214 protein-coding genes, 3 pseudogenes and 2 riboswitches (2 of these 219 cut by a window edge) are annotated in these 230,686 nt (G+C 46.4%); of the genes and pseudogenes, 75 read left to right on the forward strand and 142 right to left on the reverse strand.

Going from position 1 to position 230,686, the window contains the following annotated elements:
* A protein-coding gene (locus AC0MA3_RS01825; protein WP_474654965.1) for a GNAT family N-acetyltransferase crosses the window boundary here: on the reverse strand, positions 1 to 400 show its 5' portion. 167 nt of this gene lie to the left of the window's left edge; 400 of the gene's 567 nt are visible here — the first part of the coding sequence; it begins with the start codon at positions 398 to 400; the stop codon falls past the left edge of the window.
* Positions 401 to 634: 234 nt separating this feature from the next.
* Here AC0MA3_RS01825 and AC0MA3_RS01830 point away from each other — a divergent pair, with 234 nt between their 5' ends.
* From AC0MA3_RS01830 to AC0MA3_RS01860, 7 genes are all read left to right on the forward strand, one after another.
* Positions 635 to 1,777 (forward strand): copper amine oxidase N-terminal domain-containing protein, encoded by a 1,143-nt coding sequence (locus AC0MA3_RS01830; protein ID WP_474654966.1) that lies wholly within the window; start codon positions 635 to 637, stop codon positions 1,775 to 1,777.
* Positions 1,778 to 1,832: 55 nt separating this feature from the next.
* A complete protein-coding gene (locus tag AC0MA3_RS01835) occupies positions 1,833 to 2,816 on the forward strand; it encodes an aldo/keto reductase (protein ID WP_474654967.1) in 984 nt (327 codons plus the stop codon).
* A 9-nt stretch (positions 2,817 to 2,825) separates the two neighbouring features.
* A complete protein-coding gene (locus AC0MA3_RS01840; protein WP_474654968.1) occupies positions 2,826 to 4,799 on the forward strand; it encodes a GTP-binding protein in 1,974 nt (657 codons plus the stop codon).
* Between the two features lie 34 nt (positions 4,800 to 4,833).
* A complete protein-coding gene (locus AC0MA3_RS01845; RefSeq protein ID WP_474654969.1) occupies positions 4,834 to 5,235 on the forward strand; it encodes an NUDIX hydrolase in 402 nt (133 codons plus the stop codon).
* 174 nt (positions 5,236 to 5,409) lie between these two features.
* Positions 5,410 to 5,835, forward strand: coding sequence for a DMT family transporter (locus tag AC0MA3_RS01850; protein WP_474654970.1), 426 nt, complete (start codon positions 5,410 to 5,412; stop codon positions 5,833 to 5,835).
* Between the two features lie 15 nt (positions 5,836 to 5,850).
* Complete coding sequence (locus AC0MA3_RS01855; RefSeq protein ID WP_474654971.1) at positions 5,851 to 6,549, forward strand: Crp/Fnr family transcriptional regulator; 699 nt, start codon at positions 5,851 to 5,853, stop codon at positions 6,547 to 6,549.
* Positions 6,550 to 6,603: 54 nt separating this feature from the next.
* Positions 6,604 to 7,098, forward strand: a complete 495-nt coding sequence (locus AC0MA3_RS01860; protein ID WP_474654972.1) for a DMT family transporter — start codon at positions 6,604 to 6,606, stop codon at positions 7,096 to 7,098.
* 80 nt (positions 7,099 to 7,178) lie between these two features.
* Here the strand turns inward: AC0MA3_RS01860 and AC0MA3_RS01865 are convergent, their stop codons facing one another.
* Positions 7,179 to 8,237, reverse strand: a complete 1,059-nt coding sequence (locus AC0MA3_RS01865; protein WP_474655163.1) for an anthranilate phosphoribosyltransferase — start codon at positions 8,235 to 8,237, stop codon at positions 7,179 to 7,181.
* Between the two features lie 5 nt (positions 8,238 to 8,242).
* Positions 8,243 to 8,839, reverse strand: a complete 597-nt coding sequence (locus AC0MA3_RS01870; protein WP_379152587.1) for an ANTAR domain-containing response regulator — start codon at positions 8,837 to 8,839, stop codon at positions 8,243 to 8,245.
* A gap of 333 nt (positions 8,840 to 9,172) precedes the next feature.
* On the opposite strand from AC0MA3_RS01870, the gene nirB reads away from it, so the two are divergent.
* From nirB to AC0MA3_RS01915, 9 genes are all read left to right on the forward strand, one after another.
* Positions 9,173 to 11,620: a nitrite reductase large subunit NirB gene (nirB, locus tag AC0MA3_RS01875; protein ID WP_474654973.1), complete on the forward strand. Its 2,448-nt coding sequence runs from the start codon at positions 9,173 to 9,175 to the stop codon at positions 11,618 to 11,620.
* A gap of 2 nt (positions 11,621 to 11,622) precedes the next feature.
* The gene (gene nirD / locus AC0MA3_RS01880; RefSeq protein WP_474655164.1) at positions 11,623 to 11,946 is read left to right on the forward strand and encodes a nitrite reductase small subunit NirD; all 324 of its coding nucleotides are present in this window, start codon (positions 11,623 to 11,625) and stop codon (positions 11,944 to 11,946) included.
* Positions 11,943 to 12,710: a uroporphyrinogen-III C-methyltransferase gene (gene cobA, locus AC0MA3_RS01885; protein WP_474654974.1), complete on the forward strand. Its 768-nt coding sequence runs from the start codon at positions 11,943 to 11,945 to the stop codon at positions 12,708 to 12,710. The genes nirD and cobA overlap by 4 nt, the downstream gene beginning before the upstream one ends.
* A 133-nt stretch (positions 12,711 to 12,843) precedes the next feature.
* Entirely contained in the window at positions 12,844 to 13,161 is a 318-nt protein-coding gene (locus tag AC0MA3_RS01890) for an iron-sulfur cluster biosynthesis family protein (protein ID WP_474654975.1), read from the forward strand.
* Positions 13,162 to 13,326: 165 nt separating this feature from the next.
* Positions 13,327 to 14,016, forward strand: a complete 690-nt coding sequence (locus tag AC0MA3_RS01895; RefSeq protein ID WP_379152575.1) for a response regulator transcription factor — start codon at positions 13,327 to 13,329, stop codon at positions 14,014 to 14,016.
* Positions 14,009 to 15,103 (forward strand): sensor histidine kinase, encoded by a 1,095-nt coding sequence (locus tag AC0MA3_RS01900; RefSeq protein WP_474654976.1) that lies wholly within the window; start codon positions 14,009 to 14,011, stop codon positions 15,101 to 15,103. The genes AC0MA3_RS01895 and AC0MA3_RS01900 overlap by 8 nt, the downstream gene beginning before the upstream one ends.
* Positions 15,104 to 15,209: 106 nt before the next feature.
* The gene (locus tag AC0MA3_RS01905) at positions 15,210 to 16,088 is read left to right on the forward strand and encodes a M15 family metallopeptidase (RefSeq protein ID WP_474654977.1); all 879 of its coding nucleotides are present in this window, start codon (positions 15,210 to 15,212) and stop codon (positions 16,086 to 16,088) included.
* Positions 16,085 to 16,573, forward strand: coding sequence for a VanZ family protein (locus AC0MA3_RS01910; protein ID WP_474654978.1), 489 nt, complete (start codon positions 16,085 to 16,087; stop codon positions 16,571 to 16,573). The genes AC0MA3_RS01905 and AC0MA3_RS01910 overlap by 4 nt, the downstream gene beginning before the upstream one ends.
* Positions 16,574 to 16,673: 100 nt before the next feature.
* Positions 16,674 to 18,038 (forward strand): sedoheptulokinase, encoded by a 1,365-nt coding sequence (locus AC0MA3_RS01915; protein ID WP_474654979.1) that lies wholly within the window; start codon positions 16,674 to 16,676, stop codon positions 18,036 to 18,038.
* 26 nt (positions 18,039 to 18,064) lie between these two features.
* On the opposite strand, the gene AC0MA3_RS01920 is transcribed toward AC0MA3_RS01915, so the two are convergent.
* Both AC0MA3_RS01920 and lacZ read right to left on the reverse strand, forming a co-directional pair.
* On the reverse strand, positions 18,065 to 18,703 hold the full coding sequence (locus AC0MA3_RS01920) for an acetylglutamate kinase (RefSeq protein ID WP_474654980.1): 639 nt from the start codon (positions 18,701 to 18,703) through the stop codon (positions 18,065 to 18,067).
* 204 nt (positions 18,704 to 18,907) lie between these two features.
* Entirely contained in the window at positions 18,908 to 22,027 is a 3,120-nt protein-coding gene (gene lacZ, locus AC0MA3_RS01925) for a beta-galactosidase, LacZ type (RefSeq protein ID WP_474654981.1), read from the reverse strand.
* A gap of 107 nt (positions 22,028 to 22,134) precedes the next feature.
* On the opposite strand from lacZ, the gene AC0MA3_RS01930 reads away from it, so the two are divergent.
* Positions 22,135 to 22,959: a helix-turn-helix transcriptional regulator gene (locus AC0MA3_RS01930; protein WP_379152557.1), complete on the forward strand. Its 825-nt coding sequence runs from the start codon at positions 22,135 to 22,137 to the stop codon at positions 22,957 to 22,959.
* Positions 22,960 to 22,979: 20 nt separating this feature from the next.
* Here AC0MA3_RS01930 and AC0MA3_RS01935 read toward each other — a convergent pair whose 3' ends face one another.
* A complete protein-coding gene (locus AC0MA3_RS01935; protein WP_474654982.1) occupies positions 22,980 to 23,564 on the reverse strand; it encodes a P-loop nucleotide/nucleoside kinase family protein in 585 nt (194 codons plus the stop codon).
* Between the two features lie 152 nt (positions 23,565 to 23,716).
* Here AC0MA3_RS01935 and AC0MA3_RS01940 point away from each other — a divergent pair, with 152 nt between their 5' ends.
* The gene (locus AC0MA3_RS01940; RefSeq protein ID WP_474654983.1) at positions 23,717 to 24,196 is read left to right on the forward strand and encodes a GNAT family N-acetyltransferase; all 480 of its coding nucleotides are present in this window, start codon (positions 23,717 to 23,719) and stop codon (positions 24,194 to 24,196) included.
* 115 nt (positions 24,197 to 24,311) lie between these two features.
* Here the strand turns inward: AC0MA3_RS01940 and AC0MA3_RS01945 are convergent, their stop codons facing one another.
* The 3 genes from AC0MA3_RS01945 to AC0MA3_RS01955 are packed head-to-tail and all read right to left on the reverse strand — an operon-like array spanning position 24,312 to position 26,125.
* Positions 24,312 to 24,902: a ferric reductase-like transmembrane domain-containing protein gene (locus AC0MA3_RS01945; RefSeq protein WP_474654984.1), complete on the reverse strand. Its 591-nt coding sequence runs from the start codon at positions 24,900 to 24,902 to the stop codon at positions 24,312 to 24,314.
* On the reverse strand, positions 24,883 to 25,839 hold the full coding sequence (locus AC0MA3_RS01950) for an FAD:protein FMN transferase (protein WP_474654985.1): 957 nt from the start codon (positions 25,837 to 25,839) through the stop codon (positions 24,883 to 24,885). The genes AC0MA3_RS01945 and AC0MA3_RS01950 overlap by 20 nt, the downstream gene beginning before the upstream one ends.
* Positions 25,840 to 25,852: 13 nt before the next feature.
* The gene (locus tag AC0MA3_RS01955) at positions 25,853 to 26,125 is read right to left on the reverse strand and encodes a hypothetical protein (RefSeq protein ID WP_474654986.1); all 273 of its coding nucleotides are present in this window, start codon (positions 26,123 to 26,125) and stop codon (positions 25,853 to 25,855) included.
* 152 nt (positions 26,126 to 26,277) lie between these two features.
* Here AC0MA3_RS01955 and AC0MA3_RS01960 point away from each other — a divergent pair, with 152 nt between their 5' ends.
* The 6 genes from AC0MA3_RS01960 to AC0MA3_RS01985 all read left to right on the forward strand — a co-directional run bounded on the left by AC0MA3_RS01960 (position 26,278) and on the right by AC0MA3_RS01985 (position 32,934).
* Positions 26,278 to 26,952, forward strand: coding sequence for a response regulator transcription factor (locus AC0MA3_RS01960; protein WP_379152539.1), 675 nt, complete (start codon positions 26,278 to 26,280; stop codon positions 26,950 to 26,952).
* Positions 26,942 to 28,291, forward strand: a complete 1,350-nt coding sequence (locus AC0MA3_RS01965) for an ATP-binding protein (RefSeq protein ID WP_474654987.1) — start codon at positions 26,942 to 26,944, stop codon at positions 28,289 to 28,291. The genes AC0MA3_RS01960 and AC0MA3_RS01965 overlap by 11 nt, the downstream gene beginning before the upstream one ends.
* A 292-nt stretch (positions 28,292 to 28,583) precedes the next feature.
* Positions 28,584 to 28,766 carry a hypothetical protein gene (locus AC0MA3_RS01970; protein WP_474654988.1) on the forward strand — a complete coding sequence of 61 codons (183 nt, stop codon included), beginning with the start codon at positions 28,584 to 28,586 and terminating at the stop codon, positions 28,764 to 28,766.
* Positions 28,767 to 28,944: 178 nt separating this feature from the next.
* On the forward strand, positions 28,945 to 30,612 hold the full coding sequence (locus AC0MA3_RS01975) for a spore germination protein (protein WP_474654989.1): 1,668 nt from the start codon (positions 28,945 to 28,947) through the stop codon (positions 30,610 to 30,612).
* 26 nt (positions 30,613 to 30,638) lie between these two features.
* Entirely contained in the window at positions 30,639 to 31,742 is a 1,104-nt protein-coding gene (locus AC0MA3_RS01980) for a GerAB/ArcD/ProY family transporter (protein ID WP_474654990.1), read from the forward strand.
* Positions 31,735 to 32,934, forward strand: coding sequence for a Ger(x)C family spore germination protein (locus tag AC0MA3_RS01985; protein WP_474654991.1), 1,200 nt, complete (start codon positions 31,735 to 31,737; stop codon positions 32,932 to 32,934). The genes AC0MA3_RS01980 and AC0MA3_RS01985 overlap by 8 nt, the downstream gene beginning before the upstream one ends.
* A 138-nt stretch (positions 32,935 to 33,072) precedes the next feature.
* On the opposite strand, the gene AC0MA3_RS01990 is transcribed toward AC0MA3_RS01985, so the two are convergent.
* Positions 33,073 to 34,731 carry a cellulase family glycosylhydrolase gene (locus AC0MA3_RS01990; protein WP_474654992.1) on the reverse strand — a complete coding sequence of 553 codons (1,659 nt, stop codon included), beginning with the start codon at positions 34,729 to 34,731 and terminating at the stop codon, positions 33,073 to 33,075.
* A 183-nt stretch (positions 34,732 to 34,914) separates the two neighbouring features.
* On the reverse strand, positions 34,915 to 36,582 hold the full coding sequence (locus AC0MA3_RS01995; protein WP_474654993.1) for a ribonuclease J: 1,668 nt from the start codon (positions 36,580 to 36,582) through the stop codon (positions 34,915 to 34,917).
* 215 nt (positions 36,583 to 36,797) lie between these two features.
* Here AC0MA3_RS01995 and AC0MA3_RS02000 point away from each other — a divergent pair, with 215 nt between their 5' ends.
* From AC0MA3_RS02000 to AC0MA3_RS02045, 10 genes are all read left to right on the forward strand, one after another.
* Positions 36,798 to 39,434, forward strand: a complete 2,637-nt coding sequence (locus tag AC0MA3_RS02000) for an ATP-binding protein (protein WP_474654994.1) — start codon at positions 36,798 to 36,800, stop codon at positions 39,432 to 39,434.
* Positions 39,427 to 40,143, forward strand: a complete 717-nt coding sequence (locus AC0MA3_RS02005) for a response regulator (protein ID WP_474654995.1) — start codon at positions 39,427 to 39,429, stop codon at positions 40,141 to 40,143. The genes AC0MA3_RS02000 and AC0MA3_RS02005 overlap by 8 nt, the downstream gene beginning before the upstream one ends.
* A gap of 202 nt (positions 40,144 to 40,345) precedes the next feature.
* Positions 40,346 to 40,489 (forward strand): hypothetical protein, encoded by a 144-nt coding sequence (locus AC0MA3_RS02010; RefSeq protein WP_474654996.1) that lies wholly within the window; start codon positions 40,346 to 40,348, stop codon positions 40,487 to 40,489.
* 85 nt (positions 40,490 to 40,574) lie between these two features.
* A complete protein-coding gene (locus AC0MA3_RS02015; RefSeq protein ID WP_474654997.1) occupies positions 40,575 to 40,697 on the forward strand; it encodes a hypothetical protein in 123 nt (40 codons plus the stop codon).
* Entirely contained in the window at positions 40,694 to 40,771 is a 78-nt protein-coding gene (gene kdpF, locus AC0MA3_RS02020) for a K(+)-transporting ATPase subunit F (RefSeq protein WP_074083653.1), read from the forward strand. Before AC0MA3_RS02015 ends, kdpF begins: the two co-directional genes overlap by 4 nt.
* A gap of 52 nt (positions 40,772 to 40,823) precedes the next feature.
* Positions 40,824 to 42,500, forward strand: a complete 1,677-nt coding sequence (kdpA, locus tag AC0MA3_RS02025) for a potassium-transporting ATPase subunit KdpA (RefSeq protein WP_474654998.1) — start codon at positions 40,824 to 40,826, stop codon at positions 42,498 to 42,500.
* Between the two features lie 15 nt (positions 42,501 to 42,515).
* Positions 42,516 to 44,549: a potassium-transporting ATPase subunit KdpB gene (kdpB, locus tag AC0MA3_RS02030; protein WP_474654999.1), complete on the forward strand. Its 2,034-nt coding sequence runs from the start codon at positions 42,516 to 42,518 to the stop codon at positions 44,547 to 44,549.
* Between the two features lie 39 nt (positions 44,550 to 44,588).
* On the forward strand, positions 44,589 to 45,173 hold the full coding sequence (kdpC, locus tag AC0MA3_RS02035) for a potassium-transporting ATPase subunit KdpC (protein ID WP_474655000.1): 585 nt from the start codon (positions 44,589 to 44,591) through the stop codon (positions 45,171 to 45,173).
* Between the two features lie 68 nt (positions 45,174 to 45,241).
* Positions 45,242 to 47,578 carry a histidine kinase gene (locus AC0MA3_RS02040; protein WP_474655001.1) on the forward strand — a complete coding sequence of 779 codons (2,337 nt, stop codon included), beginning with the start codon at positions 45,242 to 45,244 and terminating at the stop codon, positions 47,576 to 47,578.
* A gap of 129 nt (positions 47,579 to 47,707) precedes the next feature.
* Positions 47,708 to 48,091, forward strand: a complete 384-nt coding sequence (locus AC0MA3_RS02045) for a VOC family protein (RefSeq protein ID WP_474655002.1) — start codon at positions 47,708 to 47,710, stop codon at positions 48,089 to 48,091.
* A gap of 106 nt (positions 48,092 to 48,197) precedes the next feature.
* Here AC0MA3_RS02045 and AC0MA3_RS02050 read toward each other — a convergent pair.
* Positions 48,198 to 48,329 (reverse strand): annotated as a pseudogene (locus AC0MA3_RS02050) (DinB family protein); the annotation flags it as partial.
* A 363-nt stretch (positions 48,330 to 48,692) separates the two neighbouring features.
* Here AC0MA3_RS02050 and AC0MA3_RS02055 point away from each other — a divergent pair.
* The 3 genes from AC0MA3_RS02055 to AC0MA3_RS02065 all read left to right on the forward strand — a co-directional run bounded on the left by AC0MA3_RS02055 (position 48,693) and on the right by AC0MA3_RS02065 (position 52,268).
* Positions 48,693 to 50,171, forward strand: coding sequence for an Lsa family ABC-F type ribosomal protection protein (locus AC0MA3_RS02055; protein WP_474655003.1), 1,479 nt, complete (start codon positions 48,693 to 48,695; stop codon positions 50,169 to 50,171).
* A gap of 31 nt (positions 50,172 to 50,202) precedes the next feature.
* Positions 50,203 to 51,330 carry an NAD(P)/FAD-dependent oxidoreductase gene (locus tag AC0MA3_RS02060; RefSeq protein WP_474655004.1) on the forward strand — a complete coding sequence of 376 codons (1,128 nt, stop codon included), beginning with the start codon at positions 50,203 to 50,205 and terminating at the stop codon, positions 51,328 to 51,330.
* Positions 51,331 to 51,620: 290 nt separating this feature from the next.
* The gene (locus AC0MA3_RS02065) at positions 51,621 to 52,268 is read left to right on the forward strand and encodes a FusB/FusC family EF-G-binding protein (protein WP_474655005.1); all 648 of its coding nucleotides are present in this window, start codon (positions 51,621 to 51,623) and stop codon (positions 52,266 to 52,268) included.
* A gap of 132 nt (positions 52,269 to 52,400) precedes the next feature.
* Here the strand turns inward: AC0MA3_RS02065 and AC0MA3_RS02070 are convergent, their stop codons facing one another.
* Positions 52,401 to 53,012, reverse strand: a complete 612-nt coding sequence (locus AC0MA3_RS02070) for a bifunctional transcriptional activator/DNA repair enzyme AdaA (protein WP_474655006.1) — start codon at positions 53,010 to 53,012, stop codon at positions 52,401 to 52,403.
* A 178-nt stretch (positions 53,013 to 53,190) separates the two neighbouring features.
* Between AC0MA3_RS02070 and AC0MA3_RS02075 the strand changes: the two are divergent.
* Positions 53,191 to 53,950, forward strand: a pseudogene (locus tag AC0MA3_RS02075) (SDR family oxidoreductase).
* Positions 53,951 to 54,444: 494 nt separating this feature from the next.
* Complete coding sequence (locus AC0MA3_RS02080) at positions 54,445 to 56,058, forward strand: peptide ABC transporter substrate-binding protein (RefSeq protein ID WP_474655007.1); 1,614 nt, start codon at positions 54,445 to 54,447, stop codon at positions 56,056 to 56,058.
* Positions 56,059 to 56,375: 317 nt separating this feature from the next.
* Here AC0MA3_RS02080 and AC0MA3_RS02085 read toward each other — a convergent pair whose 3' ends face one another.
* The 10 genes from AC0MA3_RS02085 to AC0MA3_RS02130 all read right to left on the reverse strand — a co-directional run bounded on the left by AC0MA3_RS02085 (position 56,376) and on the right by AC0MA3_RS02130 (position 68,488).
* On the reverse strand, positions 56,376 to 56,714 hold the full coding sequence (locus AC0MA3_RS02085) for a site-specific integrase (protein WP_474655008.1): 339 nt from the start codon (positions 56,712 to 56,714) through the stop codon (positions 56,376 to 56,378).
* Between the two features lie 324 nt (positions 56,715 to 57,038).
* The gene (locus tag AC0MA3_RS02090; protein WP_474655009.1) at positions 57,039 to 57,476 is read right to left on the reverse strand and encodes a YhjD family protein; all 438 of its coding nucleotides are present in this window, start codon (positions 57,474 to 57,476) and stop codon (positions 57,039 to 57,041) included.
* Positions 57,477 to 57,649: 173 nt separating this feature from the next.
* Positions 57,650 to 58,582, reverse strand: coding sequence for an HNH endonuclease family protein (locus AC0MA3_RS02095; RefSeq protein WP_474655010.1), 933 nt, complete (start codon positions 58,580 to 58,582; stop codon positions 57,650 to 57,652).
* A gap of 10 nt (positions 58,583 to 58,592) precedes the next feature.
* Positions 58,593 to 60,680: an AAA family ATPase gene (locus AC0MA3_RS02100; RefSeq protein ID WP_474655011.1), complete on the reverse strand. Its 2,088-nt coding sequence runs from the start codon at positions 60,678 to 60,680 to the stop codon at positions 58,593 to 58,595.
* Between the two features lie 896 nt (positions 60,681 to 61,576).
* On the reverse strand, positions 61,577 to 62,977 hold the full coding sequence (locus AC0MA3_RS02105) for an ApeA N-terminal domain 1-containing protein (protein WP_474655012.1): 1,401 nt from the start codon (positions 62,975 to 62,977) through the stop codon (positions 61,577 to 61,579).
* 417 nt (positions 62,978 to 63,394) lie between these two features.
* Positions 63,395 to 64,339, reverse strand: coding sequence for a hypothetical protein (locus AC0MA3_RS02110; RefSeq protein WP_474655013.1), 945 nt, complete (start codon positions 64,337 to 64,339; stop codon positions 63,395 to 63,397).
* Between the two features lie 1,142 nt (positions 64,340 to 65,481).
* The gene (locus AC0MA3_RS02115) at positions 65,482 to 66,228 is read right to left on the reverse strand and encodes an SDR family NAD(P)-dependent oxidoreductase (RefSeq protein WP_379152449.1); all 747 of its coding nucleotides are present in this window, start codon (positions 66,226 to 66,228) and stop codon (positions 65,482 to 65,484) included.
* 281 nt (positions 66,229 to 66,509) lie between these two features.
* Positions 66,510 to 66,857: a winged helix-turn-helix transcriptional regulator gene (locus AC0MA3_RS02120; RefSeq protein WP_379152446.1), complete on the reverse strand. Its 348-nt coding sequence runs from the start codon at positions 66,855 to 66,857 to the stop codon at positions 66,510 to 66,512.
* 688 nt (positions 66,858 to 67,545) lie between these two features.
* Complete coding sequence (locus AC0MA3_RS02125; protein WP_474655014.1) at positions 67,546 to 67,806, reverse strand: hypothetical protein; 261 nt, start codon at positions 67,804 to 67,806, stop codon at positions 67,546 to 67,548.
* A gap of 61 nt (positions 67,807 to 67,867) precedes the next feature.
* A complete protein-coding gene (locus AC0MA3_RS02130; RefSeq protein ID WP_474655015.1) occupies positions 67,868 to 68,488 on the reverse strand; it encodes an NAD(P)-dependent oxidoreductase in 621 nt (206 codons plus the stop codon).
* A gap of 954 nt (positions 68,489 to 69,442) precedes the next feature.
* Between AC0MA3_RS02130 and AC0MA3_RS02135 the strand changes: the two genes are divergently transcribed.
* On the forward strand, positions 69,443 to 69,859 hold the full coding sequence (locus AC0MA3_RS02135) for a VOC family protein (protein ID WP_474655016.1): 417 nt from the start codon (positions 69,443 to 69,445) through the stop codon (positions 69,857 to 69,859).
* A gap of 98 nt (positions 69,860 to 69,957) precedes the next feature.
* Here AC0MA3_RS02135 and AC0MA3_RS02140 read toward each other — a convergent pair whose 3' ends face one another.
* The 3 genes from AC0MA3_RS02140 to AC0MA3_RS02150 all read right to left on the reverse strand — a co-directional run bounded on the left by AC0MA3_RS02140 (position 69,958) and on the right by AC0MA3_RS02150 (position 71,840).
* The gene (locus AC0MA3_RS02140; RefSeq protein WP_474655165.1) at positions 69,958 to 70,992 is read right to left on the reverse strand and encodes a sigma-70 family RNA polymerase sigma factor; all 1,035 of its coding nucleotides are present in this window, start codon (positions 70,990 to 70,992) and stop codon (positions 69,958 to 69,960) included.
* Positions 70,993 to 71,261: 269 nt separating this feature from the next.
* Complete coding sequence (locus AC0MA3_RS02145) at positions 71,262 to 71,423, reverse strand: four-helix bundle copper-binding protein (RefSeq protein WP_474655017.1); 162 nt, start codon at positions 71,421 to 71,423, stop codon at positions 71,262 to 71,264.
* A gap of 33 nt (positions 71,424 to 71,456) precedes the next feature.
* A complete protein-coding gene (locus AC0MA3_RS02150) occupies positions 71,457 to 71,840 on the reverse strand; it encodes a DUF302 domain-containing protein (protein WP_474655018.1) in 384 nt (127 codons plus the stop codon).
* A gap of 243 nt (positions 71,841 to 72,083) precedes the next feature.
* Between AC0MA3_RS02150 and AC0MA3_RS02155 the strand changes: the two genes are divergently transcribed.
* On the forward strand, positions 72,084 to 72,554 hold the full coding sequence (locus AC0MA3_RS02155; RefSeq protein WP_474655166.1) for a ferritin family protein: 471 nt from the start codon (positions 72,084 to 72,086) through the stop codon (positions 72,552 to 72,554).
* Between the two features lie 303 nt (positions 72,555 to 72,857).
* On the opposite strand, the gene AC0MA3_RS02160 is transcribed toward AC0MA3_RS02155, so the two are convergent.
* The 5 genes from AC0MA3_RS02160 to AC0MA3_RS02180 form a co-directional block, all read right to left on the reverse strand.
* Entirely contained in the window at positions 72,858 to 74,882 is a 2,025-nt protein-coding gene (locus tag AC0MA3_RS02160) for a right-handed parallel beta-helix repeat-containing protein (RefSeq protein WP_474655019.1), read from the reverse strand.
* A 77-nt stretch (positions 74,883 to 74,959) separates the two neighbouring features.
* Entirely contained in the window at positions 74,960 to 76,822 is a 1,863-nt protein-coding gene (locus tag AC0MA3_RS02165; RefSeq protein WP_474655020.1) for a beta-L-arabinofuranosidase domain-containing protein, read from the reverse strand.
* Positions 76,823 to 77,029: 207 nt separating this feature from the next.
* Positions 77,030 to 77,218 (reverse strand): hypothetical protein, encoded by a 189-nt coding sequence (locus AC0MA3_RS02170; RefSeq protein ID WP_474655021.1) that lies wholly within the window; start codon positions 77,216 to 77,218, stop codon positions 77,030 to 77,032.
* Between the two features lie 142 nt (positions 77,219 to 77,360).
* Entirely contained in the window at positions 77,361 to 77,828 is a 468-nt protein-coding gene (locus AC0MA3_RS02175; protein WP_474655022.1) for a phage tail protein, read from the reverse strand.
* Positions 77,829 to 77,856: 28 nt separating this feature from the next.
* Positions 77,857 to 78,336: a GyrI-like domain-containing protein gene (locus tag AC0MA3_RS02180; RefSeq protein ID WP_474655023.1), complete on the reverse strand. Its 480-nt coding sequence runs from the start codon at positions 78,334 to 78,336 to the stop codon at positions 77,857 to 77,859.
* Positions 78,337 to 78,446: 110 nt separating this feature from the next.
* Between AC0MA3_RS02180 and AC0MA3_RS02185 the strand changes: the two genes are divergently transcribed.
* Positions 78,447 to 79,412: a helix-turn-helix transcriptional regulator gene (locus tag AC0MA3_RS02185; RefSeq protein WP_474655024.1), complete on the forward strand. Its 966-nt coding sequence runs from the start codon at positions 78,447 to 78,449 to the stop codon at positions 79,410 to 79,412.
* An 11-nt stretch (positions 79,413 to 79,423) separates the two neighbouring features.
* Here AC0MA3_RS02185 and AC0MA3_RS02190 read toward each other — a convergent pair whose 3' ends face one another.
* Positions 79,424 to 80,845, reverse strand: a complete 1,422-nt coding sequence (locus AC0MA3_RS02190; RefSeq protein ID WP_474655025.1) for an MFS transporter — start codon at positions 80,843 to 80,845, stop codon at positions 79,424 to 79,426.
* Complete coding sequence (locus tag AC0MA3_RS02195; RefSeq protein ID WP_474655026.1) at positions 80,832 to 81,311, reverse strand: MarR family winged helix-turn-helix transcriptional regulator; 480 nt, start codon at positions 81,309 to 81,311, stop codon at positions 80,832 to 80,834. Before AC0MA3_RS02195 ends, AC0MA3_RS02190 begins: the two co-directional genes overlap by 14 nt.
* Before the next feature lie 169 nt (positions 81,312 to 81,480).
* Between AC0MA3_RS02195 and AC0MA3_RS02200 the strand changes: the two genes are divergently transcribed.
* The 3 genes from AC0MA3_RS02200 to AC0MA3_RS02210 are packed head-to-tail and all read left to right on the forward strand — an operon-like array spanning position 81,481 to position 84,470.
* Complete coding sequence (locus AC0MA3_RS02200; RefSeq protein ID WP_474655027.1) at positions 81,481 to 82,266, forward strand: glucose-1-dehydrogenase; 786 nt, start codon at positions 81,481 to 81,483, stop codon at positions 82,264 to 82,266.
* A gap of 34 nt (positions 82,267 to 82,300) precedes the next feature.
* On the forward strand, positions 82,301 to 84,004 hold the full coding sequence (locus tag AC0MA3_RS02205; protein ID WP_474655028.1) for a glycoside hydrolase family 13 protein: 1,704 nt from the start codon (positions 82,301 to 82,303) through the stop codon (positions 84,002 to 84,004).
* Between the two features lie 13 nt (positions 84,005 to 84,017).
* Complete coding sequence (locus AC0MA3_RS02210; RefSeq protein WP_474655029.1) at positions 84,018 to 84,470, forward strand: DUF305 domain-containing protein; 453 nt, start codon at positions 84,018 to 84,020, stop codon at positions 84,468 to 84,470.
* Between the two features lie 51 nt (positions 84,471 to 84,521).
* Here AC0MA3_RS02210 and AC0MA3_RS02215 read toward each other — a convergent pair whose 3' ends face one another.
* From AC0MA3_RS02215 to AC0MA3_RS02265, 11 genes are all read right to left on the reverse strand, one after another.
* Positions 84,522 to 86,090: a ClC family H(+)/Cl(-) exchange transporter gene (locus AC0MA3_RS02215; RefSeq protein ID WP_474655030.1), complete on the reverse strand. Its 1,569-nt coding sequence runs from the start codon at positions 86,088 to 86,090 to the stop codon at positions 84,522 to 84,524.
* Positions 86,091 to 86,405: 315 nt separating this feature from the next.
* Positions 86,406 to 86,981 (reverse strand): DUF421 domain-containing protein, encoded by a 576-nt coding sequence (locus AC0MA3_RS02220; protein WP_474655031.1) that lies wholly within the window; start codon positions 86,979 to 86,981, stop codon positions 86,406 to 86,408.
* Between the two features lie 90 nt (positions 86,982 to 87,071).
* Complete coding sequence (locus AC0MA3_RS02225; protein WP_379152396.1) at positions 87,072 to 87,458, reverse strand: rhodanese-like domain-containing protein; 387 nt, start codon at positions 87,456 to 87,458, stop codon at positions 87,072 to 87,074.
* Positions 87,436 to 87,858: a rhodanese-like domain-containing protein gene (locus AC0MA3_RS02230; protein WP_379152393.1), complete on the reverse strand. Its 423-nt coding sequence runs from the start codon at positions 87,856 to 87,858 to the stop codon at positions 87,436 to 87,438. The genes AC0MA3_RS02225 and AC0MA3_RS02230 overlap by 23 nt, the downstream gene beginning before the upstream one ends.
* A 77-nt stretch (positions 87,859 to 87,935) precedes the next feature.
* Positions 87,936 to 88,181, reverse strand: coding sequence for a rhodanese-like domain-containing protein (locus AC0MA3_RS02235; protein ID WP_474655032.1), 246 nt, complete (start codon positions 88,179 to 88,181; stop codon positions 87,936 to 87,938).
* Between the two features lie 117 nt (positions 88,182 to 88,298).
* On the reverse strand, positions 88,299 to 88,568 hold the full coding sequence (locus AC0MA3_RS02240; protein WP_379152386.1) for a metal-sensitive transcriptional regulator: 270 nt from the start codon (positions 88,566 to 88,568) through the stop codon (positions 88,299 to 88,301).
* 98 nt (positions 88,569 to 88,666) lie between these two features.
* Positions 88,667 to 89,452: a sulfite exporter TauE/SafE family protein gene (locus AC0MA3_RS02245; protein WP_474655033.1), complete on the reverse strand. Its 786-nt coding sequence runs from the start codon at positions 89,450 to 89,452 to the stop codon at positions 88,667 to 88,669.
* A gap of 315 nt (positions 89,453 to 89,767) precedes the next feature.
* Positions 89,768 to 89,995, reverse strand: coding sequence for a sulfurtransferase TusA family protein (locus AC0MA3_RS02250; protein WP_379152381.1), 228 nt, complete (start codon positions 89,993 to 89,995; stop codon positions 89,768 to 89,770).
* Between the two features lie 17 nt (positions 89,996 to 90,012).
* The gene (locus tag AC0MA3_RS02255) at positions 90,013 to 91,161 is read right to left on the reverse strand and encodes an MBL fold metallo-hydrolase (protein WP_474655034.1); all 1,149 of its coding nucleotides are present in this window, start codon (positions 91,159 to 91,161) and stop codon (positions 90,013 to 90,015) included.
* A 19-nt stretch (positions 91,162 to 91,180) separates the two neighbouring features.
* Positions 91,181 to 91,576: a DsrE/DsrF/DrsH-like family protein gene (locus AC0MA3_RS02260; protein ID WP_042236621.1), complete on the reverse strand. Its 396-nt coding sequence runs from the start codon at positions 91,574 to 91,576 to the stop codon at positions 91,181 to 91,183.
* A 43-nt stretch (positions 91,577 to 91,619) separates the two neighbouring features.
* On the reverse strand, positions 91,620 to 92,186 hold the full coding sequence (locus tag AC0MA3_RS02265) for a sulfurtransferase TusA family protein (RefSeq protein WP_474655167.1): 567 nt from the start codon (positions 92,184 to 92,186) through the stop codon (positions 91,620 to 91,622).
* A gap of 337 nt (positions 92,187 to 92,523) precedes the next feature.
* Here AC0MA3_RS02265 and AC0MA3_RS02270 point away from each other — a divergent pair, with 337 nt between their 5' ends.
* Positions 92,524 to 92,805, forward strand: a complete 282-nt coding sequence (locus AC0MA3_RS02270) for an ArsR/SmtB family transcription factor (RefSeq protein ID WP_379152375.1) — start codon at positions 92,524 to 92,526, stop codon at positions 92,803 to 92,805.
* Between the two features lie 2 nt (positions 92,806 to 92,807).
* Positions 92,808 to 94,730 (forward strand): annotated as a pseudogene (locus AC0MA3_RS02275) (FAD-dependent oxidoreductase); the annotation flags it as partial.
* Between the two features lie 119 nt (positions 94,731 to 94,849).
* Here the strand turns inward: AC0MA3_RS02275 and AC0MA3_RS02280 are convergent.
* Positions 94,850 to 95,899 carry an NAD(P)-dependent alcohol dehydrogenase gene (locus AC0MA3_RS02280; protein ID WP_474655035.1) on the reverse strand — a complete coding sequence of 350 codons (1,050 nt, stop codon included), beginning with the start codon at positions 95,897 to 95,899 and terminating at the stop codon, positions 94,850 to 94,852.
* A gap of 298 nt (positions 95,900 to 96,197) precedes the next feature.
* Here AC0MA3_RS02280 and AC0MA3_RS02285 point away from each other — a divergent pair, with 298 nt between their 5' ends.
* Entirely contained in the window at positions 96,198 to 96,749 is a 552-nt protein-coding gene (locus AC0MA3_RS02285; RefSeq protein ID WP_474655036.1) for a TetR/AcrR family transcriptional regulator, read from the forward strand.
* A 77-nt stretch (positions 96,750 to 96,826) separates the two neighbouring features.
* Entirely contained in the window at positions 96,827 to 98,002 is a 1,176-nt protein-coding gene (locus AC0MA3_RS02290) for a serine hydrolase domain-containing protein (RefSeq protein ID WP_474655037.1), read from the forward strand.
* Between the two features lie 114 nt (positions 98,003 to 98,116).
* Here the strand turns inward: AC0MA3_RS02290 and gshAB are convergent, their stop codons facing one another.
* From gshAB to AC0MA3_RS02305, 3 genes are all read right to left on the reverse strand, one after another.
* Positions 98,117 to 100,456, reverse strand: coding sequence for a bifunctional glutamate--cysteine ligase GshA/glutathione synthetase GshB (gshAB, locus tag AC0MA3_RS02295; RefSeq protein ID WP_474655038.1), 2,340 nt, complete (start codon positions 100,454 to 100,456; stop codon positions 98,117 to 98,119).
* 72 nt (positions 100,457 to 100,528) lie between these two features.
* Complete coding sequence (locus AC0MA3_RS02300) at positions 100,529 to 100,834, reverse strand: ArsR/SmtB family transcription factor (RefSeq protein WP_474655039.1); 306 nt, start codon at positions 100,832 to 100,834, stop codon at positions 100,529 to 100,531.
* Between the two features lie 139 nt (positions 100,835 to 100,973).
* A complete protein-coding gene (locus AC0MA3_RS02305) occupies positions 100,974 to 102,677 on the reverse strand; it encodes an ABC transporter substrate-binding protein (protein WP_474655040.1) in 1,704 nt (567 codons plus the stop codon).
* A 142-nt stretch (positions 102,678 to 102,819) separates the two neighbouring features.
* Here AC0MA3_RS02305 and AC0MA3_RS02310 point away from each other — a divergent pair, with 142 nt between their 5' ends.
* Positions 102,820 to 103,713, forward strand: coding sequence for a helix-turn-helix domain-containing protein (locus tag AC0MA3_RS02310; protein ID WP_379152357.1), 894 nt, complete (start codon positions 102,820 to 102,822; stop codon positions 103,711 to 103,713).
* 39 nt (positions 103,714 to 103,752) lie between these two features.
* On the opposite strand, the gene AC0MA3_RS02315 is transcribed toward AC0MA3_RS02310, so the two are convergent.
* The 5 genes from AC0MA3_RS02315 to AC0MA3_RS02335 all read right to left on the reverse strand — a co-directional run bounded on the left by AC0MA3_RS02315 (position 103,753) and on the right by AC0MA3_RS02335 (position 108,237).
* Positions 103,753 to 105,264, reverse strand: a complete 1,512-nt coding sequence (locus tag AC0MA3_RS02315) for a glycoside hydrolase family 43 protein (protein ID WP_474655041.1) — start codon at positions 105,262 to 105,264, stop codon at positions 103,753 to 103,755.
* Between the two features lie 251 nt (positions 105,265 to 105,515).
* Positions 105,516 to 105,644: a DUF6254 family protein gene (locus tag AC0MA3_RS02320; RefSeq protein ID WP_379152351.1), complete on the reverse strand. Its 129-nt coding sequence runs from the start codon at positions 105,642 to 105,644 to the stop codon at positions 105,516 to 105,518.
* A 101-nt stretch (positions 105,645 to 105,745) separates the two neighbouring features.
* Positions 105,746 to 106,726: an aldo/keto reductase gene (locus AC0MA3_RS02325; protein WP_474655042.1), complete on the reverse strand. Its 981-nt coding sequence runs from the start codon at positions 106,724 to 106,726 to the stop codon at positions 105,746 to 105,748.
* A 32-nt stretch (positions 106,727 to 106,758) separates the two neighbouring features.
* The gene (locus AC0MA3_RS02330) at positions 106,759 to 107,154 is read right to left on the reverse strand and encodes a cupin domain-containing protein (RefSeq protein ID WP_379152345.1); all 396 of its coding nucleotides are present in this window, start codon (positions 107,152 to 107,154) and stop codon (positions 106,759 to 106,761) included.
* 174 nt (positions 107,155 to 107,328) lie between these two features.
* Entirely contained in the window at positions 107,329 to 108,237 is a 909-nt protein-coding gene (locus AC0MA3_RS02335) for an ArsR/SmtB family transcription factor (protein ID WP_379152341.1), read from the reverse strand.
* 173 nt (positions 108,238 to 108,410) lie between these two features.
* Here AC0MA3_RS02335 and AC0MA3_RS02340 point away from each other — a divergent pair, with 173 nt between their 5' ends.
* Positions 108,411 to 109,931 carry a glycoside hydrolase family 43 protein gene (locus AC0MA3_RS02340; RefSeq protein ID WP_379152338.1) on the forward strand — a complete coding sequence of 507 codons (1,521 nt, stop codon included), beginning with the start codon at positions 108,411 to 108,413 and terminating at the stop codon, positions 109,929 to 109,931.
* Between the two features lie 113 nt (positions 109,932 to 110,044).
* On the opposite strand, the gene AC0MA3_RS02345 is transcribed toward AC0MA3_RS02340, so the two are convergent.
* The 7 genes from AC0MA3_RS02345 to AC0MA3_RS02375 all read right to left on the reverse strand — a co-directional run bounded on the left by AC0MA3_RS02345 (position 110,045) and on the right by AC0MA3_RS02375 (position 119,337).
* Positions 110,045 to 110,353 carry a hypothetical protein gene (locus tag AC0MA3_RS02345; protein WP_379152336.1) on the reverse strand — a complete coding sequence of 103 codons (309 nt, stop codon included), beginning with the start codon at positions 110,351 to 110,353 and terminating at the stop codon, positions 110,045 to 110,047.
* A gap of 149 nt (positions 110,354 to 110,502) precedes the next feature.
* Positions 110,503 to 111,246 (reverse strand): amino acid ABC transporter ATP-binding protein, encoded by a 744-nt coding sequence (locus tag AC0MA3_RS02350; protein ID WP_379152333.1) that lies wholly within the window; start codon positions 111,244 to 111,246, stop codon positions 110,503 to 110,505.
* Between the two features lie 15 nt (positions 111,247 to 111,261).
* Positions 111,262 to 111,921, reverse strand: a complete 660-nt coding sequence (locus AC0MA3_RS02355) for an amino acid ABC transporter permease (RefSeq protein ID WP_379152330.1) — start codon at positions 111,919 to 111,921, stop codon at positions 111,262 to 111,264.
* A 29-nt stretch (positions 111,922 to 111,950) separates the two neighbouring features.
* Positions 111,951 to 112,721 carry an amino acid ABC transporter substrate-binding protein gene (locus tag AC0MA3_RS02360; RefSeq protein WP_379152327.1) on the reverse strand — a complete coding sequence of 257 codons (771 nt, stop codon included), beginning with the start codon at positions 112,719 to 112,721 and terminating at the stop codon, positions 111,951 to 111,953.
* A 215-nt stretch (positions 112,722 to 112,936) separates the two neighbouring features.
* Positions 112,937 to 117,784 (reverse strand): S-layer homology domain-containing protein, encoded by a 4,848-nt coding sequence (locus tag AC0MA3_RS02365; protein WP_379152324.1) that lies wholly within the window; start codon positions 117,782 to 117,784, stop codon positions 112,937 to 112,939.
* 182 nt (positions 117,785 to 117,966) lie between these two features.
* Positions 117,967 to 118,428, reverse strand: coding sequence for an RrF2 family transcriptional regulator (locus tag AC0MA3_RS02370; protein WP_379152321.1), 462 nt, complete (start codon positions 118,426 to 118,428; stop codon positions 117,967 to 117,969).
* Positions 118,429 to 118,443: 15 nt separating this feature from the next.
* Positions 118,444 to 119,337 carry a LysR family transcriptional regulator gene (locus AC0MA3_RS02375; protein ID WP_379152319.1) on the reverse strand — a complete coding sequence of 298 codons (894 nt, stop codon included), beginning with the start codon at positions 119,335 to 119,337 and terminating at the stop codon, positions 118,444 to 118,446.
* 114 nt (positions 119,338 to 119,451) lie between these two features.
* Between AC0MA3_RS02375 and AC0MA3_RS02380 the strand changes: the two genes are divergently transcribed.
* Complete coding sequence (locus tag AC0MA3_RS02380; RefSeq protein WP_474655043.1) at positions 119,452 to 120,834, forward strand: MFS transporter; 1,383 nt, start codon at positions 119,452 to 119,454, stop codon at positions 120,832 to 120,834.
* A 4-nt stretch (positions 120,835 to 120,838) separates the two neighbouring features.
* Here the strand turns inward: AC0MA3_RS02380 and AC0MA3_RS02385 are convergent, their stop codons facing one another.
* The 3 genes from AC0MA3_RS02385 to AC0MA3_RS02395 all read right to left on the reverse strand — a co-directional run bounded on the left by AC0MA3_RS02385 (position 120,839) and on the right by AC0MA3_RS02395 (position 123,233).
* Entirely contained in the window at positions 120,839 to 121,195 is a 357-nt protein-coding gene (locus AC0MA3_RS02385; protein ID WP_379152312.1) for an MmcQ/YjbR family DNA-binding protein, read from the reverse strand.
* A gap of 102 nt (positions 121,196 to 121,297) precedes the next feature.
* On the reverse strand, positions 121,298 to 122,296 hold the full coding sequence (locus AC0MA3_RS02390; RefSeq protein ID WP_379152309.1) for a histidinol phosphate phosphatase domain-containing protein: 999 nt from the start codon (positions 122,294 to 122,296) through the stop codon (positions 121,298 to 121,300).
* Between the two features lie 37 nt (positions 122,297 to 122,333).
* Positions 122,334 to 123,233, reverse strand: a complete 900-nt coding sequence (locus AC0MA3_RS02395) for a metallophosphoesterase family protein (protein WP_379152306.1) — start codon at positions 123,231 to 123,233, stop codon at positions 122,334 to 122,336.
* A 250-nt stretch (positions 123,234 to 123,483) separates the two neighbouring features.
* On the opposite strand from AC0MA3_RS02395, the gene AC0MA3_RS02400 reads away from it, so the two are divergent.
* The gene (locus AC0MA3_RS02400; RefSeq protein WP_379152303.1) at positions 123,484 to 124,197 is read left to right on the forward strand and encodes a YwiC-like family protein; all 714 of its coding nucleotides are present in this window, start codon (positions 123,484 to 123,486) and stop codon (positions 124,195 to 124,197) included.
* A gap of 81 nt (positions 124,198 to 124,278) precedes the next feature.
* Here AC0MA3_RS02400 and AC0MA3_RS02405 read toward each other — a convergent pair whose 3' ends face one another.
* On the reverse strand, positions 124,279 to 124,638 hold the full coding sequence (locus tag AC0MA3_RS02405) for a winged helix-turn-helix transcriptional regulator (protein WP_379152300.1): 360 nt from the start codon (positions 124,636 to 124,638) through the stop codon (positions 124,279 to 124,281).
* Positions 124,639 to 124,680: 42 nt separating this feature from the next.
* Here AC0MA3_RS02405 and AC0MA3_RS02410 point away from each other — a divergent pair, with 42 nt between their 5' ends.
* Positions 124,681 to 125,523: an NADPH-dependent F420 reductase gene (locus tag AC0MA3_RS02410; RefSeq protein WP_474655044.1), complete on the forward strand. Its 843-nt coding sequence runs from the start codon at positions 124,681 to 124,683 to the stop codon at positions 125,521 to 125,523.
* A gap of 275 nt (positions 125,524 to 125,798) precedes the next feature.
* Here the strand turns inward: AC0MA3_RS02410 and ilvB are convergent, their stop codons facing one another.
* From ilvB to AC0MA3_RS02465, 11 genes are all read right to left on the reverse strand, one after another.
* Positions 125,799 to 127,475 (reverse strand): biosynthetic-type acetolactate synthase large subunit, encoded by a 1,677-nt coding sequence (ilvB, locus tag AC0MA3_RS02415; protein WP_379152294.1) that lies wholly within the window; start codon positions 127,473 to 127,475, stop codon positions 125,799 to 125,801.
* Between the two features lie 57 nt (positions 127,476 to 127,532).
* Positions 127,533 to 128,549 (reverse strand): GTP 3',8-cyclase MoaA, encoded by a 1,017-nt coding sequence (gene moaA / locus AC0MA3_RS02420; protein ID WP_379152290.1) that lies wholly within the window; start codon positions 128,547 to 128,549, stop codon positions 127,533 to 127,535.
* Positions 128,550 to 128,581: 32 nt separating this feature from the next.
* Positions 128,582 to 130,072 carry a nitrate/nitrite transporter gene (locus tag AC0MA3_RS02425; protein ID WP_379152286.1) on the reverse strand — a complete coding sequence of 497 codons (1,491 nt, stop codon included), beginning with the start codon at positions 130,070 to 130,072 and terminating at the stop codon, positions 128,582 to 128,584.
* Positions 130,073 to 130,254: 182 nt separating this feature from the next.
* Positions 130,255 to 130,785 (reverse strand): hemerythrin domain-containing protein, encoded by a 531-nt coding sequence (locus AC0MA3_RS02430; protein ID WP_379152282.1) that lies wholly within the window; start codon positions 130,783 to 130,785, stop codon positions 130,255 to 130,257.
* A gap of 19 nt (positions 130,786 to 130,804) precedes the next feature.
* Positions 130,805 to 131,452 carry a response regulator gene (locus tag AC0MA3_RS02435; RefSeq protein ID WP_379154129.1) on the reverse strand — a complete coding sequence of 216 codons (648 nt, stop codon included), beginning with the start codon at positions 131,450 to 131,452 and terminating at the stop codon, positions 130,805 to 130,807.
* A 7-nt stretch (positions 131,453 to 131,459) separates the two neighbouring features.
* Positions 131,460 to 132,530 (reverse strand): sensor histidine kinase, encoded by a 1,071-nt coding sequence (locus tag AC0MA3_RS02440; RefSeq protein WP_474655045.1) that lies wholly within the window; start codon positions 132,528 to 132,530, stop codon positions 131,460 to 131,462.
* On the reverse strand, positions 132,527 to 132,985 hold the full coding sequence (locus AC0MA3_RS02445) for a GAF domain-containing protein (protein ID WP_379152275.1): 459 nt from the start codon (positions 132,983 to 132,985) through the stop codon (positions 132,527 to 132,529). The genes AC0MA3_RS02440 and AC0MA3_RS02445 overlap by 4 nt, the downstream gene beginning before the upstream one ends.
* Before the next feature lie 49 nt (positions 132,986 to 133,034).
* Positions 133,035 to 133,721 (reverse strand): respiratory nitrate reductase subunit gamma, encoded by a 687-nt coding sequence (gene narI / locus AC0MA3_RS02450; protein WP_379152272.1) that lies wholly within the window; start codon positions 133,719 to 133,721, stop codon positions 133,035 to 133,037.
* Positions 133,718 to 134,284, reverse strand: coding sequence for a nitrate reductase molybdenum cofactor assembly chaperone (gene narJ / locus AC0MA3_RS02455; RefSeq protein WP_474655046.1), 567 nt, complete (start codon positions 134,282 to 134,284; stop codon positions 133,718 to 133,720). The genes narI and narJ overlap by 4 nt, the downstream gene beginning before the upstream one ends.
* Positions 134,277 to 135,860 (reverse strand): nitrate reductase subunit beta, encoded by a 1,584-nt coding sequence (narH, locus tag AC0MA3_RS02460; protein WP_379152264.1) that lies wholly within the window; start codon positions 135,858 to 135,860, stop codon positions 134,277 to 134,279. The genes narJ and narH overlap by 8 nt, the downstream gene beginning before the upstream one ends.
* Positions 135,850 to 139,524 (reverse strand): nitrate reductase subunit alpha, encoded by a 3,675-nt coding sequence (locus tag AC0MA3_RS02465; RefSeq protein WP_474655047.1) that lies wholly within the window; start codon positions 139,522 to 139,524, stop codon positions 135,850 to 135,852. Before AC0MA3_RS02465 ends, narH begins: the two co-directional genes overlap by 11 nt.
* Before the next feature lie 320 nt (positions 139,525 to 139,844).
* Here AC0MA3_RS02465 and AC0MA3_RS02470 point away from each other — a divergent pair, with 320 nt between their 5' ends.
* Both AC0MA3_RS02470 and hmpA read left to right on the forward strand, forming a co-directional pair.
* On the forward strand, positions 139,845 to 140,270 hold the full coding sequence (locus AC0MA3_RS02470) for a hemerythrin domain-containing protein (protein WP_474655048.1): 426 nt from the start codon (positions 139,845 to 139,847) through the stop codon (positions 140,268 to 140,270).
* 145 nt (positions 140,271 to 140,415) lie between these two features.
* Positions 140,416 to 141,597, forward strand: a complete 1,182-nt coding sequence (hmpA, locus tag AC0MA3_RS02475; protein WP_474655168.1) for an NO-inducible flavohemoprotein — start codon at positions 140,416 to 140,418, stop codon at positions 141,595 to 141,597.
* A gap of 66 nt (positions 141,598 to 141,663) precedes the next feature.
* Here hmpA and AC0MA3_RS02480 read toward each other — a convergent pair whose 3' ends face one another.
* The 11 genes from AC0MA3_RS02480 to AC0MA3_RS02530 all read right to left on the reverse strand — a co-directional run bounded on the left by AC0MA3_RS02480 (position 141,664) and on the right by AC0MA3_RS02530 (position 155,102).
* Entirely contained in the window at positions 141,664 to 142,371 is a 708-nt protein-coding gene (locus AC0MA3_RS02480; RefSeq protein WP_474655049.1) for a Crp/Fnr family transcriptional regulator, read from the reverse strand.
* Between the two features lie 26 nt (positions 142,372 to 142,397).
* Positions 142,398 to 142,559, reverse strand: coding sequence for a rubredoxin (rd, locus tag AC0MA3_RS02485; RefSeq protein WP_379152251.1), 162 nt, complete (start codon positions 142,557 to 142,559; stop codon positions 142,398 to 142,400).
* Positions 142,560 to 142,792: 233 nt separating this feature from the next.
* Complete coding sequence (locus tag AC0MA3_RS02490) at positions 142,793 to 144,019, reverse strand: NAD(P)/FAD-dependent oxidoreductase (protein WP_474655050.1); 1,227 nt, start codon at positions 144,017 to 144,019, stop codon at positions 142,793 to 142,795.
* Positions 144,020 to 144,030: 11 nt separating this feature from the next.
* The gene (locus tag AC0MA3_RS02495; RefSeq protein ID WP_474655051.1) at positions 144,031 to 145,266 is read right to left on the reverse strand and encodes an FprA family A-type flavoprotein; all 1,236 of its coding nucleotides are present in this window, start codon (positions 145,264 to 145,266) and stop codon (positions 144,031 to 144,033) included.
* Between the two features lie 168 nt (positions 145,267 to 145,434).
* Positions 145,435 to 146,382, reverse strand: a complete 948-nt coding sequence (locus AC0MA3_RS02500; protein WP_474655052.1) for a helix-turn-helix transcriptional regulator — start codon at positions 146,380 to 146,382, stop codon at positions 145,435 to 145,437.
* Between the two features lie 25 nt (positions 146,383 to 146,407).
* On the reverse strand, positions 146,408 to 148,792 hold the full coding sequence (locus AC0MA3_RS02505; RefSeq protein ID WP_474655053.1) for a polyprenyl synthetase family protein: 2,385 nt from the start codon (positions 148,790 to 148,792) through the stop codon (positions 146,408 to 146,410).
* A 284-nt stretch (positions 148,793 to 149,076) separates the two neighbouring features.
* Positions 149,077 to 149,994, reverse strand: a complete 918-nt coding sequence (locus AC0MA3_RS02510; protein WP_474655054.1) for a hypothetical protein — start codon at positions 149,992 to 149,994, stop codon at positions 149,077 to 149,079.
* 257 nt (positions 149,995 to 150,251) lie between these two features.
* Positions 150,252 to 153,056, reverse strand: a complete 2,805-nt coding sequence (locus tag AC0MA3_RS02515) for a glycoside hydrolase family 2 TIM barrel-domain containing protein (protein WP_474655055.1) — start codon at positions 153,054 to 153,056, stop codon at positions 150,252 to 150,254.
* A gap of 198 nt (positions 153,057 to 153,254) precedes the next feature.
* Positions 153,255 to 154,115, reverse strand: coding sequence for a Cof-type HAD-IIB family hydrolase (locus AC0MA3_RS02520; protein WP_474655056.1), 861 nt, complete (start codon positions 154,113 to 154,115; stop codon positions 153,255 to 153,257).
* Positions 154,116 to 154,189: 74 nt separating this feature from the next.
* Positions 154,190 to 154,621: a MarR family winged helix-turn-helix transcriptional regulator gene (locus AC0MA3_RS02525; protein ID WP_474655057.1), complete on the reverse strand. Its 432-nt coding sequence runs from the start codon at positions 154,619 to 154,621 to the stop codon at positions 154,190 to 154,192.
* 136 nt (positions 154,622 to 154,757) lie between these two features.
* Positions 154,758 to 155,102 (reverse strand): hypothetical protein, encoded by a 345-nt coding sequence (locus tag AC0MA3_RS02530; RefSeq protein WP_474655058.1) that lies wholly within the window; start codon positions 155,100 to 155,102, stop codon positions 154,758 to 154,760.
* 167 nt (positions 155,103 to 155,269) lie between these two features.
* Between AC0MA3_RS02530 and AC0MA3_RS02535 the strand changes: the two genes are divergently transcribed.
* Complete coding sequence (locus AC0MA3_RS02535) at positions 155,270 to 155,611, forward strand: ribosomal protein L7/L12 (protein WP_474655059.1); 342 nt, start codon at positions 155,270 to 155,272, stop codon at positions 155,609 to 155,611.
* 56 nt (positions 155,612 to 155,667) lie between these two features.
* Here the strand turns inward: AC0MA3_RS02535 and AC0MA3_RS02540 are convergent, their stop codons facing one another.
* Positions 155,668 to 155,871: a hypothetical protein gene (locus tag AC0MA3_RS02540; RefSeq protein WP_474655060.1), complete on the reverse strand. Its 204-nt coding sequence runs from the start codon at positions 155,869 to 155,871 to the stop codon at positions 155,668 to 155,670.
* 179 nt (positions 155,872 to 156,050) lie between these two features.
* On the opposite strand from AC0MA3_RS02540, the gene AC0MA3_RS02545 reads away from it, so the two are divergent.
* On the forward strand, positions 156,051 to 156,911 hold the full coding sequence (locus AC0MA3_RS02545; protein ID WP_474655061.1) for an AraC family transcriptional regulator: 861 nt from the start codon (positions 156,051 to 156,053) through the stop codon (positions 156,909 to 156,911).
* A gap of 14 nt (positions 156,912 to 156,925) precedes the next feature.
* On the opposite strand, the gene AC0MA3_RS02550 is transcribed toward AC0MA3_RS02545, so the two are convergent.
* Positions 156,926 to 157,540, reverse strand: a complete 615-nt coding sequence (locus AC0MA3_RS02550) for a DedA family protein (RefSeq protein WP_474655062.1) — start codon at positions 157,538 to 157,540, stop codon at positions 156,926 to 156,928.
* A 367-nt stretch (positions 157,541 to 157,907) separates the two neighbouring features.
* Here AC0MA3_RS02550 and AC0MA3_RS02555 point away from each other — a divergent pair, with 367 nt between their 5' ends.
* A complete protein-coding gene (locus AC0MA3_RS02555; protein WP_474655063.1) occupies positions 157,908 to 158,078 on the forward strand; it encodes a hypothetical protein in 171 nt (56 codons plus the stop codon).
* Positions 158,079 to 158,439: 361 nt separating this feature from the next.
* On the forward strand, positions 158,440 to 158,793 hold the full coding sequence (locus AC0MA3_RS02560) for a DUF4190 domain-containing protein (protein ID WP_379152205.1): 354 nt from the start codon (positions 158,440 to 158,442) through the stop codon (positions 158,791 to 158,793).
* A gap of 103 nt (positions 158,794 to 158,896) precedes the next feature.
* Here AC0MA3_RS02560 and AC0MA3_RS02565 read toward each other — a convergent pair whose 3' ends face one another.
* The 10 genes from AC0MA3_RS02565 to AC0MA3_RS02610 all read right to left on the reverse strand — a co-directional run bounded on the left by AC0MA3_RS02565 (position 158,897) and on the right by AC0MA3_RS02610 (position 172,701).
* Complete coding sequence (locus AC0MA3_RS02565) at positions 158,897 to 160,105, reverse strand: response regulator (protein WP_474655064.1); 1,209 nt, start codon at positions 160,103 to 160,105, stop codon at positions 158,897 to 158,899.
* Complete coding sequence (locus AC0MA3_RS02570; RefSeq protein ID WP_474655065.1) at positions 160,102 to 161,868, reverse strand: cache domain-containing sensor histidine kinase; 1,767 nt, start codon at positions 161,866 to 161,868, stop codon at positions 160,102 to 160,104. Before AC0MA3_RS02570 ends, AC0MA3_RS02565 begins: the two co-directional genes overlap by 4 nt.
* A 75-nt stretch (positions 161,869 to 161,943) precedes the next feature.
* Positions 161,944 to 162,768, reverse strand: a complete 825-nt coding sequence (locus AC0MA3_RS02575) for a carbohydrate ABC transporter permease (RefSeq protein WP_379152197.1) — start codon at positions 162,766 to 162,768, stop codon at positions 161,944 to 161,946.
* Positions 162,769 to 162,785: 17 nt separating this feature from the next.
* Complete coding sequence (locus AC0MA3_RS02580) at positions 162,786 to 163,676, reverse strand: carbohydrate ABC transporter permease (RefSeq protein WP_379152195.1); 891 nt, start codon at positions 163,674 to 163,676, stop codon at positions 162,786 to 162,788.
* A 124-nt stretch (positions 163,677 to 163,800) separates the two neighbouring features.
* A complete protein-coding gene (locus AC0MA3_RS02585; RefSeq protein ID WP_379152192.1) occupies positions 163,801 to 165,180 on the reverse strand; it encodes an extracellular solute-binding protein in 1,380 nt (459 codons plus the stop codon).
* A 218-nt stretch (positions 165,181 to 165,398) separates the two neighbouring features.
* Positions 165,399 to 167,597 (reverse strand): DEAD/DEAH box helicase, encoded by a 2,199-nt coding sequence (locus tag AC0MA3_RS02590; RefSeq protein WP_474655066.1) that lies wholly within the window; start codon positions 167,595 to 167,597, stop codon positions 165,399 to 165,401.
* Positions 167,594 to 168,913, reverse strand: a complete 1,320-nt coding sequence (locus tag AC0MA3_RS02595; RefSeq protein ID WP_474655067.1) for an ATP-binding protein — start codon at positions 168,911 to 168,913, stop codon at positions 167,594 to 167,596. Before AC0MA3_RS02595 ends, AC0MA3_RS02590 begins: the two co-directional genes overlap by 4 nt.
* On the reverse strand, positions 168,913 to 170,475 hold the full coding sequence (locus tag AC0MA3_RS02600; RefSeq protein WP_474655068.1) for a TerB N-terminal domain-containing protein: 1,563 nt from the start codon (positions 170,473 to 170,475) through the stop codon (positions 168,913 to 168,915). The genes AC0MA3_RS02595 and AC0MA3_RS02600 overlap by 1 nt, the downstream gene beginning before the upstream one ends.
* A gap of 160 nt (positions 170,476 to 170,635) precedes the next feature.
* Positions 170,636 to 171,853, reverse strand: coding sequence for an MFS transporter (locus tag AC0MA3_RS02605; protein ID WP_474655069.1), 1,218 nt, complete (start codon positions 171,851 to 171,853; stop codon positions 170,636 to 170,638).
* A gap of 80 nt (positions 171,854 to 171,933) precedes the next feature.
* Positions 171,934 to 172,701 (reverse strand): DUF1836 domain-containing protein, encoded by a 768-nt coding sequence (locus AC0MA3_RS02610; protein WP_474655070.1) that lies wholly within the window; start codon positions 172,699 to 172,701, stop codon positions 171,934 to 171,936.
* A 115-nt stretch (positions 172,702 to 172,816) separates the two neighbouring features.
* Here AC0MA3_RS02610 and AC0MA3_RS02615 point away from each other — a divergent pair, with 115 nt between their 5' ends.
* The gene (locus tag AC0MA3_RS02615) at positions 172,817 to 174,139 is read left to right on the forward strand and encodes a hemolysin family protein (protein ID WP_474655169.1); all 1,323 of its coding nucleotides are present in this window, start codon (positions 172,817 to 172,819) and stop codon (positions 174,137 to 174,139) included.
* 158 nt (positions 174,140 to 174,297) lie between these two features.
* Here AC0MA3_RS02615 and AC0MA3_RS02620 read toward each other — a convergent pair whose 3' ends face one another.
* A complete protein-coding gene (locus AC0MA3_RS02620; RefSeq protein ID WP_379152172.1) occupies positions 174,298 to 174,651 on the reverse strand; it encodes a VOC family protein in 354 nt (117 codons plus the stop codon).
* Between the two features lie 157 nt (positions 174,652 to 174,808).
* Here AC0MA3_RS02620 and AC0MA3_RS02625 point away from each other — a divergent pair, with 157 nt between their 5' ends.
* On the forward strand, positions 174,809 to 176,149 hold the full coding sequence (locus tag AC0MA3_RS02625) for a TrkH family potassium uptake protein (protein ID WP_474655071.1): 1,341 nt from the start codon (positions 174,809 to 174,811) through the stop codon (positions 176,147 to 176,149).
* Positions 176,150 to 176,236: 87 nt separating this feature from the next.
* Here the strand turns inward: AC0MA3_RS02625 and AC0MA3_RS02630 are convergent, their stop codons facing one another.
* A complete protein-coding gene (locus AC0MA3_RS02630) occupies positions 176,237 to 176,524 on the reverse strand; it encodes a hypothetical protein (RefSeq protein WP_379152166.1) in 288 nt (95 codons plus the stop codon).
* A 259-nt stretch (positions 176,525 to 176,783) separates the two neighbouring features.
* Here AC0MA3_RS02630 and AC0MA3_RS02635 point away from each other — a divergent pair, with 259 nt between their 5' ends.
* The 3 genes from AC0MA3_RS02635 (at position 176,784) to AC0MA3_RS02645 (ending at position 179,675) form a co-directional block, all read left to right on the forward strand.
* Positions 176,784 to 178,016 (forward strand): aminopeptidase, encoded by a 1,233-nt coding sequence (locus tag AC0MA3_RS02635; RefSeq protein ID WP_474655072.1) that lies wholly within the window; start codon positions 176,784 to 176,786, stop codon positions 178,014 to 178,016.
* A 31-nt stretch (positions 178,017 to 178,047) separates the two neighbouring features.
* A complete protein-coding gene (locus AC0MA3_RS02640) occupies positions 178,048 to 179,277 on the forward strand; it encodes an aminopeptidase (RefSeq protein ID WP_474655073.1) in 1,230 nt (409 codons plus the stop codon).
* A 224-nt stretch (positions 179,278 to 179,501) separates the two neighbouring features.
* Positions 179,502 to 179,675, forward strand: a complete 174-nt coding sequence (locus AC0MA3_RS02645) for a hypothetical protein (protein WP_379152157.1) — start codon at positions 179,502 to 179,504, stop codon at positions 179,673 to 179,675.
* 81 nt (positions 179,676 to 179,756) lie between these two features.
* Here the strand turns inward: AC0MA3_RS02645 and AC0MA3_RS02650 are convergent, their stop codons facing one another.
* From AC0MA3_RS02650 to AC0MA3_RS02685, 8 genes are all read right to left on the reverse strand, one after another.
* Positions 179,757 to 180,446 (reverse strand): AlkZ-related protein, encoded by a 690-nt coding sequence (locus AC0MA3_RS02650; protein WP_474655074.1) that lies wholly within the window; start codon positions 180,444 to 180,446, stop codon positions 179,757 to 179,759.
* Between the two features lie 46 nt (positions 180,447 to 180,492).
* On the reverse strand, positions 180,493 to 181,068 hold the full coding sequence (locus AC0MA3_RS02655) for a TetR/AcrR family transcriptional regulator (RefSeq protein WP_474655075.1): 576 nt from the start codon (positions 181,066 to 181,068) through the stop codon (positions 180,493 to 180,495).
* Between the two features lies 1 nt (position 181,069).
* Positions 181,070 to 181,789, reverse strand: a complete 720-nt coding sequence (locus tag AC0MA3_RS02660; RefSeq protein WP_474655076.1) for an MBL fold metallo-hydrolase — start codon at positions 181,787 to 181,789, stop codon at positions 181,070 to 181,072.
* A 103-nt stretch (positions 181,790 to 181,892) separates the two neighbouring features.
* Positions 181,893 to 182,687, reverse strand: a complete 795-nt coding sequence (locus tag AC0MA3_RS02665; RefSeq protein ID WP_474655077.1) for a hypothetical protein — start codon at positions 182,685 to 182,687, stop codon at positions 181,893 to 181,895.
* 217 nt (positions 182,688 to 182,904) lie between these two features.
* Positions 182,905 to 183,681, reverse strand: coding sequence for a phosphate ABC transporter ATP-binding protein PstB (gene pstB / locus AC0MA3_RS02670; RefSeq protein ID WP_379152142.1), 777 nt, complete (start codon positions 183,679 to 183,681; stop codon positions 182,905 to 182,907).
* Between the two features lie 37 nt (positions 183,682 to 183,718).
* Positions 183,719 to 184,615, reverse strand: a complete 897-nt coding sequence (gene pstA / locus AC0MA3_RS02675) for a phosphate ABC transporter permease PstA (RefSeq protein ID WP_379152139.1) — start codon at positions 184,613 to 184,615, stop codon at positions 183,719 to 183,721.
* Positions 184,612 to 185,487: a phosphate ABC transporter permease subunit PstC gene (gene pstC / locus AC0MA3_RS02680; protein ID WP_379154123.1), complete on the reverse strand. Its 876-nt coding sequence runs from the start codon at positions 185,485 to 185,487 to the stop codon at positions 184,612 to 184,614. Before pstC ends, pstA begins: the two co-directional genes overlap by 4 nt.
* 126 nt (positions 185,488 to 185,613) lie before the next feature.
* Positions 185,614 to 186,573, reverse strand: a complete 960-nt coding sequence (locus tag AC0MA3_RS02685; RefSeq protein ID WP_379152135.1) for a phosphate ABC transporter substrate-binding protein — start codon at positions 186,571 to 186,573, stop codon at positions 185,614 to 185,616.
* 303 nt (positions 186,574 to 186,876) lie between these two features.
* On the opposite strand from AC0MA3_RS02685, the gene AC0MA3_RS02690 reads away from it, so the two are divergent.
* Complete coding sequence (locus tag AC0MA3_RS02690; RefSeq protein WP_474655078.1) at positions 186,877 to 187,773, forward strand: LysR family transcriptional regulator; 897 nt, start codon at positions 186,877 to 186,879, stop codon at positions 187,771 to 187,773.
* Positions 187,774 to 187,848: 75 nt separating this feature from the next.
* Here the strand turns inward: AC0MA3_RS02690 and AC0MA3_RS02695 are convergent, their stop codons facing one another.
* The 9 genes from AC0MA3_RS02695 to AC0MA3_RS02735 all read right to left on the reverse strand — a co-directional run bounded on the left by AC0MA3_RS02695 (position 187,849) and on the right by AC0MA3_RS02735 (position 195,273).
* Positions 187,849 to 188,691: a class I SAM-dependent methyltransferase gene (locus tag AC0MA3_RS02695; RefSeq protein ID WP_474655079.1), complete on the reverse strand. Its 843-nt coding sequence runs from the start codon at positions 188,689 to 188,691 to the stop codon at positions 187,849 to 187,851.
* 48 nt (positions 188,692 to 188,739) lie between these two features.
* The gene (locus AC0MA3_RS02700) at positions 188,740 to 189,654 is read right to left on the reverse strand and encodes a DMT family transporter (protein ID WP_474655080.1); all 915 of its coding nucleotides are present in this window, start codon (positions 189,652 to 189,654) and stop codon (positions 188,740 to 188,742) included.
* A 174-nt stretch (positions 189,655 to 189,828) separates the two neighbouring features.
* The gene (locus AC0MA3_RS02705) at positions 189,829 to 190,965 is read right to left on the reverse strand and encodes a zinc-dependent alcohol dehydrogenase (RefSeq protein ID WP_474655081.1); all 1,137 of its coding nucleotides are present in this window, start codon (positions 190,963 to 190,965) and stop codon (positions 189,829 to 189,831) included.
* Between the two features lie 118 nt (positions 190,966 to 191,083).
* Positions 191,084 to 191,611 (reverse strand): cysteine hydrolase family protein, encoded by a 528-nt coding sequence (locus AC0MA3_RS02710; protein WP_474655082.1) that lies wholly within the window; start codon positions 191,609 to 191,611, stop codon positions 191,084 to 191,086.
* Between the two features lie 185 nt (positions 191,612 to 191,796).
* Positions 191,797 to 192,519 carry a 7-carboxy-7-deazaguanine synthase QueE gene (gene queE / locus AC0MA3_RS02715; protein WP_379152116.1) on the reverse strand — a complete coding sequence of 241 codons (723 nt, stop codon included), beginning with the start codon at positions 192,517 to 192,519 and terminating at the stop codon, positions 191,797 to 191,799.
* The gene (locus AC0MA3_RS02720; protein ID WP_474655083.1) at positions 192,512 to 192,994 is read right to left on the reverse strand and encodes a 6-pyruvoyl trahydropterin synthase family protein; all 483 of its coding nucleotides are present in this window, start codon (positions 192,992 to 192,994) and stop codon (positions 192,512 to 192,514) included. Before AC0MA3_RS02720 ends, queE begins: the two co-directional genes overlap by 8 nt.
* Positions 192,994 to 193,656, reverse strand: coding sequence for a 7-cyano-7-deazaguanine synthase QueC (gene queC / locus AC0MA3_RS02725; protein ID WP_474655084.1), 663 nt, complete (start codon positions 193,654 to 193,656; stop codon positions 192,994 to 192,996). The genes AC0MA3_RS02720 and queC overlap by 1 nt, the downstream gene beginning before the upstream one ends.
* Before the next feature lie 30 nt (positions 193,657 to 193,686).
* Positions 193,687 to 194,187, reverse strand: coding sequence for a preQ(1) synthase (queF, locus tag AC0MA3_RS02730; protein ID WP_379152107.1), 501 nt, complete (start codon positions 194,185 to 194,187; stop codon positions 193,687 to 193,689).
* A 225-nt stretch (positions 194,188 to 194,412) separates the two neighbouring features.
* A riboswitch (PreQ1 riboswitch) is annotated at positions 194,413 to 194,456 on the reverse strand.
* Between the two features lie 79 nt (positions 194,457 to 194,535).
* Positions 194,536 to 195,273 carry a ZIP family metal transporter gene (locus AC0MA3_RS02735; RefSeq protein WP_379152103.1) on the reverse strand — a complete coding sequence of 246 codons (738 nt, stop codon included), beginning with the start codon at positions 195,271 to 195,273 and terminating at the stop codon, positions 194,536 to 194,538.
* Positions 195,274 to 195,523: 250 nt separating this feature from the next.
* On the opposite strand from AC0MA3_RS02735, the gene ymzB reads away from it, so the two are divergent.
* Positions 195,524 to 195,859 (forward strand): protein YmzB, encoded by a 336-nt coding sequence (ymzB, locus tag AC0MA3_RS02740; protein ID WP_379152100.1) that lies wholly within the window; start codon positions 195,524 to 195,526, stop codon positions 195,857 to 195,859.
* Positions 195,860 to 195,924: 65 nt separating this feature from the next.
* Here ymzB and murB read toward each other — a convergent pair whose 3' ends face one another.
* The 15 genes from murB to AC0MA3_RS02815 form a co-directional block, all read right to left on the reverse strand.
* Positions 195,925 to 196,836 (reverse strand): UDP-N-acetylmuramate dehydrogenase, encoded by a 912-nt coding sequence (gene murB, locus AC0MA3_RS02745; protein ID WP_474655085.1) that lies wholly within the window; start codon positions 196,834 to 196,836, stop codon positions 195,925 to 195,927.
* Between the two features lie 169 nt (positions 196,837 to 197,005).
* Positions 197,006 to 197,812: an ABC transporter ATP-binding protein gene (locus tag AC0MA3_RS02750; protein ID WP_474655086.1), complete on the reverse strand. Its 807-nt coding sequence runs from the start codon at positions 197,810 to 197,812 to the stop codon at positions 197,006 to 197,008.
* A 151-nt stretch (positions 197,813 to 197,963) separates the two neighbouring features.
* The gene (locus tag AC0MA3_RS02755; RefSeq protein WP_474655087.1) at positions 197,964 to 198,578 is read right to left on the reverse strand and encodes a histidine phosphatase family protein; all 615 of its coding nucleotides are present in this window, start codon (positions 198,576 to 198,578) and stop codon (positions 197,964 to 197,966) included.
* Between the two features lie 139 nt (positions 198,579 to 198,717).
* The gene (locus AC0MA3_RS02760; RefSeq protein ID WP_379152082.1) at positions 198,718 to 200,535 is read right to left on the reverse strand and encodes an APC family permease; all 1,818 of its coding nucleotides are present in this window, start codon (positions 200,533 to 200,535) and stop codon (positions 198,718 to 198,720) included.
* A 126-nt stretch (positions 200,536 to 200,661) separates the two neighbouring features.
* Positions 200,662 to 200,820, reverse strand: a riboswitch (cyclic di-AMP (ydaO/yuaA leader).
* Between the two features lie 227 nt (positions 200,821 to 201,047).
* Positions 201,048 to 201,479 (reverse strand): disulfide oxidoreductase, encoded by a 432-nt coding sequence (locus AC0MA3_RS02765; protein ID WP_379154119.1) that lies wholly within the window; start codon positions 201,477 to 201,479, stop codon positions 201,048 to 201,050.
* The gene (locus AC0MA3_RS02770) at positions 201,479 to 202,234 is read right to left on the reverse strand and encodes a DsbA family protein (RefSeq protein ID WP_474655088.1); all 756 of its coding nucleotides are present in this window, start codon (positions 202,232 to 202,234) and stop codon (positions 201,479 to 201,481) included. The genes AC0MA3_RS02765 and AC0MA3_RS02770 overlap by 1 nt, the downstream gene beginning before the upstream one ends.
* 76 nt (positions 202,235 to 202,310) lie before the next feature.
* Positions 202,311 to 204,188: an ATP-binding protein gene (locus tag AC0MA3_RS02775; RefSeq protein WP_474655089.1), complete on the reverse strand. Its 1,878-nt coding sequence runs from the start codon at positions 204,186 to 204,188 to the stop codon at positions 202,311 to 202,313.
* Positions 204,189 to 204,363: 175 nt separating this feature from the next.
* Positions 204,364 to 205,680: a hemolysin family protein gene (locus AC0MA3_RS02780; RefSeq protein WP_379152073.1), complete on the reverse strand. Its 1,317-nt coding sequence runs from the start codon at positions 205,678 to 205,680 to the stop codon at positions 204,364 to 204,366.
* A gap of 442 nt (positions 205,681 to 206,122) precedes the next feature.
* The gene (gene gerQ / locus AC0MA3_RS02785; protein ID WP_379154117.1) at positions 206,123 to 206,527 is read right to left on the reverse strand and encodes a spore coat protein GerQ; all 405 of its coding nucleotides are present in this window, start codon (positions 206,525 to 206,527) and stop codon (positions 206,123 to 206,125) included.
* A gap of 348 nt (positions 206,528 to 206,875) precedes the next feature.
* Positions 206,876 to 207,298, reverse strand: coding sequence for a cell wall hydrolase (locus AC0MA3_RS02790; RefSeq protein ID WP_474655090.1), 423 nt, complete (start codon positions 207,296 to 207,298; stop codon positions 206,876 to 206,878).
* 115 nt (positions 207,299 to 207,413) lie between these two features.
* A complete protein-coding gene (locus tag AC0MA3_RS02795; protein WP_379152067.1) occupies positions 207,414 to 208,169 on the reverse strand; it encodes an SDR family NAD(P)-dependent oxidoreductase in 756 nt (251 codons plus the stop codon).
* A gap of 114 nt (positions 208,170 to 208,283) precedes the next feature.
* Positions 208,284 to 208,676, reverse strand: a complete 393-nt coding sequence (locus tag AC0MA3_RS02800; protein ID WP_379154115.1) for a DUF2500 domain-containing protein — start codon at positions 208,674 to 208,676, stop codon at positions 208,284 to 208,286.
* A 214-nt stretch (positions 208,677 to 208,890) separates the two neighbouring features.
* Positions 208,891 to 209,067, reverse strand: coding sequence for a hypothetical protein (locus tag AC0MA3_RS02805; RefSeq protein ID WP_379152064.1), 177 nt, complete (start codon positions 209,065 to 209,067; stop codon positions 208,891 to 208,893).
* Positions 209,068 to 209,301: 234 nt separating this feature from the next.
* A complete protein-coding gene (locus tag AC0MA3_RS02810; protein ID WP_379152061.1) occupies positions 209,302 to 210,591 on the reverse strand; it encodes a VPS10 domain-containing protein in 1,290 nt (429 codons plus the stop codon).
* A 24-nt stretch (positions 210,592 to 210,615) separates the two neighbouring features.
* Positions 210,616 to 212,001 (reverse strand): amino acid permease, encoded by a 1,386-nt coding sequence (locus tag AC0MA3_RS02815; protein WP_379152058.1) that lies wholly within the window; start codon positions 211,999 to 212,001, stop codon positions 210,616 to 210,618.
* Between the two features lie 258 nt (positions 212,002 to 212,259).
* Between AC0MA3_RS02815 and AC0MA3_RS02820 the strand changes: the two genes are divergently transcribed.
* Positions 212,260 to 213,186: an L-lactate dehydrogenase gene (locus tag AC0MA3_RS02820; protein WP_379152055.1), complete on the forward strand. Its 927-nt coding sequence runs from the start codon at positions 212,260 to 212,262 to the stop codon at positions 213,184 to 213,186.
* Positions 213,187 to 213,385: 199 nt separating this feature from the next.
* Here the strand turns inward: AC0MA3_RS02820 and AC0MA3_RS02825 are convergent, their stop codons facing one another.
* Entirely contained in the window at positions 213,386 to 214,300 is a 915-nt protein-coding gene (locus AC0MA3_RS02825; RefSeq protein ID WP_379152051.1) for a tyrosine-type recombinase/integrase, read from the reverse strand.
* Between the two features lie 35 nt (positions 214,301 to 214,335).
* Positions 214,336 to 215,295 (reverse strand): LysR family transcriptional regulator, encoded by a 960-nt coding sequence (locus tag AC0MA3_RS02830; protein ID WP_379152048.1) that lies wholly within the window; start codon positions 215,293 to 215,295, stop codon positions 214,336 to 214,338.
* A gap of 135 nt (positions 215,296 to 215,430) precedes the next feature.
* Between AC0MA3_RS02830 and AC0MA3_RS02835 the strand changes: the two genes are divergently transcribed.
* Both AC0MA3_RS02835 and AC0MA3_RS02840 read left to right on the forward strand, forming a co-directional pair.
* Positions 215,431 to 216,741: an amino acid permease gene (locus AC0MA3_RS02835; RefSeq protein ID WP_474655170.1), complete on the forward strand. Its 1,311-nt coding sequence runs from the start codon at positions 215,431 to 215,433 to the stop codon at positions 216,739 to 216,741.
* A 198-nt stretch (positions 216,742 to 216,939) separates the two neighbouring features.
* Positions 216,940 to 217,890: an alpha/beta hydrolase gene (locus AC0MA3_RS02840; protein WP_474655091.1), complete on the forward strand. Its 951-nt coding sequence runs from the start codon at positions 216,940 to 216,942 to the stop codon at positions 217,888 to 217,890.
* A gap of 107 nt (positions 217,891 to 217,997) precedes the next feature.
* Here AC0MA3_RS02840 and AC0MA3_RS02845 read toward each other — a convergent pair whose 3' ends face one another.
* Complete coding sequence (locus tag AC0MA3_RS02845) at positions 217,998 to 218,351, reverse strand: hypothetical protein (RefSeq protein ID WP_474655092.1); 354 nt, start codon at positions 218,349 to 218,351, stop codon at positions 217,998 to 218,000.
* 776 nt (positions 218,352 to 219,127) lie between these two features.
* On the reverse strand, positions 219,128 to 220,348 hold the full coding sequence (locus AC0MA3_RS02850) for an aminotransferase class I/II-fold pyridoxal phosphate-dependent enzyme (RefSeq protein ID WP_474655093.1): 1,221 nt from the start codon (positions 220,346 to 220,348) through the stop codon (positions 219,128 to 219,130).
* A gap of 455 nt (positions 220,349 to 220,803) precedes the next feature.
* Between AC0MA3_RS02850 and AC0MA3_RS02855 the strand changes: the two genes are divergently transcribed.
* Positions 220,804 to 220,971: a hypothetical protein gene (locus AC0MA3_RS02855; protein ID WP_474655094.1), complete on the forward strand. Its 168-nt coding sequence runs from the start codon at positions 220,804 to 220,806 to the stop codon at positions 220,969 to 220,971.
* An 88-nt stretch (positions 220,972 to 221,059) separates the two neighbouring features.
* Here the strand turns inward: AC0MA3_RS02855 and AC0MA3_RS02860 are convergent, their stop codons facing one another.
* On the reverse strand, positions 221,060 to 222,055 hold the full coding sequence (locus AC0MA3_RS02860; protein WP_474655095.1) for a cation diffusion facilitator family transporter: 996 nt from the start codon (positions 222,053 to 222,055) through the stop codon (positions 221,060 to 221,062).
* Positions 222,056 to 222,252: 197 nt separating this feature from the next.
* The gene (locus tag AC0MA3_RS02865) at positions 222,253 to 224,106 is read right to left on the reverse strand and encodes an ABC transporter substrate-binding protein (protein WP_474655096.1); all 1,854 of its coding nucleotides are present in this window, start codon (positions 224,104 to 224,106) and stop codon (positions 222,253 to 222,255) included.
* A gap of 149 nt (positions 224,107 to 224,255) precedes the next feature.
* Between AC0MA3_RS02865 and AC0MA3_RS02870 the strand changes: the two genes are divergently transcribed.
* Positions 224,256 to 225,494 carry an MDR family MFS transporter gene (locus AC0MA3_RS02870; protein WP_474655097.1) on the forward strand — a complete coding sequence of 413 codons (1,239 nt, stop codon included), beginning with the start codon at positions 224,256 to 224,258 and terminating at the stop codon, positions 225,492 to 225,494.
* A 203-nt stretch (positions 225,495 to 225,697) separates the two neighbouring features.
* Here AC0MA3_RS02870 and AC0MA3_RS02875 read toward each other — a convergent pair whose 3' ends face one another.
* Complete coding sequence (locus AC0MA3_RS02875) at positions 225,698 to 226,096, reverse strand: RidA family protein (protein WP_474655098.1); 399 nt, start codon at positions 226,094 to 226,096, stop codon at positions 225,698 to 225,700.
* 556 nt (positions 226,097 to 226,652) lie between these two features.
* Between AC0MA3_RS02875 and AC0MA3_RS02880 the strand changes: the two genes are divergently transcribed.
* Positions 226,653 to 227,051 (forward strand): hypothetical protein, encoded by a 399-nt coding sequence (locus AC0MA3_RS02880; protein ID WP_474655099.1) that lies wholly within the window; start codon positions 226,653 to 226,655, stop codon positions 227,049 to 227,051.
* Between the two features lie 38 nt (positions 227,052 to 227,089).
* On the opposite strand, the gene AC0MA3_RS02885 is transcribed toward AC0MA3_RS02880, so the two are convergent.
* A complete protein-coding gene (locus AC0MA3_RS02885) occupies positions 227,090 to 227,599 on the reverse strand; it encodes a GNAT family N-acetyltransferase (protein WP_379152010.1) in 510 nt (169 codons plus the stop codon).
* 182 nt (positions 227,600 to 227,781) lie between these two features.
* Here AC0MA3_RS02885 and xerS point away from each other — a divergent pair, with 182 nt between their 5' ends.
* Together xerS and AC0MA3_RS02895 are read left to right on the forward strand one after the other, a co-directional pair.
* Positions 227,782 to 228,864: a tyrosine recombinase XerS gene (gene xerS / locus AC0MA3_RS02890; protein ID WP_379152007.1), complete on the forward strand. Its 1,083-nt coding sequence runs from the start codon at positions 227,782 to 227,784 to the stop codon at positions 228,862 to 228,864.
* Positions 228,865 to 228,902: 38 nt separating this feature from the next.
* On the forward strand, positions 228,903 to 229,775 hold the full coding sequence (locus AC0MA3_RS02895; protein ID WP_474655171.1) for a pentapeptide repeat-containing protein: 873 nt from the start codon (positions 228,903 to 228,905) through the stop codon (positions 229,773 to 229,775).
* Between the two features lie 164 nt (positions 229,776 to 229,939).
* Here the strand turns inward: AC0MA3_RS02895 and mobB are convergent, their stop codons facing one another.
* Entirely contained in the window at positions 229,940 to 230,515 is a 576-nt protein-coding gene (gene mobB, locus AC0MA3_RS02900; protein ID WP_474655100.1) for a molybdopterin-guanine dinucleotide biosynthesis protein B, read from the reverse strand.
* Between the two features lie 39 nt (positions 230,516 to 230,554).
* Positions 230,555 to 230,686, reverse strand: partial view of a molybdopterin molybdotransferase MoeA gene (locus AC0MA3_RS02905; RefSeq protein ID WP_474655101.1) — the 3' end only. It continues 1,149 nt past the right edge of the window; the window shows 132 of its 1,281 coding nt (coding positions 1,150–1,281); the start codon falls outside the window, past its right edge — the gene reads right to left on this strand; the stop codon is at positions 230,555 to 230,557.

Here is a 230,686-nt window from a genome sequence, read left to right on the forward strand (position 1 = left end):
CGCAGTGCTCCCAGAAATGGACCCGCGCTGCATCTTCTTCCGTATCGCCAGCTTCTACTTCGATTAGAACTGCCTGAATGTGATGCTCTTGGACTGCCCAATCGCGGATGATCTCCAGAAACCGTCTTCCTAGACCTTGGCTGCGTAATCGGGTATCTATGGCAAAATAGTCGATAATCAGCATCCGTTCGGCGACTGGACCGATAAGACCTGTAACCGCCATCCCGGCGATTTCCCCGTCCAGGTAAACGGCATGCAGCCAGGCGATTTTCTTGTCTAGCATGGCATGCAGGATCTTCACCGGCTTGGCCCCGTGCGGAAAAGCCTCACAGTAGATCGGCTCGATCGCTGCCCACAGTGAATCATCCCACTCCCTATAAGTCATGAATTCAAGTGTCATTTCAGTCGCCTCCAAGATTATCATAGCAGAGCGGATCTCATGTAGTAAAATCAGGACCCATATAGAGTGAACCTAAGAATCTAGCTTGCTCTCTTGGGGGAAGTCCTTAGCTTGCAAGGACTTCCCCAGTCCGCTTGCATCATTCTTAAGTTCAGCTTATATAGCGTATGATTTTGAAACTTTTTCCAGTGAGGTGCGTCCAATTTGATATGTTCTTAAAAGGAGACTTCGTAAATGGGAAAAAGGAAGCAGTTAATGGGATATATTGCGGCAGTCTTGTTGTTTGCATTGAGCACCGGTACAGTGCATGCAGCCAGGGAAAGCGGAATTTTATTAAATGACAAAAGTACCACAATGGGCAGCAGTCAAATGATTGTGAAGGGAGCAACATGGGTCCCGCTGAAGGAACTGGCCGATTCCATGGGTTATGTGGTATCGTGGAAGCAGAAGACCACAACCGCCGTACTGGTGCGTCCTGGGCGTGAAGTGATCTTCAAAGCCAATTCAAATACAGTGAATATCAACACCATACCAATAATGTTTTCGAAGGCACCGAATATTCTAAATGGCACAGTGTATGTTCCCTTGGTATCAGCTGTAAGTGCTATGGGCGGCAAAACCTGGACCGATAAGAGTACTGGCAACATCATGCTTGTAGATGAACCGAGATTCACTTCTGCATCCATTAAGGGCAGGGCTTACTGGATATCCCAAAAGAGTGGGGAAATCTTCTTTAGATCTTCCACAGACAGCAAGCCAGAGCTAATCGGTACTTTTCAACTGGGTGAATCCCCCTATACCCACTGGCTTCAGATCAAAAGTGCGGGGAAGGGCAGCGATCTGCTGATTCTGATCGACAAGCACTACGCAATGTTCAATGATTTCAGTAATGGCTATCAGGCATTTGTCCAGAACGGTAAAATAGTGAAGCAAATGGACTATCATTATGTCATTCCCGCTTACCCGCACCCCTCTAGGGTTGTAGCGGAAAAGTTGTATATGACTGACGGCAAGAACGTTCAGTATATTAATGCCGATGGCAGTCTCGGTAAGCTGTTTGAACTGGAGAAGGGAAGCGGAATAACGGGAGACTTCACAGTCGAATATGCTGCTGAGGATGTGCTGCTTGTACGTAATTTGAAACATGCCGAGCTGTTTGCAATCCATACACATTCCGGTGAATTTACGAATCTCAGTGCGGAATTAATCAGTGCCGAAGACCGCAAAGATTGGGATACAGCAGATGGAACTGACCCATATGTGATAACCAAAATGCTGACACTAAAAAAACGCGAAGGTAATGTAATGACCTTCACATACACAGCTATCAGGGACGGTAAAGTGAAGAATGTGGTCTATACGATAAACAAACAGTAAGAACAAACCGATCATAATAGAACAGAAATATATCTCAGAACGGGAGGCTAATTCTATGAACTACCGCAAACTTGGCAATACAGGATTATCAATAAGCGAGGTCAGCTTCGGCACATGGGCGATCGGCGGCGATTGGGGCGTGAGCCGGGATGAAGACGGGTTGAAAGGGCTTAAGCTGGCGATGGAACAGGGCGTTAACTTCTTTGATACTGCAGATGTATATGGCTCCGGCCATGCCGAGGAGCTGCTCGCGAAGGCAACCAAAGGCAAAGAGGATGAGATCCATATCGCGACTAAATTTTGCCGTGCGGGTGACATCCATGATCAGGAGACATATTCGGAGCGTAAGGTAAGCGATTACTGCGAGCAGAGTCTTCGCCGTCTGAACCGGGAGGCTATAGATCTATATCAGATCCATTGTCCGCCCATTGAGATCCTGCGTGACGGAAGCGTGTTCAAAGTGCTGGACAAGCTGAAGAGAGACGGGAAAATCCGTCATTATGGAGTCAGTGTTGAGACCATTGAAGAAGGACTGCTTAGTCTAGAGTATCCAGGTGTAGAAGCACTCCAGATCATCTTCAATCTGTTCCGTCAACAGCCGGCACTTGCACTGCTGCCCCGGGCGGAGGCTGCAGGAGCGGGAATCCTTGTGCGGCTGCCGCTGGCCAGTGGATTGTTGACCGGCAAATTTAAGGAGAACAGCACTTTCGCTGCCAATGACCACCGGAATTTCAATGCCAACGGAGAGCAGTTCAATGTGGGGGAAACCTTCGCCGGACTTCCGTTTGCAAAAGGTGTGGAGCTCGCGCGGGAACTTGACTGGATTGTGGAAGGACGCGGCAGTATGGCCAGAGCGGCCATGCGCTGGATTCTCGATCATCCAGCGGTCAGCTGCGTGATTCCAGGCTTCAAGAATGAAGCCCAGGTCTCTGACAATCTGGCTGCCTCAGAAGTTCCATCCTTCAGCACAGTTGAAATGGAACGGCTAAGCGCTTTTTACAATACTGAAGTTGCACCGCATATCCGTGGAGGTGTATAGCCTTACAATATGAAGAATTTAACCATCGGACTGCTCGCACATGTTGATGCTGGCAAAACGACATTTGCCGAGCAGCTGCTCTATCATACCCAGGCCATTCGCAGCCGGGGTAGAGTAGATCATAAAGATACGTTTCTGGATACCCATGAGATTGAAAAGGCACGCGGAATAACTGTATTTGCCGATCAGGCTGAATTTGTGCGCGGAGATACTCGGTACTTTCTGCTGGATACGCCCGGACATGTCGATTTCTCACCAGAGATGGAACGGGCGCTGCAGGTGCTGGACTATGCCGTGGTGATTGTCAGCGCTGTTGAAGGTGTGGAAGGCCATACAGAAACAGTATGGCAGCTGCTGCGCAGTCACGGGGTTCCAACCTTCTTTTTTATCAACAAAACGGACCGTAGGGGTGCAGATCCACAGCGTGTGTACGAAGAAATACTCACCCAGCTTAGTGATGGCGCAATTCTTCTCCCGGAATGGGGAGGTACAGCATTGCCCGAGGAGCTGAAGATTAGTCTTGCTGAACGTGATGAGCATATTATGGATGCTTATTTTGAGGGGGCCATGAGTGAATCGGATTGGCAGACTACGATACGAACCATGGTTCTAAAGGGTAAGATATTCCCCTGCATGCAGGGATCAGCATTGCTGGATCTCGGAATCGATTCTTTTCTGGATAAGCTGGAGTACCTGACCTATTCCGATTATGATGCTAGCCTTCCTTTTGCCGGAAGAGTATACAAGATCCGCCATGATGACAAAGGGACCCGCATTACCTATATCAAAGCGCTGCAGGGTGTGCTCAAAGTAAGAGATGAGCTGGCCTGCGGGCCTGAGGATGAGGCTGATCCTGAACGGATTACCGGAATCCGTAAAGTAAATGGTGTGAAACATACTTCCGTGGATTGGGCTGCAGCAGGAGAGTTGTTTGCTGTGATCGGTCTGTCGAAGGCGAAGCCGGGCGATGGTGTGGGAGCTTTGCAGGACAGAAGAGACAGCGAACTGGTTCCCACGCTGAAGTCCAAGGTCTTGTTCGAGCCTCCCGTTCATTTGAAGGAGGTTCTGAATGCCTTTCAACTGCTGGGGGCAGAGGACCCGTCACTGAATGTGAGCTGGGATGTGACATTGCAGGAGCTCCATATCCAGGTGATGGGCCAGATTCAGCTTGAGATTCTGGAGCAGATGATGCGGGAACGGTTCATGATCCCGGTAGCTTTTGGCTCGCCAGAGATTCTATACAAGGAGACGATTGCTGCGGCAGTGTATGGCTGCGGACATTTTGAGCCATTGAAGCACTATGCAGAGGTTCTGCTGAAGCTGGAGCCGGGCGAACGGGGCAGCGGGCTACATTTCATTAATGCATGCCATCCCGATGAGCTGGCGGTGGGTTATCAGCATCAGGTCGGACAAGTTCTGCTGGAGAGCGGACACCATGGCCTGCTTACAGGTTCTCCGCTCACCGATCTGCGGATGACGCTTCTTAGCGGAAGAGCGCATAACAAGCATACTCATGGCGGAGATTTTCGGGAAGCGGCGCTGCGGGCCTTGCGTCAGGGGCTTGAACAAGCAGAGAATATCCTGCTGGAACCTGTCTACGACTTCAAAATCAGGATAGACTCAGATTATCTAGGTAAAGTAATGACGGATATACAGCAGGCCAGCGGTACATTTGATCCACCGGAGATAACCGAAAGCAAAGCAGTGGTTACCGGCAAGGTTCCCGTAGCTACTTTTATGAATTACGCAGTGCGACTTGCTTCTATGACCCAAGGAAAAGGGGCTTTATCGCTAAAAGTCTCCGAGTACCAGCCTTGCCACCAGACAGAAACGGTGATCACCCTCAAAAACTATAATAAGGATGCTGATCCGGCCTATCCTTCTTCATCAATTTTTTGTTCCAAAGGGCAGTCTTATTCAGTACCTTGGGATGAAGCACAAGAGTATATGCATATCAAAAATGATTTTTTGCCCGTAAGCTGAACGGCGGGGAAATGCTCAGGAGGCTGTTGTCGTTATGCGTGAAATAATCGATAAGGTTGCCTGGATTCTGATCCAGGAAGGGCGTGTGCTGGGGGCACGTTCCCATGGTAAAGATACCTATTATTTTCCCGGTGGAAAAAGAGAACCCGGTGAAACGGATACTGAGACGCTGATCCGGGAAGTGAGGGAGGAGTTGTCGGTGGACATTCTTCCGGATACTGCTATACGGTTTGGCACTTTTGAAGCACCGGCACATGGCAAAACAGAGGGTATACAGGTGAAGATGACCTGTTTTACCGCTGATTATACTGGAGAATTGTCACCGGCCTCGGAGATTGCCGAGCTTAACTGGCTTGTCTATGAAGACCGGGAGCGGGTCTCGGCTGTCAGCCGGATCATTTTTGATCAGCTACATGAGATGAAGCTACTGGACTAATACTATTGCAATGTGTATGCCCGTTTTAAGCCTTTTTAGGCCTGAGACGGGCTTTGTTTTGTCTATAGAATGCGATACGGTTAAACAGAAATATCTGTTCAGGACATATGTCCTACCGTAAATGGGGATTATGACTTTTAATGAAGACAGAGATAAACATAGAGGAGAGAAGTTATGAAAGGGATTATTTTTGCATTTATCGCTGGGGCTTGTATAACCTTACAAGGAGTAGCTAACGCGAGGATTAGTCAGGATATCGGCACATGGCAGGCCGCAACGATAACGCAGTTCATCGGATTCCTGATGGCGCTAATGATCCTGCTGTTCGTACGCGATGCGAAGAAACAAGGATTCAAGCAGGTCAAACCTTTATATTTGCTGGGTGGTGCGCTGGCCGCTTTTATTATTTTCAGTGAAGTTACTGCAATTCAAGGTATTGGCGTTACGCTGACGATCTCTGCCCTGCTTATTGCCCAGCTCTGCCTGACCTTTGTGATTGATATTAAAGGGTGGTTTGGCGTCATGAAGCAAAAGATGCGGCTTCCGCAATTTATCGGGATTGGCATGATGATTGCCGGTGTGGTCATATTGAAATTCTAAGGACGGGTGCAGACCATGAAAGAAATTCTGGATTCGGCGCAGGTTCAGGGATACATTGCAGCACATGATCTGGAGTCTATACTTAATGAACCGCTGAAAGAACACATGCACCTGTACAGCTTCGAACAAGGGGAGCATATCTGCTCCAAAGGAGATCCTTCCGAATATTTATATATTCTGGTCAAGGGAAAGCTCAAAATCTATACCACAACGCCTGAAGGGAAAACACTGATCATCTCTTTCAAAACCCCTCTGGAGCTGATCGGTGATGTGGAATATATTCAAAACACGGAACGGCTCAACACGGTGGAGGCTGTATCTCCTGTGTATATGCTTGGTATAGAGTACCGCTGGTTGAATAGATACGGTAAGGATCATCCGCCGCTGCTGCAGTTCTTACTGGAGATTATCACCCAAAAGTTCTACCGCAAATCTAATTTCCTGAGCCTCAATCTGATGCATCCGGTGGAGGTGCGGCTGGCCAGCTACTTGCTGTCGATCTCATTCGATGAATCTGACCCCAACTTTACTGGGCAGCTGAACACGATCAACCTTACAGATACCGCTAATTTTATTGGCACGAGCTACAGGCATATGAACCGCGTCATTCAGAAGCTTAGCCTGGAGGGTCTGATTGAACGGAGTAACGGACACATTCTGGTAAAAGATAGGACAGGACTTATCAAACTTGCGAGCCGCAACATTTATGAATAGAGCTGAGTCATCTGGAGCAAATATCGTACACACGTGAAATGGAGTGAGTAAGAAATGTTAATAGGAATTTTACTGGCGTTAATTGCCGGTTCGCTGGTGAGTCTGCAGAATATTTTTAACACTAAAGTTAATGAGCATACGGGTTCCTGGACGACTACAACCTTGGTGCTGGGAATGGGATTTATCGCTTCACTTCTGATGGGAGTGATTATGGAAGGCGCCGACATGTTCACACTGCAGCATATGCAGCCCTGGTACTGGTTCAGCGGCATGATTGGTGTTGGCGTCGTCATCTGTCTGGTGCAGGCTACCCGGCTGCTCGGACCCACTTATGCAATTTCGATCGTGCTTACTTCACAGCTTGGTTTTGCGCTTCTGTGGGATTCACTGGGTTGGCTGGGTCTGGAAAAGGTCCCCTTTACCATCAACAAACTGATTGGGGTGCTGGTCATCGTTGGGGGGATTCTGGTGTTCAAATTAGGCGGGACGCGAGCACCTGAGAGTGAACCTTCGCCCGGCAATCCGCAGCAGGCCTTGAATCTGAAGTGAGAATCCATAACCCTTACAATGTCCATAATTGAACAAAAAGCGCGTATCCGCAATGCCACGGATGCGCGCTTTTTATAATCTTAGATGGACAGTCCGTATCCGGAAGGGGCTTTGCTGCCCAGGAGCGAGTGTTTCCATTGCTGATAGGCTTCCCAGGCATCCCCGTTATCCAGCAGATGCTTGCAGGTATACACACCTTCTTCAATCGAATTAACCTTCTCGGCCAGATGGAGCCGTGCTGCACCATTTAACAGCACTTGATTATAAAAGGCCAGGTGGCCTTCGCCTTGAAGCACAGCTTCCGCCATCAACAGCTGTTGACGCGGGGTCCAGTCCATTTCCGGCACAGGAGTCTCCAGGCCAAGCGATTCCGGATCAATAATATCCAATTGGGCGGTATCGCCGGAAATGGAATATACCCGGTTGGGGCGGTCAATGTATAGATCCTCTGACCCTTCGACACCTTGCACGACCAGGCCTTTGCGATAACCAAGCTTGATAATCATTCTGGATATACGGTCAAACACTGTGTTGTGATAAATACCATACACAATGTAAGGCGAACAGGAATAGTCAATCAGCTTTTCTACCGTATTGAAGATGGTACGCATACCAATATCCTCACGGAGATTGCGAATGTCCGCTAGAGGCGGACACCACTTTTCAGAATCGACGAACAGCACACCGCTCTTGCCGGCGGACTCAATCATTTCAGCTTTGCTGAGTGCACCAATCTCAATCCCGGTTTCCTGAATAATATCCTGCAGGGTGATTCCCCATTTAGGCGGTAAGGAAGCTGATCCGTGAAGTGTGACAGGAAGGCCGGCTGCCGCTAGGACAAAAGAGGTCGGAAAGGTGGCGGTGAACGATTTTTTCCGGCCGTCATAGGGACCTGCACAATCCAATCCCTGTAGAACCGGTTCGCGGTGGGCATGTTTGCGGCAGACCGATACAAAGGCCTCCAGCTCTTCGAAGCTTTCCAGTTTGATGCGCTCGGCAATCAGAAAGGCGCCGATCTGGACCGGAGAAGCCGTCAGATTCAGTATCGACTCAGCTGCGGCTTCCGCTTCTTCATAGGTTAAGTCACGGGCTCCCCGTTTACCCCGGGCAACTTCTTTTAGTATATTAATCATATGGATTCTCCTTAAGTTTGATCCTGCAGCAGCTGATACACTTTGACGATAGAAGTGGCTACATCAACCATCCGCTTGCGTTCGTTCATAGCCTGCTTGCGAAGAAGATCATAGGCTTCGGATTCACTGATGTTTTTGGCTTTGGAGAGGATGCCTTTAGCCATATCGATCCATTTGCGCTCTTCAATCCGCGATAGAAGCTGCTCCCGCTCCTTCAGCCATTGCTGGCGCTCAAAGCATTGTCTGGCGCTGAAATGAAGAATCCAATGAATTTCCTGCGGCTGCATGGAAGGGGATAAGATTCCGTCCACCATAATGTCGTCTTCACAGGCAGCGACCGATAAGGTTGAGGTGGATGAAGTGCACCACCATAGAATGGGAGCCGTTTTGCACTTCATCAGCGAGGTTCTCCAGGTCTGGATCTCCGTAATCGGAAGATCAAGGATCGAGGCATCCGCATCTCTGATCATCCGCATGGCCTCTTCTGGCGAAGCTGCCGCTGAGATTACATAGCCGCATGAACGAAGCAGGGTATCCGGGCCTGTTGATGAACGCTCTTCTCTGACGTTCTCTGTCTTGTTATTCTGAATAATCAACAGGGAATGCATAGTTTGACGCTCCTTTTATATCGTAGTCACCGGTTGTGATCAACCAGCAGCAGCGTGCACGAAAGATAGATGATGTAATATTATATAACACAGAAGAGGTTGTTTTGTCGATAAATTTAAAAATCAAAAATTTATGTGTTAACAATATTGACGTAATTGGAGTTCCTGTAGTATAGTCGTTTTAACAAATTCATCAAGTCTACGAATACAATGGTGTATTCGCTTGAAGCGGCAATGGCGCCTGCTTTCACTTTTTCGCAAACGGAAGATTTATGTTTCCGTGCGGAGTGAAGCGGGCTTTTTCTGTTGCTCACATGGAGAGGAGAGAGACAGATGTCAGATATTCGCAAAAAACTCATATTGGTGGGTAACGGAATGGCGGGGGTACGGGCCATCGAACATTTATTGAAGTTATCCCCGGAGGCTTACGAGATTACCATCTTCGGCTCCGAACCGCATCCGAATTACAACCGGATTATGCTGTCCTCTGTTCTGGCAGGCGGGAGCAGCATGGAAGAAATCGTAATCAATGATCTGGAGTGGTATCACAGCCACGGGATCCGTCTATACATGGGTCATACCATTACAAATATCGATACTGTGCAGCGCAAAGTATACTCGGATCAAGGGGTGGTGCTGCCTTATGATGAACTGATTCTGGCTACAGGCTCCAATCCGTTCATGCTGCCGCTGCCGGGAGCTGATAAGGAAGGCGTAATTGCTTTCCGCGACATTAAGGATTGCCAGATTATGCAGGAAACCTCACAAGTGTACCGTAAAGCAGTGGTTATCGGCGGAGGGCTGCTGGGATTGGAAGCGGCCAGAGGCTTGCTGCATCTGGGAATGGAAGTATCCGTTGTGCACATTCATCCCTATATTATGGAGCGCCAGTTAGATGAACCGGCATCCATCATGCTCCGTAAGGAGCTGGAAGAGCAGGGGATGAAGTTCCTGCTGAGCAAACAATCCGAAGCGATTCTCGGCAAAAAGAGAGTCAAAAGCCTGCTGTTCGCAGACGGTGAAGTTGCTGAGGCGGATCTGATCGTTATGGCAGTAGGCATCAAACCGAATGTTGAACTGGCGCAGAAAAGCGGCATAGCGATTAACCGGGGCATCATCGTCAATGATTTTATGGAGACCAATATTCCTGGAATCTACGCCGTAGGTGAATGTGCAGAGCATAGAGGGATTGCTTATGGACTTGTAGCTCCGCTGTATGAACAAGGTGCGGTTCTTGCCAAAAGACTGGCACGGGTCGCAACGGAAGGTTATTCCGGCTCTGTAACCTCAACCAAACTGAAAGTATCGGGTGTCGATGTATTCTCGGCTGGACAGTTCATTGAGCGGCCCGGTACCCGGGCGCTTCGATATCAGGACGAGATAGACGGGGTCTATAAGAAGCTGGTTATTGAGGATGACAAGCTGGTCGGGGCGGTATTATTCGGTGACACCGGTGACGGTGCACAGCTCTTCTCCATGATTAAGAACGGAGAGAATATTAAAGGGAAAGAAAAAGAACTGCTGCTCGGCATATCCTCTGACGCGCTGGCTTCTCCCAAAGGCAACCGGCTTGAGGGGATGGCCGATGATGAAATTATTTGCGGCTGTAACGGAGTTTCCAAAGGAGCCATCGCGGAAGCGATTCAAACTGGCGGCTGCACGAGTGTCGGCCAGATCAAGGCCTGCACCAAAGCCTCTGCATCCTGCGGCGGCTGCAAACCTCTGGTAGAAGGACTTCTGCAATTATATGCTGGAGATCATGTCGTGACAGTTAAAGAAGGGATATGCGGCTGCACCACCTTGGGACGTGACGAGATTGTCGCGGAGATCAAGCGCATGGAGCTGAAGACCGTCAAGGAAGTCATGAATGTCCTGGAATGGAACAATGAAGAGGGCTGCCCCAAATGCCGTCCTTCATTGAACTATTATCTGGGAATGCTGTGGCCGGAAGAATATGTGGATGAGAAGGAATCACGCATTACCAACGAACGTTACCACGCCAATATCCAGAAAGATGGAACCTACTCCGTGGTTCCCCGGATCTACGGCGGGGTTACTTCACCCGCTGAACTCATGAAGATCGCTGAAGTTGCTGCCAAATTTGATGTTCCTCTGGTGAAGTTTACCGGTGGTCAAAGACTGGATCTGCTCGGAGTCAAAAAAGAAGATCTGCCCAAGATGTGGGAAGAGCTGGATATGCCTTCAGGTCACGCCTACGGCAAGACCCTGCGTACGGTTAAAACTTGCGTGGGCTCCACCTTCTGCCGGTTCGGAACCCAGGATGCTATGGGGATGGGGATCAAGCTTGAGAAAGCATTCGAACGGCTCAACACCCCAGGTAAGGTTAAGCTTGCTGTATCCGGTTGTCCCCGCAATTGTGCGGAAGCTACGATTAAGGATTTTGGCGTAGTAGCGATTGATGGCGGATGGGAACTTCATGTTGGAGGCAATGGCGGCGTACATGTGCGGGCAACCGACCTGCTCTGTGTGGTCAAAACGGATGATGAGGTTATGGAGTGGGCCAGCGCTTTCCTGCAATATTACCGCGAGAATGCCGGATGGAATGAGCGGACCGCACAGTGGGTTGAACGGGTGGGTCTGGACAGCATCAAGGCTGCACTGGAGTTACGGGAGGACCGCCTGGCCCTTCAGGAGAGAATCCAGCATGCGCTCAGTCTTACAACCGATCCTTGGAAGCAAATCGTGAATGAACCAGAGCTGCGTAAAAATTTCGAGCAACTGTCTGAGACGAAGACGGTATTGAAGGGGGAAGCCATATGACAATGACCAAAATGCTGGTGGGCAAGGTGACGGATATTGATGTGAAGGGCTCCCGGATCGTCAGAATGGGTGACAAAGAAATTGCACTATTCCGCCTCTCAGATGGCGAAGTGCTTGCTCTAGAGAATAAATGTCCGCATAAAGGCGGAGTCTTGTCGGAAGGAATGGTCTGTGGTTCTAAGGTGCACTGTCCGATGCATGATTGGCGCATTGATCTGCACAGCGGGGATGTACAGGCGCCGGATCATGGTCACGTAGTCACTTATGAGGTCGAAGTGGACAGGAGAAGCGGTTCCATCTATTTAACTCTGGAGGGAAGCCTATGATCCAGGGAAGCGTGTCTATTGTCGGAGCGGGTCCCGGTGACCCGGAACTTCTTACTGTCAAAGCCATGCGCAGAATTCAAACCGCTGATGTAATTCTCTATGACCGGCTGGTGAACGATGAAATTCTTAGTTACGGCAAACCAGAGGCACTGCGGATCTATGTCGGGAAAGCGCCCGGACATCATTCCATGCCGCAGGAAGCTATCGAGAATCTAATCATTAAATACGCTTCTGCAGGTAATCATGTTGTCCGGTTAAAGGGAGGAGACCCCTATGTCTTCGGAAGAGGCGGGGAGGAAGCAATGGCTGTTGCTGCAGCCGGCATCGATTATGAAGTCATTCCCGGCATCACCTCGGCTATCGGCTCCGCCGCCTCTGCCGGCATTCCGCTGACACACCGCGGGCTGGCTGCGTCTTTTGCAATTGTGACTGGAAGCCGGTGCCACGATCAGACTTCAGCTGCACACTGGGAGGGTCTTGTCCATAGTGTAGATACGCTCGTTATTTATATGGGTGTCAGTACGCTAAGTGACATCCGGCAGCAGTTACTTAAGTACGGGAAGAGTCCAGCGACTCCGGCTGCCCTGATCGAGAATGGAACGACTGTCCATGAACGGGTCATCACAGGAACACTGGGAAATATAGATAAGCTCGCTACCGCACTGAAGATCAGCAATCCGGCACTTATTATTATTGGTGAATCCGTGGCGGTAAGAGATCAGCTACTGCGGCTGGAGAAGGGTGTACGCTCTCGGATCGGTTAATGCTGCTTATGTCAATTTGCCGGAGTGTCATAATTGAAGTGACCCCAATCACTGGACTTAGAGCCTCAAACGGACTATACTTTGCACAGATTACAGTGTTGAACTTTACTGATGCAAGGGAGAGAACGGTGAGATGCAGATTCTACTAGACCAAGTGACAACCGGACGCCTTGAAGAAAATTTGGGTGGTAAGCCGGGATATCTTAAGCTGTTCTACGATACCGAGGATTGCGGCTGCAATGGAGTTCTTGTGATCCAGATTGTAGACAGACCTAACGATACGGACATCGTTATACAGAACGAGCCCTTCGTCTTCGTGTGTGACCGCCAGCAGGAATCATTGTTTGATTCCACTATGACGCTGCAAGCAGAAGAGAACTACCCTTCCTATAAGCTGACGAGTCCATCCGGACTGTTAAGCTCGAACCTAAGAATTAAGGATCTCCGGTAAGGATGAAGGTCCCCTGACATAACGAATCGCTCTTTATAATGGCGGGATAGCCCACCATTTTATAAAGAGCGATTTGTTTGTGTGTGGAAGTGGATGGACCGAAAGAGTGACCCCAAAAGCAGTTTCCAGTATAATAGTGGAATCTGAAACAGGAGGCTGTAACCAATGAAGCCGATTACAATCTTAATAGCGGATGATGAGGCGGAGATCGCTGATCTGATAGCCATGAACCTGGAGAAGGAGGGCTATCTTACGGTCAAAGCTCTGAACGGGCTTGCAGCTATCCAGACCGTACAAACCCAGCCTGTCGATCTGGCCATACTGGATATCATGATGCCCGGGCTTGATGGCCATGAGGTTACTCGGCAGATTCGTGAGCAGCACCGCATGCCGATCATTTTTTTGAGTGCTAAGGCTTCGGATTTGGATAAGATTACGGGGCTGGTTCTTGGTGCCGACGACTACATGACCAAACCCTTCAACCCCATGGAACTGGTGGCGCGGGTCAATGCCCAGCTTCGCCGGGCCATGCAGCTGAATCAGCCGGATACCGACATTACGTCCATCCTGCAGGTGGGAGGGCTGATCATTGATCCGGATAAACGCACAGTTTCAATCTATGGGCAAACGGCGGAGCTGACCCCTAAGGAATTCGATATTTTGTACCTGCTTGCCAGCCATCCGAACAAGGTATTCAGTGCAGAGAATCTTTTCGAGCAGGTATGGGGCGAGTCTTACTACGACAGCGGGAATACGGTGATGGTCCATATCCGCACCCTCCGGAAGAAGCTGGGTGAGGACCCTAAGAAATTCATCAAAACCGTGTGGGGAGTAGGGTATACGTTCAATGGCTAGACCCCAACGCAGTTTCCGTACAAGTATGCTGATGCTGTTCGGACTCAGTATGCTGATCTCCGGTTTTTTCACCTATCTGGTCTATAAAGGGCTCCAGATGTACTATCATGAACAGGTCCTGGCAGAAGATGATATCGTACGTGTACGGGTCTTCATGAACCGGGTCGGGGATGTTAACTTTTTTTTAATTCTGTTTGTGCCGCTCGCGATCCTGTTTTTCTTCCTGCTGACCAAACGTTATGCTACCTATTTTGAACAAATATCCTCAGGCATTCACAGTCTCGCCAACGGAGAATTCAGTGCCCGCGTGGACATTGCCTCCCATGACGAGTTCCAGGCAATTGCTGATGATATTAACCGGGCTAGTGAGCAGCTGCAAGGGGCTGTCGCAAGGGGGGATTTTGCCGAGAGCAGTAAGGATCAGCTGGTGCTGAATCTGGCGCATGATATCCGTACGCCGCTGACTTCGGTGCTGGGCTACCTGGACTATATCTTGAATACTACCGATTTGTCTGCGGAGCAGGCAAGGCATTACACCCGGATTGCTTATACCAAATCACAGCGTCTGGAGAAGCTGATTGAAGAGCTGTTCGAGATTACCCGAATGAACTACGGAATGCTTACGGTGGAGAAGAAACCCATCGATCTCAGCGAGCTGCTGTTCCAGCTGAGTGAAGAGCTGTATCCGCTGTTCGAGAAGAACAAGCTGGTTGCAAGGCTCCATATCGTACCGCAACTGATGATACCGGCGGAAGGAGAACTGCTGGCCCGTGTCTTTGAGAATCTTCTGACCAATGCCGCACGTTACGGCAGGGACGGTCAATATGTGGATATCCATTGCAAAGTGGAAGACAGCCATGCGGTTGTTGAGGTCATGAATTACGGACATTTCATTCCACCAGAAGAGCTGCCATTCCTGTTTGATATGTTCTATACCGGGGACCAGGTACGCACATCGGATACGAAGAGTACGGGACTTGGGCTTTTTATCGCCAAAAATATCGTTGAGCGCCATGGCGGCACCATCTCCGCAGAGAGTAGTGTAACCTCTACGATTTTCAAAGTGACTTTACCGCTTAAGCCCTGATATGAATCCTAGCTGTAACTTAAGAAAAATTTAATTTTTAGGCCACTTTGTATTTAAGCTTTTTCCTATATTCTGGTGAAACATACGGTAAAGGGAGATGCTTGCATTGAAAAAGTGGCTTTTTTTGTTCATTGTTTTGCTGGTCATCGTATTCAGGTTTTGTCTAAAGGAAGGGCTGCTGGCAAAAGAACCCTCCATTCAGGAGCACCCGGCTGCTCTATCTGCATCTGCAGAAGACTACATCACTATAAAGATAGACAAAGAACAAATTCACCAGGGGAATCTCATCTTGGTCAACAAAGATTATTCTGTACATAAGAAAGGGGTATCTAAGGATATCGTTGCACTTTCACAGCATGATGAGTTAACCCCAGGCTTTGAACTGCTGGATCCATCCATTGAAATGTCACGCAGTGTAACCGAAAGGTTCTCGAAATTGACCGAAGCGGCTGCCAAGGACGGGGTGGAGCATTTCCGCATCAGCAGCGGATACCGGGATCAAGCCGAACAACGCAAGCTCTATCGTGAAAAAGGAGCGGATTACGCGCTTCCCGCAGGTCACAGTGAGCATAACACAGGCTTATCGCTGGACATCGGCTCCTCCCAAGGTGAGATTGCCCATTCTCCCGAGGGAGAGTGGCTGCAGGCTAATGCGTGGCATTATGGATTTATTCTGAGGTATCCTGCCGATAAGACGAATATCACCGGTATTCAATACGAGGCCTGGCATTTCCGTTATGTCGGGTTGCCGCACAGTCTGCTGATGAAGGAGAAGCACCAGGTCCTGGAGGAATATCTTGCTGACTTGAAGAAACGAAAGCGTCTGCAGGTTATGGTCGACAATCGAAAGTATCTGATTCTATATGTACCGGGTTCAGAGCTTGACAGTGTTCAATTACCGGCAGGGCATCCTTATGAAATATCCGGCAACAACATGGATGGGGTAATAGTCACTGTGCAACTGAGTAAGTGGGTGACATCATGAAGAAATGGAACAGGAAGCTTATTATCTTAGGATATGCTGTATATTTGTACCTGCTGGTCAAAATAATTTTGTTCAAATATGGGCCTGTAGACATCCGAGAACTCTGGTACCAGCTGCATAATGTGTTGGAGGTTCCTGGGATGATTCAGAACCGCCTGGCGTTTGCTAACTTTACACCATTCGTCTCCATTAACCGTAATCTGGAACGGCTCTCGAATCCCAATGATTTCATAAATCTGTTCGGGAATATTGCACTTTTTATTCCGCAAGGAATAATCGTAAGGTTAATTGGAAGAGGAGGCTTGTTCACTGCTTTCATATACTCTTTCGCATGGAGCGCGGCAATGGAAGGCACCCAGATTCTTTTAGCCATGGGGAGCTTTGATGTGGATGATCTTATTCTGAACGTGCTCGGAGGACTGATTGGATATGCCATCAGCAGGATAATCATCCCTCGGCCTGTTGTCCTCTCAAAGAAATCGTAAGTCTGTGCGAACGCAAAGAACGGCTTGATTTAGATCTGGCGACCATAACGGAACAAGCTATAATTCATGTATGGGCTGAGTTTTGAGAGGAGGAAAGCACTTGAGAATCATCGGAATCGATATAGGAACGACTTCCATAACGGGTATGGTCTATGATCTGGAACAACGCCGTACCCTGCACTCCATTAGTGAAAAGAATGCTGCACACTTGAATGTCAGCCAGCAAGAATGGGAGCGTCTTCAAGATCCTTCAATCATTGTTAATATAGTTCATGGCATACTTAGCAAACTACACGAATGGCAGCCAGGGATACAAGGTATCGGACTGACCGGACAAATGCACGGTATCTTGTATACAGATGCTTCGGGGAAACATCTGACCCCACTATATACGTGGCAGGATGGCAGAGGAGGTCAGCCTTACGATAAGGATTATACCTTTGCACAAAAACTGGGTGAAAATACCGGATACGCGGTTTTTCCCGGCTATGGGCTGGTAACTCATTTCTATAACCTGCAGCACAGTCTTGTCCCGCCGGAAGCTGTCAGCTTTTGCACCATTGCCGATTATGCCGCTATGAGACTTGCCGGGAGAACATGGCCACTTATTGATCCCACCCAAGCTGCCGGGCTGGGATGCTATAGCATCACGGAGGGGGATTTCGACAAGGAGGCCATCGCACGGTCAGGTATAGGTACTGAACTGTTGCCGAAGGTAGCTCCATCCGGAACACTTCTTGGCTTAACCCTCGAAGGGGTTCCGGTATTCACATCTTTGGGGGACAATCAGGCAAGCTTCCTTGGCAGTGTACCGTTTCCGGAAGAATCGCTGCTGCTGAACATCGGGACCGGAAGCCAGTTCTCCGTAATGCTGAATCACTCTGGCATCCCGGTTGAGGGGCTGGAAGCACGGCCTTATCCGGGTGGTGGTGTGCTGATGGTCGGAGCCGCACTGAGCGGCGGCAAATCCTATGCGCTACTGGAGAAGTTCATTCGTCAACTGATAGAAGCCTATACTGGAGAATCCCATGAGGAGATGTACACCTTTATGGATACATTACTTGGAGACGGGCAAGCGTCTACTCTTGGTCTGTCTGTGAACACGCAATTTCTGGGAACAAGGCAGTATCCTGAAGCTCGTGGAAGTATAGGGGGGATTACGCTGGACAATTTCACTCCAGGTCTGCTGACCCACGCTTTTCTCCAGGGTATGGTTGACGAGCTGTATGCATTTTATGATCGCATTGTGAAATTGAGTCCGGAGAATCATTGGACTGGACTTATTGGCTCCGGCAACGCCCTGCGCGCAAATCCGGCTCTGTGCACGAAAGTGGAAGAGCGATTCGGACTGCCCCTTACGCTAAGTTCAGCTTCGGAGGAAGCTGCTGTTGGAGCAGTCTTATGCGCGGCAGTTGGCGCCGGGATGATTGGGAGCTTCAAGGAAGCTGGACAATACTTAGGATGAAGCTACTATTCACCGTGTGAAGCATGTTATCTGAAGCTTTGCGGGAACTGGCTGATGATCGCATTCGTGATCATATCGGCCATGGCCAGCGCTCCCTTTTGAATAGAGTCATACAGCTGTACGCTTTGTTTATAATCCTTTTGGAGCAGACTGACAGCTTCCGCCTTGGTTAATGCAAGATGCTGATAGAACATTTGCCTGAATTCTTCTTTGGGAAAATACGGGTTGATGCGGCTGAGAAATTCGACAATCTGATCGCCATTAGCAACCCATTTCTTCTCGGCAGCTGCAGCAGCCGTCTGATCTCCAGCTTTTGCGGCTTTTACCAGGTCGGCAGCAATGACTAGATGTTCTTTGATTAGCTGCGCGTAAACATCACCTGCAGCCGCACCATAAGAGGGCTTAAGGGCATCGCCCATGTCTGAAGGATTCCTCAGGAGACGTGCCAAAGTCTCATCTGTGTCAGGTAAGCCATATACAAGGCTGCGGATTGCAATCACAGTCCACGTTACATGCTGCTCCCAGAGCGACCTCATGAGACTCATCAGATCCACTTGCGGTCTGCTCAGGCATTCAGAAGACACCGCCATGTGCATTGACATGGGTTGGTGACTGGCATTCGGATTGCCCTCAGCGGGATAGTAGGGTCGCCAATCATATTGCATGGAATTTCCTCCTTAGAATGAGTAGCATCACTGTCTGACGCCAGCTTCGTAATTACTGGTACCAGTAGAATTGGTTTAGATCATGTATACCGTATCTTATGGAATATCCGCCCAAGTGTTCTCAGGATATCATAAAGGCGCGTTTCCCCTCTTCAAGAAGGGAAATGCGCCTTTTCTAATTTCTAACCTTTTAAAAAGGAACGATTAAAGAACAGATAACGTAAAGCGGAAGCTGTAAGGACGGTTGGATGGCAGGGTGAACTCATCATGAGTTGGAGCTCCCCAGCTGTCATCTCCGCCGACACCCATTTGTTTGTAATTAACTCTCAGCACACTTTTGGTGGAAGGCGCCAATTTGTAGCCATGATCACTCGCTTCTAGCTCTTCCGGTGTCCAAGGGAGCACATTGATCTCCATCGGCAAGCTGCTCTCCAAGTGAAGCCCGTTGCCGGTTGAACTTTCCGTTAGGGAAGCAAAGCGAACTCCGGTTTTGTTGCCGCACTCCTGCGGTTTGAGGTAATTCACGAACTGTTCGCTTACCTTGCCGGAATAACGTCCCAGCTTGGCGCTTGTCTGGCGGTCCCAATAGTTCTCATGAGGACCTTTACCGTACCAGGAGATTGTATCCAGTTCCTTGTCCAGTTCAAACAGCAATCCGAATTCAGGGATTTCAGGCAGCTTATCGCTACCTGGATTCAGCTCCTGTGAAATCTCGATCTTTTCGTCTGGCGTAATCTTGTATTGCAGCAGCAGAGTGGAGGCAGGCTCAGTACCAAGCAGGTAGTTCACTGTCACAATGCAAAGGTTGTCTCCGGCAGAGTAGGAGAACCCGGTAAGTGTTCTGTTGTAGGACACCTCTCTCCACACTGCACAACGCTTATCGAGTCCATTCCCCAGATCATTGTCGGTTACCGCTCTCCAGAAATTAGGTCTTACCGGAGCAAGCAAGCGTTCCTTCCCGGACGAAGTATAGGAGAACAGGTCACCATTTGCCTTATGGAATGCCAGCGCAAAGCTTTCTCCCTGGACGGTAAGAACATCCGCTTGTTCTGTGATACTTAATGCACTTCCAGTGGCAGCATTCACTGATGGGCTTACTGCGACACGCGGAGACAATACAAATTGTTCCCAGGCAATCTCATGGTTAACTTCAGACCATGCAGTCGCTGCAGGCTGCGTGAAGGACAGCGTCAATACTGCTTCTTGTCCATTTACCAAAGTGCTCTGATCGTAAGGAAGGACACATTCGGCCGTTTCTCCTGGTTCAGCAGAGACCTGTGCAACACCTTCCTGCACAACAACGCCATCTAAAGATACTGTCCATTTCAACTCAAACTCTGCGATGTTTGTAAACAGGTAGTTGTTGCGGATTTCAAAACGGCCTTGAGCCAGATCCGCAGCGGTTATTTTCACATTCTGATAGCATTTCTTAACTTCAAGAAGTTTAGGTGTAACGGATCGGTCAGCGAACAGCAACCCGTTACCGGAGAAATTACCGTCATGCGGCGTTTCGCCGAAATCTCCACCGTACGCCAGGTAGGATATACCGTCGGCAGTTGTGGTGCGGATCGCCTGATCGACCCAGTCCCAGATGAAGCCGCCCTGGATAATATCGTACTGATCGAACAGCTCTGTGTATAAATGCAGACCTCCGCATGAATTACCCATAGCATGGCTGTATTCGCACAGGATATAAGGTTTTTTCGGATCATTCTTAGCATACTCGACAACATCACGGGGCTTAATGTACATAGTGGATTCAATATCGCTTGCCGCATCAGATGGCCGGTAATGGAAGATGCCTTCATAATGAACGACCCGGCTCGGATCAGCTTCACGCAGATAGTCATGCATAGCGATAAAGTTATCGCCTCCGAACGACTCATTGCCGAGCGACCAGATGATAACAGATGGATGGTTCTTGTCTCTTTGCATCATGGAATTACAGCGGTCCAGCACATTGGCGCGCCATTCCGGTCTGCTGGCAGGAACGTTGTACTCATTCAGCTCTTTTTGGCCATATTGCCAGGAACCGTGTGTCTCCAGGTTGGTCTCATCGATTACGTAGAGTCCGTATTCATCACACAGCTCATACCAGATGGACTGGTTCGGGTAATGAGAGGTCCGCACGGCATTAATATTATGAGACTTCATCAGCTCGATATCACGGATCATATCTTCTTTGCCGAGCGCACGTCCGGTCTCACAGGAGAACTCATGACGGTTCGTGCCTTTGAAGACAATGCGTTTGCCGTTAATCTTCATCAGTCCGTCTTTAATTTCAAAAGTACGGAAACCAACCTTAGTGCTGACCGCTTCCTGCAATTCACCCTGTTCATTCTTCAATGAGAGGACAAGAGTATACAGATTCGGCTTTTCGGCGCTCCATTTATCCGGTCCGATAACTTCGGCTCCAAGCTTAAGCTGCTGTAATGCACCCTCTCCAAAGGAAGCGCCAGTAGTTACCGGGGAGGTCCATACGTTCTTGCCATCACCGTTATACAGCTGCATTTCAACCGTAAAGGCACCTGCTGCCGTATTAAAATAGTTCTCCAGCTTCACATCAACGTTGAGTTCAGCATTGGCGTAATTCTCATCCAAGTCGGTGTGCACGAAGAAGTCGGCAATATGCACAGGAGGAGCTGTATACAGGTAGACATCACGAAAAATCCCGCTAAGCCGCCAAAAATCCTGATCCTCCAGCCAGCTGGCATCACACCAGCGGTACACTTCAACCGCCAGCGTATTGTCTCCTTCTTGCAGATAAGCTGTAATATCATATTCGGAAGGGGTAAAGGTATCTTCACCATAACCTACAAGTTCACCATTGACCCACACATAAAATGCAGACTCCACGCCCTGAAAACTGATATACACTGGCTGGCCAGCCCAATCTTCAGGCACTGTAAAGGTACGGATATAGGAACCTACAGGATTGTATTTGGTTGGGGCAAAAGGAGGCTTCAAGTCTGGTTCGGATACCGCCCATGGATAACGGACATTCGTATATTGAGGGTAGTCATAACCCTGAAATTGCCAATGGGAAGGGACGGGGATTTCGGCCCAGCTGCTGCTGTCATAATCTGCGGCATAAAAGTCCTTGATCCGCTGCTCTGGCGTCTCTGCAAATGCAAACTTCCACTTTCCGTTCAGCAGATGATAATTAGGTGAAGCGGTCCGGTCACCCTTAAGCGCTTCAGGGATACTTGGATATGAGATCATGGAGGCATGCGCATCCAGGCGGTTCAGCTGAAAAATCTCCGGGTTGTTATTCCATTCCGGGTATCCATTTGCAGGGGGTACATAGGTAAATTTGTTGCGCACATTAACATCTCCTTATATTATTATATTCATATTATAAAATGCCAATACTTCAAGATATATAGAAGAATATTCGCTTGTATAACACAATATGAAACAGGAGAACTGACATGGAGAGCACATTGATCTTTTGCGAAACAGATGAAATAGAGGCACTGCCGCTGTATGCCACAACTATCGGGTTCTGGGAGCATCAACCGGAACTCGAGCGACCCACGGGGTTCCCGGACTATCAGATGCATCAGGTTCTTGAAGGCAAAGGTGAATTGTTTCTAAAGGATCGGCGTTACATTGTAGAACCGGGGGATGTTTTCTTTCTGTTTCCGCATGTTGCCCATGCCTATGCACCAATCAGTGCTGAATGGAAACTGTCCTGGGTTTCTTTTAATGGAAGAGAAGCGGGAAGACTTCTGACGTATGCCGGAATCCGGGAATCGGGACCTGGACGGCTGAATGATCTCTCCTTACTGAATCCCCTGCAAAAAATGCTTGAGCTGTCACATGCCAACAGTCTTGATGTTAATATGGAGCGTTCCAAGCTGATGTATGCATTAATGCTTGATCTCAAGGCGCAGCTGTCGGCACCGGCAGGCGGTCAGGATGAACTGGAACGCATCAAGCCGGTACTGCAGCATATCGAACTGAATCTGCACCGGACCCTGCCGCTTAAGGAATTAGCAGAGGTAGTGTCGATCTCACCTCAATATCTATGCCGTTTGTTTCAGCGGACACTGCATGAACGGCCTGTGACTTACATTAACAAACAGAGGATCAACCGCAGCAAACAGCTCATGTTCAGCGGCAGGGAGAAAAAGATTTATGAGATTGCCGAGGAGGCGGGGTTTGAGAATACCAGCTATTTCTGTGCCGTCTTCAAACGGGTCACAGGCATGCGGCCAGAGGAGTTCAAGCAGCTTCATGGGCTGGAGGGGTAGGTACTGCAATTCCTTTTTAACTAACCGTAAATGAACCTGTCTACAATTACAGCAGCCGATTGAACCTCCGGACTCGAATTATCAATCCGCAGGATGTTCTCTGCCTGAAGAGGCCAGGCAACCGTTCGGTTCTCAAGTGAAGTGCTAAAAGTCTCCCAGTTCCGGAACTTCCAATCATCCAGGGGAGAGTGCCTGCCTTCAATCCGTTCCCGGTATAATTCGTAGTTACCCAGACTTACCAGAACCACTCTTACTTCAATTTCTTCCAGGTTTCGGCCGATCCGGGCCAGCTCACTTTCGATCCATCCAGGGTCTTGGACTTCCTTGGTAAATGGACCTACTACAAATACGTCACATTCCAGTCCCATATTATCCAGCGCGGCATCCATGGTGATCCGGTAGCCCAGATCGCGGCATAATCTTTTATACGCTGCTGAATCCCTGTCATCGGGGTCCAGACCGTGCATGCTCATGATCACATCTGCAGCAGGCCTGAGGAGAATATCCATATCGAGGACAGCAGCTTTACGGCGAGATGCGACTGCTTTGGCCAAGGTTGTTTTGCCGGCACCCGCCGGTCCCAGGAAGAATACAAGTTTGTTCATCATTGTCTCTCCTAACTATAGTCATCATTTATCTATCCTATCATGTTTACACCTGGAAATCTTAAGATCCGACTACCTGAATCAATGATGGTTTTATGTTATGTTAGAATTAAACCTATATTTAACTTAAGACATGGAGGCTAACCAAAGCAATGATCATCCGAAATATTGAATTTAAAGATAATGCTTCAATTGAACAGATCATCAGAGAATGCCTGATCGAGTTCGGCGGGAACCGTGAAGGACTGGCGTGGGCTGATGAGAGTATGCATGACTTGTATCATTACTATAATAATGAGCCTGACCGGGCTTACTGGATCGTGGAAGAAGACGGGGAAGTGCTGGGCGGTTGCGGAATAGCTTCCTTCGATGGGTCAGATCAGGTCTGTGAGCTTCAGAAGATGTACTTGTCTTCAAGCATTCGCGGAAGTGGTATCGCTGCAGAATTATTGAGGACAGCACTGGATTTTGCTTCTCTTCATTACAAGCAGTGTTATCTGGAGACTCTGCAAAGCATGCAAGCCGCTAACAGGTTTTATATCAAACAAGGGTTCTTGCTACTAGACGCCCCGCTTGCCGGCTCCGAACACTATGCCTGTGATGCCTGGTACATTAAGGATTTAGTCCATTAACCATTGGGGACAACAGCAAAAGATGCAGCTGCCTTCATGCCAATAGCGCCAGCCATGGTCATGAGGACAATCTGCATCCTTGTTGTTTCCGCAAAGTGTTCCTGCTTCGTTTCATTTACGATACTCTTCTTGCTACTGAGACCAAGCGTTTCGCCTGAATTTGCCGGCCAACATAGATTCGTCGGACTACCAATCCAACTATCGTCAATCCTGTCAGCATATACATAACCTGAATTCCGGGTTCTCTGGTATCGGACCCAAGCATGATTCCGTGAAGAAGAGCCATAACGAACATCGGTAAAGCCAAAAAGTGAATAGCCCGCCATAGTTTTTTTCCAATGGTACGAATCATATCTGAGCTGATTAGGATCAATAGGAGCATATAGAAGGAAAGGGTTCCAAGTCCGGTCCACAGCGGTTCATGATGAGATGCGAAAGGAATGGCAAGTTCAAAGAGCGAATATCCTACATTTTGATCATAAGTAAGCACTAGTCCATGTACAAGACCGAATAGCAGGCCGAACCAGCCTGTCCACTGATGGATCAGATTCAGCTGCACGCGCCGCTGGCCTTTCACCCACGGCTCGCCTTGTAGCAGACCTGCAGTAACGGCTAAGAACAGAAGCAGATAGGAAGTGAAACCGGCAGCTCTTACTGTAGTCCACACCGATAGGTGCTCCGCAAGACTATTTAGCCACTGTTGCATGGATACCGCCTCCTTGTTGTTTGGCTAGAATACATTCGATTACTCCTATCGGTATTACCGTCCCGTCTGCCTTGACGGCAATAGCCGCACAATTGGGATGATTCTTCTGCAGCCAAGGGATACCTTGTTCCGTGCCCAGAATAAGCAAGCATTTGGCGTACACCTCTGCTTGTACAAGCGTTGGGCAGACTGCTGTGACCTGGACCAGATCCGAAGCGCTGGACTGCAATGTACGCGGATCCATAATATGATGCCGTCTGCTCCCGTCTGCATGGATCCAGCTTCGCTTTATGCTGCTGCTTGTGGCAATACCCGCCCCTGTTCTTATGCAAATAGCTGCAAGGTCATCCCCTGGAATGAAGGGTGAGGCTACGTCAATGATCCGTATAGCATCTCCCCACAGGATCACATCACCGCCGGCGTCGATCACTCCGCTCTCAATACTTTGTTGCTGCAGCTTTAGGGAGAACTTCTCCGCACTCCAGCCTTTGGCAATTCCCCCCAGATCAACGGAATAGCCGGGAGAGAGAAGAACTGTATCCGGATTGGGGTTAAGCTGCATTATAGAACTGGGTATGGAACTAATCCCAGGTTCAGCTTCAGACAATGTACTTTCTTCCTCAGTCAACTTACTACTGCTTATCTGCTCAAAGCTTACCCGGTAGCCCGCCGAAGCCAGAATGTTGCCCATAAAGGGGTTGAACAAACCTCCAGTCTCTGTATAATATTTATCCGCTTCGTTCAGAACTTCGAACAGGAGCGGCGAGACTGTTACCGGCTTTCCCGGTGATTGGTTCAGCCGCATTAGGCCGCTATCCAGGTTGAACCGGCTGAGCTCCATTTCAACGAAATGAAACCAGCGTTCCGCTTGTTCATCCATATCTGCAGTCAGCCCGTGTGTATGAAAGCTAGTATTCATTGCTTTGAAATGACTCATGCTGCCTCCCCCTTTATGATGCCTGAGTTCGTATTCTTCCTTCGCCCCGGCTATCCTCTGAACCTGTGCTGCCCGAAAATCCGGATCCGAAATCCCCGCGCCGCTGTCTTGGTCCATCCGCTATAGAATCCCTGTTTGGTTCCTGAGCTTGTTCATAGCCTGAAGATATGGCAAGAGAGGAATCACTTTGTGCGGCTTCTGAATGATTGATATACCCAATAAAGCCGGTAAACAGGACAGCGCCTGACACTCCAGTTAACCATTTAATCAAGTTTTGCTTTTTCATTGTGATTTACCTCATTTCCTTGTTGTAATGTATTCACAGATTAATTCAAGTTGGTGAAAATATGGTGAAAGTAACAGACGGTAAATTTCATTTTAATTTCATCATCTAATGCTATGATTTAATCAGCACATCGATAAGAGGAGAAAAGACAGATGAGAATATTGCTGGCTGAAGACGATCTGCGTCTGGGTGAATTGATTGCCCATATGCTTAAGAAAAAAGCTGAATGCGATGTGGAATGGGTAACCACCGGAGAAGATGCATACATTTACGCTTCAGGAATGGTCTATGATCTGTTGATTCTGGACTGGATGATGCCTGGCGGGGATGGTGTGAGTATCTGCCGCCGGTTAAGAAGTGAAGGTTATATGGGTGCTATGCTGATGCTAACGGCCAAAGACAGTCTGCTCGATAAAATAACAGGTCTTGATGCCGGGGCTGACGATTATTTAATCAAGCCTTTCGAAATTGAAGAGCTGCTTGCACGCATACGGGCGCTGCAGCGGCGAAATTTCGCGCCTATTCTGGAGCAAGAGATACGAATCGGGGATATCCGCCTTAACCGGAATGCCCAGAGTGTACGGCTCGGCAACACTGAGATTCAGCTAACGCCGCGTGAATTCCAACTACTGGATCTGCTCGCGCAGAATATAGGTATTGTACTGACCCGTGATGTTATTTTTGACCGGATCTGGGGGCTTGACGCTGATGTCGGACCCAAAACCATCGATGCGACAGTGAAGCTATTACGCAAGAAACTTTCCGGTATTACAGGAGACAACTGGATCCAGAGCATAAGGGGGGTCGGGTATAAAATTGATAAATAGACAACGAGCATCCAAAGATCTTCTCAAACAGACGCAGCGAAAGCTCACCATTCAGTACAGTGCCGTGCTGATTACCTTTCTGATTTTATTTATTGTGACCCTTTATGGACTGTTGCACTATCTGTTAATCAATCAGCAAAAACAGCAGCTGGAATCTTGGCTGAATGACCGGGTGAATTCGATGCATGAATATGGTGTGCACGGTTTGAACAGGAACGGGAACAGTCCGGAGGATTGGTTAAGGAAGAACCCTAATGAATCCGGTGAAATCACCGGTATTCTGGCAGACCTTGAGGGGAAACTCATCACTGCGAATCTTCCGTATTCTCGGAGCTTCAGCGAACTGAGCGGGGATTTGGAAGGCTTGATTCCTGATTCAAAAGAGACCATCTATCGCACTATCCGTTATTCGGAAGCAGATACAGCCAATCACCAAGGATCAGGAGAACTTCTCGTTGCTGGCAAAACAATATTCCATGAGGGAAAAGCAGCAGGTTTTCTCTACGCCGTCAAAGACACCTCCGCACAGCTTCGGCTGTTTCAGTGGCTAATTGTAATTCTGTTTGCAGTTGCAATACTATTCTTCGGTTTGGCGATATTTCTCAGTTATTCGATGTCCAAAAAAGCAATGATTCCGGTAAGGCGGTCTTTTGCCAGACAACAGGAATTCGTCGGGGATGCGTCCCATGAGTTGAGAACACCGCTTAGCATAATGCTGTCCTCGATCGATGCACTGGAGATGGAGGGAGTAGCCGATGATCAGCCATTCGCCCGTAAAGTACTAGAGAACATGAGGGATGAAGCCAAAAGAATGATCCGGTTATCCGACGGACTGCTCACCTTGGCACGCTCTGACTCCGATGCAGCTGTGTTACAGAAATCATCCTATAATGTTACCGAATGTGCCGGCCAGATTGTGCGATCTTTAGAAGCTCTTGCCAGCGAAAAGAGAATCATGCTCCACTTCAGTGCCGGAGAAGAGATGATGATCAATGCCGATAAAGAGAGACTATCTCAGTTATTCGTCATTCTGCTGGATAATGCGATTAAGTATACACCGGAAGGTGGTAAGGTGGAGCTTAAGTTATTCCGTACTGAAGGACGAGCCCATATGCTTGGTATTGAAGTAAAAGATAATGGAATCGGAATTGATGCCGGTGACCTGTCCCGCCTATTCGAACGATTCTACCGGGTGGATAAGTCAAGAACCCGTGAGCTTGGCGGCTATGGAATCGGCTTGTCAATTGCCAAGTGGATTGTGGAAGCACATGCTGGCTCCATCCATGTGGACAGTATTCCCGGTGAAGGCAGCACCTTCACGGTGCTACTTCCCTTATAGGAAGACACAGATATTCCTTTGCGAAAGCTAAGGCTGGTCAGTTTATCCTGGAGTATGTTCCTTTTCATAGTGCGATTAGAACTTGCGGGTTATCATACAGGTATAGAATAAAAGGTAGGTGAGACTCATGTTGGAACATTGTTCACCCTCTGAAATGAGGATATTAAAGCAGAAGCACACCGAACTATTTCCGCAAGCCAGGATGCTTGTGAACTCCTGGGACCCTGTTGGATTCATTAGAAGCAGAGCACCTTCAGATGAATATGATTGCATCACCTTGCAGCTCTTAGAGTTGCTTGAACAGGGTAAGCAGACAGATCAGATCTATGAATTCATCATCCAAGAGCTCTATGATCATTTTGGGATGGGGTTGAACTCGGTCAAGGAAGAACACATAGGGGCTTACATCAAGAAACATAAGGACTTCAGTTCAAATCTGAAGGCGTGGTACACTGAAGTGACCCTTCCCACCTAAAATCAGGTTTCTACCACAGATAACAATCCTTTTTCCCGTTAAAGTATAACCCTCATTTCTCCAAGGAGAATGAGGGTTATTTGTTTATGACTAAATTTTACTGTTATTTGGCACACTTAAAAGACTACTCGCTTAAATAGGATTGTGCCTAAAAATTATAATTAAGGGAATGAGCTGAATGTGGTCGAGTATTATTTCCTTCATTCCTGGCTGGGCTGTTTTTGTGCAAGCTGCAATTACACTGATTTGTCCACTGGGAATCTATTTTGTATACAGAAAACTGTACGCATTCGTAGGCAGCGGAAGAGGTCCTCAACTCAACCAGGGGTTTTCAACCTCACTGACCAAAGGCAATAAGCCTCCGGGCAGCATACTCAGTGGAGATTACAGCACCGATCTGGCTTCGATTAAGGATCGTATAGGTATGAACAGTGATGTTCATTTTCGGGAGTTCCTGCTAGGCGGGTATGACCTAAAGGCAGCACTTGTCTTTGTTGAAGGCATGCAGGATGAAGCAATGATCAACAAGCAGGTACTGGAGCCGTTGATGTCTGGCACTATGGAGAATCACGGGATACCGCATGTCCCTCAGAGACCGGTTACTCTATCTGCTCTTAAAGAACGTCTGCTTCCACTATCGGAAATTAATGAAGTGAATGAATTGGAGAAGCTGCAGGAATTCATTCTCTTTGGTTACACTGCTCTGATCATAGACGGGATTGACGCTGGGATTCTAGTCGGGATACCTCATGGTTCGATCCGGGCAATTACTGAACCGACGTCAGAAGGACTCCTCCGGGGGCCCAGAATCGCCTTTTCCGAGGTGCTGAGTGAGAATACCTCCATTCTCCGGCGTCAAGGCTTGAATAAAAATCTGGAGATGAAGCTTTATGAGGTTGGAAGCCAAGTCAAACGAAAGTTAGTCATCGCTTACATCAAGGATATTGTCAATCCTGATTTGCTGGAAGAGGTAACAAATAGGGTCTCAAAGATCAATATGGACTTCCTGGCCGAATCCGGATATGTGGAACAATTAATCGAGGATAATTATTTAAGTCCGTTTCAGCAGACGCAGAATACGGAACGTCCCGATCGGGTCATAACTTCTTTACTGGAGGGAAGAATAGGGATTTTGCTTGATGGTACCCCGTTTGCTCTTATTGTTCCTGTGACCTTCAGTATGCTTCTGCAATCCCCAGAGGATTATTATGAGCGCTGGCTCCCGGGAACACTGCTCCGTATGCTCAGATTCTTCTCAGCATTTATGGCCCTGCTGGCTCCGGCACTCTACATTTCCTTTATCTCATTCCATCCTGGACTAATCCCAACGGAGCTAGTCATCAGTATTATTGAGACCCGGCAAGGCGTTCCATTCCCGTCTCTTATCGAGGTGCTCATTCTCGAAATATCTATTGAGATCCTTCGTGAAGCAGGGATACGGCTACCTAAACCGATCGGACCGGCAATGGGTATCGTGGGGGGTCTAGTAATTGGCGATGCCGCGGTACAGGCGGGAATTGTAAGCCCATTTCTGGTTATCGTAGTAGCGGTCACAGCCATATCGTCTTTCTCTATCCCCATGTACAGCGCAGGGATTACATTACGTATTTTGCGGTTCGTTGGCATGCTGTTTGCAGCTATGTTGGGGATGTACGGTACGATCCTGTTTATCATGCTGATCCTCATTCATCTGACCAAGCTTACGAGCTTTGGAGTGCCTTACGTTACTCCTTTTTCACCTATCCGGTTAAGCGATTGGAAGGATCTCTACATCCGTGCACCAATGTCTTTAATGAAACGAAGACCTGAAATGATGAAGCCGCAAAAGAAAAAACGCCGCCCTTAACCTGAACCCAGAATGGAGGAATACAGGTGTTTAAACGTTCTGATCAGAAAATCACCGCTACACAGGCTGCTATATTCTTGACGAACACGGTTCTGGGTGCGGGAATATTGACCTTGCCGAGGTCTGTTGTAGAGACCGTCAAAACACCGGATGCATGGATTTCAGTTCTGCTGGGCGGAGGAATTGTCATGCTGGTCATCTTGTTGATGGTTAAGCTCAGCCAGCAATTTCCCGGCAAGACCATATACCAATATTCCAGACAAATTGCAGGGAGGATTCCGGGCAGTTGTCTGTCTATCCTTCTAATTATTTACTTTGTCATTATTGCAGGCTTTGAGATTCGCGTATTTGCCGAGATCACCTTGTTTTTCTTACTTGAAGGCACTCCCATTTGGGCAATTGTGATCCCGTTTATCTGGGTGGGCGGATATCTGGTGTTTGGTGGAATTAATGCGATTGCCAGAGTATACCAGATTCTTTTTCCAGTCAGCCTTTTTGTACTTCTGTTATGTTATTTCTTAAGTGTAAAACTTTTTGACATCAATCATCTGCGTCCGCTGCTGGGCGACGGTGTACTCCCGGTAATCAAAGGCTTGAAATCCACGATTTTGGTGTTTACAGGCGGCGAGGTTGTAATGACGTTGGTTGCATATATGCAGCACCCGAAGCAAGCCGTCAAAGCTATGATAAGCGGAATCTCGGTTCCCCTGGCACTATACCTGTTGACTGTTGTTATGTCTATAGGCGGGTTGTCGATAGATTCCGTAGTCACAAGTACCTGGCCAACCATTGACTTAATCCGCAGCTTTGAAGTTTCAGGGTTCTTCTTTGAACGCATGGAATTTCCGCTGCTTGTGATCTGGATGATGCAAATGTTCTGCAATTTCTGCAGCTTTTTCTTCAATGCTTCGCTTGGAATCTCCCAGATATTCAATGTTAAGCTTGCTCCGATTATTTTCGGATTGATGCCGCTCATTTTTCTTATAACCATGATTCCTGTCCGGATTAACGATGTTTTTGCGCTTGGTGATGCTATCGGTATTATGGGAATCGTAATGTTTATATTGATTCCTTGTTTACTGTCAGTCGTTTGGATAATCAGAAGGAAAGGGCTGAAGCAGAATGTATAAGTCCAGATACCTGCTCACGTTCCTGGCATGCGTTCTTCTGCTAACACAAGCCGGGTGCTGGAGCAGCAAAGAAATTGAAGATTTGAGTCTGTATACTGCCATCGCGTTGGATACCGGTAAACTAAGTTCATCAGAACAGAGTCTGGAGGAAAAGGGTGGAGGCTACTATAAACAGAATACCATCACAGTCACGGTTGAAATCGCCCCGAAAAAGTCAAATGGCTCTTCGGGTAAATCTAACAAATCAAGTTCCGACAAACCTAAATATGTTAATATGTCGGAGACTGGAGACTCTGTATTGGAGATCTTGCGACAGTTCGCCACTCGTCTGGACCGCCCGCTGATAGGGCATCATCTGAAAGTCTTTATTATTTCCAAGGAGCTGTTACAGCAGCAGAAGATAGAGGATTTAATGGATTTTATGCTTCGGGATAATGATATTCGGCCTAGCACCCTAATTTATTTAAGTGAAGGACGGGCTGCAGACACTCTCGTATCGAAATTCGCAGATGACATACCCGCTTTTCACCTCAAACAAATGGTTGGTAACCGTTTTAGAACCAGTAAAATCATGAAAGGTGTCATTATATCCGAACTAGATGCTCTAATGTATGCCAAGCAAAGTTTTGTATTACAGAATATTGCAGAAGCGGACCGGGAATTGGAGTTCTCGGGCGGTGGGATTATTAAGGGGGATACCGGCAAGTGGATCGGGAGTCTGAACCAGCAGGATGTGGAGAGCATCGCATGGATTAAGGGGGAAGTCGAGGGAGGGACGATCAAGGCATATAATCAAGACCATAAACCTATAACCTATGAGATCAAATCAGCAGACTCTAAAGTGTCGGTAAAGATGAACAAGGAACAACAGCCAGCATTTCACGTGAGTATAGAATCCGAAGGAAGATTAATTGAAAAATGGGGGAAGGGAACGGTGTCCACTAATAAGGATTATCTTGAAAATGTTCAGCGGATTTTTGAAGAGAGGCTGAATTCTATGATTCAGTCACTAATGCAAAAAATGCAGTCGGAATACAAAGTAGAGGTTGCCGGATTCGGGAATCGGCTCAGTATCGAGAAACCTCAGGTGTGGAAAAAGCTGAAAGACCATTGGGATGAAGCATTTTGCCGGATTCCAGTTACCTTTGATGTGAAGATGAAAATTACTGATTATGGGTCTTTCATGGAATAGAATTTAATACAGCTGAACACCACCTAACCGGGTGGAGTGCACTTAAACAAGGTGTCCGTTCATTGATGTATACGGACACCTTGCCGCATTTTCATTCGGTTATGATTTCAGAATATAAAAGCCTGCACTTTAAGTTCTTTAAGGTTCAATCCCATAAATCAGCTTTCCCTTATGATAGACTGTAATATGATTATTTGCTGTATAGCTGGTCAGGGATGGTGCGAATGAGTAATCCCCCGTCTGATTGTAATTCGTCCAATCATTTTTATGAATGCGGAATTGGATGTCACCAGTTGTGCCGGATGCTGCAAGGAAGCCTGCGCTTGCTGTAAAACTGATCTCCGCATAGGTGTCTGCACCGGTCAATGGCTGCGCGAGAGGAACGATCGTCGTAAGCAGTTTTTTTTTTCCAATTGCCGCATAATCAAATTCCAGGGTTTGTGGGGTACTTCCATCACTTGTATACCAGTAACGTACCGATAGTTCGTTTAGGGGAATAGAGGTGCCTGACTCATTCCTCAGCTGCAGGCTCGCCCTGATTGAGTTAACAGCAGTCCCTGTTTCACCCACACGATAAAGTGATGTGGCTTGCAGGTCACCCGGAAGCGGTTCCTCTCCCGGACCGCCAGGCACAGTAGGAAAGGTAACCGGCTTCATGATAGGGTTCAGCATGGTTTGCTTGGGCTCATTCCATGAGGTCCAGTCATCCTGTAATAGTCCCCCGGTATCTCCGCTGTTAGGATTAAGACTCCAGTAGGTCCAGTAGAGATTATTCTTCCCGATGTAGCTTACGAGCGCATTTTGCCATTTTCCTTCTACGGTAAGGGTATCTACACTGCGCCCGCCGAATTCACCTGTAAGAATTGGAGCTATTTGTTCCTTGCTGATATATCCCCAGGTATCATCCCATAGCTTAGGCAGGTTATCCGGGAAGCTGGCAGCGCTGAACCAAGGCTGTGAAGCTACACCCGGCCCGTAATCATGAGGAGAATAGACTACCCGGTTCGGCAAGGTAAGCACAACTGGATGATTCCGCACACCTGTCAGGTTGCCTCCCCACCAGTAGCTTGTAGAGTTACCCTGAACGTTGGTTTCGATGCCTTCGACTATGATCAGCCAGTTCGGATTCGCGGTAAGAATTGCATTTCCTGCGCGCTCACTGGCAAGCTGCCAGTCCGTAGCAAGGTTCCCGGTGCCCCAGCTTGCCGTGCCGTGCGGCTCATTATGCAGATCTGCCCCAACGACCGTGGGGTTATTCGCGTAACGCTCAGCCAGCATGATCCAGTCACTGATCCAGCGGGTTTCGGGATAGGCTGCAGTGTACCACAGCGCCGATTGTCCTCCTGAATCCGGGCGGTGGCGGTCCAGGAAGATCCGAATGCCGCGGGTTCCCGCTTTTTCAATCAGCTTATCCATGACTTGAATCGGCTTTAGACCCACTAGGTCTGGATTTTTGGCATAATCGATACTGTTGACAGCAGAACCAGCATCAAACATTTGGTTACAGTAGGGGAGGCGGATCAAGTTATAGCCTTTTGCCTTCATTTGGTCGAGTACATCGTCCATGGAACGTGACCACAAGCCATGTGGAGAATAATTTGAGGTTTCGAAGCCAAACCAATTGAGTCCGTTGAATACTGCAGGGTTGCCTGCGGAATCCACAATCCGGTTACCGGAAGTGTGATAATAGCCCTCTGCACTTTGAGCCTTCATCTTTTGGCCTGGATACGCATAGGCACCTGCCAGTAATACCAAAGCAACGAACAGCAAACCAAATTTCCTGAAACCAAACGACATTCATTTTCCTCCTCTTAGTGATTTCAAAGAAGTAACACTGTATAGCATACGATCGAATTGTAAACGTATTCGTATGGGCCAAGCTGCAAATATGTAGAAACAGCGACATCATTAATACATTCTTACTAATAAAAAAACCGCAGAAGGGACAAATAGTCCATCGTCTGCGGATATTTTTAGTTTCTAGACTTCAATGATAATAGGCAAAATCATGGGTCTGCGTTTTGTTCGATCATATAGGAATTTACTCAATGCACCTCTTATGGTCTCCTTGATGATGTTCCACTGTCCAAGGTCAGCATCATTCATCTTCTTCAAAGTAGCTGTTATGAGCTGATTGATTTCTTCCATCAACGTATCAGAGTTGCGTACATATACAAAACCTCTGGAGATGGTATCCGGTTCATTCAGAATCCGTCCGTCATTTTGACTTAACGTAATGACTGTAATCAGAATTCCGTCAGCAGACAGCTGTCTGCGGTCACGCAGCACAACATTGCCAATATCGCCGATTCCCAGTCCATCCACGAAAATTTGTCCAGCTGTGATACGTCCTGTTTGGCGGACATCACCACCGTTAGATTCAACAATATCCCCGTTTTTCAAAATAAAGATATTCTCACTCTTTACCCCGACGGCCTCAGCCAGTAAGCTGTGATGATGAAGCATCCGGTATTCCCCGTGAATCGGTATGAAATATTCAGGTTTCATCAAGGTCAGCATCAGTTTCAGTTCCTCCTGGCTGCCATGCCCCGAAACATGAAGCTCACTGCGTGATCCGTAGATTACCCGTGCACCCAGCATATACAGGTTATCGACGATCCTGGATACGTTACGCTCATTGCCCGGAATCGGGTTCGCTGCGAGAAGTACCGTATCCCCTCTGCTTATCTCAAGCTGCCTGTGGCTGGAATTCGCAAGCCGGGATAATGCTGCCATAGGTTCACCCTGACTGCCGGTACATAATACAGCAATCTTATCGCGTTCCATTTTGCCTGCGTCGGCCGTTTCGATCAGCATGCCTTCAGGGATGTTCAAATACCCCAGCTCTTGGGCCACCCCTACCACATTAACCATACTTCTGCCCAGCAGGGCAAGCTTGCGTCCGGTATGCTCGGCTGCGTCTACAATTTGTTGCAAACGGTGCACGTTGGAAGCAAAGGTAGAGATGAAAATTCTATTCTCCGCGTTATGAAAGGCTTCCTCCAAATGAGCTCCAACCAGCCTTTCTGAAGGAGTGAATCCAGGCCGTTCTGCATTCGTACTCTCCGATAAAAGAAATTTAACCCCCTTTTCTCCAATAGCCGCCATTTTATGTATATCGGGATACTGCTTGTTAACAGGGGTCATATCGAACTTGAAGTCGCCGGTATGAACCACCGTTCCTTCTGGTGTATCGAAGACAATACCAAGGCAATCCGGAATACTGTGGTTTGTCCGGAAGAAGGTTGTGGTGATGGAACCAAAATTCAGCGTGGACTCCGTATCAATGCAATGCAGCTCAGTCTGGCGCAGGAGCCCATGCTCCTTCAGTTTTGTCTCAATTAAGCCGAGTGTCAGACGGGAAGCATACACCGGGATATTCAGTTGTTTGAGGAAATAAGGGATTCCCCCGATATGATCTTCATGTCCATGAGTAACCACTAATGCTCTGACTTTATCCAGATTACTAAGTAAATAGGTAATATCGGGAATGATAAGGTCGATGCCTAGTAGAGTCTCATCCGGGAATTTCGACCCGCAATCAATAACGATAATGTCTTCAGCGTATTGCAGAAGATACATGTTTTTGCCGATTTCATATACACCACCCAGCGCTGCAATCCACAGCCGGTCGCCTGTCATTTTCATATTGAACCCTCCATAATTAGATACCGTGTAGTATGGGTAATTCTGTGGAGATTTATCCGGGGAGTTGTGAATTCGCAGGGTTCGCAAGAGAATCTTAATGCTATCTTAATACCTGCTCCAAAACCGTAATGTTATGCTGATTTGCCTCATGCTATACTTACGTAAAAACGTTTTTCAGTTATTGAAGCTGCGGATAGACAGAAAGAGGGCATGAAATGGCAGTACGGGGAAAGTTAAAAATATATTTTAGCTATGCGGCAGGAGCCGGCAAAACCTGTGCCATGCTGAAAGCTGCCCGTGAAGAGCAAAAAGACGGCATAGATGTGGTTGCCGGAATTATTGAGAACCGGGACAGGCCGGAAACTAAGGCGCTGGTGGATGGTCTGGAACGGATTCCAACTATCCAAATATCCCGGGAAGGAACTGTCTTTCAGGAATTTGATCTGGACCGGGCGATCCAAAGACACCCGGAGCTCATCCTGCTGGATGAGCTGGCACATTCCAATCCTGCGGGAAGCCGGCACAAAAAAAGGTATCAGGATATGGAAGAATTACTGCGTGCGGGAATTGATGTCTACACTACTGTTAACGTGCAGCATATAGAAAGCCTGTATGATATAGTGGCTTCCATCACCGGCCACACCGTATCAGAGCGCATTCCGGACTCAATATTTGACAGTGCCGATCAAGTGGAGCTGGTGGATATAGAGCCTGATGATCTGATCGACCGTCTGAATAGAGGGAAAATCTCTAATGAACCACCTCAAGATGAAGATTCTAGCGGATTTAGCCCGGATAAGCTGAATGCGCTCCGCGAGATTGCCCTGCGCTATACATCGAACCAGTTGAACCGGATTGCGCTCCAGATCAGTGCGCAGGAGTCTAATCATGAGCATTACTCCAATGAGCATGTTCTCGTCTGCCTGTCATCGGCAGCGTCTAATAAAAAGGTAATCCGTATTGCCGCCAGAATGGCCGAGGCGTTCCACGGAAAATTCACAGCACTGTTCGTGGAAACACCGGACACGAAGGGACTCACGCAAAAGAATAAGAACGAGCTGAGAGCGAATCTGCGGTTGGCGGAACAGCTCGGCGCTCAGATTGCGACAACTTACGGTGAGGATATTTCAGTACAGATCGCAGAATATGCCAAAACAAGCCGGGTCTCCAAAATCATTCTGGGCCGTTCACACCATAAAAAGAGCTGGTTCGGCAACACAAATGTCATGGACAAACTGGATGCCGTCTTACCAAATATTGATATTTATATCATTCCAGACACCCAGACTTCCCTTTACAAAAGGTTTCCGCAATATACGATTTCGCCACAGCTGTCACTGGCCGACACCTTTAAAACCTTTGGGATACTCCTGATCTGCACCTTGATTGGTCTGTGGTTCAAAGCGCTTGGTTTCCGGGAAGCGAATATCATCACAATGTATATACTGGGTGTTCTGCTGAGTGCAATGATTACCGAAGGAAGGCTGTACAGCGCGGCAACTTCGGTATTCAGTGTGATTGTGTTCAACTATTTCTTCACCGAGCCTTACTTTTCCCTGCGGGCGTACGATTCGGGATATCCGATTACCTTTCTGGTGATGCTGTCTGCTTCTTTTATAACCAGTACTCTGACTATGCGGGTTAAGGAGCAGGCCCGGCAATCCGCTCAAAAAGCCTTTCGTACCGAGGTACTTCTGGAGACCAGCCGCAAGCTGCAACAAGCCAAAGATCCGGCTGCCATTATCAATGAAACCGCGCAGCAAATGGTCAAGCTTTTGGACAGGACGGTTATTTTCTATTCCGTATTGCCCGGTTCCCTGGCGGAACCACTTATCTTCCCAAAAGAAGATTCAGTTGCAGATCCGCAAATGTATACAAGCAGCAGTGAGCGATCAGTAGCTGACTGGGTCTACAAAAACAATAAGCGTGCGGGAGCCACCACGGATACTTTTTCAGCTGCAGGCTGTCTGTATCATGCGGTTCGCGGGGGAGACTGCGTGTTTGCCGTAGCTGCCATCGTGATGGATAATGAAGATCCCCTAGAGGTATTTGACAAGAGCCTGGTGATTGCCATGCTGGGAGAATGTGCACTGGCGCTGGAGAAAGAGCAATTGAATGAAAAACAAAAGGAAATCTCCATCCAGATTCAACAGGAACAGCTCCGGGCTAACCTGCTTCGGGCCATTTCTCATGATCTGAGAACACCGCTCACCAGTATTTCCGGCAATGCCGGTATTCTCATAGGGAATTCCAGCCTGCTGAGCGAGGAGCAGAAGACAGGACTGTATTCAGATATTTATGACGATTCCATGTGGTTGATTAATCTCGTGGAGAACCTGCTGTCGATTAGCCGGATCGATAATGGAAGTCTGAATCTGAATGTTCAGGCAGAACTTATGGAGGAAGTCATTGCTGAAGCGCTGCTTCACTTAAATCGGAAAAGCAGTGAACACATCATCCGTACCGTTCTGAGTGATGAGCTGATTATGGCCAGAATGGATTCCAGGTTAATTATACAAGTGCTGATTAACCTGGTAGACAACGCAATCAAGTATACGGGAACCGGCTCTCATATCACCATTTCGGTCAAAAGAGATAAACAAATGGTCATGGTTGAGGTGGCCGATGATGGTCCCGGCATATCCGATGAAGCCAAAACCAGAGTGTTCGACATGTTCTATACGGCTGATAATATCCGCGGGGACGGGCGCCGGGGACTGGGCCTCGGGCTGTCATTATGCAAATCTATTATCCATGCCCATGGCGGCACATTTGCCGTGCATGATAATTTCCCGCAAGGTACCATATTCCGCTTTACCCTGCAGGCAGAGGAGGTGAACGTTCATGAATAAACCATTGATTCTCGTTGTTGAAGACGACAAACCTATCCGGAAGCTGATTACCACCACTCTAGAGACACAAGGGTACAAATACCATACGGCTGAAACCGGGGCAGCCTCTATACTTGAAGCGGTATCGGGACAGCCCGATCTTATGATTCTGGATCTGGGTCTACCGGATATGGATGGGGTGGAGATTATCAAAAAAGTACGTTCCTGGTCCAATCTTCCCATTATTGTGGTGAGCGCCCGCAGCGAGGACAGGGACAAAATCGATGCTCTGGACGCAGGTGCGGATGATTATTTGACCAAACCGTTCAGCGTGGAGGAGCTTCTGGCCCGGCTCAGGGTCAGTCTGCGGCGAATCCGGAATGACAGCGATAAGCTGTTGAAGGATGCTTCTATTTTTACGAATGAGGACTTGAAAATTGACTATGCGGCAGGATGTGTATGGCTGGGTGACGAAGAAATCCATCTGACTCCGATTGAATACAAGCTGCTGTGCCTGCTCGCCAAGAATGTTGGCAAAGTGCTGACTCATAATTACATTCTTCATGAAATCTGGGGCAGCTACACTTACGACATTCCCGCCCTGCGTGTCTTTATGGCCACCTTAAGGAAAAAGATCGAAAGAACTCCCTCCCAGCCCAAATTCATTCAAACGCATATTGGCGTCGGATACCGGATGCTTCAGGTTGGCGATGACAACAAAACCATTTAACCGAATATGTGTAGAAGAGGAAGACCAAGGCTTATACTTACAGCCTTGGTCTTTCGCTTTTTTGGGGTCCGGAGAATGATCCTGATTCTCCTCCTAACCTTAACGTGATCTTTATCCGCTCCGGCAAACCCTAATCCTGAATAAATGAAGCTAGTGATACGCTGTAAGGGTAGGGAACAGCCAAAGAGAGAAGGAGTTATGTATGAATGAATGGTTAGAAAATGCGGGTCTTATCTCCATCATAGCCATGTTTCTATTTATTGTAAAAAAATTCTATGATCATCACTATTGGCAAAGCCTGCTTAGTGAGGAGAATGAGAATGATAAGGAGCCTCCTAAATCTTAATACAATCTTAATTCGCTGATAGAATCTCTAATCCTTAACTAATGGCAGAAATGTTAGGCTGGTTTTAGAAAAAAGAGAGAGAGGAGTGGCAAAGAAAATGATGGATGTGTATATGGTGGCAGCTCTGGCGGTGCTATTCGTACTCCTTTACGCCTTTGCTCAGTGGTGTGGACATATGACGGATGATGTGAGGGGGACGGAACAATGACGGTGGTTATTGCTGCAACCTTGCTCCTGTTTCTGTATTTGGTATATGCCCTGATTCATCCTGAGAAATTCTAAAGGTTCATTAATTATGTTAAAAGAGAGAGTGTCAACTTAAGGAGGGGCCTTCGTGGGTATCGTGCAAATTGCCGCAGTCATTATCATACTGCTGCTACTGGTAAAGCCAGTAGGAACTTATTTATATCATGTATTTTCAAATGAACCGAGCCGGACGGACCGCATATTTGGCGGATTGGAACGCGGGATATTCAAATGGAGCGGACTGAAGAACCGTGAGGGAATGACTTGGAAGGGTTACGCCATCAGCTTCCTGGGGACGAACATTGTACTGGTAGCCTTCAGTTACTTGTTCCTTCGTCTGCAAGGCGCACTGCCGATGAATCCGAATGGTACCGGAGGGATGGAGCAATCACTCACGTTCAATACTGTCATCAGCTTCATGACGAATACCAATCTGCAGCATTATAGCGGGGAGACCGGTCTTTCGTATTTCTCGCAAATGGCTGTGATTACAATGATGATGTTCACTTCAGCTGCGAGCGGTTTTTCCGTGGCAGTCGCTTTCGTAAGAGGTATTACCGGAAGAGACACGGTCGGGAATTTCTTCGAAGATTTCGTAAAATCCATCACCCGCATCTTTCTCCCGCTTGCCCTGCTGGTAACATTGGTACTAGTGGCGCTGCAGGTTCCGCAGACACTACAACCATCTCTTCACGTAACAACGCTTGAAGGTGGTTCACAACAGATCGCCATCGGTCCGGTTGCCTCACTTGAATCGATCAAGCATCTGGGTACGAACGGCGGCGGATTCTTTGGAGCCAACTCGGCCCATCCGTTTGAGAACCCGTCCCCCTTGACGAATGTTATTGAAATTCTCTCAATGTGGACACTGCCCGCATCCTTGCCCTATATGTACGGATTATTTGCCAAAAACAAACGTCAGGGCTGGATGATCTTCAGCGCAATGATGACCTTGTTCGTACTATTGCTGGGCCTCAACTACTATGCGGAAACCGCGGGGAATCCTGCGATCAATGCCATGGGTATCGACGCTTCCCAGGGTAGTATGGAAGGTAAAGAAGTCCGGTTTGGTATCGCACAGTCTTCTTTGTTCACAACCGTAACAACGGCGGCAACTACCGGTACCGTTAATAATATGCATGATACCCTCACTCCGCTTGGCAGCATCACTCCGTTGTCCCTCATGATGCTGAATAATGTGTTCGGAGGCAAGGGTGTAGGTCTAGTCAACATGCTGATGTATGCAATCCTGGGTGTCTTCCTCTGCGGGCTGATGGTTGGCCGGACGCCGGAGTTTCTTGGCCGGAAAATAGAAGCGAAGGAAATGAAGCTGATTGCAATCGCAATACTCATTCATCCGCTGATTATTCTGGCACCTACCGCTATCACCTTCTTAACTGAGCTGGGTAAAGGAAGTATTTCGAATCCCGGGTTTCACGGAATGACGCAGGTGCTCTATGAGTTCACCTCTTCTGCCGCCAATAACGGTTCAGGTTTCGAAGGGCTCGCCGATAACACCACCTTCTGGAATGTGCTGACAGGAATGGTCATGCTGCTTGGAAGATATGTATCCATTATCGCCATGCTGGCGGTAGCCGGCTCCATGATCCGCAAGAAGCCTGTTCCGGAGACAATCGGCACGTTCCGCACTGACAACGGCTTGTTCACCGGAATTCTGATCGGTACGGTGCTGATTATCGGCGCACTAACCTTTCTGCCCGTTATAGTTCTCGGTCCGGTAGCAGAATATTTGAGCTTACGCTAAGAGAGGGAGTAGAAGATGAGTACCCTACCTAAAAAGAAACTGCTGACCGGCCCTATCCTGCAAAGTGCGGTCAAGGACAGCTTTATGAAGCTGAATCCGGTGACCTTGATGAAGAATCCGGTCATGTTCGTTGTAGAAATCGGCACGATTATCGTTCTGATGATGGTTCTGGCCCCCGGCTATTTCCATACCGAAGACTCCATAGGTTTCAATATTACAGTGTTTTTGATATTACTAGTAACTGTATTGTTCGCTAATTTCGCTGAAGCACTGGCTGAAGGTCGGGGCAAGGCTCAGGCGGATACCTTGAAGAAAACGAAACAGGATATTTCCGCGAACAAGCAAGTGGGCGGAGCTGTCAAGATCGTCCCTTCTTCTGATCTGCGCAAAGGAGATATTGTGGTCATCAGCCAAGGCGAGCTTATTCCAGGTGACGGCGAAGTTATTGAAGGCCTTGCTTCCGTGGATGAATCTGCGATTACCGGAGAATCCGCTCCAGTCATCAAGGAGGCAGGCGGCGACTTCAACTCCGTCACAGGAGGTACAAGAGTGGTAAGTGATCAGATCAAGGTGAGGATTACCAGTGATCCTGGTGAATCGTTTCTGGACCGTATGATTTCACTTGTCGAAGGTGCTAAGCGCCAGAAAACGCCGAATGAAATTGCACTGAACACTCTGTTAATCAGCTTAACCATTATTTTTCTGATCGTCGTAGTCACATTGCGGCCGATTGCCGCCTATCTGAATGTCGATTTGGAAATCCCCGTTCTGATTGCGCTGCTGGTCTGTCTGATTCCTACTACCATCGGTGGTCTACTGTCTGCAATCGGAATCGCGGGCATGGACCGGGTTACCCAGTTCAACGTGCTGGCGATGTCAGGTAAAGCGGTTGAAGCGGCCGGAGACATCAATACGATGATTCTCGATAAGACCGGCACGATCACCTTCGGGAACCGTATGGCCAGCGAATTTGTCCCCGTAGGCAGTGAGAATGAAGCTGAACTGGCGGGGTGGGCGGCAGTCAGCTCGCTGAAGGATGAGACACCTGAGGGCCGTTCCGTGATTGAGCTGATCAAAAAACAAGGTCATCCTTATCAGGCCGGGCTAGAAGCAGAGGCGGAAATCATCGAGTTCCGTGCCGAAATGCGAATGAGCGGTCTGGATCTGAAGGACGGACGTAAGGTTCGAAAAGGGGCTGTCGATTCTATGAAGCGCTGGGTATCTTCCCAAGGCGGACAGATCCCCGATAATCTGGACAAAAGATCTAATGATATAGCCGGTAAAGGCGGAACACCGCTAGCCGTAGCTGTTGACGACCGGATATTCGGACTCATTTATCTGAAAGACACCGTGAAGCCCGGTATGAAGGAACGATTTGATGAACTGCGTAAAATGGGAATCAAAACCATTATGTGTACTGGAGACAATCCGCTTACCGCTGCGACGATTGCCGCCGAAGCCGGAGTAGACGGCTTTATCGCCGAAAGCACCCCGGAGAACAAGATTGACGTTATTCGCCGTGAGCAGCAGGAAGGCAAATTGGTTGCCATGACGGGTGACGGAACGAACGATGCACCTGCTCTGGCCCAAGCGGATGTGGGGCTAGCCATGAACAGCGGAACCTCAGCTGCCAAGGAAGCGGCGAATATGGTTGATTTGGACTCAGACCCATCCAAGATTATTGAGGTCGTAGCCATCGGTAAGCAGCTGCTGATGACCCGCGGTGCCCTGACTACCTTCAGTATTGCGAATGACATCGCCAAATATTTTGCAATCATTCCTGCGATGTTCACGCTCGCGATTCCGGAAATGGAGGTGCTGAACGTAATGGGGCTAGGATCGCCAAGCTCCGCTATTATCTCGGCACTGATCTTTAATGCGATTATTATTCCGCTCCTGATCCCCCTTGCCATGAGAGGGGTATCCTATAAGCCAATGAGCTCTGTCAAGCTGCTGCGCCGCAATATCTTCATCTATGGATTCGGGGGCGTACTGGTTCCTTTTCTGGGCATTAAGCTCATTGATATGCTCGTTAGTATTTGGATATAAGCCTAATAGAGTTGTTTAGATAGAGAGGATGGATCATGAATGAAGAACGCCAGTTCTTATATACTAAGCATAGTAAGACTCAGCGCTATTTTTATTATTCTTTGCGGAGTTGTATATCCGCTGGCTTCCACAGCTATAGCCCAGATGCTGATGCCTTCACAGGCGAACGGCAGTCTGCTGAAGAACAGTGCAGGCCAGGTGATCGGCTCCGAGCTGATTGGTCAGAGCTTTACCAATCCGGCGCTGTTCCACGGGCGTGTGTCCAGCATTGATTACAAAGCGGAGTCTTCGGGCTCGAATAATTATGGCCCGTCTAATCCCGATATGTTAAAGCGCACCAGTGACTTTATCACCCAGTGGAAGCTGGACAATCCGCAGGTTCCAGTGAATCAACTGCCTATCGATCTGGTTACGAACTCCGGCTCAGGTCTGGACCCGGATATTTCCCCTGCCTCGGCTATCGTGCAGGTTCCCAGAATCAGCAGCCTGACGGGTCTTTCTGCGGAGAAACTTGAACAATTAGTCAAAGATAACACGGAAGGCCGTGATTTGGGATTGTTCGGCGAAGAACGGGTGAATGTGCTGAAGCTGAATATGGCTTTATCTGAATTGTCTGCTCAGTAATCAGGCGGTTACCCTGTTCGTGTTCCACACGGACAGGGTAATTTATATTCCTATAAGGAGGTCACCGGATGTCCCCGTACAAACGTAAAACTCCGGAAGAAATTCTGTATTCCATTTACCGCCTGCGCCGGGGCCGTCTCAAGATCATCATCGGCTCCGTCAGTGGTTCAGGCAAGACCTATCACATGCTGGAGGAAGGCAAGCTTTTGCAGCAGCAAGGAATCGATGTGGTGATCAGTGCTGTCTCGACGATGCAACGGGCGGAGACTGTACAGCAACTGGTGAATCTCGAGCGCGTGCCCAGCCTTCACTGGATGAAAGACGGCAAGGAGCAGAAGGATCTTCCTGTCGATGTTCTGCTTCAGCGCAACCCTGAGGTGCTTCTGGTGGACAGCTTGGCCCACCGTAATCGGGAAGGAGCCCGTTTCGAGACACGGCTGGACGATATCCGTCATTTGATGGATCACGGCATTAGTGTAATTACAACCATTAACGTATATGAGCTGGCTGGAATGGCAGAAATTATTCAGCAGAAAACGGGTATTTGCGCGGAGGAAACGGTTCCGCTCAATACTCTGGAGCTGGCGGATGAGGTGCGCCTGATCGACGTGTCCCCCGAAACCATATTAAAACGTATTGAAGAAGGGGTTCTTGGCGGAGAGACGCCTCCAGCGCTGACCCGGCGCGGAAATCTTGGCGTCCTCCGTGAGCTCTCACTCCGTTTGGTCGCCGAGGGGGTCAATGATTCACTGGAAAGACACCGGGAGGAGCAAGGACTAATTGGTCCTTCTGGTGCCACTGAACGGATTCTCGTCTCGACGCAATATCATTGGAACGGTTCGCTGTATGTCAGACGAGGGCAGCAAATCGCCAAGCGACTGAACGGCGAGCTTATGGTGGTAACCTTTGTGCTTCCAAAACATCAGTTAACTAAGGAACAGCAGAGCTTCAAACGTGCGATCACGAAGCTGGCCCAGCGGGTCGATGCCCGCTTCGAAGAGCTGTCTCTTCCAAGTCTGCGGCTGCTCCCAGCAATATTGGTACGTTATGCTATCCGAAATAACGTCACCCGGATTGTCATGGGGCACTCCAAAAAAAGCCGCTGGCAGGAAAAGTGGCAGGGCTCCATCGCCAATCGGGTCCTCCGTAAATCACGGAACATCGATATATTCCTGATGGCTGACAGGGCAGAGCAGGAAGGAGAACGGATATTGCCCATCAAGCCTGGCTCCAACGGCAAGGAGGAACCTTTTCACCGGTTAACCAGTCAGGAGATGGAACAGAAGATTGAGCGGATTCATCGTGGGACGTTCAAGGTCTATATTGGTGCGGCGCCTGGGGTTGGGAAAACCTATAAAATGCTGCAAGAGGGAAATCTCTTGCTGACCAAAGGCATTGATGTAGTCATAGGTCTACTGGAGACACATGGAAGGAAGGAGACCCAACGGCAAATCGGGGGATTGCCCCTTATTCCGCGGGCCCGCATTCAGTATCAGTCCTCACAACTGGAGGAGATGGACACAGACAGCATTATTGCCCGTCACCCGGAGGTTGTGCTGGTGGATGAATTGGCACACACCAATGTCCCCGGAAGTCTGACCAAAAAACGCTATGAGGATGTTATGCGGCTGCTCGATAACGGAATTTCCGTAATCACAACCGTGAATGTTCAGCATCTGGAAAGCCTGAACGACGCAGTGGCACAACTGACAGGAGTTCGTGTCCGGGAAACGGTCCCTGATGCGGTTTTAAAAATGGCTGGTGAAGTTGAACTCATTGACGTTACACCACAAATGCTGCAGGAGCGAATGCGGGAAGGGAAAATTTATGCAACCGAGAAGGTGAACCAAGCCCTCGAGTCTTTTTTTAAGATTGGGAATCTGATTGCGCTGCGCGAGCTGGCTCTTCGTGAGATTGCGGATGATGTCGATGAACGGCTGGAGGCGTGGGACCGGGAGCCGTCCCTGCGAGGCCCGTGGAGCCGCCGTGAGGTCATCTTTGTGTGTGTCGATCTCGGCCCACGTGCAGAGCGTCTAATCCGCCGGGGCTTCCGTATTGCACACAGACTCAAGGCAGAATGGTATGTGCACTATGTTCACTGCGGAGGACACCATACCCCCGAAGAACAAAAGCGGCTGGAGTCCCTGCGGCATTTGACGGAACGGCTGGGCGGGAACATGGAAGTGGCTTTGGCGGGCAGCAGTGCTGTTGTGCATCAGCAGCTGCTCAGCAGAATGAATGAGGTACAGACCACTCAGCTGATTATCGGACACTCCCGCAGGCCGCTGTGGCGCAGCTTATTCAAGGAAAGCTTTGTACATTATTTGCTCCGACATGCAAGGCATATGGATATGCTGATAGTGGCAGATTTTGACCCGGAGGCGGCAGAAGCGTTAAAGTATTGACAGATAGCTTTTTTATCAAACCGACAAATAGATAATCTGAATAACCGCAATTCATAAGAAATCATGTAATGAGCTGCATGTTACGATAAGACGCATATAAATCTCAAATCTCAGACAGGAGGGATTCGCTTGAAACTTTCACATTTTCGTCTGCTGGTGCCAGATGTGCGTGAATGTTTTATATTTTACCGGGACATTATGGGTCTGAAAGTCCTCCACGGTAGTGAGGAGACTCCTTATGCAGAGTTTTATACAGGAGATATCAATCTGGCTCTGGAGCCACTGACGGGGAATGAACCCCTTCAAGTCTTGATTGAACGCAAGGAATTCATCAACCCTGACCGGGCGGCTCTCATTTTCAAGGTAGATAATGTGGATGCTGTTTACGATCAATTGCGCAGCAAGCATGTTGAATTTGTAAAAGAACCTCACGACACGCCGGAATGGGGCCACCGCGTTGCCTACCTTCGTGACCCTGCCGGTACCTTAATTGAGCTTAATCAAGGATTGTAACCATTAATGAGCAGCATGCTTTTTTCAAGAGCATTCCACTTACCGCTTTACGGATGGCCCGCCTGGAGCGGGTCTTTTTGTTGTTCTTTTTCTATGTGAAAAGAATTCAAGTATCGAATAACCCTCTGCCAATCAAGTTAGCTTTAACCGGCTTCTTTCCGACTTCCCTTGACCATATAGACAATTGACCGCTATGGTGAATCTCATGGACGATCAAATGCCGCATCACTTCGCCGTATTTATGGGCTTCCCGTTCCCCTTCATGCGTGATATCAATCCTAATTGGCGAGTTGAAAATCAGAAATGATTATGGTAAGATGCCTGTAAATTAATGAACGGAGCTGAAGAGGAGAATGTAGGATTTTCTTGCGGATCTATAAAATAATAAAACAGTTATATATCTGAATCTAAGGTTCAGCTTATGTAGTGCGATGGTTTTCGCATGTTTTATTTCTTTATACGCAAGAAAGTTACATTTTCTTTCACTCAAACGATGGATCCTTAATCTGCCCTGCTGCGGGTATGATGTTCTGTATCTATTTGAGCTGCAAGAAATTAACTTTCTTGTAGCTTTTATTTTTTTATACAGGAGGATCACTAGATGTCACTAATTAATATTACCAACCTTACGTTTGCCTATGAAGGCAGCTACGATAACATATTTGAGAACGTGAGTTTTCAGATCGACACTGATTGGAAGCTGGGATTTACGGGGAGGAACGGCAGAGGGAAGACCACCTTTCTACAGTTGCTGCTCGGTAAATATGAATACAGCGGAACTATTTCTGCGAATGTTACTTTTGAATACTTCCCTTACCCTGTGCCGAACAAGGAAGAGCATACGCTGGATGTCGTGAGCGAAATGTTTCCGGATTATATCCATTGGCAGTTTATGCGGGAGCTTTCTTTGCTTAAGGTAGATGAAGACGTTCTATACCGTCCTTTTGCCTCATTGTCCAATGGTGAGCAGACGAAAGTGCTGCTGGCCGCTTTGTTTATTAAGGAAAACAGCTTTCTACTCATCGATGAACCTACCAATCATCTGGATATGGAGGCCAGGAAACTGGTCAGTAATTATCTGAATACCAAAAGCGGCTATATTCTGGTATCTCACGACAGGTCTTTTCTGGATAACTGTGTAGATCATATCCTGTCTATCAACAAAACCAACATTGAAATTCAAAAAGGAAATTTCTCGAGCTGGTGGGAGAATAAAAGGCGCCTGGATAACTTTGAACTGGCACAGAATGAGAAGCTCAGAAAAGATATTACGCGTCTAGCCGATTCTTCCAAACGGACAGGGAACTGGTCACATGAAGTGGAAAAGTCCAAAAACGGGACCCGAAACTCCGGCTCCAAGGTGGATAAGGGCTACATTGGCCACAAGGCTGCCAAAATGATGAAACGTTCCAAATCAATTGAACAAAGACAGCAAACAGCGATTGAACAAAAGTCCAAGCTGCTGAAAAATATCGAGAGCGCCGATAACCTGGAGATTTCACAGCTTCCCTATCATAAAAATATACTTGCGGAGCTGGAACAAATCACTATATTTTATGGCGAGAAGCAGGTCTGTGCGGATGTGAATTTTATAGTTGAGCAAGGGGATCGCATCGCGCTTTCGGGTAAAAATGGCTCCGGTAAATCCAGTATCCTCAAACTGATATGCGGCGAGGATATACAGTACACTGGCAGCTTCACCAAGGATAATCAGTTGAGAATTTCCTACGTATCCCAAGACACCTCGCATTTACAAGGCAACCTTACGGATTTCGCCCGGGACAACGGAATAGACGAGAGTCTTTTCAAATCCATCCTAAGAAAGCTTGATTTCTCCAGAGTACAATTTGAGAAGGACATTTCCATGTTCAGCGGCGGTCAAAAGAAGAAGGTGCTAATCGCCAAAAGTCTGAGTGAGCAGGTTCACCTGCATATTTGGGATGAGCCACTGAATTTCATCGATGTGATTTCACGGATGCAGATCGAAGAGCTGTTGCTGGAGTATGCACCCACCATTCTGTTCGTAGAGCATGACCGGGAGTTCTGCGGTAATATCGCTACGAAGATTATTGAGCTATGAGTTTGTTTAAGGAAGGGAAGAAAAGGGACTTATGAAGAAAGTTATCATCATCGGCTCAGGAATCCTTGGGGCGTCAACGGCCTATCATTTAGCTAAAATGGGAGCGGATGTCCTTGTTATCGACCGCAAGGATAAGGGACAAGCAACCGATGCAGCTGCCGGCATCATCTGTCCTTGGCTGTCCCAGCGGCGCAATCAGGCTTGGTATCGTCTCGCCAAAGCAGGAGCCCGTTATTACCCGGAGTTGATTGCACAGCTTCGGGACGAAGGAGAGACTAATACCGGCTATGCTCAGGTAGGTGCTCTTAGTATTCATCATGACATGATGAAAATCAAACAAATGGAGGAAAGGGCTAATCTGCGAAAGGTGGATGCACCTGAGATCGGAGATATTACACAGCTTAATGCAGCACGAACACGCGAGCTGTTTCCGGTACTGGAAGAGGGTTATTCTTCCGTTCATATCAGCGGCGCTGCCCGGGTGGACGGACGTGCTTTGCGCGATGCGCTCAATCGGTCTGCACAGCGTAACGGGGCTGTTTTTATCCAGGGAAACGCCATGCTTCAATACAGCGCACATCGTGTAACAGGCGTAGTTGTGGGTACACAACCCTACAATGCTGATGTTATCATCGTGTGCGCCGGGGCGTGGGCCCATCCACTTTTACAGCCGTTGGGCATCAATTTTAAAGTCCGTTATCAAAAAGCTCAAATCGTTCATTTAGAGATTCCAGATCATCAAGATACAGATCACTGGCCTGTAGTTATTCCACCAAATGATCAGTATTTGCTGTCTATGGGTCAACAAAGGATTGTTATCGGTTCAACTCACGAAAATGAAATCGCAGGCTACGATACAAGGATAACTGCAGGTGGAATTCAGGAAATACTAAATAAAGGGTTAGACCTGGCGCCTGGTTTAGCGAATAGTACTTTTCTGGAGACAAGGGTAGGTTTCCGCCCTTTCACACCAGGATTTCTCCCTGTCATCGGGACAGTCCCCGGCTGGGTAGGTCTACTTGCAGCTAATGGACTTGGCGCATCCGGATTGACGATGGGTCCTTATTTAGGAAGGCAGCTGGCTAGAATGGCTCTGGGTACAGAAATGGAAATAGATATCAGCGAATATGATATCCGGAATGCAATGGATGAAGGCTGATGCTGTGTACGGATCATCTTAAATGGTGTCCTTCGGATGAATTGCACCATTCAGAATTCCCTGCTATACTTTTTCCGAAAGAACTTTTGTTCATCTGATAGGGGGTTATACTGATGGCAAAACCTAATTGCTCATTAGCTAGGAAGTCCTCATGCAAAGCCTAATTTAGGGGCGATACTTTGTGTGAGGGCGAGAGAATGGATCCGATCGCCCATACTTGACTTTATCGTTTCTAATAACGGGCTTTGCACCTTATGGGTTTTCCATTATAAATAAGGGGCTGCAGAGCTATGAATACACCATTTATTAGAAACCATCAATATAACGTCATTAAGAAACAATCCGAATTTCTTCAAAAAACACTCCGATCCGTCGCGGATCAGAGCGTCCTAAAAACAGTAAGATATCGCACCGCTGTGAATATCATTGAAGCGTTTCTTTCTCTGTCAACAGAGCAGGAACACATGCTGGAGCAAGTATCCGGTTTGGAGACAGCACATGAATTCCAGAGTTATCTTATTGCATTGGAACCCTATCTGGAACCCTTTCCGCCGATTACACTGAAGCAGATCCAGAAGCTTTTTCCGAAGAATAAGAAGCTGAAGATACCTGATCTGCAATCCATTGATTTTAGATATGTCACATATCTGAGCTGGGTTGACATTGCTACGAACAAACTATTTATGGTCTATCCATTTGAAGGACAATTCATCGGCATTGAAGGAAGAATCATGCCAACACACAAGAAAGGGTATTGCATGTTCTGCAACAGGCATCAGGAGCTTGCGTTCATAACCGTCAAGACCAAGCCTGCAGGTGCTTTGCCCGATCAGTATTCTTCCATTGGCCAATACGTATGTCTAGACGGCCAGGCTTGCAATCAGAGTATTACCGATACAGGCTCACTGGAGAAGTTCATTGTCTCTGTTCGTAAATAATCCAACGTACGGCTGCCTTTAAAGGCAGCCGTTTTTGATTTGGAATTTTTATTTTATAAAGATTAGGTTACAACAAAATAATATTAGATAGACCGGAGTAGGTGATGGTTAATCGAAGCTAGGCTTCTGGTGTTAAAGGGTATGTTCATAAGATTGATCCTTAGGGCTCAGCTTACCCGCATAGTATGCTCTGAATTCAGCCGGCGTTCGCGTCGTCAATCTCTTAAAGAGAGTTGTAAAATATGAAACACTTGAAAATCCGACATATTTTGAAATAGCTGCGAACGACTTGTTCGTTTCCAGCATGTACTTTTGAGCTGTTTCTATTCTTTTTCTCTGAATATATTCCACAGGCGTCATATGCTTTATCCGCTTGAAAGTCCTCTGCAAATGATAGGGACTCCCATGGCACTGTTCAGCCAAAAGTTCCAGCGTGATTGTATCGGCAAAGTGCCTGTCGATATACCAGGTGATCTGGTCGACCCATTCTTCGTCAGGAAGTCGTTGTCCGCATGGTTTGCATCGTTTGCAAGGTCGGAAATTTTCCGCTAGTGCCTGCGACGCATCAAAGAAAATTCGGACATTCTCTTTTTTAGGAGGTCTTGATTTGAAGGAAGGTCTGCAGAAAATGCCAGTCGTGCGAACCCCGTAAAAAAATGGATGCTCGTAACTTGCATTATTGTCTATAATGGCTTGCCAACGTTCTTCCGTTAGTAGTGAACCCTCCTGAACTAAATCGTCCAACCAGCATCACCTCCAGCCTAAGTATACCCTTAATATCAGTCTTCTGTAAGCAAATGGAAATGGAATAGCAAGATCGTGCAAGCCGAGTTTTGGCGAATGAGCGAGCAACATTGAGAAAGTCCGGGTATGGTACAACTGAAATGCAAAACAAAATAAATCGTCTCAGGAGTTGGGTAACATGGGTGATCTGTACAACAAAGTGGCTATTGTAACTGGAGGAAGTAGGGGAATCGGCCGGGCAATTGCACAGCGACTTGGACAAGAAGGTGCAACGGTCGTAGTGCATTACGCAACCAACCAGAGGGCTGCTATGGAAGTTGTGGAGGGAATTAATCGCAACGGAGGCTCAGCATTTGACGCTGGCTCTGACCTTGGAACACTTGATGGAGTCCGAAGCCTTTACGCTACTGTTGAACAGGAGCTCATTACACGGTTCGGCATGTTCAGTATTGATATTCTAGTCAACAATGCGGGGATGGGACTCACCTCTGCCATTGAAGATACGAAGGAGGAAGACTTTGATTCGCTGCTAAGGCTGAATGTAAAAGTTCTTCATGATCCAGCAGGCACTGCCTCATTTACGAAGTGGAGGGCGTATCATTCAGATTTCTTCAGCCGTAACCCGCATTTCTTTGCCAGCTATCCCGGCCTATAGCATGTCGAAATCCGCTATTAACGTCCTGACACTTTCGCTTGCCAATCAACTTGGCCCGCGGGGTATCACAATTAACGCAATTGCCCCTAGATTTGTAGCAACCGATATGAATGCTGATATGCTGCAGAATGAGGAAAGCCGTGAATTCGGTGCCAATTTCTCAATCTTCGGACGATGGGGTGAACCGAAGGATATCGCAGATATCGCTGCGTTCCTCGCTTCTCCAGATAGCCGTTGGATCACTGGACAGGTCATCGACGCAAGTGGAGGATCTCATTTGTAAAAAAGAGGTAAAAACGAGAAGATTAAAGCATTATTAACAGGTCATCCATTGAAATGTCTTGGAACATCTCAGGCTGCGGAGGAAATCTCTCGCGGTCTTTCCTGAGACTTCAAGTAACAGAGTTAGACTTTATATGAACAAAAAATGAAGTCATACCATTCAAAGTTTATATCCAAGAAATATGGCTATCCAAATGATAATAACGAACATGCTCGATTAAACAGAAGTCGGATCGGTCGGTACATGTCGGTGGACATGAATATAGTCCCATATGAGCCTGCGCTCCTCGCGTGTTTTCTGTTTTAAGCCGGGTTAGCGAGGTGGATGAGAACGGCGGCGTCATCGCGACTTTATGCATGCCGGAGCTCGGTGGGGTCAACACCCAGCGCATTGAAGCGTCCGGATGAATGTCTTGGTATTTTCCACAAGGAAAATATTACTGCTTATGTTAAAATAGGTGGATGCGGAAAATACATAGTTAAGGGGACATATGGATGAAAAAAGTTTGGATAGCCTTGCTTGGTGTTCTGCTGGCGGTGGTGGGGGTGGTGCCCAAGGGAGGCACAGCGGCGGCGGCAGAGAAGCAGGTGCTTCGAATTGGAATGGAAGAATTGCCGGTCATGCTGGACCCGCTGAATATTACCAACGGAGATAGGGATGCGGCAACCGTCATCAAAGGGTTATATGAGGGCCTGGTTCGGCTGGACAAGAACGGAAAGCCGGTTCCCGCCTTAGCCCAGTCCTGGACGGTCGGAGCGGATGGTAAGACCTACACGTTCAAGCTGCGAGCTAATGCCAAGTGGAGTAACGGCAAGAAATTGACGGCCTCTGATTTCGTCTATGCCTGGAAAAGGGCTCTTGCTCCTGGGCAAGAGCCGGGAAATTTGTTCAAAATGTATTACATTGCCGGGGTGGAGAGCTATCATGCTGGTAAGCAGAATGAATTTAACAAGGTAGGGGTAAAGGCAGTCAACGATACCACCCTACAGGTTACGCTGAAGGGCAAATATGCCTATTTCCCGTCGCTCTTGGCCGAGCCGATCTACTACCCGGTTTCGCAGACTGCGGTCAAGGCGGCTGTAGGCTCAACGTCTACACAGCAGGTCGCAAGCATTTCCAATGGACCATTTCAATTGCAATCCCGGAGTATCCGGGCAATCAAGCTGATCAAAAACCCTTACTACTACGATGCTGCGTCAATCCGTCTGAACGAGGTCGATCTGCTGGCCCCTGGCCCGGATTCGGAGAATGCTACGGCTGCTTTCGTCAATGGAGAGGTGGATTGGACCGGCGGCGGCAATGTGAAGATTGATTTCAAATACATGTGTAGGGTGCAGGAGAGCTGCTATACTCATGCTCCTTATGCGTCCACCTACTATTATCAGTTCAATCTGAAGCAGAAACCCTTCAGCAACCTCAATATCCGAAAGGCGCTGGCTTTGGCTGTGGATCGAAACGATATGCCGATGTTAATGCCCGCATACGGCTTCGTGCCCTGGACTATCTTCGGCTCCAAGACACAGTACCGTTCGGAGATAAGCGACACCGCCTACAATCATGCGAATTTGAGTAAGGCCAAGGCGCTGCTGCAAACAGGACTCCAACAGGAGGGGCTGACCGAGCTTCCGGTGTTCTCCATTATTGTCAATGAGGGGGATACTCATGCGGTAATGGCTAAAAGGCTTGTGAATCAATGGAAGGAAAAGCTAGGCGTGACCGCCACCGTCGAGACGCAGAGTTGGCAGAGCGTCATGGTCAAACGTCAAAGCGGCGATTTCCAGGTTGCTCGTGGAGGCTGGTCCGCTGATTACAATGATCCGGCCACGTTCCTGAATTACTTTCGGTCGGACAGCGCCGACAACGATTCAGGCTGGTTGAACAAGACGTACGACCAGTACGTCAAACAGGCGGAGCAGACCTTCGACAACGCGAAGCGGGTTCAGCTGTACGCCAAAGCGGAGCAGCTGCTTATGAGCCAAGCGGTCATTTTGCCGCTCTATAATTATGTGGCCGATATTATGCGCAACAGCTTGATCAACGACGTATATATCGATTATGACGGCTCGATCGCCTTCAACCGAGGATATTGGACACACTATCCGTATTAATTCAATGTGAACTACAAAACAAAAAACCAGCGATTCCAATTGATCGCTGGTTTTTTGTATAGAAGGTACAAAACTTAATAAATTAGTACGTTCATTACTAGCTTCATCAATACTTATTCACAAAACCCGTATTTTGTACATATGTATGTATGTTGTGATTTAGTCTCTTGCGTGTGTTGAGTCAGCTGGCTGGATGTCGGATGACAAGAATGTGTACCGATGAATGACAAGAATATGTACCGTTCCCCACGAACCCCATTTCCTAATATCATATAACTAAAAAAGACTGATCTTCAATATTTGAAGATCAGTCTTTTTTAACTTTGCATTTCTTTTTGAATTTTCCTTGCATAAATCATTGGCATTTCTGATGTGACATTTGATATCATCTGATGAATTTGAGCCATATTTAAACCGGCTTTCATCAGTTTCAATCCAAAACGATGCTTGAACCCATTGGCTGTAAAATGAAATACATTTCCAAACTCATCTTTGATGTTACACCTTTCTGCAAATCGATCTAGACTTCTTAAAAATGATAGTTGTAGAATTTGTTTTCCAACTCCCTTATTCCCTTTATAACGAATAAATAATAAGTTATTAGGGTTTTCTTTTCCCTGAAGTAATTCTTGTACCTTATTCCTATAAGTTTTCATTGTATGGCTGGACCTTTACGAAGCGGGCGTAATTCTCCAGATAGGAGGGATCTCTCTGCTCTTGCGCTAACGGTAGGCGCTCGCAAGCCCCCGTTCGGGACTTTCACCCTCGAGACGCCATGCTGGGCGTACTACAACTAAAAACCGACGTTTTTCGCCGACCTTCCGCTGAACCATCACCAAGAAATCAGATTATCGGGAAACTCACTGCTATCACAGTTCCCACTCCAGAACGCAACAGATAGCACTGTCTTCCGATGAACTATATTCGATTTATGAATATTCAAATTCTGTCCAGTATCCTAATTCACCGCTGTGGACCCTTTATTTTATTATCTTGACGTCTCCCTTTAACACAGCTCCGACCTCAGAGGTGTATTTTGTCAGTCGTAGACTTATCTCAGACCGCATCACATCGCGAGTTAAGCCAAATCGCTCCGTGTATCCTCGATAAATAATTTTGTGGTACACAATAAAGTCATCTTGTTCATCATTTAAGATTTTTAAGTTCTGTTGCTTCATTTCACGCTGCAGCCGGTACGTGTCCTGCATAATACGGTCCTGGATGTACCGCCCTGCCATCAGGTACATTCGTTTAAGCACGTTGTTCGAATGCTCAACCTCCTGCATTCTTTTACTAACCATCGTGTCTATATGAGGTAGCAAAATGAGGTTACGTACCATTGTCCGCTCATCAATGGAAAGCTTTTTGTTCCCGGTCCCCTTCTGCTGTTCTTCATATTGTTCCGCATGCTCCGTCATTAGCATTTTTGTTTTCCAGCGTTCATTGCCCTCAAGTTTACTGTTAACAAAGACTGATCTTCAACATGTTGAAGATCAGTCTTTGTTAACTTTGCATTTCTTTTTGAATTTTTCAAAATCTCTTCGACATAAACGCTTATCATTCAGGCATATACAACCTTATTCTATGTATTTTAAAGTCCTAAACGTAAACACAATCTACTTATCATCTGCTTGGCCATTTCCGAGTACTGCTTCTCTGGTTCCATAAAAGAAAACAATACATCACGCTCTCTTTTTAAAATAGATTCAAAACGTATGTCTTCTGGATATTTAATAACATTTTCAATTGATTCCAATACTCTTTCTCCTTGAGCCTTTATCAAAAGGGCATGCTTGTTTCTTTGATGCGTTAATTCGAGACGGTCTAATGCATAGTAATTTATTGATTCAATTGCTTTTTTGTATGAGGTTTCATCTCTAGTCTCCTTTGGAGAGACGATTCCGTCATCACTAAATACTAGATATTCCTCCGGGTTGTCTTTAGAGGGATTAAGTAGTAATGGTACTTCTTTTTCAAGCGACTCCTCATGTCTCTTAGCGCGTGCAGAGTCATCTTCTAGTGGAAAATGCACTCCTTTACCACGAATCACCTTCTCATATGGAGAATTCGAGGTAAAATGGTACATTACGCGATTACAGCATATACACGATGGAAAGAGATTATCCCATTCCCAGGCGAGCCAATAATACCCTGTTAGTTTGCGTTTGTCTTTTCGATCCTGCTTAACCGCCGCTTTGGGTCGATAATGCTCAATCTCCATTGGATGAGCATGTTCATAAATTGACTCGCAATATGAACATTTTCTATGAAACAATTTGTTTAAGGTCTCCTTCACATCTGGTCCATTGTATTTTTTAAAATCAAAAAGTTTACTGATTGACACAAGGTCTTTGGTCGTAGCTTGATTTGCATCTGTCTGATTAACAATTATTCTAGTAACAGGTGAGTCTGCTCTTTTAAAATAATCAGAATGTATTTTGATTGCTTTTTGCAATTCTCCTTCTTCACTACATTCAGACTGTAATGAGGGAGGAATGACTGGACTCCGGTTAACTTTAATCATCCCAATCCTCCTAATTTACATCGTTCCATATTTGTCTAAGTTTATTTGTTAAACCATTCTTTTCTGCTTTCAGACGCAAGGCTTCTGGTGGTAGGTGTTTGGTACTGGTTAGATATTCGTCGATGGCTTCGTACATAAGCTGTTCTCGTCGGCTACTCCCCATATAACGCAAATCATTTAGTTGCCTTTTAATACCTTCAATCTTTTCTGTAACTTCATAGCTGCGATCTTTTATAGCTAAGAGATTATAGTATTCAGCAAACATAATCTCAATTTCTGGATCAACAGTACTATTCAAGCCGAAAAATTCAGAAGTGAGGATTTGATCAGCTCGTAGTCCTTCTGGAGAAGGTAAATCATCAAAATGAACATGGACATATTCATTCATTCTCTCTAGAACCATAATTTCCCCCTTTGTTAACCCCCGTAAGCATAGAGGGTCATGAGCGGTTGTTATAAACTGAATGTTTTTAAATTGTTCTTTCAACTGACTTACTATAGACATCTTCCACCGCGGATGTAGATGTATGTCTAGTTCATCAATAAGCACGATTCCTTCAATTGAAGATTCATCCTTTGCTTGAAAATTCCTCAAGATGTCACAAACCAATGTAATTACATTTTTATACCCTGAACTCAAAGATTCCAAAGATACTTGATTATTAAGCCGATTAAGATTCTGAAAAACCAGCCGTCCATTAATAGGATGTAAAATAAAGTTGCGTGCTAGTTCATTGTTGAATGGCATTATAGAACGTATGCATCTCACAGCAGCTAAAAACATTTCATGATCGACTTCAAACTTTTCATTAAGCCATATATTTATATCTATCAGACGTGAATTAGAGCTAAAAAGGTTTTTAATATTAATTCTTGGTATACTACTTTTTTTGTCCGACTCCAGTCTAATTGGTCCATAACCGAAAACATTTCCATCATAAGGATGATCTGCGGTTCCGGCCCAAGAACCATTATAATTAAATATCAATGTTCGCTCCATCAAAGGCTCACCGGTAAACTCTAGCCTAATATAACCAGTTTGGCATCCTGATTTAACAATTTCATCTGGTTTTATACTGTTTCGAGTTTGCCTTTTCGCCTTCCCAGCTAAATTTAGTGCAATTAACTTTAGAAGTGTACTTTTTCCTACTCCATTTTCACCAAGAACCATCAACCAGTTTACTCCTGCCGAATCGTTAAGATTAATTTCGAAATCATCCATGTCCAAAAGATTACTTACAATAATTTTTCTAATTGTTCGAGTCTTAGCAACATGCTTTACTACAGTGATGCTGCTTATCAAATCAGATGGGTAACTTCCAACTCGTTTACTTTTGAATATTTCGTTATAAGCAGCACGGACGCAACCTGAATAATCGGAAGAGGATTTAACTTTTTCCTCAAATAACTGCATGTCCTTATCATAACTCCAACCTGGAACATTTTGTCTCTCCACTTTCCACATATCATAATAGTCGTTAATCTTGCCGATAGTCCTCTTCCTTTCCATGACAAGAGACGGTCGGTTAAGCTCTAGAATACGAATGCTTTCTGAGCCTCTTTCTGTTATTGCTACAGCTTCTCCTTGTATATTAAAACTGATATGTTCCTCAGGGTTATCGTAACAAGGATCAATTAATATGTACTGTTCACTTTCTCTAATTTCTTTTACAGATTTCAAAAATCTTGCACGTTCACCCCAGACAGGAAAATTGTTTTTCTTTGCAGCATTACACACATTACAAATAATTAGGTAATTATCCCAATCATACATTAGCCAACCATAATGCAAGTGGCTATCTTCTACTTTTAGTGGTCGGAAATTGTCAATCATTATAGATGATGAAGTATAAATCGGTGTTTCACAAAAGGCACATTTGTGATTAAACAACAATCTCAATGTATTCTTAAAATCTGAATCATTTAGTACCTTTGTTCTAAAACGTTTATATTCTGGTAATGAATCTAGTCTAAACTGTTCTAACAAAATAGGAGAGCTAGTGAGATAAATCTCTTGAACTGTTTTCTTGATGGTTTCTACATCTTTTGAGCGAAACAATGAAGGTTCTTTTACAGCTCCTCTATCTACGAATATCATGGGTAGGCTCCTTAATCTGAATTTATAGTCGGAATAACAGCTGTCGTCACGAGGTTTTGAACTTTGACCGTAACCTAAATGCAACTTTATTGATATCAATCATTTGCGACATACCTAAAAACATAAATAATGCTTGAATGGTTTACAAACAAACTTCTGGTAACGTAATTTGAAGATTAATGATTACATTTGGCATTAGTGGTAATTGGGAGCGTATTTTCCGTGTTCTTTGGTGACGATGCCGCTTTCATGTACTTCAGCTATTTCAACTGTATACCATTTGTTACTAGTCACATATGTAAATTTATACAGTATTACTAAAACGAAACCAGCTTATTTGCTGATGAGGGATCTTCGCAAACAGGACAGTCTTTGTGCAATACAGTATGCAATCGTACCCTAGGTAAAGCCAGACCAAGTTTTCCTGAAATGCAGATTCGATGCTGACCCTGACCCGTAGCAAAGTGGCCACATCTATATTTACTTAAACTGATCGGGTATTGTCTGTTTCCAACACTATTTGTAGAGTTATTCTTTGGAAACATATTTTCAGGTTCTCCTTGTATGAGGTGAGCGATATAAGGGCAATGTTTGGGATGTGCTTTTTTTCTTTTGAATGTCCGGACAAGTTTTCCAACCCTTCCAGTTCAAGCGAGCATATCCCCTCTGCCTCCTTGTGACAGTTACCTCTGATAAAAAAAGGCTGACCTTTTTACCTAAACCTCGCAGCTGCCGGCATCAACATCATTGTACGATTTTTCACTTTCCTCTGGAGAAGTTTAATTAGTTCGCTCAAAGTTTATTACAGAAAGAATAGTTGGAAGTCAGTGGTAGTCGAACACTACGTATGTTCAATCATTAAATATAATTAATGTATTGATAAAATCTTAATATTATTAAAAAAGTCGGGTATGCTTTAAGCCTGAAATAAATGAGTCCTTAATATTATCAGAAACCCCGAGCTCATTTAACAAGCATAATTCAAGAATTGTTGTGCTCTTATTTATTAATCTTGTAAGCTCTAAACGATTTAATTTATCCTTTTTATCTTCATTATTATCTATATGAGTCATATTATTCCGGGCGTCCACCAACTCATCAATAAAATTACGATTTACTTTGAACAATATTTTTAATCTTTCTTTATTTTCATCTATCAAGTGTTTCAATCTTTTTCTTAGAGTTGTATCATTTAAATAAATAAATTTATTTTTAAAATTTCCAGAAGTTTCTTCGTCTAAATTAGATTCAATGACTTTGAATAACTTTTTTTGCAAATCATTGTACTTATCTATACTCATAATTGATTCACCGGCTCCGAACGCTATTCTATGATAAGACTCCAAAGCTTGCATATTGCTCAGGAATTTGTTTTGTGGATATAAAGATGAGTTGTACATTGTACCAAAGAACAATTCAAAGATAGCAGAATACTTCTCGTTTATAAAAAACCAATTGCTAATTATCTCATCAGTACAGCTTTTTATCTTGCTGTAAGGTAGGCGCATTTCCAATTCATGGGTAGTTTCATACTCTTCAGGTATGTGGGGGATTTTAAACAATATTTTTGTTCCGAACATATTTTGTATTAACTCAAGTTCACTATCTTCATCACTTATTAAATTTTCATTAAACCCGATAATTTCATTTGGAAAAGCGGGACTACCTATTGAGAAAGTAAAAAAGTTTTGAATTATTGGAAGATATATGTAATAAAAATCATTAAATGTTATCTTGGTTTGATCTGATTTCTGAATGTAAAGGAAACTGCCTTCTTTCCACGTAATACTTTTATATAAATGACTGTTATTAAAAGATGCACTAAATGAAATTGATAGATATATTTCTAAGTTGTTTACATTTGCCAATAGGATATCATTAGATTCGATGTGAGTTAGAGTTTGAGTGCTCAAACTATCCTGATGTGATGTAGTTGTAATTCCGGAGATATTTGCCCAGTTATTAAGGTTTGTCAAGCTAAATTTATACTTTAAAAATCCAATCTCATCAAAAGAGTTAAAATGTGATCCATTTAGTACCAAAGTTACTTTGAAACTGACATAAGCGTGAGTGAATATACTAAACGATTCACCAGTATTTACACAATTGTGTAAAGTTACGGGTCCGTTTGGAGTGATGCCAAGTATTATAGAATAGTTTCCAAACCCATTGATCCCATCGAACACACCAAACAAATCTAACCCAGATAGTCCATTAACACTGACTTGGATAGTTCCCGAAATCTTTTGATCTTCTTTTTCTGGTAGCCAAAACTGGCCATTAATCATATTACTCATATTACTCCTCCATTGCTCTCCAAGTTTTTTTATTAGGGGAAATTATTGATAGTTTTACGAATGAGCACTAGCGGAGCACTGAATATCTCTGTTAAGCCAACCTAGGATAACTCAGGGCGTACTCTTGGATTGTTGGGCTTTCACCGCTCTTCCTAGTTTCCCAGCAGCGGCAGTGCGTCAGTATGAACTTCCCTTGAATCAGTGCTTTGGCCACCTTATAGCTCCCATTACTATTTCAGATTTTCCAGCCTTTGTGCCAAGAAGCTTATAATACACCTGTGACGTTTTTACCCAGATCCTTCCCTACTTACGGAAATTCAACGATCAATCGGAGTAAATAGCCTAATGCAATCCATCTGATGTTGGACTAGTTTTGTGGGAGTTTTCTTTCGTACAGGTTTCTCAATGACATATCTGTTATACCAACGGCAAACTAAAATTAAATAGATTTTTAAAGTCCTGTTTCGAATCAAATGTATATTTAATAATATGTTCTTTATTAACTTCAACAGTTTGACTCTTGAGTCTAAAACCCAAACCAGTTGTATCTAATTCAACAATTACATAATCGAGATTTAATTCGTAACATTCTTTATACTCATGTTCCGCTGACGGAAAGTTATACTTAAAATCTTTATTATAAGGGGGCTTAAAGTAGTTGATCAAAGCAGCTTCAGCTACAGCTATATTTTGTTTATCCGATATTTGTAAAAATCGAGTGTTATGCTTTTTCGATTCAATAAAATCATGTATGTAATCCCTTAAGTAATCGGCGCTATCAGTGGGATCGAAGAATGTAATTGAATTGGGAGTAAATCTCCAGGCTGTCAGCCAAATATCGCTATCCCAACTTCTTTCGCTATATATTTTCTGTACAGTTTCATGGTGTTTCAATCTGTCGAAGACATTGCGGGTAGGTGTGTCGTTGTTACCAAAAGCACGACCAATATATAATACTTCGAGATCTAAAATAGGCGAATCCAGTTCAGTTTGAGAAAGGAATGTTTGTAATACAAACGCAGCGTGAACCTTAGTGACTTGTTTGTTAACAGTTTCAATAATGATATATTGATCATTTATCTCGAACACCACTTTAAGTATTGTTTCTTCAAAAGGGATTTGGAATCTTACCTTTTTAAAGGTATCGTTATGAGCAATACGGATCATTCCTTTAAAAAACCCATCTTCGATATCGTAAGAGGATGAGTCAAATAATATAAGTGGTCGTCTTCCCACCATATAAATATGAAAATTATCTTCGTCATTCTTGTACATATCTTTGAGTGTTAGAAGTTGATCCTGTTTGAACATGTACGTAAAGTTTTGAACAAGCGATATCCCTTTATTATTTATTTTAAACACATCCCCTTCTTAAAGTTTCCTCCATTTTTTATAGAACAAGCAAACAAATTTATTCTAAGACTTGCAACTTGGTCACCTTGGGAGAGTGTTTTTTCAGATCATCAACTGTGACTTCCTTGTTAAAATCATCCTCACTCAGCTTTTTAAATGAATTCACACTAAGAACTAATTCTAGGGCTTTAAGCAAATTGGATTTATCAGAGTTGTATAACCGATAATTACATTCATACCCGTGTTAAAGTTTAATGTTGTATTACTTTTAAAGTTTCGAATGATATATTTGAGATTTACATACTCATTCTCTTAATAACTAGATGGTCACAATGTATTCAACTATATTCTATAAACATAAAAAGATAATTTTATATGACTTTTTCATTATTCATTTTCGTAGATTTTTTTCATTATATAGATTTAGTATAACTATTAAACTGAATTTATTTTGTCGAATTATGTTGCATTAACTAAAAATCGATTGAATTTGCTAAATTGGAATTAGGTTAAAAGCTTCATACGGAATAGAATTTCAATTTTAACTTCAAACCTTCCGATGTTCTCTCAATAAGGCTTTCATTTATTTGCTGAGAAATTGTTCGGAAGTAACGATTGGCTTAAGCCACTGCTCAGGGAAATTGATTTTTTCCGGACGGAGCGATCGGAATCAATTTTTAGATTTTTCCCTAATTTTTCACATAACGTTTTTTTGCGACATTCGTAAAAATTTCATACACAGAGTATTTGCGAAATCAGTATCCGTCTTTAGCCCAACTCGGAAATACTAACTCCCGTAAAGAAATATTATGTTTTCTTTGACTTCGTTCCGAGAAGGAATGGAGTTATGAATTGTGTTGAATTATTTTGGATTGTTTTGGATCATTCATGTATATATGAATGATCGGCTAACGGAACACATTCTTGGCCTATTTCGGCAATCGGTACAGATTCTTGTCATTGGTTTTTGACAAGAATCTGTACCGTTAAAAAGAAAAACCCGCCATATATGCGGGTGCCATGCGGAACATATTCTTGTCATCCGACACTGGACAAGAACTTGATCCCATTGCCGATAAATCCCCTATTTTGGTCACAAAAAAACAACTTCAAATAAAAAGGCCGCTGATTAAGCGGCCTTTAACGAATGCTTAGATTTGTGCCAATCCACCATCTACAAATAGTTCGATACCGTTGACATAGCTGCTTTCCTCCGAGGCAAGGAACATCACTGCACTGGCGATCTCCTCAGCTTTACCAAGGCGGCTCATTGGAACGGTATCCTTAGCGGATTCAAGGACTTGATCCAACGCCTCTCCAAACAAATCGTCGTAAGCCGGCGTATGGATCATTCCTGGGCTCAGTACATTAATTCGTATTCCGGTCCCCTTTAAGTCCGTAATCCAGTTTCTCGCCATCTGGCGGAGCGCCGCTTTGGTTCCTCCGTACACGCTAAACCCTGCATCGCCGATCGTAGATGCCGTTGAACCCGTAAGAATGATGGAACCAGTCTGGTCCGGAAACAGCGGCAGAGCCTTCTGGATGGTGAACAGAGTACCCTTTACGTTTACATCGAATGTAATCTGGTATTGCTCTTCTGTAATATGGCCCAAGGGCAGGAAGCTGCCAAGTCCGGCATTAGCGAAAAGAATGTCCAGATGCCCTTTCTCCTGTCTCACCGTTTCAAATAGTTTGTCCAGATCGTTTAGATTTGATATGTCACCTTGAACGCCAGTGACCCGTTCCCCAATCAATTTCACCGCTGTGTCCAGCTCGTTTTGTCTGCGTCCAGTTATGAAAACATGCGCGCCTTCCTCCACGAAACGCTGTGCCGTTGCAAGTCCGATACCGCTTGTCCCTCCCGTGACGACCACGACCTTACCATTGAATTTCCCCATAATTTCTGTCCTCTCCCTCTTGAGGCCGTATGGCCTATATTAGTACCGCTATAGTAACCAAACCATAACAACGCAGCGATTTTACTTGTGTAAGATGTAATTCCACCTTACAAGTGACATTATGTATCAAACATATCAAAAAAAGAAGTACGTACTTTTTTGTTATATAGTAACTAAAAAGAAACAATTGTAAGATTGTTGGGCTAAATCTCTTCTATAGCCATTTATATAAACGAAAACCCCAAGCATGATATCCCTGGGGTTTTCGTTTTATACTATTTTTAATCCGTGTGCAAAATTTCGAACTCATCCTGTGCGAATGTTTCCTCTGCATATTTTCCACCCCAGTTGCAAAGAGCTTTCAAAATAGATTCAAGAGATTGACCAAGTTCAGTAGTTGAATATTCGACTTTCGGGGGGACTTGATTATATACTTTTCTATGTATCAGTCCACTCGTTTCCAGGTCTCGAAGCGTTTGAATAAGCATTTTTTGAGTAATACCTGGTATCTGTCTCTTTAACTCGCTCGTGCGCTTTGGACCTTTAATCAAATAATACAAAACAAGCCCCTTCCACTTTCCTCCGATAATATCCAACGTAACCTCAAGGTCACAATAATATGTTTTCATATTGGTATTAACAGCCCCCGGTTCTATTTATTACTTTATAGATACTATATAATTAAAAAGCATGTACACTATTAATTACCACTCCAATTCATGATAGCATTTGTTGATGCTTAAGAACAATTCTAAAACAGTTATATATTCAGATCATACAGTAGCCTGAAGGATAACCTCGACAGCTTCCTTACGACGCGCCCTCATAGCCTTTGCTCCAAAACACGCAAGGTGCTGGGTCATTCAGGCAGGTTCTCAGCAACAATTTGGGCAATCGTTTTATCAGACGCATTGCATTTTGACAAAAGCTAAAATGGAGGTAAAGGCATTAGTGCCCTTACCTCCTTACTATTTTGCCCCTTCTATTTACATTTACTGCTTCTTGGATAGGTCTCTTAATAACCTCTATTTTACCATAGCTGGTTTACCTGATTAAATTGCCTCTTCCAGTGAGTGGTTAAATGGCAAGGATAGAACGGCCGACTGTAAATGCCTTTCCCTGGGAGGAGACGAAACATCTCCAAATCAAGCGCAGGCTCACTGGGAAACCAGAAGAATAAAGAAGTTACGCTGCCTGACGTATAGGAACCGGTCCACATCCCTGGTTTAGCCTCAATCATATTCTGCTTCAGAAGTTCCTACGGAGTCAAAGAATTGTTTTCGATTAGAGATACCAGAAAAACGCGGTTAAAACCGGCTAAAGGCAATTGCAAAGAGTCTGCAAGCGATAAGACTGCAGGAAGTTGGACCGGTTGGCGACAGTTGCACCATTGAGGACAGGTAACTTTATGTCAATATTCTCAATATGATAACGTGTGGCAAATGAATGCCTCAAAGAATGAACCGTCAAAGCCGGCTTTCCAAAGACTTTTGCATATTTCTCAACAAGTTTTTCTATAGAACGTTGTGTTAAACGTCTATTTTTACCTTTGCGTCCTACAGGTGCTGCAATAAACAAAAATCTTTCATTTTTTCTTGGGTATATCTTCTTTCCCTTATCTGCAGGTAATTCTCAATAATTAGTAAGAAATTCCTACCCGAGACTTGATATAAGAGTCATCTTTAACTTGATTGTACGTGAATTCTGCTGTATCCCTTACGGATATTTCAGTGCCACCTTCAGGTAGAAAATCACGCTCTACACGGTATACACCTACGTGTACTCCATCTGGTAAATATGTGGGACACACTATCGTCCATTCCAGTATTGAATCTTGAAGCATCAAATATACTCGATGATGTTCTCCTGCAGCATGGGTGGATTTACGCCTGGATTCACTGGATTGATATCTTAGAACACTCGGAGATTGTCTACTTTGCAGAATACCAGCTGTTCCTAAAGTAATGATTCGTTTTATTCCTTCTTCACGCATTGCATCAATGATCAACGGCATACTTGCGGATAGCGTATTGGTCCCATCTGTGTTCAGTGCACTAATAACGACATCAGCTCCCTGGATAGCACGCATAATATTCTCTCGATTCAATACATTACCTTGAATGATTGTTAAATTTTTATTATGAGTCTGGCATTTTTCCGGATTACGAACCAGTACAGTTACATGGTGTTGATCCTTAAGCGCATTGGCCACGATATGACTGCCAACACGTCCGGTTGCACCTAATACTAAAATTTGCATAAATAACCAATCCACCTCCAAGTACTGCAATGTTCCATCTATGTCTTTAGAATACTTACAAACTACTCAGGTGATAACAATATCACTATTTTAAAGTATCAACAGCATTAAAACAAAATCAATAACAGCCGGCTGATTCTAAAAACAAAGAGTCGCTTAGTCGCGGCTATTGTGAACATCAATTGAATGTATAACATCAACATCTGCAAGAGGACGTTGAAACACAAGTCTGAATTTAACTTACAATCCACAAATGCACTTATTATTTATCGAACAAACTTCCTCCATTGCTCTGAATCACATCTTTATACCAATAATAATTGTACTGCTAAAACAGCTATATCTGCTTCGTCCAGAAGTTCAACCTGTCTTGTCGTAAGGTCGAACTAACACTTACCGATTGTATGAATTTTGAAGTACGGAGTGTAAACAACAATACGCCTCCCCCCCATCCACTCCTTTGAAACACAACATACATACGGAATATATGGTCGATCAAGCATATGAATGTTAAACAATTATGGCCTCCTAAATATTTCAATAGGAAAGATGCACACGACTACGTCTACCTCCATTGTAAATTTGTTTTCCCAAGACCTTTTTTAGCTGCTTCATTCCCCTCTTCTAAATTACCATCCAATACCCCAAATTTGAAGTCTTGTCCCCCAAAGTCTACAATACTAGTCCTTTGTTCGGGAGAAGAACATATTTTTATTGAAAGCCGCGCTGGATGCGTTTTTTTGATTTTTTGCTTTATTGACACGTCGTTATATAATTCATATTCATAGAATTCCTTTTTACTTCATCCCTGCACAATATGAATAAGCAACCTTACGGGAATGGCGGTTATCCGATTCCCAATCCATGAAACCGATGAATTCCCGGATCGGCTGTCGTCTATATAACGAAGGCATAGATGAACACAAAATAATTTCACAAAGAGGTGTTTTGAAAATGGCATTAACATCCGTATTTACGAGCTTCAACCTGCCTGTAAAAAACGTAGAACAATCGAAAGCGTTCTTCACCGGACTCGGATTCGAGGTCAACCCGCAATTCCCCGAGAACGAGATTTCGGTAGCCATCGTGATCGGTGACAACCTGCAGGTAATGCTGATCAATCAAGAATTCTTTAATACGCTCACGGGTAAGGAATCCGTCGATACGAGCAAGTATGCGCAGATGACGATCGCATTGGCCTTCGAGAGCCGGAAAAAGGTCGATGAAATTGTGAATACTGCGTTCTCCTTGGGTGGGAAATTGCACGCTGAACCAGAAGATCATGAATCCATGTATCATTGGGGCTTCGTGGACTTGGACGGCCATCTGTGGGCTATTAACTACATGAATATGGATGCAGCACAAAGTTAAGGCTAATGTAGCGTACTAGGGTTCAAAAAGAAAGACGCCGAGCATCTTCCCCGGCGTCTTCTTCGCGATGAGCTAATTAAGTAAGCCAATGACGAAATTCATTGGTCAATTCGCTCCGGCAGCCCAAATCGCGTAAATAATGGCGTGTGAATGAAGTTTTGAACATGCAGGATTTGATTTTCTTTGGTTTCGATGACGTGGATGCCCCAGGGCACCAGGCCAGAGCCCTCTTTATACGGTATATACTGGGCCAACGCCGGATAACCGCCATTCACCGTAATGGGCACAAATCGCGAACCTTCACAATGCCAGCGAGTAAGCGAATAGAAGGCGGACAAATCTTCCTTGCCGCGGATCCACATCTTGAAGGGCGGCATTGACATGCAGCCTTCCTCATGGAACAACGCGATGAGCGCAGCAATATCGAATTGCTCGAAGGCCTCCACATACCGGGACAACAGTTGCAGCTCCGGTTGAACATCCATGCTACTGAGCTCATCCGAGCGAAGTTGCGCCCGGTCCATCGTCTCTCGGGCTCTTTGTAAGGCGCTGTTCACCGCTGCCGGCGACATCGCCAACGTTTCCGCGATCTGCTTGGAGGACCATTCAAATACGTCCTTCAAAATGAGAATTGTGCGCTGCCGCGGAGGCAAGGTCTGCAGGAGAGCGATGAAACACAGTTGAAGGGTTTCTCTTCGGACGAGCCGATCCTCCGGATTGCCCCCAAAGTCGGGAGACGGCCAGATCCAGGCAGAGTCCGGTAGCGTGTCGCGCGGCTCGGCGATGGCGACGGCCGGGTCGAACAGGTCAACGGGAAGCGCGCGGCGTTTGGATTGTCTCAGCTTGTCCAAGCACAGGTTGGAGGCAATCCGATAGACCCAAGTTTTGAACGAGGAATCCTGTCTGAACGTGCTCCAGCTCTGCCAGACCCGAATACTCGTCTCCTGAACGGCATCGTCCGCATCGTCCATGGAGCCTAGCATTCTGTAACAGAACGAGGTTAAGCCCGGCTTCAAGCTTGCAAATAATTGTTCGTCAAATGCGGTCTCATTCATCGCGGCCTCCCTTAACGATCTCCCTGAAGGGGTACTTTCATTATATGCAATGAAGTGGACAGCCTCAAATAATCCTATTGTTGGAGATTAGAAGCTTATTAAGTAATCGCTCTAAAAATCAAATGAATATTATACTAACTCCTAGTATTCCCCCCTTTCTTTTGATTTGGACGCACCCTGTTCCTGCCCCGGTAGTCAACTTAGCTAAGTATGATTTTATCCAGGAAAATCAAACCTCGTTCTTACTGCAATAAAAGCGCTGCTTCAATAATACAAACAAGCTGACAACCGTTTCAGAGCGGTATGTCAGCTTGTTTATTGATTCCTTTTAGGTTTAGAATTCAGATTTACGAAGCCATTTTATGGCATTCATCTGCACATTTGCGGCAATACTCAGCACATGCCTGGCAGAGTGCGTCTTGGAACTTTGCACATTCTGTAGCACAATCGTCGCATATCTTTGCAAAGACTTGGAAAAAATCTTTTACATACATACTTCCTCTAGCCATCTATTACATTACTTAGGACTCTAATCCCTTAAGTTATCGACTCTTGTCGATACAAGCAACAAGCCGGTTCTCAATATCTGAAGCAATAGCCATCAATTTATCGGTTGGAATCATACTAATGAGCGACGTAGGTTTTGGCATCCCGATCTTAGTTTTCCCATTCTCTTCATAGACGGCAATCTTGCATGGGAGAAAATAACCGACCAGTATGTTTTCGGATAATACTCGTTTCGCTTCATTCGGATTACATACTTCAAGAATATGGTATGCCCTATCCAATTCAACTCCTTTTTCATGAAGCTTGCTCTTCATATCAAGTTCCCAAAGGACGCCAAATTTATCATCTTTCAAATGTTCAGTAAGATCCGCTATCGCCTCTTCAGGGGTCTTTGAGGTTTCAACCGTATAATGGAACATGACTATTCAACCTCCATATTTTCGTGATAAATGTTTCTTTTCCTCATATCCTTACCCTAGAAACCTTCGGCTAAACAAAATAAAGGATATCAACATGTCAGTTTTCCATTACAGGTACAGATACCCACTCACTACTTCCGCTACAGCGCATCAGGAGAATTTAATGGATCTAGGCTCAAATGACGATGGCACAGCATAAGGTAAGGTATATGTAAATTTATGGAGGAGATGTTAGTGTATCAAATGGGTTATGCAGACGGATTGAGGGCTATGGGCGGACAAATGGGGCAAATGGGTATGCAAGGAGGAATGGGATTTACCGATACGTTTCTTATCCCTGATATCTCTAAAGCAATTGTTGGTGAGGTTCATGCCTATCGATTTTATCAAAGGTTAGCTGAATTAGCACCGAATGAACAGTATCGGCAGACAATTTTACGTATCCAGCGGGATGAATTCAAACATTATCATTGGTTTACCATGATTTTAAACCACCTTGGCGGACAACAACCGCAAATACCTGCCGGTAAGATGCCTGTGACATTCCAAGAAGGCGTCAGAACCGCAATTCACGATGAATTAGAAACGGCAGCGTTCTATCAAGAAATTGCCTATAGAGCAACTAATCACCCGATTAATATGCATTTTATGCACGCCATGCATGACGAACAGCGTCATGCCTCATTATTTCAATTGATGCTAAGTAGCCTATAAGCTAAGACTCGTCCTTGCCATCTAGTGCTTCATAGACGGCAGGGTTTTTCAAGTAAAACGCTATTCTGTTTGGCTTACTCAAAATAGAAACAAGCCGACAACCGGTACATAACGGAAAGTCAGCTCGTTTCTTATGATATTCAACTAATGGATTCATTCGGTTGTTTGTACTGCAACTTTGCTTCTTTGCTCGAAATAACTCGATCAATCTCGTCATATCCAAAGGTACCGTCTTCACATTAGAAGTATGATGAGTGATATTTTCGTTATACTCAGCCTGAATGACCTCTCCTGCACTGCTGTTTACAGAACAATCTCCACCGGACTGTTGTCAAATATTTCAAAGGGTCCGGGTGTTACATTTTTTTCTGGGCGCAGCTTATGAAAGAAGTCGTGGTCGAAACGGTAAGAAGATCCATCCGGCTCCTCATAGTACATCTCAGCGTGATGGCTTCTGCCGAGAAGATCAGTTGTAACTACCGTAGGGGCTGCAGCACGTAGTATTTCTGGGCTATGGACATGCACTTGTATCTTGCAAGTAGCCGGATCGATTTCGATCTTGATCCCGCCCTGGACATAAACCTTAGCATTTGTCTCATGGCTACTCGGCACCGCGCTTTTCAAATACAGATTACCCTGTATCGTAACGGGGAGTGCGATCTGATCGGGCTGAAATGGCTTACCGGATTCCTTTAAGGCCGCAATTTCTTCCTTTGAATATTCCCACCACCGTTTTTCACGAATACTCGGGTAATCGTTGTAGCCGCCCAGTCCTGCAGGATGAAGATAACAGCGGGAGTTATCTGGTACACCGTCCATCACCGCTGCACCGCCGTAATCCATATCTTCCCTTGGTGTGAGCGGAAGATGCTCGAAAAAGGTCATAGGCAGCGGCTCTTTGTTCGGATCGTCATCACCTATAAATATGTTATTGTAATACCGGTCGTCGCCGCCCGTGATGTTGCTGTACCCTGCAACCGCTGTCTCATGAGGCATATGGTAGGGAGTACAGCGGGTAAGCTCGGAGCGCACCACGAATCTGCCAGTAAACAGATTGTGAACAAACGCACCGCCTTGGGCCATATTGCGGAAGTTCATAGGAGACAGGAACAGGTTATGATCCACCATATAAGGGCCGTGGCAGACCTCCACAAAGAGATCCTCGGACAGATTGTCATAAAAGATATTCCGGCTGATGCGGGTGCCTTGCGCCTGCCAATCCAGCCAAAGCGCCCGGTAGGAGCTATAGATAACATTCCCGCAAATCTGAGTATCCAGTGCGGCATGGAGTTTGATTCCCCCCACTTCTGCGCCGTGGAAGATGCGCTTGTGATGAATATTATAAATGCGGTTCTGGTAGATCCGGCTAAAAACAGCACCTAAATGTCCAACGATTCCAGCCTGTTCACAATCATGAATTACGTTGTTGCGGACAATATGGCTTCCGATATGATCCTTATGCCAATTCTTGCGCAATGCACCGAAAATAACCTCCTGCTCCCGTTGCGTTCCGCCTTTACTGCGAATGTCAGAGTATTCGTTCTGACCGGTAGTTCTCTCTTTGCCTAGACTGATACCTGTACATTTGGACTCGCTGACCCGATTATTCTCAATAATCCAGCCTTTACTCCAATGGGGACCTATAAGTCCTTCTTGCAAAGCCGTTGGCGGGGCCCACTGGGGGGATGCCTGCCGTAGAGTAAAGCCCCTGACGGTAATATAGTTGCGGCCGGTCTTCTCAGGCCAGAAGCAATAAGGGCGCACATTGATTTCCACATTCTCTTGGCGGGGGTCTTTGCCTCCGAAGTTCGCCCATATGGTGGTGGTCGTTGAACTTACTTCCGCGTACCATTGCATCAAAGAGTCCTCCGCATATTTGGCCTGTGGCCAAACCTGGGGATTGTGCAATTTGGTAACGCTATCACATTCATATAGGGATTTTCCGTCCAGATAAACATCCCCCAGATGCGGCTCGAACGCACCTTCAAACAACCAATCACCTTGCAAATTAGTCTGATAGGGGTTGCGGATGACAAACAGGCTGTTTGGCACTTCCGCCCTCCAGACACCGTTCCCTTCGGCTTTCCAGTCAGCTACAGGCTCAGCACCCGTGATAACCACTTCTCCATCGCCGGCAGACTGGTATACAATCCTCTGTTCCTTTGTTCCTCCATTGGCCGGGTTGACCCATTCCCTATACACACCGGCATGCACGGTAATGATATCTCCCGGTTCCGCTATAGCCGCAGCGCGTGAAACAGTACGGAAAGGTTGTACCTCCGTACCCGGCGCCTGATCGCTTCCTTGAATTGCAACATGATATTCCACTAGATAACCACCCTTTACTTTTTTGTCCGCAATAATCATTTTTAGTTAACCACGTTATCTATCTCACCGATAGGTGCCTAAGCTTTTTTTGTTGGGAAGTAAACTTGATAGGGTTCATAACCGATATCACGAATTCTTCTTAACTGGATTCCAGGATCCTGATTTGTTGTCTTGAAGAAATAACGCCAGCTCCCCCACTCCCGTTCATTTTCCAGTATCAATTCAGACGCAACATCATCTTTTTGTGTAAAGAGAATCCTTTCATTCTCACAAATACCAGCCAGTACTTCAGGACCAAAGCGAAATGCTCCTGTCTGTTCGTCGTCCGGCAGAGGAATGAACCGGATGCCGATAGGCAATATCATACTGATCCGATCACCGGATCTCCAATTCCGCGATATGCTATAGAATGTATGGTGATCTGCAGATTTCCCATGTAACTCATCGTTCACATAGATGACGGCTTCCGACATGATCCAGTCTGGAATACGGAAATGGATTGCGAACTCATTCGAAGAGGTGGTATGGACTTCGAAATCATACTTTTTATAATTAGGCAGATTCTCGTGAAGAGCTGTGATCTCATTCAATTCCTGCTGTCCTGCAGTGTTCGAAGAGTTCAACATGCTTCCACTCATATGATCTTGAGATTGATAAATTCGGATATTCTCTCCGTTGATCTCAGTTGTCAGCTCAGAGTGAAAATACTGGCATACAAAGAGATCATTCTGATCCTGATAATAAATACCTCTGTTTAATGCTGCATTAGCTTGTACCATTGTTCCGTGGCAGCAGAAGAAGCTATCAGTCTCCGAACTCCAATCCTTCCTAAGGCCAGCCTTCATCGGTAGGAAATAAGTTAACAGCCCTGATTCGGGATTACCGTGCTTATTGCCAGTTAGAGAATACTCCTGGTAATAGGCTTGAGCCATAATACCGTTGTACAGATTATATTCGATATACTGCGCATATGCCGGATCGGATGTATGCCGGAAGAGAAACTCTGCCAGACGAATCATATTATAAACCGTACAGTGCTCCTGATTCTTATCACCGAGGCGTGCCTTAATCTTCATTTTGGGCATCCACACTTCACCCGCAGTATTCCCGCCAGTTGCCAGCGTTCCTCTCTCTGTAACCGCACATTTCCAGTAGGCAGTGACAATGTCCATCCATCTCTGTTCACCGGTTACTTCGTAAGCTCTAGCACAACCGAGTACTTCAGGAATGGTTGTGTTGGCATGCATGTTGGTCAGAGGGTCTTTGCTTTCCAGTAACGGGTGAAAAAGTCTGCTGCGGTAATAACGTTCCAGCAAGGTAGTGTATTTATCATTCCCGGTGATATATAGCAGGTCCGCCCAAGCTTCAAGCATACCGCCTGTCTCCATGTCCAGAATGTCATCGAATTTCTCTCTTGTGAAGGTGCTGCTCCATGTGACGAACCAGTCTGCAAAACGATCTGCCACATCGAGTGCCTTTTGACTTCCGGTGAATTGGTACATATCCACAAGTCCCATAAATAACTTATGGATATTATACTGTGGAGCCCAGATCCCTTTTCCTTTTGCGATCCAATGTAAATATTTCTCTGGAATCGGTCCAGCCCATTGTCCGCCATTATCCTTCTGGCATTCGGCAAGCTCGTCTATTATGAGATCCGCTTTTAGTTTGAGTTCCAAATCACCAGTCTCATGAAACCGCATAGCCGCGGCAGACAGCCAGTGTCCAAGAAAATGCCCCCGGATCTGACAGACAGGCGTCTCCCATCCCCCATGTGCATCATGTGGAATATCTCTGCCATGGTATCTCCCTGCTTCTATTTTATAGTTAAACAGGAGATTATCATTCGTCAATTTCATTAAATACCGCCGGTTTGCTTCTTCTCTGCGTTTCAAATCACCATCGTGAAGAACGACATGTTTGCCCTTCAGTTCGATCATCGCCTGCAGCCCCTCAATTGAGTTGGATTTATCTATCTTTGATAACACAATGAAATTATAAAGCAGCGTGTCCTTCAATCCAATGATTAATACTAATATATAATTGATCCATACTGATTTATCACAGTCATACGGGTTAATGCTTGAATGATAAGCAAAAAGCCGATCCAGAAAAGGATCGGCTTATTTTCCATCGCTATCTTAAGATCAATCGCGTCGGTTCTCCACAGATTTCATTCGGTTTTGATCATCAGGCACTCGATCATTACTGAATTCCTGCCCTGCTTCAACTTCAACATGACCGGAGACTGCCCGGGCAAAATTGGTAAACTGCCTTTTTTGCTCATCCATTTCGTGTTTTTGCTTAAGCAGCTCTTCCGGGTCCTGAGTTGCCATCATGTTAACCTCCTTGGAATTCAAAGTATCCATACTACAGAAGTTTTCCATTATAGGGCGATGCTTATGCAAGAAATTCACAAACCAAACGATGATTATGCCCACAGCCACCGGTTCTACTTGTTCAGGCCATCAGATCGGATTATTCGTATTCTCCTTTAATGACAAAAAACGAACCCCGGATGGTACCCGCAAGTTTAGATTTCTGTCTGGCAAACTTAAACTTCCCTTCTAACTCCTGTGGAACCTCCATCCCCTCAGAGAGTTTAAAACCTACAGCCCGTTTCTTAGGGTCATCTACCGTATACATGACATTGATCGCCAGACCATCTTCATAAAAGACGTAGGCAAACCGGATATTCTCCACTTGAAAACGCGACGTTTCTAGAGGTTTGGCTGCAAAAACAAGATCACGTTCTTCTTTTAAAACCCGGCTCACATAATCAAGAGTATCTTGGCTTTCACTAGCAGGCAGAACCTCAAATTCATGTTTATATTTGTTCATGAAGTAACGGGCTTCATTCGCACGTAAACCAGCTAGCGCTTCTGCTACAGGTGAAGACTCCAAGCCTGACGTAGACACATTTGTAAAATCAACGATATGTGACATTTCCAAACCTCCTCTTATGCTCAGATTATTATTTCCTTACCACAGGAATCCACAGTTCACCAACAATGTTGCCATTTCGCTGCCCCATCTCTACTGTTGCATTAGGTCCGCCTACATACGCAAAGTTCTTTGCTTCCGGCAGAACTTGTCCAAAGGCAACACCGGCAAGCTTGTTATTCAATTCATCTGCCGTCGTTCCTTCCCCTTTGACAACCAGATAATCTCCCTTAGGAAATTGGATCACTCTGGCTTCTTCTGGTGCCGCTGCATCGGTCATAACGCCAGCATAATGCATCATCTTGCTATTCACCGCTTCGTTTACGGCAAATACGTAGTCGTTAGTGGCCATCGCTTTTAAAGTGTCAAGCCTTCCATCTTGACTGACGGCCAGCCAAAAGTCTGCTTTCTCCTTGTTAATGCCAGCATAATCTGTGTAATCACTTTTGAGTTCAGTTCCTAAACCTATAACAGTAAAGCTGTCTTTTTCTTCAAGGGTATACTTCTCCATTGTCTTAACCATCCTTTTATGTGGATTTATCAAATGATTTGTCTTCTTCACTTGATAATTATATGATAGCCTTAAATCATGTCAAAAAATGATACTGTTTAGGAGCTCCCATGAAAAAAGTTGAACGGATTAATATCATCATGCGGTATATCAACAATCGCGCCCACTTTACCATTACTGAACTGATGCAGGAGTTTAACATCTCACGTTCGACAGCCATTAGAGATATCAGAGAAATAGAAGCCATGGGAATGCCGCTTGTCGCTGAAGTTGGAAGGGATGGGGGGTATTCTGTCATGCGCAACTCCGTCCTTCCCGTTGTCCGGTTTACTGATAATGAAGTCAAAGCTCTTTTTATTGCCTTCATGGCAACTAGAAATGGGCAGCTCCCCTACCTTAAGAGTCGTCAGTCCTTAACGGAAAAATTACTGGGTCTCATCTCAGAAAACCAGCAGGAAGACCTTTTTCTTTTGAATCAGACCTTGCTCTTTGAAGGAACCAACCCAAACAATCCTGATCTGCTTGACCTGTCCGACCTTCCCCATCCGATGCTGGAAAAACTGATCCAACTCCTTCTTATAGACAGCTATTTATTGATTTCCATCGAAGAAGAGAAGGTAATCCAGTCTTATCCCATATATCTCATGCACCTGTATCGTGAAAAGAACCTTTGGCTCATAGAAGGCTTTGACTTAAATGAAGAAAAGAAGCGGATTTTTCCGGTAGACCAGCTTACCCATGTCATACCCTATCCGGTGAAAAATAGAACAAGCAAGAAAAAGATTATTGAAAAGCTAAGTAAGCAGGAAGAAGCAATCAACCTTGTCCTTGATCTTGGTCCAAAAGCGATTGCCCAGTTCAAAAAATACCATCCTTTAAAAATATCATTATCCTACACCAACCCTTACCAAACCACAGGCACGATAAAGACTTTTGTTCATGTGAACAAGCCTGGAGAGTTGGTTGAAATAACGAATTGGTTACTTTTTCTGGGTGCTGATGTTAAGGTTAGGGAAATGCCCAATGAACTTTTAGAAGATTTAAAAAAGAGGATGAGCTTATATAACCCATCATAGGATCAGCTTTGCTAAATATAGTACTCTATAAACTCCTCGCTGTACTTATGCCCTGATTTCTTCTGGAAAAGAGCTATAAAAAGTGCTGCAGCACTTAGTAACCCAATAAGCACAAAAGAAATTCTATATGCTGCAATAGCGGATGATCTCCCAGTAGCCGGCAGTAATCTAAGCGACATTTGATACAGCATGCCACTAAGAGTAACCCCCATACCCATGCCAATCGTCCTGCTCATATTCAACGTTGCACCTGCCACCCCTAGCCGCTCTTTGGGAACACTCCCCATAATATGACTGTTGTTGGGAGGCGTGAAGATCCCCATGCCTATGCCCACTAATAATAGACCAGAAAGAAGAAGCGGAATATCATTCTCATTCTGAATACAAGCCAGTAAAATACATCCTCCAAAAACTGCACTCATGCCCATAATTGCCGGGAAGCGAATACCAAACCGATCAGATAAATAACCGGAAACAGGAGTAAAAACAGTCATGCCGACCGGTACAAATGATATATAAAATCCAGTCATCGTAATAGACGTGTGAAATTCGCTTTCAATTAAAAAAGGACTAAGAAGCAACACTCCATACATCGCCGTAAAAGAAAGAAAGCTTGCCGCATTACCAGTCAAAAAGATACTATTCTTAAACAAATTCAAATCAAGTAAAGGAGAATTGGAGCGGCGCTCTTCTCTGATAAACGAAGTTAACGCAAGTAAACCTGCGAACAAACATAATGTTATAATCGGTGAGGTCCATCCCGTATTCTCTCCCTTATTCAAAACATACACGATCAAGACTAGGGCAGGAATGAGAAATAAGCTCCCCCAATAATCAAAGGGATCTCGGTTCTTGCCCAGTATATCTTTCGGAAGTAAAAATACAGCCATGATTGTTCCTATGATACCTATTGGAATATTAATAAAGAATAACCAGCGCCAGTCCCCTATCGAAAGAAAGGCTCCACCGATTACCGGACCCAGGCTAAGTCCAATCCCCTGTGCACTCGCCTGAATACCAATAGCCTTCCCACGATGCTTCTGTGGGGTGGAAGCAGTAATAATGGAGACACTGTTAGCTTGTAACATAGCTGCTCCAATTGCTTGTAACACCCTGGATAGTAGCAGCATTATCAAACTAGACGATAAACCGCACAATAAAGAACTGAATAGAAATACCCCAAAGCCAGCGGCATACATCCAGCGGCGGCCATACATATCCGCCAATCTTCCAAATGGGATAACCAGCGATGCAAGCGTTAGTAAGTAAACCAGACTAATCCATTCGGCATCAGACATGCTAATATCAAATTGCCGTACAAGTGTTGGTAATGCCAGATTGATTATGCTTGCATCAAGGGCTGCCATAAAGGCACCTATACATACCGTGAAGACAACCAGCCAATGATACCCTTTTCGATTAGTTAAATGCATGTGTAATATTTCCCCTTTGAAGGCTGTAGTGCTCAATTTCAGTTAGTATCTGTACCTGCAAAACGTCCAACGTCTCCTTTAACTGAAGAATCTGCTCATCAGATAATCCGCTGCATACCTCCCTGTTCACACGATCTGGAATCGGCTGAACTTGACGAATAAGCTCTTTTCCCTCTTCAGTAAGGAAAATCCGATAAGAACGGCGGTCTTCAGAATTCACCTCTTTAGTAACCGTCCCCCTCTCCACCAGACTTTCGATCATCCGGGTAACCGTCGTTTTATCTTTATCCGCCATGTAGGTTAGATCCTTTTGGGTCAGGCCATCCTGCTCTTGAAGATGTTTCAGCACATTCCACTGCTCTGGCGTGATGTTGTATGGTTTTAGACGAAGCGCCATAAGATATTGATAGTTTCGATTCAACCGGTAAAAAATAACCGCTAATTTTTCTGATGGATGTTTCGACATCGCCGACAGCTCCTCACTAATAAAATGGATGGCCCAGCCTTATGTATAAGCAGGCTTATATCTTGTTTCCTTTTAATTATAATGTTTAAAAATTAGTTGGCAAGCTTACTATTTATTATACAGGTGTTACCCTTATCAACAAAATCCGAAGCTCGGCAAGGAGGCTAACATGTACAAGGAATTGGAAGGCCGTACTGTCGTCATTACCGGAGCATCCACCGGTCTGGGACGGGAGATGGCCCAAAGGTTTGGGCGGGAGAAAGCCAATGTTGTCATTAATTACTACAGTAATGAAGAACATGTGGACCCAATCATTCAGGAAATTACAGAACACGGTGGCTGCGCCGTCAGTCTGAAAGGCGATGTTTCCAAAGAAGTAGATATACAAGAACTCATTCGTCTGGCTCACGAGTCCTTCGGGTCGGTTGATGTGATGATCAATAATGCAGGAATAGAGAACGAAGTTCCTTCGGAAGACATGACGCTGGACAACTGGAGAAGAGTGCTTGATGTGAACCTGACCGGTGCTTTTTTGGGCTGCAGGGAATCCATCCGGTACATGCTGGATCATGACATTAAGGGACGAATCATCAATATTTCAAGTGTTCATGAGCAAATTCCATGGCCCCATTTTGTTCATTATGCGACCAGCAAAGGCGGGATTAAGCTAATGACGGAAACGCTGGCCCTGGAGTTCGCGCCTAGAGGAATCAGAATCAATAATATTGCCCCAGGAGCGATTGAAACGCCGATTAATGCGGTCAAATTTGCAGACCCGGCAGCCAGGGCAGCGGTTGAGAAGCTGGTCCCGCTCGGTTATATCGGCAAGCCGGAAGAGATTGCGGCCGTAGCGGCATGGCTGGCGTCCGATGAATCCAGTTATGTTACAGGGATTACTCTTGTTGCAGACGGAGGTATGACACAATACCCTTCCTTTCAGGGAGGCAAAGGATAATGATTGACACACTGGTTCATTAAGGAGAGATGACATGACCGATACAGGATTGACGGGGAAATGGTGGAAAGAATGTGTTGTTTACGAAATCTATCCGGCAAGCTTTATGGATTCGAACGGAGACGGCAAAGGCGACCTTCGGGGCATTATCTCCAAGCTGGATTACCTAAAAGAACTCGGCGTGGATGTCTTATGGCTCTGCCCTATCTACGAATCCCCGGGAGCAGATAACGGATATGATATCAGCGATTTTTATGCAATCAACCCGGATTTCGGGACGATGGCCGATTTTGACGAACTGCTTAGAGAATCACATGCGAGAGGGCTTAAAATCATGATGGATATGGTCCTCAACCATACATCCGATCAGCATCCCTGGTTCAAAGAATCACGAAGCTCCAAGGATAATCCGAAACGGGATTACTATTTTTGGCGGGAAGGTAAAAACGGCCTGTTCCCTAACAACTGGGAATCGTATTTCAGCGGTTCAGTGTGGGAGTATGACCAGACGACAGAAGAATACTTCATGCATCTCTATTCCAAGCATCAGCCTGACTTGAATTGGCGGAATTCCGAAATGGTAGAGTCGCTCTACCAGATGATCCGGTGGTGGCTTGAGAAAGGTGTAGACGGATTCCGGTTTGACGCCATCGCCCATATTGTCAAAACCAGAGGATTACCCGACGCGGAGAATCCCCAGCATTTAACAGTGGTACAAGCTTATCAGCTCTTCTCTAACCTCGAGAAAGTCCATGTAATGCTCAAGAGACTTAACGAGGAAGTGCTTATGGATTATAACATTATGACCGTCGGAGAAACATCTGGACTCGGTCCCGAACAAGCGTTGGAATACGTCGGGGATGGACGGCACGAGTTAAATATGGTGTTTCAATTCGAACACATGTCCTTGGATGCAGCAGCGCCGGGTACCGGCAAATGGCAGTCACGTTCATGGACAGTACCGGAATTAAAAAAGATCATGAGCCGCTGGCAGACCACACTTCACGGAAAAGGCTGGAACGCTAATTATTTAGGCAACCATGACCAGCCCAGACCGGTCTCGCGGTTCGGTAATGATGCGAAATACCGTATAGAATCTGCTAAAATGCTTGCTACTTTCATGCTTACACTGGAAGGAACACCCTACATTTTTCAAGGTGAGGAAATCGGTATGACCAATGCTCACTTTCCTTCCATCGGGGATTATAGGGATGTCGAGACACTCAACTATTACGAGCAGGCCAAAATGAAGGGTCTCTCCGACAACGAGATTATGAAAGCCATCTGGAATAAGAGCCGGGACAATGCCAGAACGCCCTTACAGTGGGACGAATCCGAAAATGCGGGATTTACCACTGGGGTGCCTTGGATCAGGTTGAATACCAATTATCCAGACATTAACGTGGACCGCGATAGAAAGAACAAGGATTCTATCTTCCACTATTACAAAAAAATGATCGGGTTGCGTAAAAAGAGCAAGGTGCTGCTCTACGGCGAATATCAGCTTCTTCAGCCGATCGATCCGGACATCTATGCTTACACGCGAACTCTGGATGAGGAACAAATGCTCGTTCTCCTGAATTTCTCCGACGAGCAAGCCGAGTTTACTTGGCCCTATGAACTAGGCAAGACCGATGTAGAGCTTCTTATCTCCAACTATGAAACTAAGAATGTTCGTCTGGAGCCTTCATTTATGCTTGAGCCTTACGAAGCAAGAGTTTATAAGATAACCCCCTAAAGGAGCGATATCCATGAAAATGTATGTGCGATTCGGAATGATGATTATAATATCCACACTTCTCATGTACTGGCTAATGTATTTGAATCTATTTCAAATCGATCATATTTATTTTAGCCAAACCCGGCTATATATGGCATTGATCATGGGCTCCGCCATGGCCATAGTCATGCTTCTCTTTATGTGGAAAATGTATACGAAGCGGATCGTGAATGCCCTAATCCTTACCATAAGTATCGTTGTCTTTGGACTTTCGCTGTGTCTCGTTCGAAGCCAGACTACAGTAGGTGACGTGGCGTGGATGAAAGCCATGATTCCTCACCATTCCATTGCCATTCTGACAAGTGAACGAGCGAATATCTCCGACCCCCGGGTAAGGAAAATCGCGGATGGGATTATTGAGTCCCAGAAGAGAGAAATCGCCGAGATGAAAGAGCTGATTAATCAACTGGAAAAAGATCAATAAAGCAAAAAAAGAGCAGCCTTTTTATGGCTGCTCTTTCCTACATTGCTAAAGCTAAGCAAATGAACTGATATGTGCGACTTTTCTTACCGCCTCCAAAACTAGCGTTGACTGGCTGTCATTTGTCAAAATTATAAGCGAGTCTCCCGCACGTATAACCACACTCCCGGTAGGTATAATTTCTTCAGCTCCCCTTTTAACGGATACGATCAGACAATGTGCAGGCCATTGGAATTCTCCAATGCCTATTCCATCTAATAGAGATCCTTGATGGACCGGAATCTCGAGAATGACTTTACTCGAATCCGTCTTGTCAATAGCGTTTTTTCCGTGCAGAAATCTTTCAAGTAGTACTTCATAGACTGGCAAGGAATGAAAAAACTCAGCAGTCATGTAAGCTGCCAGGCATACGATGCCTATAGGCAGCAGGTTCGTAAAGGAACCTGTCATCTCAGTAATCAGGATGATGCCAGTAATGGGAGCCTTCAGGCTTGCAGTCAGAAATCCGGCCATGGCGGCTATAAGAAAATAAGCTTCATCAAGATGAACTCCTCCCAGTAAACCATTTGCAAATTTACAGTAAAGGGTGCCAATCAATCCTCCAATGACAAGCATCGGCAGAAATATCCCTCCGGGTGCAGAAGATCCGTAACTGAGCATGGTAAATAGGAATTTCACAGCAAGAAGAAGCAGTAAAAAGGTTAAAGAATAAGGATCTGAGACTAAATCATTGACTAAGTCATTGCCTCCGCCCAAGACTGATGGGAGTGTCAATCCCAGGATTCCCGCTAGAACGAACGGAATGATCGGACGGGCCTGTGAAGGAATCCAGGTTATCTTTTGATACAGATCCTGAAAAAAATATAAGCCTTTATTAAAGAAAATACCAGATACACCGACCAGCAATCCCAACAGGACCAGATGATAGTAATCGGCCAGCGGCAGCGTTCCAATTCCGGAAAAGTTAAATACGGGGGTTAGTCCAAAGAACTCCTTTGAAATAAAATCGGCGACCAGTGACGAGGTTAAAGCAGAGATCATAATGAGTGGAGAAAAATTCATGTGTACTTCTTCCAAGGCGAAAATAACGCCCGCGATTGGCGCATTGAAGGCGGCCGAAAGCCCCGCACTTGCACCGCATGTGATTAGGATGTGTGTCTCCGTCTTCGATTTATGGAATATCCGGCTGAAGCCTTCAGCAACCAGAGCGCCGATTTGAATCGAAGGACCTTCTCTTCCCAAGGATAATCCGGCTCCAATACTTACCGCTCCCCCGAAAAACTTAGAGGTTACCGCTTTCCACCAGTTGAGTTGCAGTCGGTTCTGCAACACGGCTTTCACCTGAGGGATGCCGCTTCCCGAAATACCAGGCTGTTTCTTTACAAGCATACCTGTACACCATCCGGACAGAATCAGAATCGCCAGCCATCCGGGTACAACCCATAAGTGATTTCTCTGATACTGATAAAAGACCAAAGACTGCTTGAGCGCTTCCTCCAATACATAACGAAACATTACAACCACCGTACCGGATAGTATGCCTACTGCTATGCCGCCTGCGAGAAGCCGAAACTTGAAATCAAACCAAGTATCCAGCAGTCTGCGGATCGAATGTTGATTCACTGCAAGAACCTTCTTTTCATTTTTTTTTGACACAAGTTTTATATTAACAGTAAGAGCAGGTGAATTCCATAATTTTTGCTGCTGCTTAACCTGCTGGCTTTATAGACCCAACTTTCGGCCAGGACGCCGTCAGAGCCGGCAAGTCATGGTCTTCGCCTGCTCCGAAAAGAACCGCCCCTCATTTAATTTATGAGGGGCGGTTCTTTTTCTTGATATAAAGTCTGAAATATCAGCGCATATTTTCCAGTGTATGTAATGAAAAAGCAAAGGTGCGAAATTGGCGGTTTTGTTAAAAGCTGAGAAGTAAAGATATTACTACTGCAGGGTGGGGTCAATCCCACTCTCATGGTGGTTTTGACTCACTTCTTTGAAAAGAGTCCCCTCTTCTATTTTGTCGCCTGACTTCAAGCCCAGCATACGTTCCAGTTCCCCGATAGTTACTGGTCTGGCATGCCTCATCAGTTCGTATCCTAATTGGCCGTTCGGTTCAAGTGTGGCGGTTTTGACATCTTTAAAGCTCGAAATCCCTTTCTCTCTGAGCCTGATTTCAAGTTGATCAACTGTCATTCGGACAGAATGTAGAGTATTAATATTGATTTGTCCATTTTCAATCACGATCTTTGATTTTCCGCTAAGCAACTTTTCCAGCCAGTTCATTTTCAGTTGTAAATATTCAATAATTAATAAGGACAAAATAAACACTGCAGCTGAACCAACAGCCTTCCATAATTCATGATTGGCGATAGGTTGAACTATCGTAGTACCGATTGAGATTATAATTACAGTCGTAGCTACACTCATTTGTGCTATTGATTTTCTCCCGGCAATTCTTAAAAGTATTATCCCGACGACAACCAGAAAAGCAGATTTCCATATCCAGGCGATATCCAACCTATTTCCCCACCTTAATAACCATTTTCAGATAGTATTGTGTATGATGTCATTTTCTATTCATACTATTTTAAATGGATGAATCCCTTATTAGCGCTTCAATTTACCACTCCAGGCGCTCAAGCCTCCTTGCAGATGAACAAGTCCTGTATAACCGTTTTTCAGCAGAATTCTTGCCGCATTCTTGCTTCGCATTCCACTTCGGCAATATAGAAAAACAGCTTGATCCTTAGGTACTTCCCTTAATCGGCCAGAAAGTTGGGATAAAGGGATGTTCTTAGCACCGTTGATATAACCGGTCTTATACTCTCCCGGCTCCCGTACATCTATGAGCATCCTTTTCTCGCTGCCCTCCATCACATGTTGAAATTCTTCAGCGTTCAGCGCCTTTAATCCTTTTGCGGGTCTTATACGGGAATAAACAAACCAGAGCAACAATACAATTACTGCAATGTTAATGATTGAACCTGTGTCCACAATGTCTTCCTCCTTCTTGGGTTATTTTACGAAAACATATTTTTGCAGGCCACTCATCACCTTCGATTACAAACAGACAACGAAAACCATGCTTACGGAGTATTCTTGCTGCTTTATTGCTTTGGTACCAATTGTTGGACAAAATCAGTACGCTATCGTCAGGAACCAGATCGTGTTGCCATACGTAAGGAAGGCGTCCTAAAGATATATTTATCGAGCCGGAAATATGTTCTTCCAAATAATCTGAAGCATCCCTGACATCGAGCATTTTCAAATTTAACCTTTCCTTTTCTTGGACCCAATTATTAGGATCAATATAGGAAAGGGAACGAACGGGCCATATCTGGTACAAGAACCTTAAAGCGATGGCTCCAGTCAAAAAGCACAATAATATGATCATCTTGCTCTGTCCTTTCCTAAGGGCTGCAGCACCTGATAATTATTGCTCCAGCTACTGCAAATCCACTTGTAAGTTAGTCAACGCACCCATTCATCCGTCCAGTTATTAAGTCCACCTGTCATGTTAATAACATTAAAACCTCTTTCAGTCAGCAGTTCACATGCCAAGCCGCTACGGTTTCCGCTTCGACACATAACAATGGTTTCTTGGGCGGGATCGAGTTCATGTAGCCGTTCCAAAAGCACGCCAAGTGGAATATGTTTGGCACCGGCGATGTGTCCCTCAGCCCATTCTACAGGTTCGCGAACATCCAGCATGATCATTGAATCCCCTTTTTTTGAGCTGTGCGGCTACCTTCTGTGGTGAAATTTCTTTTGTAATTTTAAATGCCATGCTAATCTCTCCTTTATTCTATTTAGTATTAATTCATTAACTCTCTGTTAATGGCTTTTCACAAGAAGCGCGATGGCTTCCTTGACCATTTTCTCGGTATTTGGGTTGCCCTCAGCTTGTTCAGCTACAATACATTGATGCAGGTTCTCCGCGACAATCTGGGCAATAGCTTTATCAGATGCATTGCGCACAGCAGATAATTGAGCGACAACCTCTTTGCACGCCTTTCCTTCTTCCATCATTCGAAGGACACCCCGAATCTGACCCTCGATTCTGCGTAAGCGTGTTTTCATTTCATCCGGATAATGATATTCCATCTATGATCATCACCTTTCATTAAATATACATATACCCCTATAGGTATTATAGCACGAAATTTTTTTTAAACAACTCTCTTGAATGATTTCGACAATGATTATAGAATGGTTGACCAGATCTTTACTGCCGTGAGGGCAATTAAGACGACTAATCCATACCGTAACACATTAACATTCATTTTGGAGCTAATCCTGGATCCAAGAGGTGCTCCGAGTAGACTCCCGATTACCGTATAGATTGTAGGCTCCAGAGGAATACCCCCAGCCGAGATTTTACCGATTAACCCGCCGATTGCTGATATAAAGACAATAGCAAGCGAGGAGGCAATGGTTGTACGAGTGGGTATTTTGAGAACAGTAAGCATAATAGGTATAAGAATAAATGCGCCCCCTGCTCCTACGATTCCTGAGACGATACCTACCAAAAAAGCCGCGCCCATTGCAATGAATTTATTGAATGTTAGATGCTCCGACCGTTCTTCGCTTCCTTTTCTCGGGATAAGCATGAGGATAACCGCTAGTACTGCAAGAATTCCGTAAATCAAATTGATAACTTCTCCATTAAGAAGCCCCGAGATGTATCCTCCAGCCAGGCTGCCTACGAGAATGCTGCTCCCCATATATACAACTAGACCCTTGTGAACAACAGCCCCATTATTTTTTTTACGTCGAAAAGCTATGACTCCTGCAAGCGAAGCGAAAAATACCTGGAACATGCTAATCGACGACACTTCATGGGCGGAGAATTGTGCTACCCCAAGCAGAGAGGGTACATATAAAAGCAGCGGATAATTAATAATCGCTCCACCAATCCCAAGCAATCCGGAAAAGAAAGAACCGACCAGACCAAGCAATACCATAACGATAAAAAGCATTATATCCATCGGCTTTCCCCTTCCTTTAGATGATGATAAAAAAAACAACAAAAATATATACGGATCAGAAATATGCGGGTATAATAATACCAAGTAAATTAATGTGAAATGAGTGATTAAGCATGTTTAGTGTGTTGAAATCTCTTTTTGAAGATAAATGCCCAGTATGCAACGATAGATTGCATGCCGACTGTAATGCTGCCTGCAGTACCAAGTCATGCCCCAAAGGTCATTATAAAGAGGAGAGCTATAGCTCTCTTGGTGTACGAATTGTTTATGATGGCTTGAAATAAGCGAACACGCTCATGCGTGTCCGCTTATTTCTTAAATCTTCTTTACAAAGAATTTATAGATGCCATTTTCTTCTTCATATTTAATAAGCTCATGTTTGGTTTGTTTGACCCATGCCTGAAAGTCATTGATAGAACCTTTGTCTGTTGATTGCACTTCCATGATTTGATTAGTGGTAAGACCGTCCAGGGCTTTTTTTGCTTTTACGATCGGCATTGGACAAGCTAATCCTTTCGTGTCGACCACAAGATCTACTTGCATTTTCTTATATCCTCCTCTTATTTATCGTGAACGGCACAGCGGTTTGGACCGATCTCCATCTCTTGCTGCTCTTCTTCACTTGGTGTCATTTTCCCCATATTCGTTTGACGGATTTCTTGGTATGCATTCGGTTGAGGTGGCAGGTTTTCCGTTACAGTGCGCCGGAATGTTGCTTCTTCTTGAATATTCAGACCTGGATTTTTACCATAAAGTTCCGACAACTTCGCCATAACTTTCCCTCCATCCCCAAGCTCGGATACTTTTCCGAAATGAGCCGGAAGAACGGTTAAGTCCTGGGATAATCTTCTGTAGCGGTTATAAAGTGTCTCACGAAGGTCGCCGACCCAGTCTTCTGCTTTGCCGGCCAAATCAGGACGTCCGATCGATTCGATAAACAAGATGTCACCGGTCAACAGGAATTGTTCGTCTACGATAAGCGAGGTACTGCCGATTGTGTGACCCGGTGAATATACCGGCTCGATCCGGATTGTTGTATTTCCAACAGTAATATCCTGTCCTTCTTCCAATTTATCATACGAAAAAGTAACCTCGTCAGCATCTTTAGGTGGCAACCAATAGGTCCCTCCGGTCTTTTCCGCCAATTTCCGGCCTCCTGAGATATGATCGGCATGGAGGTGAGTGTCTAAGGTATGCTTGATCGTCGCCCCTTGGCTTTTCGCAAATTCCTCGAAGACTTCTGTCATCCGGAGTGTATCCACTACGGCCGCTTCACCGTTTGATACAACCATATAAGACAAGCAGCCTTTACCGATTCGAACAAACTGATAGAGGGATCCCCCACCCTTCAAATCACTGATCTTAACAGGCTCCAGATGCTCACTCCATGATTTCATTCCGCCTTCCAGATAGTACACATTACTTCTTCCCGCCTGGACAATCTGCTCAGCCACGAATTTGGATGAACCCTCCTTGGCACATACGACAAGGACCTTTTTGCCATTTGGAATTTGATCAAGTGCAGGATCCACACCGTCCAGCAGTTCGAAATACGGGATATTGATGACCTCAATCATTTCCCCTTCAATTTTCCAGTCATTAAAGTCACTTTCATTACGAACGTCCAGGATGAACAGCTCTTCCTTGGCCAGAACCAATCTTGTAAGTTCCCTGGCTGTCATTACACTCAGTGCTTTTGTAGCTTCCATGTATCGGTTCCTCCTTTGATTAAAATGTTAAAGAGACATTGGCATCCTTAGCGAAATCCAGGAATGTTACTGCGCCTCCGACTTCGATTCCTTCGATAAAATCTTCTTTTTGCAAATTCATTACATCCATAGTCATCTGGCAGGCAATGATTTTGACGCCCATCTCCTGTGCCATTTCAACCAGCTCAGGAATGGATGGAACGTTGGCATTTTTGAATCCTTCGGCAAAATGCTCCCGTCCGGCCGGTAATGGCAGCTGGTGATGAGCCTGTTTGTGAATCAAATTCAATCCCTCGAAGGTGAAGAAGATTGCCACTTCGGCATCGGTTGCGGCAGAAGCTGTGGCAATATTGAACACTTTATAGGCATCGAACAAACCACCGTTACTTGCGATAATAGCTACTTTTGTACTCATTACGTTAATTCCTCCATTTAATGTTTTAGTTATAGTTATTGTATTAGTTATTTTCCGTTAATCCTGTCCACCCGGACATGCCAGGTTCAACATTATGCACGTCTTTGAAGTCTTTTGAAGCTAACAGCTGGCACACCAGATCACTACGTGCTCCCGTTCGGCAAATAACATAGATAGAATCTTCCCGATTGAGTTCATTCCAACGATTCTCCAGTTCACCAAGAGGAATGGAGAACGCATTTGGAATTCGACTAAATGCATATTCAGCTGGTTCACGAACATCTAGTACCATCACCTTCTCATCACTCGCCAGTTTTTTCTCAAGCTCCTCATTAGAGATCACATGCATATATTTTTTTTGCTCCTTAATCTCATCCGGACTGGCTTTGCGAAGATAATGTTTGAGGACGTTATCCTCTTCAATGGTTCCCAAATATTGATGACCGGTATTCTTTGCCCATCCCTTAATATCAGCTAGAGAGCCTTTATCGGTTGCTTGAACCTCGATGACCTGACCTGCTTCAAGCTGGTCCATCGCTTTCTTAGTTTTCACGATAGGCATCGGACATGCCAGTCCTTTGCAATCCAGTGATTGATCTGTTTTAATCATTTGCAATTTCAGAACCTCCTTGAAGTATTTTATCTGGATGCTAAAAACATATAATACGTATACCCCTATGGGTATTGGCATGGATAAATCATAATTGTGTTGAACCCGTTTGTCAATAGTGTGTGTAAGCAATTGATTTTTTATTAATATGGATAATGCAAACTAGAAACACGAATAATCTTGCTCATTAATGAAGCAAATGATTAGATAACCTTCTACTTCGACCTATGCACACAGCCCGTCATACTTTCGACACAATGAAGGGATTGCAATTTATATCACTATATCTTAATATTACGATATAACGTTTTAGTGGATCGAGGTGATTTCACAGTCAATGGACAAACAATTTGAAACCTATGCACAGGCAGCTGAATTATTGAAGGCACTAGCCCATCCGGTTAGATTATGTATTGTAAAAGGAATCATTGATAAAGGAAGTTGTAACGTGACTTATATGCAAGAATGTTTGGAGCTTCCACAATCTACAGTTTCCCAGCACCTCCAGAAGCTTAGATCTTTAGGTATTGTGGAGACTGAAAGAAACGGCCTGGAGATTATTTATTCCGTTAAAGACGAAAGAATCAAACTTCTGCTTCAAATATTAAAGGGGGAATAGTCATGAATAAAAAAGTATTAATCGTAGGTGGAGTTGCAGGAGGCGCCTCAGCGGCAGCCCGTCTGCGCAGATTGGATGAAGATGCACATATAGTGATGTTTGAGCGTGACCCTTATATTTCTTTTGCTAACTGCGGTCTTCCCTATTATATTGGGGGTTCCATACAAGATCGTTCCAAATTACTGGTACAAACGCCTGAGGCCATGCATAAACGCTTCAATATTGATGTTCGAATCCAGAGTGAAGTGATCTCCATTGACCCGGTTGGCAAAAAAGTAGTTGTGCAAAGTAAGGAACTAGGCTCCTATGAGGAGAACTATGATGCTCTGATTCTGTCTCCAGGTGCAAAGCCAATCCGCCCTTCTCTGCCTGGAATAGAGAGTTCCAAAATTCACACACTACGGAACATTCCGGATACAGACAAAATCAAAACTAAGGTGAGTGAAGAAGGTACACGTTCAGCGGTAGTAATTGGCGGTGGATTTATTGGAGTGGAAATGGCGGAAAACCTGAAGGAAGCCGGGCTGGAAGTAACACTGATTGAGGCAGGCCCTCAACTATTGGCTCCCTTCGATTCCGAAATGTCAGCCGTATTATCCAAAGAACTCGTGAATCATGGAGTAAATCTAATTTTTTCCGACATGGTGCAGAGCTTTGAGGAGGCTGGCGAGCAGATTCAGGTCCACCTTGCAAGCGGTAAGGTTTTACAAAGTGAAATTGTCCTGCTGGCCATCGGAGTTACGCCGGATACATCGTTCCTGAAAGATAGCGGTCTGGAATTTGGACCTAAAGGGCATATCCTGGTTAACGAGAGAATGGAAACGAATATTAAAGATATCTACGCGGTAGGTGATGCTGTAGAAATCGTGGATTTTGTTAACGGACATAAGTCAGCCGTCCCCTTGGCAGGACCTGCCAATAAACAAGGTCGGATTGCTGCAGACAATGTCAGTGGATTAGGTACCACATACAAAGGGACTCAAGGTACATCCATTATTAAGGTCTTCGGCTTGACTGGTGCATCTACCGGCAATAATGAGAAAACCCTGCAGCGACTTGGTATACAGTATCGTGTTATCTATGTACATCCCAACTCCCATGCTTCCTATTATCCTGGAGCCACTCCAATATCCATAAAACTTCTGTTTAATATGGATGGCAGAGTCTTGGGTGCGCAAGCTGTAGGCTTTGACGGAGTAGACAAACGCATTGATGATATTGCCACGGTGATCCGTTTTAAGGGCACAGTTACAGATTTAACTGAACTGGAACTCTCATATGCTCCTCCATATTCCTCGGCTAAAGATCCGGTTAACATGGCCGGATACACGGCAGAGAATGTAATTAACGGAATGAGTGAAGTATTTGTACCTGGTGATTTAGCCAGCCGGAATTTGGACTCCACAATACTTGTGGACGTACGAAGCGAATTGGAGCATGCAAATGGGCATATCGAAGGTTCGATTAACCTTCCTGTCGATGAACTGCGTAATCGCCTGGATGAACTAGATCCCGCTAAGGAAATATGGGTCTATTGCCAGGTTGGCTTGAGGGGCTATACTGCATCCCGGATCTTAACCCAAAAAGGGTTCAAGGTGAAGAATTTGACAGGTGGCTACAAAACATATCAGATCAGCAAATATGTTCCGCAAAACAAAAATACGGCTTCAAATGATAAATTGACTGCTATGGACAATTTGAATGCTGATGCAGTCATTGACGCCTGTGGACTCTGCTGTCCAGGGCCGATCATTCAAGTGAAAAAAAATATCGACCAGCTACAGGTCGGGCAAATTTTAAAAGTAACGGCCTCTGATCAAGGATTCTTTGAAGACATCAAGGCATGGGCTAAAATGTCCCATAACAGTCTTATTCAACTGTCAAAGCTTACTAACGGTACTATCGAGGCATACCTCCGCAAAGGGATCATCGATGATGTGAGTGTAAGTAAATCCTAATACATTTCCAAATATAATCATTAACAAAGAAAGAATCTGCTATTTCTGTAGCAGATTCTTTCTTTGTTAGTATTCAATACCCGTGATTATTCTTTCTCCATCGTGCTGATGTCGATCACAAATCGATACCGGACATCTGAGGCTAACACGCGCTCCCAAGCTTCATCAATTTGGTCGGCAGAAATAATCTCAATTTCAGGAGCGATATGGTGTTCCGCACAAAAATTCAACATTTCCTGGGTTTCCCGAATGCCACCAATCATAGATCCGGCAAACGAACGGCGGTGGCCGATAAGTGAGAATACGTTAACTGGCAATGGCTCCGCTGGAGCGCCTACATTGACAAGAGTACCATCCAGCGCTAATAACGAAAGATAGGAACCAATATCAATACCCGCACTCACGGTATTCACAATCAGGTCGAACGAACCAGCCAACTCTGCAAATGTTCCCGGGTCACTTGTGGCATAATAATAATCCGCCCCAAGCTTCAGACCATCATCCTTCTTCTTCAATGATTGAGATAGAACCGTTACTTCTGCCCCCATGGCATGCGCTATTTTTACGGCCAGGTGTCCAAGCCCTCCAAGTCCTACAACAGCTATCTTTTTGCCAGGACCAGCTCCCCAATGGCGCAGTGGCGAGTATGTCGTGATCCCTGCACACAACAATGGTGCTGCGGCATCCAGCTCAATACCGTCAGGAATTCGAACTACAAAATCTTCAGTAACTACAATATGTGTGGAATAACCTCCTTGTGTAAATTGCCCATACCTATCGACAGCCCCATAGGTTCCTGTCATTCCATTGAGGCAGTACTGCTCTTCCCCTTTATGGCAGTTATCACATTCCCGGCAGGAATCAACCATACAGCCAACCCCAACACGGTCGCCAATAGCATATTTTGTAACCTCTGAACCTACCTGTGTAACAATCCCTGCGATCTCATGCCCTGGAACAAGAGGATATTCTACTGGCCCCCACTCGCCCCGTGCTGTATGAATGTCAGAATGGCAAATCCCTGCGAACTTAATCTCAATCAGAATATAATGTGGCTGTAGCTCTCTGCGCTCTATCGTGGTCAGCCGGAAGGGGCCTTCCTGGCTGAATGTAGCACGTGCGTTAACAGTAATCATTGTAAAACCTCCTGCGAATTGGTTTATTGAATAAACATGGCAGTTGAACAAATCCGAAAACAGATAATCCTACTTATGAGTTCACCTTAAGACTTACACGGTTAACTTCTTAGTGAAACTCCAACATACAGTTACGATATTCCCAACCGGAAATAGTAAACTAAATTTGTTTAATCAACTCATGTCAATTATTATATAGGGTAGAATTCTATGTGCAAGGATCAAAAAGACGTATTATGTTGATTTATCAACACATTAATCAATAATATTCATTATCTAAGAAAGTTTGGTGTAAATATTGACGGGCAAAGTGGATCGCAGAATACTTAAAACCCAGGAAGCCTTAAAAAAGGCTGTCATTGAACTCATGACTGAGAAGAACTTTGACGACATTACCATTCAGGAGATTGCAGACCGTGCGAATGTCAACCGTGGAACCATATATCTTCATTATCAGGACAAATTCGATTTATTGGATAAGCTCATAGAAATTCATATTAATGAGTTAGGTGAGATGGATAAATGGGCATGTGAGATGAATTGGGTCGATGCGCTGGTACCTTATTTTGAATATTTCGAGAAAAATTATTTGTTTTTTTCAACGATGTTAGCAAGTAAAGGCACCCCCTCTTCTTTCCGGACACGGCTCTTGGCTTCATTTATGAAAGGCTTCCAGGGTGAGATTGACAGGGAAAGCGATAAGAATGCGGATTTGAGTGATGATGTTATGTTGCAATATGCAGGAACTGCGTACGTTGGAGTCATTGAATGGTGGATCAGGAATGGGATGCCCCATCCACCGCACGAAATGGCAAAACAAGTCGGGGTGCTTTTAGAGAGGAGCCTATAAGTATACTATACAGCCGGTCCAAAAGCGTTTAAAATTCTCTGTAGCGAATAATTTTGGGAGAGGGAGTCATAAAAGACATGCTGGACCTAAACATTATCAACCAACTGAAGAAAACGCTTAAAAAAAGTATCGACAACAAGGAGATCGCCGGTGCTAACTTCATGGTGATCAAGAATGGCAACGAGGTTTTTTATCATGAGGACGGAATGGCCGACCATGAGACAGGTCGCGCTATATCAAGAAATTCAATCTTCCGCCTATACTCGATGACAAAGCCGGTTACCGCCACTTCCATCATGATGCTGCTGGAGCGTGGGGATATCGATTTATTCGATCCTGTCAGCCAGTATATTCCGGGTTTCAAAAACCAACAGGTCGAGATAAATGGTGAACTGAAGCCTGTTACCCGGGAAGTCAACATTCACGACTTGCTGAATATGACCTCTGGACTGGTATACGGCGGAACCGATAAAGCGGGACAGTACACAGATGCTTTGTTCCAGGATCTGGGCAGCCGTCTATACGGTGAAGATCCAATGAGCACAATGGAATTTGCGAACCGCCTGGGTCAAGGTCCCCTATCGTTCGAGCCGGGATCATTCTGGCAATACGGAACGTCGGCGGACGTCCTTGGTGCGATTGTGGAGACGGTTAGCGGCATACGTTATGGGCAATTTCTGAACAAGGAGATATTTGAGCCGCTGGGAATGAAAGATACCGGTTTCTGGCTGTCAGAAGAACAAAGAGTTCGTCTTGCCAAAGTCTATCAGGATGATGGTGAAGGCGGATTGAAGGCGTACACGGACAGTCATCTCGGTATCTTCCACCACATGGACCGGGAACCGGCATTCGAGTCGGGCGGAGCGGGACTTGTCTCTACGATTGACGATGCCGCTAAATTTACGACGATGCTTATGAATCAGGGCAGCTATAAGGGCGTTCAATTGCTCAAGCCTAGAACCGTTCAATATATGACTTCAGCACGATTAAGCGATTGGCAGCAAAAAGGGTTCGATACTTGGCATTCCTTGCAAGGCCACAGCTACGGTAACCAGATGCGCATCATGATCGACACCGGGAAAGCCGGAGTAATCGGCGGCCAAGGCGAATATGGCTGGGATGGGTGGCTTGGGGCGTATTTCTGCAATAGTCCTCTAGATGGTCTGACCGTGCTTTTTATGATCCAGAAAAAAGATGCCGGCACGCTGCCGATTACCCGCAAGCTGCGTAATATCGTTATCAGCAGCTTATAAGGAGATTTGTTGGGCAAACCAAAGCAGTCCGCCCCCCTCTGTGGTAGAGGGCGGACTGCTTTGGTTACCAGATCAGTACTCTCCCGCTCGAAGAGTCTTCCCTACCGGATCTCCTCATGCTTCCATGGGCGGTCCGAATAATAAATCAAGGATCTTATCGTCTGCTCTTCGATTTATACCTTGATATGGATAACAATGAATATGAATGGCCGGATTAAAGTTAATTTCGATAATACTATAATTCTCCTCGCTTGCCTCTTCGTTAATATAATTAATCATCATGTCGACTCCACAAAATGTAGCTCCAGCAGCTTTAGCAGCCCGCACAGCTATCTGTTTATAGCTTTCTGGAATGTCATCTGTACAATCGATACTGTCCCCTCCCGTGCTGATATTGGAGTTTTCTCTTAAGTAGATTACTTCACCTAATCTTGGGATATCTAATGCGCTCATGGACTGGTTTTTCAAAAATAACCTTTCCGGTTCGCCTAATTGAATCCGTTCTAGCGGGGTTCTATACCCTTTCCCCCTCAACGGATCTTTGTTTTTTTGCTGAATCCGTTCTTCGATTGTATGCACCCCATCCCCTACTATATTGGCAGGTACACGGTGCAGTATCCCTACTACTTCATCTCCCATAACCAGGAAACGATATTCTTGTCCTGCTACAAATTCCTCAACTAGGATCGTCCGGTCATGAGCAAAGGCCATATCAATAGCTTGCTTATAATCTTCTATAGTATAGCTATTGGTGAATATAGTGATGCCCAAGCCAAAATTCGTCGATTTCGGTTTTACTACGATTGCTCTATCCCGATGAACTTCATAATCCAGCAAGGCATCCTGTTGACTGCCATAAGCTGCACCAGCAGGAACCCGAATTCCATGCTGTTTCAGCACCTTCTTGGTAACGATCTTATTCTCCATGATTAGTACTGTACTGTATGAATCTAAGGATGTTTTCGTTGCCTGCTTCACATATTCCAGATGATCCCCCTTCTTAAGGACAACAAAATTCTCATCACGATCAATGAGCTCAAAGCTAATTCCGCGCTTAACCGCTGCTTTTAGTAATAGCTGTGTCGACAATTCCAAATCTTCATAGCCAACGAACTGGTATCCTGCCGCACAACTTTCTTGTGCATATTGCTTCGCTTTATTTAAGTGATAAGTCAGATAAGAAGAAGATTGTATTTCTGATTTGACGATGGATGCGTAACTGTGGTCGGAATTGTGCAGGATGTCTCTATGATAATTAAGTATATGAATCCACGACGAGTCGTCGGGTTGGAGTGCTTTTATCATTGCTTGCATTTCATCAAGGATAGCTATGGCCTTTTCTTTCATGCTTACCCCACTGCCGTCATCCAGCAGTTCCCCTTGAAGTCCTTTGAACATAAGGGTATCCACATTCATATCTGCTTGCTGCTGTTGTTGTTTAGTGAAGGGTTCATCGTGCTTCAGCATCACATAGATAAGAAATAAATGGATGAATTTCATAGTCTGCAGACTGATCCCGTTCTTATAAAGCGGGTTTAAATCGAACATACGTAATTCTATATAAGCTACACCGTCTTCCAGAAGCGATTGCATGGGATGATCACCCTTAGCCGGCTTCATACGAATAGGACTATAAAATTCTTTGACACTGAGTAATTCCTTCGAAATGACCAATTCTCTCAAATCCCGGACATACTCATCCATTGAATTAAAAGATACATATATAGGTTTTTCATTTCGATATCCGCAAATACTATTGCGCAGTGAACTCATATTGGGAAAGAAATGGCTTTCGTCATCCAACTGATCGCTTAAGGATACACATCGATCTACATAGGTTTTATTAAAAACAGGACTGGCACCGGTCAAATAAATCAGTAACCAGCGATATTTCAGAATATTCCGTGCTACCTTGAAATATAAATCGTCCTTGAATTGCTTAAAACCGGTTTTACTTGGTACAGCTTCATAGAGCTTTTGCAGAAAACCCTCATCGAACGAAAAATTATAGTGGATTCCGCTGAGCAACTGCTTCTTTCTCCCATACTTGCCCGCTAACTTATTTCTGTACGCATCTTCTAAAGGATCATTCATCTGGGCAATAGGAATATCCTCTTCTGGAGGCAAAGCGGGGGGATTACTGCTGGTCCACAAATACTCACCGGACAATTCTTGCGTTACGATATCTTGCAGCGCCTCCAGGAACAAATAGGTCTCCTCAACGGAATGGAATGCGGGAGTGATCATCTCCACCTGGCTTTCCGAAAAATCGGTTTGGATATAGGGATTATCCATTTTGGAGCCAAATGTTTTAGGGTGATGTGTTAATGCGAGATTCCCATGTTTATCGACACGCGCATTCTCTTTTTCAAGCCCAAACCGTCCCTTAAAAATTTCTTGAGTTAAATGGTTAGCGATAACGTAATTTATATAATCAGAATTTAGCAACACCATCTTAAATACCTTCCTTTGCTTCATCAGAATCTCATCAAATTATTTTGATGGATAGAACAATTCAACTCCCTTTTATACCGTGGGAGGGTAAAAGATACAACAAACATCATCCGGCAAAAGATATTTGATCGCCTTCTCATTGATACTGTAATAGTTACAGCGACCTTCCTTACGACACTTAAGTAAATCTGCATCCAGCAATAACTTAAGGTGATAAGACAACTTGGATTGGGGAAGATCTACGATCCCTTCCAGCTCACATACACACACTTCAGATTGTTTTTTGATTTCATACAAAATCGCTAATCGCTTCTGATCAGCCAGTGCCTTAAACTTTTGTTCGTAATTACTAAACAATTGCGATTGCTCTGTATTCATAGTTAGACCTCGTCAAATCAAATTTATTTGATACGTTTATCATACGCCAATGAAATCTATCCGTCAAAGCATTCTTATCCTGAATACAGACATAAAGGCCCTTACCTCAAGTAGGTAAGGACCTTTATACGTTTAACTATTATTTTATATCCTTGCCGGTAAAGAGTGATACTCTTGCTTTAACCAGCTCTGTATATTCCTTCTCCATTTTCTCTGCTCCAACTTTGTTCAATTCTTGAATGAATGCATCATATATTTTGTCAAAGTCTGCTGGTGTTGCGAGAATGGCTTCCGGAATACGTTTGTGGACAATGTCCTGTGTTTTTTGGTAAATGACCTGATAATCCCCATCTGTCGGAACCTGCATATTATACAGTGCCCCCCATTCTTTGACAGGAAATTCATTTTCGGCCGGGAACAGATCCTTCCACGTGGTTGCTTTATAAGCCGCTAAAGCTTCCTTCTCAGCATCCGAGTAGCTGGCAATGATCTGTTCCGGGAAGTTGGTCGTATAGTAGTTGCCTGTTGAATCTTTGACGCCGTCTCCGTAACGGACACCAAAGGCTGAATACATATCGATGCCTGTCTGTTTCCCGAAATTAGCGGCATCATTCACTTTCTGATTGCGGATCTCTTCCGGAATCACACGCACTCCGTTTTCTATTGTATATTGTTTGCCTTCAATCCCCCAATTTCGTAACACCTGTCCTTCCTCAGAGGACAACCAGTCTATGAATTTGATGGCACGGACAGGGTCTTTGCAGGCAGTAGTGATACTGATACCATAACCGTCCACCCCAATGGCCTGAAGGGTATTATCTTTATACTGCTCACCCAATGTCACTGGAAAATGACCATATGTGTATTCATCTTTACCAGCTGATTTCAGTGCATTTTCTGCATCTGAATATTCCCATTCCACAGAAGTGAGACCGAGTACGCGTCCGCTGGAGATTTTGGATTTATACTGATCATCCTTTTGCACAAAAGAATCTTTATCCAGCAGTCCTTCGTTATACATGTGATTCAGCCAGCGGAAGTAATCCTTTTCTTCCGGACGTTTGTAATGCAGCATGGTTTCATACGTTTCCGGTACCACGTAGTACTCACCATCACCTGCACCCCCGGTAGTCGCTGCGGCTTGATTGGTTACGGTAATCATACTCTTCCAGCCATCTGCATTTAACAAAAGCGGAATGGTAGGTTGTCCATCGGTTGTCGGATGTTTGGACACATACTCCTTGAGTACGCTTTCAAAGTCTTGAACCGTTTTGATCTCCGGATAACCTAACTCTTTGAGCACACGGAGCTGAACTTCAAATCCGCTCGTGACATCAAAATACTGCTGATCCACACCTGTGTTAGTTGGAATCGAGTATATGGCCTGGTCGTCTTTACTGTATTTCATCCGGTTCATATCTTTACTCATGACCTTTTTAATATTTGGTGCATACTTGTCGATAAGATCAGTCAGATCGATAATTGCTCCTGCATCCACCAGTTTGCCGAGCTCTCCTTTGGCGTAAATCATGTCCGGGTAATCTCCGCTGGCAGCCATTAATGAGATCTTGTCTCCACCGCCGCTGCCCACATCAAATTCGGCATCCAGGGTAACTCCGGTCTTCGCAGTAATCTCTTTACCTACATCATCCTGCATTTTATTCCAGTTCGGATTGGCATCAGCTCCAAAGAATGAAAATGTTACCGGAGCGGTATCGCTGCTGCTGTTGCTGTCATTTGCGGTGTTAGCAGAATTATTTTTTGTGCTGCTGCAGCCTGCCGATAGAAGGAGCGCACTTGCTAAAAGTGCTATTCCGAATGTCTTGGGCAATTTTTGAATCATGGTGATATTATCCCCCTTTAGGTAAATTAATCGTGCCTGTTTTCGTCTTTATTTTAACTTCTGATCCATGTGAAAACCTTGATTATCAAGTCACAAAATAGCATAATATAGACATGATTAATAACGGAGCGGGTGCTTTCATTTGAGTGATGTCTATCTTAACTGGTTCACAACCGATGAGCAGTTTCCATTTTTCATTCAGTACGGAGGACATGATGAAGAAATGTCCCTTCATAAACATGTGGATTTCTCTGAGCTGGTCATCGTATTGAATGGTCATGCTACACATATCGTTAACAATGAGGAATCTTTTATCAAGAAAGGCAATGTATTTGTCTTGAACGGCGGGACCCATCATGCCTACAAAGCCCCGCACGAATTCAAAATTTGTAATGTAATGTACAAGCCGGATATGTTGAAGTCTGCCGGACAGGATCTGCGCTCCCTAGATGGTTATCAGGCACTTTTCATTCTGGAACCTTTCTATCGCAGCATCAATACGTACAAAAGCAAATTGAACATGTCCATTGCAAGCCTTGAATATGTTACAGCGCTGGTATCAGTTATGATCAAAGAATATGAAGCGAAGCAACAAGGTTATCAGACCATGCTTGCTTCCCGGTTCATGGAGCTTGTGGTGTACCTGTCCAGGCAATACGATCATCAGGAGAAGGGCGTAGCCAACAGTCTGATGCATCTGGCCAGTGCAATCTCTTACATCGAGGATCATTACCTGGATCAAGTAGCACTGGAGGAGATTGCATCCAAAGCGGATATTTCCGTCAGACATTTAAACCGGATCTTCCAGTCGTATTACCGGACCACACCCATTGCTTATCTGCACCGGCTGCGTTTGGAACGGGCCTGCACACTGCTTAAGCAAACCAATCGTTCCATTACGGATATTTCTTACGAGTGCGGTTTTAACGATAGCAACTACCTCACACGCCAATTCAAAAAAAGCTACGGCATGACTCCAAAAGCATTTCGTAAGATGCAAGAATCACAGCAGCATCCGGTATTCTCTGAACATTAAGGCTTGTTCAGGCAGAAGGAGCTTCACATTCCACAGAACCTATTCGATTGGCTCATAGTGAAACCAGTCATATAGCGCAGGGGTGGGATTCTCCGCATCTGAGGTAGCATACATAGCTGCCATTACACCAACAAAACCGCCAGCGACTTCGGTAGAGAGAAGATGTGTTTCTCCCCATCCCATTTCTATGGTGCCAGACTGTGAAGAACGGAACGATGCCACGAATCTTTCGGGTTGCGCTTGAAACTGCAGCTCAATGGCTCCTTCAGGACATTCACGCTGCTCCACCATCTGCATGGAGCCGACTGTCCGGCGGAAGATCAGCTGCTTGCGGCCCTGAATGAATTTTACAGCCAGATCGTAATGATGCTTTTCGTCCATGTACATCGTTAACCCCGCTTCTTCTCCGTCGTGCTGAGGATCGAATTCGAGCTTAGCCACCACTGTACAGGAAAAGTGACACAGGCGGCGACCTACAAAAGCAGGAGCCAGGGCCTCATTTAAGGTTGCCGCTTGTCCAAGCAAGACAAGATAACCCGGTCGCTGCGTCAAAGACCAGCTGCCCTCCACAGGGTTACGCAAGAATGTCCATCTCATATCCAGCTGGGTATCTTCAAAGTCGTCTCTGGGCGGTTTTTCCGGCCATAACACTTGGGGCAGCTTCGGAGCATCCATCACAGGCTCGATATGGGTGCCATTGCCTACGATAGGCCAACCATCAGATGTCCAGCTCACGGGTGCCAGAAAAACCTCTCTTCCCAGGTGATGTCCCATAGGGTAGGATACCGTTCTTATTCCTAGGCACACCGCCCACCATGAACCGTCATGAGCTTCAATTAAATCGGCATGGCCCGTTGCATATATACCGTTTGACATACTTCTATTCGTTAAAATCGGATTGTTAGGGCAAGGTTCAAAGGGGCCATAAGGATGATCACTTCTTGCAATCGTCTCCATATGGCCATATTCGGTTCCCCCTTCGGCGATCATCAAATAATATTGCCCATGGATTTTGTATAAATGAGGCCCTTCAGGATGAGCACCACCAGTACCTTTCCAAATCAAGCGGCTCTCTGACAGTCTGTCGCCGGTCTCCATATCGATCTCACATTGATAAATGCCATCCCCTTCAGCGCCAGTAGTTGGAGACTGGAGATATACACGGCCGTCATCGTCGAACAATAGAGAAGGATCAATGCCGCCCTGGGCAACTTTCACAGGCTCCGACCAGGGGCCTTCAGGGTTCTGAGCCTTGACAAAAAAACTCCCGCCCCCGCTGACATTGGTAGTCACCATATAAAACCAGCCGTTGTGGTAACGGAGTGTCGGTGCGTAGATTCCACCTGAACTCCATGCACCCGTTAGGGGAAGTTGCTGCTTTGTGGTGAGACAATGACCGATCTGCCGCCAATGAACCAGGTCTTTACTGTGAAAGATAGGAACACCGGGAAAATATTCAAACGAACTTGTGACTAAATAGTAATCGCTGCCAACACGGCAAATACTCGGGTCAGGATGAAAACCCGGTATTACGGGATTGGTATATTTCATGAATCCGCACTCCTGTCAGTTATTAATACAGATGCCAATCCTCTGTTCACTTCACATTGTAGTATAATTCCACTTTGCTATACCTTCATTTTCAAGTCATAGGTATAGCATAATCTAGTCATTGCAATTCTTATAAAAAAATCGCCCCTGGGTTAAATGGAAGTGTGACCACCATTTTACAAGGAGCGAGTTCTGAGCAGATTCAATGAAGAAAGACTGCCGGCATATTAGTCCGACAGTCTTTCTTATTCTTAAAACGCAGTATGCTTCTCATCATATTCGCTGGACAAGGTCTTAAGCGATTTGATTTTACCATGGGGGTGCTGATCTTGCTTTCGTGACTTCCAGGCTGCTTCTTTTCTTCTCATCTGGTGAGCCATACAAGAATCCTCCTCGGGAAACTGAGATGTATACTACATCCTTAGGATGGCATTCCCGGGCTGAGTTCATTCATGTTCTGATAAGGAAGCATGTCGCTGTATTACTGAGCACCGACTATTGGATGCGGAATATATAGTTCTTCAAGGAATGAAATTTCTTCAGGTGTTAATTTCACCGACAGAGCACCTACTGCATCTTCGAGTTGAGATAGCTTCGTTGCGCCTATAATAGGAGCAGCCACAGATTCCTTCTGCAGCAGCCAGGCAAGCGCAATATGAATATGGGGAACGCCAAGCTTGTCTGCAAGTGACGCTACACGCTGAACGATCAACCGGTCTGCTTCTGCTGTAGAATCGTATTTTGCTTTTTGAATCAGATCGGTATCCGATCGGTGTGTGCTTTCTGAACCATTACGGATCAGTCTTCCTGATGCAAGTGGACTATAAGGAGTCACCGCAATTTTGTGATCTTTACAGAGCGGCATCATCTCCCTTTCCTCTTCACGGTAGATCAGATTAAGATGATTCTGCATGGATACAAAACGCGTCCAGCCATGCTTCTCTGCTACATGCAAAGCCTTCTGAAATTGCCAAGCGTACATGGCAGAAGCACCGATATATCGGGCTTTTCCGGACTTCACAACATCGTGTAGCGTTTCCATGGTTTCTTCGATTGGCGTATTGTAGTCCCAGCGGTGGATGATATATAGATCTACATAATCAGTCCCTAGCCGCTTCAAGCTTTTGTCGATTTCGCTCATAATGGCCTTTCGGGAAAGCCCCCCACCGTTTGGTCCTTGATGCATACGTCCCCAGACCTTAGTGGCAAGCACAATTTCATCCCGGTCGGCATAATCCTTCAATGCCCGTCCTATAATCTCTTCACTGGTTCCGTTTGCATAGACATTCGCTGTATCAAAAAAGTTGATTCCGAGTTCCAGAGCTTTTTGGATGATTGGACGGCTGTTTTCCTCATTAAGCACCCATTGATGCCCTCCTGGCAGCACATCTCCAAAACTCATACAACCCAGACATATCCGCGAGACGTCCATACCAGTATTGCCAAATTTGACATATTCCACAGATCAAACCTCCAATTCCGTTACGTACATTCCTACAGTTTCTCATACCATTCATCATCGACCGGTTCAAACCAATCCGTGGGTCCTGGGGTCATGGCCAGGTGAACAAACCAGCTGTCCTTTGTGGCACCATGCCAATGCTTCACGTGAGGCGGAATATTGACTACATCACCTGTTGTGAGTGCACGGGCGGGTTGGCCTTCTTCCTGATACCAGCCATTGCCGCCGGTGACTAACAGGACTTGTCCAACCTGATGAGCATGCCAGTTGTTACGGCCCCCCGGAGCAAAGGTTACATTTCCGATCGCGGTATTTAGTGGTGCTGGATCTGTAAACACCATTTGCAGATAGGCGTCACCTGTAAAGTTTGTTTTCACCTTCTCCCCTAACGGAAAAATAGTACTATTGCTGAGCTGTTCATTTTTCATGATGGATTCCTTCTTTCAATGGATAGATTGATGGTTTTAGGCTCTATTATAGATTTACCCTCTTTAGGTATTCGCGTCTATTATTATAAAGAAATTAAAGGGCTTGCCTATTGTTAAAACCATCCGATTTGTTCATTAATGAATGGAATTAATGAATTTGTTCATTATCAGCCATCACTCGCTAAGGTATACACGAATCACAATATCCTGGTCATGATTGCCGAATCCCGCTCCATAGAGCGTCAATCCCCCTACATTTACGGAATCCTCTTCAACCGCAAAACGAAGTGTCCAGAATTGTTCTTTTAACTTGATATCAACAATAGTCACATCCGACATCCACTCTCCATCTATATACGTACCTGAAGCATCAATGCGAATCGTCTTCAATAATCCGTATTGGTTCACATTTCGATGCCACCACTTTGGTGTATAGATGCCACGCGCGGCTCTTCCGAAGTCTGCCGGGCTTGTCCATATTCCAAGTGCTACACCGTTAAAAGTGAACCGGATATCCGATGGCCAATGATCTCGCAGACCTGGGGCTTCAGAAGCAATCTCCATGGAAATTTCGATAGCCTCTGGGGTTTGCTCAGGAAGCAAGTAGTTAGGCGTTTTATATTCTACGTAGCCTTTTCCAAACCACAGAATGGCAGCCTGAACCCGCTCGGGATCGAGAAAATAGCGCGGATCGTCCCAGACTCCGATTTCTTTCTCATGGGTGCCAAGCCCGCAGGTAGGATGAACATCAAAAGCGGTATAATGACCGACTGAAATCGTCTGTTCTCTGATCCTCGAAGTTCGGTTGGCGGAGGGCAGCTCGATCTCGATGCTTTTTTGCTTGAGGAAACACATTTTATGCGTTCCTCCGTCTATCCGAACCCTGCGGCTCCCGATTAATTCGGCCTGCTCGAGTTTGCGAATGTGCATGGTGACGATGGAAGGGCTCAGTTCCAGCTTTGACGCGATGTCTTTGACATTCATTTCACTGCCGGCAATCAAATCCATAATTCTCCACCTGACTTCACTAGCCAGCGCTTCATATAATGCAATATATTTCGGTTCCCCGTTCGCTTTTAGCATGGACATCTTCTCCTGACGAATATCTACTGAAATCACATATATATTATTTCATTAAATATACTACAAACCCTAAACCTACTTCTATTGAAAGTAATTGATCAATAGTGTTTAATTCTTATAGCAATCAATTGATTGAAATCATATATATATGAATTTATTATGAGGTGGATCTTATGAGATACAACAATCCGGTTATCAAAGGCTTTTATCCTGACCCCAGCGTATGCAAAGTAGATAGTACCTATTATCTGGTATGCAGTTCGTTTCAGTATTTCCCCGGCGTTCCGATTTTCGAAAGTCAGGACCTGATTAATTGGACCCAAATCGGTCATTGTCTAACCCGGAAGAGCCAGATTCAATTGGACAGTGTGGGTAGCTCTGGAGGGGTCTTTGCCCCCACTCTGCGATACAACCACGGCCGGTTCTACATGACCACCACCAATGACACTACTCATCAGAACTTCTATGTCTGGACGGATGATATTTACGGGGAATGGTCTGAACCGATTAATGTCGATCAAGGGGGCATCGATCCGGATTTATATTTTGAAGACGGTAAATCATATTTCATGAGCAATGGAACTGACGATTATGGTATCCCCGGGATTGTCCAATGCAAAATTGAAATTGAATCCGGACGCAAACTGTCACCAAGCCGTTCTGTCTGGCAAGGTTCGGGCGGCCGCTATCTGGAAAGCCCTCATCTATACAAAATAAACGGAAGATATTATCTGATGGCAGCTGAAGGCGGGACCGAATATGGCCACATGGTTACTTATGCGCGGGGTGATTCACCTTCCGGCCCGTTCGAAGCTTATGCCAATAATCCTGTTTTGACCAATCGGAACTTAGGGGGTTATGAGCTCCAAGGCGTTGGCCACGGTGATCTGATTCAGGACCACGAAGGGAATTGGTGGCTCTTGCATCTGGGTTTCCGTCAGACCGGTCAATATCTTACTTATCACCACTTGGGACGTGAAGTATTCCTGACCCCGATCACCTTTGGCGAAGACGGATGGTTTACGGCGGGTCACCAAGGTACTACTCTGTTAAGTTTCGAGACGGATCGGATCGCGGACACAGTCAGCCAACAGGAGAAAAAGGTCTTTAACTTCGAGAACACAGATTGGAACCTGGACTGGGTTTATCTGCGTCATCCGGCTAAGGAGCATTATCAGTTAGAAGCCGATAAGATTAAGCTGCAGGGAACCGGAGTATCGCTGGATTTGCCGGCATCCCCAACCTTCATAGGCATCCGTCAAAAGGACTTCAATGCGGTAATTACATGCGAAGTCAGCCTTACCAGCGGCGAAGCCGGCATTACTGTGTATATGGACGAAAACCACCATTATGATCTGGCACTGCGTGGACAACAACAGGGATACGAAGTCATTGAACGCCTAAATATCGGAGACATTAAATCCATTGAAAAAGCATTGGTTCTGGAGCAAACTAATCAGGCTACATTGATTATCAAATCTACGCCAACTCACTATCGCTTTTATGTTCAGATCAAGGGTACAGAAACTTTCCTTGGAGCTGCGCAAACCAGATACCTTTCTTCAGAAGTAGCAGGAGGATTTACAGGTGTACTGATCGGATTGTATGCGGTTGGAGATACCCCTGATTCCCATGCGGTTTTTACAGGTTTTAACTGTGAGTATTTAACTGCTGATTCCCCTAAAGAGGACTGAATCTTTAAATAATTGTCTCCCATATTTAATCTCCAGGAAACAACGAAAAGGCATCCGCCACTTGAGCGTATGCCTTCTTGTTATGCACTATACTTCACTGATTGATTCTAGGTTCACCCCTCCACTATATCCGCCCGCAGATCCGTTGCAATTTCAATCATTTTGGGAACAATAGCTTCATTGGATACCGCTACATATAAATCTCCCATATAAAGGCGGAAAGGAATCTCCATACCTCCAGATTTCCACATAAAAAAATCTCCGTCGATAGACATCGTGCTATCTGCTCCTTGAATCGTAAGAACCTGCGAGTACGAAAAGTCAGAGATGGATGCAAAGTATTGTTTACACTCTTCCAAGGAGATGCTGTGCTCCCCATTGTTTTCTTGCATGGATCGGGTAATACGAAAACGCTGATTCATTAATATGCCTCCAAATGTGCTTTATTAATTCTCCATGGATAAAACATTATTTTCTCATTTCCTAAGCCTGCTGTCAAAACCATAAGAACCTTCACCGAACAAAAAAAAGCGCACAGCTTCCGCTGTGCACTCTTCTAATTCCATTTCATCTAATCCTGATTCAGAAAGGTCCGGGTCCGCTCTAGTTGCGGATTGCCAAAAATCTCCTCTGGAGTTCCCGATTCGGCAATTTCCCCATTGTCCATGAAGAATACACGGTCCGCCACATCGCGGGCAAAGTTCATCTCATGGGTGACGATAATCATCGTCATATTCTCCTCCGCAAGCTGACGGATGACACGCAGCACCTCACCGGTCAGTTCGGGATCAAGCGCCGACGTCGGCTCGTCAAACAGGAGAATGTCCGGATTCAGCATCAGTGCTCTGGCGATAGCCACCCGCTGCTTCTGTCCGCCTGACAGCATGGAGGGATATACGTCTGCTTTGTCAGCAAGACCTACCTTGGAGAGCAGCTCCATACTTTTGGAAGTTATCGCCTCAATACTCTCACGCTTCAGCGTTCTAGGTGCAAGCTCCAGGTTGCCCCTGACAGTCAGATGCGGGAACAGATTAAAGTGCTGAAATACCATGCCCATGGTCGAGGTGATTTCTCTAATGTCGGCACCACTGGCGTATTTCCCATCCTCAACGAGCGGCTTGCCGTGGATAAAGATGCTTCCACCGGTAACCTCCTCAAGATGCACAAGACTGCGCAGCATGGTGCTTTTGCCGGAGCCAGAAGGTCCGATCACCGCAACGACTTCGCCAGGGTTAACGTCAAATGTAATCTTTTTTAGCACATCGAGACTGCCGAAAGATTTCTGCAATTGCTGTACTTCAATCATCCTACTCATAGCCAAACAGTCCTTCTACTCAAATTTGAAACGTTTCTCCAGTGCCTTGAAGAATAGCGTAAGCACCAGTGTCATCAATAAATAAATTACGCCGGCCACTACAAAAGGAGTCACCGTAAAATCACGGTTCACCGCCGTCTTCGCGAAATTCAACAGTTCAGGTACGGCTACGGCATACAGCAGAGCAGTGTCCTTCACCAGAGTGATCGATTCATTCGCTACCGCAGGCAGTGCCACCCGGAACATTTGGGCCAGAATCACCTTACGGAGGGTCTGCCATTTGCTGAGTCCGAGAACCTTGGCTGCTTCATGTTGACCTTTATCAATCGAGAGCATCCCACCGCGGAAGATTTCGGCAAAATAAGCACCATAATTAAGAATAAAACCCAGGCAGGCTGCAACAAAACGGTCCATCACCAGATACTGTCCAATGACGGGAATCTGCGGCAGGCCGAAGCAGAAGAACAGCAGCTGCAGCAAAAGTGGAGTTCCGCGCATGACGTAAATATAGCTTTGTGCAATCCAGGCCAGCGGCTTGATGGCACTTTTGGCCATCAGTGTGACCAGCATCCCGAGCGGAATGGACAGTAATATCACTATCAGGAATAGCAATACGGTCGTCCGCGCACCCTCCAGCATCGGTCCGGAAATCTTAATAATATAGTCAATATCCATGTTTTCACCTGACTCCTAAAGGAAACAATCTAGTTAAGTACTTTGTTCTCACCAAACCACTTTGTTGAAATTTCAGCAGCCGTTCCGTCACTGCTCAGTTCATCCAGAGCCTTCTGCAGCTCAGTCAGCAGGGCTTCATTGCCTTTCTTAATCCCTACACCGTATTGCTCAGGAGCTAACGATTCATCCAACAGTTTGTAAGTGTCTGGCTCCTTGGACATATAATATCTTGCCACCACTTCATCTATGACGACACCATCCAGGCGTCCCGACTTCAGATCCGTCAAAGCTAACACATTATCCGTAAATTCGGATACCTCTTTAAGTTCTGCCTTAATCGGGCTGGCATCCAGGGCATCAGCAGCTGACGAAAGACTTTGTAGTCCCACTTTTTTTCCGGCCAGATCTGCCAGCTTCAACAGCGGCGAATCTGCAAGCACAACAACAACTTGACTGTTCTCCAAATAAGGTTTGGTGAATAACACTTTCTCCTTGCGCTCGTCCGTAATGGTGTACCCGTTCCAGATCATATCAATACGTCCGCTGTTCAGCTCCGATTCCTTGGCTGACCAGTCAATCGGCTGGAAGGTCACTTCTTTGCCCATTTTCTCAGCTGCCGCTTTCGCATAGTCAATATCAAAACCGACAATTTCATTATTGTCATCTCTAAAGCCCATAGGGGCAAACTTATCATCAATACCGATCACCAGCTTACCATCATTGCCTCCAGAACTGGAGCAGCCTGCTATCACAGCAATAGCCATAACTACCAATAGAACGAATATTCCTTTTCTCTTCATCTCTCTAATCCCCCTAGTAGATAACACATTGTAACATGTGCTTTAGTTCGGTAACACGTTATCAGTTTATCATGATAACATATCATGTGAGCTGCGTCGATAGAGAAGACAAACACTTATGTGTCAATATTAATTCGTTTTCTTCATAGGAATTATTTGTTTTTGGCATACAATAAGCCCCCGGGCAACAGCCTGGGGGCTTATTGTATATTCTTTTAATTATTAATGAAACGTATCCAACGTTCTTCCATGTCATTAACACGAGTGGATTCATGGGAATGGGATGCTTCCTCTATTTGCGCATAACTCCAGTCGCTCTTCGAAGTATCGGGCCAGGTAGGATCGAAATCACCTGTGAGTCCTCCGCGCTTCAATACCTTGTTCATGGCAACCACCGCTTCTGCCCGAGTCAGATTATCTTGCGGATGGAACTTGCCGTCCGTGCCCCCAATCATGATCCCTTCTGTCTTCAGTTCTTCAGCGGCATATTTAGCCCAATGACCGGCCGTGTCGCTATAGGTCAACGGTAATTCGCTGCTCGCAGTTTTACCCTTGAAGGCCAGAATGACCGCAGCCATCTCTCCCCGGCTGATAGACTTCTCGGGGTGGAAGAGTCCATCCGGATAACCTTTCATTATCCCCGTATCCTTCATAAGTTGAATTCCTGATGATGCCCAGTGAGTGGTCTTCACATCAGGGTAAGGCTTGACGGTTATCTTCTCCTGGGTTGTTCCAAGCAAGCGTGTCAATATAGCGGCCATTTCAGCCCGTGTAATGGAGTGGCCTGGCTTGAAGGTACCATCCGGGTATCCGTTGATGTACTTGTTATGAATCATACTGTTCAGGATCTCCAGTGTGAAGGATTCAAGACTTTTAGACTGTACTGTGCTGGCGCTTGATGGAGCCTTGTATTCAATACGAATGAGCATTCCTGCCTGAATGGGTTCACCGAGTGTCAGAACCAGCCGCTTATCGGCGGTAATCTCTGCATTCTGAACCTGGACAGGTTTGCCGGCAATCGTTACGGTTAACCCTTCAGTCGATAGAGTTCCCGCTGCAAGGGGCTGATCCAGCTTCAGCTCCAGCTGATGATCTATAAGACTGACGGTACCCGTGGTTACTTTTACCTTCTCAGGGAACACAGGGGTTGATGAACCCATTGGTGAACCCGAAGATGGATCCGCTGTTGGAGCAGCTGTCGGAACGGCTGTCGGAGCGGCTGTCGGAGCAGCTGTCGGAACCGGTGTTGGCACAGGATCAGTGACCTGAAAGAAACTAAAGGTACTGAATTTATCAATCGTAAATTTCAACCCTGTAGCTGCACCATTACTAGTAATAATCTCACCGGGAATGGAGTTCGGGCCCGTTCCTCTGACAATGGCTTCCGAACCATCCGAGTGCTGGATAAAGACGCGTAAGGAGTCAAGATACAGCTGGCGTTGTGTGGGATCGCTTGGTATCGAAAGATAGGTCAAAGGCAGTGTTACTTCAGTAGCGAATCCCGAATAATTAGTTTCAATTTCGCGTGGAATATCGAGCATTCGAATGTCTTTACTTCCAGCCTCCGCTCTTACCAGGGGATTCTGCAGAGTATCGTTAAAGATCGTCTGGCGTGTCGTCTCTGCCCGAACCGGAACAATCCGGAAAAAGAGATCGATGCCGGAGCTCTTTGCTTGAGCGACGGAAGCTGCCGGGAGCCGGACAGATCCTTCCGGGGTTGTAAGTTGAACTGCCTGATTATTGAGCTTGTCCAGAGCATCTACTGGAATCTCCATGGTGATTTCATCGGAACGCTCAGAGGTATCCCCATTCGGTTTATCATTAAACTGCATCTCCAGATCTGCTCCGGGTCCGATGGCGAGCAACAGTTTATCCATAGAAGTGGAAGATACAATCAGTTTGTCAATACGGCTGCCGTCCGACAAGGTGGTGCGGTTAATCAGAATCGGGATTTCTTTATCATTTACTTTGATGTTGCTGTCATTACGTGGACTTGTCGTTTTTGTTTCTGCAACATTTGTACTCTTGACGATCAGCAGAAAACTGCGGGACACATGCATTGCGCCTTTTGCAACGTTGGCCGTCAGAATAACACTTACGTCTTCTGCCTGGCGGTTAACGACCGCCTTGAATTCTCTCCCCTCTGCACTCCCCCAATCAGCAGGAGCATTTTCAATGGATATTACATCCGGCTTGTTAGAAGTCCATGTAATATCAGTATTATATTTACCGTCCTTGAGCAGGAATACAGGCAGTGTTACGCTTTCCCAGATGTCGCCAACACTGTAGCGTATCCATAGGCTTCGTACAGCTTCTTTCAATTGATTCTCATTAATATCAGCAACGTTCACGATCCCCATTGCCTTAACAGAAGCAGTATTGTCCAATCCTTTTGGCAAAGGACCCAAAGTACCTGTAAAGCTATATGCTGCAGCGTAGTTGCCATCGTACACAGGAACAGATTCATCGTCCCACGCAACCGGAACCGCTGCCTTGCTGCCGCCATCCAACGTAACCTCAACTATGGTGCCTAATGCTTCTTTGGCTTTCTCCTTTGTAGTGGAGTATGGCACATTCACGCTGACGTCTTCAGCTGACACGATATTTGTAGTGCCGGGAGGCAACACATGTACTGTCCCGCTTGCGTTAATAGAATTGTTATTATTCACACCCTCCGGCAATGAATTGAAGGTTCCTGCAAAAACATAAGAGCCGGCAACTGAACCGTCATAAGCAGGAACAGAATCTCCGCTCCAAGTGATTGGAACCGTAGCCGTTCCCCCGTCCTCCAGATCCACTGTAACGCTTGACCCAAGTGCACTTTTAGCGTCGTCAATGGTTGTCCCGTAGGGTGCGCTGTAACTCACATTAGTCACTGAAGCGATACTGGTACTACCAATCATGAAGGATGTGGCAGCAGATGCCGTATTCCCAGCTTCATCCGATGTAGTCGCTTCAGCGGTATGGTTGTCTTTTGTCCAATCGGAAGAAGGTGTATAGCTCCAATCACCGATATTATTTGCCGTCACATTCACAATGGTTGCCTGATCCAGATTCAAGCTGACTTCTGCATTAGGTTCAGAAATGCCTGTAATGGAATCACGGACATTCATATGTGAGGCTGCTACCGGGCTGATGACCGAAATAGTAGTGCTGGTCTTCACTAGCGCATGCATAGTAGCCGTGACTGAATTATTGTTGTCTGCTGACACTGTAACGGTATAGTTCTTTCCGCTTATCAACATAAATGTAGAAGGCGTTCTCACAGACCATTTGCCGGAAGTAACTGGCACATTGGACCAAGTATAGGATTGGGACGCATCACTATCATCAGTTATTACGACATCCACAGCGGTGTCCGTTGATCTGCCCCGGAAGACCGGTTCAGTTGTCGTCAGATAAATGTATGGATGTGAGCCGTTCTCGATGCTCACATCCAGCGCACTGACTCCGTAATTGACAATATTGCTGGCCACCTCAGTGCTTCCGTCTGAAGCCACAGCTTTGAACGTATGATAGTTGTTAACCGGTGTGGCTGTAAGCGGCTTATCGATGCTGATCGTCCAGTTGCCGCCTGAATCAGCAATAGTCTGCCTGGAGAGCACATTGTCGATGTACAGTTTGACCGTTTCATCGGGGTTCGCTGTTCCTATAACATTGGGTGTAGTAACATCTGAACGGGTATTATTCGCCGGTGAACTGATCGTGATGTTGCTCTGGAGGAATTTAATCACCTGTACCGCTTTGGCATTGGCATTATCTTCATCTACGGCAACGATCTTGTAAGTTGATCCTGGTGTAGGTTGACTTCCATTTATATAACTTATAGAAGCTATTGACCATATTCCCGGATTTCCAGTTACACCGAGTCTCATAGTTGAAGTCAATAGTGTCTCAGTCGCTAAATTAGGACCCGACAATCGGTATATGGAGAGTAGTACATTTCTGTTACCAGTTGCAGAACGGACAAAGGTCCCTGCAAAGCTGGTCGGAAACTGGTATGTGGAGTAACTAGGATTTCCTGTAATCGTCACTTTGGAGGCACCGATTCCAGTAAGCTGAGATGCGGTAGCCGTATACCCCTTCTCGTTCACCACACTCGCTGTGACCAGATAGGAGAATCCAGTAGCGATACCTGTAATACCTGATATGGACCAGGCATTATTGGTGATCGTCGTTGTTTTGGTAACTGCTGCCCCATTGCCGGAAGTAGGTGCAATAGTCAGAGTCACTGTCTGTCCATTTGCCACATTGGCAGTGGTGCCGGTTACAGATGCAGGGAAAGTTGTGTATGCATCCTGAAGGGCCGGTGCAATCGCTATATTAGGCCGGTAAATTCCGAAGGGAGACAGCTTAGCGTAGTCGCCGTAAGCTTCTTCCTGTCCATCCTTATTGATAACAGCCAGATTGGCCGCCTTGGAGGTAGCGAATGCAAACTTCAGAATAGATGCTGATGTGATACTTGAATCAATAGCTGTTAAGCTAGCTACAGGAATCTGGATATCGAGAAAATAATCACCGTTTGAATCCTCGGTCACCCGGGTGCCGGGTACATTCTTCCCGCTATTGTCAGTCTTATTCACAGCATGTACTACAGAACCGTTGTTATTGGATATATATATATAATCCTCATGAGGGGATTTACCATTAAGCCCAATGACGGCTTTGGTCGCAGTCCCATCGGAAACCTTCACCAGCCAGACGGAAGAGAGATATCCTCCTTTGTCATCCCGCGGGTCCCCTAATAGTCTCATGCGAAAAAACAGATTCGATCCGTCACCTGCTACATAGAACGAAGGAAGATCACCCGCGCCTTTAGATAATCCGCTCATAAAATCAACATCGTCCGGACTTATTCCCGGCTCGTTGGCTGGGTCATTGATTATCTTCCCACTGCTGTCCGTGTAAGCAGTGAAACTGGATGGCCATGGCTGAACGGGTGCATCTTCTGCCTGTATGGACGGCGCTGCCAAGGTAATTGAAGGCTGCGGCATGACCGTCATACAAAATAATAGAATTGCCAAATACATAGCCACTTTTGATGATGATTGCTTAATCCTCATAGTTTTGACCCCTCTTCTGTGTTGTGTTACAACATTCTAGCTGTGTGATCTCTTTCATAGACATAGAGATATTTACAGAATCTCACATATATCTATGAAATACAATCATTATTCGACAGATGCTGTCACTAATTTCACAGAATATTAATAGAGCGAATTATGAGGAGTCCTTAAATGGCCAATTAAGATTGAAGGCTTAATGCCGTTCTTTCCCGCTGAAAGATATCCTGCAGGTCATGCTTATTCAGCAGCAGGTCTTGCAAGGTGTATTCACTAAGCACCTGCAAATAGGCATTGAGCGCTCTGCCAAGCACGCCCTTTAATCCGCATGCTGGAGCGATTGGACAATGATTACCAGCAGGATTGAAGCATTCCACCAGATGGAAATCGTCTTCCATCCGTCGTACCACTTCACCGATGTTAATGAGCTCAGGCGACTGTGCCAGCCGTACTCCGCCTCCTCTGCCTCTTACCGTTTCTATATATCCCGCTTGACCGAGCTCGTGGGAAACCTTCATCAAATGATTTTTCGAAATATGATAAGCATCTGAAATCTCTTGTATCGTCGACAGCCCGCTTCGTTCTTTTGTCCCGAGATACATGAGGATGCGCAAAGAAAAATCAGTATACAGGGTAAGCCTCATCTGATCCACCGTTCCTTAGTTGAAATAATATTGTTCAGACATCGCGCCAAAATACTCCACAACCACTTCACGGAATTCCAGAGCAGCCTGCGAAATATACCGACCTTTGTGCCATAATAGAGCGATTTCCCTTACCAAATCGTGATTATCCACTTGGATATAATGGATGTGTTCCCGTGAGTTCCGTGCACTGCTAGGTATGAAAGCTATGCCAATTCCCGCTTCCACAAGAGCGCTTAACCTTGCAGGTTCATCGCCCTCATATACATATTGGGGTATAAATCCAGCTGATTCGCAAACAGTGTCCACTAAATCGCGAGTGCCGTAACCTCTCCTTACACCGACAAACCATTCGTCCTTTAGCTCTATCAAGGATATCCTTTTTCGATTTGCCAGATGATGCCCCTTAGGAACAGCGACAACGATCGGGTCAATGCATACGATTTGACATTCTATATCATCCCCTTGTATCGGAGGTGAAGACAAGCATACATCGATAGCTCCACTAAGAAGAAGTGTAACCATTTCCTGCGTGGCAAGCATTTGTACATGAAAAAGAACAGAAGGCATCTTTTTCCGAAACTCCCGAAGGATACTTGGCAACATGCTTGCGGCGGTCACCGCCAATTCCAGGGTGCTATGTTCCAGATTGGCAAGATCCTTAATCTCCTGCTTGCCTTGTTCTAATTCAAACAAAGCCCTTTCAGCACGACGGAGGAATCTGCTTCCGAAATCATTCAACCGCAGTCTTCTTCCGGTCCGGTCAAATAAGGGAACACCCAAATCCTCCTCCAGGCGGGCAATCGTTTTGCTCAGAGAGGATTGTGTAACATGCAGACTTCGTGCAGCTTCAGTAACATGTTCCAACCGGGCTACAGCAACAAAATACTGCAATTGAAGAAGTTCCATTGGCCAACCTCCATTCATTCCCTTAAGTCAATGAAATCATAACATAGAATGCGTTGGAGTAAATACATGATGTCAAGTAGGATATGATTATAACAATTTGGGGAGGTACTCACAATGAATTCGCGTAGCTGGTGGTTAATGATATCCGTGGGACTGGGGATTCTCTTGAATCCACTAAACTCTTCGATGGTCTCGGTGGCGATTCCAAGGCTGCAAAATGTGTTTCAGCTAGATTTCACAAAGGTTTCTTGGGTTATCTTTTCATTCTACATAGCGAGTGCTGTCGCTCAACCTGTCATGGGTAAGGCCAGTGATTTATTCGGCCGTAGAAAAATATTCCTTACCGGGCTATGCGTATCCTTCGCTGCCTCATTCTTAGCTGCGCTATCCCCAAGCTTTGGGTGGCTTATCGTGTTTCGAATTTTGCAATCCGTTGGAACAAGCATGATGGTTGCCGTTGGAATGGCCATTGTACGAGTTCATATCACAGAGAAGCAAGCTACCGCACTTTCTGTTTTGTCCATATTCCTATCCGGAGCAGCAGCTATTGGGCCCTTTATTGGCGGGGTGTTCATTCACTGGTGGGATTGGCATGCTATCTTTTTCGTCAATATTCCAATTGTAGTGGTTAGCTTTATAATGTCCTGGAAGACGATTCCTAAGGACGATTCGCAAGCAGCCATCGCAAGCAACACGTCTTTTCGGAAATGGGCCCATGTGATTGATGTGTCAGGCATCCTGCTTTTCACAACAGGTCTGGTAGCACTGCTCGTTGGATTACTGTCGGCCAAATCATCCGGTCACATCTCATGGCTAACTATCACTGAAATAGTGATAGGTCTCATGTTAATTTGGGCCTTCATCCGGCATGAATTGCATACGACTTCACCGTTTATTCCTTTGCGTACATTTGCCCATTATCCTGCGATGACTTGGGTCAATATCGAATTCATGCTCGTGAACGTATTGTATTATTCGGTGTTTTTCGGGCTTCCTTCCTATTTGCAAATCGTACGTCATGTCAGCGAATTCCATACAGGGATTCTGATGTTAACTTTAGGATTATGCTCGCTAGTCGTTTCCCCATTGGCAGGGCGTTGGATCGATCACTCAGGAGCAGCCCCGGCACTCTTGGTGTCCGCCATATTCATGACATTGGGATCTGCTTTGATCGTGTCATTGAATCAACATTCGCCGGTTATCAGTGTATGTCTGGCTTTAGCTGCTTTCGGCATAAGTAACGGGTTAAATAATGTTGGTATGCAAGCAGCCATGTTCAAAAGCTCACCGAAAGAAATAATCGGAGTAGCATCAGGGTTGTTTAATACATCCAGATACCTTGGAACGATTCTCTCCTCATTGTTGGTAGGGATCGTCATGGGCGGAAAGTTCAGCTTCGGGGGATTCCGTGTACTAGGGTTGATCCTCACGGGTGTTGCTCTGTCCTTGGTTATCATGAGCCTGCGTCGCCGGAAGTCAGAGCAAACGCAAGCGTAGGAGATTAAGTATCCAGTATCGATTGTTGGAGACTTTTTGAAAGGGTTTTAACAACTAAAAGATAAGAGTGGTCGATCATTGCCAATAGATCAGGCTCTGGCACGGAGCCATCGAGGGTTATGGAATTCCAGTGTTTTTTGTTCATATGGTAACCTGGACGAACGTTTTCATGCTGCTCTCTCAGATTATCCGCAATGACAGGATCACATTTCAGGTTGATAATGGTATGCTTCTCTAAATTCTCAAAGATAAGAGCGAACATTTTACCTTTAACTTTGATCACCAAGGGTTCAGGCCCAAAGGGATATTCCCTAGTCGCCCCCTTTTTCCGCAGACAATATTCGACGATATTCTCTTTCATATGGCTCATCATCTTAGCAACCCCTCATACCGAACTTATGTATCCTTACCTATTATAACAAAACGAGCCTTTCTTCAAAAAGAAAGACTCGCTATTCATTATTCATTCCAGCTTATGCGTGCTCCGTTGCCGGTTGTGGAAAGTTACTATCTCCCTCATGCCCGCCTGCTTCAACAGTTCCAGCTGCAGATCCGTATAACCGCCGAGATCTTCTGGGAAATGCGCATCGGTAGAGGTCGTGAGAAGTACGCCTTTGTCCGCCAATACCGCCAGGAAAGCGGGGCTTGGGCACATCTCCTTAATCGGATAACGGTACACCATTCCAGCGTTGATCTCTGTGGCAGTATCATGTGCAATCAGCAGATCAGCAATCTGCTCATACATAGGCAGTAGCAGCTCTTCATCCGGGCGGTAGTTAAAGGCCTTGAGGTTATCGAGGTGGGCAACAATATCGAACAAACGTGAAGTGACCGCATATCCGACAATCTCGAAGAACCGGGCGTACAGAGCTTCCAGATCGAATTGTTCAAAGTACTTTTGCGTCGCCGGATTGTCAAAACCCCAGCCATCTACAAAATGCACAGAACCGATCACATAGTCATAAGGCTGTTCTGCCAAAATCCCGCTTAGCTCCAGCTCACAGCCGGGAAAATAGTCCGCTTCGATACCAAGACGCAGCTCTATTCCCTCACGCCGCCACTTGTCCTTTTGGAGCTGAATGCATCTTACAAAATCGTCCGAATCCGCCATACACACCTGATCCAGCCACTCTCGCTGCAACCGGCCTATCCAGGTATCATCCAGGATCATATGCTTTTCATAATAGGCTTTATACTTCGTGAACCGGTACAGATGATCGACGATGCCGACGGTGTGCATCCCTCGCTTCTTAGCTTGCTCCAGATACAGGTCCAGCCACTCGGTGGTAAAGGCTCCGCCCGCGATGCGCTGTTCAAGCAGACCGAAGCTATCCTGCATCCAGGACAGTGTATGTGTCTTTTCAGAGCTGCCCTTCATCGTGGTCAGACTCTCCAGCGTACGCTGCAGCCACCTTGGTGAATACGGCCCTTCTTCCAGATGGAGATGGAAATCTACCTTCATTTCGTATACCCTCCTGTTGTCTCTGTCCATGCTTAGGTCAAACTACACCGCCATCCTCCAACCTGATCCATGTCTCGAACCGCCGTTCCCCTTCCTGGAGTCGAATCACCCTTGCTCCGCGCTGCAGGGCCCCGTATGTGTTATGCCCGGTCACCCGGCCATAGGCAAGCGTTATTCCGTGCAGTACGCCTATGTAATCATTGTCATGATCGTGTCCGGCGAAGGTTGCCATCACATCTCCTGCTTCCAGCATGGCCGCGAACCAGCCACTGTTTACTTTGGAGCAGCAGACCATTTCTCCCTTATTCCCGGCTACACTTCCCGATTGCCATACCTCATTGTATTCTGGAATCGGAATATGCATAAATGCCAGCGCAGGCAGCACTTTGCCATTTCTCTCCCGGATCTTAGCAGATTCCTGTGAATACCAGCCGACTTGATCAGGATGAATCCAGGCATACCCGCCGATAGCTGCAGGAGCATATTCACCCGAATCCACGAAATATAGTACCGCAGACTCCCGTTCTTCCGCATGGCTATAGAGGGATAGCACATAATTGCCTGTACCTTGTATTTCTTCCGGTCCCGCTTCAGCCATACATAACTCATATTCTGATAAAATCGCCTGAAGCTCTGCCCTTGTAACCCCCTTCTCCGTATCATGGTTACCATAGATCACGGCAAACGGCGTTCCCGCCTGTGCCGCTACCTCAATTACCCGGCGGAATGTAGCCTTGGGGTCTACCGTATCTGCGCTGTAGATCAGATCGCCAGTGAACACGACCAGATCCGGCTGCTCGGTTTCCAGAATACGCTTCATAAGTTCCAGCGTCCGGGCATCACGCTCCGGCTCGATTCCATCCTGGAGATGGATATCCGTAAACTGCACAATTTTAAAAGTCCCATTCGGATGAAAGGAAAGTCGACGTGTAATCATGTTAAGCCTCCTGAATTCCGGGATCTCATCCCTGTGATGCCCAAGTTGTTCTTTTGTGCTTTTACGTTGTTTTGTGTGGCTTTTATTTTAAAATATCATTAATAGTCAAAGGGATGCAAGCTTTATTTTTATATGTAGGGATAGAACTGGATAATCTGCAACGTGTGTCTGGAATCACTAGAGGGTGCTTCGAAAGATCGTATATTTAAAGTGTCCGGGAAATATGGTATCGCACTGGAGGTAATTATTGTTGAAAAAATATATTCCTAATCAACATGGCGCTTGGGCCATGCTGGTACTCCCTTTTTTGTTCGGAATGGCGGCCTCACAGGCCCTATTCCTTCATATTCCATTGTTCTTGTGCTGGCTGTTCATTTATTTATTCATCTTTCAACTTTTGCAAGGAGTCAAAACGCGACGGTTTGACAGGGTTCTCAAGCCTCTTAAAGTATATGGTCTGCTGCTCCTCCCTTTTGTTATCTATCTGACCGCTGCCAAGCCTAAGCTTCTCTGGTTCGCCCTGCTGGCCCTACCACTTTTTGCTGTAAATCTGTATTATGCCAGAACCAAAAATGAACGTGCGCTGCTCAACGATATCTCAGGGATTCTGCTGTTCTGTCTGATGGTGTTTCCCGTATTTTATGTTGGCGGAGGTACAAGCTGGGAAACAGCTACCGAATTGTTTATCTTGGCGTTACTATATTTTGTAGGGACTGCCTTGTACGTAAAAACGATTATTCGTGAGAAAAACAATCCAAAGTATTATTACGCATCGGTAGTGTATCATAGTCTATTTATACTTATTGGTGTGTTCCTCTTCCCTTCATTAACCTGCCCCCTGCTCCTTCTGCTTGCGCGCGCGGCAAGCCTTCCCAGAACAAAAATCACAGCCAAACGAACCGGAATGCTGGAAATTGTCTTTTCCATTATGCTGTACATATCGGTGATTATCTTCTATTTCTAATTGTTCGGTGAAAATAAAGTATTAGACTGACAATGCTTCATTAAGCTGAGGAGCAGGATAGTTTAGAAATACCCCGTCTAATTAATCTGATTTTTCTCCAAACTTATTTCCGAATTCCTCCATTAAATCAATAATTGGAATCAATTGTTCTCCTTTTGACGTCAGTGAGTACTCAACACGCGGAGGCACCTCAGGGTAAACCTTACGGTTAATTAAGCCATCTGCCTCCAATTCCCGAAGTTGCTTTGTTAGAGACCCTTGTGAAATACCCCATAAAAGAGTTTTAATTTCGTTGTATCGGTGTGGCTTGAATTTTAGAAACCAAAGAATCATATACTTCCAACGTCCTGAAAGCAGATTTTGGGTATAAGCAATTCCATATATTTCCCTATGGTCCGTCTTACATTCTTCATTAAATCCTTCTTTGTTGATTTTAGACACCAATTCCACCTCATTCTGCTGTTAGGTACAAAAAATAGTACTATGTCACTTATTATTGCCCTCTTCAAAAAAGCGAGTAACGTATATATATTAGTGCATGTAGACAAAATACTCAAAAAATCAACTTTAATACAAATAGGAGGAATAAAAATGAGATTTGGAATTATAGGTGCAGGAGCAATAGGGGCAAGTATTTCTAATAAATTAGTTGAGAATGGGCATAACGTAAAAATTGCAGAAACTCGTGGAGTTGAACATTTAGAAGGAAAAGAGTTTGCTGGAACACCTGCGAGTTTGGAAGATGTAATTACAAATATTGATGTTCTTATAATATCTCTTCCTTCTCATGTAATACCAAGCATCCGTGATACTATAGACAAAATTGGAGAAGAAGTTATTGTTGTAGACACATCAAATTATTATCCTTTTAGGGATAATAAAATTGAAGAAATTGAGAACGGAATGGTTGAAAGTCTTTGGGTTTCAAACCAATTAGGTAGACCTATCATTAAAGCGTTCAACAATCAATTAGCGTATACATTAAAAAATAATGGAACTCCTGAAGGTACTAGTGGTCGCATTGCAATGGCGGTGGCTGGTAACGTTCAATCCCATAAAGAAGTAATTATGGACGTAGTAAATGTGCTAGGCTTTGATGCCGTAGATGGTGGCTCTTTAAATGATTCGTGGAGACAACAGCCCGGAAACCCTGGCTACTGCACGGAACTAACGAAAGAGGAATTAACCGAAGCATTAACGAGGGCGAATAAGGAAAAAGCCCCGTTTTTAAGAGATCAGGCAATAGCAAGATTTTCTACTACAACTGCAGGCGGATACTCACATCAAGATGTTGTTAATCTAAATAGAGAGATATATAATTCATAAGTTTTGACGTTAATCTAACGGGAAACGTTAGTTAAACGAAACAGCGGCAGTCTAAGACTTTATTATCAAGTCTTGGTTCGTCACTGCTTTTATTAATGGATCAGTTTAAAATTTATTTTTCAAAAGCTGACGATCCTTCAAAACAAAAACCCCGTTAAATCAATGAATCCAGTCGAATACTTTATTTTCTTTGAACACTAATTACAATAAATCTCTTGGAAAGCAAAGAAGCGGGTCTCCGATAACGGAACCCGCTTCTTTGTATATTGATAGTGCTACTCTTCGATCATGTCGTGATTCCCGGCCCCCGGAGGGACGATAGGATATACATTGGATTCTTCGGTAATATCAAATTCCATGATTACGACTCCCTTTGTGTGCAATGCCTCTTCAATAATGCACTCTGCTTCCTCCAGGGTCTGCGCCCGAAATCCGTGCGCACCAAAAGATTGGGCCATTAGAGCAAAGTCAGGTGAACTGATGTGCACCGAAGAGTACCTTCGCCCTAGAAAAAGCTGCTGCCACTGCCGGACCATCCCAAGGTATCCATTCTTAAGAATGGCGACCTTCAGATTAATGCCCAGATCCACAGCAGTCATGATCTCCTGTATATTCATCTGGAAGCTTCCATCCCCTGTAATACAGATGACTTCCCTGTCGGGATAGGCCACTGCTGCACCGATGGCTGCCGGCAATCCATAGCCCATGGTTCCAAGTCCACCGGAGGTTAGAAAAGAGCGCGGTTCGGTAAAGTTGTAGTGTCTGGCTGTCCAGATTTGATGTTGGCCTACATCGGTTGATACGATGGCATTGCCGTCTGTAGCTGCATCAATACATTTAATTACTTCCTGTGGAGTCAATTTCGCTACTGGTTGGGGAGAAGATTTAGAGGATCGCTGTATCCACTGCTGAATCTGTTTCTCCCAAAGGGAGTGGTCACTCCTATGTATTTCTTCCATCAATCCGGCAAGCATTTCCGATATGAGTCCTGTTATGGCAAGGTCAACATTGATGTTCTTATTGAGTTCAGAGGAATCAATATCAACTTGTATTTTAAAAGAGCCGGGAGAGAATGACTTGCGGTTTCCTGTCACACGATCACTGAAGCGAACCCCGAGACATAGTACCAAATCGGCTGCCTGTAATGCACGATTGGCAGCTACAGTTCCATGCATCCCCACCATGCCCAGATGCTGTGGATGATCGGAAGGCAGGGCGCCGAGTCCCATTAGCGTACTCGCAACAGGAAGCCGAAATCTCTCCACAAACTTTCTTAGCCATGAAGGTGTCTCATCTGTCATACAGCCGCCTCCAACTAGAACTAATGGGCGTTCTGCATGATTGAACTGCTCTGCTGCAAGCTGTAAGCTATCGGCAGGGATCACTGAATATGGCTGATAACCGCGGATATGTAAGGGTGCTGGCGATATTTCACTGTAATGGTTGTCCTCTACTGTGGACGTCATCACATTCTTCGGCAGATCGATCAGCACAGGACCGGGACGGCCTGTTGTGGCCAAATAAAAGGCTTCATGTACAATCCTCTGTAGATCGCCTATATCCCTAACCATATAATTATGTTTCGTAATAGGCATCGTCATTCCGTAAATATCCACTTCCTGAAAACTATCCAGACCAATTAATTCGGTAGCCACCTGACCCGTAAGGATAATCATTGGAATAGAATCCATAAACGCTGTCGCAATTCCGGTAATGGCGTTAGTTGCACCAGGTCCGCTTGTGACAAGTGCAAGTCCGGGACGCCCCGTGGACCGCGCATAACCATCGGCGGCATGAACGGCCGCCTGTTCATGTCTTACTAAGACATGATGTAAGGTATTACAATCAAACAAAGCGTCGTATAGAGGAAGTACGGCTCCCCCCGGATATCCAAAAATCGTGTCGACCTTCTTGTCAAGCAATAACTGAATCAGCAGTTCCGCTCCGTTCATGGGTGACCATCGTCTCCTACCTTTATTAATTCATACCATCTTGTGTATTCCAACCCGTCAGCCACCAATATACGACATACTTATCTTGTTCCGGCTCCCTGCAGTTTGTTCCTGGCGCTCATCGGAATACCTGTCTCCGCGCAGCTCCCATACCTCTTTAATCACACGGAGCAGCGTACGGTCGTCAGCTCCGGTGCGAAGCAATGTCCGCAGGTCCGTACCCTTTGATGCAAACAGACAAGTATAGAATTTACCGTCAGAAGATAACCTTGCCCTCGTACAGGACGAACAAAAGGATTCAGACACCGAAGTGATAAATCCCACCTCAGTCTTACAGTCTTGATAACGGTAACGTTGTGCTACCTCTCCATAGCTCTCTTGCTCCGAAGCCTCTAACTTATAATCGTTTTGAAGGTATTGGAGAATGTCCTTTTTGGTAACAACTTTAGCCAGACTCCAGCCATTGTCATTTCCTACATCCATAAATTCAATGAAGCGCAGCGTAATGTTACGTTCCTTGAAATAGGCAGCCATCGGCAGGATCTCTGATTCATTTACACCTTTTTGAACCACCATGTTGATTTTGATCTCATAGCCCATTTCACGGGCTTGATCAATATTTCTCAGAATAAGAGAAGGTTTCGTGCCTCTTCCGTTCATTTTTCCGAAAATCACGGGATCCAGCGCATCCAGGCTAATATTTAATCGCCGCAATCCCGCATCGTACAGCTTTTTTGCATGCTGCCCCAGGAAAATACCGTTAGTGGTCAATCCGATGTCCTCTACACCATTCAAATCCCGGATGCCTGATACAAGCTCATGAAGATCCTTCCGCAGTAGCGGTTCTCCCCCGGTCAGTCGGATTTTGCCAACTCCCAAAGATATAAAGAGTTTACTCAAACGAATAATCTCTTCAAAAGACAGCAGTTCGCGGGCGGGCATGAAGGCGTAATCGTCACCGAATATTTCCTTCGGCATGCAGTAGGTACAGCGAAAATTACAACGGTCAGTTACCGAAATCCTCAAATCCCGGATCGGACGTTTTAGTTGATCAATGATGGGTGTCGTTCTCATACGCCCTCCTCCCATTTCTAGTAATCTCCCACTTATTTGTGCGTAATATCGCTGAATGTACCGACATAACGAATATCTGCCCCGGTCTCATCCTTGACGGCACTAATATTCAGCAGCTGGAGATACTCCTCTCCATTCTTTCTTTTGTTCCAAATTTCACCCTGCCAAAACCCTTTTGCCCGGATTTCGCTCCACATGCTGCGGTAAAAACCTTCCGGCTGCCTTCCTGACTTCAGCACGTTTGGCAATTTGCCCAGCACCTCCGCTTCTGTAAAGCCAGTAAGCTTCGTAAATGCAGGGTTGACACTCTTGATCACACCCGAAGCATCCGTTACGAGAATTCCCTGGGCCGTAGATTTGAACACTTCGGAAGTAAGTGCCAGGCGATCGTTGTAATAGAGCCAAATCACAAGAACAAGACTCGCCAAGGCCACTTGGGACAGCAGCATGAACCCTATCGAATATTGGCCTGTGATTGAAAAAATAATCGAGAGCATAATCGGCGGGAAAAACCCGCCCAGTCCACCCATCATGGAGACAATCCCGTTGGCAATCCCCGCCTGTTTATTGAAATAAAGCGGGACTAACTTGAAGATAACTCCATTTCCTATCCCTGCACTGAACGCAATGGCCAGGCACCCCACCGTGTACAGTCCAATAGAGGGCAGAAATGCTAAGAGGATCGCAGCAATAGTATAAATACTGAACGTCCCGATGAGCAGAAATAAAGGCTGGAATTTGTCAGCCAGCCAGCCGCCAACCGGCCGGAAGAAGGTGGCAACAGCAATAAAGCCCGCGGTTCGCATGCCTGCATCCACCTTTTCCAGTCCAAAATTGGATACCAGAAAGTTAGGAAGATAGATTGTAAAGGCGACAAACGACCCGAACGTAATGAAATAGAACAACGAGAACAACCAGAGCTTCTCATTAGCGGCTACACCTTTAATCTGATCAATAATAGGCGTTCTTACCTTAGGCTCATGACGGTCTCCGAAAAAGAAATTAAGCGCAATAAAGACCAGCAGAAGGATCAGATACAGCTTCACAGCAGTCGCCCAGCCATAATGGGCAGCGACGATCGGAGCAGTAAATGTGGTTAGGGCCGTACCCAAATTCCCAACCCCGTAGATCCCGTTAACAAACCCGTGTTTTTCTTTGGGGAAATACTTGGGCAACGAGGTAACTCCTACGGAAAAAACAGCGCCTCCAATCCCTAAAAACGTACCGCCAACGATCAGGTCCATATATGTGGTGGCATTGCTAATATAGAAGACTGGAAAGAGAAGAAGGATAAAGCTGATCAGAAAAATGATACGGGCTCCAAAAATATTGGCATAGTAGCCGAGCGGTATACGCAGGATCGAACCAAGCACTACGGGAATCGCCGTGACCATGGCCAGTTTTCCCGATGGAATAGAAATATCCTCGGAAATAAAAGGCATTAGTGATGAAATAATTACCCATACCATAAAGCCAACGATCAAATTCAGGGTTTGTAACGGCAACTGCATTTTTTTAATCATGTCATTCACCTTTTCCGCCATTATTCTTATCTGCTGATTGTATATATTCACTTCCTGTCCTTATTGTATCTGCCCTTACTCGGCTACTGATATAGGGGAGTACCCTGTCCCTGAGAGGGGATTCCCTGAAATATAAAAAAGCTCTATCATCCTTAGGAGGACAATAAAGCCGTATGGAGATTTTATGTGATTAGTGTGTTCATTTTTGAAAAAAGCCGCCTGTGGTCCGGTTCGTTCAGCTGAGTCTCGGCCATTGGAAAAATCACAGCTTCTTCTTTGACAAAATGCACGGTTAATATTTCAAAAGCCTCTGCAGCATCTTTCACGGCGGACATCATCTTTGACAGCGACAGCGGTTCCATGTCAACTGCCGTATGGTGAAGGAAATGTCCCAAATAACCGTCGATTTCCACATGCTCTTCCTGAATTCCAACCAGCGGCCCTTGTTCAAAACCTATATACCGGCCGAGCAGCGGGAAAAAGTGTTCTTCCTCTTTATGTGTATGCTTGGCAAGCGGAATCTGAAACTCCAGAATCAATCTCCGCAGCTCCCCGATTCTGTGACGAGCTTCCTCTTCACTGATCAGATCGTCTTGTTCAAAAGAAAGAACAATCGCGTGCCATTCTCCCATCAGATAGGATAAATAGCGGTGTTCGTTCTCTAGAATACGCATAGCAGGTGAAGTAGAGTGCATACCGGTAGAATTCGGCATAAATACCTCCAATCGAAACTTAGAAATCCAGCAGCTTTTTTTTCAAGGCATATTCCACCAGTTCCGGCCGGCTCTTCAGGTTTAATTTTTCCATGATTTTTGATTTATGGGCCTCCACCGTCTTCACAGAGATAAACAGCCTTTCTGCGATCTCTTTATTGCCATAGCCTTTAGCGATCAGCGGCAAAATCTCAAGCTCCCGCTTGGACAACAGTTCAAACAGGTCTTCTGAAGCGGCAGTTTTATCCTTTTTGATGAATTCACGGACCAGGGAGGTAGCCAATTTGGGATGAATATAGGTTCCTCCCTGATGAATAGTGCGAATAGCCAGTAATAGCTCCTCATCCGGCGCACTTTTCAGCACATAACCTGACGCTCCGTTCTTCAGGACATGGAACAGATATTCTTCATCATCATGCATGGTCAGAATTAATATTTTGGTATCGGGGTAATCCTCCTTGATCTTGCCTGTAGCGATCAGTCCGCTCTCTCCGGGCGGCATGCTAAGATCCATGATCAGGATATCCGGCCTGCATTTCGCTACCATGGCATAGGCTTCTATCCCGTCGGCAGCAGCACCAATGACTTCGATGTCATCCTGGAAATTAAGAATCATGGCAAAACCGCTGCGCACAATGGCATGGTCGTCTGCGATAACGATCTTCATCCGGTGATCATTCCTTTCCACTTCCATCTCCGGCAGGAACTTGAATAATAATTGTAGTTCCCTTTCCCGCCTCCGTCCTTATGCTGAAGCTGCCGCCTACTAATTCTGCACGCTCCTGCATACCGTATAATCCCAGTCCAGTACCGTTTGGTTCATCCCCTAAGTTAAATCCGATGCCTTCATCTTCGATTGTGAGCTTCAGCATTCCGTCACGCTCGGTAAGTTTTACTTGGACCATGTCTACCTGTGCATACTTTAGAGCATTGAGCACTGCTTCCTGGCAGACCCTGTACATCACCGTTTCTATTTCACTGTCATAGCGGTTCTCGGAGAGATCGGAATCAAATTCTATGATAAGTCCGTAGATTTGCTCCAGCCGCTTAAAGTGGGAACGGAAGGCTGCTTCCAGCCCGAAATCATCGAGCGCAGCCGGACGAAGCTCCACAGAGAGATTGCGGATATCATTCAGGAGCCGCGTCATAGAGACTTCGGTCTGCTTGACCTTCTTAAGTATGTTGTCATCTGTGGTCATGTACTTAAGCACCCGCAAATCCACTACAGCGCTCATAAGCTCCTGGGCAACGCTGTCATGCAGTTCACGGGAAATCCGCTTTCGCTCATTCTCTTGTGCTTCAATCACATGCTTCATCATTTTATTCTGATAAAAATTCTCCTGGGTCTTGAACTGTCTGGTTAGATCCCGGAGCATTAACACCCGGATCCCATTCTCGGGATCTATCGTATGAAAGCTTGCTGTGTAGGGTACAATCCCTTTGTATTTCGTCTCAAGGTAAACCTGGTAGGAGGTGAAATCCTCGGATTCGGTTGTATGAAAAAAGCAGTTGGAACAGGTACGGAGCTCATGGTCACTGGTATACCCCCTGCAGGTATTGCAGAGAGCAAGGGAATTCCCTTGCTCTAGCTGGTCTAGAAAGTCGCTGTCCACAATACTGGAGGCTGCAGGATTCATGGCCAGTGTCTTCCCTTCCCTGTCAAAAAAGAAGATAGCTTCCCTGCTGTTCTCAAACAGCTTCAGCATCAGAATATTTAGTGAATCCATCCCGGTTGGCAGCATCAACTCAGCAACAATTCCTTCCCGTTCAAGTCTCCAATCCCCTTACGAGCCATACTCTCCAGATCCCTCAGCATGGTTTCATTAACCTGCTGAATCCCCCGGAAACCACCAAGAAGCACACCGGCTACACGGGCATCGTTCCACAGGGGTACTGCCCCTATACTCTGCAGATTCTCTGATTTAACAATCGGATAATTAAACAGCATTTCTTGCCGAACCTGTTCTTTTACTGAAGAGAGTAAGAACGGCTTTCCGGTTTTAAATACGATGCCCGCTACTCCTCTTCCCGACTGAAGAACAATCCCTTTATAACGGGAATTCAGATTGCCGGAGGCGTATTTCCATCGGATGACATAATCATATTCTGCAGGGTCTGCAAGTGCCAATGACATGAAATCATACCCTAAAGCTTCACGGATCAGGTCAAGCTCCAGCTGATAATCAACCTTGTTTTTCATCGTGTTCTCTCCTATTTGAACAGGGAAAGAAGTGCACACTTACTTTCCTTTAATTCGATTTATGTCTTCTGTATAGAATATAACTTCTGCCTACATAATTCAACGGAACACTCCATACATGAACAAGCCGGGTAAAGGGCCAGAATGCGAAGATCGCGAAACCAGACAGGACGTGAATTTTAAAGGAAAGCGGCACAGTTGTCATTAACGCAGGATCGGGTCTGAACATAAACAAGCCACGGAACCATACGGAAATGGTCTCACGGTAATCAAATTCAGGCTGCACCGCGTTGGTAACAAGTGTAGAGTACATGCCCATAAATACAATGAACAAGAGCAGAGAATTAACAATCAAATCAGAAGCGCTGCTAAGCCGCCGGACGTTCTTGAGTGTAAATCGCCGTGAGGTAAGAATCAGCATACCGGCCAGAGTGACGATTCCAAAAATCCCACCGATATATACTGCCCCGATATGATACGTATGCTCATTTACACCCACAGCCTCCATCCATGATTTTGGAACAACGAGACCGCCAATGTGTCCGAAGATAACAGGAATAATTCCAAGATGAAAGAGAATACTTCCATATTTCAGTTGTTTCTTCTCGATAAATTCACTGGATTTGGCCGTCCAGTTGAACTGGTCTCTCCGGTAGCGGTAGATATGCCCAACAACAAAAACGACTAGGCAAATGTATGGAATAATGACCCATAAGAATTGATCGAACATATTCATTGACTGACTGCCTCCTGTTCGATGCAAGCTTTGAGTGTTTCCCGAAGACCCTTCACCAGGTGGAAATACGGGCTTTGATTCTTGTCCAGCGCCTGAAGCAAGTGATATGTGCCATCCTCCAGAATCCCAATCAGCATCCGGAAATTCTCGGGTGTCCGTGAATCGTTACGCCATTCGGCTGCATAAAGAAATTCACACATGAGCGGCAAGTAGTCCGGCAATTCACCTTCAGGCATTTCAAGCCCATACATTTCATACAGCATTTTTAGTTTGGCGAGGATTTGACCACGTTCCTTGGCATCCTCAAATTTAAAATAAGTCATATACAGTGCACAATCCCGCTGAAAATCAAAGGTTGCTGCATATTGTTCCTGTATCTCATCCAAACTGTATTGCTGCATGAGCTCCCCGTACATATGCAGATGGTGGTAAGCCGGATGTCCCTCTTCGAACACCTCTTCCGGGAAAGACTGTTGAAAATCCTGACTTTCTGGATACATTAGCTGCAATGCAAAGTACCCGAAGGAGTGCTTGAATGTGTACAGCTTCGTTAAATCAATCACGCCAGATCCCTCCGTAGAAGTTCTCTTCGTATAATTCCTTGGCCGTCTTCGACTCCGAACCGGCAGTATTTGACGGACCGCATCCATCACATCCCGATCCTGATGACCCGAAGGAACCCATGTCACCCATCCGGTTGCCATACCCAGCAGAGCCTTGGGCACGATATGGATTCATAGTTTGTTCCTTATGGGATGTCGGAATTACAAAGCGGTCCTCATATTTGGCGATAGCCAACAAGCGGTACATCTGTTCAGTCTGCTGTGCTGTCAATCCTACCCGCTCAAGCCGGCTTGCATCGAAGGGTTGATTGGCTGATTTGGCACGCATATACGAGCGCATCATAGCCATCCGCTGGAGAGCTTCTTTTACCGTCTGAGTGTCGCCTGCGGTCAGCATATTGGCCAGATACTGGATGGGTGTCCGCATTTCCTCGATCGCCGGGAAAATCATATCCGGATTCTTCAGAGAATCCTTCCCTTCAAAATAATTCATTATCGGGCTGAGTGGCGGGACATACCATACCATCGGCAGCGTCCGGTATTCCGGGTGCAGCGGGAACGCCAGCTTATGTTCAATGGCAAGCTTATATACCGGTGAATTCTGGGCGGCTTCCAGCCAATCCTCAGAGATCCCGTCTTTTCTGGCTTGGGCGATGACTTCAGGATCATGCGGATTCATAAATAAATCACATTGGGCTTTGTACAGATCTTTCTCATCCGGTGTGGAAGCAGCCTCCAGCACCTTGTCCGCGTCGTAGAGCAGAACGCCTAGATAACGGATACGACCAGTACAGGTCTCAGAGCATACCGTCGGCAATCCAGCTTCCACACGCGGGAAGCAAAACGTACATTTTTCCGCTTTGTTGGTCTGCCAGTTGAAATATACCTTCTTATATGGACAGCCCGTCATGCAGTATCTCCAGCCCCGGCAGGCCTCCTGATCTACGAGAACAATGCCGTCCTCTTCCCTTTTATACATCGCTCCTGAAGGACAAGAGGCGACACAGCTGGGATTAAGGCAGTGTTCACACAACCGTGGCAGATAGATCATGAACGACTGTTCAAAGTTGAATTTGATCTCCTCTTCAATCTTCTGGATATTCGGATCAAGCGGTCCGGTTACGTGTGCGCCGGCCAGATCATCCTCCCAGTTCGGACCCCACTCCAGGTCCATCTTCTCGCCTGTTACTGCCGAATGCGCACGTGCCACAGGTGAATGCTTTTGTTCCCCAGCGTCCGTCAGATGCTCGTAATTGTATGTCCAGGGTTCATAATAATCCTTCATCTCTGGCATGTCCGGGTTATAAAAAATCTTCCCGAGCGCGATCTTGGACAACTTGTTGCCGGATTTCAGCTCAAGCTTGCCTTTGCGGAGCTGCCAGCCCCCTTTGTAGAGTTCCTGATCTTCCCAGCGTTTCGGATAACCGATGCCCGGTTTGGTCTCCACGTTGTTAAACCACATATATTCCGCACCTTTACGGTTGGTCCAGGTCGTTTTGCAGGTCACGCTGCAGGTATGACAGCCTATGCACTTATCCAGATTCATCACCATTGCTACTTGCGCTTTAATCTTCAAGCCAGTTGACCTCCTTCATTTTTCGCACGGCTACGTATACATCACGCTGGTTGCCGATTGGGCCGTAGTAGTTAAATCCATAGCTGAGCTGTGCGTAACCCCCAACCATCTGGGTGGGCTTAAGATGAATTCGGGTGGGAGCATTATGACTGCCGCCACGCGTATCGGTAATCTCGGAGCCGGGAACTTGAATATGCTTGTCTTGTGCGTGATACATGAACATGGTGCCTCTAGGCATACGGTGGCTAACGACAGCACGGGCAGTGACCACGCCATTCCGGTTGTAGACTTCCAGCCAATCATTATCAGCAATATCGTGCTGTTCTGCGTCCTCGTTGTTAATCCACACCGTAGGCCCGCCACGGAAAAGAGTCAGCATGTGCTGGTTGTCCTGATATGTGGAGTGAATATTCCACTTGCCGTGTGGTGTTAAATACCGAAGGACAAGCGCATCCTGCCCGCCTTTTACTTCCCTGTCCCGCGGCCCGAATACCATCGGCGGCAAGGTCGGTTTGTAGATAGGCAATGCTTCACCAAACTGTTGAAAGATTTCATGATCAATGTAGAAGTGCTGTCTGCCTGTCAGGGTCCGGAACGGGACCAGACGTTCAATATTGGTAGTGAACGGCGAATACCTGCGCCCTTGTTTGTTGGAACCGCTGAATACCGGTGTAGGAATCACTTCCCGGGGCTGTGCGGTGATGCTATGGAATGTGATTTTCTCCGCAGCCCGGTCCGCTGAGATATCTCTTAATACAACGCCAGAATCTTTCTCTGCCTGTTCGTAGGCTTTCTGGGATACCCGGCCATTGGTTGCAGAAGACAGATGAAGAATCGTGTCTGCTACCTGACGGGCAGTTTGAATTTTGGGCAAACCATCTTTGATCGAATCATCATAAAAGACCCCGTTCAGACGTTTCAGCTCTTCATATTCATCAGCCACGGAGAAGCTGATGCCATGTGCGCCTGCTTTGCCGGAGACCAGATTAGGTCCAAGCGAGATGTATTTATCATGAATCTTGGTATAATCCCGTTCCACAATAATCAGATTTGGCATCGTTTTGCCCGGAACAGCTTCCACTTCACCTTTGGCCCAGTCTTTGACCAAGCCCATCGGCTGAGAAATCTCACTGATCGAATCATGGGCAAGCGGTGTAGCGACCAGATCTTTGTAGACACCCGGCAGCTCTGACTTCGCCATTTCCGAGAAGACTTCCGAGAGCTGGCGGTAAATATCCCAATCTGAACGGGATTCCCACAACGGATTGACCGCAGGATTAAATGGATGAACGAACGGATGCATATCTGTTGAGGATAAATCCGTCTTCTCATACCAGGTAGCCGCCGGAAGAACGACATCCGCATACAACGGGGTTGTGGTCATACGAAAATCCAGCGCGACCATCAGATCCAGCTTGCCTTCTACATCCTCCCGCCAGACGATTTCTTCGGGTTTCTGCTCTTCATTCGGCGTGGCAAGCAGTCCATCTGATGCACCGAGCAGATGCTTCATAAAGTATTCCTGGCCCTTCGCGGAGCTGGATATCAGATTAGAACGCCATATGAATAAGCTTCGCGGGAAATTCTCGGGTGCACCCGGATCTTCTACGGCAAAACGGGTCGTTCTTGATTTGATCTCCTCCAGCGTATGGGCGATGATCTCAGCATTGGTTTTTTTGCCCTGCTGAGCGGCTTCTTCTGCGAACATGAGGCTGTTCTTGTTAAACTGCGGGAAGGAAGGCAGCCAGCCCAGCCTTGCCGCAAGCACATTGTAATCGGCGGGGTGCTGGTAGGCTACCTCTCCTGCTGTCGGTGACTTAAGCGAATCGGTACCACTCTCTTCGTAACGCCATTGTTCTGTTGCGAAGTAGAAGAACGACGTAGCATTCTGCTGCCGGGACGGGCCCTGCCAATCCTTCGCAAAAGCGATAGTCGACCATCCTTCGATCGGGCGGCATTTCTCTTGACCAACATAGTGCGCCCAGCCGCCCCCGTTTACCCCCTGGGATGCGGTAAGAATTACAAGGTTCAGGATGGAGCGGTAGATGGTGTCACTATTGAACCAATGATTAATCCCGGCTCCCATGATAATCATGGAGCGTCCGCCGGTATCAATGGCGTTCTGGGCGAATTCACGGGCAATCTGAACCACAACACTGGATTTCACACCTGTGATGTTCTCCTGCCATGCAGGAGTGTAATGGGAGGCGCTATCGTTATAGTCCTTGGCGTTCCAAGGACTCTCAATTCTGCCGATCCCGTATTGACTCATCATCAGATCATATACCGTTGTACCATATCGTTCCGTTCCATCAGCAAGACGTATTTTCATAGCAGGAATCGTCCGTGTGAATGTACCGTTCCCCGCTTGATCGAAATAAGGGAATACAATCTCTTCCCACTGCCCGCCGTATTCTTCAACAGAAAGTGCAGGAACAATCTTCGTGCCGTCTTCCCGTTCAAGAATGAGATTCCATTTCTTATCCGTCTCCCAGCGCTGCCCCATCGTCCCGTTAGGAACCACAAGCTCCTCGGAGACAGAGTCATAGATCACTGGTTTCCATTCCGCATGCGAAGAGGAATCACCGAGATCGCTCGCACGGAGGAAACGACCGCCCTTCAAGCTCTGCTCATGGGGATCCAGGAGAATGATGAAAGGCATGTCCGTATATTGTTTGGCATAGTCCATAAACATCGCTTCTTGGCGTTCATAATAAAATTCCTTCAGAATCACATGGGTCATTGCCTGAGCTAAGGCAGCATCGGTACCCGGATTAGGTGCAAGCCAGTTGTCAGCGAATTTGACGTTCTCTGCCAAATCCGGTGCAACGGACACCACTTTGGTTCCTTTATATCGTACTTCAGTCATGAAGTGGGCATCCGGGGTCCGGGTTAGCGGTACATTCGAGCCCCACATGATCAAATAGCCGGCATTGTACCAATCTGAGGATTCTGGAACATCTGTCTGCTCGCCCCATATTTGCGGAGAAGCCGGGGGCAGATCAGCGTACCAATCGTAAAAGCTGAGCATTTGCCCTCCAATGAGCGAGAGGAACCGTGCACCCGAAGCATAGCTGACCATAGACATAGCCGGAATCGGAGTGAACCCGGCAATCCGGTCTGGCCCATACTTTCGTATGGTATAGATTAACTGTGCCGAGATCAGACGAAGCGCGTCATCCCACGCAACCCGGGTCAGCCCCCCTTTGCCACGGGCTTTTTTATAGAGATCCGCTTTCTCCGGGTCTTCCACGATACTTGCCCAAGCATCTACGGGATTGTCATGCTCCTGCACTGCAGCCTTCCAGAGGCGCCACAGCTTCCCTCTCATATAGGGGTATTTCACCCGAAGGGGACTATATTCATACCAGGAAAAGGTTGCACCTCTGGGACAGCCGCGGGGTTCGAACTCCGGCATATCCGGTCCGCAGGACGGATAGTCAATCTGTTGATTCTCCCAAGTAATAATTCCATTCTTCACGAATACCTTCCAGCTGCAGGAGCCTGTACAATTCACTCCATGCGTTGTGCGGACCACTTTATCATGAGACCAGCGCTGGCGGTACATATCTTCCCAATCCCTGTTCTTTTCCTCCAGAATGGACCACTTTCCAGAATAACTTTCAACCGGCTTAAAAAAGTTCAAGCCATACTTTTTCTTCATCGCTTACAAACACTCCTTTGCAGAATGAAGGACATGGAAGAGTCCGACTCACTATTCATTCGAATACCTCCATTATGGAGGCCCCGGACCGGAGTTCCCATTAGGGAATGTCCTATAGTCCCTCGGGAAATCCCTTGATTCAGCAAAAAGTGAAAAGCCCCCCTCTTGAATCAGGAGAGCCTTCTAAGCGTTTTAGAAAGGTGTGCGCTGCTAACTGCTGTCAGGGAATTCCCTCTTTTTGTTCAGGGGATGTCCTAACCGGAAATTTCAATGCTGCCTTCTATGTTATACTGAGAAAAAATTTTGGGGAGGATAAACAAATGGTAGGACCCTCTTTACGTCAACTGCACGCCCATCATGCCATACATCAAGGCGGACTATCGGGTGCAATAGACAAAACTGAAGAAGTCGAGAAACTGCTGGAGATACAAGAATTCGAGGTTGCACGACAAGCGGCCGATCACCTTGTGGAGTACTGGGAAACTAGAATACTGAGTCATGCGGAGGCGGAAGAAGAAGGGTTCTATCCGGAGATGGCGGCGAATAACCCCGGTTTGCAGAATGCAGTAACCAGGCTGACTCGTGATCATGAGCTCCTCCGAATCATGATCGCAGATATCAAAACCATGCTTGACGAAGAAGGCCTCACAACAGAAGTGCTTCAGCATTTCCATGCGCTTGTGGTGGTGAATGCTATTCACAGCAGAGACGAGGAAAGGCTGCTGCTTGAGGAACCTTCACGATAATTTCGCTGCTCGGATAAATTATGTGATCTTTGATACAAAATAAGATAGAAAAAGTGTCCGTTTTGTTAAAGTGGTATTTTAAATATATCTTTTAAATGTAAAAGAGTATATATTAAATTTGTAAAATTGAGAGGAGTGAACGGTCATTTTATCCACACAAACACGAGAAATTGTCAAATCTACAGCCCCTGTCCTTGCGGAACACGGTACTGCAATAACTACGGTATTCTACCGGAATCTCTTTGCGGCCCATCCTGAGCTTTTGAATGTATTTAACCATGCCAATCAGGCACAAGGCCGGCAACAGACTGCCCTTGCGAATGCAGTGTATGCTGCTGCAGTTCACATTGACAACCTGGAGAATATTTTGCCTGCAGTCGTCCAGATTGCCAATAAACATGTGAGTCTTGGCATTAAACCGGAGCAGTACCCGATTGTCGGTGAATTTCTGCTGAAAGCCATCAAGGAAGTGCTTGGGGACGCAGCAACCGATGATATCATGAAGGCTTGGGAAGAAGCTTATGGCGTAATCGCAGCCGCCTTCATTGGTGTTGAAGCGAACATGTACAAGGAAGCGCGCGAGCAAGAGAATGGCTGGAATTTCTTCAAACCGTTTACTGTGGTCCGAAAAGTACAGGAAAGCTCCAGCATAGCCTCCTTCTATCTCAAGCCTGCTGATGGCTCGGGTGTACCGGCGTTCAAACCAGGACAATACATTTCAGTGCGGGTACTAATCCCGGGTGAACAGTATACTATGATCCGCCAGTATAGCCTGTCTCAAGCATCCAAGCCTGACGAGTTCCGCATCTCCGTGAAACGGGAAGCTGACAATGATCCGAATGGAGTAGTCTCTGTCTACCTTCATACACAGGTAAGCGAAGGAGATACCGTGGAAGTAAGTGCACCTGCCGGAGAATTCCTGCTGGATACTTCCAAAACCACACCAGTGGCTTTTATCTCTGGTGGTGTCGGTATCACACCAATGATGAGCATGCTCGAAACGGTAGCCGTGTCATCGCCGGACCGCCCTACTGTATTCCTGCATGCGGCACGGAATGAATCACTAGCCGCTTTTGGTAATGATGTTGAGAAGCATGCGCTGAACATGAGCAATATCAAATATAAAACCTTTTATTCAAGCGGCTCGGACGGCCAAATCACCCGTGAAGCATTAGCATCGTATGTGGATCCAGCAGGTGATGCCTATGTATGCGGACCGGTTCCTTTCATGGAAGCCATGATCCGCGAACTGCTGGCGATAGGGATGAAAGAGGAACAGATCCACTATGAGTTTTTTGGTCCGGCTATGCAATTAGAACAAGCCTAGTCCACATTGTAAAAAGAGTGCGCCAGAATCCAAATTCCGGCACACTCTTTTTTTTGTCTTCAATTGTCAGTCCATATATTTCTCCAAGGAGGGCCGGTTGCGGATGATCATCTGCTTGTTGCCGATCAGCTCAATCAGACCCAGGTCTTCAAAGATTGCAAATTTCCGGCTAATGGTTTCCCGTGTAACGCCTACGTAATTCGCCAGTTCTTCCCGTGAAAGCGGGAGATCGATATGAATCTTACCGCCCCGCATTTTACCATAGACATCACTAAGCTCCAGAATCATATAGGCAATCCGGATTTCCGGATCCTTGGTAGCCAGGCTTTGCGCCAGATTCTCGGTATGCGCCAGTCTTTTAGTTACCGTCTTAAGCAGTTTGAAGGCAATATCGGGATTATCCATGATCAGCAGCTCCATATCTGTTTTGGTCAGCATGCAGATACTGGTATCTTTCAATGCATATGCGCTAAAGTTACTGAGCTCATCGCTGTTAAAGATGCTGAGTTCGCCAAAAAAATCACCGGCTGTCAAAATGTGCAGGATTTGCTCCTTTCCCTGCGGAGTCATTTTGGACAGTTTCACTTGTCCTTGCTGAATAATATACAGGGTATCCGTCGGCTGTTCTTCCAGAATCAGAGACTGTCCCTTGGAGTACTTTCGGTGGATAATCATCGCACTGATCCGGGAGAGGTCCGCGCCGGAAAGGGAAGCGAAGATGGGTACTTTGCGGGTGCAGGGCTCAGCGGCATTCTGGCAGGAATGTTCCGGCATATCGGGTCTCTCCTTTGCAGAATTCTCTAAGATATAGGTGAAAAATGGCTGGTATCTTCGCCGCAGACCGGGCAGACCCAATCCTCAGGCAAATCTTCAAAAGCGGTGCCCGGTTCTACATCCTCGTCAGGATCACCAATTGCAGGATCATAAATATAACCACAAGGCTCACATACATACTTTTTCATCAGGGTCATCTCCTCTTTTATTATTGCAGGCTATATAAGTTGAACTTTAGATTTTCATATTAAGGTCTGGTCGTAACTGCGGGGAATGTTTGGACTTCCGGCCGCTGTTGTCTGCAGATTTCTTGATTTATACCGCTGTTCGCGGTGGAAATCCGCAGACAAAGGCGGTCGCTTTCGCTCCTACAGTTCCAAACTCCCCCTCCGCACTCCTACCTTTTCCATGTTTATTAATTTCAACTTATATTGCTTTGCAATCTCGTCTTAACTTCCTCCATAATTACTGAAATACTGCTGGAAAGATTGATGCCTTCCAGGCTGCAGCCTGACTCAATAGCGGATTTATAGACCAGCGAGGCCGCAGCCCCCTCCCAGGAAACAGCGCCGATCATTGTGTTTTCTTTCACAAATATCTGGGTATATACCCCGTTCTCTACTGCTGATATACTCTGGTCACACAGCGCCTCATCTGTCTGTCCAATCGAAAAAAGCGAGATTCCAAATGCATTAAAGTAAGTGACCGGAACTGCTTTGCGGTAAGCAACAGGTTCATTAGCCGCCATATTATTACCGGCAATGCGCCCCTGCTCCATAGCTCCTCCCCACAAACCTTCCACATGTCCGTTCATTTCAGCAATGTCTCCTGCAGCATATACATGGGGAGCACTGGTCTCCATATGTGCATTCACGACAATACCGGAACGGGTATCAATCGGGGTGTCTTTCACCAGCGTTGTATTCGGCACAATACCTATCGAATAAACGACATGATCACAGGAAATTACAGAATTATCGTCAAGTGTAACTCCTGTTACGGATTCCACACCTGTTATAGAGGTCACACCGGTATGCAGAATAACCTTCACACCGGCTTGTTCAAGGGTTTCCTTCAGCTTTATTGAAGAGGTTTCATCCAGTTGACGAGCCATTAACCGCGGAGCCGCTTCGATAACAGTCACTTCATAACCAGCTTCGTGTAAGGCCCATGCCGTCTCCAGACCTTGTACACCACCGCCGATGGTTACGATACGGTTGCCGCTCTCAAGACTCGCTTTCAGGGAATCAGCATCTTCCAGATCCCGGATGGTATGGACATTCTTCAGCCCTGCGCCCTCCACTGGAAGTGCCCGGTTTCTCGCCCCCATACAGAGCAGCAGCTTGTGGTAAGTGATCATTCTGCCGTCAGCTGTCTCGACTTGTTGCCGGTCTGTATGAATATTCGTTACCCGGGTTGAGGTTTGCACAGCGATGCGGTTATCCTTATACCACTTTTCCTTCTTGATCAGTACCTTTTCACTGTGCAAATCGGTGAACAATCCTTTGGTCAGCTTAATCCGGTTGTAGGGCAAATGCCCCTCCTCACCCAGAATGGAAATCTCCGTATCAGGATCCTGATCGCGAATCGCCTTGGCGGCATGAACAGCCGCTACTCCACTGCCAATAATAAGATAATGTTTATTCATGTTCTGCCCCCTTAATAAGAACTGAGCAGAAGATCAGAGACAAATTCCGCAGCATTTTTGATTTGTTGAACCTTTTCCGGTGCCTTAGGTGAGAAACGGACACGTATCGGGAATTCGATGTGGATCATCCCTGTGGATTTGATGACTTCCGAAGTACTCTGTACAGTCATATTCGTGGCATTCAGGTAATCCTGAATCACTTCTATCGCTTCCCCGCTCCAACCGTAGGAGCCAAAGGCAGCTGCCAGTTTGCCTTCCAGATCCATATTCTTCATCTCTTGCAGGATAGGCTCCAGGTTGCCGATCATATCAGCATATCTGGTAGAGCTTCCTATAAACACGGCATCTGCAGAGGCGATACTGTTCAGAATATCTTCCACACTACTCTTGTCGGCATCCCACACTTCAGTCTCAATCTGGTTTGCATTCAGGCAATCCTTCATGATATTCGCCATTCTTTTGGTGTTATTCTTAAGTGTGGTATAGACAATAACAGCCTTTTTGCCTTCAGTAGTCTCACGGCTGAGTACATCATAGAGATCAATATATTTGCGGATGTCTTCCCGGATCAGATATCCGTGAGAAGGTGCGATCATCTCAATATCAAGGTCCTGAACAGCAGCCATTAGTGTTCTGACGTATCTCCGGTGCGGGTGAATAATTGCACTGTAGTAGCCTTTGAAGTCATCCGTGATGTCGTATCCGGCCTCATCGCTGAACAGCTTATTCACAGCAACATGGGTGCTAAAAATATCGCAAGGAAAGAGGATTTTATCTTCCACACAATATGTGATCATAGTCTCAGCCGTATGAAGGTACGGAGTCTCCTTGAACAGCAAGGTTTTTCCGCCGATATCCAGTGTATCTCCGTCCTTTACAACCAGGAAGTTCCGGCTGTGAAGCTTGTACATTTCCTGCAACTCCGGCACAGCGATCGCTGTGCAGACAATCGTGGCATTAAGTGCCCTTGAGGAGAGTGCAGCCAGTCCTCCGGAATGGTCAGGTTCTGTATGGTTAATTACGATATATTCAATATCCATGGGATCAATGAATTGGCTTAACCGCTCCGCATATTCACGTCCAAACTCCATATCTACAGTGTCGATGATCGTAGGTTTGCCGGTTTTCAGCAGGTAGGAGTTATAGGTAGTTCCTTTCGCCAGGATCAGCCGATGAAAAGGTACCTCCCGGTTATCAATTTTACCGACCCAATAAGTATCTTTCGCAATCTTGTATTCTGTGTTCATATGCTTAACCTCCTGAATGATAATGTTTATCAACAACTTCATTCTAGCTTGGAGGCTAAACAAAAAGGAGGATTACAATCACATTTTGAAATTTTCAAAGTTCATCTATTCATACTATAAATATACACGGTTGCGGCCAAAGGGTTATGCGTATGGTCACTTTGCTTGTCAGTAGCGTTTAAGAATTTTATCGGCCTCTTCCCGGATCCTGTGGCGGAATGACTCCGGTTCGAGCACCTCTACGTCCCCGCCCCAGCTAAGGACATACGGAAGCAATTCTTCCGTGTGCCGGACGCGAAAGGTAAATAATAGGCTATCCTTCCGCTCCTCCATCGTATCCATATAAAAGCTGCCGGTTTCTGCGATTTTGTCCGCCTTCTCAGGATTCACCCGTATCTGTACCCGAATATTACGGTCATCTGGTTGACGGTAGCGGCTCAGGTCAAATCCGATTGGCACCGTGAACGGCTCATCGAGCACGTCGAGCTCTGTCATCCGCGACAAACGGAAATGGCGGATTTCCTGCCGCAGGTCGCAGTGTGCGATCAGAATCCAATTCCCTTGAATGAACACCAGTCCATACGGGGCAACCTTCCGCATGCTTTTCCGGTTCCCGTCGGATCCGGGCAAAGATTTCAGATAGGTAAAGCTCAATTTGCGTCGTTCCAGAACGGCACGCCTTACCTCTCCGAGATAGTCTTTTTCCTTATGGCCGGTTACCGGTTCTTTGGTGTGAAGAAGCCGCATCGTTTCACGTACCCGGTTGGATTCAGAGCGTACCGGCTCGGGAAGGACGGCCTCAATTTTGCGCCGTACCGCCTTCGCTACACTGCCGTAATAAGCGTCCAGCCTCTGTTCAATGAAGTCCGTCCCCATAATCAAGGCCACAGCCTCCTCGGCAGTGAAGCCGACTGGCGGCAGGAAATACCCGTCCATCAGGGAGTACCCCTGCCCGGGAGCGCCGATAATCGGAACCCCCGCCTCACTCAATGCTTGAATGTCACGGTATATCGTCCGCACACTCGTCTCGAATTGATCAGCCAAGTCTTCCGCTCGAAGCACCTTGCTCCTCTGCAGTTCAAGTGTGATGGCGAGCTGCCGTTCAGTTTTATTCATGGTCTCCCCCAGTACTTCCGTAAATTTAGCGGTCCCGGTTAATAATATAGTCTAATAAGTGCTTTAGAAAAGCGGCTTGCCGGGAGATCGCATTCAACGCTTCTACTGCGTGGCAATAGTGATCCCACATCTCGATTCTAGCCGCTTCCGGACCAAGAATAGATACGAAGGTCGAATTATTATTGTCCGCATCCATACGGGTATTCTTGCCAAGCAGTTGATGATCCCCTTCCTCATCCAGCAGATCATCTTTGATCTGAAAAGCAATACCAGCATGATAAGCGAATTTCTTCAACGCTGCAATTTCCGCAGGCTGCACCTGAGCAAGAATGGCAGGCATCACCAAACAGGCTTCAAACGCTAATCCGGTTTTATAAAAGCACATCATGTTCAGTTGCGCAAGCGTCAATGCCTTTCCTTTGGAGTGCAAATCCATTACCTGCCCCATACACATGTCCTCTGCTTTTTCAGCCGAATATTGCATCAAAGCCAGCACGGTTTTAGGATCGAAAGCCTTCAGCGAAGCTTGCTCTTGAATGGCTTTCTGAATCAGATAAAGTCCCGTTAATTCAGCTGTGGCGCTATTATGCACCTCATGCAAGGTTGGCCTTCCTCTGCGGGTAGGTGCATTATCCTGAGAAGGCAGATCATCGAATATTAAGGATGCGGTATGCATGAATTCCAATGACCGGAGAAGCGGCTCGATTGCTGCGGACTGAAGTCCATATCCCTCGACACCCAGGACCCAGGTCAAAATAGGCCGTATCCGCTTCCCGTCCCCGGTCAGGCTATAATTCGCAGCCTCAATCAATGATTCTTTCATGGGAGGAATACCATCCGGTATGGGAATCTCCAGCAGATGATTGATATGGTCCCGGGCGGTGTGAACGGTCCGCTGAAATTCCTGCTTTGCCTTACGTTCATTTTTAAGTTGGGTGTTCATCCGGTCCCGAAGCAGCTTGTCGAAGAAATCAACATGATCTGCTTTTCGTACCATTTGTTGAATAAGCCGGTTAAATTCCGGGTTCCCGGATGCAAAGATCTCCATGATCTCGTTATACCGTTCAGTCCCTATGCGTGCTTTATAGCGTTTGAGTCCGTTGATGGCACGATCCAGAATGACCTCAAGGGTCTTGGGATCAGAGTGATATACATTATGAATCAGATGGGAGATCACCGTCCAGTATAATTCATAGGGATTGATCAGATCCAAACGGACTTTACGGTATTTCAAATAGTAGGTATAGGGGGTTACCGCTCCCTCCTCCATATCATCAAACATATCTGCAAAGTCGTCAGCCAGCTGATTATAGATTCCGTAATAAAAGGTCCGCTCATCAAAACCTTCGTCCACGGGTGCGCTGATCACGGAACGGACAATTAACCTGGAGGAAGAGGATTTTAAAATAATAGGAATATAAAGTTCTTCATTGGTGTAATCCGCATTAGTAAGTTCCTTATTTCGGTCAATGTCCTGGGCATTGAAAAAAACATACGACTGCCCGAAAAAGGTCGTCTCCGTCTCCGGTTTCTGAAGGCTCTTCATATATTCGAACGCATTCCGCAGCTCTGCATGGATATATTGAATAATCTCCATGTTCTTTCCGGGCCACTCGCTAAGCTCCGGCACTATCCCTGTTAGCAGCGCAGTCCGGATCATACCGGAATATTGTTCTTTCTCGGGAGCGGTTAAAACCTTAGAATCCAGAAGATCGTCAATAAAAGGATACGTCAAACCGTAGGAGTAACCGATCCGGATCGCTTCATCCAGTCTTCGGGACCGTTCAGCAGACGCTGTATTGTCATCCATTTCTTCTATCACATGCAAGACGACCCCTACAATGATTTTGATGAGTTTACGTTCGGCTTGATCGGCATCCATTTCCTTCGGGATATGAGTGGCGACATTCTTAAGCTTCTCTATCAGCCAAATGGCCGTCGATGCTATGCCCTCCTTCTGGGCCCACCGGAAAAATCCGGCGACACTAATGGATTCTGCTCGGTTCTGCCGCCCGGATGTATTGGAAGGAATCAAGTGATGCTTCGTGTCGGTAATTACCTGCTGAATTCGTGCCTGCGTGCGGGGATCGTCCAGCGTTTTACCCAAGTCTCTCATATAAATATAGGAGATACTGCGATCCAAGTAGTCATCTAATTGCCCGGTATGATTCAGCCATTCGATATATTGTTCATAATCCTGGGAAACAGCACTTTTCTTCCACCGTGTAAAAAAAGACAGCCATGAATTTTTATGAACATGTCTCCGTCTCCACAACTGAATATCTTTGGTCACAGCAGGGACATATGATTTGTCCTTAACCTGCATATAAAGGGATGCAAAATACTGAGCTGCCTTCTGCTCAGCCACCCTGTACATCGTCTCACCCTGATCCGTAGTCTTCTCATTCATATGCATTATTACCTCTGCTTGAATTTATTATGGGCATCTTAATCATAACCCTATATAAGATGAACTTGAGAATGGGTAACGATAATAGGGGACCGCCTTGAATAACAAGGCATCTCCCTATTATGAGCCTAACATTCTCAAGTTCACGTTCTATAATACGATGATTAGTATTTTTGGTTACACAGAAAAGAAACCGGATCGTATGATCCGGTCTCCCCTCAAAAAATCAGACGTCTTATTAGTACTGAGACGTCTGTTAAGTATGTCGGCTTGCGTTTATCGGCCTATATTTTGAAATCATCTATCCGCCCATAGCTAAGTCTCTGCTGCAGGATAACGGCCAGTTCTTCCACGGTATCGTAGACGATTGGACGAATGTCTTTATTTTGAACCCGAAGTATATCCGCCTCACTGCTGTGAACGGTCCATATCACCGGGATGTTCAGACCAAGTGCATATCCTGCTGTAAAATACACCTCTGGCGAATGACCGGTCAAGTCCGCGATAATCAGTCTGCTGTCTCCGATGAACTCAAGAGAATTATGATCCTGATTCTGCGTTTTGTCATGTGCAAGCAAGCGGGGTAAATAACCGAACTGCTCGATTTTAGGCAATAGCATTTCCAGCCATTTTGTACGCTGATCCTCATCGTCCGGAATGAGTACGAAGCATGGTTTTATTTTTTTGCCGCCAGCCTTTGCCGCAGTCTCACTCCATCCCTTATCGGTAAGCTTAAAAGTCATGCCTTCCCTTATGATCAGCTGCTCGCCGATGAGTTTATCAATGATATATACCAGCTCTTGCAAGTTGGGAGAATACGTCAGGTTATAACTGCTGGAGAGCGGCTGAATGATGACCGGTTCTCCCGGGCCCTCGGAGTGTCTGTACAAATATTGCAAGAACCGGGTCCCCTTATCTTCAAGGGTCACAGGGATTTCCGGTGAATTTGTAATGGATTCCACATCATTCTCAGCTAGGACGACCTTCACGCCACAATCGGTCTGCTCCCGGATATAAGCCGATACAATATGAAGCAAATCGCGTTTCTTTTGGTGCGGGAGTGAGGTAATCGCTTCATAGCTGTCTCTTAATAAGCTATAGAACCCGCCCGGCGAACAGGAGCATCCTGCATATTTGTCATATTCGCCTTCCTGTTGAACAGGGACCATCTCATCACAGAACAAACAGTGTTTTCTAATCATGATCTACATCACCTCTTATCCATACTTCCTCCACCTTATCAATAATCTATGGAAAAGTAGACAAGAAGATATTTCCTCCAGCACCCTTAACTCAATGTAAATAGCCTCGTGGCTGTTTCTAGAATAGTAATGGTTACCAAACCCTCTGGAACGTTTAATAAAGCGCACACCAAGCAATCACATGGATCCCTGTTTAAAAAAACAAGGTGCCCCAATCAGCCAAACTCTTGGCTTTAGGACACCTCTGTTAGCTTTTTTTATTGAAGTAACTCCTGAAGCTCAGCAACGTCCGCACGGTACTGCGGCTTGAAATCTGCGGATTTCATGTAATGGGTCAAGCTGGATAAGAACTGTCTGCCTTCAGGAGTGACGCTTGTTTTGTCCGCATCAAGCGCACATATCAGAAGATTACCTGCCCCCACGCTGCATTCCAGCAAGAAGCCCAGCTTGTGGTTGCGCTCAAAGTTGTCAATGGTCTGCACAATGGGACTCCACGACCGATCGATTCCATCCAGGATGATGGACTTTGAATTCTGAATGATGTTCCACCAAGGGTACGTGGAATATTCTTCGCACGGGAAATCGCGAAACACAGAGTGGCTATTGTCGATCAGCAGACCCATTGTACCTACTGGTACGGGTTTGTTCATGCTCTCGGATATGGAACGGAACATAGGATAACACCAGAATTCTGTACAGTAAAAACCTTCAACAGCGTTCTGAAGTGACTCCGGCTTTGGCATGAGCAGTACATTCTGACCTTGCTCCAGCAAGTTGATCGCTTCCGGCGATAGTTCCTCGAAGAGATGCACACCTTCCAGCACCCCGCTATCATTTTGCGGATAAATCCACAAATCGTAGCTCTTGCGGATATCCGTACCTGGTATCCACAAAGAAAGAACGGCTTTGGTCATTTGCACGGTTTCAGGAAGAACGATGGACAAATCACATATATCAATATAATTGGACCCAGCCGGTATTACTGCTTCAGAACTACCTTTTGCCAGTGTTCCGCCATCAGTATTCAACTCCCACTGCAGTTCAAGGGTGTCCGGCGACCCGTTCCGGTACCAGGATAACTCAACATGCGCGTCGAAACGTTCTCCGGAGACATAGTTATACTTCTCAAATCTCGCGAGCAGAACCGCATCACTGCAGAACGTACGCCATTCCTCTGCGGAAATGAGCCCCTTGGAATCCATGAAGGCATCAAGAATGCCTACCAGTGCAGTCCCCTGACCACTGAAATCCTGCAGATCCAGAAGCTGAAATCCGGCAAGTTTTCGGGTACGGAACGCTGCCTCCAGCTCCTCTTTGTAGCAAGCTACTGCCAACTGCCCAGAACATTCAAAATATTTCTCAGCGAGATGTCCCATTCCCTTATCTTCCAGCCGGTCGCGGAAAATTTCAAAATTCTTGGCTTTGAGTGAACCTGTATATTTACTTATTTCTGCATAATCCGGATAAGTCGCATACTGTCCAATCTCATGGGAGACTACTGGAATTCGTGGAATCCATTCACCGGATGCATCTCCGGCCTGTACGGTCTTAGCTTCAGTGCCATACTGAATTTGAATGGTATCCCCAGTTGCTGCTGCTGGATCATTCCCATTCCCTATAGCGGGAGGTACGAATTGCTCATCGTAGTCTTTCATGGTACCAGGTTCATCGGTCTGAACATGTCCCAGAGGGGCATCACACATCGCATAAGAGCCTCTAAACAGCCGGTCTTTGGAGAAACGCACACCACAGAAGAAATCCTCATGCTCCAGGACTTCCGGAACAAACTGATGGTTATTGGAGCCCTGTGTATAGAGATGTCTATCATCGAAAGCCTTATAGTCTTTCAGAAAGGAATCAATCTTGGTTCGGCTGCCCCACAGTTCGTTGCCAAGCGACATCATTACGAAGGATGGATGGTTGCCAAAAGCCCGCAGAATGGCATATCCTTCGCTGATCAGATAGTCTTGCTCGGCTTGATTATGGCCCTCATCCGTTTCTTCTGTAATCGTTCCCCAGAATGGCAGTTCTGGCTCCATATAGATACCAAGCATGTCCGCAGCGGCAAAAGCCGCCTCCGGGGGACAGCAGGTATGGAAGCGGTAATGATTAATGCCGTAAGATTTCGAGATGCCAAGTATTCTGAGCCATTCCTCCAGATCAGTTGGGGCGTATCCGGTTAATGGGAAAATCAGACCGTCATGCTTGCCGCGGAGAAAGGTCTTTTGTCCGTTGATCGTAAATTTGTCGCCGTCAGTCTTGAATTCCCTAAGTCCAAAAGTCAGCTCATGCTCATCCGGGTCTCCTTCACCTGTACCTCTGAGGGTAATACTTATCTTATACAGGTTGGGTTCGGCTTCACTCCAGAGAAGTGCATCCGGTCCGAGTCCATAGCTGACTGAAAACTCTCCGCGTGAAATGGTATACTCTTGCCCGGTTATGGTCTGTGCAGTCTCGCTACCCAAACTGACGGCCGAAATAGCTAGCGTGCCTGCATCCGCGCCTTCAAGAGTGGCTGTGATACGAACTGATCGCCCTGACACATCCGGATCAAGACGAATGCCGCTCAAATAAGATTCACTGTAAAATTGCAGTTCAATGCGTCCCGTAATCCCATTCCAGTTAGTCTGGGTATCCTTCGAAGTTAAATGTCCGCCTTTAGTCGGATAATCCGTATTATCAACACGGATAGTTAGTATATGATTGCCGGAACGAAGCTGTCCGAGGTCATATACATGAGGGGTGTTCAGGCTGTCACGGTTACTTATCTCCATATCATCCAGCCAAACAGTGGTAAGTCTGGTTCTTTCCAGATGCAGAATGCAGGTTTTCCCGGAAAGTGCCTCCGGAATATCAAATTCTTTTGAATACCAGGCATATCCTTCGAACAAGTACTCATCTGTGAGAGCGTCTACAAGTATTTGCTCGTTCTTAGGTCCCTTTAGGGCGTGGGACGTTGTGCCCGGAAGAGCAATGACATCTACAAAAGGCATTACCAGTCCTTTTTTCGCCTCATCCAATTGCAGCTTCCATTCGCCTTCCAGGCTGATCTTCGTAAGCATCCTATCACTCCTATGTATAATATCTGATTAATAACCTATAATCTCTCATTCATTCTGTTATAAACAATAGCATAAATAAAAATAACAATACAAACATAATAAAATAAACCAAAACCAACAGAGTCCTGAGGTCTGCTGGTTTTGGTTAGTTGGTTATGTCCTAATTAGTGTGTACGATAAAGATGTGCGGGAAGCCTGTTATCTTAATATTTCGGATCTTATTTTCCCGTCCTCTATATTTTCCAGCAAAGATGGTTCTCCCAGAAGTAATGAAATCTCATGCAGCACACCATGTTCATTATTGCTCACCGTGTAATAATTAACTACAGCTTTTACGTCCGGCGAAGCGTTATCCATAGCGTAACTGTATTTGCATAACTTCAGCATTTCGATATCATTATTGCTGTCTCCAAAAGCCGCGCATTCGTCAGGCCGGACACCATATCGCTCAATCAGACGTTCAAGCCCGGATGCCTTGTGGCAACCAGGGATGATCAGATCAATACACTGATGACCACTGGTCACAGGGTCAACTATACCCTTCAGCTCTTCCATAAGCAGCGGCAGATATTTATTAACACCACCAGCGGTCAAATCAGGAGTTATTAATGCAAATTTGAAAATCTGGTCATTTACTTGCTTGAGTGCGTTAACCTTCTGCAGTCTCGGATAATAACGGCACATGAGCTCATAAAATTCATCACTTTCACTTTCGAGCACATAAGCCCCATCCACTCCGCACATAACTGCAGAAATCTCCTCATATTGACTCAGCTTGTCTACGATCAGGTTTACCTGATCCGGTGCGATTCTGCCGGTGAACAATACTTCTGTTCCATCAATGACATAGGCGCCATTCTCCGCGACATAAGCGAGTTCATCCTGAATCTCTTCAAAAATAGTTTTTAGCTTATAATACTGGTTCCCGCTGGCCACAACGAAATGAACGCCTTTTGCCTTCATTACAGCGTACAGCTGTTTGAACCATTTCCGGTTATAGTTCTTGGAATCATCTAAAAAAGTTCCATCCATATCTACCGCAATTAACTTGATGTTCATAGCAGGTTCTCCTCATGTATATTTATAGGGTCCCCTTTACTGTAAATTGTGAAATGCATTTCATGTCAAGCAGCCTACAGGCTCGAATTCACCTTTAATAATAACTTCATCAGTGTTTCTGCCTCTTCCGCAGTAAGATTGTCAGTGATGCTTTTTTCCACTTCCGCAAAAATCTCATTGAACTCCTCGACCAGAGCTGTTGCTTTCTCCAAAAGATAGATATTTTTCTGCCGCTCATTTTCTTTTGGAATCACCCGTTTAATGTATCCTTTTTTCTCCAGGCCTTGAAGCATGCTGGTTATGCTGGCCTCCTTGCGGTTGAAATGCTCCGCCAGATCCTTTTGGATCAGACCTTTTTCCTGATTCTCCGCAATATAACCGATCATCTGCCCCTGCTGTGCATTCATGCCCAGCTCTGCTAATCTTTCATCTGCCTGTCTTTTCTTTTTCAAGCCAATCTCCCGGATCAAATCCGAAAATGGCGTGTTCGAAAGCTGTTCAGTCATGGGATAAACTCCTTTAACGCAAAATAGTTAGGTTTCTAATTATAAGATAAGCATATCCTTCATCTTTCTAACAGTCAAATGAAACAGGCCAATAATCATTTCTGATTACTGACCTGCATAACTCGTTAAAATATAATCAAAATGCCAGCTGTACGGAGCCATCCTCATAAATATCCACTCTCTGAGTGCAGAGAAGCATGCCAAGCCCGTTGGCTGTGCCCTTCTCTCTTAAATCTAGCTGCCGGCGTTCCCAAATCTCCCTGTCATGAATAATGTCATAGAGGTAGTATTTCCCGGAATGGGACGCATCCATCTCTTCCACGAAGATGAAGTTATCTGCAAACAAATTGCGGAACCAGCCAGCAGCCTCTTCGTGGGAGGCAAATGTGGGCAGATCCGCCTCAAAACGCTCCTGCAAATATCTCTGTTTCAGCCTGCCAATTCTAACATAGTATTCTTCAAGTGTGTGTGGAGTAATCATATCCAAGCCCCCTCTGCTACATTCCAGAAACTTTTGATCAAAATATCATGATATATACTGAAGGGATATGACATTCTTCATTAGAACCTTCAAGTGTGTTCATTACTGAGCTCGGCGGGTATTGAGTAATAGAGTATATACCAATGACCTATAGGGAGGCTCTTTCCTTGCAAAATACAGATTGGATTCCGATCGCTTCACTTGCTCTCTCGAGCTTATTAATGCTCAGGGTAATGACCCTCAGCAGACGGGTTAACGACTTGCAATCACAGCTGGAGCGGATCCATAACCGCTCAGGCATGGACGGAGGCTTGGTCAAGCCAAGGATGGATATACCGACACCTCTTCATGTGCAGAACATGGAGTTTGCTCCGGATCTGGAGAGAAGGCTGTATCTGCTGCTGGCTGAAGGCAAGAAAATCCAAGCGATTAAGGTGCTTCGTGAAGCGCGGAATTTATCGCTGAAGGATGCCAAGGATTATGTAGATCAGATGGATCAGGGCAGGTAATACCATGTGAAAAAGCTATGCGTGACTAATAAAAACAAAACCGGCTGCGCCACTCCCTACAGGGACAGCGCAGCCGGATCTACGTTAACGTATTCAACCGGTTCACTTATCTGCCCTGTCACATCTCCAATGAGATAAAAAGGCAGTGTGAACATCGTATAGGCATCCAGATTGCTATAGCCCATAATTATGTAATAGGACACTAACAGCAGCAGAAACTTGTGTACCAGGAGAAATCCTTGCGGATCAAATATATTCAATATTTTGCTTCTCATGTCTAGGTTTCACTCTAAGCTATTAATCACCCACTGCTAAGCCCACAACAAAAAAGCCTGATTGCTCAGGCTTAAGAGTATTATAGAGCGTTGTTGCATTTAGAACATACCTGTTGTAGCCTGACAATAGTGTGTCACATTCTTGATATAAAGGTGGATCATCCATGATTCCTGAGCATTATTCCTTTACCGCCGGCTTCAATCTGCTTCCTGAGGAGCAGGACCTGGCTGTTCTGTTCAGCGGTGAAGGCCAGCCCTATCCCGGTCATAAAATCGGACCTTCCGTCCATGATTATTATCTGATCCATACGGTTCTGGAGGGTGAGGGCTGCTTCCAGAGCAGCGCTGCGTCTCAGCAGTGCAGGAGCGGCGACACTTTCGTGATCTTTCCAGGCTCTCTCTTCAGCTATCAGGCGGATGATCTTAACCCTTGGCATTATGCCTGGGTGGCGCTTCAAGGTACAGGGGTATCCGGACTGTTATCCGATATCGGCATTACAAGGGAGCGCCCGCTGCTGCAATCCGAGAACATCCGGGAGCTGCACAGCCTTTACGAACGGATCCGTCTCTCCTTCCGGCAGTCTGCTTATCCGCGTCTGGAAAGTCTGGAAGCATCCGGATGGACTCGGCTTCTGCTTCACCATTTCGGGCAGGATAACCTATCCATGCTGCCTGCCAGACCCATGGAAATGCCGGAAATCATCGACCGACAGATCGACCAGGCCATCCGCTGGATCTCTCTGCAATTCCATCAACAAATCAGTATAGATCATATGGCGGCAACACTCGGCTATCACCGTGCGCATCTGTCCAAGGCTTTCAAACAGAAAACAGGCCTCTCCCCCAAGCAATATTTACTGAAGATGCGGATGGACAAAGCCAAAAGTCTGCTATCAGGTACTCTTACCATTGACCAAGTAGCTTCATCCGTCGGCTTCAACGATGCATTATATTTTTCCAGGCAGTTCCGCAAATACTGCGGCATGTCGCCCAGTGAATACCGCATGATGCTGCGGGAGGATTAGATTGTGTATAACCGTTAAGAAGTACGTTCTTTGCTTCTCCGTACCAGCCACAGGATGATCAGTACAACAACAGCACCGCAAAGGGTATAACTCACAGGCCGCATATATTGCTCGACGATTGTCCAATTGTCACCAAGGCGATATCCCAGATACACCAGCGCGATATTCCATGGCAAGGAACCCAGTGCAGTGAATAAAATAAATTTCCCGGGCTTCATCCCGGCAATTCCGGCAGGCAAAGAAATGAAGGTCCGGATAAACGGCATCATCCTTGTGAAGAACACTGTTCCCTCTCCATAACGGTCAAACCAGCGCTGAGACTGCTCCAGATGGCGGGAATTGAAGAGTATATATTTACCATACTTCTCCAGCAATCTTCTGCCACCATGAGCCCCCACATAAAATGCCGCAGCAGATCCAACGAGATTGCCGAGTACTCCCGCAGTCACGACCTCTGGAAAGGACAACGTTCCTCTGGCAATCAGAAGCCCGCCGCTTAGCATAATCACCTCACTTGGAATGGGAATGCAGGCGCTCTCCAGCACCATCCCAATCCAGATTCCCCAGATTCCAAGCGTACTTACAAGATTCAGAGCGGCATCGGTTATAGCGTTCAATAATTGGTGCATGCTATCTCTCCTTATCCTACCTTATGGCTCGTATCACACTAAGTGTACCTCTGATTTCTTAAAGAAACATTAATCGAAAAGAAATCTCCATACGAACAACTGGACATAACAAAAAGGAGCATTGGGGGAAATGCTCCTTCTCGCCTTACATTTACAGCTAATTAAGTTGACTATTGGGCCCAAAATGAATCCCAAACTTATATTAATAATTTACCATGATAATTACATATATGCAAGTATTTACTATATATCCAATGAAAAAAGAATGTCCATGGGCATAATTATTATGGCAGCCTGCCGGAAAGATGCTGGGATAAAATACAAAACACCGTCTCATACTAAGTTCAAAGAGATGGAGGTGAACGTTATGCCCAAAAACAGTGCCGATCCCAAACACGACCGCGCCAATAACCGTGCGGATAAGAAGAACAATCAGCAAAATCACGATCATCTCACTGAGGAACCTCAAATGGTTAGCAACAATAAAGCTGCCGATTACGTAGCAAGCTTAAATGGTGTTACCAAAAATGAAACGTAGCTAAAGATTAAGACTGCACTCCGCCATCCTTGGACGAACGTGCAGTCTTTTCATGTTGGCATAGACCGATCCTATTCATCAAAATTATTAAGGTCAATTGGAGGATTATATAGTAATATTGAAGAAATGGCCGATTCTGGATCCTCTAATGGACAGGAGGTGAATTCATATGATCCAGTACGACAGGATTCTGGGAAAACTGCGCATGAACCTGCTGAAAAATGTCTCTCTGCTGGAAATTGAATAAACTACATAGTTCGACCGATATAAATAAATAGTGGAATGCGCACATCTCCGGTTGGAAAATATTATATAATACACTGGAGCTATTATTCACAAAACACATAAAAGGAGCTATCACATGAGTTATCAACCCCCGCAATTTGGAAATCAGGAATATTACACGCAGCCACCCGCGCCTGCCAAGACAAACGGCAAATCCGTTGCCGCCCTGGTGCTCGGAATCTTATCCATTGTATCTCCTTATATTGGTCTGATATTCGGGATTATTGCGATTATTCTCTCCGCGATTTCTTTCAAAGAGATCCGCACACGTAACGAACAAGGTAAAGGCATGGCTATTGCAGGGCTGGTCTGCGGAATTGTTGGCACGATTATTTATGCCGTTATTATTGCCATTGTCATTATTGCAGTTATCTTCTTGAACGACTATGATGGCGGATATAATGCTTTTAACAGCTTCAACAACATCTAACCTGCCATACACAGCTGCATGATAAGCAGTCAAAAAAGGAAGCAGACACCGGTTTCAAAACTGGAATCCGCTTCCTTTTTTACTTGGATTATCAGTGTGTTCTTTATGACGGCGGCGTTCCTTTACTCATCAGAATATTGATATTCTGCTGTTGGCGATACTCGGTAGGGGTTAACTGGTACCTTTTGCGGAACATCTGAGTGAAATGCTTCATGTCCTGATACCCCACGTGCTCGGCGATCTCAGCCAGTTTTAGTCTGGGATTAAGCAGCAGCAGCTTGGATTGCTCCAACCGCAGCGAAGTCACATAGTCTTTGTAACCCTGCCCGGTTTTTTGCTTAAACAGTTGACTGAAATATGCCGGATTCAGAAATACTACCGAAGCCATTTTTTCGAGGGACAGGTCTTCATTGAAATGCTCCTTGATATAGTGCAGCGCCACATCTACCGCCTTTTCACCGCTCCCCTTCATCGGCTCAAGCTCCAGGGCCTGTAGAGCCGAAGCTTCCCTCATCCGTTTGACGACCTGCGGGACTGTACTGAAGTCATAGCTGAGACCGGAGTGGATCATTTGAAAGGGGATTTTTAAATAATGGGTGAGATGGTCTTTGACCTCCTCCAGAAACTGCTGAATCTCGGCGTCCTCCCGCAAGGTAATGAGTCCAAGCAGACTCTGGCGGTCATAGCTGACAACAAAACCCCGCCCATGCAGCTCAATAAGCTCTGATAGTACATTCTCCACAATAAAATGCTCCAGCCGTATGCTTCTGTCCGCAGAATCCAGCTGCACCATCACCATATAGAAATGTTTATAATCCTCAATAAAAGGCTCTATGTCCAGATTACCGATATCAAGCCCTGAGGCCAGACGCTGAAAGACGCCTTCCCGCAGAAACCGCAGGCTCGCTTTCAGCCTCTCTCCCTGCCGGGAAATATCGTTGTCCTGCTCAATTTCAAGAGTGAGATTCGTGATGATCTCCAGCAACTTGCTCTTGCCAATGGGTTTAAGCAGATAATCCCTCGCCCCGAGACGTACTGCCTCCTGCGCATAGGAGAATTCACTATGGGCCGAGATCACTACCCATTTCACGTAGGGATATCTGCGCTTGGAGATCTTCATGAATTCAAGCCCGCTCATTCCCGGCATCAAAATATCCGTCAGAACGATGTGAATCCGCTGCTCTTCCATAATCTTGACCGCTTCTTCCGCCTTAGCCGCCACAAACACCTGATGATCCGGACTGATCTGTCCGATGGTCCGTATGATGCCTTCGCGGATGACCCTTTCATCATCAGCTACAAGAATATTCACGTTAAGTTATCTCCTTCCAACCTAATCGGCAGCACAATAGCAACCTGGGTTCCTTCTCCGGGAAAGCTCTGAATGTGTAGCCCGTATTCCTCTCCGAACATATGCTGCAAGCGCCGGTGCAGATTCTGTAGTCCAATCCCGCCTTTACTGCCTTCTTTGGGACTATTCCCGTTCAGGGATTGTAGTAAGCGTTCCAGCTGCCCTGCAGTCATTCCGTCGCCGTTGTCCTCCACAATCAATTGCAGGATGGAATCCTCTTCGCGTGTGTACACCTTCAGAATACCCTGGCGGCCCAGAGACTCCAGTCCATGCTTAACGGCGTTTTCAATCACGGGTTGAACGGTCATCTTCGGAAGACGGATGTTCAGCCAGCGCTCGTCAATATCCATCACAATCTGCAGCCTTCCTTCCAGGCGGATGGAAATAATCTTCAGATAATGGCCAATCTGCTCCAGCTCTTCGCGCAGCGTAACCTCTGCTGCATCCTCCCACTGACTGCTGTACCGGAACATTGATGAGAGGGAAAGAACCAGCTCGCCGAGCTGCTCATTCCCCTCCTCATCCAGCATCCAGTAGATCATATCCAGTGTGTTGTAGAGAAAATGCGGATTGACCTGGGACTGCAGCGCATGCAGCTCAGCATTTTTCTCACTCACAGAGGACAGTTTCACGCGTTCAATCAGTTCCTCAATCCGCCGGACCATCCGGTTAAAGGAGGCAACGAGAATATTAATCTCCTGGTAGGACGACACATTGACCATCCCCCGGAAGTTGCCGACCTCCACCTGCCTCATCTCGCGGATCAGCTTTTTCAGCGGTGAGGAGATCGTCTGTGACACGATAGAAGCGATTAACGTCGACACGAAGATCAGAATCGAGATGACAATGAGCAAATAGCGCTTCATCTCTTTCAGTTCCACATTGAGATCCTTATCCGGGGTAATACTCATCACCCACCATCCGGAAAAAGAAAGCCGGGAAGCCACCACCAGACGCCCAGATTCCTGCCGCACACTCTCATGCTGGAAGTTCTGCAAGGAAGGCAAAGTCTCCCTTACCGGAGCCGGATCTGTTGCTGAGGTCACAAACCGCCCATCCTCTGACATCAAATACACCTGGCTGTGCACACCCAGCTTAAGGTTCTCCAAAGCGTCAAGAACAGGCTGTGGATTCGTCTCATAGAGAACAATGCCAATTGGTTTGTGCTCATTCAGATCATAGATTTGCCGGCCAAAAGCAAACACCGGGCTGTCCTCCACCTGGTCAATTAACGAATGCTGATACACACCGAGCCAGACCATTTTGCCTGAAGAGGATTGAAGCTGTTTGTACCAGTCCTGACTTTGATATTTGGGGTCTACGACATTCATATAGTTGCCGTAATTATAGATTTTACCTTTGTCCGTGATGACATGGATGCCCACCAGATCATCCCGTGAATAAAATATGGAACCGATAATGTTGGTGACGGTCTGCTCATTGATGTAAGCCACTGCTGGTTCATCCGTTGTTTCATTAATCAATCGAATCATCTCGAAGTTATTGCTGAGTGATTTGGACAGAGAGTCATATCCTTTGTAGAGCAAGGTGAACAACCCTGCCGTCTGGGAGACGTTCTTTTGCGACAAATCACTAATCTTCTCATGCAATTGTACCGTAGTCCGGTTATAGTAGAGCAGGCTGACAATAAGCAGAATACTGGACATGCAAAAAAGAAACAGCAAGAACAACCGATGATGGATGGAATGAAAGCCGCTTTTCATAGGACTCTCTCCTTTCAACACCCTGTTCTGCCGTTTCCTATTATAAATCTTTACCAATTTTTTTTGCAACGACGATTAGCCTTTGACAGCACCCGCTACCATTCCTTTGGTAATTTTGTTGGACAGGAAGAAGTAGATCAGGATAACCGGCAGCGCGCCCATGACCAGGAATGCCCCGATGTCGCCGTAATTAACGGAATACTGGCTTACAAAAGTGTATACCCCGAATGGTAATGTTTTTAGCTTTTCGGAAGAGATAAAGGTTGCTGCCAGGATGTATTCATTCCAGATGTTGATGAAGGTCAGGATACACACGGTCATCACCGGCGGGATGGACACCGGAAGAATAATGCTACGGAAAATCCGGTATACGCTTGCTCCATCAATAAATGCCGATTCCTCAATTTCGTGGGGAATATCTCTCATAAACCCGGACAGGATGAAAACTGCAATTGGTGTTGAGAACGCAACGTACGGCAGAATCAGCGACAAATGAGTATTCAGAACGTGAATGTTCTTGAAAATAATCATCAGCGGCAGCAGCGTAGCCTGCATCGGAATCATCATACCCATTAGGAAGATCGTCATGACGATATTGCCGTATTTCCAGCGGAAACGCGAGATCGCATACGCTACCATGGAGGCAAGAACAATAACACAGATCATTGTAATGCCGGTAACGAACACACTGTTGGATAAGTATTTCAGATAACTGCCTGAAGTATAGGCTTCACTGTAGTTATGCCATTGAAAGGTTTTGGGGAAGGAGAAAAAGCTGCCATCCATAATTTCTTCATTGGTCTTCAGTGAATAGAGTACTAGCCAGAGCAGTGGATATAACTGGGTTACTACAGGAATTGCGAAAAGAAGATACACGATTCCTTTTTTGAATTTTTGCATGATCGCGCACTCCTTTTCTAATTGAATTTACGTTCAAGTCTGTTGAATATCGCATTAATGAATCCGGTAAAGACCAGACAGACTACAACCAGGAAACTGGCAATCGCACTGCCGTAGCCATACTTCAAAGACATAAATGAGCTATTGTACATATGTGTAGAGATGACATCGGTTGCATGAGCCGGACCGCCGGCGGTCATTACCATAACCAGATCGAAGGCCTGCAGGGAACCGATAAACGCCAGTACAATCGATATTTTAAAGATCGGGACGATCAACGGAAGTGTGATATAGCGATCCGCTTTAAAGCCATCCGCCCCGTCAATTTTGGCCGCTTCATAAAGTTCATCCGGAATATTCTGTACCCCTGTGTACTGAATCAGCAGATGGTAGCCGAAGAACTGCCATAGGGATACGAGATAAAGGGCGAACATGGCAATTTTGGGCTCGGTCAGCCAGTTGTGTGTCCAGCTGTCCAGTCCCAGAGAGATCAGAACACCGTTGAGCATACCGCCCATGGAGGCCGGGTTATAGATCGTTTTCCACAGTTGTCCAATAATTACGACAGAAAGAATAACTGGTGTAAAATAGATCGAAACCAATGTGTTGCCTCTTCTGACATAACGGTTAAGCAAAATAGCCATTCCCAGACACAGTGGAATTTCCAGCATGGAAGCTACAGCATAGAGCAAGGTTCTTCTTACAGATGGCCAGAACACCGGGTCATTCCAAAACATATCTTTGAAATTGCCGAATCCGACAAATGTGGCAGACGAGAGTCCGTCCCACTTCAATAAACCTGTATACAGTGAAACCAGTATGGGAATAAACACAAGGCACACGTACAAGAACAGACACGGCAACACGAAGACGGCTATTGTGCGTGCTGGCACCTTCAGTACTTTCATCTTTCCCGCCTCCTAAACAAGCAGATTCTTTGTCTATATCAGATGTTTTGTTTCATGGATAAATATCGGTGCGAAGAAGCCGGATTCAGCTTACTTCGCACCGAGAGTGAACGATGGTAACTGCTTATTTATTAGCTTCGAATGCGGTTTGATGTTCTTTGGCTACTGCAGCGGAATCCATTTTCTGTACGAACAGGTTCTGGATACTGCTGAGGTGCACCTGTGAAGTAGCCGGATTCATCGTGTTGTCGAACGAGAGGTCGCCGCCCTTAACTTGGTTGAACAGACCGGCAATGGTGATTGCCAGATCGGAGTAACCGGCTGCTTTCAAGTCGCCGTCTACTTTTTGACCAAGACCTACAGCATTTTTCAGTTCAAATTGTTTCTTAGGTAGATTGCTGGCGAAGAAGTTGAGGAAGTCTTTAGTTTCCTGCAGGTGTTCGCTGTTGGCAGATACTGCGAATGCGCTGCCTGGTGCAAGCATGAATTCGTTAGGGTCGCCTTTGCCGTTAACCGTAGGGAATTGGAACGCTCCTACTTTACCTGCCACGGAAGAAGCATCAACTGCGCCTGTTTCCCAAGATCCGATCACCCACATAGCGGCTTTACCGGATTTGAAGATGTTACCGCCTGCATTAGCGTCAATGGAAGTTGCACCGTCAGGGAACGCACCTGCTTGAACCAGCTGTTGGAATGCGTCTACAGCTTCTACGAAAGCAGGATCTTCAAAGGTTTTCTTGCCATCCATTACATCCTGCAGGAAGCCAGGGCCGCCGTTAGTGCGGAGCAGGATGTTCATGAACAGGAAGGAACCTGTCCAGGAATCTTTTTCACCGATAGCCAGTGGCGTAATACCTTTGTCTTTGAGAATCTTCACGTCCTTAAGCATTTCCTCAAAGGTTGTTGGGGTATTAGCGATACCAGCCTGTGCGAACAAGTCTTTGTTGTAATAGACCACTTCGATGTTATTGCCGTCTGGTAAGGCGTATATATTGCCATTAAAACTGTAGTAGTCCAGCAGACCCGTTTGATACGTGTCTTTGAGCCCGTTCTGATCCAGCATATCGTTCAGTGGTGCGAACAATCCTGCATCTACAAAAGGCTTCATTTGTGCGGCCGGGTTAACGATTGTGATATCAGGTACTTCTTTGGAAGCCGCTTGGGTTTTGAGCTTTACTTTTTGCTGGTCGGTATTCAGCGTATCCAGTTCAATGGTGACGTTTGGATGCTCCTTCATATACTGGTCAGTCAGCTCATGGACCATTTTGTAGGACGGAGTGGTTGGATCGGGATAAATATTCTGGAAGGTAATGGTTACCTTCTTGTCACTCTTCGTCGTGTTCGCTGCTGTACCGCTGTTAGTGCTGTTGGTGCTGTCAGGTGCTGCACTTGACGCTGCGTTGTTCTTACTGTTGTCGTTTGAGTTGCCGCATGCTGCAACGCTTAAAGCCATTGCTGCAGTTAATGCGACGGTGAATGTTGTCTTCATTTTTCTGTTGACCATGAATCAATGCCCCCTGTGTTCGTGATAGGTTAATTATCTTCTGCTTAAGCGCTTCCAACAAGGTGGGAACTACAGAAATAAGGTTTGTTTTTTCTAGGGATGCCAAAAAAATACTCCTGCGCAAGAAAGCAGGAGTATTGGGGATCTCAATATATGAATTAACGGCCCATCCTTGAGACAAGCTTGGATAGGTCAATTTCACTGCATACACATCGTTTTCACTCTGTTCTCCCCCATTGCTTCAGCACCTCTACCAATCCCGGGACATCCAGGCCGTCGAGGGAAAAAGCTTTGCGCAGCAGGTCATGCGGAATGAATTCATCATATTTGCCAAGGTATGGTGCTTCATCCGGCCCGAGGAGAGCGATCGGATTGGATGCGGCTGTGGCTTCGGTGATAATCTCCTGTTCCAGCATTTCTGCATCTGCCTTCCCGGCAACGACCATATAATAGGGCTCCATGGGGGTCACGGAACGCAATCCAAGCGGTCCCTTGAGATTATTCTTCAACAGCCGTTCCAGAGTCCGGAACTGACGGCTCCCTGCCCAAGGCAGGATGAACATGGAATCGCCGCCGGCAGGAAGCACGGAATGCTTAAGAAGACCGCTTTCCTTCGCTAGACGGCGTGCACGTTCAAGTCGTGCAGCCGCACTTGGGGCCAGGTAAGGATATAGTGCCGTTGATCCCAGTACCTCACGGATTTTGGTCATAATGCGGGTGTGTACATCTCCTCCTGCACCTAACCATAAGGTATCCACTTTGCCGCGCGAGCCTTTGACATACACGGCCTTATGGCGGTTATCTACCTCTTCCACCTTCCAGAGCTTGCCCGCAAGGGTGAAACAATAGCCTGGCGGCGGCACTGTTGTAATGGAACCGATCTCCTCAGTGCCGTTATATACCACATGTTCCTCATCGTCTTTGAATACGGCATAGAACCGGAAGTTATTAACGATCTTCTCCCCTGCCAGTCCGATCAGCAGGTTGCCTTCATCCATGGATTCAATATGGCCCATTCCGATCATATATTCCATGAATGCATCGTAATCTGCAGGCTCAATACTGCTGAATGAAGGAAGACTAAGTACAGCAGCCTTAAGATCCTCTGGCTCCGCTTCACCCATGCTCTTCAGGATGCTCATCGTCTGATGGTAGAGCAGCCCTACCGGAAGCTGCCGTACGACCAGCGGTTCAACCCATTTCTCGCGCACATAGAGCTCTATGACGGCAATGGCCCGCAGTAGCGTCCATGGCATCCGTGCGGGAAGCTGAGCCTCCTCGTCTTCTTCCTCCGGCGTGACGAAGATCATCTCCGAGGCGGCATCTCCCCGCCGCCCTGAACGTCCCAGCCGCTGCACGAAGCTCGCGCAGCTGTAGGGTGCGCCAAGCTGCAGTACGCGCTCCAGCTCGCCCAGGTCAATGCCCAGCTCCAGCGTAAGCGTGGCCGCTGCCACCGCCGGGCCGGTCCCCTGACGGAGTGCCGCCTCCGTCTCCTCGCGCAGCATCGCGGATATGCTTCCGTGATGCACATGGAACACGTCGCGCTCGCCGCGCTTCGCGGCGAGCCTCCGCATCTCCAGTATCGCCTCCTCGGCATCCGTCCGGCTATTGGTGAAGATGAGCGCTTTCTTCAGATGCGTATGGTCATAAATGAAACCATAATAGGCCTGGCGCGCCCGCTCCAGATGCTCGGCCTGCACTTCGTCCCGCGCATCAGGAAATGAGAAGTGCTCGACACTAAGGCGAAGCTTACGCCCCCCCTGTGGTGCCGAGACCTCTACACTTCCGCGGGTACCCGCCGCCAGCCATTCCGTTACAGAAGCGTAATCGCTTAGTGTGGCAGAAAGTCCAATCCGCCGCGGGTGGCAGCCAGCCATCCTGTTGATGCGCGCGAGCTGGCTGAGTACCTGAATACCGCGATCCGCTCCCATGAAGGCATGCACTTCATCGACTATAATGAAGCGAAGATCATGGAATAATGCCGGAATAGCATTAGGACGGTTCATCAGGAGACCTTCCAGTGACTCTGGAGTGATCTGCAGCACCCCCGAGGGATTCTGCATCAGCTTCGTCTTGTCTGCCTGCGGTACATCCCCATGCCAGTGCCAGACCGGTATATTCCCTTCGCGGAGTAAGTCATTCAACCGGGTGAACTGGTCATTGATCAGCGCCTTAAGCGGTGCTATGTAGAGAATCCCCACTGAAGCCGAAGGGTCTTCATACAGCTGGGTAAGCGCCGGAAAAAAAGCGGCTTCCGTCTTGCCGGAAGCCGTGCCTGAAGCAATGAGCAGATGATGCGGTGTATCGAACAGCACACGGCATGCATCCACCTGAGCCTCACGCAGCGTCTCCCAGCGGTTCTTATAGATGAACTCCTTAATAAATGGAGCCAGCCTGTAAAACGGATTGCTGCTCATAAGTCAAACTCCGCCAGGAATCCGTCCAGTTCATTCGGCTCCGTGTCGGCAGTCTTAGGTGTCCGCTCGCCTACAAGCTTCTCGAATGATATTTCCGGATGCTGGTGCAGTGTATGCAGCAGGTCCATGAAATCGCGCACCACCTCGCGCGCGGTGAGCAGCTCATCCGCTCCGAGGCGGCCTACGGCCTCTTCCATGAAATGCACCAGCTGCTCCTGCGTCAGCCTGGCCTCATAACTGTAATGAAGGGCATGAATATCCCGCAGCTTCTGCAGCAGCACCAGAATTTCCTCGTGGGAGAGCATATCCAGTGAAATAATCGGCCCGGTAAAATTATTAAGCCCCGTACCGCCATAGCGTCCGGCAACAAGTCTTGACCGCAGGGCTTCATAACTGAACAGCCCGCGGCGTCCGTCTTCAACGAATTGCGGTGTCCCCCCAATAAAGATCCCCAGCCGCTCCGCCTTGCCCTGCATGGTATCGTTGAACATGGTCAGCAACTTCTCATAATTGCTCTGGCGTGAAATACTGTTCGTAATCTTGTATAAGTTCACACCTTCATCAATGAACAGCAGCAGCCCCTGATACCCGATGGCACCCGTGAATTCCGCCCATAGCTTCATATAATCGTACCAGTTGTCATCATCGATAATCACACCGACGCCCAGTGCCTTGCGCGCTTCTGTACGGGTGGCGAACTCGCCGCGGAGCCAGCGCAAGGAATCCTGCTTGAGCTCATCATCGGCTAACTTGTGACCGTTCCAGTAGGCAGCTAACACCTTCGCAAAATCAAAACCGTGCACCAGACCCCGCATTTCTGAAGCTACAGTATAGATTCTTTGTTCCACCTCTTCACCAAGCTGAGGAGCATCCGGACTATAGCCCTTCTCCTGCATAACCGCTTGCTGCAGGGTTATGATCCACTTCTGGAGAATCATCTCCAGCGCTCCGCCGTCGGGGCGTGTGCGCGTAGACATATGGCTCATCAGCTCCCTGTATGTAGCTAGGCCTTGCCCTTTGGTACCCACCAGGCGCCTTTCAGGGGACAAGTCAGCATCCGCAACTACAAAGTCCCGGTCCATGGCATAGTTGCGGATAATCTGCAGCAGGAAGCTTTTGCCGCTGCCGAATTTGCCGGTAATCAACTTGAAGGCTGCGCCGCCTTCGGCGATATTCTCCATATCCCGGAGAATGGCCTCGACCTCGGGCCGGCGGCCCACCGCGATATGCTCAAGACCAATACGCGGAACAACACCCGCTGTCAGTGAATTTATCAGCGCAGTGGTCATCCGCTTTGGTATCTTCAGTACACTCATCAATCATTCACCCCACCCAAATATTGCAGTAACGGCACCAATTCCTCGTTCAGCTCTTCATCATCGATCAGCAGATCGCCCAGAAGATTCATCGCAGTCTCATTGATCCCGTCAAACAGCAGCTCAGTCATCATTCCACCGGCCGCAGCCAAATGGTGTACCGCATTCATTCCTTTGCCTTCTGCCAGAGCACGGACGACAGCGAATTCAAGCGGAGTCAGCGCAGCAGCGAACTGATGCATGATCGCGGAATCATCATTGCCGGAATCTGGCAGCGGCTCTGCCATTGAAACAGTCTCTTCAAACACATGAATCCCCGCATCTCCTGTTATATCCTCGTCAAGCTCAGTAAGCTGATCCTGGGCTTGCCCGCTTTCCTCTATCGTAAGCAGTGTCCGCACAATATCGGAATCGCTTTGAAGCTGCTCCAGCTTCCGGGGATCAATGATAACCGCCGGGCCCTTTTCCTTCTGTTCCGCCTTCTTGAATTCACGCTGCAGAAACCGGCTGACCAAGTCTTCCATATCGGCATCAACCTTTACATCCTTCAATCTGCCCCGATAGCCCAGCAGCGCCCGCAGCTTATTCTCCGTGAGCCGGAACAGGCGTGTGATCAGACTGCGCAGTGGAGGAGATTTACTAATCCTCACCACAGGCACAAGAACAGAATAACCGTACAATGAGATGTCATACACTGCGCTACGGAACAGGTAACGCTCACGAACTACTGCCGGACCCGGAGGAAACATTCCGATCAGATTGGAGCCATGCTTGCGGGTCACATAGGCATCAATCAGCGCAACCACCTGCGGGATATAACGTTCTGCAGCCGCTTTACCTTCTCCCGCATAGAATTTGGATTTGCTGATATCGTAATCGGACATGACAGTCAGCACTTCAAAAGTCAGCTGCTCCGGTGCAGAAGTCAAACAGCGCACCAGTTCAAGCTCAGCCAGATCACCGGCAAGCCCACGCGAACGGGCGACAATGCCCGTCAGCGGAACCTCCAGATGATGCACGAATGAGAAATCCGCAATCCATCCGCCCAGGTATTGATCAAGTCTTTTATATTGATCCCTGTAAGCTTCCCATAACCGATTCAGCTGCCGGTATCCCTCCTGGGGCTCGTCCCAGCCCACACCATTAATCAGCTCATAGACATGCAGAAAAATATAAGACAGATCCGTCTTAGGATACCTGCCCTGTCTGACCTCATCCCGCCAAAAGAAATACCATCGGCTTTGTGCCCCGGTCATATGACCATAGGTCGGCCAATAGCTTTTGAAAGGAACAAACAGCGCCGCTGCTTCCCTATGATCCACCAGTTCCCTGGCCCGGATGACAAACTGGCTCTCTGTCGTAGTTACCGGCTCCTGAGTTTCTTCCATATCCCATAACTGAAGCTGAATGGTCGATTCTTCCGGCGCTTTTTTCTTCGGTATGACCGCTGGAGCCTTGGGGACCCCCGCCTCTGCTGAGGTACGTGGAGGAATCGGCAGATTCTGCTCCGTACTCTCCCATACCAGCTCTGTAAAATGCGGCTCATTTCCGTCTCTTCTCAAGTCTCCACCCCCATTCGGGTCTTACGAAAAAACGGTCCTGTTCACAGTAGTGAAGGAACCGTTTGTGTACTTCTGGTATGAAGTAACGCTGTCTACATCTTACTATTAATATTAGCATTCTTAACGGATGAACATCAAGCCTGCTACTGAAGATTTGAGACTAACTGAGCTCCATCCCTTTCGTCTCTTTGCCCAGGAACAATACAGCTAAAGCACCAATAATAATTGTACCGAAAAAGATCAGGAATATCGAACCGATCCCTACTCTGTTACCAACCATAACGCCCACTAGCGTAGGTGCGATAATCCCGCCGATGCGGCCAAAGGAAGTCGCTAGTCCTGCACCTGTTGAGCGGATGGCTGTCGGGTACAGCTCCGGTGTATAGGCATACATCCCGCCCCATGCCCCCAGATTGAAGAACGACAGGCAGATCCCGGCAGCCATCAGCATGCCCTCGGTATCAGAATTCCCGAACCAAGCAGCACTGACCGCAGTGAGCAGAAGATAGATCACAAGCACAAATTTGCGGCCGAATTTCTCGATGAAATAAGCTGCGGTGAAATATCCCGGCAATTGCGCCAGCGTCATAATCAGCACATATTCAAAGCTTCTGACAAGACTGAAGCCTTTGATCACCATGACCGTAGGCAGCCACAGAAACATGCCGTAATAGGAAAATACAACCGTGAACCACAAAATCCAGAGCATGACCGTTGAACGACGGTATTCACCGGACCAGACGGTGGCTATCCGGCTCCGTAGAGGAACAGGTGCTTTCTTCTGAATCTCCGCAAATCGGGGGGAATCATCAATCGCACGTCGCAAGTACAGCGCATAAAGAGCCGGTACCGCACCAATGGCAAAAGCAATTCTCCAGCCATAATCCGGAATTACGAAATAAGCGATTAACGCCGAGACGATCCACCCGACCGCCCAGAAGCTCTCCAGCAGAACTACCGCCCGTCCTCTTTCCTTCGCTGGCATGCTTTCGGAGACCAGTGTTGAGGCGACAGGAAGCTCTCCGCCAAGCCCAAATCCGGCGATGAAGCGCAGTACGCACAGCATGGCATACCCGGCGGCAAAAGCAGATAACCCACTGGCCAGCGAGAAAATAAGGAGGGTCCACAGTAGAACCGACTTACGACCGAAACGGTCAGCAAGAATACCTGCAGCGGCTGCGCCTACCGCCATACCTATAGAATTGATGCTCGTCAAATATCCGATCTTTTCCGGTCCGAGGCCCCATTCCTTGGCAAGCGCCGCAACGACAAAAGATATCATTCCCACATCCATCGCGTCAAACATCCAGCTTAGACCGGCACTGAAGAGCAGTTTTCTTTGCTTTGGATTTTGCAGCAGCGACATATTATTTAACATTATGCACCTCTTCCCCAAGTCCGACTAATCAACCTGGTATTTATTGCTTGTATCACTTACACATTCTAAATTTGCCGGGTTCAAAAATCAAGGAATAACGCTGCGTTGCAGTATTGTCTAGCCAATGCCTGGAAATAGCAGGTTTGGACGGAGATAGCGGCAATCATTAGCATATTCCGTACGGCATGACGCTGGGACCTGGTCAAATGGTTCAACCGTTGCATCATATTTTCGAGCGAGGCTTTAAGCACCCTGTCTGCCTTGGAGGAGTAAGTCTGTTGAGAGTTGAGGTTACCGATTCCCTGGTCTGGCAACACAGGACTGCTCTTAATCTCCTCAAAAAGCTCCGCATAGGCATGATACAGCTGTGCTGGTTCAACCAGATCGTCATCGTCCCGTTCAGGTGCCAGAAAAAGCATCCGGAACAGCTGGCGGATACTCTCGAAATCAAGCGCTGCCTTCAGATCATCGATCATAAATAGAAGCGCTGCCTGGTTAACGGAATATTTTTTGCCCTCCCGGGGCGAGCCCAGGTATTCTTTGAAATCACGTTTCACCCAGTTCTGCATAGAAGTGGCTGAAAGTGTAGAATACTCAATCAAGTGGCCTAGTGTAGCGATTTCTCCAAGTGACAACCCCTTCACTTTCCCGCCTTTGATCAGCTTTTGTAGAATGGGAGGAATCTCTGTAGACAGAAAAGCCGGGAGCGACGAGTCATTTTCCACTGCTTCATGATGAAATTTTGACCAGGCAGCCTGTAAAATATGTAACGGTTTCCGTTCTATAGCTCCGTTCAGCGACAGCAATAATTCAGACATTTCTATCCGGCTGAGTGTAAAAGCTTCCATATATGGCACCCCTTCGCCATTTGATTTTATAATGAAAAGTTCGTACAATGAGTTCATATGAACTCATAATATGAGTATAACCTATTTTAACGACGAGAGGGATGGTAAAGATTATATGGGTATAGGACTTAGTTTGACGCTTGTGGCAATTTTGATCATTTTAACCGCATTTTTTGTAGCGACGGAGTTTGCATTGGTACGGCTGAGAGGCAGCCAGATTAGCCAGATGGTGCTGGAGGGCAAGAAGAATGCCTTGGCGGTTCAAAGGGTTGCAGCTAATCTGGATGGATATTTGTCTGCTTGCCAGCTGGGCATCACGATTACAGCACTGGGGATCGGGGCTTTGGCAGAGCCTGCATTTGAGCAGCTTTTGCTTCCATTGTTCGACCTGGGCCATATCAGCCACAGTGTGAGTGAGCCCATTGCTTTTGCATTGGCATTCATTATCGCCACATTCCTGCATGTCGTAGTCGGTGAGCTCGCTCCGAAGACAGCCGCTATCAATATTCCGGAGAAAATCGGTCAAATTACCTCACCGCTGATTATTTGGTTCTACAAAATATTGTACCCTCTGATTTGGCTGATGAACGGTTCTGCCAACCTGCTTGTCCGCATGTTCGGGATGAAGCCGGCAAGCGAGCATGGAGATGCGCATAGCGAAGATGAGATTCGTCTGATTCTCTCAGAAAGTTATGAGAGCGGTAAAATCAACAAAGCCGAATATGGCTATGTAAACCGTATCTTCACCTTCGACGAAATGCTGGCCAAAGAGATCATGGTACCTCGGACAGACATGGTTTGCCTGTTCACCGACCATTCCCTGAAAGAGAATTTGGAAATCATCCGCAAGGAGCAATACACCCGATTTCCCGTGGCTGACGGTAGTAAAGACAACATCATCGGGATGATCAATACGAAACAGCTTTACTTACAATACGATAACAATCCGGAATTCGATTTCAAAAGCCTGATTCTGCCGCTGCTCACCGTATCTGAAGTTACTCCAGTGAAAACACTGCTGACCCGCATGCAAAAAGAGCGTGTGCATATCGCCCTGCTGCTTGATGAATACGGTGGTACCTCCGGTCTGATTACGATCGAGGATATTCTCGAAGAGATTGTCGGTGAGATCCGTGATGAATTCGACGCTGACGAACGCCGCAATATCGAGAAGCTCAGTGAATCCCACTACCTGTTTGACGGTAACGTCTCTGTCCAGGAAATTAAGGAACTGACTGGTCTGGATCTGCATGACGATGAGGTCACCACTATCGGAGGATGGCTATACAGCCATCTGGAGGAACCTGCTGTTGGTAAAAGCGTGACTCATGAACATGTAAAACTAACCGTTCTCGAAATGAACCGTCACCGGATACGCAAGGTTGAGATTGAAATCGGACAGACCGGATCTGAATATCAGGACGTACAGTCGGAATAATTAATTACATTAAATATTGCAAAAGGCGCTCCAACTTGGAGCGCCTTTGTTCGTGCAGTAACAGCCAAAAGAATCGATTGGCATTTTTAGGCTTAACGATACTTAATGATATTAATTATCTGCGTTATTTAATATAGTTAACTAATCTGCATCTTCCCTTAACATCGGCATATCATCAGCATATTCCCATCAGGATCTTTGAAACTAAACCAGTGGTCATGCTCAATGTCGGTCAACAGCTCTGCTCCGGATTCCTTGACATAATCATAGGCTGCATCTATATCCTCTGTGTTCAGGTGGAATGTAGGAACCTTCAGTACGGCTTCTGTTGTGAAGATTCTGCTGTCCAGCACAATACCGGGCCCCTGCATTGGAATCACATACAAATGACCGAACAGCACTTCACCATCTAGCGGAAGCCCCAATAAACTGCAATACCAGTTCTTCGACCTTTCAATATCACTAACAGGAATGAAAACAGCGCCAATCTGATTCAGAATCGGACTTGTCACAGCCAGTATGCCTCCTCTATAAAACTTCTTATATATTTGGACTACTTAACCATTTCGATAAATTCTGTCATATCCCTCCCCTTTTTGAGGATTGAAATGAAGATATGGTATAATTTTGTCAACTTTTACTCAGACGTCAGGAGAATGAGCACAGGATATGAAAACTTTCAGACATCAAAAACTGACACCACCCAAAATATTATCTCTCGGATTCATGCTGCTGATCTCAATCGGGACGATATTTCTATGTCTCCCGGCGGCTTCCACCGGGGAGAGAATTTCCTTAATTGATGCATTGTTTATGGCGACCTCAGCAACCTGTGTTACAGGCCTTGCTGTTATCGACACAGGAACAGAGCTTACCGTATTCGGACAAATCGTGCTTCTGGTATTATTTCAATGTGGCGGACTAGGTTTTGTTACCATGGCTACACTTATAACTCTTGTGCTCAACAAGCGGATTTCATTGAAAGAACGGCTGCTGCTGCAGGAATCCATGAACCAGAATTCAATCCAGGGTATTGTCCGTCTGATCCAGAGAGTACTGCTATATTCGCTTATCATCCAACTTTGTGGAGCCATCCTTTTTACCATCAGATTTAATTCGGACATGAATTTCGGTAAAGCAATTTATTATGGGATATTCCACAGCATATCTATCTTCAACAATGCAGGTTTTGATCTTTTTGGCGATATTCACGGGCCATTCAGTGGATTAACACGTTATGCCGAAGACCCGATTGTAAACATGACCTCTATGGTGTTGATATTCTTGGGCGGAGTTGGCTTTATTGTCCTGTCTGATGTAGTTGATTATCCCCATCGTAGACGATTGACCCTTCACTCCAAAGTCGTCCTTTCAACTTCCGTCATTTTAATTCTGGGCGGAGCTATGGTCTTTTTCTGGCTGGAGCTGAACAACACCTTAAAGCCTCTGCATCCCGGAGGAAAAATTATGGCGTCCTTCCTTCAGGCGATCACACCTCGTTCAGGCGGCGTCACAACCATCGAGATTCCGTTATTGCTTGAATCTACCCAGTTCCTTATGATCCTTCTGATGTTCATTGGTGCGGCCCCAGGATCTACCGGCGGGGGAATCAAAATCACTACCTTCGCCCTACTCGTCAGTACAGCTTACGCCAAGATCCGGGGTAAGGATGAAATTGTCATATTCCGCCTTCGAATCTCCAAAGAGAATGTATATCGGGCCATTACCATGTCCCTACTCTCGCTTATACTCGTAGTATCCGCTACGATGCTCCTGTCGGTTACCGAGAGTGCTGATTTCTTGACGGTACTGTTTGAAGCTGTCTCCGCTTTTGGAACTTCTGGCATTACCATGGGACTCACACCTGAGCTCACAACAATTGGCAAGCTGGCAGTAATTATCCTGATGTTCGTCGGCCGGACAGGCCCGCTGACGTTGGCCTATGCGCTCAAACCAAAGGGAAGTAAAGACCTATACCGCTATCCCGAAGGTAATATTACATTAGGCTGATACAAGCGGCACGGCTATAACCCTATATCTACAGAAAAATGCGACCTTTCCCGGCAAGCTCATGCCTTGAAAGGTCGCATTTTTCTTTTACTCTTCTTCTGCCTCTTCCGGAAGCTCCTGGGTATCCAGTGCTGCATCCAGCAGCAGATTATAGACATCGTCATCACTTTCAAGCAGAGCATCGGTTTCCAGGAATTGTTCTTCACTTCCAGGCTCACCGGCAAAGCTCAGACTGTAATCCCATTCCGTACCGCGTTTGCTGAAAAATGTGATCTCATATGGGGAACTGTGATTCTCAAGTGTGAAGACCGTTCTGCCTACGAAACTTCGATCTTCCTCGCGTTTCATTTCTGCTTTTATTATTTCCACATTCATGTTCTATTCTTCCCTTCATCATAACCTAACTTTCCCTTAGTATATCATGAGATGAAAGCTTTTCCCTACCTAATGTAAGCCGATTGACTTTTTTCATCCGGCGGTTAATAATTTAATACTATATAAGATGAACTTGAGAATTGGTAACGATAATAGGGAATCGCCTTGAATAACAAGGCATCTCCCTATTATGAGCCTAACATTCTCAAGTTCACGTTCTATAAAGACTAAATACAATCGAAATTGGAGGAAATTAGCAATGGGCCAACTGGAAACTCAGCTTAGTAAATATGCGGATTTGGCGGTTCAAATTGGTGTAAATGTTCAACCCGGACAAATCCTGGTCGTGAGTGCGCCTATCTCGGCTGCAGAATTCGTCCGTATGATTACAGCCAAAGCATATGCCATCGGAGCAAGCCAGGTAAAAGTCAACTGGAGTGACGAATTCATTACCCGCCAGCAGTTCGAGCATGCAGCGCCGGAAGTGTTCACGAAGGCTCCTACCTGGTTTGCCGGAGAAATGACCGAATTCGCTGAGAATGGCGCGGCCTTTCTTCATGTCATCGCAGAGGATCCAGACGCACTCAAAGGCATCGATCCTGAGCGTATCGCGAACTTCCAGAAGACCCGTGGAGCTGCGCTGACCAAATATCGTGAAATGCAAATGTCCGATAAAGTCAGCTGGAGTATTGTTGCCATTCCTTCACAGCCATGGGCAGATAAAGTATTCCCGGAGGTTCCCGCAGAAGAACGCATCAGCAAGCTTTGGGATGCAATTTTCCACACCGTTCGACTGGATCGTGAAGATCCTGTAGCTGCCTGGCAGGAGCACTTGGATACACTTGAACAAAAAGCCAATGTCCTGAATGCCAAGAAATACAAAAGCCTGCATTACATAGCACCCGGCACAGACCTTAGCATCGAGCTGCCTGAAGGCCATCTTTGGGCTCAAGGAGACAGCATCAATGCCAAAGGTCATTCTTTTGTCGCCAATATGCCAACGGAAGAAGTATTCACAGCCCCGCTCAAAACCGGTGTTAACGGAACCGTCAGAAGCACCAAACCGCTTAGCTACGGCGGGAACATCATCGATGGCTTCTCTATAACTTTTGAGCAAGGCCGGATCGTCAGCGTTAAGGCTGAACAAGGCCAGGAAGCACTGGAATATCTCATCAGTCTGGATGAAGGCGCGAAATATCTCGGTGAAGTTGCCCTTGTCCCGCATAAATCACCAATATCCGAATCCAACATCCTGTATTTCAATACGTTGTTCGATGAGAATGCCTCTAATCATTTGGCCATCGGCACAGCCTATGCCTTCTGTCTCGAAGGCGGCAAAGATATGAATCAGGAAGAACTGATTGAACGCGGTTTGAATACAAGTGTTACCCATGTTGATTTCATGATCGGCTCTCCAGAGATGGACATTTACGGCATTACCGCTGAGGGTACCAAGGAGCCTGTATTCCTTAAGGGAAACTGGGCGTTCTAACGAAAGAGAGAGATTGAGGGGAGCGGTAACTATGCTGAGTTTCAAGCAAAAGCTGGAAAATTACGCACTGCTGACAGTAAAAATAGGAATTAACATTCAACCAGATCAGACGCTGGTGGTCAACGCTGATATTGCCTCCGCTGAATTGGTGCGCCTCGTTGTGCGTCAAGCTTACGAAGCCGGAGCAAAGCTGGTCAAAGTAAATTATACGGATGAGCTTGTCACCCGGACACGTTATGAGCTGGCTCCATCCGAAAGCTTCCTGGAGCCGCCAAAATGGCAAGCAGATGAGCTGGAAGATCTGGCACGTAACGGAGCGGCCTTCCTGTCGATTATTTCGACGAATCCGGATTTGCTGAACGGGATAGATCCTGTGCGAATTGCCGATAATCAGCGCACCGCAGGTCAAGCCATGGTGCCTTACCGGGAAATGCTGATGGGTAACCATGTGAGCTGGAGTCTGGTGGCATACCCTTCTGCTGTCTGGGCGGCCAAAGTATTCCCGGACGCTCCGCGTGAACAGCAGGTTGAACTCCTGTGGGATGCGATCTTCAAAGCAGTCAGAGCAGACCAGGAGAATCCGGTGGAAGCCTGGAGCCTCCATCTGGACGGCCTGAAACAACGCTGTGATGTTCTGAATGCGAAGAGATATCGCAAGCTGCACTACACCGCCCCAGGCACTGATCTAACTCTAGAACTGCCTGAAGGACATATCTGGTGCCAGGCAGGGGCTGTGAACGGACGCGGAGTTCCTTTTCTGGCTAACATTCCAACGGAAGAGGTATTCACCGCTCCGCTTAAGACCGGGGCTAACGGTAAGGTCAGCAGCACCAAACCGCTGAGCTACAGCGGCAAGATTATTGACCGGTTCACCTTAACCCTTGAAAATGGCAAAGTCACAGATTTTACTGCTGAAGAAGGTCAGGAAGCGCTAGCCTCGCTCCTCGCAATGGATGAGGGTTCAGCATTTTTTGGTGAAGTCGCCCTGGTACCATACCACTCGCCTATCTCGGAAAGCGGCATTCTCTACTACACTACTCTCTATGATGAAAATGCTTCCTGCCACCTGGCTATAGGAGCCGCTTACGCCTTTACCCTGGAGCAAGGGACTACCATGACCAAAGATGAACTAGCAGCGCACGGGATGAACCAGAGCCTGACACATGTAGATTTCATGATGGGATCAGCGGACATGAATATCGATGGGATCACAGATGATGGAGTATCTGAACCTATCTTCCGTAACGGTAACTGGGCTTAAGTTAACTAACAGATCTTGACAAATCCATTCACATTATTAAAGACCCTGAAGTTTCTCTTGAAAAAGAGAGCTTCAGGGTCTTTTTTGCCTGTTTACCTAGTATTAAGGAGGTGAATTGTCTAAATTTGAAATATTGTTCAAACTTTATTCACAAAATTGTTGAATTTAGTTCACAATTATGCCACAATACAGTTAAGGATTCTATTTCCAAGGAGGTTGTCCCGATGAAAGAATCATTATCCCACGACCTGGAAACCATTGAAGTCGATCGCACGGATGTCAAGGCCCCCGTCGACCCGAGCATCGTAGCTTCTAATGCCATCAAGTACACAGCTTATGTTATGCTATTGTTTGGGTTTCTGTATTTCCTGATTGCTTACCTTGCCCCTATGCTGTAAGAGGCTGATTTATTATATATGATTGATAGAAAGCGCTTACGGCTGACACCTTCCGCTTGTGGAAAGTGTCAGCCGTATCTATTACCAGGATAACACTTTTTCTAACCATTTAATAGCGCCGGGATGCCAGTTCCCTTCCATACGCACACGCAGCCATGTTGCCGCTTCTTCCCTCGTACCTTTAAATAAGGGTATCTTATTATCTGTCATCCAGTGGCTTACTGTTTCAAAAGAAGTGCTGTTCCAGCCATTTTTCTCGCCAAGCGAATTATGGCGTTCCTTAACCCCGGAAATAACAATGTCCAATGTGCCTTGCAGTTCTGTAACGGCATTGTCAAATGCAGTTTTCTTCTCCTTGGCCTTCATTTCCGCCAGTGTGCGGAGTTCACGTGTCTCAATTCCCTGATTGTCGCGGATGATCTGAAGCAAAGTTAATGCTTCCCTGCTGCACAGTCCGCTATCATAACGTTCCTCCAGGGAACGCGGGCTACCCGTAGCCGCTACGTAAGCCGGGAACCATTCACTGGAGACTAAAATTGCTTTTTTCCGAATGAACTTTCCGTATGCAGCCACACCTTCACCAGGGAAGCGGGCACGCCAGGACCAGGGATCCAGCTCCGTATCCGTATGCCAATTCTCAGCTTTGGTTAATCCGGTCACGGATGGATGCTCAGGGATGAGTGATGCCAACGGCAGGATACCCAGCTTGGCAATAACCTCTTTCATTTCCTCATAAGTCAAGACTGTTCCTTGTTCTTCTAGACTGCTCACAAATATTACCTCCCGGAATTCCTAATGTTGCTGCTAGAACACTCATCTACTTGTCTAATCTCATACTGTGGATCCCTGCAATAAAAGTGCTAATCAGCAGGCTTAGGCTGACGTTAGTATCCAGAGGCATGCCAAATCCTCCTTTGTTCTCCAAGGCCGCGAATCCGTGCAGCAAGCTGCGCAGACCCCGGACCGCATGCAATTCCCCTTCTGTACCCAGCGCATAGCCGGACAACACTCCAATTATTAAGGACAGTACCTGCTCGCCCGCCTTCTCCAGCTCCGGATTTCCTTCCTCCGGCGCCCGCAGTGTTGTCTCATACAATCCGGGACGCTGCCTGGCAAAGTCTACATAAGCCTGTCCCATGGCATGTACAGCTGAATCTCCCCTGAGTCCATCAACAGCTGCAGTCATGGCTGTATATAACAATTCAAGACCGTGTACTGCAAGCAACGAACGCAATCCCTGAAGCCCGTTAATGTGATTATACAACGACGGTGAACGAACGCCCAGCCTGGCTGCGAGTGCAGCCAGGGTTACCCCTTCTATTCCTTGCTCATCGGCAATTCCTGCAGCTTCCAGTATTAATGTATGTGTGTCTAATCCGGCTCTTGGTGACATTTTAGTTCCCTGCCTTCTTCTGAAGTCTTTCGGCTTGCTGAATTGCCAATTCCATTTGTTCACCCGGTGCCTTCAGCAGATTTCCGTGTCCCGCTGCAAGCAGCTTGGGTGACAGCTTATATAGCTTAACCGCACTTTCCAGTGCCTTGTCTCTATTCCAGGTGGCCATGGCGGGAAAAGGAAACAACGGTACAACCGTCCCCGACACAGCTGTTCTGCGGAAGGTCTGATAAGCATCTCCAACCACAAGGAATCCGTTACGCTGATCCAGAAAAGACATTGAACCCGGTGTATGACCCGGAGTCGCAATGGCTGTTAACGAGCCTACAGTATCGCCCTCCTGCAGCAGTATATCCGGTACGGTGGTGATTCTGGTCGGAACACTGCCCTTGATTGGCGTCTGCAGCTCATCAGCCCTCAAGGACCGGTCACCTCTAAGCAAGGCAGAATCCCTTTCGGAAATATACACCACCGCTGCCGGAAGCTGTTTCTTCAGTTCATCCAATGCTCCGACGTGATCACCATGGGCATGTGTCAGAACAATACGGTTCACCGGTTTATTCAGTCTTGCAGCTATGGCCATAATACCCTTCATACTGAATGGCAAGGCTGCATCTATTAATGTTAGTCCATCCTCTTCCTCTACCAGATAACAGTTAACGGGGAAAAATCCGGGCATCCAGGTTAGCTGTAGCAATTGGCCTACTTGAGTCGTTCTCATAAGATCCCCTCCAAAACTAATGTTATTAGTTATAATATAAACTAATGTGATTAGTTTTTCAAGTGTTTTAATCGAGACGATACACAGCTTGCTCTCTTTGCATTTATAGCATGGTGCCAAAATAAAACTCCAGCTTCTCCCAGGAGATCCTATCATCTCCCCGCCAGTTGGCAACAGAGATAAAATCACTATCTCCACCGCGCCCCAGCCGGGGCTCTTCCTGCGGCACCAATATTCCCGCAAAACCCCAAATCTCCATAATCACATCTCGTTCGTATTTACTTGACGGGAGCAGGTCTTTCCAGCGCTTCTCCAGTTTGCGTGCCGTATCGCCAGGATCACACTCTTCCACGGCTTCAACCATGCGTTTGAGGATTTCCAAATCTTCTCTGCTAACACTGAGTTCTTCTTCTCTACTCAGCAGTTCAAGATCCAGCCAGCAATACAAAAGCTGGTTAAGACGGACTCCGCCCCATTTGACCCTTTCAAAGTTAAGCACATTCAGGTCTGCATTAACATAATTCTTGTCAGACATGATTTTAACTGTGTTACAATCGCCACAATAACTATAACTGGCTCTCTCCAACGGGTGCTGTTCATAGGAATGCTGTTCCAACCCGGACGTCAGCGCCCAGCTGGACAAAGCACTCCGTAAATGAACTTTCCGCTGCGAAAGACTATGTACAAAAGCTGTCGCTACCCGATCTTTGGTAACGGTGCTATGAAGCTCTCGAATGCGCCGCACACACTCGTCATGTGTTATTGTAACAGGATCAAACATTAGTCCTTGGCTTCTGGCATATTCAAAGTCTTCACCAGTATAAATAGCTGGAACGTTCTTCCAACCCGCCGCGGACCAAAAGGTTGTCTGCAATACTTTTTTGGCTTTTTTGTCCATACTTATACATCCTTCCATTGATTAATGCGATTCAACATTTCAGGATCTCGTGAACGGAATGAATTACGGCAATACTGCTGGCAGATGCGGAATTGGATTCGTTCATAATCATTTTCAGTAGATTTTACATGTTGTTGATGTTTATTTCAAATACACAAAAAAACAGGTACAACTCCTTCTCATGAAGGGTTATACCTGTTTTTACATATACGTTGAATCAGCCGAAGCGGCCCATAATATATTCCTGAGTCATTTGATTGTCGGGATTGCTGAAAACCTTCTCTGTTCTGTCGTACTCTACAAGTGAACCAAGATAGAAATAGGCTGTATAATCCGAGATCCGCGCAGCTTGCTGCATATTGTGTGTGACAATAACGATTCTCAGATCTTCTTTCAGTTCCTTGATCAGCTCTTCGACTTTACCGGTAGATACAGGGTCCAAAGCCGATGCAGGCTCATCCAGAAGAAGAATCTGCGGATTTACCGATAAGGCTCTTGCAATACATAGACGCTGTTGCTGTCCACCGGATAAAGCAAGTGCTGAATCCTTCAGGCGGTCCTTAACTTCGTCCCATAGTGCAGCGCGCCGCAGACTGCTTTCCACAATTTCATCGAGAGCCGCTTTACCCTTGATTCCGTGATATTTTGGACCAAATGCGATGTTTTCATAAATCGACTTGTAAAATGGATTCGGCTTTTGCCAGACCATGCCGATTTTTTGACGAAGCTTGATCACATCTGTACCAGGGGCATTGATATCCACACCATCAATCCAGATACTTCCCTTCGTGGTGGAACCGGAGATTTCATCATTCATCCGGTTGAGTGAACGGAGAAAAGTCGATTTGCCGCAGCCCGAAGGGCCGATCAGCGCTGTAACTGTATTCTGGGCAAAAGGGAGGCTTATCCCTTTCACTGCTTCATATGTGCCGTAAAATATGCTCAAATCCTCGGTTTGGAACGATTCACGCACTACTGGTTCCGCAATACCCATCTCATATTCCTCCTATTAATCCATCGTATACTTGCAGTTAGCTCATTCTTTTAGAAGCAGTAAGCTTGCGGTAGATCAGACGGCCAAAGTAACGCGCAGCCAGATTAAAGATGAGTACCGTAATCACAAGCACTGCCGAAGCTCCAGCAGCGATCTGAATGGCATCCGGGGCCAAGCCTTCACTGTTGACCTTCCAGATATGCACTGCCAGCGTCTCTGCCGGCCGGAACGGATTGAGAGGCGAAGTCGGGCTAGCCGGATTCCAGTTAGAGAAATCCAGGCGGGGACTGCTCATGCCTGCCGTGAACATCAGCGCAGCCGCTTCCCCAAACACACGTCCCGCTGACAGAATCGTTCCTGTGATTATGGTCGGCAATGCGACTGGGAGCAGCACCGTAGTGACAATTTTCCATTTGGACAGCCCCAGGGCAAAGCCTGCCTCCTTCTGCTGCTTAGGCACTGTGCGGAAGGCCTGTTCCGTAATCCGCACCATCAGCGGCAGATTGAAGAACGTAAGGGCCAGTGCACCGGAGACCAGGGAGAACCCTAGATTAAAGGTGTTCACGATCAGTAGCAGACCGAACAATCCGACAACGATCGAAGGAAAAGAAGACAATACCTCCACAATCAGACGGATAAAGTTAGTCAGCTTGCCTGGGCGGGCATATTCCGCCATGAAGATTCCAGCACCAAGGCCTAGCGGTACAGTAATAATTAGGGTTAAGACCAGCAGGTAGATAGAGTTGAAGAGTTGTGGCCCAACCCCTCCGCCTGCGCGGATCTTCTGCGGAGCAGAGGTCAGGAAATCCCAGCTGATGTGGTTAAGGCCGCGAATCAGAATGTATCCCAATAGTCCTATCAGGATGGCTACAATAAGTAATGCGAAAAATACGATCAGCGCTGTGGCAATTTTGTCTGCAGTTCTCGGCTTCAAATTTTATTTCTCCTTTCGAGCATTCTTACGAGGAGGACAAAGACAAATGTCATCAGCATAAGAACCAGCGCCATACTCCACAGCGCGTTATTTTGCGGGGAACCCATCGTCGTGTTGCCCATGCTAAGTGTGATAACACTGGTGAGGGTCGAAGCGGATTCAAAGAGCGACCGCGGCACGAAAGGAGCATTCCCGATAACCATTTGCACGGCCAGCGCTTCCCCGAATGCACGAGCCATACCGAGCACCACCCCTGTCATAATCGCAGGGAACGTAGTGGGGAGAATCACACGGGCAATGGTCTGCCACCGCGTGGCACCGAGCGCAAAAGAGGATTCTTTCAGATTTTGCGGCAATGAAGCCAGCGCGTCTGCAGCCACGCTTGTAATGGTCGGCAGGATCATGACCGACAGGACAAGCGCGCCTGCAGCAACCCCGATGCCCTGACCAGGGAACGTATTACGCAGAAATGGAACGATGACACTCAGTCCGACAAATCCGTACACGACAGATGGAATTCCGGACAACAGCTCGATTACCGGCTGCAGCAGTTTTTTGCCCCATCCTGGAACAATCTCAGTCATGAACAGTGCAGCACAGATACTGAGCGGACTTGCAATCAGTGCAGCAATCAGCGTAACCAGAAAGGAACCGGCGATAAATGGAAAAGCTCCATATGAAGGCGTGTCTGCCTCAGGTGACCATTTGGTCCCGAACAGAAATTCAGATACTTTTACATCTCCACTGGTGAAGGTGGATATACCCTTGGACGCCACAAAATATACCATCGATATTATGATGACTATCAATAGCAGTACGCAAAAGGACATATAAGCCTTTCCAATAAAATCTTCTATATGATGTTTTTCAATCTTTGCTTTCTTCGGTTTTGCCCTCAAGATGCTCCCTCTTTCTAAAGTGAAAAGAGAGGCAGAAGAAATCCGCCTCTAATCACTTGAAGTTCTAATGGATGATTCACTTGATTGTGTGGTTGTGAATTACTTAGTAGTTACTTTACCTGCTACATCACGGGAAACCTGCATTTGCGAAGCTGGAATGTATCCCAGTTCTACTACATCGCCGGTCTGAACTTCATCAGTCATGATGTAGTCGAGGAAGGCTTTTACCGTTGCATTAGGTTCGCCGTTAGTGTACATATGCTCGTAAGCCCATACTGGATATTTACCTGCAACCACGTTATCAACGGATGGCTCAACTCCATCATACTTCAGCGTCTTCACTGAATCATCGAGGTAAGACAATGCCAGGTAACCAATCGCTCCTGGTGTTTCGCCGATAATCTTCTTAACGGTACCGGAAGAATCTTCCTGGATCGAACCTTGAAGATCTTCTGTTTTGGTTCCTAGTGCGAAGTTTTCAAAAGTAGCACGTGTACCGGAGCTGCTTGGACGGTTAATGATCTGGATTTTCTGATCCGCACCGCCAACTTCTTTCCAGTTCGTTACTTTACCTGTGAAAATATCAACAAGCTGCTGCTTAGTCAAAGTATCTACACCTGCATCCGGATGAGAAACTGCAGCAATCGCTACAACCGCTACCTGATGGTCAACGAGCGCTTTTGCTTTTTCAGCATCGGCATCCTTCAGCTTCTCTTCTGCGAATACATCGGAGTTACCGATATCCACTTGCTTCTCAGCTACCTGGGTAAGGCCGGTCCCGCTTCCTCCACCCTGTACTTGAATATCTACACCTGCGTTAGTCTCCATGAATTTCTCAGCTACCTGCTCTACCAGCGGTTGTAAGGCTGTGGAGCCTGATGCCAGGATAGAGCCGCTTAAATCAGCGCCGCTGCTCGTTTCTGTAGGTGCGTTAGTGGCAGCTGCGTTCCCTCCGTTATTGGTTGCTGCATTGTTTCCACCGTTATTGTTGCCGCATGCCGAAAGTGCTACTACACTTGTTAATGCCAAAGCCATGACCCACGTTTTTCTGAATTGCATTTGTTTGTCTCCTCCTGAGTGTTTTGTATAGCTTCTGCTTATCATTCACAGGTTCAGCATCCACTATGTTTTGTGAGTATCTGTTATTGGTATTTGCTTCATACAAAACTCACTTTTGGAAGCATCAGACTGTGTCCGTGTCACATCTGACTCTTCCTATTCTAGAGCCCGTTCGTCAGGGAAAAGTATTAAGTATGTAAAGCGCAGGATAAAAAACATAATAGAATTTCTATAATAATATAGATATAATCTATACATTGAGTAAAGTTAATTAATGAATCCCTATTTTTGCGGAGGTACATAATGAATATTGTTAAGCTTCAAATTGTAGTCCTGATTGAGAAATACAAAAAAGTAACCGATGTGGCAGCTGAAATGGGCTTAAAACAGCCCACCGTTTCGTTTCATATGAAAAGCCTGGAAAGCGAGCTGGGGACCCCTCTTTTTCAATACCGCAGCGGACGGGTACTCCTTACCGATGCCGGACGAACGCTGTATCAGTATGCCTCCCGGATTGTAGCACTCACAGCTGAAGCTGAACGAAGTATCAAACAATACTCCTCACTCTCTTCCGGTCATCTGGAACTTGAAGCAATTTATGTTCCTGCTACTTATCTTCTGCCAAATTTGGTTTCGCAATTCATTCGCCAGCATTCTGGAATGGATATTTCGTTATCCGTGCAACCGGATACTGTTCTTCGCGAACGTCTGCGGGGTAGAGAAATCCAGTTAGCTGTTCTGCATAATTATGGCGGGCAGGACAATTCCTTTACAACTCGAACAGTTGCCCGTAATGAAGCTGTTTTGGTTTTTGCACCAGGTCATCCTTTTACAGACATCAAGAATATATCACCTGAACAGGTTGTTCTGGAGCCATGGATTCAATATGAGGCAGGTTCTTTCCTACAAGGCATTACAGACCAATGGGCAGAGCTGAACACAGTAAAGGTATGGGGACATGTAGTACTGAATTCACCTGAAGCAATGAAGGGAATCATTCGAAGCGGGGGCGGCGTCGGGCTTTGTTCCAAGCATATGATTGCGGCTGAACTCGCTGCCGGGAGCTTACGCTGCATACCTCTGCCAGGTATACAGCCCGAACATGGGGAATTTGCGCTGGCATGGCGAAGAGATTATACTCTAACCCCCTTGCAGCTTGCATTTGCAGATTTGGCAGCAGGTGTTGAAGGAGAAGAATAATTCAAAAAAAAGTACAGCCCTTTGACGACACTGCTTACAGCGTCAAGGGCTATACCGGTTGGTTTGATGGAGATACTACATTTTTTCCGCCACCAGGGCGAAGGTCTTGGGAATTCCTGCATCAAAGACTTCAGAAGATAAATTAGGCTCTTCAGCTAATTCCCGGATCATCAGTCCGCTTCTGGCTGCTGCTGTCACTATTTCACCCAGTGTCCAGCGCCGCCAGTATACGACACTATGTTTCTCTTCTCCTAGCGGCACTCCGGATGAAGGCAGATACTTGGAGTAGGAGACTTTCTTTTCTTCCAATGTGGTGTCAAAATAATCCCCGCTCACCTTATGCTTACGAACCTTGGCGGTTGAGCCCTTCGAGGAGATCAGCTTCGTCGTAATGGGATGAAAATCACGGAGCACGAATCGGCCACCGGGTGTCAGCAGCCGGTATACCGTAGCCATAAACGGAGCCAAATCCGTAAAGTAATGGACAATCCCCATTTCAGCAAAGACGATGTCATATGAACTATCCAATAGTTCTTCCGGCAGCTTCAGCACATCCGATACAATGTAAGTAAGCTGAATTCCCGCAGCTTCGGCCAGTTCGGCAGCATAGCGGGCATTGGCTTCCGAGAAATCCGCCACGCTCACCTTTGCTCCCAGGAGCCCGAGTGCTACGGCCTTCATGCCGTTAGAACCCATAAGATTTAACACTTTCTTGCCCCGAACTTCACCGAGGTAGCCTAGCAAGGGGTAGAGTCTGGCAGCAGGATCTTTTTTGAGCTTCGCCGCTGCATCTGCAGGATTGCCAAAGCGGGCGGTCCAGGCTGAATAGGTATCCTCGTTCCACAGTTCTTCACTGGAAGGGCTTGTGCTCAGACTATCCGGATTATTAATGTTTGCGAATTGTTCATGTTCATTCATGTAATAGTAACCCCTTTATCTCTTTTAATACTCTCTTATGATAATCCCTTAGGATGCGCTAGGAAGGGATTCCTTGATCTTCGCCGCTTTTTTGCGCCCTGAATATAAATATACAGCGAGTCCACCCATAACCAGTACTCCTCCTGCCCATTGCAGCATTGTCAGCTGTTCCCCCAGAAGCAGGAAGGCCAATATGCTCGCTCCCACGGGTTCACCCAGAATGTTCATAGACACTGTAGTTGCTGAAGTATACTGCAGCAGCCAATTGAAAAGGATATGCCCGAAGACGGTTGGAACTACAGCCAGCAGAACAAATATGCCCCACTCCCGCGGTGGATAATTAAAGAATGAAATGCCAGAGAGCAGATTATATACGCCAAATACTGCTGCCGCCGAAATAAATACGATCAGGCTGTAAAGATAAGACGGCATACGGGCTACAAGCTTCTGTCCAATCAGTAAATGACCGGCAACCGCAACAGTTCCTCCGATGGACAGGAGATCACCTTTGAGATTGTCTGCTGAGAGACCAATATCCCCCCAGCCGATAAAGACCACACCAAATATGGCGAGGGCCAGACCCATTATAGCGGCTGAAGTGCTTCTTTCCTTATACAGTATGTAAGCTCCCAGCATTATAAATACCGGTTCCAGCGCCATAATCATAGTTGAACTGGCCACAGAAGTATACTTTAGCGAACCCATCCAGAGTAAAAAATGCAGTGCAAGCATTAAGCCAGACGCTCCCAGCAGTAGCCAGTCCTTACGGCGCAAGGCAAAAGCTGCTCCGCTGTATGGCCGGGCAAAAGGCAGCATCAAAAGCGAGGTGAAGAGCAGCCGGTACATGCCTTGAATGGACGCTGGGGCATCCGACCATTTGATGAAGATAGAAGAAAATGAGACGGCCACAATTCCAATCAGCATCAGAAAAGGGACAGGAACGGGCGGCTTTTTTGAATTCACAAATAGCTTCCTTTCAGGTTAGATAAAACTCACTATGTTAATTTATCGCAGAATGAAAAAAAATGCAGCCTTTTTCACAATAAATAATCAAATGAAAAGCATGAACTCCACCTACCGGGAAGAAGTCCATGCTTGTATGAATGAAGCTTATTAGCTGAATGCTTACCTTTCATACTACGGTTTAAGCACAACCTTGATACAATCCTCTTCTTTGTCATTGAAGATCTTATACGCATGTTCAGCTTGGCTGATCGGCAGCCGGTGAGTAATAATATCCGTAGGATCAAACACATTTTCTTTTATCATTTTATATAAAGCCGGCATGTAGTGAATCACCGGTGCCTGTCCCATCTTAAGCGTGATATTGCGTTCAAACAGATGTCCCAGCGGGAACATATTATAGTTAAGCCCATACACGCCGATCAACTGGATCGTTCCGAATTTGCGTACCGCATCTGCTGCAATCCTGAACGCTCCGAGCGAACCCCCTTGAAGCATTAACGTGGTCTCCACTTTTTCCACTACCGTTTTTTTGGCATCCAGACCGACACAATCAATGACTATATCCGCTCCACCGCGCGTAATTTCCTTTAAATGGGCTTCGATATCCTTCACTTTCTCAAAATTAAGAATCTCTACATTATTAGTCTGCTTTGCATGTTGGAGACGATACGGCACATGATCAACGGCAATTACCCGGTAAGCCCCTTTCATCCAGGCGAATTTTTGCGTCAACAGCCCAACCGGCCCGCAACCCAGAACAATGACCGTATCTCCGGGCTTGACTCCTGCGTTCTCAACACCCCACCAGGCTGTCGGCACAATGTCCGAGAGAAACATGAGTTTTTCATCCTCCATCTCAGCATCCTCCGGCACGACAAACGGGCCAAAATTGCCATAAGGCACACGCAGGAGCTCAGCCTGACCACCGGCAAATCCACCATAGGAATCAGAATACCCCAGAAAACCGCCTGTATCTTTGGCATCATTGGCATGATCACATTGACTCTCCATTTCATGCTGACAGAAAAAGCACTGGCCACAGGCTACGTTGAAAGGTACAATGACACGGTCGCCCTTTTTCACCTTGGTCACATCAGGACCCACGTCCTCGACAATTCCCATCGGTTCATGCCCAATAATATAGTCATCATGCATTCCGGGGATTTCTCCATTATAGATATGAAGATCCGAACCGCAGACGGCTGTGGAAGTTATACGGACAATAATATCATCTTTTTTCTCAAGCTTTGCGTCAGCGACTTCTTTGACTTCAACTTTTCTCTTGCCCTGGTAAGTTACTGCTTTCATTATGCAACCACTCCTTCGGTAGTAGAGATATGAACCAGCAGGCCGTTACTATTTCAAGCCATACTATGTTATACCCCCAGAACCTTGCGGTTTATCCATGAAGCAGCAGTTGTATCTATTAGAATTCCACCTCTTGCTCTTTCCGCAGCCTTACAAACCTTCCGCCTAGAAGCGAATTATGATAGTTCACGATCTGGCTACCGCGTAAACTTTCATTGTCAAAAGTACTATGCGCATCCTCAACCAACACACTGTTGTAACCTAGGCTGTAAGCTCGTCTGCAGGTCGTGTCCACACAGAACTCACTTTGCATGCCGCAGATCACCAGATGAGTGATACCTAGTTCTTGAAGCTTGTCATGCAGATTTGTCCGGTGAAAAGCATCCCAGGTAGGCTTCTCGACAATGATTTCGCCTTCCCGGGGGGTGACATGACGGCTGATCTCCCAAGTGGGGGTGCCTTTGGTGTATTCTTGATCTTCCGTATGCTGAATAAACACAACTGGAACGCCAGCCGAGCGGGCTTTATGCAGCAGGGAGACGATTCTGGCTGTCACGCCCTCCTCCTCATGCAGCTTCATGTCCGGATAAGAAAACATAGCCTCTTGAACGTCGATAATCATTAACGCTGTCGAATCGTTTGCCATTGGAATAATCTCTCCTTATCGAATAAATTTAACGGAGTACCTTGTTCTACCCAAAAGATTATACCAGATGAGCTGAAGTATAGGCTTCATTTATGTGACAGCAGTTATAAGCTGCGAACAACACAAATACCGGACCTCCACTGTGCAGAAGTCCGGTTAAGTATTCCGGTTCATACGTAACCGGATTATTTACCCCGTTTATTATGCCAAATCAGGGCATGCAGCTGCGGCAGCACCCGCGCTCTATTCATCTCCGGATCGGCAATAACCAGATTGAACAGCCATTCCAGCCGTCCAAGCAGACGGGCCGAGATGTCTCCCTCTTCCGTAACATCCTCATTACCAGGCTGCAGGTAGAGTGGCACCTCCGGATAGCGGCCGTGGATGCTTTTCGCATATTGGTAATCTTCATCATTAAATACAACAACCTTCAGACTATGGGCAGACTTCCCTTGTATCTTCATCTTGTCCATAATACTGTCAAGCATGTCCCAATCGGTCTTCATTCCTGAGCTTGGCGGTTTGGGGCTGATGGTAAGCACATCCACCTCGTAGAACCATTCCTGCCATCTGCTTCCTTGTGTTTCGATGGCTGACTGAATACCGCGTTCATGAAGCAGATTAATAAGGGTACCCAGTCCCTCACCGATCAGCGCAGGGTTGCCCCCGGAGATGGTCACACAATCAAAATTGTTACCGGCGAGCGAAGTCAGCTCGTCCATTATCTCCTCAGGCGAGAGCATCTTCACTTTATCCTTGGCTGTACCGTCCCAGGTAAAAGCAGAATCACACCAGTTGCAGCGATAGTCGCAGCCATAGGTGCGGACGAACATGGTTTTGACACCAATGACCGCTCCTTCACCCTGGATCGTTGGACCAAACATCTCAATTACCGGTAGCTTACTCACAATCACAGCCCCCATACAGGCGGTAGGACGGCCCTTCGTCAGGGATATCCGCTGCCAGTACTTCTGCCCAGGAAGTTGGTGTCTCCCACAGCTTGACGGAGTAGAGCGGAAGTGAAGCCCGCTTGAGTTGATAAGCAATGTAAGCCGACATATTCTCGACTGTAGTTCGGAATGACAGCATAGCTACCTTCGAACCTGTGCTTACCAGTGTCTCCAATACAGGCTCATTTCCCATAGCCAGAAAAGCGTGATCCAGATGGTCCACCAGACTTTCCTTTACCGTTGCCTTGATGTCGCTGAAATCAATTACAAACCCTTCGTCAGATTGGCCTTCTCCTACAAGCGGCTTGCCTTTAAGTACAACCTCCAGCTTATAGGTATGCCCATGCAGATTGCTGCACTTCCCCTTATGTCCCACCAATTGATGAGCCGAGTCAAAAGTAAATATTTTGCATACAGATACCTCGCCCATCATCAGGAAACAACCTCGTTTCGTTCCGATTCATACTGCGTGAGTCCCCGCTGTCGCAGCAGACAAGCTGGACAGGTGCCGCACCCGCTGCCAATAATTCCGTTATAGCAGGTCAACGTATGTTCGCGGATATATTCAAAGTAACCGAGCTCGTCGGCCAGCTTCCAGGTTTCTTTTTTATCCAGCCACATCAGCGGTGTGTGAATGACGAACTCATAATCCATGGATAGATTAAGAGTCACGTTCAGTGATTTCACGAATACATCCCGGCAATCCGGATATCCGCTGAAGTCAGTCTGGCATACCCCGGTAATGATGTTGGCATACCCAAGCTGTTTGGCAAGTATTGCAGCAAAAGACAGGAACAGAAGATTTCGCCCGTCCACAAACGTACTTGGCAACTCTTCTCCTTCTCCGGCGGCAATTTCTATATCATCCCGGGTCAGTGCGTTAGGTGCAAGCTGATTCAGCAAGCCCAAATCAAGAATATGCTGCTTCACATTGAATTTCCCGGCTATTTCCTTGGCGACTTCAATCTCGGCAGCGTGGCGCTGATTATAATTGAAGGTCACCACTTGAACCTCTTCGAACTGCTGCAATGCCCACACCAGACAGGTTGTGCTGTCCTGGCCGCCGCTGAATACGACTAATGCTTTTTTGTTCATCAGTTATGGTCTCCTCTCACTAGCTACGGATTAACGGTTGTCCACTTTCTCCGGATACAGGTCATGATTGATCAGCCGGTGCTCGGCCATCGCTTCATATTTGGTTCCTGGACGTCCCCAGTTGCAGTAAGGATCGATGGAAATGCCCCCGCGCGGGGTGAATTTGCCCCATACTTCAATATATCGTGGCTCCATCAGGGAGATCAGATCATTCATAATAATATTTACACAGTCTTCATGAAAATCACCATGATTACGGAAGCTGAACAGATAGAGCTTCAGTGACTTGGACTCGACCATTTTTTGCTCCGGAATGTATGAGATGTACATGGCGCCGAAATCCGGCTGACCGGTCACGGGACACAGGCTTGTAAACTCCGGACAATTGAATTTGACAAAATAATCGCGGCCGGGGTGTTTGTTATCAAATACCTCCAGAATGTCCGGATCATAGCCGAATTTATAAGTTGTACCTTGATTGCCCAGCAGGGTGACCTCCTGCATTTCCTCTTTTACTCTGCCTTCTGACATGACAAAAAACCCCTCTCTTTTCCTCCGGTGTTATCCGGAACTGGAAAGAAGAACGAGTTTCGAAAACTTGGCTCTACTAAGAAGATACGCCTCCAGTCTAATCTGACGGATATGCATACTGACTGACAGGCGCTGTCTTTTTTGCGCACAGCATAACAGCAAAAGAAGCACAGGCGGCTGCCTACACTTTTCCTGAACCCCCTGATACGGGATAAGTTATGCCAAAACGGCTTAGTTTTTTATAGAGGGAGTTCGCGAACCTCTCCTGTGGCTCTAGGCCCAGAATTCTTCTTTGTGATAATACTAGCGAATTGAACTATACCATGTATGGCGGTCGGTTGACAACCCTCACAGATTATCCAAAATCAGAGAACAGAGCATGCCCATTGCGGCAACAAGTCCGGTCAGCGGCCCGCCTTCCTCATATGCTTCCGGCATCATACTGGAGGACACCATAGAGATAATTCCTCCTCCGGCAAAAGAGGCTATCAGTGCGGTCGTAGAACCGCTGGCATGATCCATGAACAGGTATCCCGCACCCGATGCCACTGAAGACATCAATAAGACGCTGAGCCACAGCAAGACGATCTTCCCTTTGCTGTAGTTGTCCTGCTTAAGTCCTGAAGTACTGGACAGCCCTTCAGGAATATTACTGATGAAGATGGCAGCTACCAGCAGCATGCTTACCCCTTGGCCGGAGATTAGACTGGCACCAATCATTATTGATTCTGGAATAGCATCTAGCACAGTTCCTGCAAAAATAGCCATTCCGCTGCCCTGCACCTTCTTACTGCTGCTGTCTCTGCCGGAACGTTTGCGGCCAGCGCCGCCTTTGCGCGAGATATACCAGTCAAACAGTGTGAACACAACTGCACCGGCCAAGAATCCGATAATGGTAGGATTCAGTCCACCTTCAGCGGCGGAATCATCCAGAAGCTCATACGCCGCTGCACCAATGAGTACCCCAGTACCGAATGCCATAATGAATCCAATCAGCTTTTTCGGAATCGGCAGATATAACGCCAGCAATGCTCCAAGCAGGACCGCAGAGCCGGAAATAGCTCCCCATAACAGTGCACTCCACAATAGGTTCACCTTCCTTGGCCAATGTAGTTTAAGTATAAAATAGAAGTGCCTGATAGTAGTTTACACTCGAAAAGGAAATTACAATCAGCTGCAGGCCTGGATGAGATTTTGTTAACTTCATTAATCTTTAATTCACTTAATTCATCTTCCACCTTCACCTGTCTAATGCATTCACAGAAGCATGGATTCAATTTCAAAGAAAAGGGTAACTTAACTTCTATAATCTCCTTGATAAGGATGGGATCAACTGATGGATCAAAGTGTACAGAAATTAATGGATTGGCTGACCGCCCAAGGGGGCGAAACTCTGGTTATTGACAAGCAAGAGATGAAGGATCTGGACACCGTCCACTTCAATCTGGAAACCGTGGATTATCGGGATGCCGAAGATGTCATTGATGAATATCTGGATAGTGCTCTGATTCTGCGAGGCACTGGCAACACTATTAACCGGGACGGCGAGCTTGTCCCCCTGCCCCAGTTGAATTACGAGATTGCTGTCAGCGGGCTTCAACTGGATGAAGTTAATGACGAGCGGGTTGAACTGCGGACGGACAGAGCCAAATATTCCATCTCCAAGAGCTGAATACTGCCCACTATAAAATAACAAAACAGGACGCATCCAATTGATTGCGTCCTGTGATATGTTAATTATTCTTCTCCGATAATCTCTACCTCTGTCTCTAACTCTACTCCGAACTTATCCTTGACTGTAGACTGAACATGGTGAATCAACCCTATATAATCCTTGGCCGTTGCTTGATTGGTATTAACAATGAATCCCGCATGCTTAACTGAAACTTCAGCTCCGCCGATTCTTGTTCCCTGAAGCCCGCTCTCCTGAATCAACTGCCCGGCAAATCTTCCAGGGGGACGCTTAAAGACGCTTCCGCAGGAGGGATACTCCAATGGCTGCTTGGATTCACGTTGGCAGGTCAAATCGTCCATGACCGCTTTGATATTCGCAGGATCACCTGGTTGCAAAGCAAACCGGGCCTCCAATACAATGAATTCGCCACTGGCGAAGACACTTTTACGGTAGCCCCATTCCAGCTCATCCCCCTGAAGAGTCACTAGCCGCCCTGCTTTACTGATAGCAAGTGCACTATGCAGCACATCTTTGACCTCTCCGCCGTATGCGCCAGCATTCATATACAGCGCTCCACCTACAGTTCCCGGAATTCCGCAGGCGAACTCAAGTCCTGCAAGACTTTTCTCCAAAGCAAATCGGGAAACATCGATAATCTTTGCACCACACTGGGCGTAAAGCAAATTATCCCTTAATCCCATATCGGTTAAGTCTGCAGTCTGCAGGACAATCCCGCGAATCCCTCCGTCACGGATAATGACATTCGAGCCGTTCCCCAGAACGGTCAATGGAATGTCGTTTACACGGGCATATGTAACAATGGACTGAAGTTCCTCATATGTCGCAGGTACCGTCAAAATGTCGGCCTGCCCGCCGATACGCGTAAATACATAACCTTGCAGCGCCTCCCCGCGCTTGACCACGCCAGTCGGAACCAGCTGCTGCAGATCCTCATATATTTTGCTGATATTCATATTCAGTGCTCCTTCGACTCCATAAAAATAATATTCCTTGATTCACTGTATAATCGTTAACTAGGGCAACCACAACTTTAACAACGAACAGGCTCCCTTGTCAATGACGGGAGCCTGTTGCCAACTGCATATATTATCATTATGAGTCACATTTCACATTTATAACCTATTACACCCCAACTGCACTGTATGCCGCCAGTTCATAAGGCAGACAGAGAGGCACACCGGTCCGCGGATCACGTACAATATCCGCTTCAATACCAAATACTTCCCGCAGTACATCAGGTGTCATCACTTCAGCCGGAGGGCCTTCACTGATCACATGTCCGGATTTGATCGCTACCATATGCTGAGCATAACGGGAAGCATGATTCAAATCATGCACGACCATAATAATGGTACGGCCTTTTTCCTGATTCAGCTTCTGCAGCAGATGGAGAACCTCCAGCTGGTGTGCCATATCCAGAAAAGTTGTCGGTTCATCCAGGAACAGAATATCCGTCTGCTGGGCCAGTGCCATCGCAATCCAGGCCCGCTGACGTTGCCCTCCGGATAGACGGTCAATGGGACGGTCGTGGAACTCTTCCATACCCGTCACTGAGATCGCATTTGCAATAATACTATGATCTTCCAGAGTAAGCGTACCAAAGCCCTTTTGATGCGGATAGCGGCCATAACTTACCAGTTCTGATACAGTAAGTCCATCCGGTGCAGTGGGGTTCTGCGGCAGGATCGCCAGCTGCCGGGCTACTTCTTTGGTCGACAGATTATGGATCGACTTGCCGTCCAGCATCACACTGCCGCTCTTGGGCTTCATGATACGCGCCATTGTCTTGAGAATGGTAGATTTCCCGGAGCCGTTCGCCCCTACCAGGGCTGTGATTTTCCCTGTTGGAAGAGACAGGTTCAGTCCTTTGACAATCAATGCCTCCGCATATCCAATACTTAACTGCTCTGTGTTCAAACGTTCCGGCATCCTCTTCACTCCTATACATCAATAGAATCCTATATGTAATATCCGATCCGGTTAAAGACTTGTCTTTTACGTCTCACTCCATTAAATGATATTGATTCTCATTCTCTATGTCAACATAAATATTTAGTTTTTTGCACGCAACTGTTTATCTTCACAGATGCTGTGTAAGGTTTTCCAGTGAAATTCTCCACTCTCCTTCACAATACTCTATTTTATGTATACTTGTGTAAGAAGCCGAAAATGCTTTTCGGGTCTTGTTAGTCCATTCCAATCCTCTCAAAATATGATAGATTATATTAATGACTCCACCATGCGTAACAACGATTACATTTTCAACAGGATGGTTTCGCACTTGTTCTTCACATAGTAGGGTAAATGTTTCTTTTATACGTGTAAAAAATTCAATGGGACTTTCTCCGCCAGGATAACGTTCATCCATCCGTAAACCCGAGAAGTACAGATTAGGGTATCGTTCATCCACAATTTCATTGGGCATGCCTGCAATAACCCCATTGTTCGTTTCTCTCCAATCTTCGCTGCTTTCAACTCGTAATCCTAGTGCTCTGGAGATCTCATTTGCTGTATCTAATGCCCGTTGCAAATCGCTGCTTAGGATACGATGTATATTAAAGGACGATTGGTTTTCCTTAAGGTAAAGCCCCAGCTTCTCCGATTGCCGATATCCCTCAACAACGAGTCCTCTTTGACTCCACCCTCCACGAAATCCTTCATCATCAATTCCATGTCTTATGAAATAAATGGCCATTTGCATCTCCCCTTCTATTTTTTCGGATAGGCATAATAATACCATATTAATATAAAATTCACTTTCACCTTTTCTTCTTAATACAAAAGAGCCGCTCCCGAAGTATCCGGAAACAGCCCTGTTAATGTAATACATCTATTTATTTATGCAAATGATAAGGCACTGTCGCTACGATGATATCTTTTTGATTCATCAGATAAGAGCGGATGAACAAGCTGGTCTGGTTATGCAGGATCGCCTGCCACCAATGCTTCGTTATAAACTGCGGAATGAGTACCGTGATATGGTCGGTAGAAGCGGTCTTCCACTCCACTGTATCAATGAACTTGACAAGCGGACGAAGAATGCTGCGATACCGGGAACGTAGTACAATTAAGCGCACTCCCGGATTCCATTCCTCCCACTTTTGTTCCATTTTGTTAATTTCTTCTTCATCAAATCCAACATACACGGCTACCACATTATCCGTTAAGGACTTGGCATAGCTGATGGAATGCAGAACTGCACGGGTTACACCTGCGACAGGAACTACTACGGTGCTTCCTTTGATACAAGGTTTATCCGTTTCCGGACAAATACGCAGCTGATCTGCTGTATTGAGATAATGGCGGTGAATCCGGTGGAACACGAACATTACAACCGGCAGGAAGATAAAGGCCATCCATACACTCGAGAACTTCGTGATGATAAAGATCAGAGTAATGGTCAGGGTAGTAAGCATCCCCACCGTATTCACAGCAAATTTATTTTGCCAGCCTTTAGGTTTGGATTTATACCAGTGCACCATCATACCAAGCTGGGACAGGGTAAAAGGAATGAATACACCCACTGCATACAAAGGAATCAGACTTTCTGTATTTCCATGAAAAGCAGCGACAAGCAGGGCTGATAATACACCCAAGAAGATAATGCCGTTAGAGAAGCCCAAACGGTCGCCTCGGACCATAAAGGCATGGGGCAGATATTTATCTTTGGCAAACATAAACGCCAGCAGCGGGAAAGCTGAGTAAGCCGTATTGGCTGCAAGGAAGAGAATTACAGCAGTAATCCCTTGAATGAAGAAGTACAAACCACCGCGTCCAAAAGTAGATTCAGCAATTTGGGATACAACTGTAGCTTTGGTATCCGGTGTAATTCCGTACCAGTAGGCGAGCAGCGTGATTCCTGTAAACATACTTCCAAGGATAATTCCCATCATCATCAAGGTTTTGGCCGCATTTCTCTCAGCAGGTGCCTTGAAGTTTGGAATTGCGTTCGATACCGCCTCTACTCCTGTAAGGGCCGAACAGCCGGAGCTGAAGGCTTTAAGCAGTAAAAACAAACTGACATTCGATACAGCAGCCCCGATTTCTGGAACATTGGCGTGGGCTCCGCCGGTTGCATATTTGAATATTCCCGCAATGATCAACACGAAGATCGATACTACGAACAGATACACAGGAATAGCAATGAACGATGCAGATTCCGTAACGCCTCGCAGGTTGACAAGGGTCAAGAGCAGAATAACGGTTACGGCGATTAGAACACTATGATTATGAAGATTAGGAAAAGCGGATGTGATCGCATCCGTCCCTGCCGACGCACTAACCGCAACGGTCAAAATATAGTCGACCAGGAGCGATCCGCCTGCTAAGAGTCCAGTAGGAACCCCGAGGTTGCTCTTGGCAACGATATACGCGCCTCCGCCTTGCGGATAAGCAAAAATAGTCTGGCGATAGGATAAAATCAAAATAGCCAGCAAGCCCAATACGGCTAATGCAATTGGCAATGAGTACCAGATAGCTGTGAAGCCTGCGGCTACCAGCACAATCAGGATTTGTTCCGTTCCGTAGGCTACAGACGAGAGCGCATCAGAAGACAGGACAGCCAGTGCTTTCACCTTGGATAACTTTTCATGATCGAGTTCGTTCGACTTCATCGGACGCCCGATCAATAGTCGTTTTACCTTGCTTACCATTGTAGTAACAGTTCCTCTCTTTGCTTACGTTGAAACGGTAATACCGTGCGCTGTTTTCATTGGTGGATTTCATAAATGCAGGCACAAAAATAAGCATACGGAAATGATCCGCATGCTTACGCATCGTCATTATCCCACCGTTGCTTACGAGGTTAGCTGGCGGATTCGGGCTGTGGTAGCCCTACGGTTATGGCCCTTGCGGACCGTTCCCGATTCACCCCTTTGGCGCTTGGCCAATGTTGGTTCCCCCGTTTTTCCTTACAGAAAATTCAGCGCATATTCAACTTCTCACAAGGTCTAATGATAGTCTACAATGCCTCTTCCGTAAAGCGGTGAAAAAAATGAAAAAAGAATGAAAAAACATCCAATTTACGCAAAACAAAGATGAGGGATATAGCGATCTTTCATTCTCTGCGAATATCCCTTCATACCGGGTTTTTTCATGATTTTTATCTATATTTGTGTCAGAAATTTCAGGAATGATTGCCCTCTATATTCTGCTGTGGCTCTGTCTAGTCTACGGTGTCCTCTTTACGCCCGGTCCAGAGCAAAATCGTGATTAGAGCAAATGCGATCAGGGCAAGTAAAGGGATCGTAATGAACCCGAAAAAATTAAGATAATCTTTATTACAGGGTACGCCAATCGTACATGGGAGCACCTTGCTGAGTGCAGGAATCTTCTGCTCGGCATAATGATAAACACTTATGCTGCCCCCAATTAGACTTAAAGGAAGCACATAAGGAATTATCTTTTTGTCATTCCGGTATGTGGCAATGCCCAGCAGGATGAGCTGCGGGTACATAAATATACGCTGGAACCAACACAGCTTACATGGCTCATACTTCAGGACCTCGCTAAGATACAAGCTTCCCGCTACCGCAATAACGGACACGAACCAGGCCAGATAGAGGCAGTGGCGCCTGCAGAACGTAGAGAACTTCATCACTCGGCGCTCACTGCTTCGGAAGCAGACTTCATCTGTGCATCTATGGCTTCCATATTGAATGGCTCCTCTACTTTGTATCCATTAATAAATACAGTAGGTGTGGAGGTGACTCCGGTATCCTTGGCAAGAGTAATATCCTTTTGCAGTTCACTTTCATAGGTCCGTTCCTTGATATCCTTGCGCAACAGATCTAAGTCAATGGGCAGCTTTTCCTTCTCTGCCAGACTCACCAGAAAATCCTGTGTAGCCCATTCAGCATTTTCATCCCCTTGATTGGCATAAATTGCATCGTAATAAGACCAGAAAGCATCACTATTCTGATGATATACCGAGAGGGCTGCCAGAGAAGCCGTTTCAGAATCCGGACCGATAAAGGCCATATTTACGAAGTAAATAGCTGCTTTATTCTGATTCACATATTCCTGAGCCAGCTGTGGCTTGATGACACCTGCAAAATTGGCACACGCCGGGCATTTGAAATCACCGAATTCGACGATTTTAACCGGTGCATCCGCTTTGCCCAGTCTTGGAAGCTCACTGTAATTGAATTGAACCGCTTCGCCTGAACCTGCATTGGAAGAAGAGTCCTTCGATGCCAAAAGAATAAGCACGGTGAAGATAATCACTACAATGGCCACTGTGCTAATAATCAGGATTCTCGTTTTCTGCTTGTCCTGTTCCTGTTGTGCCCTGCGTTTCTCCGCTTTGCTTAATTGGGGAAGCATGACATTGTTTTTATTTGATTTGTTCAAATGAGAGTTCCTTTCTGTCCCGTCGGGACTGTTGTGGTGAAGGTATTTCCTTTAAAATTATATAATTAAAACTCTCTCATTGGCAAACCTCCTGTTGAGGAATAGGTTCCATCCGCTGCAGAGGGATTCTGAAGCTAAAAACACTCCCCCCGCCTGTGGCATTTTCCGACCAAATGCTTCCCTCCATAAGTTCTACGAGTTTCTTGCAGATCGCCAGCCCGAGACCTGTGCCGGGATATTTGCGGGTATGGGAAGCATCTGCCTGGGAGAAAGGCTGAAACAACATTTTATACTTATCCGGCGTGATCCCAATCCCTGTATCCTTCACCGTGAATTCAAGAACCATAGACGCACCCAGAGCGCTGTATGGAGCTACGGATACTGTTATCCCCCCATGATGAGTAAACTTGACTGCATTGCCGATTAGATTAACCAAAATCTGCCGGATGCGCGCGCTGTCGCCGATGAACAGTTCCGGAACGGCGGGGTCCAGCTGAAGTGACATTGCCAATTCTTTTTGGGTGGCAGCAACCTTGAAAAGGTTCATACACTCCCGCATCAAAACAGGAAGATTGAAATCCGTTTTTACCAGCAGTATGTTTTCTGCTTCCAGGCGGGATATATCCAGAACATCGTTCATCACATTCAACAGGGCATGACTACTCGTATATTGAAGTTTTAATAAGTCCAGTTGCTCCGGAACTGTAATTTCCTCGGCGAGCAGCTGGTTAATGCCAATAATACCATTGAGGGGTGTACGGATTTCATGACTCATCGTAGCCAGGAATTCAGTTTTCATCCGCGCAGCGCTTTCAGCGGCATTTTTGGTGATTAGAAGCTCTTTCTGTTGTTCAGCTAGCGCTGTGATATCTTCTGCAATAATATAGATGAAGTTCTCTTTTTCGCTCATTAAAGGAAAGACAGTAACACTGCAGATCAACTTGCTCCCGTTTTTAGTTTTTACGTTTACTTCAAGCTTCCCGGACTGCCCGGCTGCAGCACGCTTTATGACTGATTTGAGCGCTTGTGCATCCCGGGTACTGAATAACACATTCTTATAGTCGCTCAACTCCTCTTGGCCATAACCCGTTGTCCGCCTTAACGAAGGATTCGCACTGATCACCTTTTTGCCTAATGGGTCGATGCATATCACCATATCTGGGCTGAACTCAAATAAGGCAGAGTAGCGCTGCTCATTAAACTGTGAAGTAAATATCACCCGTTTCCTGTCTTTATACATAAGAATTAGCACAACAATGACAACCAGCAGAAACGTACCGGCGAGGATCATTCCCAGCATCGAATCATTCAGAAGGGGAGTTCTGCCAGTGTACATAGAGGGTTCTGTGTTGACATAAGAAGCTCCAGCCATAGCTATATAATTCGTTCCCGACATTACTGCAGTGAGGAGCAGAATAAGCTTGGTTTTGGCGGCAGAAAACATATTATACCGCTGCTCTATCCACCTGAAGTTATAGGAGGCTGCAACCACAGGAATGGCAAGCGAGAGTATTAAAGAACCGAATATTGATAATATGCTCTGTTCAAAAGCCGCTGAATATTGCATAGCCATCATCCCGCTGTAATGCATGATCAGGATACCGCTGCTGAATAAACAGCCGCCCAAGGCGAGATTTGACTTGCTCCTGCGCGTACGGGGATTATTGAATATCATTAGAAGCACAAAAGACGCCGCTATAGGCACGGCCAGTGAAAATAACAGCAGAAGCAGATCATAAGACATGCTGTTCCCGGGCTTAACTGCACTCATGCTAATATAGTGCATACTCCATACCCCAATTCCAAGACTGCTGGCGCTCAATAGGACATAGAACACACTTCTTTTTTTACGTACCATTCTTTCAGTAAGCTCCACTGCTATGAAGCTGGATAGCCATGCTATTACAATAGAAAAGAGGGCCAGCAGCTCGCTGTAAAATGAGTGATTCGTCATCGGCCACTCTCCTTTCTTATTTTAAAAAGAATGTAATCCTGTCAGTTACACTCTTTTTACCCTGTGCGAAACGACTCGAATCGACAAAAATCTCTATACTTTATGGGATTTTATGTATAAAAAAAGACACAGCGTTTGCTTCACGCCATGTCTTGGAACAAGAGTTAGGTTATCCTCAAGCTCCTGCCTCTTCAGCCAGAAACTCGATCTTCATTACCTTGATACGAGATATCCGTTTGTTGTCTGTTTCTTCTACCACAAATAGATGATTGTCAAATTCAACGGTCTGCCCCTTTTGCGGCGGATTGACTTCTAGCTTGGAATACAACCAGCCGCCAATCGTATCATAGTCATCCGTTTCCATGTTCAGCCCGAGCCGGTCGTTGATCTCCTCAATCAGCATCAAGCCGTCAATGGAGAATTCATGATCACCCAGCTTCTCTACCCCCGGGCGCTCCTCGTCGAATTCATCCTGAATTTCACCGACAATCTCCTCCATAATATCTTCAAGTGTAACCATACCGGAGGTACCGCCGTATTCATCAATCAGAATCGCGATTTGCGTCTTCGCACGCTGCATGACTTTGAGAAGGGCACTAATCTGAATCGATTCCGGTACGGTAAGAATGGGACGAATCAATTCATTGTATTTGGGTGCATTGTCCCGGATCAGATCCTTGATATGAATAAATCCAAGGATGTGATCCTTATCCCCGTCGCAGACCGGATACCGTGTACGCATCCCGTCAAAGGCAATTTCCATATTTTCTTCAACCGTCAGATTATTGTTCAGACAGATCATTTCCGTGCGCGGAATCATGATTTCGCGTGCCATCGTATCAGCAAACTCAAAGATGTTATCCACCAGGGTCATTTCCGTATTATCGATTAGTCCGCTCTTGTTGCTCTCCTGCATAATGATGCGGATTTCTTCCTCCGTATGCGCTGTTGCCAGCTCCGACGCAGGCGATAAGCGGAATATCCGCAGCAGACTGCTGGCCAGACCTTTGACGATCCAGATAAAAGGATACATGATCCGGAAGAAAACATTCATTGCACCAGCAGTTAGCAGAAGTACCGCTTCAGCTTTGTTCACTGCAATTGTCTTGGGAGCAAGTTCTCCGAGCACAATATGCAGAACTGTGATGAACATAAAAGCAATAATCAGCGAAATCACATATACTGAAGTTTCGCCAAATCCAAGGCTTGTTACAAGGGGTCCCACAATCATGGCGATTGCCGGTTCACCCAGCCAACCAAGTGCCAAAGAAGCAAGAGTGATGCCGAGCTGACAGGCGGACAGATAACCATCCAGATTGTGTACGATATTACTTGCTGCCACTGCTTGTTTGCTGCCTTCCTCCATCAGGGAATCAATGCGTCCGCTTCGTACTTTCACCATCGCATATTCAACCGAAACAAAAAAGCCATTAAACAGCACCAACAAAATAATAAGACCTACATGTAATATACCGGGTAAAGGGTCGCTCAATTTATACTCCTATCCACCGTCTCCACGATTCAGGCGGATAGGCCCACCTCCTTCGTTTGTTCAAAATGTCTGCTGCTACAGCAACAATTCCTTTCTCAATCAATTTCCCAAGTGTGTTCATCTCCTGACTGGAATCACGAATATAAATATACACATTATTATAATATTACTTTGCGTATAAAAACAGGTGTGAACAAGTGTAAAAATATGATCTTTGATGATTCTGTATTAATAATAGTAAACCCTGAAAGAATATATACTAATTCAATCTTAGGTTAAATCCTAAATATCTTTCCGTCAACCTTAGTACCGCCACCTTCCATTTCACTTCTAATTCCCTGTTTGGTCAATGCAGCACTGCTCCCAAAATATCAAGAAACGGCACCGCCCTCGTAAAGGCTTTGCCGTTTCCATGTTAATTATGGCTCTGCGTAACGTTCCCTTAACGACAATTACGTGTAGTCGGCGGATTGCCGATTGTGCCAGGGTACTGATAAACAAGAGGTTCTTCGAAGGTCGCATAATCGAAATTCACCATCAGGAGCACAGTGCGTTGACCGGTGGTCTTGTCGCTGATAATGATGTGATCACGGCCTGCAGCCTCCAGAACCCCTGTGTATATCTTGGCGTTCCAATCCTTGTTATTCTCGTATGTGAAGTAAAAGGTGCCGACTTTACCAAGATTCAGCCGGAAAATGTTTTCGATGTATGATTGCTCGAATACTGGAGCAGTAGTAGATACTACGCCGCCGCCTGGAGTCATTGGGCTGCCGCTTGTAACTTGTGGAGGTGTTCCACTCATGGTACCCATTGAACCCATGCTTCCCATGGTTCCCATAGTACCCATACTGCCCATTGTGCCCATAGCTCCCATATTCCCCATTCCCATTGGGCTCATGCTGTGCATGACGTTCATATGATTCATGTTGTTCATGTTGTTCATATTGCTGACATTGTTCATATTGTCCATGTTGCTCATTGCACCTGAAGGGTTGCTGCCAATGGTATACGTCACAGGGCGGTAAGGTTGAACGATCATCTCTAAAAAACCTCCTAATTATTGTTGGTGTGCAGGCTGATTCGGCCAGTCTAAAGTAAGTTGTAGCTCGTTCTGAGAGAATTAGAACTGCTTCTGAGCTGCGGAAGCGAAGCACCGGACTTCCGGTTGGCTCCGCATCCGCTGAACCCGAACGCTCTAATATACTGCAGGACAATCCTCACTGGTGGGGGTGAAGAAGCAATGTGCTTTGTAACGACCGGTATTCTGCTGATTGTACCAGGTCGCAGGACAGTCACCTACGGGTCGGAAGAACCAGAGCGCATTTGACGCCGGCCTGGTTCGTTCTCCTGCGATGGCACGTCTGGCGAGGCGGATATCGGATTCCCTGGCACGCTGGTAAAAATATCCCTTCTGTGGTGCTTCGAAGCCGCCAGGGCTTTGGAAGACCATGTCGTTAACATTGCGGATGTTTTTGAAATCAAGACAGTTACCCAGTATCCGGTTGACACCTACATTGCCAACCATCAGCATGCCCGACTCGCCATCCCCCTCGGCTTCTGCCCGCATCAACCGTGCAAGCACTTTTACATCCTCCGAGTTTGCTTTAATTACGGCCACACTTTCTCCTCCTTAGCCTACACTTTCTCAACTGCTCGCTGTATTGTATGTGCATTCGCCCAAGAGGTGACAGTTAGCACCGATTACCGCCCGTCCATTTTTCTGAATATTCTAATTATGGCTCGTAGATCATTTTTCGTGTCATGCCACCGTCAATCACCAGCTGAGCGCCTGTGACAAAATGATTATCGGCTGAAGTCAGATACAGGCAGGCCCTGGCGATATCCTCTGGCCGGCCTACTCTTCCGGATGGATGCTGAAGATGATCAATTTCTCTCAGCTCTTCGTAATCGCCTGTTTCAATCCAGCCCGGACAGATGCAGTTAACCGTGATTCCATCTCCTCCAAGTGTGATCGCCATAGCATGCGTCAGCGCAGAGATAGCACCTTTTGAAGCTGTATATGCTTCAGTATTGGGCTCGGACATCAGTGCCCGCGTCGAAGAAAGATTGACTATCGCCCCTCCTTCAGGATTCATCCTCATGATCTTCGCAGCTTCACGGGAAGCGATAAATACACTGCGGGCATTGGTGTTCATCACCAGATCCCAGTTCTCTGCAGATAATTCGTATAATGGCTGTGTATGCGGGTTCGCAATACCTGCATTATTGATCAATATATCCACTGTTCCGTAGGATTGGACAGTAAAAGCTGTCATTGCGATGATTTGTTCTTCCTTGCTGACATCGCAGGCGAAAAATACGGCTGAATCGCCTGCTTGACGAATCTCCTTCTCTACCTTACGCCCAGTGTAATCATCCAGCTCAGCAATCACTACATTTGCACCTTCGGCTGCATAGGCCTTGGCGATAGCTTTTCCAATCCCATGACCTGCACCGGTTACTATGACTGTTCTGTTAAGATATTTCATATTCAATCCACTCCCCTATGTAATCAGATTTCTCATAATACAAATATCCCCTTGTTCCTCAAATCGGAAACAAGGGGAAGTTCTGCTCTGCGCCAATATGTTGAGTACAATGCTCTATTCCGCTGTGGAGTATCGGGGCTGCCGCTGAAATCCTTGGTACCTTGTACCTTGATAAGTCAGAATTCCCCTGTCACCCTCCGCACTCATACCATATTCGTTGCCGTCTACTTTGAATTCCATCCGCGCTCCATTCTCCAGCTCATAGGTTAAATAGTAGATAGTACTCGTGCGGCTGTTATTGGTGTCATCCTGTAGCTGCTGCTGCCGGACTTCACTGCGTTTGCTGACGATACGGGCGGGGATGGTCAATAGGGGCGAGCTGTTGTTGCGGCTCCACACAAACAGCCCCCTGCCTGCAGAAACAGCGACAATGCCAATCACTACAGCAAGAAAGATCGGTATTACCGTCCCCGTAAGATCAAACATCCAAGATGGATCCGGGCCCATTCCCATGACTTAATCCCCCTTATTCCCCATGTTGTCCTGCTCTTGCTCGGATGCAGGCGCTTCTGTACATGTATATGCCCCAGCTATTCCATAAAGCATTACAAAAACATTATTTCGTGTGATCTGTAGTTACAAATATGTCAAAAAGACCACTCCGCTCTATCTTCCCAGAGCTTAAAAGTGGTCTTCATTAACGTTGATCCGGCAGCCTCGATTACGCGTGTACGAGATCCAATAATTGCTTAGTTTCATCTGTTTCTTCAGGAAGCATTCCGCTGTCTGCCCAGCAAGCTCTGCATTGTTCTTCGGTTTCACAAAGGTGAGCATCATCACAGTTGTAGCACAGTTGCAGAAGGTTTCTGGTTACATAATCCGTTTCGAAAGTTTTCATTTTAATCTCTCCTATTCGGGATGAAAGTTTGTGAAAAAATGAACTTGTTCTCTATGTGTTAAATATATCACAGTATTCTTTGTTTGTCATGTGATTTTTTTCACATTTTTAAAGAAAATTTTAAATAAGATTTTTGATGCTTTATTTTTTCATAATTGAAATCCATGCAATAAAAAAAGTGCCTGATCAAGCCACAATTGGTTTGATAGACACTCTCGTATTCATGATATGAATTTACATTACCCGCCAGCTTAACCCTCCATTCGTAGTCTGCAGGAGGATAGATTTGCGGTCTTCTTTTTTCTCTATCAGCAGCCATCCCACCTCAGAAGACACGAACTGCAGCTTCACAATCTCCGGATATTCGGCTAGCTTCGATTGCAGCACACCGCTGGCAGGAAGTGCCGTCCAGATTTTGCCCTGATTCGTTGTCTTATACAGCACATCCTTCTTCAGAGTCCAGCCGAGCTGAGAATTCAAAAAGGCAGGAGGAATATGACGGTTGACGCCCTTTTGCGCACCCAGTCCAAAGGTCACAAATTTCCAGTTCCCGCCCCCGTTGGCAGTGAAATAACCATTGTAGGTAATGCTGCCTTCTTTGTCCGTTTGGCAACCTACAGACATCCACCCATTCAGGCTGGCCTTGTCAAAAAAAACAGGCTCCCCTGTTATTACCCGGTCACAGCCGCGTAACTCTTCATTAACGAGGAATTCCGGACCCTGTATCCATGTTGCCGCACCGTCTTTGGTTATATAGATTTTGGGAAGCGCACCAGTCTGCAAACTTACAAATCCATGTTCAAAATCTTTGAACACCATCCCAGTGATCACCCCTGATATAGGGATTGTATTATTTGGCAAGTTAGGATTATATTGCTCGTTCTGCATAACCAGGTTCCATGTCGCTCCCCCATCTTCGGTAGCATACAGCGCTTTGCTCTCTTTGGTGGCTTTGGCATCCCAGGAGGTCATCAACCATCCGTGTTCAGGGGAATTAAAGTAGATTGAAGTTATCGCATTGGCATCAGGAAAAGAGGATATTTTCCAGCTGCTTCCTCCATCTGTTGTGCGGAGTACCACTGTTTCCGAATGCCCTGACGCGCTACGGATGATCCATCCATTGCTGGGATCTGTGAAGAATATGTCCCTGCCATAGACAGGGTTGGACAAAAACTGGACATTCGAAGAGGGCGAGATGTTGCTCCAGGTCTTGCCGTTATCCATCGTCATGTACATCCGCAGCTCATTTTTGGTTACGCCCCAGGCTAGTCCAATCGTATCATTCAGCAGCCTGAAATCTGTCAGACGGGTCTGGATCTGATATTTTGGACTGCTTTCGTTGTCGATGTTTTGGGCATCTGGTGTAATTAAGGTAATGGTCTGCCCCTCTTCCGGCGCTTCCGTCGGCTGCGGGGGCTGGGAAGGCTCCGGAGAAGGAGAAGAGCAGGCAGACAGTATAAGCAAGGCCAGGAGCACCGTAATTACAGCTCTTAGAGCCTTGAAACCTGTAATCTTAAATGACAATGCTCTCTCCTCTTCCTTCATTTATTATTTGTTATGATTCAGCGCACTTCTCTTGTAACCGTATAATGCATAGATCATTAATCCAATGACCAGCCATATCAGGAACCCGGCCCAGGTATCTCTGCCTAAATTATACATCAAATATCCGCAGGCTGCCGCACTAAGCAAAGGGACAAGAGGAACCCATGGGACTTTAAATCCTCTTTTCAGAGTCGGATGAGTATACCGGAGTGCGATAACACCCAGTGAAACAACAAGAAAGGCGAAAAGTGTGCCAATGCTGGTTAGGTTAGCCAATCGGTCCAGCGGGACAAAACCAGTGACCACAGCAATAATACCACCCACCATCCATGTGCTGCGTACAGGGGTGTGCGTCTTAGGACTGATCCTGGACAAGGTCTGTGGCAGCAGTCCGTCCCGAGAAATCGCGAACATCAGGCGGGTCTGGCCATACAACAGCACAAGCAGAACCGTAGTCATTCCGGCAATAGCCCCCACTGAGATCAGCCCGGCAATCATATCCTGGTTCACAAAACGGAGCGCAAAGGATACCGGATCACTGACATTCAGGCTTTGGTAAGGAACGATCCCGGTAAGTACGAGCGATACTACGATATAGAGCACTGTACAGATCGCCAGAGAAGAGATGATCCCGATCGGCAGATCCCGCTGTGGACGTTTTACTTCTTCTGCAGCTGTAGATAAGGCATCGAAGCCGATATAGGCAAAAAATACGGTGGCAGCACCATTGACTACTCCATGGAATCCATAGGGCATAAAGGGAGTCCAATTATCTGGTTTCACATAGAAAACGCCGGTAACAATAAATAAAATAACTACCGACAGCTTAATTACGACCATTATCGCATTAAAACGGGCGGTTTCCTTCACCCCCCTGGTCAGCAGGAAGGAGATCAGCAAAATAATAATAATTGCAGGTAAGTTGATAAAGGTTCCTTTGTCCGCATTATAAGCCCCGGAGAGCGCAGTGGGCAAATGCAGGCCAAAGCCGTCAAGGAGACCCTGGAAATATCCGGACCATCCGCTGCCCACCGCTGCCGCTGCAACGCCATACTCGAGCACCAAATCCCAACCCAGAATCCAGGCTAAGAGTTCACCAAAAGCCACATAGCTGTAGGCATAGGCACTGCCGGATACCGGAATCGTGGATGCAAACTCCGAATAACATAAAGCCGACAGTACACAGGCAATACCTGCCAGCACAAAAGATAGCACTAGAGCGGGCCCAGCGTGTTCCGCTGCTGCCACTCCGGTCATTACAAATATACCTGTACCAATAATTGCTCCCACCCCAAGTAAGGTTAAATCCAGAGCGCCTAATGTCTTGCTGAGCCTGTCTCCTTCGGCGGTCACCGGAGCGCTCAAAGGTTTCTTACGGAATAAATCCATTCGTTCATTCTCCCCTGTCTTCTATATACATAGGTCTTGCTATAAAGAAACGGACAAGCTAAAGCCCAGATAACACCGATAAATACAAAAAACGTGGAAATACTAACTCTTACTGTCTCCGTTATTCCAATATTCATGTTAGTTTGCCCTTTTTCGGGTAATGGATTAAAAGCAGACCGCTTGAAAACACTAACCTTAGCGCTTATGATGGATAAGATTGGACACAAAAAATTCAAAACTTCAGGAGGAGATGTAGCAATGGCCCCCCCATTCAAACCAAATCGTGTCGTAGTGATCGGCACTGGTGCTGTTGGTACCACAACGGCCTACACATTGTTGCTGCGCAGACGCATGCAGGAATTGGTTCTTATTGACGTTAATCATCAGAAAGCCCTTGGTGAGGCGCTGGATATGAATCACGGCATGCCTTTTGTCGGTGGCGTGAAGCTCTGGGCAGGAACTTATGAAGATTGCCGTGAAGCAGATATCATTATCGTGACTGCTGGCGCCTCCCAAAAGCCAGGTGAAACGCGGATTGATCTCCTGCGCAAAAATATCTCGATTTTCAAAGATATTATCCAGAAAATCACAAAATACAACCAGCATGCCATTCTGCTGATCGCAACGAATCCAGTGGATATCCTGGCTTACGCCACCCTGAAGATCAGTGGTTTTGACCGCAGACGAGTCATCGGCTCCGGTACAGTGCTCGACAGTGCAAGATTCCGGTACCTGATTGGCCTTCATAAAGAAATCGACCCGCGCAGCATTCACGGACAAATCATCGGTGAGCATGGGGATTCCGAGTTGCCCGTATGGAGTCTGGCTAACGTTGCCGGGATTGATCTCGGGTTTGACGAAGCCGAACGACAGGATATTTTTGAAGACACAAAAAATGCCGCATATGAGATCATAGATGCCAAGGGCTCAACCTCGTATGCGATCGCACTGGCGCTGGATCGGATCGTCGTCGCCATTCTGCACAACGAAGGTGCTGTGTTGAACGTCTCCACATTGCTGAACAACTATAATGGAGTCTCGGATGTATTCCTGGGTGCCCCATGTGTGGTTGACCGCTCCGGTGTACGTGAAGTACTCGATCTGCCGCTTAGTGAAGATGAGAAAGCCCTTTTCCAGAAATCCGGTGAGAAGCTGAAAAGTGAAATCTCAAAGCTGGAACTATAAGCTGCACGCTCTAATTCCGGACTATTTCCTCCTTCCGACAGGGGGAGATAGTCTTTTTTTGCGGAAAACAAAAGAAACCGTCCTTCCGGTCATGGAGAATAACCCCCAATATTGAAAGGACGGAGTTTCTGATACCCGTAAATATAACATGAATAGTCATATCTGCCAATGAAATAGGTCCTTGTCTTTAGCAGCACCGCTATGATTGCGGCATGCTGATCTGCAGTCTGGACATCGCTTCTTCCTTCTCCCGGTTCGTGATATGTGTATATACCGTGGTAGTCTGAATAGATGAGTGGCCCAGTAGCTCCTGAACCGTCCGCAAATCAGCCCCTTTACGCAGCAGCATAGTGGCGAAGGAGTGGCGCAGCTTGTGGCTGGAGTAAGGTCTGCGGTGGGCCGCAGGGATTTCATTCTGGAAACGTCCAAAGGTATCCGCAGCAATGCCCTGAATCCCGCGAATCGAGAGTCTGCGCCCTTTTTGCGAAATGAACATAGCATCCTCTTTACTGCGCCAAGGTTCAAGCCGATCAGCAAGGGCTTGCTCCAAATAAGGGGCCAGTTCTCCAGGCACAGGAATATTACGCCATTTGCGTCCCTTTCCGAATACTCTAAGTGTAAGGCGTTCTGCATTATAGTCACTTTGATTCAGGGTATGAACCTCACCTACCCGCAGTCCCATATAAGACATAAGCAGAAAAACCGCCAGGTTACGGCTTTTGTATTTCCCTGTAACGGCAGACAAAAACCGCTGCAGTTCATGCTCCTCCAGATAGACAGGTTCGCGGTTTTTTTCGGTTTTGGATTTCTTGATGCCCGCAGCAGGATTCGCACTCAGCAGCTCAAGCTCCATCATCGCCTTGAACAGGCAGTTAACGGATGCATGCTTGCGGTTACGTGTTGTATCACTGACTCCCCGTTCACGGACCGAGGTTAGATAGGATACGATATGAAGCTTCTTGACAGTCTCCAGACTTTTGCCGTTAAGACTGGCCAAAAACTCACGCACATCGGCAAGATAGGACTTCTGTGTATATGGGGTAAATCCGGCATCCTTCATCCAGATTACAAAAGCATCCAGCTCTTCCTCATAGTCAGGCTCTGAGTAGTTCATGTCTCGGTTCCCTCCCGTGTTCTTAGCAATCGATTCTACCATGGATTGGCATCACGAAATGATGTAGATAATAAGTGTGATTTATCAGGATCAGCTGCTCCGGTTCTCCATCCGGCTGCATGATTATTTACAATGGACAGGAATTCCGCAAGAGCCGGTGACTTCCACTTTTTGTTGTGGTAAGCAGTTTGGGTAGCTACCCGCTGAGATTCGTCATTCCAATGAAGACGTGCCAGCTTGCCTTCAGCCAGCTCATTTTGAACCGTAATCAGAGGTAAAAAAGAAATGCCGAGCCCGGCCATCACACATTGCTTAATCGCTTCAATGCTCCAGAATTCCAGCTTCGGATCGGGGAACACGCCATGGCTATTCAAATGACGTTCGAACAAGGTGCGGTAGGTACATCCGGTTTCAGTGTGCAGAATAGTTACATCTTTCAGATGAAGCGGCAGCACCTCATCCAGATCCAGGAGCGGATGGCCAAGGGGGGCAACCAGCGTCATAGTCTCCTGAATAAGCGTCTCGATATGGATATCCTTGTACTCCTTCTCGGGCTGCAGTAAAAACACCAGATCCAATTCCCCGGAGCGGACAAATTCAGTGAGTTCCCAGCAGGCGCCAGGTTTCAGTGTGATCTGCACCTGTGGATATCTTCCGCGGAATTCTTTAATAATGCCCGGCAGCCGAAAAGCAGCCAAAGATTCAGGGGCGCCGATCCGGAGGGCTCCGGTCAGCTCGGTCTCCGAACGCAGCGCCACCTCAGCCATCGTATGCATCCGGGAGATCTCCTGGGCATAGGGGAGCAGGCGGCGTCCTGCATCCGTGAGCATAATCTTTTTACTGATACGATCAAACAGCGGCTGGCCCAGCTCTGTTTCCAGCGCCTGGATCTGGGCAGTAATGCTGGACTGCGCATAATCCAGCTTCTGGGCGGCACGCGTAAAGCTCCCGGTTTCGACTACGATAAGAAATGTAAACAGATGACGTGATTCCATGGAGACCACCTCCTTCAGCTTTGAACTGTATCCATCGGTTTTTCGAATGGATGTTATCTAATAATTCCGTTTTTCCAATGGATCTATTATCTGATACTCTATACATAAATACAAGGAAAGCGGGCCATGATCATTATGAAAGAAACTTTGCAACGCAATATTGGAATGCCGCAGGCCATCGCTCTTTACATTGGAGCCGTGCTGGGTTCAGGAGTTCTTATTGTACCTGGCCTTGCTGCGGAAATGGCTGGGCCTGCATCTCTGCTCGCTTGGGGATTTATGACGTTATTGATCCTTCCCTTAGCCCTGTCCATGGGTCTGCTATCCGCCAAATTCCCGAATGCGGGGGGAGTCTCTCACTTTGTCACTCTGGCTTTTGGCCCAAAGGCGGGCGCACTGGTTGGCTGGTTCTTCCTGATGTCAGTCCCGATAGGAGGACCTGTCGCTGCCTTAACCGGAGCCGGATATATGTCAGCAGCTATGGGCTGGGGAGACAATGCCAGAATCGCTATGGCAGCAGCCATGCTGGGGATTGGACTGATTACGAACTGGATTGGAATGCAAGTAGCCGGGAAAGTACAGATCGCCGTGGTTATTGCCATCGTCTCCGTTTTAGTATTTTCATTTGCTGCCGCACTTCCCCGGTTAGAACGTGTCCACTTCACACCTTTCGCTCCGCATGGCTGGATGAGCGTCGGCCAGGCGGCAGCCATATTGTTCTGGTGCTTTATCGGTTGGGAAGCCGTATCGCATCTGTCTGAGGAATTCAAGGATCCAGAGCGTGCTGCGGTTAAAGGCGTCACTATAGCTGCTATTATAGTAGGAGTACTGTACTTCCTGTCCGCACTCGCCACTGTCGGTACCCAGAGCTATCTGCGGGGGGGAGCGGATTCTTCGCTCGTCTGGATTATCAGCCAGCCGCTTGGCTCCTGGGGTGGATTCATCGCCGGTCTGACCGGACTCTTCATCTGCACAGCGACTATTATCGCGTATACCGGAGCCGCTTCACGCGTAGCGTATGCGTTGTCCCGGCAAGGTTATGCACCTAAATGGATGGGTGGTTTGTCAGAGAGGTTCCAGACACCAACCGGGGCCATTGGTTTCCTGCTGTTATGCTTTGCCACTGTTCTATTTCTCTACGGCAGTGGCCTGCTATCGATTACGACATTGATTCAGTTTCCTAATGCCACCTTCATTTTGACGTATATCGGGGGCTGCGCAGCGGGAATCCGTCTCCTGAAAGGCAAGCGGACGGGTGTAGTTATCAGTTGGATTTCATTTGCCGCAACTGCGGCTGTCTTTCCTTTTATCGGGTGGGCGATTGGTTATCCGCTGGTGATTACTGCCCTCTTCTTCCTGATTGTCTATACCATAACGGGCTACAGAAATACACATCTGGAACCACTGTCCGGAGATCAAGAAGAAGTTAAGCAAAAAGCACTTTAATCATCAGTGATAAGTGTTTAGCATACCTTCCAACATAACAAACAGGCCGCATCCGTCCTTGTCACCAAGGTCGCTGCGGCCTGTTGTTTATTATGTGAGCTTGATAAATCCGTCCTGCAATGTCGTTTCAGCTAAGGGAAATATGGGTATCCAATGAAAGAAGACTGCCCAAAATGGGATAGAAGGAGACGATTGACCATGCCAAAAGATAATAAAATCATTCTCGAAGCTGCAGCACGGAAATTTGCTGATGACAATTCCGAACCTCCATTTCTGCCTGATCTGGGACCTGAAAAAGGACGCGAAACGGTGAACACCGTACAATCCAGTGAAATTTACAAACCGGAAGCAGATCTTCAGGATCTTACAGTGCCCGGCGGCCCTAGCGGTGAAGTTCGGGTGCGGATTCTCCGCCCGGTGAACACTTCGCGTGAAACACTGCCAGTCATTCTGTATATTCATGGTGCGGGTTGGGTCTTCGGCAACAGCCATACCCATGACCGGCTTATACGGGAACTGTCGACCGGTGCAGGAGCAGCAGTCGTATTCCCTGAATACAGTCTCTCTCCGGAAGCCAAATACCCCACGGCCATTGAAGAGATTTATACGGTACTGACATGGATTGCCGATCATGGATCGGAATATGGCCTTGATTCCAATAAATTAACCGTTGCAGGCGATAGTGTTGGTGGAAATATGACAGCTGCCATCACTCTGATGGCCAAAGAACGGGGCGGCCCAACGATATCCAAGCAGCTGTTGTTCTACCCTGTTACAGATGCTTCTTTTGATACCGAATCCTATCATCTCTTTGCTGAGGGCTATTTCCTGCAGCGGACCGGGATGAAATGGTTCTGGGACCAATATACTACCAGTGAAGAAGAACGTGCCCAGATCACCGCTTCACCGCTTCGGGCGAGCCTGGAGCAGCTAAGCGGACTGCCAGAAGCACTGATTATAACCGGTGAAGCCGATGTTCTCCGTGATGAAGGCGAAGCCTACGCTAATAAACTGCGTGAAGCAGGTGTCTCCGTAACCGCGGTCCGTTTCCAGGGAATTATTCATGACTTTGTAATGTTGAATGCCTTGGCTGAGACCAACGCTAAAAAAGGAGCATTGCTGCTGGCTACCAGTTGGCTTCGCAGTTGAGCATTTTCTTCATCTAATATAACAGCAAACAGGCCTGCCATGGATATTCTCCAGTGCAGGCCTGTTTGTTGAGGAGACTATATATTTTACTGTCTATATCCCACCTATTACTTGCGCTGTGCATAGAACTCTGCTGCTTTTACCAGCATGTCCTTGAGCGATCCGAAGGATGTGGTCTTCCTAACATGCTCATTGAGCTGATCCTGAGGCAATGACTTCAGGTCTTCTGTTGTGGAAACACTGAATCCCCCACTTTGTAGAAAATCCTTAATAGACTCGAAGGGAGTGAATTTCTCCAGGAACGGATTGGATAGCAGCTGGTCCAGCGGCAGTTTTTCTAAGATCTGATTCAGCGGTAGCTGATCCAGCGGAAGATTCTGCAGCAGGTCGCCAACGCCCCCCTCTTTCACTTTATTGATCACATCCTCTATATTTCCTAAACCTCCAAGGTTAAATCCCATAATGTACCTCCCATGCTGACTGTAGTTGTACCTTAATTACCCCAATAACACGGAATTGAATTTTAATGTTAACATATTTTTTGTTATGTTTACTTATATGGCGTGATATTAACTTTTTATCAACTAGGTCTTGCAAAGCAAAGGACTCTTGCTTCTCTACCCTATAATTTTATGCAAAAGTTAATTTACTAAGCATACTCCCTCCGATAACACTCCGGTATCAACATTTGGGGAACTTTTCGAAAGAATGCCATTTCGCCAGTAGGGCCTGCCAGCCAATTTTAGAAGCCTTCATATATTGTGGAGAACGGGGTGGTAGGCCGTGTCGCCCCCGCTCTCATTAGCAAAATAGATTTTCTCCGTTCATCAGGAGGGCTTGCCCGCCAATCTCTATGGGGCGTTCGGATACTCCCCGGATTAATAAATCCAACGAATATGGCCGGTAGCATTATCTTTTGCATAAAGTGTGTTTGAAGCGGAGTAATAGGATACTCCATTCATAACAGGTTGTTTGGTGTCGCATACGTTTGATCTTTAACACTCGGAACAATGATAACTTACTAAAATAAGTAAATGGGGAATTATAGTTTACATAATAATAAATATGGTAATATTCTATTTAAACGTGTCTGTTGGAACCCATATGGGGATGGCCAAATCCACCCTACCTTATTTCGGCAAAATCGCCATCGTCAACGGAATAGCGCTGATCCCGACTCCATTCAACATCATTGCAGTAGCATTTCCAAAAGATTGGCATTAATGACTCCTCAAAGTTAACTGTTCGCTCGCAAAAACTCCCCTATTCTGCTGGCAGCATCCAGAAGCCGCCCCTCCTCTTCTACAAGGGCAATTCTGACAAAACCTTCCCCCTGTGCTCCAAAGGCATCACCAGGTATGACAGCTACACCTGTTTGCAGAAGAAGATTACGGGCAAATACACGTGAAGCTCCTGCTTGTCCGGTTATCAGGTACTCAGCAGGCAGTGGCGCCCAGACGAACATGGTTGCTTTAGGCTTCGGTACCACCCAGCCCTCCTGAGCCAATGCGGTAATTAATACGTCCCGGCGCCGTTCATACAATGGTGCAACTCCCTCATTCTCCCCGGCTTTCATCGCTAGCTCAAGCGCGGCTACCGCTGCTTCCTGGATAGGATCGAATACACCATAATCCACATTGCTCTTAAGTTCTCTAAGCGCCCCAACCGCCTCGCGATTACCGGTCATGAAGCCAATCCGGCAGCCGGCCATGTTGAAGCTTTTTGAGAAGGAATGGAATTCAACCGAAGTATCGTGTGCACCCGGCACCTGCAAAATGCTAACAGGTTTATATCCATCAAATCCCATTTCCGAATAGGCCAGGTCATGTATAACAAGAACTTTCCATTTGCGTGCCAGTTGAATTAATTTCTCCATATACGCAAGATCCACCGTAGCAGCTATAGGATTGCCGGGAAAGCTGAGCAGAATAAAAACAGCCTTATGCCACACCTCATCCGGAATGCTGTCCAAATCAGGAATGAAGGCGTTCTTCTCCAGCAGCGGCAGTGTCCAGGCTGTCACACCGGCTATCGCGAGTGAACCGGAATAAATAGGATACCCCGGATCAGGTATTATCGCCAGATCTCCCGGATTGCAGACAGCCAGCGCCAAATGTGCCAATCCATCCTGTGAGCCCATGAGAGACACGATTTCATCATCCGGATTCACCGTTACACCAAACCGTGCTTCCATCCAAGCTGCTGCCTGCCTGCGGAATGCTTCACTTCCCCTGGATGATGGATAAGAATAGCTATCCTCCCTGAGCGCTGCTTCACTTAGAACCTGACGTATTTGTAAAGCAGGCGCCTGATCGGGACTACCGATTCCAAGGTCGATCACATCTAGTCCGGATTTTGCCGCCTCCTCTTTCCATACTGCTACTTCCGCAAAAATCGAGGAGCCCAGCCCGGACAGTTTGTCCGATCTCCAGCTTCGTCTGGAATTACTAAATGTCAAAAGAGTCCACCTACTTGTTTTTTGAATTATTATAGCATGGTGAAGCAGAAGTTGATTTTGTAAAATTTTGAAGAAACTCTGTAGATGCAAGAAGTTGTTATTAATAAACATATATATTATTTTATGTATATTTACTTATCGGTTTTGAGACGTACAAGTGTCTTATTTCCCATCTATAATCGATCTCATCCAAAACAGCGTATAATTTATGTTATACGCTGTTTTTTAAGGCCGATATGAGCTGCTCTTTGACCAAAATGACGAACCATTTAAATATGCGGTGCGCTCAACAACTTCCTCAACAAAATGGATCGTCCGTTATTTCAACCTGTCCGTTGAGGAGATTTTTATCTACGAGGAGGAACAGAGTAATAACTGGTATGTCAATGTGAAAAGTACTAGTCTTGCCAGGACAGGCATAGGATAGGGTATTACGAGTGAAGGTGGGAAACCTGATGTCCAAGAATAAACGCGGCAAAGCACTCTGGCGGGTGCCGTCCCGCAGCAGAGGAACCTGTCCAATCTGTGGAAGCACACGGATTAAACTGCTCTATATCGGCAAAAGTGCCGACGGCAGCAAGCTGGATGTCTGCAAAAAGTGTGATGGTAAGCAGGCGGTTTAACCGCTTAGCCCCACTTAATGCAGGCTGTGTATAGCACTCATAGTTAAGGGAGCACCGTTTTGTACGGTACTCCCCTTTGTTGTCACAGTTAAGTGAAATCCTGCAATTCTTGCTGCGGCTCCCAATTGCGGATACCGTTATCCTCCAGAATTCCGAGTGTCACATCTGAAATATGCGGATCGGCCATCAGCTTGTCCTTAACCTTAAATTTGATATCATCTGCATCGGCAAGGGTCATTCCCTTCTGCAGTTCAATTAACCCCTCCACATGATAGTAACGCCCCTCCTGCAGAATACGCATCTGGTAAATATCTGTGACTTGCGGATCGTCGAAGATGATACGGGCCACCCGGTCTTCGATCTCTGGAGGTGCTGCCACACCGATCAGTCCAACCATATTGTCATATCCTACGCGGAAGGCCACCCCGATCATCATAAAAGCAATCAAAATACTGGACACGCCGTCAAGCATTTTGAAGTTGGTAAAAGCGGTCACCAGAACGGCAATCATTGCCAGTGCTCCGCCGCTTGTCGCCACCAGATCTTCATAAAATACGAGACGGGTTGGCGGTGCGGCTCTTTTTACATTTTTGATGGATGCTGTGAACTTCTTCATCCCTTTCGCTTCGACTCTGGATTCGTGCAGTACTTCATTCATCGCCTTCACCCAGACAAATCCGTCTGCAGCGATAGAGAGAAGCAGTACGACTACATTGATCCAATAACCTTTGGTGTCGGCCGCAGGATGCTTTAACAAATGAAAGCCCTCAAGTAGTGTTTCATAAGCCATAATGGTCACGACAATCACTGCCACCATGCAGAACAAATTAATTACACGGCCGAAGCCATCTGGAAAGCGGCGCGTTGGTTTTTTCTCAGCAAGCACACTCCCCGTAAATACAAACATCTGATTCACTGCATCCGCGATCGAATGCATCATGGTGGCGAACATCGAACCACTGCCGGTTAGGGCAAATGCGATGCCCTTGATCACTGCAATACAAGTATTGCCGATTGCTGCCGAGCCTGAGGATTTGTTGCCTTTTTTGATCAGACTTCCAAGTGTTTCTCTGGTTTCCGCCATAACGATGTATGCCTCCTTCGGTTCTATACTGTCTGTATCGTGGCGTCCCCGTCAAAAGAGGCTCCGATTAGCCATTGCAGTGGGTCCATGTAAGTATTTAACCCTTTGAAGCCTGGTTCTATCACTCTTAGCTTCATCCGCATTGGGTCCCATCGAATACTGACAAATAGATAAACATCGCTTCATGCATCTAACCGTCAAACATCTGGATTCTGCCTATTCCCGGTTGTGGACAGATTAGCGGTAGCTGGCAAGCCAGCTCCTTCCACTCTGTCTGCAAACCCTGTTTTGATCCATAACCTGGAGATGTCAAGAAAACCAAAGGATCCGGTATGCAGCCCAAAGAGGTTCTGATTAAGCTGTGCTCTTTTGTTCACATGGCAGCCGTATAGTATCCAGCAATTCTCACGAATAAATCCCTCTGTTCGTTCCAGCAGAAGACTTCTGCCTTCATCCGGCATTCCGGCAAATCCTTTTAGCTGCTCGGCAATCTCCTCTAGCTGCTGTGGCATAAGCATGGATGTAAAGTGATTGGACGGATTAACGAAATAGTTCATCATCCCCCATTGCCAGTCGTCTTCCAATACCTCCTCTGACAATAGCAGGTCTGCCTGTTGCTGAATCTCTTCTATCTTAAAATCCGTATAAGGAGCCAGCCGTATGTTCATGCCGATTCTTGCCCCGCGTTGCTTCAGCCATTCTGCTTCTTCACACTCTTCTGTTCTTCTACTTGCAAAGGCAAGTGCGATCTCTTCTCCCTCGTAACCGCTGGAGCGCAACAGTTCCTCCGCTTCCTCAAGGCTAGGCTCATTCCAAACTTTAAGGCGGCTTCTCCAGGGCAGAAAGCTATCTGCTGGTGTGATGCGGTATTCTCCCAATTCACTTATCAGCGCTTCCGGGTGGTACAGCATCTTCAACACCTGTCGAAATAATGGGTGATGCTGTCTTCCTTCCTTACGAAAGTTCATCATAATATATCTGCAGCCCAGAGCCGGATAATCAATACTGTGCTTGGCACATCCCTCCGGCTCCACCTCATCCAGCTCTGCATCCGGTAATTGATACGAACGGTCACTATAGCCTAGATTCGGTACATACCAGATTTCAACCCGGTCTAGTAGTGGACGAATGGCATAATAATCATCAAACGCTGCCAGAACCAGCACATTTTCATTGTAATCCAGCAGTCGGTAAGGTCCAGTTCCTACCGGTTCAAGCGTGAAATCCACATCATAAGGAAGAATAGACATATGCACACAGCTGAACAGATGAAGAAAGAACAGATTAGGCCTTGCCAGATCGATGCGAATACGGTGATCCCCTTGAAGCTCTATCTTTTCAATATCTCGGTAATGCCACAAAACCGGACTTTGCAGATCTGTCAGCCGCTGCAGCGTTTCTTTCACATCTCTAGAGGTCAGGAGTCTTCCATGATGAAAGCGCACACCTTTACGCAGATAAAAAATATAGCTGGTATGCTCCCGGTTGCTCTCCCACATATGGGCAAGTCCAGGTAAGAAGCTGTTTGTCTTCGCATCATAGGTTACGAGCGTACTGCAGATCTGTTCGATCAGATACGATTCGAAGGCTTTATTGACCGAGGCCGGTTCCAGCTTTTCCATACGCCGGTTACGGGTAATGCGCAGAATATCAAGCCCTGTGATGGATTCCGCCTCGCTGCGGTAGCCCATTTGCTTATTTAATAACGATAGCAGTCGCTCCTGAAGAGCACCGTGGACCTCGGGTTGACCAATCAGCTCAATACCCTGTTTGATTTTACCCTTCCCAATCAGCTCCTGAAGGTGCTCCTCCAATATCTCTTCCACATTTCGTATAAAAGCCAGTCCGGACTTATGCCCCCGCCCCCTTCCTGGCTGCCACTGAATATACCCCTTCTCTTCCAGCTTGCGCAAGATGAATTTCACATTGCGTTCAGTACAGCACAGTTCTAAAGCAAGCAGTTCTATTGTTACTGGTATGGGTTCTTGAAGTTTGAAGGGTGTATTCAAGGCTGAGGCCAGCCGCAGGAAATGTACAACGTTGCTGTCCATAATAATTTCTCCTTTAAAGGTGAAAGAGAGGGTGTAAAGCTTACACTTTTATTTCCCCCTTTTATCTATACAATTATACATAAGATTATAGTCAACGTCATTTGTGGCTTGATCAAATTCCGCAATTAGAATAGGAGATCCACGTTCACATGAAACAACATTTGCGCCACATCCATCCCCTGGCATGGACCATTATTATCGGCACGATGTTCGGGCGCCTCGTGACCTCGATGAGTATCCCATTCTTATCGATCTACTTAACCCAGGTTCTCGGTGCATCGCATTCGCAGACCGGTATAACGGTGGCTGTCAGCTCTTTAGCCGGTGTGTTGATCAGCTTCTATGGCGGCTACATATCGGATATCTTTGGGCGCAAAATCGTCATGTTAGTCTCAGTATTCGGCTGGGCCTTTGTCTTTTTTGGTTTCTCATCCGCTCAGGTTATCTGGGTTTTCTTCCTGGTGAATACGCTGAATGGTCTGTGCCGTGCCGTATTTGAACCAACCTCTCGTGCGCTGCTCTCGGATATCACAGCTCCGGATCAAAAACTGTTGGTCTTCAATCTTCGGTATGCAGCGATCAATTTGGGCGTTGTATTCGGCCCGATTATCGGTTTGCAGCTGGGGTCTGCCAAGTCTACCTTCCCGTTTGTGATAGCAGGAATTGTCTATGTTGCTTACGGGATTGTACTGTTTATGCAATTCTCGGTCCATCGGGCCAGTCTGCCCGTCCGTTCAGAAGCACGCGCTCCACAGCTGCGTGAAGCGCTGTCCGTCACCACCCGGGACCGGGTATTCCTGCCGGTGCTAGTGGGAACCATTTTTTGTGTACTGGGGTATGGGCATTTCAGTTCCACGCTGGCCCAGTACCTGGCGGTTGATACTCATTTCTCGAACGGTAGTAAGATCTTTTCTTACATGCTGTCGCTTAACGCAATCACCGTATTGGTAGTTCAATACCCGATCGTCCGTACAACCAGTAAATTCCCGCCGCTTATTCCTTTAATTCTGGGGAATCTGTGTGTAGCGCTGAGCATGCTCCTGTTCGGGTTTGCCAGCGGAGTAGCGCTCTTAATGTTCAGCGTGGTATTGTTCACGATTGGCGAGGTTCTACTCTTTACCATGATGGATATGCTGATCGACCGGATTGCCAAACCTGAATGGAAAGGCACCTATTTCGGTACAATTGGCTTCAATAATCTGGGAAACGTAATGGCCCCTATCCTGGGTGGTCTTCTGCTTGACCAATTTGGTGCCACGAATGGCCCTGCAGTATTTGTTCCACTGGCCTTAAGCACAGCACTGGGGCTCCCCTTCCTCATTACCGCACACAAAAGATTGAATGCAAGAGAGCGCATGAATGCCGAAATCAGCTCGCAAAGCGCGTAGTTACAGGAAGAATATCTCCCCTCAACAAAATTCCGCTTCCTGCGCTGATAGAACCTAAGTCCCCACTTATAACGTACAAAAAAACGCCACCACGTAATAAGGTGACGTTTCTTCTTGTTCTGATCTTTTGGCTCCGATGATTTGTAAGTTAATCAAACGTACATATCAACGAAACATATTATATAGGGGTTGAGGTACCTAAATTACACTTTAGAGGCCCATACTTCGATTTCTATTTTTATCTCGGGCAATCCTAATTCAGAAATATAGCCAATCGTCATTGCGGGATAATCATTACCAAATAATTTCTCCCATTCTTCATATAAGTAATTCCAATCAAATTTTTGGGTTGCCCATATATTTACTTTGATTATGTGTTCTGGTAATAACTCTTCTGAACTTAACAATTTTTTGATATTCTCAAAAGTATTCTTAATTTGCTCGTCAAGACTATCGGGAATCTTCCCCTCTAGATCCGCGCCGATTTGACCGGAAGTCACATACAACTCTGAGTTTCTTGGAATTTTGGTTATATGCGAGTAGTTCCCTACGGGATGATATAATCCTACCGGGTTTTTTCTAGATATTTTGGTCTCTTCCATCTTTACTTACCTCGCCTTCTAAAAGAATTCTCCTTTAACGTAAAAGTGAATGATTAATAAAAATTATAGACTAAAATAAAAACGCTTTCAAATAGCCTGCCCGTCTTAACATTTGTAAAGAAATACTAGTCAATTCCGGATGATTTCAGTAATAGTTAACATAACTTTAATTATGTATCTTTTATAAGATCCCGACTTTTTTTAGATATAAATCGTCCTTAGCGATACGAGCTGCTCATTAATATATTTTCAGATAAGCATCCACCCTTTCTCTGGATTTTAGTAACACAGGAACATTGAAATGGTGTCTTCAGATGTTGTGAGCTGGGAGGAGTGGTGGTTTTGATTTTCTATTGTGAATTTTTCATATGTTGAAATAAGGATAATAGATACCGAAAAGTATCGTGCCTGCTTTGGCGATCTCAGTCCTATTCTTGTTAACGTATTTTTAGTTATGTTAACTTTGTGATATAAACAATCTGAATTCCGCGATTTCCCTAACTTTGAGACGGCTTTTTTGCTACAATAAGGAAAATAACGGTAAGGAGGGTCCCTCTTGAAGGATGACGACAAAGCGGATGAATCTTATGTGGAATTTATAAGCAAGCCGCTTCCCAATATATCCAGTCTCCCCCACTCACGTCATAAGAAAGAACCCTCAAATATAGTCTGGTACACAGACACTATGAATGTCGACAGCTATCGTGAAGCCCATGAATGGATAATGAGTGGTCCTTACAACGAGATCGGATATCTTTACCATGGTTATATAACAACAAATTGGATGCTGGCCCATGTTCTTGTGTATGAAAAAATTTGGCGGAATACCATTTCAAACTCTCAATTTCTGGTGTACACCAATTATGACTATACCAACGAAGGCCTAGTGTATAAAGTATGGGTTACCCCTGTATCTCCAAATGGGATAGACGAAACAAAACCTGAAGAGCCCTAACCTTAATCTGGTCACTTCAGGTTTGTTTCTGCTCTAGATCATTTATTAACCCGATTAATACTTAATGTGCTGAAATATTGACTAGGGTTCCCCTGCTTCGGATTGAAGCGTTCTTTGAATTCACCGCCTGTATACGAACCAATGACCCGGTGCCAGAAATTGCGGGCGGGTGTATTTGCGCGAATCTGCGATACCTTCCAGTCGCCGGGGAACATATCGAATAACCTATGTGCTGCCCAAGTACCTACCCCGCTGCGGCGGTATCTTTGCATTACAAAAAACTCTGTCATGTAAAATTGTCCCTCCGAACTGCGGAGAAGCCTGTCCACGAGCGCAAATCCGGCAATTTTATCGTCCACCGTGAACAAATAGGCGAATTTATTATTTCCGCTATTCCAGTAAGCCTCAAGTCCGGGATAGGAGGGGAAAGTCCCATCACGGTCTACATCAAGCTCCAGATAACGGGTAAAGTCATATAGATAATACTGCATCAGACTGCTGATCGTGTGGCGCTGCTCTTTGGGAACCAGTTCGATTCCAAGTTCCATGATGTCACCTCTGAGATTCACTTTTATTACACATTCTATAACTTTGTTACAACTGGAGCAAGGCGAACCCTGTATCCCCAGATGTGAAATCCGGCCAAATGCTGCGAAACATGATAAAATAGGAAGAAACCAAAAAGACATATCCGCTGAATAATAGCAACCTTAAGGCAGGTGAACAGGCTTTGAGCATTCAAAAAAACACTGACCGAACACATCTTGACCAAAAAGTGCTCCACATGCCCTGGTTTGTGCAGCAATTCATTGATTACAAACGTCCAGACCTCTCCCCCTCTACCCTGCTGGAGTATATCCGTGATTATGAATCGTTCTTTGGCTGGCTTCGTGCAGAAGGCCTAACGCAGGCTGCTAGCCTGTCAGAGATCACTCTGCTGGATCTGGAGACGTTGCATATGGACAGTGTTGTCGGTTACCGGCTGCATCTTACTACGCGTGCAGAGGGAACCAATTCCAAAGTTACGGTCTCCCGCAAGCTGTCTGCCCTTCGTTCTCTTTTCCATTATTTAAGCCAGATTGCCGAGGACGAGAATTTCTATCCTTTGCTCAAACGTAATGTAATGGCCAAGGTAGAAATCAAGCGTATTCATAAACCGAAAGATACCGCCGCCAAGCTGAAAGGCAAAATTCTGGAGGACGAAGAACTGCTGGAATTCGTAGGCTACATATATGAAGGGTACGGCCGAGATGTTGAAGCCAATAAACAAGCCTATTATTCATTCCAGCTCAACCGTGAGCGTGATGCCTGCATTGCCAGCCTCATTCTTAATTCTGGCCTTCGTGTTTCGGAAGTAGTTAACCTAAATGTGGATGATCTGGATGTGAACAATAAGCTGCTGTATGTCTACCGCAAGGGCCATAATGACGAGACTTTTAAGACACCGGTCTACTTCCGTGAACAGGCCAAGGATGAACTATCACTCTATCTTACCCTGCGCCAGTCCCGTTATAAAACACCCAAGAAAGAGAAAGCATTATTCATTGCTTTGCCGAACGGAAGTCATGAAGGAAAACGGATGACCAAACGGGCAATCCAGGAGATGATCATCAAATACGCCAAACGGTTCGGCAAGCCGTATCTGACTGTGCATAAGCTGCGTCACTCCTTTGCCACAGACTATTATCTGCAAAATGATATTTACAAAACAAAGGAACAGCTTGGGCATGCCTCAACGGAAACAACCGAAGTCTATGCCCATCTTACAGACAAAACGATGTCTCAAGCGATTGAGCGGCGTCTGGAGAGCTGAATACCTATTCATGAAGGGAGTTCATTTCATTGTCTCAAATGTTTCACCAACAAGAATCATTATCTGCTGCACCTAATCAAAGCCATATTGTTTTACAGTCCAACTGCGAAAATTGCTTTGGTCTTTGCTGTGCCGCATTGCCCTTTTCTGCATCAACAGACTTTGCCATAGACAAAAATGCGGGTCAGCCTTGTCCCAATCTTCGGAATGACTTTCGCTGCGGGATTCATACCGGACTAAGAGACAAAGGATTCAAAGGTTGTACGGTCTACGAGTGCTTCGGCGCTGGACCAAAGGTTTCCCATCTCACCTTTGCCAGCCGGGACTGGCGGGCGGCTCCGGAATCAGCAGCTCAAATGTTCGAAGTCTTCCCCGTCATGCGTCATCTTCATGAGCTGATGTATTATTTAGCCCAAGCGCTTGAGCTTCCGGCCGCCCAGCCGATCCACAGCCAGCTTCATGCTGCACTTGAGCAGACTGAACAGTTGACTCTGTTGCCGGCAGAAGCACTGCTGCAAGTAGACGTGAATGCTCACCGTGCAGAGATTAACGAGCTTCTGCTGCGGACAAGCGAGCTCGAACGCGATGCGGCAAGACGTCAACTGATCAATGCCCCCAAACGGCCCAAAAACTACGGCCGGGGCGCCGACCTGATTGGAGCAAAGCTCAAAAAATCCGATCTGCGCTGTGTCAGCCTGCGTGGTGCTTATCTGATTGCAGCTGATCTTAGCGGAGCAGATCTTAGAGGAGCCGATTTGATAGGCGCCGACTTTCGCGACGCGAACCTGTGTGGAGCTGATCTAACAGGTACACTCTTTCTGACCCAGTCTCAGCTTAATGCTGCGAAGGGTGATGCTTCAACTAAACTTCCTGACGCACTTGTGCGTCCTGAGCATTGGTCTTCATTGTAGCTGGCTACCAGATCATTGTACTTCAGTTCAAGCAGTTCCTGACAACAAAACAGCGGCCATGTACTCCTTCATCTGAAGGGGCTGGCCGCTGTTCTTTGTGACGGGTTTTGGGGATGTAACAAGTGTGGTAGTTGTTGCACTTTGTGTTTTCTATTGTGAATTTTTCATGTGTTGAAATTTTGAAAATAATCTCGTTGTTGCCACAAAAACTGGGCTAATCCTGTCCGGTTGTTAATGTCGAATCGCTGAATATCCGGATTGTGAAGCAGCAGAGATGGATGATCTTGAATAGATTTCCAAACCGCCATCGCGACAATATGGCTCGTCCCGTCTAGCAGAAATATATCCTCTTCTCTATGAATCAATACGATTTTGGGATATCGCTCCTGCTTGAATCCCTCCACCAGCACAAAATCGTATTCTGCAAAAGTATCGATTAGTTCAGCCAGACTGCTTCCCCGTTCCCGAATGACCGAAGTCCTTCCCTTGCTTGTGATAGCAACCGCTGAAGCCCCGGCCTGCCGATGCTTCCAGGTATCCGTTCCTTCATGGTCCATATTAAAGTCATGCCCGTCATGCTTGATGACCGCCACGCTACAACCTCTCTGCTGCAAGAGCGGGATCAAGTCACAGATCAGGGACGTTTTTCCGCTATTTTTGTAGCCTACGATCTGTAACACTGCTGGCCCGCTGCTTACATTTTTTAAGCTCTTTAGCGGTTGCTGTCTACGACGCCTCATTCAGTTGCCTCCCACTTTTAATGATCCAGCCCTGCCTTCTCAACCCCTAATTTCCCCGGGTAGCTTAAGCACTTTCACCGAATCTCCGGCAGTCAGCCCCCGTTCCTCCGGCGGAATCACAATTAGACAGTCACTGTCCTTGATAGTTACCATCACAGACGATTCATCAAT

This window comes from Paenibacillus sp. LS-5 (assembly GCF_056121505.1).

What these genes read in the sequence shown, in the direction of transcription:
- AC0MA3_RS02060 (WP_474655004.1), top strand. Translation starts at nt 50,203, where the DNA reads ATGAAGAAAGTTATCATCATCGGCTCAGGAATCCTTGGGGCGTCAACG.
- AC0MA3_RS02560 (WP_379152205.1), top strand. Translation starts at nt 158,440, where the DNA reads ATGAGTTATCAACCCCCGCAATTTGGAAATCAGGAATATTACACGCAG.
- AC0MA3_RS02640 (WP_474655073.1), top strand. Translation starts at nt 178,048, where the DNA reads ATGCTGAGTTTCAAGCAAAAGCTGGAAAATTACGCACTGCTGACAGTA.
- AC0MA3_RS02705 (WP_474655081.1), bottom strand. Translation starts at nt 190,965, where the DNA reads ATGAAAGCAGTAACTTACCAGGGCAAGAGAAAAGTTGAAGTCAAAGAA.
- AC0MA3_RS02115 (WP_379152449.1), bottom strand. Translation starts at nt 66,228, where the DNA reads ATGGGGAAATTCAATGGTAAGGTCGTGGTCGTCACGGGAGGGACAAGC.
- AC0MA3_RS02425 (WP_379152286.1), bottom strand. Translation starts at nt 130,072, where the DNA reads ATGATTAAAAAAATGCAGTTGCCGTTACAAACCCTGAATTTGATCGTT.
- AC0MA3_RS02065 (WP_474655005.1), top strand. Translation starts at nt 51,621, where the DNA reads ATGAATACACCATTTATTAGAAACCATCAATATAACGTCATTAAGAAA.
- AC0MA3_RS02270 (WP_379152375.1), top strand. Translation starts at nt 92,524, where the DNA reads ATGGACAAACAATTTGAAACCTATGCACAGGCAGCTGAATTATTGAAG.
- AC0MA3_RS02875 (WP_474655098.1), bottom strand. Translation starts at nt 226,096, where the DNA reads ATGGAAGAGACCAAAATATCTAGAAAAAACCCGGTAGGATTATATCAT.
- AC0MA3_RS02010 (WP_474654996.1), top strand. Translation starts at nt 40,346, where the DNA reads ATGAATGAATGGTTAGAAAATGCGGGTCTTATCTCCATCATAGCCATG.
- AC0MA3_RS01975 (WP_474654989.1), top strand. Translation starts at nt 28,945, where the DNA reads ATGTGGTCGAGTATTATTTCCTTCATTCCTGGCTGGGCTGTTTTTGTG.
- AC0MA3_RS02800 (WP_379154115.1), bottom strand. Translation starts at nt 208,676, where the DNA reads ATGGGCCCGGATCCATCTTGGATGTTTGATCTTACGGGGACGGTAATA.
- AC0MA3_RS02585 (WP_379152192.1), bottom strand. Translation starts at nt 165,180, where the DNA reads ATGGTCAACAGAAAAATGAAGACAACATTCACCGTCGCATTAACTGCA.
- AC0MA3_RS02495 (WP_474655051.1), bottom strand. Translation starts at nt 145,266, where the DNA reads ATGAACACAGAATACAAGATTGCGAAAGATACTTATTGGGTCGGTAAA.
- AC0MA3_RS01950 (WP_474654985.1), bottom strand. Translation starts at nt 25,839, where the DNA reads ATGAGTCATTTCAAAGCAATGAATACTAGCTTTCATACACACGGGCTG.
- AC0MA3_RS02630 (WP_379152166.1), bottom strand. Translation starts at nt 176,524, where the DNA reads ATGAATGTGGAAATAATAAAAGCAGAAATGAAACGCGAGGAAGATCGA.
- AC0MA3_RS02395 (WP_379152306.1), bottom strand. Translation starts at nt 123,233, where the DNA reads ATGATTACACGTCGACTTTCCTTTCATCCGAATGGGACTTTTAAAATT.
- AC0MA3_RS02575 (WP_379152197.1), bottom strand. Translation starts at nt 162,768, where the DNA reads ATGCAAAAATTCAAAAAAGGAATCGTGTATCTTCTTTTCGCAATTCCT.
- AC0MA3_RS02655 (WP_474655075.1), bottom strand. Translation starts at nt 181,068, where the DNA reads ATGTCACCAAGAGCCGGATTAGACACACATACATTAATACTGGAAGCT.
- cobA (WP_474654974.1), top strand. Translation starts at nt 11,943, where the DNA reads ATGATCCAGGGAAGCGTGTCTATTGTCGGAGCGGGTCCCGGTGACCCG.
- AC0MA3_RS02040 (WP_474655001.1), top strand. Translation starts at nt 45,242, where the DNA reads ATGTCCCCGTACAAACGTAAAACTCCGGAAGAAATTCTGTATTCCATT.
- AC0MA3_RS02610 (WP_474655070.1), bottom strand. Translation starts at nt 172,701, where the DNA reads ATGGAAGCTTTTACACTCAGCCGGATAGAAATGTCTGAATTATTGCTG.
- AC0MA3_RS02380 (WP_474655043.1), top strand. Translation starts at nt 119,452, where the DNA reads ATGAATTCGCGTAGCTGGTGGTTAATGATATCCGTGGGACTGGGGATT.
- AC0MA3_RS02870 (WP_474655097.1), top strand. Translation starts at nt 224,256, where the DNA reads ATGAAACAACATTTGCGCCACATCCATCCCCTGGCATGGACCATTATT.
- AC0MA3_RS02055 (WP_474655003.1), top strand. Translation starts at nt 48,693, where the DNA reads ATGTCACTAATTAATATTACCAACCTTACGTTTGCCTATGAAGGCAGC.
- AC0MA3_RS02885 (WP_379152010.1), bottom strand. Translation starts at nt 227,599, where the DNA reads ATGGAACTTGGAATCGAACTGGTTCCCAAAGAGCAGCGCCACACGATC.
- AC0MA3_RS02190 (WP_474655025.1), bottom strand. Translation starts at nt 80,845, where the DNA reads ATGCATTTAACTAATCGAAAAGGGTATCATTGGCTGGTTGTCTTCACG.
- AC0MA3_RS02120 (WP_379152446.1), bottom strand. Translation starts at nt 66,857, where the DNA reads ATGAAAACATATTATTGTGACCTTGAGGTTACGTTGGATATTATCGGA.
- AC0MA3_RS02245 (WP_474655033.1), bottom strand. Translation starts at nt 89,452, where the DNA reads ATGGATATAATGCTTTTTATCGTTATGGTATTGCTTGGTCTGGTCGGT.
- AC0MA3_RS02105 (WP_474655012.1), bottom strand. Translation starts at nt 62,977, where the DNA reads ATGAGTAATATGATTAATGGCCAGTTTTGGCTACCAGAAAAAGAAGAT.
- AC0MA3_RS02590 (WP_474655066.1), bottom strand. Translation starts at nt 167,597, where the DNA reads ATGAGCAGCAATCCGTTTTACAGGCTGGCTCCATTTATTAAGGAGTTC.
- AC0MA3_RS02090 (WP_474655009.1), bottom strand. Translation starts at nt 57,476, where the DNA reads ATGACGGAGCATGCGGAACAATATGAAGAACAGCAGAAGGGGACCGGG.
- AC0MA3_RS02660 (WP_474655076.1), bottom strand. Translation starts at nt 181,789, where the DNA reads ATGAGAACGACTCAAGTAGGCCAATTGCTACAGCTAACCTGGATGCCC.
- AC0MA3_RS01935 (WP_474654982.1), bottom strand. Translation starts at nt 23,564, where the DNA reads ATGAACAAACTTGTATTCTTCCTGGGACCGGCGGGTGCCGGCAAAACA.
- murB (WP_474655085.1), bottom strand. Translation starts at nt 196,836, where the DNA reads ATGAATATCAGCAAAATATATGAGGATCTGCAGCAGCTGGTTCCGACT.
- AC0MA3_RS02845 (WP_474655092.1), bottom strand. Translation starts at nt 218,351, where the DNA reads ATGGGATTTAACCTTGGAGGTTTAGGAAATATAGAGGATGTGATCAAT.
- ymzB (WP_379152100.1), top strand. Translation starts at nt 195,524, where the DNA reads ATGGATCAAAGTGTACAGAAATTAATGGATTGGCTGACCGCCCAAGGG.
- AC0MA3_RS02525 (WP_474655057.1), bottom strand. Translation starts at nt 154,621, where the DNA reads ATGACTGAACAGCTTTCGAACACGCCATTTTCGGATTTGATCCGGGAG.
- AC0MA3_RS02760 (WP_379152082.1), bottom strand. Translation starts at nt 200,535, where the DNA reads ATGGTAAGCAAGGTAAAACGACTATTGATCGGGCGTCCGATGAAGTCG.
- AC0MA3_RS01920 (WP_474654980.1), bottom strand. Translation starts at nt 18,703, where the DNA reads ATGCAATATGATTGGCGACCCTACTATCCCGCTGAGGGCAATCCGAAT.
- AC0MA3_RS02695 (WP_474655079.1), bottom strand. Translation starts at nt 188,691, where the DNA reads ATGAATGAACATGAACAATTCGCAAACATTAATAATCCGGATAGTCTG.
- AC0MA3_RS02370 (WP_379152321.1), bottom strand. Translation starts at nt 118,428, where the DNA reads ATGAGGCTTACCCTGTATACTGATTTTTCTTTGCGCATCCTCATGTAT.
- moaA (WP_379152290.1), bottom strand. Translation starts at nt 128,549, where the DNA reads ATGAGAACGACACCCATCATTGATCAACTAAAACGTCCGATCCGGGAT.
- mobB (WP_474655100.1), bottom strand. Translation starts at nt 230,515, where the DNA reads ATGAGGCGTCGTAGACAGCAACCGCTAAAGAGCTTAAAAAATGTAAGC.
- AC0MA3_RS02135 (WP_474655016.1), top strand. Translation starts at nt 69,443, where the DNA reads ATGGCATTAACATCCGTATTTACGAGCTTCAACCTGCCTGTAAAAAAC.
- AC0MA3_RS02765 (WP_379154119.1), bottom strand. Translation starts at nt 201,479, where the DNA reads ATGAAGTTCTCTACGTTCTGCAGGCGCCACTGCCTCTATCTGGCCTGG.
- AC0MA3_RS01895 (WP_379152575.1), top strand. Translation starts at nt 13,327, where the DNA reads ATGAAGCCGATTACAATCTTAATAGCGGATGATGAGGCGGAGATCGCT.
- AC0MA3_RS02520 (WP_474655056.1), bottom strand. Translation starts at nt 154,115, where the DNA reads ATGAACATCAAGTTAATTGCGGTAGATATGGATGGAACTTTTTTAGAT.
- AC0MA3_RS02580 (WP_379152195.1), bottom strand. Translation starts at nt 163,676, where the DNA reads ATGAAAGTACTGAAGGTGCCAGCACGCACAATAGCCGTCTTCGTGTTG.
- AC0MA3_RS01890 (WP_474654975.1), top strand. Translation starts at nt 12,844, where the DNA reads ATGCAGATTCTACTAGACCAAGTGACAACCGGACGCCTTGAAGAAAAT.
- AC0MA3_RS02685 (WP_379152135.1), bottom strand. Translation starts at nt 186,573, where the DNA reads ATGCAATTCAGAAAAACGTGGGTCATGGCTTTGGCATTAACAAGTGTA.
- AC0MA3_RS01930 (WP_379152557.1), top strand. Translation starts at nt 22,135, where the DNA reads ATGGAGAGCACATTGATCTTTTGCGAAACAGATGAAATAGAGGCACTG.
- kdpF (WP_074083653.1), top strand. Translation starts at nt 40,694, where the DNA reads ATGACGGTGGTTATTGCTGCAACCTTGCTCCTGTTTCTGTATTTGGTA.
- AC0MA3_RS02365 (WP_379152324.1), bottom strand. Translation starts at nt 117,784, where the DNA reads ATGAGGATTAAGCAATCATCATCAAAAGTGGCTATGTATTTGGCAATT.
- AC0MA3_RS02345 (WP_379152336.1), bottom strand. Translation starts at nt 110,353, where the DNA reads ATGAATCAGCGTTTTCGTATTACCCGATCCATGCAAGAAAACAATGGG.
- AC0MA3_RS01860 (WP_474654972.1), top strand. Translation starts at nt 6,604, where the DNA reads ATGTTAATAGGAATTTTACTGGCGTTAATTGCCGGTTCGCTGGTGAGT.
- AC0MA3_RS02100 (WP_474655011.1), bottom strand. Translation starts at nt 60,680, where the DNA reads ATGATATTCGTAGATAGAGGAGCTGTAAAAGAACCTTCATTGTTTCGC.
- AC0MA3_RS02355 (WP_379152330.1), bottom strand. Translation starts at nt 111,921, where the DNA reads ATGGATATTGACTATATTATTAAGATTTCCGGACCGATGCTGGAGGGT.
- AC0MA3_RS01995 (WP_474654993.1), bottom strand. Translation starts at nt 36,582, where the DNA reads ATGAAAATGACAGGCGACCGGCTGTGGATTGCAGCGCTGGGTGGTGTA.
- AC0MA3_RS02150 (WP_474655018.1), bottom strand. Translation starts at nt 71,840, where the DNA reads ATGTTCCATTATACGGTTGAAACCTCAAAGACCCCTGAAGAGGCGATA.
- AC0MA3_RS02490 (WP_474655050.1), bottom strand. Translation starts at nt 144,019, where the DNA reads ATGAATAAACATTATCTTATTATTGGCAGTGGAGTAGCGGCTGTTCAT.
- AC0MA3_RS02825 (WP_379152051.1), bottom strand. Translation starts at nt 214,300, where the DNA reads ATGAACTACTCAGAGCCTGACTATGAGGAAGAGCTGGATGCTTTTGTA.
- AC0MA3_RS01870 (WP_379152587.1), bottom strand. Translation starts at nt 8,839, where the DNA reads ATGCATTCCCTGTTGATTATTCAGAATAACAAGACAGAGAACGTCAGA.
- AC0MA3_RS02465 (WP_474655047.1), bottom strand. Translation starts at nt 139,524, where the DNA reads ATGAAGAAAAAGTATGGCTTGAACTTTTTTAAGCCGGTTGAAAGTTAT.
- AC0MA3_RS02720 (WP_474655083.1), bottom strand. Translation starts at nt 192,994, where the DNA reads ATGATGGGCGAGGTATCTGTATGCAAAATATTTACTTTTGACTCGGCT.
- pstB (WP_379152142.1), bottom strand. Translation starts at nt 183,681, where the DNA reads ATGGGTATTGCGGAACCAGTAGTGCGTGAATCGTTCCAAACCGAGGAT.
- AC0MA3_RS02860 (WP_474655095.1), bottom strand. Translation starts at nt 222,055, where the DNA reads ATGGCGGAAACCAGAGAAACACTTGGAAGTCTGATCAAAAAAGGCAAC.
- AC0MA3_RS02240 (WP_379152386.1), bottom strand. Translation starts at nt 88,568, where the DNA reads ATGGAATATCATTATCCGGATGAAATGAAAACACGCTTACGCAGAATC.
- AC0MA3_RS02080 (WP_474655007.1), top strand. Translation starts at nt 54,445, where the DNA reads ATGAAAAAAGTTTGGATAGCCTTGCTTGGTGTTCTGCTGGCGGTGGTG.
- AC0MA3_RS02290 (WP_474655037.1), top strand. Translation starts at nt 96,827, where the DNA reads ATGCTGGACCTAAACATTATCAACCAACTGAAGAAAACGCTTAAAAAA.
- AC0MA3_RS02545 (WP_474655061.1), top strand. Translation starts at nt 156,051, where the DNA reads ATGATTCCTGAGCATTATTCCTTTACCGCCGGCTTCAATCTGCTTCCT.
- AC0MA3_RS02350 (WP_379152333.1), bottom strand. Translation starts at nt 111,246, where the DNA reads ATGAGTAGGATGATTGAAGTACAGCAATTGCAGAAATCTTTCGGCAGT.
- AC0MA3_RS02550 (WP_474655062.1), bottom strand. Translation starts at nt 157,540, where the DNA reads ATGCACCAATTATTGAACGCTATAACCGATGCCGCTCTGAATCTTGTA.
- AC0MA3_RS02170 (WP_474655021.1), bottom strand. Translation starts at nt 77,218, where the DNA reads ATGGCAACTCAGGACCCGGAAGAGCTGCTTAAGCAAAAACACGAAATG.
- AC0MA3_RS02690 (WP_474655078.1), top strand. Translation starts at nt 186,877, where the DNA reads ATGAATATTGTTAAGCTTCAAATTGTAGTCCTGATTGAGAAATACAAA.
- AC0MA3_RS02710 (WP_474655082.1), bottom strand. Translation starts at nt 191,611, where the DNA reads ATGGCAAACGATTCGACAGCGTTAATGATTATCGACGTTCAAGAGGCT.
- AC0MA3_RS02430 (WP_379152282.1), bottom strand. Translation starts at nt 130,785, where the DNA reads ATGCCGAATTCTACCGGTATGCACTCTACTTCACCTGCTATGCGTATT.
- AC0MA3_RS02145 (WP_474655017.1), bottom strand. Translation starts at nt 71,423, where the DNA reads ATGGCTAGAGGAAGTATGTATGTAAAAGATTTTTTCCAAGTCTTTGCA.
- AC0MA3_RS02130 (WP_474655015.1), bottom strand. Translation starts at nt 68,488, where the DNA reads ATGCAAATTTTAGTATTAGGTGCAACCGGACGTGTTGGCAGTCATATC.
- AC0MA3_RS02185 (WP_474655024.1), top strand. Translation starts at nt 78,447, where the DNA reads ATGAAAAAAGTTGAACGGATTAATATCATCATGCGGTATATCAACAAT.
- AC0MA3_RS02210 (WP_474655029.1), top strand. Translation starts at nt 84,018, where the DNA reads ATGAAAATGTATGTGCGATTCGGAATGATGATTATAATATCCACACTT.
- AC0MA3_RS02205 (WP_474655028.1), top strand. Translation starts at nt 82,301, where the DNA reads ATGACCGATACAGGATTGACGGGGAAATGGTGGAAAGAATGTGTTGTT.
- AC0MA3_RS02315 (WP_474655041.1), bottom strand. Translation starts at nt 105,264, where the DNA reads ATGAAATATACCAATCCCGTAATACCGGGTTTTCATCCTGACCCGAGT.
- AC0MA3_RS02250 (WP_379152381.1), bottom strand. Translation starts at nt 89,995, where the DNA reads ATGCAAGTAGATCTTGTGGTCGACACGAAAGGATTAGCTTGTCCAATG.
- AC0MA3_RS02750 (WP_474655086.1), bottom strand. Translation starts at nt 197,812, where the DNA reads ATGCCGGAACGTTTGAACACAGAGCAGTTAAGTATTGGATATGCGGAG.
- AC0MA3_RS01960 (WP_379152539.1), top strand. Translation starts at nt 26,278, where the DNA reads ATGAGAATATTGCTGGCTGAAGACGATCTGCGTCTGGGTGAATTGATT.
- AC0MA3_RS02000 (WP_474654994.1), top strand. Translation starts at nt 36,798, where the DNA reads ATGGCAGTACGGGGAAAGTTAAAAATATATTTTAGCTATGCGGCAGGA.
- AC0MA3_RS02830 (WP_379152048.1), bottom strand. Translation starts at nt 215,295, where the DNA reads ATGGAATCACGTCATCTGTTTACATTTCTTATCGTAGTCGAAACCGGG.
- AC0MA3_RS01955 (WP_474654986.1), bottom strand. Translation starts at nt 26,125, where the DNA reads ATGAAAAAGCAAAACTTGATTAAATGGTTAACTGGAGTGTCAGGCGCT.
- AC0MA3_RS02410 (WP_474655044.1), top strand. Translation starts at nt 124,681, where the DNA reads ATGTCACTTATTATTGCCCTCTTCAAAAAAGCGAGTAACGTATATATA.
- AC0MA3_RS01985 (WP_474654991.1), top strand. Translation starts at nt 31,735, where the DNA reads ATGTATAAGTCCAGATACCTGCTCACGTTCCTGGCATGCGTTCTTCTG.
- AC0MA3_RS02470 (WP_474655048.1), top strand. Translation starts at nt 139,845, where the DNA reads ATGGTAGGACCCTCTTTACGTCAACTGCACGCCCATCATGCCATACAT.
- narI (WP_379152272.1), bottom strand. Translation starts at nt 133,721, where the DNA reads ATGAATATGTTCGATCAATTCTTATGGGTCATTATTCCATACATTTGC.
- AC0MA3_RS02230 (WP_379152393.1), bottom strand. Translation starts at nt 87,858, where the DNA reads ATGATCATATTATTGTGCTTTTTGACTGGAGCCATCGCTTTAAGGTTC.
- AC0MA3_RS01840 (WP_474654968.1), top strand. Translation starts at nt 2,826, where the DNA reads ATGAAGAATTTAACCATCGGACTGCTCGCACATGTTGATGCTGGCAAA.
- AC0MA3_RS02005 (WP_474654995.1), top strand. Translation starts at nt 39,427, where the DNA reads ATGAATAAACCATTGATTCTCGTTGTTGAAGACGACAAACCTATCCGG.
- AC0MA3_RS02855 (WP_474655094.1), top strand. Translation starts at nt 220,804, where the DNA reads ATGTCCAAGAATAAACGCGGCAAAGCACTCTGGCGGGTGCCGTCCCGC.
- AC0MA3_RS02665 (WP_474655077.1), bottom strand. Translation starts at nt 182,687, where the DNA reads ATGGACAAAAAAGCCAAAAAAGTATTGCAGACAACCTTTTGGTCCGCG.
- AC0MA3_RS02300 (WP_474655039.1), bottom strand. Translation starts at nt 100,834, where the DNA reads ATGAATACAGAGCAATCGCAATTGTTTAGTAATTACGAACAAAAGTTT.
- AC0MA3_RS02165 (WP_474655020.1), bottom strand. Translation starts at nt 76,822, where the DNA reads ATGATCGAACTGAAGGGCAAACATGTCGTTCTTCACGATGGTGATTTG.
- AC0MA3_RS01855 (WP_474654971.1), top strand. Translation starts at nt 5,851, where the DNA reads ATGAAAGAAATTCTGGATTCGGCGCAGGTTCAGGGATACATTGCAGCA.
- AC0MA3_RS02385 (WP_379152312.1), bottom strand. Translation starts at nt 121,195, where the DNA reads ATGAAAGAGAATATCGTCGAATATTGTCTGCGGAAAAAGGGGGCGACT.
- AC0MA3_RS02195 (WP_474655026.1), bottom strand. Translation starts at nt 81,311, where the DNA reads ATGTCGAAACATCCATCAGAAAAATTAGCGGTTATTTTTTACCGGTTG.
- AC0MA3_RS02500 (WP_474655052.1), bottom strand. Translation starts at nt 146,382, where the DNA reads ATGAATAAAACTGAACGGCAGCTCGCCATCACACTTGAACTGCAGAGG.
- AC0MA3_RS02330 (WP_379152345.1), bottom strand. Translation starts at nt 107,154, where the DNA reads ATGAAAAATGAACAGCTCAGCAATAGTACTATTTTTCCGTTAGGGGAG.
- AC0MA3_RS02390 (WP_379152309.1), bottom strand. Translation starts at nt 122,296, where the DNA reads ATGAAGGTAGATTTCCATCTCCATCTGGAAGAAGGGCCGTATTCACCA.
- AC0MA3_RS01830 (WP_474654966.1), top strand. Translation starts at nt 635, where the DNA reads ATGGGAAAAAGGAAGCAGTTAATGGGATATATTGCGGCAGTCTTGTTG.
- AC0MA3_RS02865 (WP_474655096.1), bottom strand. Translation starts at nt 224,106, where the DNA reads ATGGACAGCAACGTTGTACATTTCCTGCGGCTGGCCTCAGCCTTGAAT.
- AC0MA3_RS02200 (WP_474655027.1), top strand. Translation starts at nt 81,481, where the DNA reads ATGTACAAGGAATTGGAAGGCCGTACTGTCGTCATTACCGGAGCATCC.
- AC0MA3_RS02570 (WP_474655065.1), bottom strand. Translation starts at nt 161,868, where the DNA reads ATGAAAAGCGGCTTTCATTCCATCCATCATCGGTTGTTCTTGCTGTTT.
- AC0MA3_RS02180 (WP_474655023.1), bottom strand. Translation starts at nt 78,336, where the DNA reads ATGGAGAAGTATACCCTTGAAGAAAAAGACAGCTTTACTGTTATAGGT.
- AC0MA3_RS02095 (WP_474655010.1), bottom strand. Translation starts at nt 58,582, where the DNA reads ATGATTAAAGTTAACCGGAGTCCAGTCATTCCTCCCTCATTACAGTCT.
- AC0MA3_RS02840 (WP_474655091.1), top strand. Translation starts at nt 216,940, where the DNA reads ATGCCAAAAGATAATAAAATCATTCTCGAAGCTGCAGCACGGAAATTT.
- queF (WP_379152107.1), bottom strand. Translation starts at nt 194,187, where the DNA reads ATGTCAGAAGGCAGAGTAAAAGAGGAAATGCAGGAGGTCACCCTGCTG.
- gshAB (WP_474655038.1), bottom strand. Translation starts at nt 100,456, where the DNA reads ATGGTGTTGCTAAATTCTGATTATATAAATTACGTTATCGCTAACCAT.
- AC0MA3_RS02175 (WP_474655022.1), bottom strand. Translation starts at nt 77,828, where the DNA reads ATGTCACATATCGTTGATTTTACAAATGTGTCTACGTCAGGCTTGGAG.
- kdpB (WP_474654999.1), top strand. Translation starts at nt 42,516, where the DNA reads ATGAGTACCCTACCTAAAAAGAAACTGCTGACCGGCCCTATCCTGCAA.
- AC0MA3_RS02595 (WP_474655067.1), bottom strand. Translation starts at nt 168,913, where the DNA reads ATGAGTGTACTGAAGATACCAAAGCGGATGACCACTGCGCTGATAAAT.
- AC0MA3_RS02360 (WP_379152327.1), bottom strand. Translation starts at nt 112,721, where the DNA reads ATGAAGAGAAAAGGAATATTCGTTCTATTGGTAGTTATGGCTATTGCT.
- AC0MA3_RS01900 (WP_474654976.1), top strand. Translation starts at nt 14,009, where the DNA reads ATGGCTAGACCCCAACGCAGTTTCCGTACAAGTATGCTGATGCTGTTC.
- kdpC (WP_474655000.1), top strand. Translation starts at nt 44,589, where the DNA reads ATGAAGAACGCCAGTTCTTATATACTAAGCATAGTAAGACTCAGCGCT.
- ilvB (WP_379152294.1), bottom strand. Translation starts at nt 127,475, where the DNA reads ATGAACGGAGCGGAACTGCTGATTCAGTTATTGCTTGACAAGAAGGTC.
- AC0MA3_RS02445 (WP_379152275.1), bottom strand. Translation starts at nt 132,985, where the DNA reads ATGAAAAACAAGGTTGATTATCAGCTGGAGCTTGACCTGATCCGTGAA.
- AC0MA3_RS02605 (WP_474655069.1), bottom strand. Translation starts at nt 171,853, where the DNA reads ATGTTAAATAATATGTCGCTGCTGCAAAATCCAAAGCAAAGAAAACTG.
- AC0MA3_RS02820 (WP_379152055.1), top strand. Translation starts at nt 212,260, where the DNA reads ATGGCCCCCCCATTCAAACCAAATCGTGTCGTAGTGATCGGCACTGGT.
- nirD (WP_474655164.1), top strand. Translation starts at nt 11,623, where the DNA reads ATGACCAAAATGCTGGTGGGCAAGGTGACGGATATTGATGTGAAGGGC.
- AC0MA3_RS02645 (WP_379152157.1), top strand. Translation starts at nt 179,502, where the DNA reads ATGAAAGAATCATTATCCCACGACCTGGAAACCATTGAAGTCGATCGC.
- AC0MA3_RS02510 (WP_474655054.1), bottom strand. Translation starts at nt 149,994, where the DNA reads ATGATTAGAAAACACTGTTTGTTCTGTGATGAGATGGTCCCTGTTCAA.
- queC (WP_474655084.1), bottom strand. Translation starts at nt 193,656, where the DNA reads ATGAACAAAAAAGCATTAGTCGTATTCAGCGGCGGCCAGGACAGCACA.
- AC0MA3_RS01940 (WP_474654983.1), top strand. Translation starts at nt 23,717, where the DNA reads ATGATCATCCGAAATATTGAATTTAAAGATAATGCTTCAATTGAACAG.
- AC0MA3_RS02255 (WP_474655034.1), bottom strand. Translation starts at nt 91,161, where the DNA reads ATGGAAGCTACAAAAGCACTGAGTGTAATGACAGCCAGGGAACTTACA.
- AC0MA3_RS01910 (WP_474654978.1), top strand. Translation starts at nt 16,085, where the DNA reads ATGAAGAAATGGAACAGGAAGCTTATTATCTTAGGATATGCTGTATAT.
- AC0MA3_RS02615 (WP_474655169.1), top strand. Translation starts at nt 172,817, where the DNA reads ATGGGTATAGGACTTAGTTTGACGCTTGTGGCAATTTTGATCATTTTA.
- rd (WP_379152251.1), bottom strand. Translation starts at nt 142,559, where the DNA reads ATGAAAAAGTATGTATGTGAGCCTTGTGGTTATATTTATGATCCTGCA.
- AC0MA3_RS02340 (WP_379152338.1), top strand. Translation starts at nt 108,411, where the DNA reads ATGAGATACAACAATCCGGTTATCAAAGGCTTTTATCCTGACCCCAGC.
- AC0MA3_RS02265 (WP_474655167.1), bottom strand. Translation starts at nt 92,186, where the DNA reads ATGATTAAAACAGATCAATCACTGGATTGCAAAGGACTGGCATGTCCG.
- AC0MA3_RS01835 (WP_474654967.1), top strand. Translation starts at nt 1,833, where the DNA reads ATGAACTACCGCAAACTTGGCAATACAGGATTATCAATAAGCGAGGTC.
- AC0MA3_RS02515 (WP_474655055.1), bottom strand. Translation starts at nt 153,056, where the DNA reads ATGCTTACGAAGATCAGCCTGGAAGGCGAATGGAAGCTGCAATTGGAT.
- AC0MA3_RS02755 (WP_474655087.1), bottom strand. Translation starts at nt 198,578, where the DNA reads ATGGCCATTTATTTCATAAGACATGGAATTGATGATGAAGGATTTCGT.
- AC0MA3_RS01945 (WP_474654984.1), bottom strand. Translation starts at nt 24,902, where the DNA reads ATGCAACAGTGGCTAAATAGTCTTGCGGAGCACCTATCGGTGTGGACT.
- AC0MA3_RS02895 (WP_474655171.1), top strand. Translation starts at nt 228,903, where the DNA reads ATGTTTCACCAACAAGAATCATTATCTGCTGCACCTAATCAAAGCCAT.
- AC0MA3_RS02435 (WP_379154129.1), bottom strand. Translation starts at nt 131,452, where the DNA reads ATGAAGATCGTTATCGCAGACGACCATGCCATTGTGCGCAGCGGTTTT.
- nirB (WP_474654973.1), top strand. Translation starts at nt 9,173, where the DNA reads ATGTCAGATATTCGCAAAAAACTCATATTGGTGGGTAACGGAATGGCG.
- AC0MA3_RS02625 (WP_474655071.1), top strand. Translation starts at nt 174,809, where the DNA reads ATGAAAACTTTCAGACATCAAAAACTGACACCACCCAAAATATTATCT.
- AC0MA3_RS02085 (WP_474655008.1), bottom strand. Translation starts at nt 56,714, where the DNA reads ATGAAAACTTATAGGAATAAGGTACAAGAATTACTTCAGGGAAAAGAA.
- AC0MA3_RS02775 (WP_474655089.1), bottom strand. Translation starts at nt 204,188, where the DNA reads ATGACGAATCACTCATTTTACAGCGAGCTGCTGGCCCTCTTTTCTATT.
- AC0MA3_RS02635 (WP_474655072.1), top strand. Translation starts at nt 176,784, where the DNA reads ATGGGCCAACTGGAAACTCAGCTTAGTAAATATGCGGATTTGGCGGTT.
- AC0MA3_RS02815 (WP_379152058.1), bottom strand. Translation starts at nt 212,001, where the DNA reads ATGGATTTATTCCGTAAGAAACCTTTGAGCGCTCCGGTGACCGCCGAA.
- AC0MA3_RS02280 (WP_474655035.1), bottom strand. Translation starts at nt 95,899, where the DNA reads ATGATTACTGTTAACGCACGTGCTACATTCAGCCAGGAAGGCCCCTTC.
- AC0MA3_RS02805 (WP_379152064.1), bottom strand. Translation starts at nt 209,067, where the DNA reads ATGAAAACTTTCGAAACGGATTATGTAACCAGAAACCTTCTGCAACTG.
- AC0MA3_RS02375 (WP_379152319.1), bottom strand. Translation starts at nt 119,337, where the DNA reads ATGGAACTTCTTCAATTGCAGTATTTTGTTGCTGTAGCCCGGTTGGAA.
- AC0MA3_RS02795 (WP_379152067.1), bottom strand. Translation starts at nt 208,169, where the DNA reads ATGAAATATCTTAACAGAACAGTCATAGTAACCGGTGCAGGTCATGGG.
- AC0MA3_RS02835 (WP_474655170.1), top strand. Translation starts at nt 215,431, where the DNA reads ATGAAAGAAACTTTGCAACGCAATATTGGAATGCCGCAGGCCATCGCT.
- AC0MA3_RS02480 (WP_474655049.1), bottom strand. Translation starts at nt 142,371, where the DNA reads ATGCCGGAACATTCCTGCCAGAATGCCGCTGAGCCCTGCACCCGCAAA.
- AC0MA3_RS02155 (WP_474655166.1), top strand. Translation starts at nt 72,084, where the DNA reads ATGGGTTATGCAGACGGATTGAGGGCTATGGGCGGACAAATGGGGCAA.
- AC0MA3_RS01850 (WP_474654970.1), top strand. Translation starts at nt 5,410, where the DNA reads ATGAAAGGGATTATTTTTGCATTTATCGCTGGGGCTTGTATAACCTTA.
- AC0MA3_RS02530 (WP_474655058.1), bottom strand. Translation starts at nt 155,102, where the DNA reads ATGATTACTCCACACACACTTGAAGAATACTATGTTAGAATTGGCAGG.
- AC0MA3_RS02305 (WP_474655040.1), bottom strand. Translation starts at nt 102,677, where the DNA reads ATGATTCAAAAATTGCCCAAGACATTCGGAATAGCACTTTTAGCAAGT.
- AC0MA3_RS02555 (WP_474655063.1), top strand. Translation starts at nt 157,908, where the DNA reads ATGCCCAAAAACAGTGCCGATCCCAAACACGACCGCGCCAATAACCGT.
- AC0MA3_RS01990 (WP_474654992.1), bottom strand. Translation starts at nt 34,731, where the DNA reads ATGTCGTTTGGTTTCAGGAAATTTGGTTTGCTGTTCGTTGCTTTGGTA.
- AC0MA3_RS02335 (WP_379152341.1), bottom strand. Translation starts at nt 108,237, where the DNA reads ATGCTAAAAGCGAACGGGGAACCGAAATATATTGCATTATATGAAGCG.
- gerQ (WP_379154117.1), bottom strand. Translation starts at nt 206,527, where the DNA reads ATGGGTACTATGGGAACCATGGGAAGCATGGGTTCAATGGGTACCATG.
- AC0MA3_RS02320 (WP_379152351.1), bottom strand. Translation starts at nt 105,644, where the DNA reads ATGGCTCACCAGATGAGAAGAAAAGAAGCAGCCTGGAAGTCACGAAAG.
- AC0MA3_RS02260 (WP_042236621.1), bottom strand. Translation starts at nt 91,576, where the DNA reads ATGAGTACAAAAGTAGCTATTATCGCAAGTAACGGTGGTTTGTTCGAT.
- AC0MA3_RS02505 (WP_474655053.1), bottom strand. Translation starts at nt 148,792, where the DNA reads ATGAATGAGAAGACTACGGATCAGGGTGAGACGATGTACAGGGTGGCT.
- AC0MA3_RS02235 (WP_474655032.1), bottom strand. Translation starts at nt 88,181, where the DNA reads ATGATCATGCTGGATGTTCGCGAACCTGTAGAATGGGCTGAGGGACAC.
- AC0MA3_RS01845 (WP_474654969.1), top strand. Translation starts at nt 4,834, where the DNA reads ATGCGTGAAATAATCGATAAGGTTGCCTGGATTCTGATCCAGGAAGGG.